Origin of the sequence: Luteibacter sp. 1214 (assembly GCF_031455395.1) — a bacterium.
Lineage (GTDB): Bacteria > Pseudomonadota > Gammaproteobacteria > Xanthomonadales > Rhodanobacteraceae > Luteibacter > Luteibacter mycovicinus.
Map to the genome: position 1 here is coordinate 115344 of NZ_JAVDSQ010000002.1, position 230686 is coordinate 346029.

Consider the following 230686-nt stretch of genomic DNA (forward strand, 5'->3'; position numbering starts at 1 on the left):
GTCCCTGACGTTGGTCGCGTTGATCTGGTCCAGCGGCGAGAAGCGATCGCCCCTGGGTGTGCGGCCGTAGAACTGCCAGTCGCTGTCCGGCACCGAGGCGTCGTGGCCATCCGCCATGTTTCGGATGACCGCTTCGCCCTGCGTGCCGACGGGCTGCATGAAACCCGCCACGCCGAGACCGACGCTGACGATAACGGCCACGATCACCGCGAAGGCGCCACCGCCCGAGGGAGTGAGCTTGCGACGTACCCAGGGCATGACGAGATAAATACCGAGCACCACCGGAACCAGCAGTCGCGGTTCCAGCTGCCAACCCACGAGCCCGACCTCGGTGAACGCCCAGATGGCCGTCCCGAGCAGGATCACGGCATAGAGCCAGAGGGCGCTGGCCGAACCGCGCACGAGCAGGATGCCGGTCGCTACGACCGCGGCGCCAGCGATGAGGTAGTAGAACGAGCCTCCGAGAGCCGCGAGCCACGCTCCGCCTCCCACGAGAAAGAGACCGAGAAGCGCTATGACCACGCCCGTGATACGGGGCGGCCTGCGTGAATAAAGAGTGGACGGCATTTCATGACTCCGGTGGGTGACGCGGCAGGGGCGCGTCGCGTCGAAGCCGCGGTTCGCGCAAATCATAGCCATGGCAGGTATATGCAGCGTCTACATCCGGCCAGTCACAATGGGGCATCCCCCGATGGAGTCTTCGCATGCGCTACATCAAGCTCGGCCGTACCGGCCTGGATATCTCGCCGCTGGTGCTCGGTTGCATGACTTACGGCGTTCCCGACCGCGGAAACCACGCCTGGACGCTGGACGAAGAGCAGAGCCGGCCCTTCATTCGCAAGGCGCTGGACCTGGGCATCAACTTCTTCGACACGGCGAACGCATACTCCGACGGCACGTCCGAACAGATCGTCGGACGTGCCCTGAAAGATTTTGCGAAACGCGACGAGGTGGTGATCGCCACCAAGACCTTCTTCCACTGGCGCAAGGGACCGAACGGCGGCGGCCTGTCGCGCAAGGCGATCTTCCATTCGGTGGACGATTCGCTGGCCCGCCTCGGTACCGACTACATCGACCTGCTGCAGATCCATCGCTACGACCAGACCACGCCCATCGAGGAAACGCTCGAGGCACTGCATGACGTAGTGAAGGCCGGCAAGGTCCGCTACCTCGGCGCCTCGTCGATGTATGCGTGGCAGTTCGCGCAGATGGTTTACACCTCGCGGATGCACGGCTGGACCGAGTTCGTCAGCATGCAGGATCACTACAACCTGCTGCAGCGCGAGGAAGAGCGCGAGATGATTCCGTTCTGCATCGACGAGCACATCGCGGTGTTGCCATGGAGCCCGCTGGCACGCGGACGGCTGACGCGCGACTGGGACGAAGGCAGCGACCGGCAGAAGAGCGATGTCTTCGGCGGCACGCTTTACAACGCCACGGAAGATTCGGATCGCGCCATCGTCGCGGCGGTGAAGAGGGTGGCCGATGCGCGTGGCGTGCCTCGTGCGCAGGTGGCATTGTCGTGGGTGGCGCATCGTGACGGCGTGACCGCGCCGATCGTCGGGGCGTCGAAGCCACAGCATCTCGATGATGCGGTGGCGGCGATCGATCTGGAGCTGACCGAGGAAGAGACGGCAGCTTTGGAGGAGGCTTATACGCCGCGAGCGATCGCAGGGTTCGAGTAAGCGGTGATTGCGGCAGTTCGGCTATGTTGTTGCCATACGGCGGTCTCGCCGCGCCATCGCCTGTTCGATCACATCCGCGGCCAGCGACGCGCCTCGCTCGGCCCGGATGACTTCAGCCGCGCGCTGGGCGCGCAAGGCCACGCCTTCGTCAGTCAGGAGGACGCGCAGCTTCGCCGCCGCCCGGTCAGCGCGGTAACGCGAAGCGGGCAATACATCGCCCACACCCAGCCGAAGCACACGCGCCGCATTGTCAGGCTGATCGAAGCCATGCGGCACCACGAGCGCCGGACACCCCGCGCGCAAACTCTCCTGCGTCGTGCCGACACCCCCGTGGTGTACCACCGCGGAAGCGCGCGGGAACAGCGCACCGTGTGACGCGTATTCCACAGCCATCACCCCGGCTGGCAACGTGTCGGGCAACCGCGCGCGCATCTCGGGCGAGCCGGTGAGCAAGACGGCACGACGTCCGAGCGCGCCTGCCGCCGCCATGCTCTCGCGAAGGAAGGCCTCGCCCGCGTGCACCGCCGCCGATCCCAGCGTAAACACGATCGGCGCGTCACCCGCGTCGAGAAACGCCGACAGCTCCGGGGGAAGGGTTTCGTTGAAGGGCGAGTAACGGCAATAGCCAGTGACCACGCTGTGCGCCGGGGCATCCTGCGGCGCGTGACCCAGCAACGGCGAATACATCGCCAGCACACCATCGCGCGCGTGCTGTCCGCGATGAAACGGATCGCCCCACACCGACACCGGCGCCAGACCCAGCGACTGCCGGAAGCTGCGCACGGCACGTGTCCACGGTGCGGTCACCCGCTCGCCGATCCGGCGCACCCAGGCGCCACGACGCGGCGACGCACGTAAGAAACGGTCGAGTCGCGCCATGCCCGTCGCCGGCGGATCGAAAGCGGAAAGGAACACCGCGGGCGACAGGACGGCGGACAACCACGCCACGCGTGTCGTCTCGCCCAGAATCTGGCCGGCGAAGGCGAGCGTCGAGGTGACGATCGCATCGGCCTCCAGACATACCGGCGCCAGCGCGCGGTAGCTCGCGGCGACATCCTCGGCGGCGAGGTCACGTACGACGAAGCGCGGACCGCGCAGCGGATGGAACGCCCGGGCAGCGAAGGCGGCCTTGTCCTCGGGCTCCGCGATCCCGCTGGCAAGGACGAACCTCAGCCCGGCCTCCGCCACCGCCTCGCGATGAATCGCATGGGCACCGATGGTGACCCGATGGCCCCGCGCCGCCAGCTCCCGCCCCACGGACAGGAACGGAAACAGGTCACCCTGCGATCCCACCGTCGCCATCACGATGTGCCTTGCCGCCATGCCTTACTCCCGATGCCCTGGCGCATCGTCGCGGGCGACATGTCGACGCGATGCATGCCTGGCTCGTTGACCTGCCCCGTCCGTAGGGCTAACCTCTGGGCCGCCAGCGGTCTTTATCTCTCTATTCGAATAGAAGGATAAAAGCTAAGAGGGAAGCCGGTGAGAATCCGGCGCTGCCCCGCAGCGGTATGTGGAGACGAGCGCGTCATCAGCACTGGATCGATGGCGATCCGGGAAGCGACACGCAAGGCGGCACCCAGGTGCCACATCCACGAGCCCGAAGACCTGCCGCCGGCCTGGGCGCGCGTGCCGTCATGGGTGCGTGTGCCCTGCCCGACCTGGGCCGTCGCGTTCGCGCGAGGGTCCGGTTCGCCCGCGGGGGCGAAGGTCGACGGCAAGCCGCATGACGCCTTCACGCTGCCGCACCTTCCGTGTGGCAGTGCACGTGCGTCCGCGACGAACCGCCCTTCCCTCCTCTTTGCCACGAAGAGGAATCATCCACATGCCACACGTTACCTACCCCGGTTTTCCCCGCATCGGCCGACGCCGCGAACTGAAGCGAGCGCTCGAAAGTCACTGGAGGGGCGAAACCAGCGCCGACGACCTGCTCACCGTCGCCCGTCAGCTCCGCGAACGCCACTGGCGCCTCGCGCGCGACGCGGGAGCCGACAGCGTTCCCGTCAACGACTTCTCGCTTTACGACCATGTGCTCGATGCCGCCGTCGCGGTCGACGCCATTCCCCCGCGCTACCGTGCACTCCATCAGCGCGATCCGCTGGCCGGCTATTTCGCCATGGCACGCGGCCGTCAGGACGGCGAAGTCGACCTGCACGCGCTGGAGATGACCAAGTGGTTCGACACCAACTACCACTACATCGTCCCCGAGCTGCAGGCGGGCCAGTCGTTTGCCACGCGTGCCGACAAGGTCGTCGCGGAATATCGTGAAGCCGTCACCCTCGGCCATGCGGCGCGCCCCGTACTCCTCGGTCCGCTGACCTTCCTCCGTTTGGCCAAGACCGTCGACGGCAGCGATCCTCTGGCGCTGCTCGACGCGTTGCTGCCGGCGTGGCGCGGTTTGCTCGATGCGCTCGCGGACGCGGGTGCCGACTGGATCCAGGTCGACGAACCGGCCCTCGTGCTCGATCTCGAGCCGGACTGGCAGGCGGCCTATCGCGGCGCTTATGCCGCCATCGGTGAACGGTCGCGTGGCCGCATTCTGCTCGCGACCTATTTCGGCGAGCTCGGCGGCAACCTCGAACTGGCGGCGTCGTTGCCCGTCGCCGGCCTACATGTCGATCTAGCGCGCGCGCCCGGGCAACTGGATGCCGTGCTTGACGCGCTTCCCGCCGGTCGTGTGCTGTCCGCCGGCGTGCTCGACGGCCGCAACATCTGGCTGAGCGACCCGTCCGCCATCGCGCCGCGCATCGCCCGCGCACGCGAGCGCCTCGGCGACGAGCGTCTGTGGCTGTCGACGTCGTGCTCGCTGCTGCACGTGCCCATCGATGCGTCGGAAGAAAGGCACCTGCCGGGTTCGATCGGCGACTGGCTGTCGTTCGCGCGGCAGAAGATCGTCGAACTGCGACGCTATGCCGATGCCGCCGTCGGCGACGAGACGGCGCAGCTCGCGCTCTCGCGTCAGCATGCGACAGTGGAGGCGCGACTGCTTTCTCCCGACGTGCTGCGCGCCGACGTGCGGGCGCGCGTACGTGGACTGACGCCCCAGTTCGGAAAGCGCCGCTCGGCCTACGCGTTTCGCGCGAATGTGCAGAAGCAGCGCTTCGGCCTGCCCGACCTGCCGACCACCACCATCGGCTCGTTTCCGCAGACCACGGAACTACGCCTTGCACGTGCCGCGCATCGCTCGGGCAAGCTAGACGACGAGGCTTATACGGCCGTGCTTCGCGAGGAGGTGCGGCGCGCCGTGACGTTTCAGGAAGAAGCGGGCCTCGATGTCCTCGTGCACGGCGAGCCCGAGCGCAACGACATGGTCGAGTACTTCGGCGAACAGCTGCAAGGCTACGCGTTCACGTCTCTGGGCTGGGTGCAGAGTTACGGCTCGCGCTGCGTCAAGCCGCCGATCGTCTTCGGTGACGTGGCGCGTCCCGCCGCGATGACCGTCGCCTGGTCCGCATACGCCCAGTCCCTGACCGCCAGGCCGATGAAGGGCATGCTAACCGGTCCGGTGACGATGCTGCAGTGGTCGTTCGTACGTGACGATCTCCCGCGTGCAGAGGTGTGCCGACAGATCGCCCTGGCTTTGCGTGACGAGGTCCACGATCTCGAGAAAGCCGGCATCGGCATCGTGCAGATCGACGAGCCGGCGCTGCGCGAAGGCCTGCCGCTGCGCCGGGGTGACTGGGCCGCCTATCTGGACTGGGCGGTCGACGCATTCCGGATCACCGCGGGTGGCGTCAGCGACTCGACCCAGATCCATACCCACATGTGCTACTCGGAGTTCAACGACATCATCGAGGCGGTCGCCGCGATGGACGCGGACGTGATCTCGATCGAGACCAGCCGCTCGCGGATGGAGCTGCTGGACGCCTTCACACGGTTCCGTTACCCGAACGGGATCGGACCCGGCGTCTACGACATTCACTCCCCGCGCGTGCCCGGCAAGGAGGAAATGGCCGATCTGCTGTCCCGGGCGCTCCAGGTGCTTCGTCCGGACCAGCTCTGGGTCAATCCCGATTGCGGCTTGAAGACCCGCGGCTGGCCCGAGGTAGCTGAGGCCCTGACCGGGATGGTGGCCGTGGCCCGGGCGGCCCGCGAACGACTGGCGGAGGTGGCCTGACGGAAAAAGGGGCACCGTGTCCCCGCGCTGTTGGCCTTTCGCGCGCGGGGCGCGCTCCTACACGGCGGCTGTCATAGGAGCGCGCCCCGCGCGCGAAAAGCCGACAGAGCGGGCGGCAACCCCCTCCCAACCCCCTCCTACCCCTTCCCGCGCTGAACATCCATGCAATCGTCACCCGCCGGGGGTACCCTTGCCGCTGCAAACCGGCGACGGGGCGTGTATCATGGCGCGCCCCATTTATCTCTTTATCCGTAAAGAAGGATATATACCCTCGATGAGCAATTTCCTCTTCACCTCCGAGTCGGTCTCCGAAGGCCATCCGGACAAAATCGCCGACCAGATCTCCGACGCCGTTCTGGACGCCATCCTGGCCCAGGACCCGCGTGCGCGCGTGGCCTGCGAGACGCTGGTGAAGACCGGTGTCGCCATCGTCGCGGGTGAGATCACCACCAGCGCCTGGATCGATCTGGAAGCGCTGACCCGTAAGGTCATCCTCGACATCGGCTACGACTCCTCGGAAGTCGGGTTCGACGGCGAGACCTGCGGCGTTCTCAACCTGATCGGCAAGCAGTCGCCTGACATCAACCAGGGCGTGGACCGCAAGAAGCCGGAAGAACAGGGCGCTGGCGACCAGGGCCTGATGTTCGGCTATGCGACCAACGAAACCACCGAGTACATGCCGGCGGCGATCCACTACGCGCATCGTCTCGTCGAGCAGCAGACCAAGGTCCGCAAGAAGAAGAACTCGCCGCTGCCGTGGCTTCGCCCGGACGCCAAGAGCCAGGTCACCCTGCGCTACGAGAACGGCGAAGCCGTCGCCATCGACGCCGTCGTGCTCTCCACCCAGCACGATCCGGACGTCAAGCAGAAGGACCTGATCGAAGGCGTGCGCGAGCTGATCCTCAAGCCCGTGCTGCCGGCGAAGCTCCTGCACAAGGGCACCAAGTTCCACATCAACCCGACCGGCAAGTTCGTCATCGGCGGACCGGTGGGCGACTGCGGCCTGACCGGCCGTAAGATCATCGTCGACACCTACGGCGGCTGGGCCCGTCACGGTGGTGGCGCGTTCTCGGGCAAGGATCCGTCCAAGGTCGACCGTTCGGCTGCCTATGCCGCGCGCTACGTCGCCAAGAACATCGTCGCGGCCGGCCTCGCCGACCGTTGCGAAATCCAGGTCAGCTACGCCATCGGCGTTGCCGAGCCGACCTCGATCTCGGTGACGACCTTCGGCACCGGCAAGATTCCCGACGAGAAGATCGAGAAGCTGATCCGCAAGCATTTCGACCTGCGCCCGTACGGCATCATCCAGATGCTCGATCTGGTCCACCCGATGTACCAGCCGACCGCCTCCAACGGTCACTTCGGCCGCAAGCCGTACGACGTCACCGACAAGAACGGCAACACGTTCACGGCGTTCTCCTGGGAGAAGACCGACAAGGCTGACGTGCTGCGCGACGCCGCCGGCCTCGGCGCGACGGTTGCTCGCCGCAAGTAAGTTTTGTGCGACATGCGATAGGAAACGGGCGCCTTCGGGCGTCCGTTTTCGTTCAGGAACTTCAGAAAGTTGCCGCCGGGGTCACAACGCTTTCATGGCTGGAATGAGACATCTGACAGCCGTTACCGTGCTACCGGAGAATCCATGATGTCACGCACCCTGCCCCGCCTCATCGCGACCGCGCTACTCGTGGCTGCCGTTCCTTTCGCCGCCCATGCGCAGGACGACACCAAGCAGACCGATTCCAAGGGCGGTACCCCGACCGATGCCGGCTTCGTCACCAACGCCAGCGGCGCAGGCCTGGCCGAAGTGGAGCTGGGCAAGATCGCCGTGACCAACGGCGGATCGGCCAAGGTGAAGTCGTTCGGCCAGCACATGGTCGACGACCATACCAAGTCGGGCGAGGAGCTGAAGAATCTTGCGAGCGGAGACCGCGGCTATGCCACCGCCGAGAGCCCGCCGCCCGCGAACCAGAAAGACATCGACGCGCTGAAGCGCCTCAATGGCGCGGCGTTCGACAAGGAATACGCGAAGGTCGCCGTCGCCGATCACGAAAAGGCCATCGCCATCTTCGAGGTCGAGGCAGAGAAGGGCTCGAACAAGGAACTGCAAGCCTTCGCGAAGAAGACCCTGCCGACGCTAAAGCAACATCTGAAGATGGCTCGGGCGCTGAACAGCGGAAAGTAAGACCTGTAGGAGCGCGCCTCGCGCGCGATGCCCTTAACGCCTGACGCACGACGGTCAGCGCAAGCGCGTCGCGCGCAGGCGCGCTCCTACATTTCTAGGGGCGATGCCGGACGAAGCCGCGCAACGTCAGGCCCGGGGACGTGACGAATGCCGTCGGCTGGGCCACACCTTTATCGGCGCGCCATGCCCGCCGTGGTCATCCGGAGGGTCGATGATGCCGTTCGCTTCGAACCGAACCTGGCGCCACTGACCCTGGAGGGTGTCGAAATCGTCCATGATTTTCATGCTCAGCCGTTACGGTTCGAACCCGACAGCACGTCCACCCACACGGCGAGCACCAGGATCGCGCCCTTGATGATCATCTGCCAGGAGTTGTCGACGTCCATCAGCTGCATGCCGCTGTCGAGGCTGGCCATGACGAGGGCGCCGATCAGCGCGCCGTAGACCGTGCCGGAACCGCCGCGCATCGACGTGCCGCCGATGAAACAGGCGGAAATGGCGTCCAGCTCGCCGCCGGTACCGGCGGAGGGCGAACCCGAACCGGTGCGGGCCACGGTGATGATGCCGGCGAAGGCGCACATCAGTCCCATCAGCGCGAACACGACCAGCTTGACCCGGGCGACGTTGACGCCCGAGAGGCGCGTCGCTTCCATGTTGCCGCCGACCGCGTAGATATGGCGACCGAACACGGTCTGGGTCGAAACGTAGGTGAACACGGCCAGCAGGCCGAGCAGGATCATCACCGGAATGGGAATGCCGTTGGCGTCGTTGAGCGTGCGCACGAAGCCGAAGATGACCGCGCCGATGGCGACCAGCTTGACCGCATCGACCCAGACCGCGCCCTGCTGCAGACCGAGCTTGCCCCGACGCATGCGCCGGCGGACGGTCAGCGCGACCATGGCAAGGAAGATGATGCCGCCGATCCAGCGCGACATCGCCACCGGGACGAAGCCCTGGCCGAGCTGGATGAGGTCATCCGGCGCCGGCGCGATGGTGGAGCTGCCGGTGATGTAAAGCACGATGCCGCGGAAAGCCAGCATGCCGCCGAGACCGACGATGAACGACGGCACGCGCATCTTGGTGACCACGAAGCCGTTGAACGCACCGATAAGCAGGCCGAGCACCAGCACGGCGCCGATGGACGTCCACGTGCCCCAGCCCTGGTTGACCGTAAGGATGGCGACCACACCACCCAGCAGGCCGAGCTGCGAGCCGATCGACAGATCGATCTCGCCCGCGATGATGACGAACACCATGCCGCAGGCAAGCATGCCGGTGATGGCCATCTGCCGGAACAGGTTGGACAGGTTGCCGGGCGTGATGAAGGCCTGGTCGGTCTTTACGTGAAAAAACACCCAGATCAGCGCGACGGCGATGAGCAGCGCGAGGATCTTGTAGCGGACGAACAGTTGCTGGATTTGCTGGGCCTGCATGGAGGAGCTTCCGTGGTGGCGCGTGGATGGGTTCGAAGGATCAGGCCGCGTGTGCGGGCCCCTCGGCGGCGTGTGAAATCGCGGCGGCGAGCACCTGCTCCTGCGTCAGACCGACGTTCTTGAAGTCGCCGCGAAGCTTGCCCTCGCCGACGACGAGAACGCGATCGCTCACGCCGAGCACCTCGGGCATCTCCGAGGAGACCATGATGATGGCGACGCCCTTGGCGGCCAGTTCGAACATCAGCTTGTAGATGTCGTACTTGGAGCCGACGTCGACGCCGCGGGTCGGCTCGTCGAGGATAAGCACCTTGGGGCCCGGCAACAGCATCTTGGTCAGGACCGCCTTCTGCTGGTTGCCGCCGGACAACCCGACAATCGCCAGTTCGGGACTGGCCGTCTTGACGCGCAGCCGCTTGATCTCGGTGTCGACCACCTGCAGCTCGGCCTGACGGTCGATCTGCCCGGCGTGCGCATAATGCGCCAGCGTGGCGAGCGTGATGTTGTCGCCCACACCCAGCAGCGGCACGATACCCTGGCGTTTACGGTCTTCCGGCACCAGCGACAGACCGGCCTTGATCGCCTGCTCGGGCGAACGGATCTTGATCGACTTGCCCTCGAGCACCAGCTCGGCCTCGTAGCGGCCGGGGTAGGCGCCGAAGATCGCCGAGACCAGTTCGGTACGACCCGCGCCCACGAGCCCGGCGATACCGACGATCTCGCCGCGACGCACTTCGAACGAGATGTCGTCGACGCGCTTGCGGTTCGGGTTGGCCACGTCCCAGCAGGTGACGTGCTTCGCCTCGAAGATCACCTCGCCGATGTCGTGGTCCATCTTCGGGAACAGGTTTTCGATCTCGCGCCCGACCATCGCGGTGATGATCGTATGCGTGGTCATCTCGCTCATCGGCTTCGTGACGATGTGCTTGCCGTCGCGGATGACCGTGACCGTGTCGCACACGCGTGCCACTTCGTCGAGCTTGTGCGAGATGTAAACGCAGGCCACACCGTCGCGCTTGAGGTCCTCGATGATCGACAACAGCGTATCGGTCTCGGAGGAGGTCAGCGACGACGAGGGCTCGTCGAGGATCAGCAGGCGCGCGTTTTTCGCCAGCGCCTTGGCGATCTCGAACAACTGCTGGTAGCCGCCGCCGTAGTTCATTACAGGGGCCGCTACGTTGACGTCCTTGAGCTTGAGCCGGGCGAGCAGCGCCTCGGCCTTCGCATACATGGCGTCGTAATCCATCACACCGCCGAACTTGCGGATCTCGTTGCCGAGGAAGATGTTCTCGGCGACGGAGAGCTGCGGTACCAGCATCAGCTCCTGGTGGATGATGACGATGCCGGCCGCTTCGCTGTCACGCACCGAGTGCGCCCGCAGCGGCTTGCCGTCGAACAGGATCTCGCCTTCCCACGTGCCATACGGGTACACGCCGGAGAGGACTTTCATCAGGGTGGACTTACCTGCGCCGTTTTCTCCGCACAGGCCCACGCATTCACCGGGCCGCACGGCCAGGTCGATGCCATTGAGCGCACGTACGCCGGAGAATTCCTTGACGATCTGGCGCATCTCGAACAGGTATTCGCTCACGGTCTTCCTCACTCAAGGTGGCGCCCCGCACTAAGCGGGGCGCCCCCGATCTTACTGACCCACCTGGGCCTGGGTATAGAAGCCGTCCTTGACCACGAGATCGACGTTCTGCTTTGTCAGCAGGGTCGGGGTCAGCAGGATGGTGTTGATGTCGCCCTTGCCGTTGTTCATCTTGGAGGTGAAGTTCGGCGCCTTGCCCTGGGCGAGGTCGACCGCCAGGTTGGCGGCATCCGTGGCGATGGTCTTGATCGGCTTGTAGACCGTCATGGTCTGCGTACCGGCCTTGATCCGCTTGATCGCGGCGAGATCGGCGTCCTGACCCGACACGGCGACCTTGCCGGCGAGCTTCTGGCCGTTCAGCGCGGCGATGGCGCCACCCGCGGTGCCGTCGTTGGAAGCGACGATGCCCTGGATGTTGTTCTTGTTGGCGGTCAGCGCGTTTTCGATGATCGACTGCGCGTTGGAGGCCAGCCACTCGTTGGTCCACTGCTGACCGACGATCTTGATGTCGCCCTTGTCGACCAGCGGCTTGAGCACCTTCATCTGGCCTTCGCGGAGGATCTTGGCGTTGTTGTCGGTGGGCGCGCCGCCGAGCAGGAAGTAGTTGCCCTTGGGTGCGGCATTGACCACGCCCTGGGCCTGCATCTGACCGACCTTGTCGTTGTCGAACGAGATGTAGGCGTCAACGTCGGCGTTGAGGATCAGGCGGTCGTAGGAGATGACCTTGATGCCGGCCTTCTTCGCTTCGGCCACGACGGTCGTCAGAGTCTTGGCGTTGAACGGCACGATGACGATGACGTCGACCTTGCGCGAGATCAGGTTCTCGATCTGCTGGATCTGCTTCTGCTCGTTGGCATCGGCGGACTGCACCGAGACCGTGGCGCCCTTGGCTTCAGCGGCAGCCTTGAAATAATCGCGGTCCTTGGTCCAGCGCTCGACGCGCAGGTCGTCGATGGAGAAGCCGATGACCGGCTTTTCCTTGCTGGCGTGCGCCTGCGGCGCCGCGAAAATACTGGCGCCGGCCATCGATACGGCGAGCAACGTGTATAGGGCCTTGTGCTTCATGCTCATCTCCATGCTTCTGGGTTCACCCTCTTCAGGGCGGAAATTCGTCGCCTCAGGCGGCGTCGGAATACAGCGGCTTCAAACGCTCGTACGAGCGGCGGAACAGAGGGTGACGTGTTTGAAGAAAATATGCATGACGCGCTGCATCGGGCTCGCGGACGGCGGTAACCTCCGGCATCGGACAGACCTCATCCAGCGTGGCTTGCGGGTCCACCGCCAGGCGTGCGAGACGCGCCGCGCCGAGCGCCGGGCCGACTTCGCCACCGGCGCGCAACACCAGCTTCTTGCCCAGAATGTCGGCCAGCATCTGTGTCCAGTAGGCACTGCGCGAGCCGCCGCCGATGACCGTGATCTCGTCGGCCACCAGGCCGGTCGACTCGACCGCCAGCAAGCCGTCGAGCAGACCCAGGCCGACGCCCTCGAGCGTGGCGTTGGCGAGATCCGCGCGCAGCGTGCCCGGACCCAGGTTGGTGAATGAGCCGCGTGCATGGGCATCGTTGTGCGGCGTGCGCTCACCCGTGAGGTAAGGCAGGAACACCGGGCCGTCGGGTTTCAGGCCGACGGCTTCGGCTTCCGCCAGCAGTGCCGGGACATCCTTGAAGCCCGTGAGGCGGGCGGTGAAGTCCAGGCAGCTGGCCGCGTTGAGCATCACCGACATCAGGTGCCACGTGTCAGGCAATGCATGACAAAAGCTGTGCACGGCCTGCTCGGGGCTGGCACGGAAACCATCGGACACCGCGAAGTACACGCCCGAGGTGCCCAGCGAGAGCATCGCCTGACCGCTGCGGACGATACCCACGCCGACGGCACCCGCCGCGTTGTCGCCACCACCGGCGGCGACGGGCACGGTATCCATGCCCCAGCGATCCGCCAGCTCCCGGCTCAGCCGACCCGCCGCCTGGCTGCCTTCGAAGACCTCGGGCATGTGCGAGCGATCCAGCCCGGTCGCGGCGAGCATCGCATCGCTCCACTGACGCTTCTCGACATCGAGCCAGAGCGTGCCGGCCGCGTCGGAGGCATCGGTCATGTACTCACCGGTGAGCTTCAGCCGCAGGTAGTCCTTGGGCAGCAGCACCTTGGCGACCTGCGCGAAGATCTCGGGCTCGTGCTTGCGGACCCAGGCGAGCTTGGGCGCCGTGAAGCCCGGAAACGCCACGTTGCCGGTGATCGAGCGGAAGCCCGGCACCTTTTCCAGTTCGGCACCCTCGATGTCGGACCGGGTGTCGTTCCAGAGAATCGCGGGGCGCAGGATATTGTCTGACTTATCGAGAAGGGTCGCGCCGTGCATCTGGCCCGAGAGACCGATGGCCGCCACGCGGCGGGCATCGGCACCCTTGAGGACATCCGTGACCGCCGCCTCGGTGGCCGCCCACCAGGCCGCGGGATCCTGCTCGGACCAGCGCGGCCTGGGATGGGACACCTCGAGCGGGCTGGACGCACTGGCCCGCACCGCCCCCCTGTCGTCGATCAGCACCGCCTTCACCGACGAGGTGCCGAGGTCGATACCGAGGTACATGCGTGCCTGTGCTTCCATCAAAACGAACTCCCTATCAGCCGTAGATATAACGGTTGACGATATTTTCGAGCAATTCCTGACCGCCGGAGACGTGCTTCGGGTGGATGTCGCGTGCGATCGCCTCGTCCGACAGGGAAGCGAGCGTGAAACCACCGTTGAGGATCTTCGCACCCAGCTCGGCATCCCAGCCAGCGTAGCGCTTCGCCTTGAAGTCGGCGAGGGCGTCGCGCTCGATCAGTTTCGCCGCACGCTCGAGGCTCAGCGCCAGCGCGTCGATACCACCGATGTGACCGTGGAAGAGATCCTCCGCCGCGCTGCTCTGGCGACGCACCTTGGTGTCGAAGTTGTAACCGCCCGTGGTGAAGCCGCCGGCCTTGAGGATCTCATAGGTCACCAGGGTGAGCTCTTCGACACTGTTCGGAAACTGGTCGGTGTCCCAGCCGTTCTGCGGATCGCCGCGGTTGGCGTCGATCGAGCCGAACAGACCCAGCGCGATGGACGTGGCGACCTCGTGCTGGAACGAATGGCCGGCCAGCGTGGCGTGGTTCGCTTCGAGGTTGGTCTTGACCTCGTTCTCCAGACCGAAGTCCTTGAGGAAGCCGTACACCGTGGCGCTGTCGTAGTCGTACTGGTGCTTGGTGGGCTCCTGCGGCTTCGGCTCGATCAGGATCGTGCCCTTGAAGCCGAGCTTGTGCTTGTGTTCGACGACCATCTGGAAGAACCGGCCCAGCTGCGCGCGCTCGCGCTTGAGGTCGGTGTTGAGCAGGGTCTCGTAGCCTTCGCGGCCGCCCCACAGCACGTAGTTCTCACCGCCGAGGCGATGCGTGGCTTCCATGGCGTGACGGACCTGCGTCGCGGCGTAGGCGAACACTTCCGGCTGCGGATTGGTCGCGGCGCCGGCGGCGTAGCGCGGGTTGCTGAACACGTTGGCCGTGCCCCAGAGCAGCTTCACGCCGGTTTCGGCCTGCTTCTTCTCGAGCACGTCGACCATCGCGGCGAAGTTGTTCCTGTATTCGGCGAGGTTCGCGCCTTCCGGTGCCACGTCGGTGTCGTGGAACGTGTAGAACGGCGTGCCGAGGCGGGAGAAGAAGTCGAAGGCGGCGTCGGCTTTCTCACGCGCCTTCTCCAGCGGGTCGCCCGCGGTCTGCCAGGGGCGCTCGAACGTGCCGGCACCGAAGACGTCCGAGCCCGGCCACACGAAGGTGTGCCAGTAGCAGACGGCGAGACGCAGGTGCTCGGCCATGCTCTTGCCCAGGATCTGCTTCTTCGCATCGTAGTGATGGAAGGCGAGCGGATTGTCCGACTGCGGACCTTCGTAGGCGATCTTCGGAATGTGCGAAAAGTACGACATAACAAATCCTTGACAAACAGGGGGGCGAATTCCGTCGATGCTGACGATCCGGGGGCATACCGCGCAATTGCGATTTCAGTCGCGACCCCGGTACTTTTCTTTGCCGCGGTGCGTCATGGCCGGGAGCGCGGATTCCTGCTAGTTTTCGCCGCCATGGCACCGCACCGCATCGCCCTGCTTTTCAATGCCAACAAAGTGTATGACCGTCAGGTCATCGCCGGGATTGGGCATTACCTCAACAGCACACGCGTAGAGTGGGACCTCTTCATGGAAGAGGACTTCCGCAGCCGGATGCGCGATATCCACGATTTCCAGGGCGACGGCGTCATCGCCGACTTCGACGACCCCGACGCCCCGGATGCATTGCGCGACCTGCACATCCCCGTGGTCGCCGTCGGCGGCTCCTACCACGATGCTTCCGCCTATCCGGCGGGCGTTCCCTATATCGCCACCGACAATGCGCGCCTCGTGCGGCTGGCCTATGACCACCTGATCGAGCAGGGCCTCACGCGCTTCGCCTTCTATGGCATCCCCCCGAGCCCGGGCAGCCGCTGGGCGCAGGAGCGCGAACATGCCTTCGAGGCCATCGTTCGCGAGGAATCCATCGACGGCGTCGTGTACGAAGGCTCCCCCACCAGTGCGGGTGGCTGGGGCCACGCGGTGGAGGAACTGATCACGTGGCTGGCCGAGCTGCCCAAGCCCATCGGCATCATCGCCGTGACCGACGCCCGTGCGCGCCAGCTCCTGCAGGCCTGCGTCATGGGTGGCTTCGCGGTACCGGAGCAGATCGCGATCGTCGGTATCGACAACGACCCGATGGCCCAGCTGCTGACACGCATCCCGCTGACGTCGGTGATTCAGGGGGCCGAAGAGATGGGGCGCACCGCGGCGCACCTGCTGCACCAGATGCTGCGGGGCGTGGATTGCTCGAGCTCGCGGATCCTCGTGCCACCGGTGGGCATCAACGTGCAGGTGTCGAGCCGGTTCCAGCCGATGCGCAGCCCGCACGTCATGCGCGCCAGCCACTACATCCGCCAGTACGGCTGTCTCGGCATCAAGACCGAACAGGTCGCCGACTACGTGGGCGTGTCGCGGACCGTGCTCGAGGAACATTTCAAGCGCGAGCTCAAGCAGACGGTCCACCAGGTGATCCTGAAGCACAAGCTCGACACGGCCTGCGACCTCATCGCCAACTCCGACGTGCCGCTCGCGGACATCGCGCTGCGTTGCGGCTTCACGTCGCTGCAATACATGTATGCGGTATTCCGTCGTGAGTACGACTGCACGCCGCGCCAGTACCTCGACCTCCATCGCAAGACGACGACCTGATCGCCGTCCGCAGGGAACGCTCTACCCATGCCCGTATCGAATGCCACCGCCTGGGGCCATCTCCCCGACGGCCGCCCGCTCCACCGCTGGACCCTGCGTAACGCCCGCGACGCGCAGATCGACATCACCGACCTCGGCGGCACCCTGCTCTCGTGGCAGGCGCCGGACCGCCAGGGACGCGTCGGCGACATTCTGCTCGGTCACGCCGACGCGCAGCGGTACCTCGCCTCCACGGCGTATATGGGCGCCATCGTCGGACGCTGGGCCAACCGCATACGCGGGGGACGCTTCAGCGTCGACGGCATCGACTACCGGGTGGACCGCAATGACGGCGGCAACCACCTGCACGGCGGCCACGACGGTTTTCACCTGCAGCGCTGGGACGTCGAACCGGACGGCGACGCCTTGCTGCTACGCCTCGTCTCACCCGAGGGGGATGGCGGCTTTCCGGGCGAAGTGCGGGTGACCCTGCGCGTGCAGCTGGAGGACGACGGCAGCCTCGACCTCCGCTATGAGGCGGAAAGCGATGCCCCCACGCCGCTCAGCCTCACGGCGCACCCGTACTTCAACCTCAACGACCGGCGCCCGGATATCCGCGACCACGTCATCCGTATCGACGCGGATGAGTTCCTGGCCATCGACGCGGGCGCGATCCCGGTCGGCCGCCAGCATGTCGCCGGCACGGCCTTCGACTTCCGCGAACCGGCGCCGATCGGATCGCGGCTGCACTGGCCGGACCCCCAGCTACAGCTGGTAGGGGGCTTCGATCACTGCTATATCCCGCACGCCCGTCCGAGCGAGGCGGGCCGCGTCGTCGCCGTGGTCAGCGAGCCGTCCAGCGGACGCCGCCTCACGGTGAGGACCGACCGGCCGGGGCTGCAGTTCTACAGCGGCCAGAAACTGGCCGGCCAGCCGGGCCGTCACGGGGACGCCTACGGCCCGTTTGCCGGCTTCGCGCTCGAGGCCCAGGCCTTTCCGGACCAGGTCAACGGCAGCGAGGCCGAGGGTGCGATCCTCCGGCCCGGCGTCACCTGGCGCCAGCACACCCGGTACACCGTCGATACGGACTGAAGGGCAGCGCTGGCTCCCGCCGGGTACAATGGGGGATGTCTCTTATCCAACTCCTCAATGTCGACTACAGCGTCGGCGGCCCGCTCCTGCTCGAACAGGTGAATCTCTCCCTCGACCCCGGCGAGCGCGTCTGCGTCGTCGGGCGCAACGGCGCGGGCAAGTCCACCCTGCTCAAGCTCATCGCCGGCGAGATTCACGCCGAAGACGGTGAGATCCGCCTGCAGGGCGGTACGCGCATCGCGCGGCTGACGCAGGAGGTCCCGCAGGACACCACCGGCAGCGTGTTCGACGTGGTGGCCGACGGCCTTGGGGAGCTCGGTCATCTGCTCGCGCGCTATCACCATCTGCTCGAAGAGGGCGACATGGATGCCCTCGGCGACGTGCAGACGCAGATCGAGGCCCATAACGCCTGGGACCTGGACTCGCGCGTCCAGCAGGTGATCGAGCGCCTCGAGCTTCCCGCGGGCACCGACTTCGCCGACCTCTCCGGCGGCATGAAGCGTCGTGTGCTCCTGGGCCAGGCCCTGGTTCGCGACCCGAACCTCCTGCTGCTCGACGAGCCGACCAACCACCTCGATATCGAGGCGATCGCGTGGCTCGAAGGTTTCCTCAAGAGCTTCACCGGCAGCATCGTCTTCATCACCCATGACCGCAGCTTCCTGCGCGCGCTGGCGACCCGCATCGTCGAGATCGACCGCGGCAGCGTAACCAGCTGGCCGGGCGACTACGACAACTACCTGCGCCGCCGCGAAGAGCGCCTGCACGCCGAAGCCCAGGCCACCGCGCACTTCGACCGCAAGCTGGCCCAGGAAGAAGTCTGGATTCGGCAGGGCATCAAGGCACGCCGCACGCGTAACGAAGGGCGCGTTCGCGCCCTCAAGGCACTGCGTCGCGAACGTGGCGAACGTCGCGAGCAGACGGGCACCGCCAAGATCACGCTGGGCAATGCGCAGTCGTCCGGGCGCAAGGTGGTCGACGTCAAGCACGTCACCCACGGCTACGGCGAGCGCACGCTGCTGAAAGACCTTTCCACCACGATCATGCGCGGCGACCGTGTCGGCATCATGGGTCCCAACGGCGCGGGCAAATCCACGCTGCTGAAGATCCTGCTGGGCGAACTCAAACCGCAGACGGGCGAATCCACGCTCGGCACCAGCCTGCAGATCGCCTACTTCGACCAGCACCGCTCCACGCTGGACGACAGCATGAACGCGTTGGACAACGTGGCCGAAGGCCGTGAATACATCGAGCTCAATGGGCAGCGCAAGCACATCATCGGCTACCTGCAGGACTTCCTGTTCTCGCCGGAGCGTGCACGCGCGCCGATCACCCGCCTGTCCGGCGGCGAGCGCAACCGCCTGCTGCTGGCCAAGCTGTTCGCGCAGCCGTCCAACCTGCTGGTGATGGATGAACCGACCAACGACCTCGATGTCGAGACGCTGGAACTGCTCGAAGAACTGCTCAACGAATACACCGGCACCCTGCTGCTCGTGTCTCACGATCGTGACTTCATCGACAACGTCGTGACCAGCACGCTCGTGCTCGAAGGCGGCGGCGACGTCGGCGAGTACATCGGCGGTTACAGCGACTGGCTGCGACAGAAGCCCGCGATCGAGGCGGCGAAGGCCGCCCATGCCGCCAGCGCGAAGCCAGCGGCACCCGCCGCGGCACCGGCAGCCGCTCCCGTCGCCGCACCGAAGAAAAAGCTGTCCTTCAAGGAACAGCGCGAGCTGGACCTGCTGCCGGCGAAGCTCGAAGAACTCGAGACGGAGATCGCGAAGCGCACCGAGGCGATGAACGATCCGAAGTACTACCAGCAGGATGCCGCCGCGATCACGCGGGCGAACGACGAACTGGCGAAGGTGCAGGCCGAGCTGGATGCGGCCTTCGCGCGCTGGGAAGAACTCGAAGGCTGAGCAGAGCCCGGCTCCCGCCGGATAGCTGCCGGTTCTCGACCGGTCAGCTACCGGCGCTGTGAATCAACCCGTGTTCTGCAGACCCTGCGACACGCCGTTGACGCAGGCCACGAGTGCGTTGAGCAACGCATCGTCCTTGCCTTCGGCGGCACGCCAGCGTCGCAGCAGGTCGACCTGCAGAAGGCTCATGGGGTCCACGTACGGGTTGCGCAGACGGATCGAGGTCGCCAGACGGGGATCGCCGGCCAGCAACTCCGAGGCGCCCTTGAGCTTCAGCACCCAGGCCACGGTCCGCTCGAACTCGGCGCGGATCATGGGGAAGAACCGTTCGTGGAGCGGCCCGGCCAGCTGCGAGAACGCTTCGGCGATGTCGATGTCGGCCTTGGCCAGCACCATCTCGACGTCGTCCAGCATGGTCGAGAAAAACGGCCACTCGCGGGCCATGTGGACCAGCGCCTCTTCGCCGCACTCCTTCGCCACCACATCGAGCGCGCCACCGAGGCCATACCAGCCGGTGAGCACCGCACGGCACTGCGTCCACGAAAAGACCCAGGGAATGGCGCGCAGATCTTCCACGCCCTTCATGCTGCGACGACGCGCCGGACGCGACCCGAGCGTCATGCGCTCGATGACGTCGATGGGCGTGGCACCGCGGAAGTAATCGACGAAGCCCTCCGTGTCCACGAAGGCGCGGTACGCCTTGCGGCTCTCGTCCGACAGGCGGGCCATGACGTCCTTCCAGCCGGCCTCGCGCGCTTCGGTCTCACGCGGCCGCAGCGAGGCACGCATGACCGCACCGAGTGTCTGCTCGAGATTGCGCACCGCGAGTGCGCGAATGCCGTACTTGCGGTGGATGACCTCGCCCTGCTCGGTAACGCGCAACACGCCACCGACCGAGCCGCGCGGGGACGCCATCAGAGCGGGCGTGATGCGCGACCCACCCCGGCTGGCCGAACCGCCACGACCGTGGAAAAAACCGATCCGGATACCCGCCTTCGCTGCGACGTCGAGCAGTTCGACCTGCGCACGCTGCAGGCTCCACTTGGAGGCGACCGTACCGCCGTCCTTGCCGCTGTCGGAGTAACCGAGCATCACCCACTGGCGATCGCCGCGTGCCTTCAGATGGGCACGATAGACGGGATCGTCCAGCAGTGCCTGCAACGTGGTCGCGCCACCGGCGAGGTCGTCGATGGTCTCGAACAGGGGTGCGACATCGAGCGGCACGCGACCGTCTTCGAGCAGGCCACCACGGCGTGCCAGCGCGAGTACGGCAAGTACGTCCGCCGCGGTTTCGGCCATGCTGATGATGTACAGGCCGGTCGCTTCGGTACCGTAGCGCGTGCGCGAATCGGCCAGCGTCGCAAACACGTCACGCAGCATGCCCGCGGCTTCATGGTCCTCGCCGGCGACGAAGCTGCGCTCACCCGCCGCGTACGGACGCAGGGCTTTCACCCGCGCATCGGTATCGCGACCCGACCAGTCCGCATCGTCGAGCAGAGCCGACAGGGCTTCGTCATGCACGCGCGCGTCCTGGCGCACATCCAGACGCGCGAGATGGAAACCGAACGTCCGCGCACGCCAGAGCAGGCGGCCGACGGCATACGCACCCGCGTGCCTGCCGTCGTGCTGAACCAGGCTCTTTTCGATCAGGGCGATATCGTCGATGAAGGCGTCCGCATCGGGGTACGACTGCGCCTGCTCATGCAGCGTCGCTTCGAGTCGCGCCGCGACGAAGGCGAGAAAGGTGCGATACGGCATGTCCGCGTGGCGCGGACGGATCCTCGCCGCGGCCTCGGGCAGGTCCTCGCGATACGTCTCCAGACGACGCACCAGCGTATCGTCGAGCGTCACGCGATCGTCGGTCTGGCTGAGCAGGCGACCGAGCGCCGCCACGTCCTCCAGATAGCGCTCGAGGACCAGCGCGCGCTGCGCGGACAGCGTCGCGGCGATGGTCTCGGCGTTGACGTTGGGATTGCCGTCCATGTCGCCGCCCACCCAGGTGGCGAAGCGGAGCACCCGCGGAAGGGTCAAACCTTCGCCGTAGGTCTCGTCGATCGCCTGCTGGAGCGATTCGTACAGGGCCGGCAGCACGCGGTAGATCGGCCGCGCGATGTAGAAGCCGACATGATCGAACTCGTCCTGCACGCTGGGGCGGACCGGCGACGCTTCCGCCGTCTGCCAGCCCGACGACAACGCCATCAGGATGCGCGCATCGTCATCGCGTCGTTCCTGCGGGGTACGCGTGGGATCGAACTCGTCGACCAGCGCACGGACGATCTCCTGCTCCTTCTCGAGCAGCGAACGGCGCACCGCTTCCGTCGGGTGGGCGGTGAACACCGGCTCGACATCGAGACGGTCGAGCAAGGCACGCAGTTCGTCGCGACTCACGCCACCCCCTTTCAGGCGCGCCAGCACGGCGGCAAGCGATTCAGGCTGGGGCGCACCGCCTTCGCGCTGATAGTCGCGGCGGCGGCGGATACGGTGCACGCGCTCGGCGGTATTGACCGCCTGGAAGTAGGTGGCGAAGGCACGCGCCAGGGATTCGGCGTCGGCCGGGTCGAGGCCCGTCAACGGGTCGGCCAGGGCGTCTACCGCGGCGCCGCTGCGGCGGCGGTGGATCGCGGTGGTGCGCACATGCTCGACGCGGTCGAAGAAGGGCTGGCCGCCCTGCTCCGCCAGCATCTGACCGACGAGGGCGCCCAGTCGGCGCACGTCCTCGCGGAGGGGGTCGTCGTGGGGCAGGAATTCCGGATCGCGCGCAGCTTCCATCGGAGTCTCACGTGGGGTCGAAACCCTGAGAGTACCTAAAAAGATGTGTTCATCCCTGCATTCGGATTCCGCGATATAATCGGAAAACCGTTTTGCCCGCCGAGGGGCGCTGCGACCATGGGTCCGACCCATAGGCCAGGCTCGGCGCGGCGTCCCACCAAACGGCGCCCCCGTGAAACTTCCGGAGCTACGCCAGATGAACGCCGTTACCAAGATCAACGATGCCGACGACTTCAAGGTCCGCGATATCTCGCAGGCCGCCCTCGGCCGCCGTCGCATCCACATGGCCGAAGAGGAAATGCCGGGCCTGATGCAGATCCGCGCCCGCTACGCCAGCGAGAAGCCGCTCAAGGGCGTCCGCCTTTCGGGCTCGCTGCATGTCACCAAGGAAACCGCCGTCCTTGCCGAGACCCTGCGCGAGCTCGGCGCCTCGGTGCGCTGGGCCTCCTGCAACATCTTCTCGACCCAGGACGACGTCGCCGCGGCCCTTGCCGACGGTGGCCTGCCGGTGTTCGCCTGGAAGGGCGAGTCGCTGGAAGAGTACTGGGAGTGCACTCTCGACATGCTGACCCACCCGGGTGAGCTCGGCCCGCAGCTGATCGTCGACGACGGTGGCGACGCCACGCTCTTCATCCATAAGGGTGTCGAGCTCGAAGACGGCAGCGACTGGGTCAACACCCCGAGCGGCAACCACGAAGAGCAGGTCATCAAGGACCTGGTCAAGAAGACCGCCGCCGCGCGTCCGGGCTGGTTCAAGAAGGTCGCCGCCGAATGGCGCGGTGTCTCCGAGGAGACCACCACCGGCGTGCATCGCCTGTACCAGCTGGCCGAAGCCGGCAAGCTGCTGGTCCCGGCCATCAACGTCAACGACTCGGTCACCAAGAGCAAGTTCGACAACCTCTACGGTTGCCGCGAGTCGCTGGCCGATGGCATCAAGCGCGCCACCGACCTGATGGTCGCCGGCAAGGTCGCGGTCGTCTGCGGCTACGGTGACGTGGGCAAGGGCTGCGCGCACTCGCTGAAGGGCTTCGGCGCCCGCGTCATCGTGACCGAAATCGATCCGATCAACGCCCTCCAGGCCGCGATGGAAGGTTTTCAGGTCACCACGATCGAAGACACCCTCGGCCTCGGCGACATCTATGTCACCACCACGGGCAACAAGGACATCATCACGCTCGAGCACATGGCTGCGATGAAGAACAACGCCCTGGTCTGCAACATCGGCCACTTCGACAACGAGATCCAGATGGATCGCCTGAACGGCGCGAAGGACGTCACCCGCGAGACGATCAAGCCGCAGGTCGACCGCTACACCTTCGCCAAGGGCAACAGCATCTACATGCTGGCCGAAGGCCGCCTGGTCAACCTCGGTTGCGCCCACGGCCACCCGAGCTTCGTCATGTCGAACAGCTTCTCCAACCAGACGCTGGCGCAGATCGACCTGTGGAAGAACAAGGACACCTACGAGAAGACGGTGTATCGCCTGCCCAAGAAGCTCGACGAGGAAGTCGCCCGCCTGCACCTCGCGCAGATCGGCGTGAAGCTGACCGTGCTGACTCAGGACCAGGCCGACTACATCGGTGTGCCGGTCGAAGGTCCGTACAAGCCGGATCACTACCGCTACTGATCGGCTGCGTTATCGCAAACGACGAAGGCGCCCCGCGAGGGGCGCCTTTTTTATTTTTTCACCGACAGGGGCGGCTGCTCGACCGCCGCCGGCGCGTCCCCCGGCGCACAGATGCGACCACTCGCCAGGCCCTCCACGAGCGCCTTCGCACCGTAGCGCACGCCCACCCGGGCGATCGACACACAACGACTGTCGTCGTAAACCTCGCCACTGACCCAACGCAACGGCGTCGAGGCTTCCGCGCCGGGCGCCAGCCGTACCGGCAGCACCACCGGACCGGGATGCATCCCAGCCGGCGCCTTACGCTCCGTGGCGAGGGTCTTCCCGTCGGCGTCCAGGAAGATCACCGTCGGCAGTCCCGGCAGCAGGCAGTCGGAGGAGCCCGTATTGCGCACGATCAGACGGGTGCCGCCGTGCGACATGCCGTTGAAGTTGCCGTTCTCGCCGTCCGTTCTCAGCGCCAGCGATTCCGCGCGGCAGGGGGACGCAGGGACGGTTGCGGGAGCGGCGGCGAGGGCGGTCATCGCGAGCAATGCGAGCATGGGTTGCCTCCTTGGGGGAGGCTCCGTTGTAGGAGGAAACGCTTGAACGCGGCTGCAACGGCGATTTAGCCATCTTTCCATCTGGATGGAAAGATATATACTCGGAACACCTTTCAGGGATCCGCGTCCATGCCGGCCATCAGCTTCGAGTTCTTCCCGCCCAAGACCGACGAACAGCGCGATCAGCTCGACGCCGCGGTCAGCCGTCTCAAGGGACGCGGGCCGGACTACGTGTCCGTGACGTTCGGCGCGGGCGGCTCGACGCTCAGCTACACCGACGACACGGTGAAGCGGCTGCGTGCGGATCACGGGCTCTCGGTGGCCCCTCACCTCTCCTGCATGGGCGGGACGAAGGCGGAAATCGGCGCGCTGCTGGATACGTACAAGGCATCAGGCTGCCGACGCATCGTTGCGCTGCGCGGCGACCTGCCCTCAGGCATGGCGACGCCCGGCGACTTTCGCTACGCGGCGGAACTGGTCGGCTTCATCCGCGAACACAGCGGCGATCATTTCCACATCGAAGTCGCCGCCTACCCCGAAACCCATCCCCAGGCCGAGAATGCCCTGGCCGATCTTCGCCATTTCAAGACCAAGGTGGACGCAGGCGCGGACGGCGCCATCACGCAGTACTTCTTCAATGCCGACGCGTACTTTCGTTTCGTCGACGACGTGACCCGCCTCGGCGTCAAGGTGCCGGTCGTTCCGGGCATCATGCCGATCGCGAACTTCAGCCAGCTGCGTCGGTTCTCGGAGCAGTGCGGCGCGGAGATTCCCCGCTGGATCGTCAAGCGCATGCAGGCGCATGGCGACGATGCCGCCGCGGTGCGCGAGCTCGGCGCCGATGTGGTCGCGGAGCTTTGCCGTCGACTGCTCGAGGGCGGCGCGCCGGGTCTGCACTTCTACACGATCAACCGCGCGCGCGCGACGACGTCGGTACTCGATCGCCTGTAGAGCCCGGCGAGCGGCGGGTCTTCTATACTCGAAGCCTTCGAGCTCATCAGGAATCCCGCATGCGCGCATGCGTCATGTTCGCCACCGAAACCTATGCCTTGCCGATCCTGAGGCCACTGGCTGCGGCGGCGGTGGCGCGTGGCGTCCAGGTTCGCTGGCTGGTGACCGACGCGGTGGCGCAGCGACTGACCGTCGATGAGCAGCGCCTGCGCAACATGGCCGACATACGCGCCTTTTCGCCGGATGCGACATTCTGCGCGGCGAACTGGGCGCCCCCCGGTGTCCCCGGTCTCAAGGTCCAGGTATTCCACGGTTTCAACGCCAACAAGCGTGAGCCTGACCGCGGGCATTTCGCCATTCGTGGGTTTTTCGACCTGTATACGACGCAAGGCCCGGCGACCACGCTTCCGTTCGAAGCGCTCGCCAGAGACCACGGCCATTTCGCAGTGGTCGAAACCGGCTGGCCCAAACTCGATCCCTTGTTCGCCGGGAACGTCGCCCATCCGATCGAGCGCGACGCACGGCCACTCATCATGTTCGCCTCGACGTTCAGCCACCGACTGAGCTGCGCACCGGCGATGCTCGACACGCTGCGCACACTCATCGCGCGTAACGACCGCCAGTGGTTGCTGACGCTTCACCCTAAATCGGATCCCGGGCTGATCCGCGCCTACCAGGCGCTCGAGGCCTCCAATGCGCGCTTCATGGACTCGGAACGCCTGGTCGATATGGAGCGCGCCTCCGACATGCTCGTGTGCGACACGTCGTCGGTGATCCACGAATTCGCGGTACAGAACAAACCCGTCGTCACCATCGCCAACCGTCGGCCCGAGCCTTTCATGCTTGACGTTGCCACGCCCGGCGACGTGGACGCGGCCATCGATCTCGCGCTTTCGAAGCCGCCGTCACTGATGGCGGCGATCCAGGCCCATGGTGACGACATCCATCCCTACCGCGATGGCCGCTCCAGCGAACGCGTGCTCGACGCGACGGATGCGATGATCGCCGCCGGCAAGGCGAAACTGCACCGCAAGCCGCTCAATCTGGTCAGACGCTACAAGGCGTGGCGCGACCGCGCGTCGCTGTTCCCGGCCTGATCCTCAGGGCTTGAAACCTTTCTGCAGCAGATACTGCTTGAGATATTTGCGGCGCACGTACTCGACACGAAGCAGCGCATAGACAAGACCGCGCCACCCGTCGAGAAAGCCGCCGCGGAAGACGTAGCCTTTGAGGAAACGGAACATCGGACTCAACACGATCTGCGCGAGCCCGGTGCGCTTGTTTTTCGCGAAGGCTTCTTCCGCCATCAGGTGCGCGTAGCGTTCCTGCTTGGCAAGCATCGCCGACAGCGAGCGGTATGGATCGTGATCCAGCCAACCGTCGATGGCGCGCGTCTCGCCTCTGACGACGACGGATTCGTGAATCTCCCGCGCGCCGTGCCAGCCGGCCTTGCGGCGGTCGAAAAGACGCACGACACGATCCGAGCCCGCATTGCCGTACCTCATCACCTTGCCGAGGAAGCGGTTGCGGCGAACGATGCGAAAGGCGGCCGTATCGCCGAAGCCCTCGGCAAAACGTTTCTCCATGGCCGCGCGCAGGCCAGGGTCGACGCACTCGTCAGCATCCAGGCACAGGACCCATTCGTGCCGGGCGGCAGCGACGGCAAAGTCCTTCTGCGTGCGAAACCCGTCGAAGGGGCGATGAATCACCCGGGCACCCGCGGACTCCGCGAGGGCCACCGTGTCGTCGGTCGAGCCGCCATCCACCACGACCAGATCGTCGCAGAACGACGCCGAGGTCAGGCAGGCGACGATGCGATCGGCTTCATTCTGCGCGATGACGCAGACGGAAATCGGCAGACGCGCGGCGTCGGGGGAGCGCTGGGCCATGGACTCGGTGGGGGGCTTGAGAAGCGCCTACTCTACCAAACCGGGGCCGCGGCTCCCGATAGCGTGCTCGCCGTCACCCTCCGTGGAGTCGCCGTCACCGATGATGGCGCACCCCGACCATGCGTGCCTGCCGTGATCCGCGCCCTCCTTCTGCTGGCCCTGCTTCTGATCGCCCTCCCCGCTTCGGCGCAGACGGAGATTCACCGTTGCGTCGGCGCCGACGGGCGTCCCGCGTTCAGTGACCAGCCCTGCGCGAGCATCGGCGCGACATCCGTGCTGCCGCCTGCCAATGCCCCTGCCGTCGCCTCGACCACGGGCGATTCGGCGGCCGGTCCGTCCGGCCCGTCGGCCGGACTGCTCTGCGCGAAAAACCTGGCCGACCTGCGCCAAGCGATAAGCCAGGCGTTTGCGACCCGCAATGCCAACCGCATCGGCGGCCTGATTCTCTGGAATGGTTCGAGCCAGGGCGCCGTCGATGGCATCCGCGGAATCGAGTCGCTCATCCGGCAACCGCTGGTCGCACTCGAGGGCAACGAAGCCAGCGGCATCGACGCCGTGACCTTATCGCCCGGGGCCGACGCATCCACCCGCCGGGCACATTTCGACGTGGTGCGCGACGCGGGTTGCCTGTGGCTGCGGCCACCCGCCTGAGCCCTCCGGACGCGTACTGACGCAACGCGCCATGTGACCCGGGCCGCCACCCGCTATCATGAGCGGTCCCCTCCGGAGCGCTCACATGTCGCAGAACTACCCCGAATGGATCTGGCAAAACGGGCAGATCAAGCCCTGGCGCGATGCCACTGTCCATGTCATGGCCCACGCGCTGCACTACGGATCCTCGGTGTTCGAGGGTATCCGCAGCTATGAGACGCCGGATGGCGCGGCCATCTTCCGCCTTACGGATCATCTCAAGCGCCTGTATCTCTCGGCGAAAATCTACGATATCGAGATTCCGTACCCGATCGACGAACTGGCCGCCGCCTGCCGCGACGTCGTCAAGAAGAACGATCTTCGCGCCGCCTACCTCCGTCCGGTGGCCTTCCGCGGCCTGGGTGGTTTCGGGCTGTCTGCCGACTGCCCGACCGACGTCGCCGTGGCGACCTGGCCGATGGGCCCCTACCTCGGACCCGAGGCGCTCGAAAACGGCATCGACGCCTGCGTTTCCAGCTGGCAGCGTTTCGCACCCAACACGATTCCGGCAGGCGCCAAAGCCGGCGGCAACTATCTGTCGGGTCAGCTGATCGCGCGTGAAGCGCGTCGCCTCGGCTTCGGCGAAGGCATCGCGCTCGCCTCGTCGGGCCTGCTCAGCGAAGGCGCCGGTGAGAACCTGTTCCTGGTGTTCGACGGTGCGCTGCATACGACGCCCGCCAGTGCCTCCATCCTCACCGGTATCACCCGCCACACGCTGATGACCCTCGCACGCGAGGAAGGCATCGACGTGATCGAACGGGACCTGCCGCGCGAGTACCTGTACCTCGCCGACGAGATCCTCATGTGCGGTACCGCCGCCGAAGTCACGCCGATCCGCTCGGTCGACGGCAAGAAGATCGGCACCGGCAAGGCCGGCCCGGTCACGCGTCGTCTGCAGGAGCTCTTCTTCGGCCTCTTCAGCGGCAAGACCGCCGATCGCTGGGGCTGGCTCGAGAAGCTTTGATGCGTCGCGCGCAAGGCGCGCTCCTACCCTTGTAGGAGCGCGCCTTGCGCGCGATTTCTTCAGTTGCAGAAGCCGTTCGGGAACGAGGACGAGCGATAGGCGTACAGCCAGCTCGTCTTGCCGCCATCGTTGGCGATGTTCCAGTTGTTACCGATCGAACCCAGTGCGGTGTTCAGCACCTGCGAGCGCTGCAACACCGGCGTGGTGAAGTACTTGTCCTCGTCCGCTTCGACGCGGAACGACAGCTCGGCCAGTGCGGGCGTCGCCGCACCGTCGATGTACCACAGGGTCAGTGCGAACTCCGCCTTCGACTGTCCGAGATCCGATTCCGGACCGTCGTATTCCTGCTGCGTCACCATGACGCCGGCCACCTTCGACAGCGTCGACGACGAAAGCGACGACAGCGCCGAGGCACCAGGGAACTGCTTGATGAGATCCGCCACCGTAGCCGGCGTCGTCGTCGCGTCCTGCTTGGTCGAATGCGCGAGCACCAGACTACCGGGCGTCACATCGGTTTCCAGCTTCGTCGACGTGTTCTTGCCCGCGCCGGAGACGTCGGTCCAGTACGAGAGCTCTTCGTCCGGGTGACGGAACTTGAACTGGATGTCCGAATGGTCGCCGGCACGCGTGCGGACCGAGTAGCCGGCCTTCATCAGCGAACAGCTTTTCGCCGTGTCGTAATAGGCCAGCGTATCGCGGTCGCCGGCGCTGAAGTTTCCGGTGACGGTCTTATCGAAGCCGAGCGCACTGAGACGCGTCGAGAGGTTCTGCAGCAGCGTCGCCGCAGCCGTCGATGGATTGCTCGCGAAGCGCGAGGGGTCGATCAGCACCTTGTACTCCTTGCTGTCGACGTAGGCCGGGGTATTGGCGTGGCTGGCGACGGAGCCCAGCAGGAGGCTCGCCGAGAGCAGCGAGAGAACCGTACGTTTCATCATGCGCGTGACCCTTACTTGTGGTGAGGAGCGGTGTTGGAACGCATGCCCGGCAACGTCAGCCGGTACACGAGGATGCGATTGTCGTTATCGATGTCGGAATCGCAGCGCTGGCCATCCATGACGCAGTGCTTCGCGATGAAGTCGTTATCGTTGCCGACCAGCAGGAACCAGTCGTCCGGATGCGACGCGTCGAGCGCGGGAACGAGGTCCATCGCTTCCCACTTCTCCGAAATTTGCGTCTTGCCCGACTCGCCGGCCTGGATGCCCAGACCGAAGCGTGCGAGATCCGCCGGATCGAGCAGGTTGATGAATGACTTCCACGTGACCGCGCGAATGTCGGCACGCAACACACCGCCCTCGCCCAGCACGGAGGCCGTGCCCGTCTCGTAGAGGGTGCCGGCGAGGTTACTGGCATCCGTCGTGTCGACCAGCAGCACGCTCTTGAAGACGATGGGCTTGCCGCCGTCCGCACCGTACCCACTGCCGTCGCGCGCGAGCATCAGGAAGCGGTGATTGTCCAGCACACGGATCTCGCTCTGCGCGGCCGTCCGGTTGGGAGCCCCTCCATGCCCGGTGTCGTCGTAGGAAGGCAGGCGAACGACGTAGTGGCCGATGGGCGATTTCGGTACCGCCGAGTGGCTGACGTCATAAACGAGTACGCGGGTCAGCGTGCGCCCGGACGCATCGCCGGGCGCGCTGTCCTGCACGAGGGCACTCTGCAAGACGACGAAGAGGCGCGTGCCATCCGGTGACAGTGCCATGCCCTCGACACCCTGATTGTTGCGCCGCCCCGAGGCCGGCGGCATCAGCGACGTAAAGTCGGGCCGACCCTGCGCATCGAGCGGACGCACCGCCTTCGGCGGCACGAGGATCCCCGTCAGCTTGCCCTGCCTGTCGAAGCGATAGACGTTGGCCGCGTATTCGTCGCCGATGTAGAAGCCGCCGTCGCGGGTGAACTGCAACGATTCCGCATCGAGCGAGATTTTCCCGGCGCCGATCCCTTTCTCCGGCGACGGCAACACGATGCCGTGCTCCTTGCGCAGGCCCCCGGCAGGCTCGGCACCCGTGAACGGCTTGCCGGTGAAATCGCGCAACTCGCGACCGCCATCGACGGCGAAGGAGACCGTGCCCTTCCCGGGGTCGGCGCCGTCGGTCGAAGGGAGCGTCATCGTGAAGCGGAACCGATGCAGGCGCCCGCGATAATCGAAGAAGACGTTGTGCTCGGGGTCGTTACGCCCCCGGTCCGGCAACGTCCACAGCACGCCGGTGTACGTGTCGCCTTCCCGCTGCCATGTGCCCGGTTCGATCGAGAGCGACGAGAACGACCCCAGCGTGTCGCCGAGGAAATCGATCGTCCCCGCCGGAAGCGACCCGGCGGCGACCAGTCCCCGATCGAAGTAGGTCGTGCCGCCGACGTCGACGCTGCGAGGCAGCGGCGTCGAGGCCAGGTCGGGCACACGCACTTCGAGGGTTTGTGCCAGCGCCCCGCCGTACAGAGCCATGGCGGCGATTCCGGCGATCAGGCGACGCATCAGAAACGCACGTCCAGCGTCGCGAACAGCTGACGGGGCGCCGAAGCGTGGAACACATAGGCCGTACCTGCCGGGTCGCTGGACACGAAGGCGCTCGAATCCAGGTTGCTCGCGTAGCGCTTGTCGGTCAGGTTGGTCACGTTGAGCGTCAGGCGAATGTCTTTCGCCACCGAGAACGCGCCAAAGTCGTAACCGGCCGACACGTCCCACGTGGTGAAGCCACCGAAGCCCTGATCGTTGGTGTAGGTATAGAAGCGCTCACCGGTGTACTTGCCACGCAGCGAGGCGAACCAGGGGCCCTGATTCCAGTCGATCTGCGTCGCGAAGAGCTTGGTCGGCGTATCGGTCTGGATCTTGCCGCGGGTGTGCTGCACGACGCCCGCCTGCGTGTAGTCGCCGGCGTAGGTCGAGCGGTTATACGACGCGGAGTTGTACCAGCGCAGGTTGCTGGTCGGCTGCCAGACAAAGGTGGCTTCGACACCGCGGCTGTTCACCCCGCCCACGTTGTAGAAGCGGTTACCGCAGGTGGGACCGACTGGCTGACGCGAGTCGCATGGATTGTACTGAAGGAGACGATTGTCGAAACGCACGTTGTACGCCGCCAGCGACGCGGCGAAATCGTCGCGCTCCAGGCGGTAGCCCGCCTCCAGGCTGCGCGACTTCTCGGGCTTCAGATCGCCCTGACTGTTCCAGATCGACTGACTGACCGCCTGCGGGCCCAGCTTGAAGCCACCCTGGAACATGGCGATGTTCTTCGAGAAGCTGGCGAACACTTCCTGGCCCTCGGCCAGCTTGTAGCGCGCACCGAACTGCGGCAACAACGCCTTGCTCGCACTGAGCTTGCCCGTGGCGAACTGGTTGTTCGACGCTGGGTTGATCGGCGTTTTCGCCTCGCCCGGAAGCGCGTGCGCGTCCGACGTGACGTGAGGGCTCTTTACGCCGACGTCTACGGTCAGAGCATCGTCGAGGAAGCGCATCGTGTCCTGCAGGAAGGCCTGACGCGTATTCCACACGGTCCGCTGGTCGAACACACCCAGGTCGGGCTGTGTATCGACAGGTGCGCTGAGGTCGCGCGGACCCGTCACGTAGCTGCTGTAGCGCGACGCGCTGGAGACGTTGTGCTCGTACCAGACACCGCCTTCGAGGTGATGGTTGGCGAAGTCCCACGCGGCGGAAAGAATCGCCCCCGAGCGGTTGATGGTGTACAGCGTGTTGCGGAAGATGATCGGCAACTGCCGTGCTGTGCCCGGATACGAGTACGTACCGCTGTTCCAGTTATGCCCCTCACCCGCATCCTCGTGGTGATAGACCTGCGCATGGATGGTCACCGAGTCGCTGGGAAAGAAATCGCCGGCGAGGTAATAGAGGTCGTCGCTACGCAGGATCTGGCCCGCCGTGAACGCGCCGTCCGCATCCGTATCCGCGCCGCTGCGGTCGCAACGGCTGGCGTTGAACGTGGCGGCGTTGCAGTAGGCCTTGCCGAGCGCACGCTGCCAGTTCGGGGCCGAGCCGCCCCAGTCGTAGCCGAGGCCACGCGCCAGCTCGCTCTTCGACAGGTAGAAGTAATCCGCCTGCGAGGTGCGCGAGGTATCGGCGAAGCCGGTGAAGTGTGCCCAGTCGAAGTCCCACACGGCCTTGCCATTGAACTGCTTGGTCGTCGACCCGTTGTATGCGCTCTGGTTGTTCCAGAGGTCCGACGTGGTGCGCGCGCCCGAGAGGTACATCGAGAAACCGTTGTATTCGCCCGTGTCGAAGCGCGCGTACGTACGGCGGTTGGCGTCACTGCCGATGGTCTGCGACACGCGGCCGCCCATCGTCTTCAGCGGATCGTTCGAGCTGTAAGCGATGGTACCGCCCAGGTTGCTCGTCGACGGCGTGCCGAGGTTGCCGATACCTTCGGAGAGTTCGGCACCGGCGAAATTCTCGGAGATCAGCGCGCGGTTGATCGAAAGACCGTTGTAGTTGTTGTAGGCACTGTCGCCGAGGGGCAGGCCATCCAGCGTGTAGCCGAGGCGCGTGCCGCTGAAGCCTCGCAGACTCAGCGTCATCGACTGCTCGTTCGTACCCAGGGCATCGGCCGACTGCGCATTCACGCCTGGCAGCGTGTTCAGTACCTTCTGCAGGCTGGTGCCAGGCGGCAGCGCCTTCTGATCGGCCGTACGCAAGCGCTGCACCTGGCGTGTCTCACCGGTACCGATGACGGATACGGTATCGAGGTCCTGAACCTTCTCACGTTTGCTGGCGGTGCCAGTCGTATCGGCCGATGACGTGGTATCGGTTTCCGACGCGTAAGCAACGGAAGCGAAGGCCATGCCGAGGGCGACGGCCAGAACGGTGTGCTTGAACAAGGGACGGCATCCTTACTTGCGCGGGCACGCTGCGGCAAGCACCTCCCCTGAGGGCCGCCCATCACGTGCCGTGAAGCCATGGATACTCGGACAGAAAAATGAAAGCTTAGTGACAGCCTTGGTTACAGCACTCACTCTGTATCAAAACTGATACGTAGCAAACACCTATTGGAAGTTCACGACAAGTCGTTGTCTTCACCCTTGGGAGCTTCGGACGGTGCGTCGTCGGGAATCAAGAATGATGCAAACGCATCCTCATCGAACAGATTTGCCGATTCCACATCATCGATGCATACTGTTTTGATAAACCGATTGAGATCCAATCGATAACCGCCATTGGTCGAGCCATCAATGTAGTCGTAGGTCGCTTGATAGTTTGTCGTTGGTACGACGCCCAGTGTGTCCTTGTCTCTGTACCCGCTCCAGGCAGGAAGCATGGTGAGATACGATTTCACTTCTGCCCGCATAGGCAGCGCGAACTGAATATAACCGACGTAAACCTTACGATTCTTCAAGCAAAGCATTACCGGCTCAGGATCGGCGCGATCTGTATTCACAGCGTAGTTAGTTGATTCGGAAACAACGCCTGGAAGAGCTTTGGATACCAGCTTCTGAACTTTATGCCAGGCAAACAGCCCCAAGATCAGTTGCCTCCATGGGTGGCGGCGTTCTCTGTCGCTGGGACTCACTGGGTACGCACTGTGGAAGAGGACTTCCTCAAGCTTGTTGAATTGTCCTGCCGCGTAAAGCCATAAAGGTGCCCGCGCCTTTGTCCAAGTTCGATTGAACCAAGATCGGAAAACGAAACCCAAAAAAAAGGCAAGTATGGCCGTGCCGATTCCAGGGAAAGGAATCACGTCATGCAAGACGATCGAAGAACGACGGCCGATATCGGTAAGTGCGACAAAATACGATATGACGCGGGCAACTACTAGAAGAAAAGCTCCCGCCACCGCCGACAGAAACAACATGTGTTCTTTCGGATGCCGCGACGCCCAGTAGCAGCAAAGATAGGTGTGATTGACGAAAATATAGCCGCCCAAGAGCGGCAAGATCAACTGATTGAATGGCATGGCTTCCTGCCTGTTCCTACGCTATTTTTTTGCCCGAACCAGACGGGACGCAGCCTTTTTTTGCGCAAACGCGGAGTTCGTCAACTCACGGAACCGCTCAAGCCCCTCCTTTGTCTTGAGAAATTTCTCCATGTCGACCGACATGCCATTGCCCTCGAATCGGACGTATGAATTCTTCGTCGACACGAAGTATCCCTTACCTTCGAGGTTCTTTTTAGTGGCCGTCATCGGGTGCCTCCTCAAATTGCAGCGCTGCTACCACGGCTTAAAGTCTACGCTCAATCTGCCGAAACAGAAGATACCGTAGCCGCGTATCGGTCAGCGAAAGGCAGCGTATCTATATCGGCCTCTTTACTGAAGTCCCTACGCACGACAGTACTCGACGGGCTTGCGTAACTATCGAGTCATCACAGGCCGACATCACGTCAGGCGCGGGCTCAAAAAGATTCTGTTAAAAAAGTGCTAACTTTTTCATTGACTGTCGCCCCTAGACGGAATCGTGACCGTTATGCAACTTAGCGGAAATCGATCGTCGAGATGGCGCCCGCCATGTCGGGGCGCGGACGCAACGAGACGTCCCAGCCGTAGAGTTCACACAGGCGACGCACGATGGCCAGGCCAAGGCCCGCACCGCCGCCCGTCGCGCTCTCGCCGCGGATACCGCGCTGGAACAGCTTCTCGGCATCCTCCGGCTTGATGCCCGGGCCCGTATCTATCACATCGACGCGGCCGTCGAGCACGCGCACCGTGACCTTGCCTTCCATCGTGTACTTGATCGCGTTGCCGATCAGGTTGGTGAGTGCGACCGAGAGGACCGAGGCCGGCGCATTCACCGTGACGCTGCCGTCGGACACCAGCTCGATCTCGATCGGCTTGCCGCCCATCTGCGGGCGCTGGCTCTCGATCACATCGGATGCGACCCTGGCCACGTCGGTGGTCTCGCCACGCGTCGGGCCCCGGCGCTCTGCGCGGGACAGGAGCAACAGGGCCTCGATCAGTTCCGTCGCCTGACGCGACGCGCGCTCGATGCGCTTGAGCCGCTCGCGCAACTTGTCGGTCATGTCCGGCGAGCCCTGCAGCAGCTCGGTGGTGCTGGCAATCACGGCAAGCGGCGTGCGCAGCTCATGACTGACGTCGGAGTTGAACTCACGATCGCGCTCGACCACCGAGGTCAGACGCATGGCGTATTCATCGAGTGCTACGGCCAGCTCACCGACTTCGTCGTCGGCGAAATGCGGCGCCAGCGCCTCGGCTTTGCCGACACGACGGAAATCACGCAAACGCTTCGCCAGATCGGTCACGGGGCGCAACACGCGCGAGGACAACCACACGCCGAGCACCAGCGAGAACAGGCCGAACAGAAACACCGCGGCGATCACGCTGATCACGAGCTGCCGCTTGCCCAGCTCGTCACGCGACACGTCGAACTGCACGAAGCTGATGATGCCCTGCTCGTGACGGACGCCCACCTTGTAATGCCGCGGCTTACCGTCAGGGCCGGTCTCATAGAGATCGTGCACGCCGGTTTCCAGAGGCTGCCAGGTAAGAGGTGCCTTGTAGATCGTCCGGTCGCTATACGTGGCGGCCTTGACGATTTCGATCTCGGGACGCTTGTCCGGATTCGCGCGCACCTTCGCGTTGAGCGAATCGACCTCGTCCTGCAACGCGGAGTTGATCAGCTGCTCTTCGACGCGCGTACGGATGTTGATCGCCGCGTACGCGAAAAGCGCGCTCAGCCCGAGACCGAACAGCGTGAAGGTGACTACCAGGCGGAAACGAAGCTTACGTCTGGACCGCATCCGGATCGACCATGCGATAGCCAATACCGTGACGCGTGTGGATCAACGGTTTTTCGAAGGGTTTGTCGATCGCCGCACGCAGGCCATGGATATGCACACGCAGGGAATCGGAATCAGGGAGTTCTTCGCCCCACACGCGCTGTTCGAGATCCTGGCGCGTCACCACGGACGGGCTGGCCTCCATCAACGCCTGCAGCAGCTTGAGGCCGATCGGGTTGAGCTGGATCGACTTGCCTTCACGACTGACCGTGAGTGTGTCGAGGTTGTACGTCAGGCCGCCGACCTTGAGGACGCGACTCTGCGGACCCTTGCCACGACGGGCCAGGACCTCGAGGCGTGCCGCCAGTTCCTGCAAGGCGAACGGCTTGGTCATGTAGTCGTCCGCGCCGGACTCGAACCCGGTGAGCTTATGCTCCAGCGAGTCGCGTGCGGTCAGCATCAGGACCGGGGTCTGCTTGTGCGCCTCGTGGCGCAATTTCTTGGCGACATCCAGGCCATCCATGCCTGGCAGGGTGAGATCCAGCACGATGACGTCGAAGTCGTGGACCACGGCGAGATGCAGGCCGGTCACGCCGTCGCCGGCGAAATCGACCACATGGCCGCGGTCTTCGAGGTAATCCCCGATGTTCGTCGCGATGTCGGTGTTGTCTTCGATGACCAGGACGCGCATGCGGCACTCCGTTGGGCGGTCGCTTTTGGAATCTTATGAGTATTGCGACAGCAAGCTTAACGGGGATTCCGTGAAGCGGACAGCACTAAAAGAGAGGCCCGGGCGGAAAAACCGCCCGGGCCGAAAGAACTACTGCCCCGATACCGTCACCCCGCGTCGCGGAATCACAGTGGGACCTTTATAGGGGACCGGCGTTTAAATCGCTGTTAATCCCTTGGGCGCCTTGGGCTTGCGAGCTTTGGGCGCGACCGGGCGCGAGGCCAGGCGCTGCTCGCAGTGGGCGATGATCGCACCGGCCACGTCCACGCCGGTGCTGCCCTCGATGCCTTCGAGGCCGGGCGAAGCGTTGACCTCCAGCAGGAGCGGACCACGGGACGAGCGCAGCAGATCGACGCCCGCCACCTCCAGGCCCAGGGCCGACGCCGCCTCGATCGCCACCCGTCGCTCATCGTCGGACAGCTCGACCTGGGCGGCCGAGCCGCCCCGGTGCAGATTGGCCCGGAACTCACCCGGTGCCGAGGAGCGCTGCATCGACGCCACCACTTCGTTACCGACGACGAAGCAGCGCAGGTCGCTGCCGTTGGCCTCGCGGATGAACTCCTGGACCAGGAAGTTGGCGTAGAGGCCACGGAAGGCCTCGATCACGCTCTGCGAGGCCGAGCGCTTCTCGGCGAGCACCACGCCGGCGCCCTGCGTGCCTTCGTTGAGCTTGATGATGTGCGGGGGGTCACCCAGCATCGCCAGCAGGTCGGAGGTATCGTCCGGGTTGTCGCCGAAGGCGGTCAGCGGCATGTCGATGCCGCGGGAGGCCAGCAGCTGCAGGCTGCGCAACTTGTCGCGCGCGCGCAGCACGGCGTCCGACGGGTTCGGCGAGTACACGCCCATGAGCTCAAGCTGGCGCAGCACCGCCGTACCGTAGAAGGTGCTGGAGGCGCCGATCCGCGGGATCACGCAGTCCACGGGCCCCAGCGGCTTGCCCTTGAAGTGAATGGCGAACGACCCCGGCGAAATGCTCATGTAGCAGCGCAGGGGATCGATCACGCGCACCGTATGGCGGCGTTTGCGCGCGGCCTCCACGAGCCGCTGCGTCGAGTACAGCCGCGCGTTGCGCGACAGGATGGTGAGCTTCATGGATGGTCCCGGACGACGCGGCGCGGCGTCTGCGAATAGGAAAGCGCGGGATCGACCAGAAAGCGCCCGAAGAGCGCGGTCCGGCCGAGCAGAAGAGGAAACAGCATGTGTCGGCGGTCGGTCAGATTGACCTCCGCGACGAAGCGCTGGCCGGCCAGTTCGATCTCGGCCTCGATGAACCAGCGCGTGGTCCGATGACCGCCGGAGTCGGTGACCGTACGCCGCCCGGTGGCTTTGGCCTCGCAAGGCTCCGACAAACCGCCGCGGCGGGTGGTACGGACCTGAAAACGCAGCCACGAACCGTCCGCGCGCTCCTCTTCCTCAAGCCACTCCACGTGCAGCGACGAGGTACGCGCGCCCGTGTCGAGTTTGGCCTTGAGGACGGAGACGCCGAGCGACGGAAGTGCGAGCCGTTCGCGCCAGCCAAGGGTGATGACATCAGTCATGGGTCTGGAGCGACGGTATGGGGGACGACGGGACCGGGGGAACGATCCGGACTGCCGCGACGACATGTCGCGATAGCGAAAGCATGCCGAACCCCGAACCCGCGCGCAACTGTGACGGCGCCTCCGTGGAGAGACGCCGCCGTCACCGCCATGAAATCGACGTGAAGGCTTCCGGCCGCGCCGTCGTCAGTCGGCGCGGACGCCGCGCTGTCCGGCGATCATGTAGATCGACGCCGCTACACCGACCAGCGACACGATGGCGACGTAATGCGCGGGCCCGATGCCGCCGACACCTTTGGCCAGATAGCCGACCAGCACGGGCGTGGCGGCGCCGGCAATGGCGTAGGCGACGTTGTAGGACACCGAAATGCCCGAGAAGCGGATCGGCGCGGGGAACGACGCCACGAGGACCGCGGGCACGATGCCGGCGACACCGGCGAAGGCACCGGCAATGGCGTAGAGCGGATAGAGATGCGCGCCGCCCGCCTGGAGATCGAAATACAGCGCATAGGTGCTCAGCATGAGACCCAGCGAGGCGATCAGCATGGCTGTACCACGGCCAAGCCAGTCGACCAGCAGACCGCCGCCGATGCACCCGACGCAGAGCGTGAACGCACCGATGCTGCCGCCGGTGAAGGCGCGCGCCGGATCGATATGGAAGGCCGTCTGCATGAGGGTCGGGGTCAGCAGGATGACGACCACGATGGCGGCGGTGAGCACCCAGGTAACCGCCATCGACAGCAGCACGCCCGGCAGATGGTCACGTACGACCACCCATGCCGGCAGTTCTTCCGACAGCTGCTTGCGCTCGCGCATCCGCGCGAAGACCGGTGTTTCGCTGAGCCAGCGGCGGAGGTAGACGGCGACAAAGCCGAACACGCCACCCAGCACGAAGGCGATGCGCCACCCGTGGTCCATCAGCGCTTCGGGCGTCATGTGGGCGTTGAGGTAGGCCGCGAGCAACGAGCCGATGAGAATGCCGAAGGTCAGGCCGGCCGACAGGCTCGCCACCGCAAGACCCTTGCGATGCGCGGGCACGTGCTCGGACACGAACACCCAGGCACCCGGCACTTCGCCACCGATCGCGATGCCCTGGACGACACGCAGCAGGGTCAGCAACACGGGGGCGAGAACACCGATGCTGGCATAGGTCGGCAGCGCACCGATGAGCAGGGTCGGTACCGCCATCAGGAACACGCTGAGCGTGAACATGCGCTTGCGGCCGATACGGTCACCGAAGTGAGCCATCACGATGCCGCCGAGCGGGCGTGCGAGATAGGCGACGGCAAACAGGCTGAAGGCCTGAAGCTGCGCCAGCCAGTCGGAGCCGCCCGGCGGGAAGAAAAGATGCCCGATGGTCTTCGCGAAGTACACGAAGATCACGAAGTCGTAGAACTCGAGCGCGCCACCGAGCGCGGAGAGAATCAGCGTCTTGGCATCGCCGCGGTCGAGTGGACGGCGGTCGATGGTTTCATCTGAAAGTGTTGCGCTCATGAGTGGTTTTCGATCGTCCCGCGGGAGAAAAAGGCGATGTGCGACGAAAGTCGCACACGACGGACGTCCAGACGTCTTGCGTGCAATATAGCTGCCATGTCTAGAATGCCGTCAAGTTTTTAACGGAATAGCCGATGCATCCACGTCGATGGATCTTCGCCGTGGCGTCGCTCACGGCCCTCTCCGCCTCCGCACTGCACGCGACCGATTTCCGACTCGCCGATGGGGAGGTCCAGGGGACACTCAAAACGCGGGTGGTCGCCGGCGCCGGCGAGCGCCTGAATGACCCGTCGAAGCATCTCGTCGGCAAAGGCTTCCGCTCCGACGGTAAGCCGAAGGGCGGCGATGGTGCGGACACGGCTGACGACGGCAACCTCAACTACGGCAAGGGCGATATCTACTCGAGCCTGTTCAAGGTTACCAGCGCACTGGACCTGAAATACAAGAACGTCGGTATCGTCGCCAGCGCCCGGGCATGGTACGACAACACACAGGAAAACCACGACGTACCCCAGGGCAGCGGCGCCAGCGCGTTCGCCGCCGATCGGCCGCTGGACGATCATGGACTGTCGAAGTCCAACCGCTTCTCCGGCTTCATGTGGCTCAACGCGTATGTCTACGGCCACTTCGCACTGGACGACGAAAGCGCACTGGACCTGCGCCTCGGCAAGCAGACGGTCAAGTGGGGCGAGGGCCTGTTCATGCAGGGCGTCAACCAGATCAATCCGACCGACTACACGACGCTGCACCGCCCGGGGACGGATCCCGCCACCGAAGCGCAGCTTCCGGTCGAAATGCTCTGGGGCAAGCTCACGATCGATCCGCACTGGAGTGTCGAAGGCTTCTACCAATGGAAGTGGCGCCCCTCCGAACTCGATCCCTGCGGCACCTTCTTCTCGGGCACCGACCTCGGCATCGATCCGGGCTGCGGCGGCATCGAGAGCAACGCGTATTACCCGCTCAATGCGTATAGCCCCGGTGCTGGCCAGTGGCTCAGCGACGGCTACCAGAATTCCGTCGGCGGCGTGCTGCCCCGTGCCAGTACGCTCGACGGTCGCGACCACGGTCAGTACGGTGCCACGCTGCGCTACACCTTCGATCGTCCGGCGACGAACATCGCCGCGTATTACCTGCGTTACAACTCACGCAACCCCATTCTCGATGCGACCACCATCGACGCCTCGCAACAGAACAACGGGGTGATTCCGCTACTGGTCGCCGCGGGCGCACCGCTCGCCGACGCGCAGTTGTCCGCACGCCTGTCCTCGATTCATGTGTTGTGGGAATACCCGGACGACATCCGTCTCTGGGGCCTCTCCGGCAGCACCATGCTCGGCAAGTGGAAGGTGGCCGGTGAGGCCAGCTACACGAAGGACCTGCCCGTGCAGATCAATACCGCCGACATGTTCGCGGCACTGACCCGCAGCGGCGGACCGATCGGTGTGCGCAACACGCTGATTCCCTCGGGCGGGACGCTGCTCGGCTACGACCGCTACGACCGCACGCAGCTGCTGTTGAACACGACGCGCGCGTTTACCGGCGTGCTGGGCGCGAGCGGCGCGACCCTCGCGGCCGAGCTTGCCTATAGCCATACCGACCTGCCGAGCCTGACCGATGTGCGCTACGGGCGTGGCTTCCACTGGGGTTTCTCCAGCGAGGGTTTCGTCAACACCTGCACGGCGATCGTGAACCCCGCGGGGTGTCATAACGGCGGGTATTACACGCGGTCCGCATGGGGTTATCGCGTCAAGGGCGCGCTCACCTATCCGGTCGCGCATGGCTGGGTGCTGTCGCCAAGCCTGGGCATCGGTCAGGACGTGCATGGCTACTCGGTCGACGGGCAGCTGGTCGGTGGACGCAAGCAGGCGACGCTCGGCCTGGGCGCCACGCTCGACAAGACCTGGTTCGCCAACCTGACGTATACGAACTACCTGGGACATCCCACGTACGACACGCTGGCCGACCATGACTTCGCCACGCTGTCGATCGGAGCGAATTTCTGAGCGGCGCGATCCATCGGACTATCAGGCCTTCATGACTTCGCAAAGCGCGATCAGCTCCTGGAGGCGACGCGCTTTCGTCCGACGGACGAGGTCCGCGGCGATCTTGCCGATGAGCGCCTTGACCAGCTGGGTCTTCGACAAGCCTGTTTCGTTCATGACGTAGTCGACCTTTGCGTTCGCTTGCTCGGAGAGCTTGAACGAGAGTCGCCGGTTCGGACCGGACGCAGACTGCTCGGCGCCTCCCGCCAGCCCGACCAGTTCAGCCATGGCTTCATCTCCCCGCGCGTAGCGGTGAAGGTAGTACATGAGCAGTCGCTTGCGGAATTCCTTGCTTGCCTCGGTATCGACGAGGGATACGGCGGCGTCGAGCGTGTCCACATAGGATGCGGGAAGACTTGCTTCGAGCGGCCCCGTCGAGCGACGGCGTGATGCCGCTATAGCGGGAACCGATTGCGGCGGAACCAACAGGACTTCGCTGCAGACGTCGCAGATTCCCGCCAGCACGTTACGAGCCATGCCTGAGCCATCGGAAAAAGGAACATCCCGGTAACGGTAGGTCACCGTCACTCGGCCATCGATATCACAGAGGGCCGGCTCGGTATCGCCCTGATGAAGAATTTTCATGACTTCTCCGTCCTGTGCACACTGAGCAGATCGACTGCTCCTTCGAAGAAATAGAACTTGATGTACCAACCGCCGCTGACGATCACGTGCACGTCGATGTCGGGTTGCCGATGGTGCGGTGTCACCCGATGCTCGGTGCCCCGGGACCCCATGAGGATCAGAAGCAGGTCTTCGAGATCGAGCTCGCCCGTATAGAAGACATTTTTCGAGTCAAGGGAGGCACGATGGGCGATGCGATATCGGCCCTCGATCAACGCAAGCAACACCTGCCGTTTCACGTCCTTGTATCCCACTGCACACGCCCCAGAGTATACGAAAGGTTTCGTATGATCAAGGTCGTTTTAAGGCCCCGTCATCGCCTTCGACACGCTAGTGCGCCGACCAAGGCGACGCGGCCGGCGGGCGCACGCGAGGCACGTAAGGAAAAGGCCTGGCATGCTGTCGGATCTGCGAATCAGCGAAAGACGACAAACTTCAGCCAGCCTTCCCAGATGTCCGACCAGCCATGCGCCAGCATGTTCGCTCGCAGGTTGCGGCGCCAGACAGCGAGGGCGCCGTAGAGCACGCCGAGGATCGCGATGACGAGGGCGTGGTTCCAGCCCTGATAGCTATGCGCCATACCGAAGAAAACCGCCTGACCGATGACGGCCAGGGCGGTGCTCTCGGTCAGCCAGAACAGCTGCTGCTGGAAGTAGCCGCGGCTCTGAATCTCCTCCGCGAAACCTGCGACGACGGAGACGATCATCCAGCCAGCCGCTTCGATGGGCGTCTGCGGCAACATCGAAGGAACCCCCTCCCCGGCCACCGCTGGCACGAGTTGCCAGGCGGCCCAGGCGACGCCTTCCCAGACCAGCCAGAAGACCGCCGCGATGGCGACGTCCCTGACCACCCCATCCAGCGACGTCCAGCGGCCGCCCGTGAGCGTTGCCAGCGTGCCGCCTTCGCGATGGACGCCGACCCAGCAGTAGTAAAGAACACCGACGTTGCCCAGCACGGACAACGTGTAAAAAGGCCAGGGTGACGCTCGCAGCGCCTGTGCCCCCTCAGCGACGGGCCCGGCGGCTGCGTGGCCGAACGACGAGAAAATACCCCACGCCGTGATCGAAATGACGATGAGTACGTAACCGGCGAGGTGCCATAACGATGCAATGCGCCTCGGCTTTACGAACGGGGCACCCTGGAGCGAAGGCCCGGGCTTCGAACGATCTCTCGAAATGTCGCCGGTGTGCACGACCATCCTAGTCTCCTGCGGATGCCACGACCCCTGTGGCCGATGGCCAGACAAGCATCGGGAGGCGGACGGTCCAAGTCAACGCCACGACCGCGACTCACATCACGCCTTCTTGAGAAACTCCGTTTTCAGCACGAGCACGCTCTTGCCCTCACGGACCTCGATGGCGTCTTCGTCATCGGTGAGGTGGATGCTCTTGAACTGCTTGCCGCGCTTGAGGGTGATCGACGAACCCTTGACCTTGAGGTCCTTGATGACCGTGACGGCATCGCCCTCGACCAGCTCGTTGCCGTTGGAATCGCGTACCGCCATGAGTGCTCAAACCTGATTTCGGGGGCGACAGATTACCACCGGTCACCCATCCGTCAGGCGGGTGCGCCATTACGGCTCAGCCAGGACGGCCGGGCAGCCGGGGCGTGGTCAGGCGGCGTCGAGGCTCAGCCGGAAGATCGTTCCGCCAGTGGCGCCGGGATGTATTTCCACCTCCGCATGCATCGCGGCGGCGCTCTGCCGGATCAGCCACAGGCCAAGACCAAGCCCTTCGGCCTGCGGATCGGCCTGGCGAAACGCGCTGAACAATTCCTCGACTTTTTCCGCAGGAATACCGCAACCGTTATCCTGGATGTCGATCGTTATCTTTCCATCGCCGGATCGCGCCAGCATGGTGACCGCACCACCGCCGGGCGTATATTTCACGGCGTTCGAAAGCGCGTTGCCGAGCACGGTTTCCAGAAGCAGCGGATGCCCTCGCACGATGGCGTCGGTGCGCCCGATGGTCAGTGCGACGCGCTTGCGCTGCGCCGCCCTCGTCCAGGTCGACGACAGGGCGTCGAACACCTCATGCAGAACGACGGGGCCGAGCTCGGCATCGCCGCCGGCGATGTCGGCATGCGTCGAAGCGAGCAGCCGGCTGAGCTGCTGGTCGGCGCTGAGAAGATCGGTCCTCGCGTCGTCCAGACGCGCGGCGTGCTCGCCGGACACGCCGCTGCGCACCTTCGACATGGCGTACAGCGCCGAGCGCAGCGGCGCCTTCAGGTCGTGCCCCGCAGTCGCGAGCAGCCGCGAGAGGTGATCGCCGCGGCGCTGCGACTGGCGCAGCATACGGCGGAGTTCCATCTGCGCCATGACCTGGCGCGCCAGGCGGCGCAGGGTGTCGATCTGGTCGTCATCCAGCGTCCGCGGCTGGGTGTCGAGCACGCAGACCGTGCCCAACGGCAAGCCATCGGCGGTTTTCAGCAGCGCGCCCGCATAAAAACGCAGGCCGGGTTCACCGGTCACCAGCGGATTGGCGGCAAAACGGGGGTCCTGGGTGGTATCGGGTATGACGAGCAGGTCGTGTTCGAGAATCGCGTGCGCGCAGATGGAGGTGTCGAGCGGCGTTTCCCGCACACCCAGGCCGACTTCCGCCTTGAACCACTGCCGGTCGGCGTCGATCAGGTTGACCACCGAGATAGGGGCACGACAGACATACGAGGCGATCCGCACGATGTCTTCGTATGCGCTTTCCTTCTCCGTGTCCAGAATATCGAACGACGACAGCGCCGCAAGGCGGCGAGCCTCGGAAACGGCGGGCAGTTTGGGGGCGGGCGCGTGGGGCATCGGGTTCTCCGGGACGACGCATTCTGGCAGGTCGGCGCGTGGACGCAATGTCAGTCCATACTCGCCTTCAGGCAGGCGTCGTCACGATTTCGTTCGCCTGCTTACGACGCCTCATGAACACGTCGGTGCCCAGACTCGGGGTTCTGCCTGAAGGAGTATCCGATGTCCCACTCGACCAACACCTCGCGCAAGATCCGCTACGGCTTTGTCGCCCTCGGTGACATCACCCAGGAAGCCATGCTGCCCGGGGTCGCGCACACCGGAAACTCGGTCGTCACCGCCCTGGTCAGCAGCGATACGGACAAGGCGGCCAAGGTGGCCGAGCGCTACGGCATCGGCAGCGTCTACAGCTACGACCAGTTCGACGAGCTGCTGGCCTCCGGCAGCATCGATGCACTTTATATTGCGACGCCGAACTGGCGCCACGCCGAGTTCGTGATCCCCGCCCTGAAGGCCGGGACCCATGTGCTGGTGGAGAAACCGCTCGAGATCACCCACGCCGCCAGTCGCGAGATCCTTGCGACGGCCGCCGCGTCGACGGCGAAGCTGATGGTGGCCTACCGGCTTCATTTCGAGCCCGCCACGCTGTCCCTCATCGACCGCATTCGCGCCGGCGAGCTGGGCCAGGTGCATACCTTCAGCGCGACGTTCGCGCAGATGGTCGACCCGAAGAACCACCGGGCGACCAACGGTGCCAAGGCCGGACCGGTCTTCGACATGGCGCCCTACCCGATCAACGCGGCACGTTACGTCTTCGATGCCGACCCGATCGAGGTGGTGTCGGCTGTGGGCCTGCGCCATCCGGAGTCGGGACTTGGCGACGATTTCGACCACACCGTGGCCGTGACCCTGCGCTTTCCCGGAAACCGCGTGGCCCTCTTCACCGTGTCCTACTACGGCAATGCCGTCGATGCGTTCTATGTAGCGGGGACCAAGGGCAGTGTGCACATGCGCCCGTGCTTCACCTACGGCACGCCCTTCGAACAGACCATCACCGTGGGCGACAAGGAGCGGAAGATTTCCGCCCCGGCGACCGACCAGTTCGGCGGTGAGCTGAAATACTTCTCCGCATGCCTGCTCGACAACGAAGATCCGGAGCCGGATGGCCAGGAAGGCCTGATCGACGTGCTGATCGTCGAAGGCATCATGGAGGCGCTGGCTTCGGGCAAGCCGCAGAAGCTGGACCTGCCCGAGCGTAAGCGCCGGATCGATACGACACGACAGAAAATGAATCTGCCCAAGGTGGAAGCGCCGGAACCGGTCGACGCCGCCAAACCGTCGAAGTAACCCGGTCAGTCGTCGAGCAGATCCGCCACGGAGGAAAGGATTTCCGCCGGGCGGAACGGGTAGCGATCCACCTCCGCGCGGTCGGCGATACCGCTGAGCACCAGGACCGTATGCAGACCCGCTTCGATACCGGCGACGACGTCGGTATCCATGCGGTCGCCGATCATGCCGGTGTTGTGCGAATGCGCGCCGAGCTTGTTCATCGCCGAGCGGAACATCATCGGGTTGGGCTTGCCGACCATATAGGCCTGACGCCCGGTGGCCTTGGTGATGAGCGCGGCCACGGCGCCTGTCGCCGGCAGCGGACCCTCCGCACTGGGGCTGGTGACGTCCGGATTGGTGGCGATGAATCGCGCGCCCGCGCCGATCAGACGGATCGCCTTGGTGATGGCTTCGAACGAGTAGGTACGGGTCTCGCCGAGCACGACGTAGTCGGGCGCGGTGTCGGTCATGATGAAGCCCGCCTCGTGCAGGGCGGTGGTCAGGCCCGCCTCGCCGATGACGAACGCCGAGCCGCCGGGCGACTGGTCCTTGAGGAACGCGGCGGTCGCCAGCGCCGATGTCCACAGCTGCTCTTCGGGCACGTCGATACCCGACGTCCGCAGGCGCGCACTCAGGTCGCGCGGCGTGAAGATCGAATTATTGGTAAGCACGAGGAAGGGCTTGCCCTGGTCACGCCACTGGCGGATCAGCTCGGGCGCGCCCGGCAGGGCTTTGTTCTCGTGGACGAGCACACCGTCCATGTCGGTCAGCCAGCACTCGATGTCTTTACGGTCAGCCACAGGGTGTCCTTCGGAGGGGAAGCGGGATCGTCGACGAGGATAGCGCGCCGCGCAGGCAAGGATTGGCTCAGGGCGTCGCCGGCGTGCGTGCGGTCACACGAAGGACGGCCCAGCCGGCGAGACCCGCAAGGACGGAGCCTGCAAGGATGCCCAGCTTCACCTCGTCGCGTAGCTCGGGATGATCCGGGAAGGCGAGCATCCCGATGAACAGGCTCATCGTGAAACCGATGCCGCACAGCAGCGCCGTGCCGAACAGCTGCCCGCGCGAGGCGCCGCGCGGCATCTCCGCCCAGCCGAAGCGGATGGCGAGCCATGCGGCACCGAACACACCGATGAGTTTGCCCACGAGCAGGCCGAGGCCTACGCCGACCGTGGTCGCGGCGAGCCATTGCGCCAGCCCCACACCGGCGAACGAGATGCCGGCGTTGGCGAAGCCGAACAGGGGCAGCACCGTGATGGGGACCAGTCGATGGAGCGCGTGCTCGAGCCTCAGCAGAGGCGAATGGGTGCAGTCGCCGTCGGACGGCAGGCGCCCTTCACTGTCGCTAAGGGGGATGCACAACGCGGTCGCCACGCCCGCGAGGGTCGCATGGACGCCGGACTTCAGCACCAGCACCCAGAGAACGACACCGATGAGCAGATAAGGCCACAGGCGGCTGACGCCGAAGCGGTTCATCAGAGCCATCGTGGCAATGGCAAGCAGTGCCAGACCGAGATAGGCAAGCGACAGATCGGGGGTGTAGAACAGCGCGATGATGATGACCGCACCGAGGTCGTCGATGATCGCCAGGGCCGCGAGAAACGCCTTGAGGGACGTGGGCACCCGGCTGCCGAGCAAGGCGGCCACACCGAGCGCGAAGGCGATATCGGTCGCCGAGGGAATGGCCCAGCCACGCATCGATTCCGCGTTGCCCCGGTTGACCAGCAGGAAGATGGCCGCCGGCACGACCATGCCGCCCAGCGCCGCCAGCCCCGGCAGGACGCGCAGACGGTTGGAGGCCAGCTCCCCGTCGATGAACTCGCGTTTGATCTCGAGGCCCACCAGCAGAAAGAACACCGCCATGAGACCGTCGTTGATCCAGTGCAGCACGCTCAGCGGGCCGACGTGCGCCTGCAGCGCGTCGAAATACACGGAGGCGAGCGGCGAATTGGCCACGATCATCGCGAGCGCCGCGGCACCCATCAGCACGAGGCCGCCCACGGCCGATCCGGCGGCGAAGTCGGCCAGCCGCTGGAGCGGACGCCATATCAGTGTCTTGAGCAACGGACTCTCCTGTCCCTGGTAAGTCCGTGATGGTCACACCACCCGTCGCCGAGGGCAAACGGGGCGAAAGACGCATGGCCGGAACGACGCCCCCATCACGGCATTACGGCGTCACTCCGCGCGCAGCCTTTTCTCGTGCGCGGCGAAGTCCTTCCGATATTTCTTTGCCAGCCCTGTCTTCTGGGGCGCCGTCAGGATCTTGCCGGCCAGCTGAAAGAAGATTTTCTCCTCCTCGCGCAGATGATCGTGCAGCTCTTCGGAAAGCTTGGCGAGGTTCGCCGTCCAGCTGCGACCCGCGTGGTTCCGCGTCTGCATTTCCTCGATCAGGTCATCCATCTTGTGATGGTCGGCCAGCGCATCGCGCGAGGAGTGCAAGCCGCGATCGTCCATCAGCATCGGCACGTAGAGGTAACGCTCCTCGGCCGCCTCATGCGCCGCGAGTTCGATCCGTAACGCGGTGAACAACTCGACCCGGTGAGGACCCGGCTCCGAGCGCTGCAGCTTGCGGACGAGTGAGCGCTGCGTGGCGTGGCTTTCGCGGAGGGCTTCGAAGATGGTTTCGGACATGGCGTCGGCTCTGTCATGGGACGGCCCGGGTGGGCGGGTGCCACGATCATCCCGATGCGGATGTCGACGAAGCGTCTGCCAGGCCACAGGTGCTCCATAGCCAGACCGCACACAGCGGGAACAACAGGAAGCAGGAGACGACCGAGAATATCCACGCGATCGCGCCGTACGAACCGGACATCCCGCCCGCACCGAAGAACAGGAAGAACCAGCAAGCGGTCACTACCGCCATCAGCAGCCATCGGGCCGGGTCACCGTGGGTCACGTTCTGACAGACACCCGGAAACGTCTTCCTGAAGAAGTGCCAGGCGATATAGCCCGACACCGCCATCAGAAACGGGAACTGCAGCCACACCGGGATGCCGAAGCCCTGGGCGGACAGCGCGATATCCGCATGCGTGGAGAGTGCCCTGATGGGCACATAGCTCCACACGTTGCCCGCGCACATCAGGCACAGCCAGTACACGAAGGACTGCAGCCCCCGCCGCGACCGCACCGCGTCCATGCGCGACACGGCGTCCAGGATGAAAAAGAGCACGCCGTTGCCGACGAACGGGCCGGCCAGTGCGATGAGAGAGGCCTGCCACCCGGCGCCACTCGCGATGATCGGCGCGAATTCCACGTTGTCGGAAACGTCGCCCAGCAGGAGGATGTTGCCGGGGGTAGCCGAGCCGTAATCGATGTCGAAAGGCGACTTCATCCAGCCAAAAGCCCACGCCGCCATCGAGTGGCTGTATTCATGGGCCAGGTAGGCCACCGCGTGGGCGACGATGGTGAGTACGAACGTCAGGACCGCGAAACGAACGACCCGCCATCCGCTGAGTCTCGCGACGCCCTTTCCGTTATCGACCATGTCACTCCCCCGGTGAGGAGCGGACTATAGCGCCCGGAGTCAGCCTTTGGACTGCTCCAGCACGCGGGATCCGGTGATGATCATCCGCAACATCGTCGAGATCTGCTCGATCACCTCGGGGTCGCGCTCAGGCGGCTGATCCATGGCGCTGGCGCCCATCGCGAAAACGAGGCGGGTGATTGCCTTGGAGACCAGCGCCGGTTCGTGCAGCGTCGCGCGCTCGGCGGCGGCGAGGCGGATCAGGTCGACGCGGAGCTCGTCCTCGAAGTACATCAGCTCGCGCTCGACCGCCTGCTTGAAAGCGTCCGACCCTACCGCGCCTTCGCGCAGCAGCACATGCAGGAGTTTGTCGTCCGCGCGCAGCTGCTCCATGAAGGTCTCGACCGAAACACGGATCACGCTGCGATCGGTCGAGGTAGCACGCTCCCGCGCCGAGCCGATGATGATGCGCAGCGAGCGCCCCGCCAGGTCGATCAGGGCGATGGCCAGCTCGTCCATGTCGCGGAACTGACGATAGAAGCTGTTGGGCGCGATGCCGGCTTCGCGCGCCACCTCGCGCAGGCTTACCGTGGACAGGCTGCGGTTGGGACCGATCAGCTTGAGCGCGGCGGCCAGCAGGTCCTCACGGGCGATCCCCGCCTTGCGCGGAGGCGTCGGGAAATCCGGGGACGGGGTGAGAATGATCGAGGTCATGAGGCGCTGATAACGGACTAGGCCCGAATCATACCCCCAGTCGTGAATGCACAACTGTATACACAGCTGTGCGGATGCGCGTATAGTGACTCCATGAACGCCATTCCCGTTCCGAAAACCTCCTGGCGCCAGCGCGCCGTGCGCCGCGCCGTCTCACCGGCGTTGTTCGACTTCTGGGCGACCCGCCTCAACCCGTTGTGGACCCTGGAGCAGCCGTTGGCGCGCCTGGTCTCGCGCACGGCGGCGAGCCGCGACGCCGTGACCCTCGTGCTCCGCCCCAATCGGCATTGGCAGGGCATGCTCCCCGGCCAGCACGTCAATATCGGCGTGGAAATCGAGGGTCGCCGGCTGGTGCGCAGCTACAGCCCGACGCCACTGGACGACGGCACGCTGGCGATCACCGTCAAGGCGATGCCCGGCGGCGTGGTCAGCGGTCATCTGGCGAAAGCCGCCCGGATAGGCGACGTGGTGACCCTCGGTCAGGCCTTCGGCGAGATGACCCTGCCTTCCGACACCGACGACCTGCTCCTGCTGGCTGCCGGCAGCGGCATCACGCCGATGCGTGCCCTGGTGCGCTCGCTCGCCGCACGCGGCATGCCGGTCAAGGTCGACCTGTTGTACTGGGCGCGCGATCGCGCCGACCTTTGCTTCGTGGACGAACTCGACGAGCTGGCCGCTACCCACCCGCGGCTGCGTGTGCGCACCTTGCTCACGCGTGCCGGGGTCGAGCCCGAGCGTCGCGTCGACGACGTGTCGCTGGAGTCGATCGAGGACCTGCAGGCACGCCGTGTGCTCGCCTGCGGCCCGGGCGGATTCGTCGAGGCGGCACGCGCGCGCCTTCAGGGCTACGTCGCGCACTTCGACGCGGAAGCCTTCAGCACGCCGGCCACCGTCGAGGGCGAATCCGGCGAGGTACAGGTACACCTCGCTCGCAGCGGGCGCACGCTGACCCTCGCCCGCGGCACCTCGTTGCTGGAAGGTCTCGAAGCCCAGGGCCTTCGCCCGCGTCATGGCTGCCGCATGGGCATCTGCAACACGTGCGCCTGCGGCCGCGCCTCGGGCACCGTACGTCACACGCTGACCGGCGACCGCGACAGCGAGCCGTCGACCCCGGTACGACTGTGCGTCAGTGCGCCGAGCACCGATCTGGTCCTGGACCTCTAAGGAATACACATGGCCCGAATCAAGAACCGCATTCTTTCCGCCGCCGAGCTGCAGTCCTTCGGCGACGAGCTCGACGCCCTGCGTGCCCGCGTCGCTGCCGACGTCGGCGCGCGCGACGCCCGCTACATCCGCCGCATCGTCGCCGCCGTGCGCTGGACCGGCGTGACCGGCCGCGCACTGCTCTTCCTCGGCGCCTTCGTGCACAGCGTGCTCGTCCCCGCCTGGATCGTCGGCACGATCTGCCTCGCCCTGTCGAAGATCCTCGACAACATGGAGCTCGGCCACAACGTCATGCACGGCCAGTACGACTGGATGGGCGACCCCAAGCTGCATGGCCAGACCTATGAATGGGATATCGTCGCCACCGGCGATGCCTGGCGCAAAACGCATAATTTCCAGCACCACACGTACACCAACGTGCGCGGCATGGACGACGACATCGGCTACGGCCTGCTGCGCATCTTCCCCGAGCAGCGCTGGCGTCCGTTCTATCTGATGCAGCCCGTCATCGCGGTGTTCTTCATGCTGCTGTTCCAGTGGGGTGTGGCCATCCAGGATCTGCGCATCGGCCGCTGGTTCGCGGGCAAGATGAAGACAGCGGAACTGCGTCGCAACTTCCGTCCGGTCGGTCGCAAGATGGCGCGTCAGCTGATCAAGGACTACATCGTGTTCCCGCTGCTGGCCGGCCCGTTCTTCCTGCCCGTGCTGCTGGGCAACCTCGTCGCCAACGGCATGCGCAACATCTGGACCTTCGTCATCATCTTCTGCGGCCACTTCACCGCCGATGCCGAAGTGTTCCCCAAGGAAACCATTCGCGACGAAACGCGCGGCCACTGGTACCTGCGCCAGCTGCGCGGCTCGTCCAACATCGCCGGCGGCAAGCTGCTCAACGTGCTGTCGGGCAACCTCAGCCATCAGATCGAGCATCACTTCTACCCGGACCTGCCGGCCAATCGCTACGCGGCGATGGCGGTCGAGGTGAAGCAGATCTGCGCCCGTTACGGCCAGCACTACAACACGGGCTCGTTACCTAAGCAGTTCGGTCAGGTCATCTGGCGGATCGTGCGTCACGCCTTTCCCAGCCGCGTGCGTACGGCAACCCTGCCATCGGCCGCCCTCCAGCGGGGCTGATGCTCGCGATGGGAGACCCCGCGCCTTCCGACAGCGCGTCCTCCGCAACGACATCCACGAAGGCGTCGTTTCAGGCATTGCACGATTTCGGCAACATAAGCCGCTGACCGGCCAGCAAACGCGACCCGATGCACACATCGCCACCGCTCATTTTCGGCGGTGGATGCGCCTGTCTGGCTCATGACAATCACATTCATGCCGTGTCCATCATTTCACCCGCTATAACTGGCTTGACACTGAACGCCGTTACAGGTATCGAAGGCCAAGGGACTACTTCGACTGATCGGGGGACCGGATGGCACGGATGCACTGAACACGCACTCTCCGCATGGCATCGCCATGAAATGGCCCAACGCGGGCTCCGTTAACGACGCAAATGACGTGACTCCCCCGCCTTCGGCAGGGTGGATCGTGCTCGTCTGCGCCATCTCAATCGCCACATGCCTGACGGTGGCGTACGCGTATTTCAAAGGTTGAACTGAAACGACAAGGGGATGTCATGCGTCACGACGGAAATAGGCACCTTCACCTCACCATTCTTCCGACCGAGCGCTGCAATTTTCGCTGTACGTATTGCTATGAAGACTTTGCAATCGGCAAGATGAAACCGCCGGTAGTCGATGCGATCAAGAGCCTGATCAGACGACGCGTCGAGCAGGGTGGTCTTCGATCACTGCAGTTCGAGTGGTTCGGCGGAGAACCCCTCGTGGCCAAAGATATCGTCCACGATATTGCCGCGTACGCACACGGTTTCTACGAACGCGGTGAACTCGAGGAGTTCGAAGGCGGCCTGACGACCAATGCGTTTCTCCTCGACCCCGCCACGCTGCAACTGCTGGTATCGCGTCGCCAACGCAACTTTCAGATATCCCTCGATGGCGATGAGGAAGCCCATAACCGATCCCGTCAGTATGCGAACGGCTCGGGCACCTTCAAAGAGATCTGGGCGAATCTAACCGCGGCACACACGTCCGACCTCGACTTCGAAATCATCGTACGCCTGCATATCATGCCGGGAAACGAACAGGGCCTGCTTCGACTGACCGAAAAGATCGCCGTCGAACTCGGCGGAGACCCCAGGTTCAGTATCTACGTCCGCCACATCTCGGATCTCGGGGGAACGAACGAGAATCAGAAGGAAATGCAGACCATTTCCATGGACGAGGCACACCGCATCTCGCTGGTCATCGAGGAACGTCTCGTCAGGGCGGGCTTCAAGGTATCCAACGGCGTAGGTAACCTGTTCGAGAGCGCGATCAAGGTCACCGATATCAAGCGCAAATCCGACCTGCCAGTCGCTGGAGATGCATCACCTTCGGGTGCGGACGACCACGAGTTCGGCTACAGCTGCTACGCCGCGAAGCCCAACCACCTCATGATCAGGGCCGATGGAAGACTCGGGAAATGCACCGTCGCTCTCAATAGTCAGGGCAACGTGGTCGGCCGACTCCTGGACGATGGCCGCGTTCAGATCGACGACGAGCGTATGAATTTCTGGCTGCGCGGACACCTGAGCCGAAACGCAGACGAACTGGGCTGTCCAGCACATTCGTACGGATGAAGCCGCCGCTTTTCACGGATGAAAACTCAGGCGCCAGGACCCGCGCCTACCTCGTTGAGTACAACTGGAGAATGGACCATGAGTAACGGAACCACCGGACACGACATCGTGTTCGTCTACGACGAAGATGGCCTCTTCGACATCCAGGGCGACGCGGCCCCGTTCGATCTGACGGGCGGCATCCAGGGATCCATGGCAAACGTCGGCGAAGGCCTCGTCGTGTCTGGATTTGCATGCACCAATGACAAGAACTGTAAGTAAGGAAACGACATGAGCACTGAGAACAAGCTGTTCGTTTATGACGAAGATGGGCTCTTCGATATCGTGGACTCCACCAAGGCGGAACACCTGAGTGGCGGCATCCAGTCGTCCATCGGACTCAGCACCGAGGCGGTCTCCGGTGTCTTCTGCCACAACAAGGATTCGTGCTCCTGACAAGGGCGGGGGCCACGTGCCCTTGAATTCGCGGTGCCGCTTCGGCGGCACCGTTCGCGCAGCCAGATTAGGAGCGCAGCATGTTAGGTTATTACGTGGAGTCCGCATGGCACGGAACCCGCAGGCACCCACTCATGTCCGTCTTCATGATGCTTGCAGTCGCGATCGGCATCAGCGCTCCGTTCTCCGCCGTTGCGCTCGTGGAGAGCCTGGGGGGCGACCCGCTTCCCGGCTACAGCACATCGGTGTTTCATCCGCAGATAGAACCGCGCCCAGCCGATATCGTGGCAGGCGATAAAGCCATGCCGGCAGATCTGACGCTGCAGGATGCGAACGCGCTCTACCGGTTATCGTCTGCGCCACCTGGCGCGATCATGAGCACGAATCGCCTGCCTTCGAAGCGCGGGGACGACGCGTCCCCCCTTCGAATGACGCCTACGCGTGCGACCACCTGGCGCTTTTTCGAGCTGTTCGGTCTTCACTTCATCGTGGGACGCGGCTGGACAGAGGCCGAGGACCAGTCGCGAACGCCTGTCGTCGTGCTGTCACGCCGGGCCAACGATCGGATGTTCGGAGGTGAGAACAGCGTCGGCAGGGAGATGCAGATCGCCACCCGCAGCTTCCGCGTCATCGGTGTCGTCGACGACTGGAATCCGAAACCGCACTTTTACGATTTGGGCACGGGCGCGTTCGCCAACGCCGAAGACCTGTACATGCCGTTCGCCACGTGGCTCGACCTTCCTCAGGACTATGGATTCGGACCCGTAAAATGCTGGTCCTCGGCAGGCCAGACTGGCGAGAAGCCGACCGCTCCGAACTGCACGTGGGTGCAATACTGGGTCAACCTGGCCAGTGCGGACGCGGTTGCACGCTTCAGCGATACCCTGCGCGCGTACGTCAGGACACAGCGCGATGCCGGAAGGTTCCAGCTCGACGTTCGTCCGCGCGTATCGAACGTACGCAACTGGGTAGCCATCAATAATGTCGTTCCGCCCGCCGTGCGCATGCAAGCGGTCATCGGAACAGGCATCTTCGTCGTCTGCATGATGAGCGCCGTCGGCCTTCTCGTAGCCAAGTTCTCGCGCTACGGCTCCGAGCTTGCGATACGCCGCGCGCTGGGCGCCACGCGACACGACATCTTCATGCAGTGCTTCCTCGAAGCCGGCATCGCAGGCCTGGCTGGCGGTGTGCTGTCGTTGCCGCTGACATGGCTCGGCTTCCGCATGATTCAGAAACAGACGCCATCGCTGGTCGAAGGAATTCATATCGACTTCGCGGCGCTTTCCCAATCGGTCATGGTGGCAATTGTCGTGATGTTTGCCGTGGGCTTGTATCCGGCAGTTCGCTCATCCCGCATCGCTCCGGCACAACTGATAAAAACCGCATGAATCGATTTCTCATCATGGTCCCGACCGTGCTGGCCATGCTGCGGCGGCAAAAGTTCATACATCTCATGCTGCTTGCGGAGATCGCGGTACTCACCGCGTTGATCGTCAACGCTCTGGCAGTCGTTGCCGCCACGCAGCAGCGATGGCAGACACCGACCGGCGTCGACGAAGCCAACATCGGTGTCATCCGAAGCATAGGCGTCGTCGGCGCGGCTAACCCGTCAACGGCGGCACAGAACCTCCAGCTCCTCCGTGAGATCCCCGACGTTCGGTCCGCGGCATACGGCGCACCGCCATTGATGAACACCTCCACGATCGATGTCCGCCGTGATGCCGGTGCTCGGTCGGCTACCACCCGTGCCTACCTCTTTCAGGGGAGCCAGGGGCTCACGGCGACACTCGGACTCGACGTGGTGGCCGGGCGTACGTTCACCTCGGATGATCCGCCACCTGCCGGCACACTGGACGACAACAGCGTTCTTCCCGTTCTCATCACGCGGAAGTTATCGCAAAGATTGTTTCCCGACTCGGATGCTCTCGGAAAGGTCGTCTACACCAATGGCAATCCCATGCGGGTGATCGGTATCGTCCGATATCTTCGATCCCAGCTTACCGGCGCCGACAACGACGACATGGGTGTCGTCAGCGAGATTCGTATCGAGAATGAAAATGTCGGTGGCGCATTCACCATCCGCGCGAAGAACGGCTCGCTCGGACGGGCACTACCCGCCGCGGCTGCCCTTATGGAGCAGCATAATACCGGCCACGTCCAGGCCGATGTCTTCACGCTCACGGGGAAGCGTCTGGAATACTTCGCCTCCGATATGGCCGTGTCGCGCATGCTCCTGACCGTGATTATCGTCCTTATCGTCATGCTTGCCTGCGGACTGGCTGGCCTCACGCATTTCCTTGTGAATAAGCGTCAGAGGCAGATTGGAGTGATGCGCGCCGTTGGTGCCATGAAGCGGGATATCGTCTTCTTCTTCGCCTGCGAAAACCTGATCGTTTCAGGTAGTGGCGCGATCCTCGGCATCGTCATGGCGATTTCCCTTCACGTCCATCTCTCGGAACGTTACGGTCTGGCGGCGCCCACGTCAGCACTGGTTCTGGTGACCGCGCTTGGAATGATGGCCGTCAGCCTGTCTGCCGTGGCGCTTACTGCCGGACGCGCGGTACGTCGCACCCCCATGACGCTTTTCGGATAAGCACCATGTCGCCGGACGATATGTTCAGGGAGCTCATCACCACCGATTCGCTGGTGGATACGGGGCGGACCGCCCGCAAGCCTGTCGCGGCATGGCTCGATGAACTGATTTACAAGACCGAGCAATTGCCACGAAATCGCACGCGCTCCCTCGGTGAATTCTCCTCGATCCAGAACAATTTTTCGCTCATCACCATGCTGATCGACGGCACGGAGGCGGCTCGGAACGAATGCGCCGCACAGATTGAACATGCTGTCCAGGAGGGGTTTCCCGGTGAGGCCATGCAGCCCTGGGTGAACCTCGCGCGACTCGACCGCATCGACGGTAAGGCGAGGGCCGCGGCACGGAAACTATCCGCCGTGCGACGTCTCGCCGAGTGCGGCCGGGTCACACTGACGGGGACTCGCTTTGGTTCCGACGGCGCCGACAGGCGGTTCGCCGCAAGCGTATACGCCAGCGAAAATTTCTATGCCGCGCTGGCACAGAGCGATGCACTCGCCACTCATTTCCGGCGCGTAGAGCGCCAGTTGGGCCGCAAGGAACATCCACTCCTCGCCGAGCAACAGGTCGTCGCCGGCACCCTCACGGGCGACTTCGACATGGTCAACGCGGGATTGTCCAACCGAGCCTGGTTCATGGACGCGCGAACCCGCCTGGCCGGCATGTTCTACCGCGCCGCGTGGTCGTGGCGTCAGGGCGTGCCGGAACCGGTCGACCGTCTGGCTGTGGAACTGCTTCGGCAGTCATCCCCCAAGGCCGCCGAACGAATGCTCGACCATGTGGTGCTTCGCCTTGTGTATCGCGGTGGCCTGCTGGCCCTCCAACGCGGGGACCGAGAGCGTGGCATCGCATTGCTTGAGCGAACCCGCCACTACGCCACGCGACTGTCCGATGCGGAGTATGTGGCTCGCGCGGGCGCCCGTCTTGAAACACTCGGAGAAGCGAGCGCCTGGCAAGTAGCCGCTGCACGGAGCGGCTACCGGTCTTTCCGCGGCGTGCCGTCATTCGCGGAAGGTCGGCAGGACCAAGGCATCGCTACGCGCATCGATAAGCTGAAGGAGCTTGTGCATACCATTCGCCGCAATGTTCCGCTGCGCACTTACGCGTCGGTGGAAGCATGAAGCGGCGTGTTCCGATCGTGCTCCAGGCCGAGCTGACCGAGTGCGGCCTCGCGTGCGTCGCCATGATTGCCCATTACCACGGGCATGGCATCGATCTGGGCTGGATGCGTTCCCGTTACGCGTCCTCACTATCGGGCATGTCCTTGCGCCGCACCGCCGAGATCGTGGCGGAGATCGGCTTGCATCCGCGCGTGATCAAGTGCCCGATGAGCATTCTCGCCCGCCTTGGCCGCCCGACCATCCTCTACTGGGGGAGCAATCACTTCGTGGTGTTCATCTCAGCCAAGGATGGCCGTTACGTCATCCATGACCCCGCGAAGGGTCGATGCGTGCTGAACGAAACGGAGTTCGCGCGTCTTTTCACCGGCTACGCGATCGACGCCCAACCAGGGCAGGATTTCACGCCGATTGTGCCCGCGCGAAAACCACGATTCAACGCGCAGGTCCGAACCATCATGCGCTCCCTGGTGGGAGCGGGCCTGCTACTGCTCTGTTTGGCGGTTTGCCTCGAGCTACTGGGGCTCGTTGGTCCATTACTGCTTCAGTGGGTCATCGAGCGTGCCATAGGAAGACGGGATGTCGATCTTCTCTATCTGCTAGCGGGTCTGTTTTCGTTCGCCATCCTGATCCGGTCCGTGCTTAGCCTGGCCCGTGACTGGTCGATCGCCTCGGTGAGTGCAGCGTTCGTTCGCCGATGGGGAGCGGACGTTTTCCGGCATCTTCTCCGGCTTCCGCTGGCCTACTTCGAAAAGCGGAACATAGGAGACGTGCTGTCGAGATACCTCTCGATCCAGTCCATCCAGTCGATCCTTTCGACCAATATCGTGTCTTCGCTCATCGATGGTGGGACTTCCCTCATCGCCCTGGTGTTGATCGCGGGCTATTCGTTGAAGTTCGCGCTGATCGCGCTGGTGACCCTGGCTTTCTACGGGGCGATCAGGCTCTACGTCTACACACCGCTGATGCTCGCCAATCAGGATCAGCTCAATGCCAGCGCGCGGCAGGAAAGTCTCATGATCGAATCCGTGAGGGGCATCGCCACGGTCAAGCTGTTCAACGACCACGAAGGTCGAACGAACCGCTTCACCTCGCTGTTCACCCTTACGCTCAACAAACTGATCCGCGTGAAGTACCTCAGTTCGATAGCGAGATCCGCGAACGACTCCATCATGGGGCTCTGCCGTATCGGCATCGTCGCTCTTGGCGCAAGGCAGGTACTGGATGGTCATTTCACCGTTGGAGCTTTTGTCGCCGCCATCGCCTACGTCGAAATGTTTCTTCTAAAGGGCGCCGCCCTCGTCGATAACATCATCGAACTGCGCTTGCTCGATCTGCATGTCGACCGACTCCGCGACATCACGGATCAGCCCCAGGAGGAGCTCGGCGAGGGTGCGCTGCCTGCATCCATCGGCACCCTTCGCTTCGAAAATATCGGATTCCGTTACGCGTCGGATGAGCCGTGGATAATTCGGCACTTCGACGAGACGATCCTGCCCGGTGAGTCGGTAGCGCTGGCCGGCCCTTCGGGGGTCGGAAAGACAACGCTAATCAAGCTCATTCTTGGCTTCCTCGAGCCTACCGAGGGTCGCATCCTCTATGACGGCGTCGATGTCACGATGATCGGGCGCGCCGCTTTCCGCGCAATCTGCGGTACGGTCCTGCAGAGCGACCGCCTCTTCTCAGGGTCGATCGAGGAAAACATCTGCTTTTTCGACCCCGCCATGGATAGCGCCAGGGTGTCGCGCGCGGCGCATCTCGCAGCCGTGGATGGGGAAGTCATGAGCTTCCCGATGGGCTATAAGACACTGGTTGGCGATATGGGCTCGGCCTTATCCGCAGGTCAGGAGCAGCGCATTCTGCTCGCGCGCGCCATCTACCGGAATCCACAGCTGCTGCTGCTCGATGAGGCAACCAGCCACCTGGACGTCGTCAACGAGCGGCTGATCGGACGACACATCGCTGGCTTGCCGATGACCAGGCTCATGGTGGCGCACCGCCCGGAAACCATAGACTCGGCTGATCGGATCATCCATCTCCATTATCCGCACGAAAACGGAAAGCCTTCGGTAGCGGCAACGGCCTCCCGATGAACGTCAGTCCCGGGTTTTGGTCGCGGATGTCGACATTGGCCGCGTCGCCGACCGGACTACGCATGACCTGACCGGGCGGGCTATCGGCTGTTTCTGCGAATCAGCCATACCGCAAGCAGAGCTGCACCGCTCCCGAGAGCTACGGCGCGCAGTCCTGGCTTGATCGCGACGTCCGCGACCATCCCCTCGGCAGCGTCGACCCGATCGGCCGCAAGCAGCATCAGCCAGTGGCGGAGGTCGTTCTCACTGTGGCGGAAAGCCCTGCGGCGTATCCACCCGCTGATTCCGCGCGGCGGAACAGTCGTGCCGAACACCGGCGGCCGAACGAAGTGCTCAGTCGATTGCAATATTTCGACCGCGCTCTCCTGCGCAGGCGGCGTCGTCCAGTGCACGCCTTCCAGCCGTGGCGGCGTGCGCTCCATCGGCACCGCCGGACGGTTCGCACGGTCAAGGTCGGCGCCCCAACCGGGGATGGTGCTGCGGTCAATGGGCTGGTTCATGCCGGCTCTCCGGGGACGATGGAAGGGTTCGGAGTCTTGACGGACGACCCCGTTGCCGTCGGCGGGATCAATACGGCCTTGATGCAGCCGTCTTTCTTGCCTGAGAACATCTCGTACGCATCACTGACCTCTTCGAGCGGAACGCGATGGGTAATGATGGCCTTGGGGTTGAGCCGGCCAGCGCGGACGTGCTCGATGAGGCGCGGAAGATGACGCTTGACGCTTGCCTGATTCATTCGCAAGGTCAGCCCCTTGTTGACCGCATTGCCGATGGGCACGGCGTTGAACGTCGGACCGTACACGCCGACAATGGACACGTTGCCGCCCTTTCGCACCGAGTTGATGGCCCAGTGCAGCACCGTGGCCGCTCCCGCCTGGAGCTTCATCGTGACACCGGTCAGCTGTTGAAGAGCGCTGCCTGCCGCCTCGCATCCCACCGCATCGATGCACACATCCGCACCGAGCCCGTCGGTCATTTTCTTGATATGGATGGCCATGTCGCCCACTTCCCGAAAATCAACGGTCTCGGCCGGGCCATACGCACGGACGAAGTCGAGCCGGTAGTCGACGTGGTCCACGACGATGACCCGCCCCGCCCCCATCAGCCACGCGGACCGGGCGGCCATGATGCCAACCGGACCGGCACCGAAGACGACAACGGTGTCGTTTTCCTTGATGTCGCCCATCTCGGCGGCCTGGTAGCCCGTGGGCACCACGTCGGTAAGCAGCACGGCGTCTTCGATGTCGATATCGTCGGGAATGACGGTTGGCCCGATGTCGGCGAAGGGCACGCGCACATATTCGGCCTGCCCGCCGGCGTAGCCACCCGTGGTATTTGAATAACCGTAGATTCCACCCACTGCGGTCGCCGACGGGTTCACGTTGTGGCAGTTGCTGTAGAGCTCCCGCTGGCAGAAGTAGCACGTACCGCAAAAGATGTTGAACGGGACGAGTACGCGGTCACCGACCTTCAGTCGTTCGACGCCATTTCCCACCTCGACGACCTCACCCGTGAACTCGTGCCCGAATACCGAACCCACGCGCGTATCCGGGACGAGGCCATGGTAGAGGTGCAGGTCCGACCCGCAGATGCAGGTCCGTGTGACGCGGACGATGGCGTCGAACGGGTGTTCGATCACAGGATCGGGAACTTGCCGCGCGGCCACACGGTAAGGGCGGCGATAGGTGGTCGCGAGCATGGGAGACTCCGGGGGGTTAATGCTCCAGCGTGTCCCTCGGTTCGTGACCAAAGCGGGAAAAATTGCATGGTCCTTGCTCACGCCACCTGAGCGCGTGTAAGCGGAGCTTCGAGGCAGCCGCCGGCCGCACGGGCGTACAGAGCCCGAAGGCAGGGGTATGGCGGCACCGAGCGGAAGCAACGGGCTGGCAGTGCGAGGCCGACGCCGCCTGCGCGCTTGGACACCCAGACGTCCATAGACAAAAAACGCACCGTACCTTGCGGCACGGTGCGTTTGGCCTCGCCTGTGGCCGGACCAGCCGGCGCAGGAAGTTACAGGGACTTCACCGGGTTCTGTGCAAGCACCTGCCAGGCAAGGAACTCCGCGGCCGTGGCCTGCGCAGGGGTGAGTCCCATGCCCGCCGCCGCGGCGTCGTTCGAGCCAAGGCTGCGCGGATCGCGTCCGGTGATCCGACCGAAGGCGATGAAGGCCTCCATGGTGCTGCTGAAAGCGCTGGCGTGGTAACCGTCGACATTCCACGGATCGACCTTGCCCTCGTCGATACCATCGTATGGATTACGGTCGGCGACGCCCTGGGAAACCGCGGCGACGAACCCATCACCGACGGGCAGCATGCCGGCGAGCCCGGCGTTCGTATCCAGTGCCATCTGGTAGTTGTCATGCAGCAAGGCGACTGCCTGCTCGAGGGTCTTGCCCTTCCAGACGCCACCCGCGGCGTAGAGCTGGTCGGCGCGCGCCCAGTTTTCCAGCACGTAGACCGACGCCGCGGGGTTCGGATGGGGGCCGACGGCATGCACGTAGCCTTCCAGCAGCGCCGAGTACTTCAGGAAACTCGCGGGGTTGAGCGGCGCCGATGGATTGAGCGTGCTGTACTCCTGCAGCACCACCACGTCCCACGCTTTCGAGCCGATGAGCGGCAGCCTGTTCTGGTAATGGTACGCAAGGGTCTGACCGCTCACCGCCTCGATGCTCACGTCATAGGACAGGCCAGCGTCGACGGTCATCTGCTTGAAGATACCGGGGACGCCGCCCATGCCGGAACCGTTGAGGTCGGTCACGTTAGCCGCGTTGAAGTGGTAGGCCGGCTCGAACTCGCCGTGCGTAAAGCTGTTGCCTACGAAGAGCACCTTGCGGGCCGGCGTCGGCGTCGGCGTCGGGGGCGTCACCAGCGGGAGCACGTCGAACGACGAGGTGAGGTTGTTGAACTGCAGGTCCGTGAGGTTCGGTGCATCGGCCGTGATTTCCAGCGCGAGGCCGCCACGTCCCGGGTGCTGATAGAGCATCACTCGCGAACCTGCCGGGATGCGCACAGACGAAATCTTGTCGACGACCGGGCCTGACACGATGTCGCCGGTGGCGGCATCGGTGCAGAACGACGCGCCCTGGTACTGGTAGTTCTCGTAGAAACACGTGCCGGATGTCGTGGGAGCGGGTGCCGCTGTCGCGCCATCGACCCGAAAGGACGACGCGAGGTTGTTGAAAGCGACGTTGCTCAGGTTGGGCGTATCCGCCGTAACTTCCAGCACCTTCCCTGTGAAGTCGGGGTGCTGGTAAAGCGTTACCTTCGACCCGTCCGGGACGCGTACGGCTGAGATCTTGTCAACCACGGCGCCGGTGACATAACCCTCGAGCGTCGTCGGGCACCACTCCGCCCCCTGATAGTTGTAGTCGGCATAGAAGCAGAGGCCGCCCGTCGCCGAAGCGGTCATGGAGGCAAGAAGAAGTGGCATAGCCGCGCCCAGGCGGGAAAGCGTTCTGTACATGTCGGTCTCTCCGGTTGATGAGTGCGATTCTTCATCCCCAGCCACGACATCGCCTCCCCCGTACGGGTGTAGAAGCGCGCGAGATATGTGCTGCGCATCACCAAATGAGGCGGAAGATCCGTTATTCGAGAAGGTCTCTTGCCACCCAATATCCTTCTCGTGGGGCGCTTGACCGCGAAACCGGCGCGCTACGCCGGTCTGGGGGGACGTGGCCTGCGGCGTCCGCGTCAGTAGGGCAGCGGATCTGGCTCTTGCGCAACGCTTTCCCAAATGCCATCGAGCAGCAGTTTTCGCGTACGGGCGATGTAACCCGGACGCGCGGCAATCACACGCTCCCGCGCTCGATCGCTGAATGACACGACGGAGCGATCGCGATCGCACAGCGCGGACACAACTGTCGGGCCCTTGTCGTTCGGCACCGAAGCAGGGGCGCCCGCACACAAGGTCTTCACTGGTCCGCTGAAGTGACCGACCCAGATCTCCACGCGGCGCCCGCGTTCCGCTTCGACATCGGCTACGGGCTCGTTGAAAACATCGCCTCGACTGTCAAACGCGGCTGCATTGCCGTTGGCGTCGTGAATAACGAACGGAATATGATCCATCCGTTTGTCCCACAAATCGTAGGTGTCATTCGCCTTGACGGTGCCCGTTTCGGTGACTGCGGCACAGCCGGTCAAGCCACTCGTCGCAAGGAACAGCGCGATAGCGGTTCGCCTGGTCGTTAGTTTGAATCGCACGGGGTATATCTCCCTCTTACGGGCTACGCATGAGTTTCTCGCGAGCTCACGCTCTACGGTGGTGGAAAAGCCTCGGATCAGCGTGAGCTCACCTGAGGCTGGTCTTGAGCAGCGGTATGCCATCCGCCACCCAGGGCGCGGATGAGATCCACGCTTGCCTGGAGCTGCCGCGTGCGTACCAGCTCGGCTGTGCGTTCGGCCTTGAGCGCCGCGGTCTGCGCCGTGACTACCTCCAGATAGCTGACGACGCCCTCGTTGTATCGGTTGGTCGCCAAGGTCTCGGACTGCTTGGCGGCGTCGGCCGCTGCCGTCTCCTGCTGGCCTTCCCGGCCTAGCTCCTGAAGCAAGGACAGGTTGTCTTCGACTTGCTGGAACGCGTGCAGCACCAGGCCGCGGTACTGCGCTGAGGCCGCAACAAACTCAGCTTTGGCTTCCGCCTCGCGGCCGCGCCGCGCGCCGCCGTCCAATAGATTGAGAGAGACCAACGGGCCAAGGCTCCAGAACTGGTTGCTGGCCGCCAGGAGATTGCCGTGCCCCACGTCCTGCCAACCCAACGCAGCTCCCAGGCTGATGGTGGGATAAAAAGCCGCCCGCGCGACGCCAATGCCAGCGTTGGCCGCGAACGCACGCCGTTCGGCGGCCGCGATATCAGGCCGGCGCTCCAACAAGGTCGAAGGCACCCCCAGCGGAATGCGTGGCAGGGTCAGAGCCGTGGTCTGGGCGGGCAGGAAAAAGGTCGACGGGGATTCGCCGACCAACGCAGCGATGGCGTGCTCGGTGAGTGCCCGCTGCACACGCAGCTCCGTTTCCTGGGCCTGGGCATCGGCGTATTGCGCGTTCGCGCGGGCAAGATCCAGCCCCGACGAAATACCGCCATCCATGCGCTTTTGCGTGATCGACTGGCCCTTGCCGAACGCGGCCAACGAGTCCTGGACGATGCGCAGCTCCACATCATCCCCCCGCAGTGCGATGTACAAGTCCGCAAGGCGCCCCTGGAGGCTCAGGCGGGCGGAGGCCAGGTCCGCCTCCGCCGCAACGCTACGCGCCTTGCCTTCGGCCACTTCATTGCGAATCCGGCCCCATAGATCCAGCTCGTAGCTGGCACTGAAGGCGACCGTCCGCGTGTCGTATTCGTTGGGCTGGTTGGAGCCCCGAAGCGGCCGGTTATCGGACTGCCGCGCGTTGGTCGGCGAGGCGTCGATGCTTGCGTGGGGAGACTGTTGCGCCCCAAGCTCCTGGAGATAGGCCCGCGACGCATCCAGACGAGCCAGAGCTACGCCGATGTCGGGGTTGTTGGCGTCCAGTTTGGATTCGAGGCCATCGAGAGTGGGATCGCCGTACACTTTCCACCACGGACCGCGCGCGACAGCATCTTTGGGGTCGGCCTGCGTCCAACCTTCGGGATTAGCGGCGCCCTTAAAGGCCTCCGGCAGGGCACCGGCGTTGGGCTTCACGTAGTCCGGCGCCAGCGAGCAGCCGCCCAGCGCCATGAAAAAGACCAATGCTCCCCCACGGATGGCAAGATCATGCTTTCTTGGCATGGTGGCTCTCGTCGGTGGCAGCGGGGGCCAACTGGACCAGATCGCCTTGGCTCAGCGAATCGGTAGGATGATCGATGATGCGGTCGTCCGGCTGAAGGCCCTGGTCGATCTCCAGCTTGTCGCCCAGGTCCATCGCGATGTGTACATCGCGCAGCACCACATGGTGGTCCTTGCCGAGCACCGCGATCTGCGGCCCCTGCGCGCGAAACAGGAGGGTCGTGGCCGGAACGGTCACCGTGTGGGCGTCGGCGTGTGTGGAGAGCTGCACCTCGGCAAAGTCGCCCGGCAACAGATCCTGGCGCGGATTGTCGACCTTGAACTGCGCCAGCAACGTGCCGGAGGCCCGGTTGATGGCCCTGGACGTCCCGATGAGCGTGCCGTCGACCGTCTCGCCGCCATGGCCCAGCACGAGCAACTTCACCTTCATTCCGGGGACGATGGAGGACGCGTAACTTTGCGGCACCTGCGTGTACAGGCGCATTTTGCTGGTATCGGCAATGGAAAAGAGCGGCTCGCCCCCGCTGGTGTTCGCCGTGATAAGGTCGCCGATGTCCGTGTTACGCGCCGTCACCGTCCCGTCGAACGGCGCGACGATGCGTTTGAATGATTCCAACGCGGCCAGGCGGTCTACATCGGCCTGGGCGCCCAGCTGATTGGCGCGCGCCGTCTCCGCTTCGCTCGACTTTTCATCCGACTCCTGCTTGGACACCGAATGCGACGCGAGCAGGTTCTGCCAGCGCCTGGCGGTGGTGTCGGCCAGGCGCACATTGGCCTGGGCGCGCACCAGTTCGGCTTTGGCCTGTTCGAACTGCTGATCCAGTTCCGGCGTGTCGATGAGCGCCAGAACCTGGCCGGCTTTGACTTTTTCGCCGATGTCGACATTCCACTGCTTCAGATACCCTCCGACCCGTGCGTGGATGGGGGTGGCAATCCATGCATCGAGGTGACCCGGCAGCGTCAGACCCTGGTTGGCGCTGAGCGCAGAGGCAGAAATGACCTGCACGCTCGGCGTAAGTTGCGCCTGGGTCCACGTCGTCAGCTCGTGGGACTCCACGGACCGCAGAGACAGACCCGCAATCACCCCAACGGAGGCCAGGCCTAAGCCGATGGCCAGAATCAAACGGACACGGGGAGGCCGCCCGGGTATCGCGGCGGTGGCTTCATGCGACATGGGAGTGATCTCCGATAAGCGGCTGTTTGGAAGGGGCGGGAGCAGGCCGGCCGTGGACGATCGCGAAGATGACCGGCACAAACAGCAAGGTGGCAAGCGTGGCGAACATGAGGCCGCCGATGACCGCGCGACCCAGCGGGGAGTTCTGTTCCTGGCTGAGCGCCATGGGCAGCATGCCGATGATCATCGCCAGCGCCGTCATGCACACCGGACGGAAGCGGGTAAAACCGGCCTCGAGCGCCGCCTTGACCGGGTCCCCATGCTCGGCCAGCCGCTCGCGGCAGAAGGTCACCACCAGGATCGCGTTCGCAGTGGCCACGCCCATGCACATGATGGCCCCGGTGAGCGCGGGCACGGACAAACTGGTGTGCGTGAGAAACAGCATCCAGACGATGCCGGCAAGCGCTGCCGGGAGGGCGGTGATGATGACGAACGGGTCCATCCACGATTGGAAATTGACCACGATGAGCAGGTAGATGAGGACCACAGCCCCGACCAGACCGAACAACAGACCGCTGAAGGCTTCGTTCATCGTGCCGACCTGCCCGTGCAGGCTGACCAGGGTGCCCTTTGGCCGTTGACTTGCAAACTGCGCCAGAACCTTTTCCACATCACTGGCCACGCCCCCCAAATCCCGGCCTTGAATCGAGGCATAGATGTCGTACGACGGCATGATGTTGTAGTGAGAGACCACCGCATCGCTGGGCCCGCGGGTGAAGCTAGCCAGACCACCCAGAATTTGCGTGGCACCGTTGCCCGAGGAGGTCACCGGCAGCGCCTTCAGATCGGACATGGAATCCATGAGGTATTGCGGCGTCGAGGCGACGATGGCGTAGGACACGCCGTTTTTCGGATTGAGCCAGAAGGCCGGGGCGACCTGCGAGCTGCCTGCCAGAGACGCCACCATGCTATTGGTGACATCCCGCTCGGTGATGCCGAACCCATCCGCCCGTACCCGGTCCACTTTGACGTTCAACTGCGGGTAGCTCGAGCTTTGCTGCAAGCGGACATCGACGATGCCATCCACCTTGCGCAGCTCCTTCATAATTCTTTCTGAGTAGGCTTCGTTGGCCACGCGATCACGTCCGGCGATGGAGACATCCAGCGGCGAGGGCGAACCAAAGTTAAGGATCTGACTGGTCATGTCGGCCGGCAGGAACGCGAACTGGGTGCCGGGGAATTCGCGCGGAAGCTTTTCGCGCAATTGCTTCATGAAATCGGCCGCCGGCCGATGGCCTTCCTTCAAGGCGATCTGGATATCGCCGTCCTGCGAGCCGATGGTACCGCTGCTGCTGTAAACCAGGTTCACGCCGCTCAGCGGAAGGCCGATGTTGTCGATGATGGTGTCGAGCTGATCGGGCGGAATGACGGCGCGGATGGCGCGTTCGATGTGATCGAACTCGGCCGCCGTCTCTTCGACCCGGGTGCCCATGGGCGCGCGCACATGCATCGAGATCGATTCCGAATCCACGGTCGGGAAGAAATCCCGACCCAATGCAGGAATCAGCGCAAAGGACACCACGACGAACCCGAGGAAGCCGACGACAAAGCGCTTCCGGCTGTCGAGAGCCACCGCCAGCAAGCCGTAGTAGCCGTCGCGGACCTGCGTGAAGCGCTGCTCAAAGCCCATCTGAAACCGCAGCAGCCCGCGCACTACGGCACTGCGGCGCTTGCGACCGTGCTGATCGCCCTCGTGATGATTGAGATAGGCGTCCTCGGGATGCGCACCCTCGCCGCCTTCCACATGGTGAGGCTTGAGCAAGAACATCGCGAGCGTCGGCACCAGCGTGCGGGACAGCATGAAGGAGGACACCATGGCGAAGATCACCGCCAGGGCCATCGGGCGGAACAGGAAGCCGGCGATACCGTCGAGCATGAACATCGGCACGAAGACGATGCAGATGCACAGCAGCGACACGAAGGCCGGCGTCACGATCTGCCTGGCGCCGTCCATGATGGCGTCCATCACGCCCTTGCCTTGCTCCAGATGCCAGTTGATGTTCTCGATGGTCACCGTGGCGTCGTCGACCAGAATGCCCACCGCCAACGCCAGGCCGCCCAGGGTCATCACATTCAAGGTCTGTCCGAACAGCGACAGCAAGGCAATGGCCGACAGGATGGACAGCGGGATGGACAACGCGATGATGACCGTCGAGCGCCAGCTGCCGAGGAACAGCAGAATCATCACGGAAGTCAGAAGAGCTGCGATGACGCCCTCGCGAGCCACCGAGGCCACGGCGGCTTTGACAAAGATGGACTGATCGCTCAGCAGATGCATCTGCAGCGACTTGGGTTGGGTCTCGGCAATGAGCGGCAACAGCTTCTTGATGCCGGCCACCACGTCCAGGGTCGACGCGTTGCCGTTCTTCAACGCGGGCATCAGCACGGCGCGTTTGCCGTCCACGCGGACCACATTGTTTTGCGGCGGCGCACCGTCGCGCACATGGGCCACATCGCCGATGGTGATCGTCGCGCCGTTGACGGTCTTGATGGGCAGGTTGTTCAGCTCATCGATGGCCGTTGGGCTGTTGTTGAGTTGGACGTGATACTCGTAAGTCCCAATCTTGGCCGTGCCCACGGGAATAATCTGGTTCTGTGCAGCCAACGCGTTGCCCACGTCTTGCGCTGAAAGTCCCTTCGCGGCCAGGGAGCGCGGATTCAAGTCCAGCGTTACTTGCTTTTGTTTGCCGCCGTACGGCGTCGGTATGGCCACACCAGGCACTGAAATCAGCGTCGGGCGCATGAAGTTCTGCGCGATGTCGCGGATGGTGGCTTCCGACAAGACCGGGCTCGACAGGGCCATCTGCAGCACCGGCACCGTCGAGGCGTTGTAATTGAGGATGAGCGGCGGTGTGATGCCTGGCGGCATCTGCTTGACCACCGTTTGCGAGATGGAGGTCACCTGAGCCGTGGCTGTGCGAATGTCCACGCCCGGCTGGAAGAAAATCTTGACAATGCCAACGCCCGGCAACGACTGCGACTCGATGTGCTCGATGTCGTTGACCGAGGTGGTCAACTGGCGTTCGTAGTAATAGATCACGCGGCCCGACATCTGGTCCGGCGGCAGGCCGTTATAGGTCCACACGACGCTGATGACCGGGATACCGATGTTCGGAAAGATGTCTGTTGGCGTGCGCAAGGCGGCCAGCGGACCGGCGATGAGGATCAACAGCGCCAGCACGATGAAGGTGTATGGACGCGAGAGGGCGATGCGAACGAGGGCTAGCATGCGGCGAGCCCGTGAGCCAATAGAGATGGCGGCGTCATGACGCGGACGGGTCGCTGCGCATGGCGCAGTGGCGCGGAAGGTTTCATCGGCGGTATCGCTCGGATCTGACCCGGGCAGAAGTGCCCTGGGTCATTATCCGAACCGATTCTTGTGGAAATCTTTTGTGCTCCGAATCTGTCGCTCGGCGCTCAGCGTTTACTCGCGGCGTCGGTCAGCGGATCCATCAGGATGTGCACCAGAAGTCCATTGCCCGACGGGGCCTCCAGAAGCGCGATGGACCCGTCGTGCAGCTCTACCGCGCGCTGGACGATGCTGAGCCCAAGGCCGTAGCCCGGCTCTTTCATGTCCGCACCACGGTAGCCACGTTGAAAGGCAGCCTCCCTGCGGTCCTTGGGAATGCCGGGCCCGTCGTCGGAGACCGCAATCAGGATCTTGCCGTCCAGGCGGCACACAGCCACATCGACCTGGCCACGCTCCGGGGTGTAACGGAGTGCGTTTTCAATCAGGTTGCGAAACATCGCCGTGAGTGCGACCTCATGGCCCGACACCCACAATTCGGGCTCTTCGTGGTTGAGGCTCAGGGAGATGTCTTTCTCCGCGATGACGGGGGCCAACTCTTCGATGACCTCGGTGGCCACCATGACCAGGTCCAGAGGGACGCGGTGTTGTGAGGCGGCCCCGGCTTCCAAACGCGCGACCGCAAGAATTTGCTCGATGCGGCGTCCCAGGCGGACCAGGCTTCGCCGCGCGTTGCCGACGGTGTATTGAACCTCGGCCGGGTCGTCGGCAATGAGCGCGCTTTCCATGTGAATCATGGTGGCTGCCAGCGGTGTGCGCAGCTCATGCGCCACATCGCCAGCAAATCGGTGCTCTCGTTCGACCGCATCTTCCAACCGCTCGAGTTGCTGATTGAGCGTCTCGATCAGTGGCTTGATCTCGTCGGGAGAGCGGTCGATGGAGATGAGCTTGCGACTGCCCGGTTCGCGCTGCGCGAGCACTGCAGTCAGCACACCCAGAGGCTTGAGTCCCTGTTTGACCGCGAGTCCTGCCAACACGGCGAGCAGAGGCAGCCCGATGATGAGCGGCAACGCGTGCTCAAGGATGAGACCGCGGGTGATGTCCGACCGGTTATCTGCCCGCTCCCCAATCCGCACCGTCAGGTCGAAGCGGTTGGTGAGGGTGAACAGTCGCCATTTGACCCCGTTATATTCGGCTTCATGAAACCCGCGTTCCCCAGGAGCCGGTGGGGGCAGGTCCGCCAGATTGGCGGTTGCCGCGACCAGTTTGCGCTGGGGGTCATACGCCTGAAAGCCGACTTCGGGCTCGTAGTTGCGTGGATGGACCGATACGACGACGGTACCCTTTTGCGCCTCGGTCGCGAGCTGCAGCGTCTTCGCCGGATCCTGTACTCCGTAGTTGCCATGCCCGTAGGCAATCAAGGTGCCCAGCGTTCGCCCGGCCTGGGCCAAACGCCCATCGAGCAACTGATTCATCTCGTGGAGTTCGCGCTGGTAGCTGATGGTCCCCAGCGGAATGAGCACGGCCACCTGGACAAGGATGATGAGCCAGGTGAGTCGCGCGCGCAGGCTGCTGGAGGTCACTTGGGTTCCCGGGGCATCATGTAGCCAATGCCGCGCACCGTGTGGATGACCTCGGGACTCAACTTCCGGCGCAGCCAGTGCACATGCACTTCGATGGCGTTGCGATCCACCACTGTGTCATATCCGTAGACCGACCCTTCGAGCGTTTCGCGGCGAACGATGCGGCCGGCGCGCTCGGTCAGGATGCGCAGCACCGCGAACTCCCGCCGGGTCAAGGTTACCATTTCACCCCGAAAGGTAACGCCATTCGTAGCCAGGTCCAGCACCAGACTGCCCACCTCCACTCGATTGTCCACCAGGCCCTGCGCGCGGCGGGTCAGCGAGCGAATACGTGCCGCCAGTTCCCCCAGGTCAAACGGCTTGACCAGGTAATCGTCTGCGCCCAGGTCCAAGCCCTTGATGCGCGACTCTGTCGCATCCCGCGCGGTCATTACCAGGATGGGCGTTTTCACCCCCGCGCGGCGTGCTTCAAGCAGCACTTCCAAGCCGTCTTTCCCAGGCAGGCCCAGGTCGAGCAAGATCAAGTCGATGCCCGTGTCAGACAACGACGCCGCGCCTTGCCTGCCGTCGGTCAGCCACGTTACCGCGTAAGACTGGTGCTCAAGCGCATGCTTGATGGCCTCGCCCAACTCGATGTCGTCTTCAAGTAGCAAGATGTGCATGCGGTACGGGCTCGAGGAACGAAAGCGACCATGATCGCCGGAGAGTCTTTTGCCAACCTTTTGTGCCCTGGCATCCAGTCTACGCCAGGGCAGTGACGCGATGTCTGGTCTCAACCGGCTCTTGCAGGAGCCCGAACTCCGTCTGGACCGCAGCCCCCCGGGCCACGCTTGCCCCGCCCTGACCGGCCGATTGGGCTCTCCATCGATCGACCGCTGCGGATTCACATGACCAACCCCCTGCCCGCCTTGCTCACCGCCCTGAACCACGCCATCGAGGCTGTTGCGCGCAATGACGACCCTTGGCTGCGCTCGATCGCCATCGCCGCCCTCCAGTGCGAGTTGGGGACCTGGTCTATCGGGTGCCCGCGGACCCCGACATCGCCCTCCCGCTCCAGCGCATTGCGCGCATGGTGGAGAATATTCATGAGGGCCATTCCGCCCCGTTCTGTTCGACGAGGCCGCGCCGCATCGAGGTGGTGTAGAGCGGGTCGGTCGCATAGGTGTTGGTGTAGGGATCGAGGATGTGATCATCCGCCGTGGCGAGGACCTCTCACCCGGCCTGATCGAGAGCTACCTTGAGAGACATCGCGCCGTCAAAGAATGCTGCGTGGTCGGAATCGACGACACCGACCTGGGCGAGGTACCTGTGGCATTTGTTGTCGCCCGAGGGGCCATACGATTGAAGTCGGCGCCCAACGGCAATATGCGTACGACGCCTTTTCAAGGGTATATGTCCCTGCCCATATCCACGTGATACCGACACTCCCAACCGGCAGCTTGGTCAACGCGCTCACGGCCCGACGTCCCCCCGCCTTCAGTAGCGGTCCGGTTTGAGTCCGGGATTTACTGTAACTGTTTTGCGTAGGCGGCGGGCGTCAGCCCGCCCAATGCTTTTTTCGGTCGCTCCTCGTTGTATTCACGGCGCCAGTTTTCGATTTCCGTGCGTGCGTGCAGAAGGCTGGGAAACCAGTGCTCGTTGAGGCATTCATCGCGTAGCCGTCCGTTGAACGATTCGATGTAGGCATTCTGGTTCGGCTTGCCGGGCTCGATATGCCTCAATTGCACGCCACGGTCGTGAGCCCAGGCGACCATCGCCTTGCCACAGAACTCCTTTCCGTTATCGCTACGAATTACCCTGGGTAGGCCGCGCGTGACGGCTAGGCGATCCATGACGCGCGTCACGCCGATGCCCGAGATGGCTCGCTCGATTTCTATGGCGACAGCCTCATGCGTCGCGTCGTCGACGATCGTCAGACATTTGATGACGCGGCCCTCGGCGGTGCGGTCAAACACGAAATCAATCGACCAAACCTCGTTCGCAGCCGCCGGGCGAAGCAGCGGCTGCCTTTCGGCCGGCGGGACTTTCTTTCGCTTGCGCCGCCGCACCTGGAGGCTGGCCTCCTGATACAGGCGATCGACCCGCTTGTAATTCACTGCGTGTCCGGCCTGGCGAAGCTTCAAATCGATCATGCCCACGCCATAGCGTTTATGGCGATTTGCCAGCGCGCAGATCATCTGGCGGAGTTCGACGTTACGGTCGGGGCGCGGCTCATAGTGGTAGGCGCTTGCGCTCATGTCGGCAATCGCCAGCGAACGACGCTCGCTCAGCTCCCGGCCGACCAGACAGCGCACCAGCTCACGCCGGTCCGGTGCGCTCACCATTTTTTTCGCAGAGCGTCTTTAATGACCTCATTTTCCAGAAGCTGCTCGGCCAGCAGCTTCTTCAGTCGGCCGTTCTCACTCTCCAGGTCCTTAAGCCGCTTGGCCTCCGGCACGCTCATGCCACCGAACTTGCTGCGCCACAGATAGTACGAGGCCTCGCTAAAACCGTGCTTGCGGCACAGGTCCTTGACCGGCATGCCGGCCTCGACCTCACGCAGGAACCCAATGATCTGCTCTTCCGAAAAACGCTTCTTCACGTCCAATCTCCTTCTCGTGGGGGATTGGACTCGAAACCGGGCCACTACTCAAATCTGGGGGGACGTCGCATCGACGAGTCGATTCCAGCCAAAGCATCCGAAACCCAAGGGTATGGGCCGCTTGCGGCAGGCCCCGATGTGTCCACATCACGGTTTACCGCAATTCCATCATTCCTTGATATCAGAGCAACAAACCGCTTTTAGAGAAGCACTCCCTTACGACAGGGCTTTGAGGAATTCTTCTATGTCGTGTTCTTTCAGCATCACGGCAAGCTCAATGGGCGTTGTCCCATCATCCGTCTTCCCGTTGGGGTCAGCACCTTCCTCGACAAGCCTCTTGACCACGTCAAGGTGACCCTGTTCCACCGCATTGTGCAGGGGCATGTAGCCATGCTCACCCCTGTTGTTGACGTCAACGCCTGCAGACAGGAGCGTTTCTACCTCAGACATGATTCCACGTGTCGCAGCGATGTTGATGGGCTTGTCCCCAAAAAGACTCGTCGTGCCGACATCATCGAGAACCATCTCGGAATACTCCGGCAGCTCAGCGTATTCGGCCAGAAGTGCTGCAACGTCATTTTTCACAGCCGTCTCCACAGTTCTTTCTTACAAAATCCTCGAGTTTCTCGATTGCACGCCGGGTATTCGCGATTTCGGTCATGTGACCCGGGTCGCCATCGTCGTACCACTTTGCACTGTATGCCTCGCGAAGCTGAAGGCATTGCTTGAGGCGGACGATGTTGGCCTTGGCATCCTTGCACTTGTCTCCGGTCTTCGGAGGCGGTGTTTTACAAACCTGGGTATATTCCCTTCTATCGAGCGCCTTTTGTACCCGGTCTACATTGGACATTGTGCTCATGGAAAGGATGGAAGCACCACCCAGCGACGCCCATCCCCATGAGATGACCTCGTATACCGCAGCGCCCTCGATTACACACGCATCTTCAATGCATGTTCCTTTCGGGTCGACCTGAAGCATCGGATTGCTCAAGGCATACGCATATGTATTTGTACCACCCTCAAGGCCGACGGGGTCGCTCTGGATATACCGCCCCGTCGCCGCCTCATAGTCCCGGTTGACGTTGTAGGCCAAACCTGACTCTGCGTCGAAGTACTGCCCCGGATAGCGCAGGTTGAGCACGTAACCGCTGGATGACACTGGCGCCTTTTCGCCAAACGGGTTGCCTGCGTACGCCCACTGCCAGAGCACCGTGCCGGCGGCATTGGTGACAACGCGCGGGGAACCCAGACCGTCTGCATGGATGAAGTTGACCGTCGCTGCCGTTCCGTTGCGGTCGACCACCCCCACCGGCAGTCCCTCCATCCAGATGTAATCCCGCGTGGCCGCCCCGGTGCTTTCACCGAGCAGGCGACTGTCTTCGTCGTAATCAAATCGGGTGGAAACCCCACCAGCTACCTTCTGGACTCGCTGACCCAGCGCATTGAGGACATAGCTGCCGACCGTTGCGCCACCATTCTGGACGACGGTCAGGCGGTTGCGCTGGTTGTAGCCAAAGCCATAGGTGCCCGAAGCCAGCACATTGGCGGTCGTGTTGCCGCGAGCGTCGACCTGGCGGGTGGTTGTGCCAACCCCGGTCAACTGATGCGTACCGGTCTTGTACGTGTAGCTGCCGGTCAGCATGCCGGGCGCGACTTTCGACAACCGGTCGCCCGTCTTGTTGTAGGTGTACGCCTCGACCGCCTTGCCATCCGCAGCATTGACGCCCGTCAGACGATACAGCGCATCGTAGCCGTAGGTCTCCGCCGGGGTCGCCACACCTGCCGTGTCGCCGAGGGCGATGACATTGCCCATGGCGTCGCGCTTGAGATGCAGTGAAAACGCGGTGCTTGCGATGTCGGTGAGCTGACCGGTGGCGTCAAACGTGCGAGTGACCGTCTGGCTGTTGCCGAGCTTGTAGCTCGCCACCGGGCCGAACGGCTGGTAGGTGACGTTGCTGGCAACAGTCGTTGCAGTACCACCGGAGGGGGTGGCCGTGACCGAGTTGATGCGCCCTGCCCCGTCGCGGGCATAGGCAACCACAGTGCCGTTGGCGGTCGTCACGGACTTCAACCGGTTGCCGGGCGTCCAGGTGTAGACGGTGGTCCGGGTCTCGGTGCCCACCGTCTGCTGCTTTTTCACGACATTGCCGCGTCGGTCGTAGCAATACACCAGCCCACCATTGCCCTCGATGACCCGGGTCAGGCGGCCCTTGCCGACACTGCCCGTGCAGCTGGTAACGGAGTCGGCTTCGTCGAACTTGTAGGCGACGTTGAGCGTGGTGTCGGCATAGGTGCGAGCGGTGCGTCGACCAAGGGCGTCATACGTGGATGCCGTGGAGATGCTGACCGCATCGACCGAGTTGACTGGGTTCCCACTGATGTCGAAACCAAGGCTGCTCGTCCCGGTGTCCGGGCTGTGCAGTGCTTTGGCGTTGTCCAAGGCATCGATGTCGTAGGTGGTGTTAAGTCCGTCCGGGTCACTGACGCCGACTACACGGTCAACAGCATCGAAACTGGTTACAGACTGGCTGTTGGCTGTGGCGCTGCTGCTCCCTTGATAGTCCTGCAAGGTGCTGACGAGGCGGTTGAGCCCGTCGTACACCTGCTTTTGCTGCACTGACAGGCCATCCTGGCTGTGGACCAGGTTGCCATTGGCGTCATAACTGTCGGCAAGGGCCGCGTTGAACACCGTCCGGTTGAGACCATCGGTCAAGGCGGTCAGCTGGCCGAGGGTATTGAACGTGCGGCCCACGGAGCGAACCACGGTGCCAGCGGGGTCAAAGACCTGCTCGGCCGTGCGGTTGCCGGCATTGTCCAGGGTGTAGTGAACGCGTGCGCCAACGCCATCCGTGATATCGGTCAGGCGGTGGGCGGCGTCATACGTGTAGGTGGTCACCACCCCATCCGCATCCGTGACCGAATGGACGGTGCCCGTCGGGTCATAGGCGATGGTGGTGGTTGCATCAAGGGTCGAGGGCGCACCTGACGCGTTGGCACGAAGGGTCTTGGTCGCCAGCCACCCCCGGGCGGTGTAGGTATAGTCAGTCAAGACCCCGTTCGGGTCCTTCATGCGAGTCACCCGCCCCGCCTTGTCATACGACACATACGTGGTGACAAGCCCTGTCCCGCCCGTCGTCGACTTGAGGTCACCGAGGTGATGGCAGGCACCACCCACTGTGGCGCAGCCCGACTCGTCCGTGGTCGGGTACCAGGCGTAGGACACGGTGTCGGTGACATCCGTGCGCGGGCCGTCGGTTTTCAGCAGCAGGCCAACCAGCGGACAGGTCGTGGTGTTGACGGCCGTGCAGTAGGTCATAACTGAGCGGCGGACACCGGCAGGGGCCATCCCGGTCGGGGCACAGGTGTAAGACGGCGCGGCGGCCGGGTCAATCAGGCACTGGGCGGTGGGTTGTCCCGCTGCGTTGTACGCCCAGCCTTCCTTGCTGACCACTTTGCCGGTGTTTTCCTTGACCGTGCGCACCAGGGGGAGACGAAGGGCCGTATTCCACGTGGTATCGGTGGTCCGCTGGTCCGACGAACCCTTGGCATCAACCTTCGACAACAACAAGCCGTTCGCATCGTATGTTGTGGATGTCTTGTTTCCATTGCCATCAACCTTGGACGCAATGCGACCGTTGGCGTCGTACGTGTAGGTGGTGGTCTGGGTCGTGCAGCCGTCGCACGTCCGCGTGACCGTCATCGGCTTGCTGACACCGAACATGTAAGACACGGTGGTCGTTTCGGTCGCACCAAGGCTGTCGACAACAGCGTACTGCGTGCTGTTCTGGACGCCATGAGGGTCATTCATGACCGCAGTTGGATTCGACCCTGCGGCTCCCACCGTACTGCTTACCGTCGCGTAATACTGGGCATACGTTGTCGTATCGACGCGCGTGCCAAGCTCATCCAGCTGCCCGGTCAGGTCGTTGGCGCCCGCGAAATTGGTCGACCCGTCGTTCTCGCCATAGATGAACTGGCGCGTCGAATTGTCCGGGTACGTCAAAGTAACCAGATTGTTGTTTGCGCCGTAGGAAAACGTGTAGTTCCCACCTGCCGCGTCCTGCATTCCCACCATGCGGTTGCTGGTGTCCCAGGTGAAAACGACACGCCTTCCCTGGGGGTCCGTGATGGAACTCAGATGCCCTTGCGAATCATAGGCAAGGGCTTGTGCCAGTCCGTCCTGACGGGTGATGGCTGAAAGCGTACCAGTCGCATCATAGGTTTCACGCGTCTTGTCGCTCCGCGTGTAGGTCCATCCCGTGATGTTTCCCGAAACGTCTCGGCTCGAATCGAGCGTATCGGCAACGTCTGGGTCGCCGGTCCAGGTCGACCCATTCTGGTCAAACCCATAGACCTTCCCGTCAGGACGAAGCACATAGGCGGAAGTTAGGGTCGAATTACTTTCGACAACAACCCGCATCTGGTAGTTGTGTACCCGGCGTGCGCCAAGGGAGAGCTGATTGGGACCAAGAATTGGAGCGCTTTGGCCGCCGTTGTAGGTGATGTCGAAACGAATGGGAAACGTTCCCTGCCCAGAGAACAGGGCCAGTGTTTCGAACTTGTTGCCAGTCGCCGGGTTGACCGGGTCACCGACCGCGCAAACCGGGCATTGCGGAGCACCCCGGCTTTTGTCCGGGTCCGGCATGGCATCCGGGCATCGCCCCCCCCACGCATCCGCGTTGTACGGACCCCAGGATGAGCCAGGGCACATTGCCCATCGTCGTGCAGATGATGAGTAACCATTATATTGGTAGAACGAACAGTCGATGTAGCCATACACGGCGATTTTTGCGTCATACGAGTCACCGTCCTCATATCCATCGGCGTGTTCGATATCGACACTTAGCAGTCTGTTGACGAGCCCAGCACCGTTCATGCACAACGTGTTGTGAGCATTCCACTCGACTGCAAACGCATCATATGCGGTCTGATATCGGATATTTTCCCAACCACCGTTGTACCAATTGGGGACGTTGTAGAAAATGATGGGTGCGTGCCCTGCTTCCGCGATGCCCCAAAGGCACAACAGGAGAAAGCCGACGCAAAGCTGGCCTAGGCGTGCCCGCAGGCGGGTGGAATGGTCCATGGTAGTCCCCTGAGGGGCGGTACCGCCCCGACGGGCGCGAGCCTAAATGAGGGCGACCGGCCTGTCTGTAGGGGAAATCCTACTTGACGACAACGAACGCTCGCGATGCCCTGTCAACGCGCACAGCGAGCGGCGTATCAGCGCCAACTCCCTAAATCCCATGCCGATCCAGACCACCCAGCCTGCATCTCAACCACTGGCATGGTGAAGTGCAGCCAGCACGGACGGATGATGGCCCGACAGCCAGCGCACGAGGGCTGTATCGTCCAGCAGGCTCCTCGCGACGCCGGCGAGGACGACTCCCTCCAGTACCGCCAGGCCCTCCGCTCTGCCGTTGACCGGCAGCCTTGTCGAGCGGCCGAGTGCTAAACAAGCCAATCAGCGGGGCCCAGAACCAGTGCGGATATTTCGCTGACCACTCGGAAAACGCCACCGGCTCGAAGATGGCGTTGAGCTCGTGCTGAGTAAATGCCCGACCAGTGTCCTCATCTGTATCGAAACTCGAAGCCTTCGCGATTCCCTTCAATGGATTCTTCTGAAGCTTGCCGTCGTCAATGAGGAAATTGAAGAAAGCAGACAGGCGTTGCCGGTGCTTGCTCAGGGTGTGGCCGGCGGGCGGCTCGACACCAGCGACCTTCGCCTTCTTGATGATGTCCTTGACGGTCAGGTCCTTGTTGCCGGGAATCTTCGATGCGTTCCTTGGCCAAAATCCGACTTCATCAAAGAACAATCGACAGTCGTCTGAAGACAGGGCAGACAGCGCATTGTCGCCGATGATGCCGACGAAAAGCCGAAGGGTATGACGGCTGTCGAGAACCGCCTTCTTTTCTCGGCCGGCACGCTCAAGGTCGCCGATATGGACACCAATCTGGTGCGCCAGCATCTCTTCCTTCTTCGTTCGGCCAGGACGAGGTGTTGCGTGAGTCACCGGCTCCGGTGCGGATGCCTCGTTGCTCTCCCGCATGAGCTCGCGGAACCGGCGCTCATCTTCCGGTGTATCAATTTGCACGTTCCGAAAAACGGTCCCATTGGGCAGTTCCACTTCGCCCAGGGTCAGGTCCCGCCGGCCGACACTGTGGGCAGCCTCCAATGCTTTTTTCAGGTCCACGACATTCCCCTGTCTGAGTTGGCCGAACGCTTCGCAGAGTGCCACAGCCATGGTCTCGGCAACCAGCCGAGCACGGTCGCCCTTGGTCATGTGCAGGGGACGGACAAGGAAGCGGGAACCGACCACCCCGAGCAGGTCCGCAGGCACACGGAAGCGGACGTAGAGCCCAGCAGGTCGATGCAGAAAAAGGGGCTTTGGCACGAGGGCGATACCTCAAACGATACCTTTTTGGACGCCGTTTCCGGGTATCGCTGATTGCCTGCAACCGTTGTGCCCCAAGGGCTACAGCAAGTTGTGGAGCGGGTGAAGGGAAGAAGATCAAGATCTTCCGTAACCCCGCCACTGGCGTTTCTGCAGCATTTTCATCGACTTGGGCAGCGGTACCCGAAGCGATACCTCGCGAACGTAGCAGAAGTGCACCTGCCCGGGCTAGCCGGTGCACGACTTCTGCCTCCAAAGCCAGCCCTTCCCGTTAGCCGGGCTAGCTCGCCGTCGGGGTCTATTTACCCGAGAGGTGCTTGCGCGCCCACGCTTCTGCGGTGGTGACAGGAATGGACTGCTGAGCGTTGAACGTCCCGGCTTTGGGCCAGGACACGCCGCGCCCTTGGGCAAATACAGCGCGATATTTCTTGATGTGGTGGGTAGGGTCTTTCTTCAGCTCTTCCAGCAGGTAGGGCACGGTCCAGACGTTCTGCTTGAACGGGCGGCCCAGCACGCGTTCCAGGACACCGGCCACCTCGCCGTAAGTCACCGTGTCGCCGGAGAGGTAGACAATTTCGTTTCGAAAGCGGGGTTCGAAGAAGACGATTTCCGCCGTGAGCACGCCGATGTCGTCGGGGGTCGTGAGCGTCACACTCGTCTCGGGACTGCCGAGGGCGTTGACGGTGTCATGCTCGAAGTCGACCACCTCGAACACGGGCTCGAAGAGGAAACTGGTGAACATGCCCGTCGAAATGATGACCCATTCGGTTTTGTCCTGAGCGCGGAGCAGCTCGCGCACATCTAGCTGGGCATCAAACAGGTCTTGCGGGCTGCCTCGACCAATCACCTCGAAGTCCACGCCGAACTGCCACGGGAAATAGCGCTTCACACCGGACTTCAACGCCACCCGAGCCAGCTTCATGGGGGTTTCGCGGCCCGCGACCATGCCTGCGCAGCCAATGACGGTATCGAACCGGCCAAAGACGGGCGCCAGCTCGTCAATGGAATCGTTAACCAGGTCGGCCGCGACCATCCGAATACCCAGACCTCGCAGTTCGTCGATTTCCGCTTTCTTGCCAGGGTCGGTGGTGTGGATGGTGGATTCCCGCAGGAGGACGCTGATGCTCGACCCCGGGGCACGCGTGGCGACCTTTGCGAGGTTGCGCAACACCGGTAGGCCTAGTTCACCAGCGCCAAGAACGAGAATGGATTGCGGGGGCAATTGCTTGATGTCAGTCATGAGGGTGACAAAGACCTATGCTTGTAAGATGCGCAAATGCTTCCACGATTTGCCACTTGCCGTAAGAAGGCACACGCGTGATACCAGGAGAAACTCATGACCGATGAGGAGACGCTTTACCACGCCGAAGCCGTCTGCCAGACCCTCGGAGAGGACGAAGATGGTGTGCGGCGGGAAGTCCTTGCCCATGCGGGCAGTCGCTGGGCTTTGGGCATCCTTCACGCTTTGGGTGTGAACGGTACGATGCGCCATGCCGAGCTACGGCGGCAGATGACGGGGGTAACACAGCGCATGCTTACCAAGACGCTGCGCGCCATGGAGCGGGACGGTCTCGTGGTCCGGCGCGAGTTTGGCGAGATACCGCCCCGTGTGGAGTATGAGCTGACGCCGCTCGGCATGGGCCTGCTGATACGAATGTCGCCCGTTTGGACCTGGGTCGTGGAAAACGTTGAGGCCGTCCGCGAAGCCAGACGCGACTTCGACAGCCGAGACGGCAAGGGGCCGTATTGGCAAATTCCCATGGACTAAAGACGGATCACGCGTCAGAGTCGCTAATGAAGGCTACCGGCAAGGTGGATGTCCAAGGAGGGCGTCCAAAATTAACGCGGCGCCCTTAAGCTCCCCAGTCTTTGAAGCTGAGGATGGAATCCAAGGATGTCAGCTGCGTTCTCTTTGGAAACAAACCATCCCAGTAAAAGTGCCGAGCACCCGCATTTCCCGCGCCGGACCATTCCACAACGCGGATGGGAAGCTGGGGATATCCGGAAATCAGGTCATTGAGGTGGGTATCCAGCCCTGAGTAGCCGACGATGACAATGCCATCGGACTCCAACAGGGCCGCTTCTAGGAGCTTCCAATAGGCCGACAGAACGTCCGACGCCGCAATCACCGTGGGCTTATGTTTGAAATGGGTCAGCACGATGTGCGAACTTTCGGTGCTCCCGAGCTTTCCGGCGATAGCCTGTGGCATTTTATGGGCGTGTCCGTCGTCGCCGTTGACGAACAGCGGGGAGCCGTGCAGATGCATGTAGTAGCCGAAGGTTTTTTTGTATTTGCGCTCTACATGCTCAATAGCAAAGCCGCCGGCATTTAGGAACCCGTCGACCAGGTATCCGTCGTAGCCCTTGAGCACCTCATTCTCGATGAGCGGCTGATAAAGCAGATTGTCGTAGTTGAGCGTTGCAATATGGGACTGGGTGGCCTTCACGAAATCCACGAGCGGCTCAATAAACTCGGCCGGAAGGCCGGGTTGGTGCCCATGAAACTTGTGCGCGGTATGATAAATAAAGCGGCGAATGGCTTCAGGGAAATGCTTGCCGTGCTCGCTCAGCCAATGGATTCGGTCCTCGCCAATGCGCGAAAGCAACTCGCAGGCCGATAACGCCACTTGAAGGGTATCGAGGTCGTCTTCGCCATGCGGCCGTGCATCAGTCTGGTCCGGTAGGCAGTTCTTAATCAGCGTTTTGCCTACGTCGTCCAGTATCGCGTCGTCAGCCCAAACCTCCCCAATGGCGCGGTCCAAAGAGAAATAGTTCGGGTCGAGGGCCATACCCAGCCCGTTGCCGAAAATGATTGTTTTGCGCACGACTCCCCCTTTGCTTGCCAAGTTCAGACTCACCGCGTAGGGGCAGATTTTGTAGCGCCGCCGTTCGCGGTGTCTGTAGGCGAAGGATTACATGGAGGATGCCGGCTGAACCCTGTCCTCGCGGCAAGAACTAGCGCTCCGAGCCCTCACCGTCACTGCGGAGGGCGGCGTGGGCCTCAAGCATGGCTTCGAAGACCTTGAGCCACGCTTGCATGGAAACCCCCGCGGCCTGGCACCAGTCGCGGACCTGCAACACATCCAGACGCACCACCCCTTGCTCCACCGCGGACACAAAGCTTTGGTTGCTTCCGAGCCGGTCGGCGAACGCCTGCTGCGACAGCTTCGCTGCCACCCGGAGTTCTCGAAAGCTGGCCAGCAAGGCGGCGTTTTCAGGGCGATAGAGCGACTTTCGCCGCTGCGCGGACGCCTTGGGAGCCTTAGGCGGCGGGGATTTGGCAGGCATGGCGAGGTCAACAAACCGGAGGCCGCCCAAAACTACGTGTCTTCCGTAGAATCTAAATCTTTCGTTATTTACCAAATGTTTTGGTAATGTGCAGACGAATACGTTAGCGTTCCCACCACGGCGAAATGGTCGCCGTGGCTCACTACGACCACAGGGGAATTGCATGCTCACTCGTCTTCGTTCGGTTGCTCTCGCCGGCTTAATGACCTTGGCCATCGCCGGTTGCGCGACAACCACTGGCCGGCCCTTCGATTCTGAAGCGGCCTCCCACTTTGTGGATGGCAAGACCACGGCGGCTCAGGTTCGGACGGCGCTCGGCGAACCCGAAACCACGCAGGACAGGGGCGATGGCACGAGCATGTGGGTCTACTCCTACTCCGAGTCGAAAGCAGCCGTCCGGGACTTCGTGCCGTTCGCGGGCGGAAGCAACCACCCGGCCCGACAAATGCTGAGCTTGGTCTTCGACCGCCGCGGCGTGCTCGAGAGCCACACTGCCGCGCGAAGCCGCTGACCGGAGGCCGCCATGTTTGGTTTCATCATTCTGGTGATCGCCATCGTCTGGACGCTATCCGCCCGAAAGCCACTAGGCCCAGTCCTGGGTTGGGGCTCCGGCCTCGCCCTCGCCGCTGGACTCCTGGGCGGCATCGGCATCCTGCCCTTCCTGGGTGGGGCCAACGCGGCTGGCCTGGGCGCCGCTTTCGGCTCGGTGGTGGGCTTTACCCGAACTGTGCGCCATCAGGCGCCCCGTCGGCCCCGCGTCCCCGACGATTTCGGCGCGACCCATGCGCACGATAATTTGGCTTTGAACGCTCGGGACCAAATTTGGGTCCGGGACACGAACGGCGAGGCTGTGGTGCTCTCGAAATACGAGGTCCGCGAGTGGACGCACCTGTGGCAGCCGGACCGAGGTTATAAGGGCAACAATCGGATTGAAATTCGAACCATTCGGCTCGACCGCCCCGTGGTCACCGCCGCGTTTCGCCGGCATCCGGAGACCGTCTTCGGGGCGCCCAAAAATGCTAGGGAGGCCGAGGAGTGGCATGCGAGGCTGGGTGCTTTCATGCAGCGTCAACCGGGCTAATCCGCCATCCATGGGCCACGGCTTGACTCGGCCCTACCACGCCCCTATTTTCGTCACACCACGCCAAGCAATGGCGGCGTGGGCGCTTGTTGCGATGTCAACCGGCAGCGGGGACTCCCCGCCACCGGAACACATTGCTCCCAGCAGCTGAGATATTACGAGTCGGCCAGCAATGTCCACGCGAATCATCCTCAGTGAGCAGTTTACAATCAGTGTGATTGCACTCGCGGTGACCGTGGTCTAGGCCTGGTCGAGGGTCCCCTGGGATTCCAGAAGCTGAGGGAGGGTAGTATGGGTAGCCGCAACCCTCTCCCTCAGCTAACTCCCCATGCGCTTAGACCCGCTCCGGCGACGCCACTACCTGCACTTGGATGAGCCACCTGCGCGCGGCGCCATCAAAGCTGCCGTGTCGAATCCATCGCGCGTCGCAACCTGGCAGTTCTACCCTTTGATTTCGCACACCGTGGTCACGCATAAGGTGAAGCGAAAGGCCGGCCACTTCCATGTCAAAGAGAAGCGGCGCCCTATCAGCTACGCCTCACATCGGGATGCCGCGCTCTACGCCTACTACGCGGACAAACTGACGACTCATTACGAGCGCCGACTGAAGAAGCTGGGCCTGCAAGAGGTAGTTACAGCCTTCCGCACAGGCGATGGCCGCTGCAACATCCATTTTGCGCAAGAGGCCTTCGCCTGGATTGACCAGCACCGACCATGTGTGGCGCTGGCTTATGACATCAGCGGATTCTTCGACAACCTTGACCATGGGCTCCTGAAGCGGACTTGGTGCGAAGTGCTTGGCACGACATCGTTGCCGCCCGACCACTACGCACTTTATCGGTCGTTGACGCGTTACGCCGCGGTCGACCGCACTGTTCTCTACACCACCTTTGGCATCAGTGTTCACGCGCCGAAGGCGTCGGGTCGCACGCGCGTGTGCACGCCTGAGCAGTTTCGCCAGCGCATTGTGGACATGGGGTGGGTCAACGTGCATCAGGACACTAAGGGAATTCCACAAGGCACGCCCCTGAGCGCGACACTCTCCAACATCTATATGCTTGAGTTCGATAAGCAACTGTCAGCCCAGGTGCAGATTTGGGGCGGTCTGTTCAGGCGCTACTGCGACGATGTGCTATGCGTTGTGCCACCAGAGCACGCCGAAGATGCCAAAGCATTCATCGAGTCCTTAGTGTTGTCCATCAAGCTCGAGGTGCAACCAGAGAAACTCGAAGAGTGTTCATTCGGCGCTTCCGGCGTGGTGACAACGCCAGCGCTACAATATCTCGGGCTCACCTTTGATGGGATGAACATTCGGCTTCGCGCCGGCGGCGTGGCACGCTTCTTTAACCGCATACGCAAAGGGGTCCGACAGGCCGACAAAGCGCGCGCCCGTATTGCCGCGCGGTCGGGCGTCGCCAAGAACTCCATTCCTATCAAGCGCGGTCGTTTGAACCGCTCGTATCTTTTCAGTGGGCCGCGCAACTTTGTCTCTTACGCAGACCGTGCCGAGAACTTGACCAAAAGCCCCCAAATTCGACAGCAGTTGTCCCGGCGCGGCCAGGCCTTAGATGCAGCCATTCAAAAGGCCAACGAAAAAACCTGACGACGGCACCCATGCCGAGCACGACAGCGCCAGCCAACTCTACACGAGCCGCAGAACCGGCGGCTTTCGGACAACAGGCTCTGCCGACGCGCCTCCGGAAACGACCGACAAACGGGTCAGCTGGAAGGTAAGCGCGTTGATGTCCTCAACACTCAGGCATAGGCTCTCTGCGATTTCGCGGCGCCCCTGCTTTCGAGTCGTTAAAAAATCAAACACCTTAGTCAGCAGCTGCGAGGTCTCACGCTCCATCGGCTCAGGCTCGGACGTTCGATACCCTCGTTTGGCAATGTCGATGCACAAGCTGCGGTAGTTCCATTCGCTAACCAGACCCAAGGAGTTGAATCGATAAGCCACTGCTGCCAGCGACACCCCCCAATAGTGCTTGAGCTTCATCAGGTGACCGATGGTATAAGCCGGTGGCTGGTTGGTCTCCACGCTTTCCTTAGGCATGAGAAATGCCGAAGCAAATGCATCAGCCTTCCGCTCCATCTCTGGACCTTGCCCCTCCCCGTGCTGCATGGAATAAACATCACGCACCAAATGACCCAGCTCATGCGCCGCATCGAATCGGCTTCGTTCTGCTGACTTCATTGTATTGAGGAACACAAAAGGCTTCCCCTCGTGCCATGTGCAAAAGGCATCCACTTCGCGAGTCTCCTCAGCGAGCGAAAAAACCCGGATACCCTTGGATTCGAGTAGGTGAACCATATTGGGAATGGGCGCGTTACCCAACCCCCACATGCGTCGCAATGTCGCCGCGGCTGCTTCTGGCTCCAAGTCACTCAAATCCGGCAAGTCAGCTTGAGGCACGCTGAAGCGAGCTTCTATCCAGTCGTTGAGTTTGAAGGCGATGGCACCGGCAGCGAAGGTGCAGGCCTTCATCGCATCACTCATCTTTGAGAGCTTGCGAAAACTGACGGCATGCTCCCGGATTTCCGGCATATCTTCATCCATCAAAAAGAACTGCTGCGGAAACCGCAGCAGGGTAGCTAGATTTGTGAGTGTCTCGTGGTCAGGGGTGGTGGCCCCCGTCTCGTAGTTCTGCACACTACGCGAGGCGACACCCAATTCTTTTGCCAGCTGCGCCTTGGTCAAGCGCCGTCTTACCCTGGCAAATGTGATTTGCTTGGGGTTGATATCAGACATACATGTATGTTCAGAAAGTGCCCGTGATGGGCTCAACGTCCACATTTGCGGGAGGATTAGGCTCGTCCCTGCGAATCGTGAAGTCGCTAGGATTGTTAGAAATGGTGCCCAAGAACAGTCGCTCACCCCAGCGAGTAATTTTCCGCTTGTCGAACGCCGTGGGGAAGGAGAGTTCGAATCGAACCTCCTTACGCACCTTGTCATAGTGATAAAGCAATGCCCACACCTGCGTTGAGGTTCGACTGCCGCGCTTGGCAAGACGGAAGGCTTCATGATTGAACAGCTGGAGCTGCTTGGTGTTTTCCTGCACGAAGTTTTCGGCGACTGCACCCTTCTCCGCTTGGTTGGTAGGGTCTTCAAACCCGTCCTTCCCGGTCTCACTATTCCCCGTCATCACCACGATAGAGATAGCTCGGTCAGGCGAGCTGACGAAGGGACAGTTCTGCTGCTCGTGGAGATGCCACTGGAGCGCTGCCAACAATGTCCGCACATCTTCGACTGTCTTCAGCCACTGCTGAATTCCAGCAGCTGTCGGCGCCGAGGCTCGCGTCGCGTCATTGCGCCCTGCCAACCCACCGGCGATCGCGTTGTGAAACAGGGTCAGGCTTAGGTCCGGATGAAGCTCCCGCAGGCGCGCCTCAACCTTTTCAGGCTCGTCAATGAACGGAGCACGGAGACCATGGACGTGACCAGCAGTCAGCTCAAATTTGCGCACGGCGGGGACCCTCAGCGATTTCCGGAAAGCATACCTCATGTCGAGGTAGAAAAACCGGAAACGTATTCACCCGGGTGTAATCTTCCGCATCATCCAAGCCCCTGCCCGTGGGCACCGAGCCTTGGGGTTCACCGGCGTCCTGCAGCCCGACGCGCGCCCGCGGCAATCTTGGGCTGCGCACCTAGATGCGCGGGGCAGCGCCTTCAACGTAATGGAGCCATACGTCCTTGGGCTGGGACGCTCAGTATTGGTCTAGGCCTAGCCCGAGCTAAGCCTTTGTCGAAAAAGCTGAATATTTGCTCTTAAGACAATTCCTTATTAGACCCTGCCAAGACTGCCCCTGCTTCGTTGTCGGTCGAAAAAACGAAAACGGCGGCGGCGATGGTCAGGGCATAGCTCCAGGCAGAGGGAATTGACCCTCTCATAGCCAAGTTTGTTGTCAAGGTGGGCTAGGAGAACGCACCTCACAGTTCTAAATGAGAATGACTGTGATCAACCCAAGGTGTGACCGTTGGCGCACAAGGGCTCCAGCGGCTGAAAAAAAAGTCTACCGATCGACGCCAAACCGCAGTTGACAGCGCCGCAACCAGGCATAAAAGGGGCGTCCGATTGATTTAGGACGAGAGCAATGCTGGGCGAGATGGGAGTGGAAGCAGCGGCCGGCCAATGCCTGTATCAGGTGGTGGTCCAGGGAGCGCGCTTCTCAGCGACTTGTAGCGACGGGCACCGGATGGTCATGGAACTGCTGGAGCGGTTTCACCTCCTCGACACCCCCCATGGCGACCATGAAGCTGCGCCGCCGGCTGCCCATGCGCGAGTCGCCGAGCTGTTGTCGGTGGACCCGATTGGAGGGGTGTCACGCGAGGCGCGAGCGCCTTCCGCAGCCTCAGAAGCACCCGCGGCTGCTGCGCCGATTCCGCCCGCGGCAGCCGGGCCCGTCCCGAATACTGTGCCCGCTTCCTCGGAGCCCACCCTGTTTAGCGACTTCCGCGCTCTCCACCTCACCAATCTGGCGCGTAACCGAAAGCATCCAAAAGCGTCGGGCTACCTCGAGCGGGTCTACGCACTAAAGTTTGTGGAAGACCTTCTGGGCGACAAACCCATCGACCAGATTACCGTTGACGACGCCAACGTGGTCGCCGATGCCCTGGCGGTGTGGCCGGCGTATCTGCACAACCTTCCCGACTACAAAGATGTGCCAGCTCGGAAGGTGGTGGCCAAAGCTCGCCACGAGAGGCCGCCCGCGCTCAGAAAAGCAACGCAACGCAAACACGTCCTCAGCATCAACGCGTTCTTCAATTGGTGCGTGGAGCTGAAAGCCATTGAGTCCAATCCGTTTCGGGTGATTCAACTCACCCGCTACAGAGAAGCCGTTCCGGAAAACAAGAATCCGTTCTCCCCGCAAGACCTGAAAGCCTTGTTTCACCCCGACCGTCAGCGTCTCCACAACGCGCCACACAAAACATGGATTCCGCTCGTTGCCCTTCTCAGTGGCATGCGCGTGAACGAGATTTCGCAGCTCCATGTGGCGGACATCAAATGCGAAGAGGTGATGGATGACCAAGATAACGTCCACACCATTCATTATTTCGATGTCACGCCGTTCCGGAAAGGTCAGAGCCTCAAAACGGCGTACTCGCACCGGCGCGTCCCGATTCACTCCAAGCTCATTGACGCGGGATTTTTGCGCTACGTCGACGATGTCCGGGACAGCGGTGCGCTGCATCTCTTTCCGGGCCTGCCGTGGAAGGAGGGTGGTCCGGGGCGAGCCATCACCCGCTGGTTCAACCGTAACTTTCTCAGGAAAGAGTGCGGCATCACAGACCGCACAAAGACCTTTCATTGTTTTCGGCACACCCTCACAACTCTGGCTGAGCGGTGCGGCATTCCGAAATCCGTCCGCACGACCATCAACGGCCACTCGAACGGCGCAGGCATCGAGGAAAAGCGCTATATCGCACGCGGCTCGCTGCTCGAATGCAAACAGGCGTTGGAAAAACTGCGCTACCCGGAGTTCGACATCCTGCCTTATGTGCCAGGGCAATACGCTGATTACCTTGCAAGCGCCGACATGCCCAAGGTGCTGCCACGGAAGAAGGCTAGTAGGCCGAAGTCATGAAGACGCCGGAACCGGTGCATGTGCATATACCGGTCGGACTCTCCCTTTGGTCTGGAACAGGGCGACCACCATAATGGTCGGCGCATCATTCGCGTGACCTGCGACACATCTTCCGATAGCGCGTCGACTGTGTTGGCTTTACTTGGAGATCCATCACGGGAGACTTGCGTGATGCGTAGCCGCGCTTGCTGTTCGTATCCCTCCCTGCGACAACCAATCGCGCATCGACCGGGGCGCCGGCAGTGAACGGCCGGAGGCAGCCTCGCGGACGCAATCGCCCCCGAGTTCGCTAACGCTCCGTTGCGCGGTCGTCAGACCCGTTTTCACCAACGCGGCGCGCCGACTCGGCTTTCTTCAAATACCTCTTCCTAATCCGGTCCAGTTCCTTCTCGTCGAGTTGCTCCAAGTCCAGCAACGCTTCGTTGGTGCCGTTCAACGCGTTGATGAGTTCATCCAGCTTGATTTGGAGGGCTTCAGTGTCGCGGTTTTGGCTCGCCTGAATCAGAAACACCATAAGGAAAGTGATGATGGTCGTGCCGGTGTTGATGACCAGCTGCCATGTGTCACCAAATTTGAAAATCGGCCCGCTCAGGGCCCACACGATGACGACCCCTACGGCGAGCGCGAACGTCACCGGTTCGCCAGCGGCTTTGGACACGGCCATGGCCATGCGAGTGAACCAGCTCTGCTTGGAATGTGTCATCGTCATGCCTCGCTAGAATTGGGGCGACGGCGACGACATCGGCGCCACACCCGTAGGGGAACGATGTCTAAACGGTAGGCCCGCGCCTGCGGGGCGCGCGTGAAGACGATTCATCTGACCCAATGCATGGAGGAACCCATGAGCGATATCCTGACCCTTTCCGCCCCATGGTGGACGTTCCTGGTCCGCGGTGCTCTGACCTACCTGGGCTTGGTCGTGTTCATGCGCCTGGCCGGCAAGCGTAGCTTCGGCGAATTATCGGCTTTTGATGTCGTCGTCATTGCCCTGGCCGGTGGCACGCTGCGCACCGCCATCATCGGCGATGACCACGGCGCGCTCGGACCTTTCTTGGGGGTTGCCGGCATCTTGATGACGGATAAGCTCATCGCTTGGGCATCGGCGCGCGCGCCTTGGTTCAATCGGCTGATGGAGGGCTTTCCGACCCTGCTGGTTCAGAATGGCCGTCGCGACCCCGCCGCGCTGCGCAGCCAGAACCTCACCAACGCGGCCTTAGACCGGGCGTTGCACGCAGCGGGTCTTGAGGACGAGCGCGAGGTTGTCATCGGACGGCTGGAGCCCAACGGAAAAATCACTCTGGTGCGGCACTCCTGAACGGGAATCCCGTAACCAGGGGCCGTTCGGTCGACACGTCTGCATCACGGCGTTTGCCGTTACCTTAGCCGTGGACCGGGCCAAAGCGGTGCGCTCGCGACCATGATGTGCGCCGCGGGGCTCGGGTCGTTCATTCCCGTCAGGAGAGAACGCTCATGCCCGAGAAAAAAACCGCAGCGAAAGCCACGCGCGCCAAGCGCCAAGGCAAGTCGGCATCCACGCAAGCTGGCGAATATGTGCACGAGGAAATCAAGCACGTGCGCGAGGGCAAGCACGGTGCGCGGTCGGCCAAGCAGGCCATCGCCATCGGCCTGTCCAAGGCTCGGCGAGCTGGGGTAAAAGCTTCACCCTCGAAGACCGCCAGCAAAGCCACCAAAAAAAAGGCGGCTCAAGACACGAAGGCGGCGAAGAAACGGTCGTCTGGCACCGCTACCAAGAAGTCGGCCACGCGCAAACGTGCCAGCACGAAAGCGCTCAAGCGCGAGGGAAGTGCTGCGGCCTCAACGCGCGCTTTGTCGGCGCATGCCAAAAAGAGTGCAACCAAGCGAACATCGGCCAGTAAGTCAGCGGCGGCTAAGAAAGCTGCCCAGACAAAAGGCGCGACTGGCCGCAAGACTGCTGCCAAGAAAGCCGCGCGCACCCGAGCAAGAAAGGCGTCATAAAAACAAACCTGTAGGCGACTTTTTTGCGTAAGTGCGTTCAGACGCGCCGCGGTCGCGATGATGCGAATCACCGCGTCGTCCGTTAGCCTCTGGATTACTTAGGCATTCCGTTATGGCCAAGGTCGACGTCGAGCCACCGGCCTGTTCGGATGGCTCGGCGGTGACCGAGCGCCTTCGTCCATCGCCGGCATCCTAAGTCCTCCAACGTGTCCACAAGGCAACCACGGCGCCTGTCAACAGCAAACGCTCATGCTGAGCGGTGCCAGGGGAGTGCTCATCGAAGCTAGCCCGCTGCATTAACACGCCAGCTTAACCGGCGAGCGTCCATACTCAGTGTCTCCGGGGGGAGTGCTTCAGGCGCTGGACAATGGAGCCCCGCATGAATGTGCCACGCTCGACAATGCGCTCTACGCCTTTAGCCCCCTAAAACTTGGTGCGGTGACGCGGAAAAGTGGAATGTCCGTGCCCGCCTTTCGGGCCGATGACTTATGAACGGTCACCGACACATCATCGTCGCACACCGCCACCCCTTGGTGGCGGAAGCGCTGGACGTTGCGCTGTCTGGGCAAGGTTATGTGGTTCACTCGGCGGTGACCTACCGCAAGGCGCGGGCGCTTGTCGCGTTACTCAAGTTAGGGTTAGCCGCTGTCATCGCTCACGCCGATATGCCCGACGAGCCTCACGCAGGCACCCTCCTCCGCGCCGTCGAGGTCTTGCATCCCGAGGCTGCATTAGTTGTGATGTCTGGCCCGTTCCAAAATGACATTGGGCCACTTCCAGAAAAAGCCGTCGTATTGCCGGAGCCCTTCGACCGTGAAGCGCTGCTCGATGCTATCGCCGTGGCCTCGGTCACCAGCTGAAACAGTGGCACTAGATGGCATTTGGCGCGAACCCCGACTCTACGGCTCAGCCTTCCAACTCCATCCCGGTTTCCTGGCGGAGCGCCGCGATGAGCCCTGGGCACCTTGGCTCGACCTTCTCCGTGAGGAACGCTTGGACATAGGGCGCCACCCAGTCTTCCGAACCGTGTTCCGGGGTCATTCCCGCCTCCAACGCATCCATGTAATCGGAAGACATCATGTAGTGCCCGCTCAGGCAGAAGGAATATGCCAAGTGCAGAATGATGATGTCGAGTGTGTCGGCGCCCAATTGCTCGATCCATTCGGCGCGGCTCTTCAGATGAACTCGGCCATCGTTTAAAAGGAGGTGGTCAAGGAAGTTATGGTGAGTTTGGTCGTTGCACCGGTCACGCACGGCCGTATAGTGAGGAACGCTCAGCAAAGGGCGGACCGCGTTTAGCTCCTGGGCGGCGTCCACATACTTTCCGATTTCACCTGTTCTGGGAAGCGCCCTCGCTCCGGTGATCCACCTATCGATGCGCTCGACCAGCGGCTTTCCAGGCTGCGCATTCCGCTGGAGATACAGATTGATGTAAGTGCCTATCAGCGCAGCGTCGTAGAGCTTTCGCGCCAGTGCGTAGGCATCGTTGATGTTGCCCAGCGTCACCAGCGCAGCCATACCGCGGAGGGTCGACGCCATGGACCCCATCAGATAAGTGTCCAAGCTCAAGACCGACCGGGTCCCGATGGGCACGAACGACATCACGCCAAAGCTGAGCCCGTCGTAAAACTCGGCGTATTCGCCGAGCTTTGCCACCATCGTTTCGGCCGCCTCGTTCACGCTCATCACCTTCTCTCCCTAGCATCACCGCATCATAGGCGTGTCCGCTTCTCATCGAGGTCGCTGGCGAGCCACCGGGCTGTTCCGGTGACTCGGCGGGGACCCAGCAGCTGTCGCGCGCCGAAACTGCGGATTGGTCTCCGTGTGGGACAACCACGACCCTATCGACCAAAGACCTCCAGCGGGGCACACCACTGGTGGCAATGGCATGTAACAGCCGTCACATCGAAGGGCGCGTCAGACGTGGTGGTTCTGGCTTCAGCGCCAGCACGCCATCGGGCGTGCGCAGTGTGACCGATACACCCGGCTCAGCGGAGGGCCGTGGTGAGGGCGGCAACGCCGCCGTCAGGGGTGCCACGTGCTCAGGAGCAGCCACGCTCAACAGCACCATCCCATACAGCGGCTGCATCCCGTGCACTGCTTCAATCATAGTGGTGAACGTGTCTTGCGCTAGAGCCTGCGCCGCCTCATCCGTGCGAATGCGCGCATCGAACATGGCCACGCGCTGGGCCGCATCTGCTGCGCCACGCTCGAACTGAGACAGTTCGGTGTTGAGCGAGGTGACCCTTTCTTGCAAGCGCACAAGCTGAGCGGGTTGGCGTGACAGGTTCAGCGTTGCCGTGACCCGTAGTCGCCATTCGTGGTCTCGGGTCCACGCCGTCACCGCATCGCGTGCCTCCGCGCGCTGCTGCCGGACGGCGTCGCCTTCGACCAGGAAGGTCGCCCTGGCCATGTCGTCGCGCTGGCGGCGCTCGCGCAGGTCGGCCAAGCGCAAGGCGAGTGCCGCGAGCGTGCGCAAGGCTTTTTCGATGCGCTTAAGCCATTCGACCAGCCGACTTCGCTGCTCCGGGGTCGGCTGCGGCAATTCCGGCTTCGATGCCAGTTCAATGAGGAAGCGGCCGGCCAAGCTCGTCCGACCCGGCAGCGGGGAGACCGGTGGCTGGAACACTATGGGGTCGGCCGGTTCGAGCCATGCTCTGGCATCGGGCGGAGAAGGAGTGCGGGTCTCCGGCACCGGCCGCGCAGGCTCGGCAATCGCTGCGTCGGCGGATACGGAACGAAGAACTGGCGTTGGCGTTGGCGTTGCCATCGGCGTCGGAGCCGGAGCTGGCACCGGCAGGGAAGCGGGAGCTGAGGGGATGGGCGTCGTGGGATTCGTACTCACCGGAGCGACCTCTGGGGCAGACCCATGGCTGGCCGACTCACCGGCCAGCTGCGCGCGCAGCGTATTGCCCTTCGCGGTGACGACGCCTCTGCGCTCCATGGCCGACGCGCTCAATCCGAGCCGCAGTTGGCCGACTTTGTCGAGCCCTAGCCGCTTGTAGCTGAGGTGGGTGAAATCAGGCACCCCGCCAATTTCAGCCACATGCGTGTTCGCGAGCGCCGCCCATTGGGTATTCAACTCGGTGATGACCATGGACGCGGCTTTCTTCTTCGAAAACGCATGCAGCTTTTCGCCGAAGCACCAGCCATCGGAACCATCCTGCCCATCGTCGTCGTCGTGCACGCCGTCAGGATGAAAACTCAGCGCACGTGTCGGGAAATAAATGTGCGCATGGAAGCCTTGTTTTCCAAATGGCTTCGGCTGACCCAAGGCGTCCACGGGAGAATCGCGGTGAAGCCCCACAGACACGATTGTGGCCCAGGTTTCCACAATGTGTTGCCCCATGCTCCGCGCCATCGCTTCCGCCTGTTCGGCGTTTAGCCCGAACGGCACAGGGATGCGAAAGTCATGCGCCACTTGGGAATCTTTTCGCAGTTCTGCGGCTTCCACCGCCTCCCACACTTTCGCAGCATCGGTGGCCCAATCGGGGGCGCCCATGGGCGCGATCGTGAAGGCAGCGATGATTTCTTCGTTCAGGACGCGGCGGCGATAGTCGTGCCAAGTGTCCGTGCGCTTGTCATAAAGCTTGAGACCGAGTCGATACGCGACGCCACCGATGGCCGAGTGGCCCTTGGCGCGACCATGCGTGGTGAGATGAGGGCGGGCATGATTCACAGATTGCTCCTTGCGCTTGAGCCGGGCCGACTTCGGACCGGGCGGGCTTCGTGCCCATGACGTGCGTACGATGCGGAGGGGGCACCGTGCCCGCCCTCTCGGACAGTTAAGCAGGTTGCGCGCAATTGTCAAGGAAACTTGACATGCGCCGCGTCACACGTTGAGGAATCTTTTGCGCCAACGCTCAGCGTTGGCGGCTCTGGACTTTGCGTTTGCTGTGGCTCCGCGGCGAGTTGGGCACCAACTCTGAGACGCGCCGTTGCCGTTTCATGTCGTAAAAAAAGGGGCCGTCCATAGGACGCCCCCTCCGCACAGTTCGCAAGACCGCGCTTTTCGTTTTTGTACGGTTGGGGCCCAGGGGGGATTCGAACCCCCAACCACCGATTTGCGAGAAAGGGACTCTATCCAGTTGAGCTACCGGGCCGAACCGTCTGTGACGTTACGGGATTGTCATTCAGGGAGCAAGCCTTGACCGCGCCACCAACGTGCCCTATCTTGTCCTTGCGAGAAAGGGCACGGCTTCTGCTGTGTGAGCTACCAAAAAGGGGGCCGACTATGTCGGCCCCCTTTTTGGTGTTGCGCATCGTCGAGAGCCGATAAACTGTGGAGCGCGTTGATGTATGAGGCTCGCCATGCTCTTTTCCTGAACCATCGGCCATGTGCAAAGATGGCTCGACGCTCGTGACAAACAACGAGGAATCCTAGGGACTGTAACGCATCAGCGGAACGCCTGGAACGAACTGGCCGAGAGCGGCAAGACGCTCTGCCAGGGTCGGTTCGTCGATATAGAACTTCCCTAACGTTCCCTGCTCGCCTTTGTGGCCCGTGATTCTTCCAATGGTTTGCAGCGGCACTTTGGCGCGCGCCAACCTCGTCGCCAGCGTGTGCCGAAACGCATGCATACCTAGGCCGGCCTCGGTCACCGCGCGCTTCTTCAGATACGCCGAGAATTGTTTGCTCATCTGCTTGCCAAAGCCGCCACCGTCATTGTTCGGAAGCTGCGGGAACAGTCGCGCCTCACCGGCCAATTTGGCTTCTTCGACAAAGCGCAAAAAGCCGGCATCCAGAACCGGCTGTGCGAGCGGCACAAAGCGTCGGGACGCCTTGTTCTTGAGCTTTTGCCCAGCGAAGCGACGATTGATGTGATAGCCCGCGATGCCGTTGATGACCTCGACATCGGCAACATAAAGCTGACTCAGCTCCGTCACGCGTGCACCGGAATATAGCGCCAAGATGGGAACCCAAAAGCGGTGCGGATATTTAGCAGCCCACGCCACATAGGCCGTCGGTTCAAAGATGGCATCCAACTCGTCTTGGGTAAACGCGCGGCCCGTCTCTTCCTCAGCGTCATCTTTGTCTTGACGCACCAAGCCGTGCAGTGGGTTTTCCGTCAGATGTTTGTTCTTCTTCAGCCAATTAAAAAAAGTCGATAGTCGCTGGTGATGCTTATTGAGCGTGGCGACGGCCGGTGGCAGCTCGGCCATGGTTTTCGCTTTCGCAAGCACCTCGCGCACGGCCAGGTTTGCAAATTCAGGCCGCTTGGTTGCGTGACGAGGCCAGTGAGCGACCTCATCGAAGAACTGCCGGCAGTGGTCGCTCGTCAAGTCGGCGGCAGGAATGTCCCCGACAATGCCTCGCAACAGCATCAGGCTGTGTCGGCTTTCCAACACGGTCTTCTTGTCGCGGCCGGCGCGCTCCAAATCTGCAAGATGCGTTGCCGCAAGTGCACTGAGAAGGGCCTCCTTGCGCCGCTCGACCGCCACGGCCTTGGTGCCTTGGCTCGTGCTGGTCGGAGGAGCAGCGGCCATCAACGCGTGGAACTGGCGCTCATCTTCCGGGGTATCGATGCGCACATTGGTCAAATGCGTGCCATTGGGCAACCGCACTCCGCCGATGGTCAGCTGGAACGCGTTCTCCGCGTCCTTGAGCAACTTGTCGATGTCGACCACGCCCCCTCCCTGTCGCATGCTCCTGAATGCGTTGGAGAGTGCCATATCCAGCAGGGCCGCGGCGAGTCGGGCCGTCTCTCCAGGGGCTTGTCGGAGCGGGCGCACGAGAAAGCGGGACCCCACGCGGTCGCGCAGGTCCGTCGGCACGCGGAAACGCACGTAAAGACCAGCGGGTCGGTGGAGGAGAAGTGGCTTTGGCACGGAAAACGATACCTAAAACGATACCTCGGGAGGGCGTTTCAGGTTCGCTGCGTCGGCCGAAAAAGACGTTGCAGAGAAAGCACTTAGCTTCGAAAAAGCCGAAGCTGGAGCGGGTGAAGGGAATCGAACCCTCGTCAGTAGCTTGGGAAGCTACAGCTCTACCATTGAGCTACACCCGCATAGGCCCCGGATGGTAATACGAGATCGCCCACCGGCGAAAGGTGGCGGCTGGCTGAACGCACCGGCCGTCCACCGCGCGACGGGTCAGTCGCAGGCGCATAATCTTGCCGGGGCATCCCTACGAGGGCCGGAACATGCGTCGTGCGCTTTCGCTTTCCATCTTTGCCGGGCTCGCGCTATGCGCAACCGGCGCTACGCTGGCGCAGTCGCGCACGGTATCCACGGCCAATATGCCGAAGCCGGGAGTCAGCTATATCGCCGGCCCCTCGACCCCGGTCCGCAAGGAAACCGTGAGCACGGGCACCCTGCCCCAGCCGGCACGGCTGTACGCGGGCGGTCAGGGCGGCACGGGCGCCTCGTCCAGGCAGGACGGGTATGACAGCGGCAACTCCCCCCCGGACAACGGCAGCTATAACAACGGCGTTTACTACGGCGGCGGTTACGGTGGCGGTTACGGCAACGGTTATGGCTACGGCTACGGCTACGGCCGGGATGACGGCTATGGCCACGGTCGCGGCGGCCGGGACCACGATCACGATCACGGCCAGCCCGGCAACGGCGGTCGCGACCACGACCACGACCGACGCCCACCCGGCAACTCGACCACCGTCGCCCAGTCGCCCGGCTCGGCCCATACCGGCGCCACAGGCCCGGCCATGAACCTCGCCCCGGACCGCAGCGGCCCGCGTGGCCCACGCGACAGCGGCAACGACCGCGGTGAGAACGGCTGGAACGATGGCTTCGGCAGCCGCACCCCCACGCAACCCCGCTCTGGCGTGACCAACCGCGTGACCCAGCCCGGCATCGGCACACCGGTCCGCGGCGGCAATGGGTGGAACGGCCGCTGAGCCCCGTTACAATGGGCGGATGCAGATCACTCTAAACGGCGACGCGCGCGATTGCGCGCCCGGCACCTCGGTTCTTGCGCTGCTCGACGCTGCCGGTTACGGCGGTAAGCGCGTGGCGGTCGAGGTCAACCTCGAGATCGTGCCGCGCAGCGCGCACGCGACGCACGTGCTCGCCGAGGGCGACCGCGTCGAGATCGTCCATGCCATCGGTGGCGGCTGAGCCGCACCCCTCCAGGAAATCGCCCGCATGAACCACTTCTCCCCTGCCGCCGATGACGTCCTGACCGTCGCGGGCCGCACCTTTCACTCGCGGCTGCTCACGGGCACCGGCAAGTACAAGGATTTCGACGAAACGCGTCGCGCCACCGAAGCCGCCGGCGCGCAGATCGTCACCCTCGCCATTCGCCGGGTGAACATCGGTCAGGACGCGAGCCAGCCCAACCTGCTCGACGCGCTGCCGCCGGATCGCTTCACCCTGCTGCCGAATACGGCGGGTTGCTACACGGCCGACGATGCCGTGCGCACCTGTCGCCTCGCGCGCGAACTGCTCGACTGCCACAACCTCGTGAAGCTCGAAGTGCTCGGCGACGAGCGCACGCTCTACCCGGATGTCGTGCAGACGCTGGTCGCCGCCGAGAAGCTCGTGGCCGATGGCTTCGACGTCATGGTCTACACGTCGGACGACCCGATCCTGGCGCGTCGGCTCGAAGAGATCGGCTGCGCCGCGATCATGCCGCTGGCCGCGCCGATCGGCTCGGGTCTGGGCATCCAGAATCGCTACAACCTGCTCGAGATCGTCGAGAACGCGAAGGTCCCGGTGATCGTCGATGCCGGTGTCGGCACCGCGTCCGATGCCGCCATCGCGATGGAGCTCGGCTGCGATGGCGTGCTGATGAACACCGCGATCGCCGGCGCGAAGGATCCGGTCCTGATGGCGCATGCGATGAAGCTCGCGGTCGAAGCGGGCCGCGCGGCGTTCCGCGCCGGTCGTATTCCGCGCAAGCGCTTCGCCTCGGCGTCGAGCCCGGTCGACGGACTGGTGGGCTGAGCATGATCACCGATGACGACAACAACGCCGGCGACGCGCCGTTCCACCGCCGCATCCGCAGCTTCGTGCTGCGGGAAGGCCGGATGACGCCCGCGCAGCAACGCGCGTTCGACAATCACTGGTCGCGCTTCGGCCTCGATTACCACGGCACCGGGCGCGACCTCGACGCCACCTTCGGCCATCGCGCACCGCGCGTGCTGGAGATCGGTTTCGGCAACGGTGAAGCACTGGCCTGGGCCAGCGAGCACGATCAGTCGCGCGATTACATCGGCGTCGAAGTGCACAGTCCGGGTGTCGGCCGCCTGATGAACGCGCTGGCCGCACGCGATGCGCGGAACGTGCGCCTCTACAAGCACGACGCCGTCGAAGTACTCGAAAACGAGATCCCCCCGGCCAGCCTGTCCGAAGTACGCATCTGGTTCCCCGATCCGTGGCATAAGAAGCGCCATAACAAGCGTCGTATCGTGCAGCCGGCGTTCGTCGAATTGCTGGCGTCGCGCATGGCGCCGGGTGGCTTGCTGCATCTGGCCACCGACTGGGAAGCCTACGCCGAGCACATGCGCGAGACGATGGAAGCCGCCGCGGGCTGGCGTAACCGCGTCGGTCCTGGCGAGTCGGCGGAGCGTCCCGCGTGGCGCATCGAGACCCACTTCGAACGCCGCGGCACGCGTCTTGGCCACGGTGTCTGGGATTACCTGTACGAGTGGCAGGGTCGATAACGACAATCCGTTGACCGCGGGCGGCGCATAACGTGGGGATTCGTGTTCACGGAGTAGCCCATGTCCATCGCCAGCCTTGCCGACCTGATCGCCGAAACCCTCGAAGAAGCCGGCGTTCGCCGGATCTACGGTCTGGTGGGCGACAGCCTCAATGCGATCACCGATTCGCTGCGCGAGCGCCAGCGCATCGACTGGGTCCATGTCCGTAACGAAGAAGCCGGCGCGTTTGCCGCCGGCGCGGAAGCGCAGCTCACCGGTGCGCTCGCCGTCTGCGCGGGAAGCTGCGGCCCCGGCAACCTGCATCTGATCAACGGCCTGTTCGACTGCAACCGCTCGCGCACGCCCGTGCTGGCGATCGCCGCGCATATTCCCAGCGCCGAAATCGGCAGCGGTTATTTTCAGGAAACGCATCCGACCGAGCTGTTTCGCGAGTGCAGCGTGTACTGCGAGATGGTTTCCGATGCGTCGCAGATGCCCCATGTGCTGGACTCGGCCATCCGCGCGGCCGTGGGCCAACGCGGCGTGGCCGTGGTGGTGATTCCCGGCGACGTAGCCATGCGCAAGTCGCCGGTGAAGAAGGTGACGCCCGCAGCCGGGCTGCTGCCGCCTTCGCCGAAGGTCATCCCCGCCGAGCGTGAACTGGACGCCCTGGCTGAGCTGCTCAACGCGGGCAAGCGCGTCACCCTGCTCTGCGGCCGCGGCACGGCCGGCGCCCATGACGACCTGATCGCCCTGGCCGATGCGCTGCAGTCGCCGATCGTGCATGCGCTGGGTGGCAAGGAGTATGTGGAATACGACAACCCCTTCGACGTGGGCATGACCGGCCTGATCGGCTTCAGCTCCGGCTACTACGCGATGGAGGACTGCGACACACTGCTGATGCTGGGCACCGATTTTCCGTACCGTCAGTTCTACCCCGAGGACGCGAAGATCGCGCAGGTCGACATCCGCCCCGGCAACATCGGCCGTCGCTGCCGTGTCGAACTCGGCGTGGTCGGCGATGTGGGCGAAACCATCCGCGCCCTGTTGCCGCGGATCGAGCCGAAGCGGCTGCGCGGCCACCTCGACCGCTGCCTCGCCCACTATGCGCGGGCCCGCGACGACCTCGACCAGCTCGCCCGCATCGAACCCGGTCACGACCTCATCCATCCGCAGCAGGTCACCCGCCTCGTCAGCGAGCTGGCCGAGGACGATGCGATCTTTACCTGCGACGTCGGCACGCCCACGGTCTGGGCCGCGCGCTACCTGACGATGAACGGCAAGCGCCGCCTGCTCGGCTCCTTCGTCCATGGCTCCATGGCCAATGCCATGCCGCAGGCGATCGGCGCGCAGGCCTCCCACCCGGGACGGCAGGTGATCTCGCTGTCGGGCGATGGCGGCTTCACGATGCTGATGGGCGACTTCATCACGCTGGCCCAGCAGGGCCTGCCGGTGAAGGTCATCGTGCTCAACAACGGCACCCTGGGCTTCGTCGAGCTGGAGATGAAGGCGGCGGGGCTGCTCGAAACGGGCGTCGAGCTGAAGAATCCGGATTTCGCGGCCATGGCCAACGCGATGGGCATTCATGGACGACGCGTCGCCCGCGCCAGCGACCTGCCCTCGGCCATCGCGGAGGTGCTGTCGCACGACGGCCCCGCATTGCTCGATGTGGTCAGCAACCGGCTCGAGCTGTCGATGCCGCCGAAGATCAGCGGCGAGCAGGTCAAGGGCTTCAGCCTGTACGCGCTGAAGGCGGTGATGAGCGGGCGCGGCGACTCGATCGTCGACCTCGCGCTGAGCAACCTCAGCCGCTGATCGGACCCGTCAGCGCACGCTCCGCACGGGAGCGTGCGCTGGCGCAACCCATTCGTGCGCTTTTCTTCAGCCGGGAGCCACCCCCAGCGCGTATACTCCTGCGGCAACGATAGCCGCCTGGCAAGAGCATGCCACCGCACGTCTCCAACGACCGGATCGGAACCGCCGGCCAGTGGCACTGACCCTCACTCCTGAAATGATCCTCGTGCTGGGCCTGGTGGGCTTCACCATGCTCATGCTCGTTCTGGAGTGGATCCGGGCCGACATGGTCGCCCTGCTCGTCGTGGTCACGATCGGCCTCACCGGCCTGATCCCCGGCGACCAGGTCTTCAACGGCTTTGCCGGTAACGCGGTGATCGCCATCATCGCGATCATGATCATGGGGGCCGGCCTCGACCGCGCCGGCGTGCTCAACCTCACCGCGGCCTTCGTCATGCGCATGGCGCGCGGTGTCGAGTCCCGCCTCGGCGTCGTGATCAACAGCGTCACCAGCCTGTTCAGCGCCGTGATCCCCAGCCAGGCCCTGGCAGCCCTGATGATTCCCGTGACCAGCCGCCTCTCCGCGCGTACCGGCGTGCCGATGTCGCGTCTGCTGCTGCCGATGGCCTTCTGCATCCTGACGGCCACCAACACCACGCTGATCGCCAACTCGCCGCTGATCGTGCTGAACGACCTGATCGCCAGCGCCAACAGCAACCTGCCGCCTGGCGCGCACACGATCCCCCGATTCGGCCTGTTCAGCGTCACCCCCGTGGGCCTCGTGCTGGCCCTGGTCGGCGTGCTGTTCTTCTATTTCTTCACCCGCAAGCTGCTGCCCGAGCGCGAAGACGAGCGCCTGAAAGTCACCCCCGGCCGCACCGAGAGCTACTTCGCCGATACCTACGGCATCGCCGGCGAGACCGCCGAGCTTACGGTCACGGCGGAGAGCCCGCTGGTCGGCATGAGCATCGGTGAGGCGGAGCAGCTGCACGGTGCCCCGCTGATCCTGGCGATCAAGAACGGCAACGAGAGCCGCGTCGCCCCCCCATCGGACCAGATGATCTGGGTCGGTACGGTGCTCGGCGTGCTCGCGCCAAAGGACGCCATCCAGGCATTCGCCAATAACCAGCTGTGTCGCGTCTCCATGCGCATGCGCCAGCTGGGCGAACAGTTCAACACCACGCGTGCGGGTATTTCCGAGGCCGTCGTGCCGCCCGGCTCGCGCTTCATCAAGCAGACCGTGGGCGATCTGCGCCTGCGCAAGCGCTTCGGCATCTCCGTGCTGGCGGTCAACCGTGGCGACGAGGTGTACCGCGAGGACGTGCGCGCGGTCAGCCTGCGCGCCGGTGACACCCTCGTGCTGCACAGCAAGTGGCGCGACCTGATGCTGGCCGAGGAAGACCGCGACTTCGTCGTGGTCACCGACATCCCCAAGGAAGAGCAGCGCCCCGGCAAGATCTGGCAGGCGGTGGGTTTCTTCGTGCTGGCCAAGTGCCTGGCCCTGTTCACCCACCTCGACCTGTCGGTGGCGATGATGACCGGCGCGGTCGGCATGCTGCTCACCGGCGTGCTGAACATGGACGAGGCCTACAAGGCCATCAACTGGAAGACGATCTTCGTTACCGCCTGCCTGATTCCCCTCGGCTGGTCGATGGATTCCACCGGTACCGCGTCGTGGTTGGCGCAGGAAGTCCTGGCGATCATGGGCGGGGCGCCGCAATGGACGCTGCAGTTGTGCATCGCGGTGCTGACGCTGATGTTCTCTCAGGTCATGTCGAACGTGGGCGCCACCGTGATGATGGTGCCGCTGGCGATCAGCGTGGCGGTGAGCACGGGGGGAAATCCTTCGGCTTACGCGTTGATCGTCGCCGTGTCGTCGTCCAATACGTTCCTGCTGCCTTCGGGGCATCCGGCGTTGATGATGGTCGCGGGGCCGGGCGGTTATCGTTCGAAGGACTTTTTGCGAGTCGGGCTGCCGCTGACGTTCCTGGTTCTGGCGATTACGCTGGTGGTCGTCAACCTGATGTATCGCTGAGCGACGCACCGCGATTACGGCATTTCTCAGGCCAGTCGGACTTCCCCGTCGACGACCGACACCGGCACCGCACGCAGGCGATCTCCCCGACATGGCCCGTTGGTGCAGTCACCACTCTCCGCCGTAAACGTCGCCCCATGCGCCGCGCAGATGATCGTGCCATTGCGCACCAGGAACTTGCCCGGCGCATAGTCCAGCCGCCGACCCGCATGAGGACAGACGTTGAGGTAGGCGCGGGCCTCCTCCCCCGAGCGGTAGATCAGCAGGGACTCGACCTCGCCCTGGATGACGGCCTCGGTTTCGACGGCGTTGCCATCGGGAATGTCCGCCAGCAGGCAGAGGGGAGCGGTGTCGGCGGTAGGAGTCATGGCACTTGTCTGTGGGGATGGGTTGCCCCAAGGTAAAGGGGAACCACGCATGTCATTGTGCCACACGGATTTTTAACCAATGCGCTTCGTCCTTCCGCCCATCCGCCGCTCTCGCAACCCGCTGGTCCGCGCCCTGTCCGTCGTGGCCGGTCTGGCCGTGCTCGGGGTGCTGCTCGTGTTCGGTGTGGTCGTCCTTGGCGTGCTGCTGGCCGGCGGCCTGGTGTTCCTGGCGGTCCGCCAGTGGAAGCTGGCCCGTGGCGGCGTCCGCCCGGCGCCGCGTCCGGCCGCGGCGCGCGCCACGCACGATCCGAACGTGCTCGAAGGCGAGTTCGTCGTGATCCGTCAGGGCGATCCGGTTCACCACTGAGCCACTGCGCAAGAAACGGATGGTGACGGTCGTCGCGTCCGCCTACGCTGGCCTTCAACGACAGGAGGCCCCGATGAAAGCCCAGGTCCAGACCATCCGCCCCGCCGCCGACGATCCGCTCGACCGTGTCCGGGCCGCGCTGGAGCGAGATGACGCGCCCAGCGATCTGGCCAGTCTGGCCACGATCGCCGGGCTCAGCCCCACGCATCTGCAACGCGCCTTCCGGCGCCGGTTTGGCGTCAGCCCGGCCGAGTACGCCCGTGCCCGCCGTTTCGGCCAGCTCCGCGATGCGCTTCGCGAAGGATCGGCCGTGACCGATGCGGTCTATCAGGCCGGTTTCGGCTCGGGCAGCCGCGTCTACGAGGAAAGCGACCGCCGGCTCGGCATGACCCCGGCGAGCTACCGGGCCGGCGGTGCGGGCGCCTCCATTCGCTACACCACGACGGGTACCCCGCTCGGCCGGCTGCTCGTCGCCACCACGGCGAAGGGCATCTGCGCCGTGACGCTCGGTGCCGACGATGAGGCGCTGGAAACGCGACTGGCCGGAGAATTCCCGCTCGCCGACCGGGAACGCGTCGACGAGGGACGCGACGAATGGCTGGACGCCGTGATCGGCCGGGTCACCCGCGAGCTGGGCTGGGAAAGGGGCGCCGCCCCCGACATGCCGCCACTCGATATCGCCGCGACCGCCTTTCAGTGGCGCGTCTGGGAAGCGCTGACCCGGATACCGCTCGGCGAGACCCTCAGCTACGGCGAGCTCGCCGCCAGACTTGGCGTGCCGAAGGCGGCACGTGCGATCGGACGCGCCTGCGGCAGCAACAAGCTGGCGCTGCTGGTGCCCTGCCATCGCATCATCCGCGAAGACGGCAGCCTCGGCGGGTGGCGCTGGGGAATGGAGATCAAGCAGCAGTTGCTCGCCACCGAACGTGCCATGAGCGCCGCTCAAGGCTGACCCTCGAAGGTTTCGCTACCAAGGCCACGACGGCGGCGATATCGTTCGTGATTCGCGCCGCATCTTGCGACGCGTGCCTGCCCCCGGGTTCCCCATGTCCGACGCCGTGTGTACCGAAAAAAAAGTCCCCGCCACCACGCTGGCCGCCGCGCGCTGGCTGGTGCCGCTGTCGCTGATGTCGATGTACCTGATCTGGGGTTCCACCTATCTGGGCATCCGCTATGCGCTGGTCAGCTATCCGCCGTTCCTGATGGCGGCGATCCGTTTCGCCATCGCCGGCGTGCTGATGTTCACCGTCCTGCGCGTGCGCGGTGTCGCCTTGCCGACCCCGCGACAGTGGCGGAACGCCGCCATCGTCGGCACGCTGTTGCTCGCCGGCGGCAACGGGCTGGTCTGTTTCGCCGAACAGTCGGTCAGCTCGGGCATCGCCGCCGTCGCGGTGGCCAGCATGCCGCTGTTCGCCGCGGTCTTCGGCGGCCTCTATCGTGAATGGCCCACGCGCGGCGAAACCGTCGGTCTGCTGCTGGGCTTTGTCGGCGTGGTCGTGCTCAACCTGGGCGCCGGGTTGTCGGGCTCGCCGATCGGCGCGATCGCGTTGATCTGCGCCGCCATGGCCTGGGCCTTCGGCTCGGTGTGGTCCAAGCGTCAGGACATGCCGGCCGGCCCCATGAACACCGCCGCGCAGATGCTCTGTGCCAGCGTCTCGCTGGCGATCATCGCGATGCTGCATGGCGAGCGCTTCCCCGCGCACCCGCAGCTGGGCGCCACCCTCGCGCTGGGTTACCTGATCGTGTTCGGTTCGATCATCGCCTTTAGCGCGTATCTCTACGTACTCAAGACCGTTCGTCCCGCCCTTGCCACCAGCTATGCCTACGTGAATCCGCCCGTGGCGGTGCTGTTCGGCGTCGCCATCGCCGGTGAGCACGTGGGCACGTTCGACCTGGCGGGCATGGCGATCATCCTCGTCGGTGTCGGCATCATCACCATGATGCGGACCCGCAAGGCCTGAGACGCCCCGGCAAGTGTGACGCAGGTCTCGTCCCTGGCCTGCGCGCCGATTTTTGAGAATTATTCGATGTCCGCGAATCTCAAGCCCACCTAGGCTGCTTTTCTCTTAGGTGGGAGCGCGGTATGACGGGCAGTCTGACCAATCCGACACAACGAACCCATAGGCGGCGGCTATGCGTGGCGCGCGGCGCGACGGTACTGGGCATCGGCGTGGCCGCCATCGCGTCATGCCAGCGCTTCCGGGCCGACACCGAATCGATGTACGCCGATCTCGACACCTGCGAGGAACGGGGCGGCCGCTGGGACGTCGACCGCGCTCGCTGCGCGATCGACGTCGTTCTGGCGGACCACCCGCAACTGACCGACGACGCGCTTCCACCGGATGCGCCGTGAGAAATCAGAGCTCGCGCAACGCGGTGGTCACGGGCACCCGGGCGGCACGCAAGGCGGGGAACAGGCCGCCGATAAAACCGATCGCCAACGCCCACTTGATCCCCGTCCACAGGAGCGCGGCACTCACGTGGAACCGGAACACCACCTGGCTGAAGTTCGCCCCGAGCGTCGACGCCGTGTAGCCATTGAAGACGATCCACACGATGCCCGCACCGATCACGCCGCCGAGCAACGCCAGCAACATCGTCTCCAGCATCACCGACACCACGACCGGTATCCCGCGAAAGCCGATCGCACGTAATGTGGCGATCTCGCGAGCCCGGGCCTGGATCGCGGCGAACATCGTATTGAGCGCGCCGAACACGGCACCGATCGCCATGATGATGCCCACCGTGATACCGACGGCACGCAGCACCCTGGTCAGGCCTTCGGACTGCTTGCCGAAGTATTCCTGCGTGGTGCTGACGTCGACCTTCAGGCGCGGATCGCCAGCCAACGACGCCTTGAAGGTGTCGAATGCCGCGGGCGAATCCAGCATGACCGTCACCGACTGCACGCTGCTGCCACGCCGGTAGGCCGAGGCGACGCTCTGCGCATCGCCCCACAGTTCCGATTCCAGCACGTCGTTGGACACGAACTCGCCCACCACGGTCCAGGTCTGTCCCGCGAGGCGGATGCTCCTGCCGACATCGAGGCCCGCGAACTGCCCCCGCGCGCCCTTGCCGACGATGAGCTCACGCAGTCCCGGAGTGAACTTGCGCCCCTCGACGATCTTCACCTGATCGCGTAGCGACCACACGTCCGCGCTGACGCCACGGATGGGCACATTGGAATCGCTGCCGGGATCGCTCTTGCGTGGCAGGTTGGCGACGACGACGAGTTCGCCCGAGGCGATCGGCCGGCCCTGGGCATCTTTCTTCACACCGGGCGCCTGCATCACCACGTTGGCGCTGTCGCGATCAAGGATGGAATTGAGCTCCGCCTGCGAGCCGCCGCGCAAGACGATGGCCGTCCGATCGTTACCCGTGGAGCGCAGGGTTTCGGCGAAACCATCGCTCATCGCCAGCATGGCGACGAGTACACCGACCACGCCCGCGATGCCCACCACCACCACCGATGACGAGCCGAGCCGCTGAACCACCGTGGCGAGTCCCACGCGAGTCACCTGCCAAGTCTGTCGTCCGCGACGGGTCAGCGCCATCCACAGCGCGAATACGACGGCGATGGCGACGATGCCCTGCCAGGGCAACGCGATCCAGACGACGAGGAACGCGGCGACGATCAGCAGGGTCAGCAGGCCGAACCCGAACTTCTTCATGCGTTTCATGGTGAGTTCCTTCAGCGCCCGGCGAGCGCGTCGACGATGTTGAGGCGCATGGCACGGAGGGCGGGCAAGGCACCGACGAGGGCGCCGATCACCACCATCAGCACGAGGCCGAGAATCCAGGTCTGGGTGCCGATGGGTGGCAGATTGAGCATGCCGCCGCTGCCCTTGGCCACGATCGGCACCACGATGCCGGCCAGTGCCAGACCCAGCACGCCGCCGAGCACCAGCAACAGGATGCCTTCCGCCAGCACCATGCCGAGGACGCTGTGGCTGGAGAAGCCGATGGTCTTCAGCACGGCCAGCTCATGGGTTCGCTCACGCACGGCCTGCGCCATCGTGTTGCCGGTAAGCAGGATGAGAGTGAAGAACACCGCGCCCATGATCGCCGACACGATCAGCCCGATATCGCCGAGCTGTTTGGCGAACGATGCGTTGAACGCCTGCTCGGTCTGCGTCTTGGTCTCGTGGTCGGAGTTGGCGGAGAGCGCGTCGATGGCCCTGGCGACGCGGTCCGCCTTGTCCGCCGAGGTCAGCTGCACCGCGTACCAGCCTACCGTCGTACCGACGCTCTGAAATGCGTTGGCGTCTTCGAAATACTTGTGATGGAAGAAGAACTGCTGGTCCGTACCGTTCGCCGCGCCCTTGGCCGGCCTGTAGATGCCGACGATATCGAAAGGCCAGGTCTTGTCGCCGTTGCGCTGCGGGAAGATCGTCGACTGCAGCGGCACCTTGTCGCCGAGCTTCCAGCCGAAGCGTTTCGCCAGCGCTTCACCGACCACCGCGCCGGTACGGGTGTTTTCGTAGACCTTGCGCTGGTCCGCGGGCAGTTCGATCTCACGATAGATGTCGAGGTAATTCTCGCTGACGGCAAAGCTCAGCACGAAGTTCTTCGGATCCTGATAGATGCCGCCGAACCAGTTGGCGGCGGCCACGGCCTTCACTCCGGGAATCGCCTGTATGCGTGTGGACAGGCTCGCCGGCAGCGACTGGATGATCGAATACTTCGACGTGGTGATGAGGCGATCCACGCCGACGACGCTGTCGCCCGAGGCGAACGCGGCACGTGTCGCGTCCAGCATGCCGAACAACAGGAATGCCGCCAGGATCGACACCAGGGTGAAGAAGGTACGCGTCTTGCGCCGGAACAACGCGGCCCAGATCAGATGCATGTATTTCATGCGGGCGTCCTCGGTCAGGCCACGGCTTGTCCGACAAGGCTGCCCTTGTCGAGATGCAGGGTATGGTTGGCGTACTCGGCGGCCTTCGGGTCGTGCGTCACCATCACGATCGTTTTGCCGTGCTCGCGATTGAGTTCGCGCAGAAGACCGAGGATCTCCTCGGCCGACTGGCGATCCAGATCGCCGGTCGGCTCGTCGCAGACCAGCAGCGTGGGATCGGAAACGATCGCGCGTGCGATCGCGACGCGCTGTTGCTGACCGCCGGAGAGTTCGGACGGCTTGTGTGACGAACGATCCGCGAGACCGACCAGCTGCAGCGCGATCGACGCGTTCTGCCTGCGCTGCGCGGCGGAAAGTCGGGTCAGCAGCAGCGGCAGTTCCACGTTGCGCTGCGCGGTCAGCATCGGCATCAGATTGTAGAACTGGAAAACGAAGCCCACGTGCGCCGCGCGCCAGCGAGCCAGCGCACCGGCACCCAGCCGGTCGATGCGGTCCCCGGCCACCGCGATGCTGCCACCCGACGGTGTGTCGAGACCGCCGATGAGATTGAGCAACGTGGTTTTGCCGGAGCCCGACGGTCCCATCAGCGCGAGGAAGTCGCCTTCCTCGATCTTCAGGTTCACGCCATGCAGCACCTCGACCTTCTGCCGGCCGCGCTCATAGACCTTGGAAAGATCCTGGATGTCGATCAGGGTAGCCATGGGACGTGTCTCCTTGCGTATCAGGGCGAAGGGCGGGTGGCGACGCGGACGGCGGCACCATCGGTGAGCGAGTCGGGCGGAGTCACGATGACGCTGTCACCGGGGGCGAGGCCCTGCGTCACCAGACGCTGCTCGCCGTCGTTGCGTGCGGCGAGCGTGACGTCGTGACGCATCGCCTTGTCGCCCGCGACGACGAAGACGACGTCGCGGTTGTCGCGACGCGCCAGCGCGCCGGCCGGGACGAGCACGCCTTTGGGTGCGTCGGCCACCGGCTCCGACCGGCGCTCGAGGAACGACACGCGCACGCCCATGTCGGGAACGATCCGCACGTCCTTCGATTCCAGGGCGACGCGTACCTTCACCGTGGCCTTACCGCGATCCGCCGCGGGCACGATGGCGATGACATGTGCGCCGATCTTCCAGTCCGGGTAGGCGTCGAGCACCGCCTCGGCGGGCATATCGGCTTTGACCCGGCCGATATAGGCCTCGTTGACGTCGACGTCGATCTCCAGCGAATCCATGTCGACGATGGTGCCGACACCGGTACGGGTGAAACCGCCGCCCGCCGAAAGCGGCGACACGATCTCGCCGACCTGCGCCGCCTTGTCGGTGATCACGCCGTCGAACGGCGCACGGATCACCGTGTAGTCGAGGTTGACCTGGCCGACACTGACCTGAGCATCCGCGGCGTCGGCCTGGCGACGCGCCGTGTTGAGCTGGGCGCGATAGGTGTTGGCCTGCGTACGTCCCTGCTCGGCGATCTGTCTGGAGACCAGGCCCCGGCCGACCAGCGCCTCCTGCCGATCGGCGTCGCGCAGTGCCTGCTCGAGCTGGGTCTGGCTTTGCACCACGCTGGCGCGCGCCGCCGCCGCGTTCGCCCGGTTGGCATCGAGGCCGGCGCGCAGGGCGTTGTCTTCCAGGCGCGCCAGCACCTGGCCTTTCTTCACCCGGTCGCCTTCCTCGATCAGCACCTCCGTGAGCGTCCCGGTGATCTGCGCGGAGACCGTGGCCTGGCGCCGCGCGGTGACATAGCCCGTCGCCTGCAGCACCGCCCCGGCTTCCGCGGCGCCGGCCGGCGCGATCGCGGTCGCCACCGTCACCTCGACAGGCCGCTGCGCGAGCCACGCACAGGCCGCTCCGCCCAGGGCGAGCAGGCCGATGAGAACGGCCAGCACGATCAGCGCGATCTTCGTGGCGCCGCCGTTCCCACCCCCTCGGGATTCCCTGTGCGACTTGTCGATCTTCAGCTGCCGCAGCAGCTCGGCGTTCGAGTTCATGTCCCCGTGGTCCCCTGGCGATACGGATCGTCGGCAAGATCATGCGATCCGGGCGGACCGTGCACCACTTCCGCCCATCAGTCATCTGCCGTGACAGGTGTCACCTGATAGTCTTGGCGCCCATGAATACCGTCATCCCTTCGCCGGCCCAGCCGAGCATCCCCGTCGCCGGGCGCAGCGAGCGTTTCCCGGTCCGTCGCGTCTTCTGCATCGGCCGTAACTACGCCGACCACGCCAAAGAGATGGGCGCGTCGGTCGACACGGCCAATCCGATGTTCTTCACCAAGCCCGCCGATGCCCTCGTCACCGACGGGGCCGACGTGCCCTACCCCTCCGTCACCCACGATCTGCACCACGAAGTGGAGATGGTCGTGGCGCTGGCATCGGGCGGTACGGACCTGACCCTCGAGCAGGCCGCCGCCACGGTCTGGGGCTACGGCGTGGGTCTGGACCTGACCCGCCGCGACCTGCAGGCCCAGGCCAAGGCCAAGGGCTCGCCGTGGGACGTCGCCAAGGCCTTCGACCATTCGGCACCGGTCTCCGCTCTGGTTCCCGCCTCGGAGGTCACGCCGACCGCCGCGACGCGGATCTCGCTGGAGATCAACGGCGAGACCCGGCAGGCGGCCACCCTCGGCGACATGCTGCTCGATGTCCCGGCGATCCTCTCGGCGCTGTCGAAGCTGTTCGAGCTCAAGGCGGGCGACATCGTCTACACCGGTACACCGGCCGGTGTATCGGCATTGCTGCGCGGCGATCGTTTCCGTGCGACCCTCGAAGGCGTCGCCACGCTCGAAGGTCGCGTGGTCTGACTTCGCAAAGTCCTGACATCCGGAACGTTAGTTTTTTACGTTCGACGCCCAGACCCAGAAGGAGAAACCCACGATGAGCATCGTCGCGGAATTCAAGAAGTTCGCACTACGCGGCAACGTCATCGACCTCGCGGTCGGTGTTGTGGTCGGTGCGGCGTTCAGCAAGATCGTCACCTCGCTGGTGGACAACATCATCATGCCCCCCATCGGCTGGCTGATCGGCGGCATCGACTTTTCAGACTGGAAGTGGGTGCTCAAACCCGCCGACGCCGCCACCAAGACCGCCGAAGTGGCGATCCAGTACGGCGTGTTCATCAACGTACTGATCCAGTTCGTCATCATCGCGTTCGCCATCTTCATGGTGGTCAAGGCGATCAACCGCCTGACGCATCGCGAAGAGGCCAAGCCGGCCGCACCGGCCGCCGACGTGGTGCTGCTGACGGAAATCCGCGACCTGCTCAGGCAGCAGCCGCCGCGCGTCTGATTCCGCGCTTTCGGAGGGACGAGGTGACCGGCATGTCCGGCTTGCCTCGTCCCTTTTTGCTGTCTGGAAAAAAAAAAGGCCGCCGAGTGGGAGCTCGGCGGCCTGATCCGGGGAGAACGTTGCGCCGCGGGAGATGAGTCGGGAGACTCGCGGCGCTTATTGTTGGAATGGTTTTGGATCGGTCGATCAGAAGTCGTAATTGATACCGAAGCGGACGTAGCGCGGCGTGCTGAAGTAGTTGATGCGGTCGTAGTTGGTGTTCAGCGCCTTGCTGCTGCCATAGATCGCATACGTCGACGTCGGCACCGACTCGTTCAGCAGGTTATAGACCATGACATTGAAGCCAAGTTTCTGGTCGGCCCACATCGGGCGATATTCCGCCGAGACCGAGATGATGTGCTGCCACGGCTGGCGACCCGCGTCCCCCGGTGCCGAGGCGACGCCACCGCAGTAGTGGTAATAGCTGCCGTAACCGACCGGGTTGCTCTCATCCGCGCCGTAGTAACCGATACAGGTCTTGGGTGTGCCCGACATCAGCGCGATGTTGCCCGAGAGCATCCACTCCGGTGCCGCCTGCCAGGAACCGTAGATCTTCAGCTGGTGCGTGCGGTCGTTGGAGAGCAGACCGTTGGAGTTTTCCATCAGCTTGCCGAAGTCCCAGTCGACCGTCGCCGATACGTCGGTCTGGCCGATGTCCGAGCGCACCTGGCCTTCCGTGTTGCCGTAGCTCTTCGAGTAGACGTAGTCGATCTTGGCCTGCCACTTGCCATCGAACGGATGCTCGAGGAAGGTCTCCAGACCGTAGTAGCTACGCTTGGCGCTCGGCATGCCGAAGTCGGCCGCGGAGACCGAGACGCTGTAGTAACCGCCGGCCGGGTTGACGATGCGGTATGTGTTGCTGCGGCCCGGATTGGACAGGTAGCAACCGTTGAGCGTGGAGGCGTCGACGTCGTAGCCGAGCGACTGCGCCTTGCTCGCGATCGTGGTGGTGTCGCAGATGTCGTCCAGGATGTTACGCAGCTTGCGCACCTGACCCTTCATGCCCCAGACGTAGTCCGCGTTGATCTGCTGGGTGAAGCCCAGCATGTATTCATCCTGGTACTCGGACTTGATGTTGCTGGAGGCCACGGTCTTCGCGTCCGGCGGTGTGCCGTACTCGTTATTGGCCGACACCGCGCCACCCGTGGACGAGGCCAGCTGGGTCAGGCCGGTGGGATTGCCGTTAGCATCGATGCCCGTGTAGGTGTAGTACTCGTTGGTGTACAGCGAACCGGCGGCGGCGCGCAGCGCGACGGACGCCGGCATGGCGAGGTAGTAACGACCGGCGTTCGCATAGACCTTCAGCGACGAGTCGCCGTTCACGTCCCAGCTGAAGCCCAGGCGCGGCGCCCACTGCGGCTTGGTCATGCGCAGGAAGGCTTCACCGCTCGGGTTGTAGTTGGTGAACTGGTCGTTGCGCAGGCCGATCTTCACCAGCCAGCGATCGTCCACCTGCCAGCTGTCTTCGATGTACTGGGCGCGCTGCTTCACGCGCACCGACGCCGAGGTGCTGTAGAGGTACTTCGATACGTAGTAGCCGTCCTGACCGCCCGCACCCGTGCTCGGCGCGGCGACGTACGGACTGTCGCTGATGTTGGTCGCCGGATCGCCGTAACCGTAGATCCAGGCCGAGCCGGTCTCGCCATCGTCGACGTCGTGCGAGTTGAGGTTGTCGATACCACCGGTGATCGTGTGATCGCCGATCTTCCACGCCAGGTCGACGCGCAGGTTGCTGCTGGTGGCGCGGTGGTTCGGATCGTTCGCGGTCAGCACCGTCTGAGAATTGACGATGGAATTGCCGCCGGTGATCGCCGGGTTCTCGAACTCGGAACCACTGATGTACTCCAGCGACGGGTCGTAACCCGGGGTCTGGCTGAAGTACGTCATCTTCTGCTTGCCGTACATGGCGGTCAGCGTGAGATCGTCGGTGATGTAGCTCGTGTACTTGGCGATCGAGACCCGGGCGCTGTTCTTGGTCGAGGTGTCGAAGCTGTTCAGATCGCCCGTCTGGTTCGTCGCGTAGTCGTAGTCGTACTCATTACCCTTGTACGACGTCTTCGTCGACGCGCCGGTCAGCTCGAGGATGTTGTTGTCGTTGATGTTCCAGTCGAGCTTGGTGTACCACTTCGGATTGTTGTACTCGTAATCGGTGTTGTACGACGACGTCGCGGGACCGACACTGTTACCGGCTTTCTTGTCGCCTTCGACCGCCGCGAAGAAGAACAGCTTGTCCTTGATCAGCGGGCCGCCGACATACGCGCTCTCGGTGGTTTCCCAAGACTTGTTGTCGGAATAACGACGGTAGAGATTGCCCGCGTTGGCACCGGTCACGTAATACGAGCTCGGGCTCACGCCCTGCGCGAACGCCGGTGTCCACTGAACCTGCGCACCGAAGTGCCATTCGTTGGTACCGCGCTTGCCGCTCTGACTGATCACGCCGCCGTCCGAGCGACCGTAAGCCGCACCGTAGCCGCCGCTGAGGATTTCCTGCTGATCGATCGCGCCATAGGGCAGGCTGATGCCGCCAAAGCCGCTGAGCGGGTCGGTGGTGTTGAAGCCGTTGAGGTAATAGGCGTTCTCGGTGACCGACGAGCCGGCGAACGAAACGAGCGAGCCACCCGTGGTACCGCTCTTGAAGCCGCTGTAACCCGGAACGACGCCCGGCGCGAGCAGCGCGATCGCTTCGGCGCTACGCGCCAGCGGCAGCTTCGCCAGCTGCTGGGAGGTGATGACGGTGCGTGCGTCGACGCTGGACACGTCGATGGCGGGAAGCGCGTTGGCCGACACGGTGACCGAGCTCAGGCTCGTCGCGTCGCCGGACGCCGCGGCGAAGGACACTTCCGTACCGGAACCGACACGAAGGCCGACGTCGCTGCGCGTGTCGACGACCTTGCCGCCCTGCATGAGCGATACGGTATAGCTGCCGAGCGGCAGCGAACCCACCGTGTAACGGCCGTCGCTGCCCACGGCGACTTCACGCGTCACACCCGAGGTGCTCTTGACCTGGACCGACTCGCCCTCGGCGACGGGCGCCTGGCCGAAGATGCTGCCGGTGGTCGACTGCGCGATGGCCACGGTGCTGCCCAGCGCCAGGGCCAGCGCGAGGCTGATCCGGCTCAGGCGGATGGATGTCGAATTCTTCACTAGGAAACTCCCCGAAATTTAGGATGCGCGACGCCACGAGGCCGGCACCCTGGCAAGGCGCCTTCCCCAACTGCCCGTGACGTGTGATTCGTTTTATGACTTCGTCGATGCGTGGCCGACGGGGCCACGACTTCAATTTAGTGTTAAGAACCTGCATCCATACGGCGGAAACTGCCGCATCATTCGGTCATTCGTCGGACGTTTGGACGTCCGAACGATCCACCGGCGGCAACGCCCCGACCATTGCGGCCTGACGGAAACGACGCGGTGACGTACCGACATGGTCGCGGAAGCAGCGACTGAAATTGGTCATATCGCCGAAGCCCCAGGCGTGGGCGATCTGCGCGATGCCGCGATGACGAAGGCGGGGATCGGCCAGTTCGCGCTGGCACCGTGCGAGGCGCTCGAGTCGAACCCAGCGCATGAGGGTCAGGTCTTCGTCGGAAAACAGTTCGAACAGATGACTGGCCGAGAGACCGACACCCTTCGCGATCATGTCGATGCACAGCTCGGGATCGGCGAGGTGCTCGCGGGCGAACTGACGCACCTGACGCTTGTGGTACTGCCGCAGGCGCGAGGGGGACGATTCACTCGCGTCCACGGATTCCAGCGCGGCGGCAAGCATATGGGGAATCGCATCGGCCAGCCGGTCGGCTACCGGTTCGGACAGGCCCGCGGGATGCGCGAACATTTCCTGGAAGAGGACACGCAGGTAGCCCACGGGACCCAGGTGCCCGGGCAGCCCGACCGCCGCCACGTCGTCCAGGCGTGGGATGGCGTCGCGCAGGACCGACAGCGGAAGATGGATCGACTGGACGCTGCAACGCCCCAGTTCCAGCCGGAAGGGCTGGGACAGGTCGATCAGGCAGAAATCGCCGCCGGCCAGGTCGCTGTGGCGCCCGTGCTGCTCGACACGCGCCCGTCCGTCGAGCTGCAAGGTCAGCAGCACCGCCTGACGATGCTCGCGCGGAAGCGCCGCCTCGGTCAGTACGTGCGGCGTGTGCCGGAACGCGCCCAGGCGCAGGCGATCGCCAGCGTAGCCGTCCACGAGCGTGCTGGTTTCGAAGCGGCTGGGTGCCCGCTCGACAAAGGCCTGCCAGAAACGCCGGGCAAGCAGCCGGTTGTTTTCGATACCGTCATCGGAGCGCGACAGCGGAGGAAATGCATACGACATGGACGACAAGGCGGTCATTCCGGTTATGAGGCGGGGGGAGGCGGAGGCGGCGGAGGTGCGCCGTCCGGGCCGGGGGGCGGCCCGACAGGCCGCTTGAATCCCTTCTCATCCATGCACTGAGCCATGAGGTCCGGCGGCACCGGGTCGTCCTCTTCGCCACCGAGTTCGTTCCAGCAATCGTCCAGCGCCGCCTCGACCTTCGGGTCGCGGTGCGCCTGGCGACCGTCCGGGGGACCGGGCGGCCGATCCTGGGCGACCGCCGCGGCGGCCAGGGCGATCCCGAAGGAGAAGAGCAGCGAAGGCAGCGCGTTGAACGGTTTCATGGCCATCCTTAGTGGTGTGCGGTGTCTGCACACGCTAAGTGGCTTCCGTCACGAGGGAATGTCCTTTTGTGTCCGCTTTGTGTCGGCTGTTTTGCCGCGGGGACAAACGCCTCGTAGACTGGTCTGGTATTTAAAGCAGCATGACCATGGACCTTCAGTCACTCATCCTCGTCGTGGATGACGATCCCGAACTGCGCGGGCTGATCACCGATTTCCTCGGCGGTCACGGGTACCGTGTGCACGCAGCCGAAAACGTCGCCCAGATGTCGCTCTCCATCGAACGCGAGCGACCGGACCTCATCGTGCTCGACGTGATGATGCCGGGCGAGGACGGCCTGAGCGCCGCTCGGCGCCTCGCCGCCGAGAAGGGCCCGCCGGTCATCATCCTGAGTGCGCTGGGCAGCGATACCGACCGGATCATCGGGCTGGAAGTCGGCGCCGACGACTACCTGGCCAAGCCTTGCAACCCACGCGAGCTGCTGGCCCGCGTGCGTGCGGTCCTGCGGCGCAGCAGCCAGGACGCGCCTTCACCCGCCGAGGAGATCCGTCCTTACGGTTTTGCCGGCTGGCGCCTCGATCTGACGCGGCGCGACCTGCGCGATCCGACCGGCATCTTCATCAATCTTTCCGATGGCGAGTTCGCCCTGCTCCGCGCCTTCGTCGAACACCCGCAACGCATCCTGAGCCGCGATCAGCTGCTCGACCTCGTTCACCGGGGCCGCGCGGACGTGTTCGACCGCGCCATCGACACGCAGATCAGCCGGCTGCGGCGCAAACTGAATGACCGCGCGCAGGACGAAATGATCCGTACCGTGCGCAACGAGGGCTACATGCTCCTGCCGAAGGTCACCCGCCTGTGACGCGACGTCCCGGTCTGTCGATCTTCGCCCGCAGCTTTCTGCTGATGGTGTGCGCGCTGCTGATCGCCTCCGGCATCGGGGTGGGCGTACTCGTCCTCCGTCCGCCGACGCTGCCGCCCATGGCGAGCCTCTTCGACGTGGCGGCCGCCCTGCGGAACGACGGAGCGCCGTTCGGCCAGCGCGACTTCGACGACCGCAGGCCGCCCGGCTCCGCGCCGCGCGACGGCCAGGCCACCGCCATGCTGCCCGGCGACGACCGCCGCGGCCCGCCCGGCATGGACTTCATGCCGCCCAACCCCGCCGACCTCGATGTGCGCACCCAGGCCGACGCGCCCACGCCCCCGGACGGTTCCGACAGTCGCCTGTCGGCACACCTCCTTCCGCGACTGGCGGGCCTTCTGCGCGTCGCCCAGGATGACCTTCGCGTCTATGCGGTGGACAGCGGCATGGACCGCCACCCCGGCGCGATGCGCGTCAGCATGGGCGCGGGGTCGCTGGTCGGGTGGCGACAGGCGGATGGCCGATGGCGGGTCGCCTCGGTGCCCGTGGAGCCCTTTCCTTCCATGCTTCAGCAGGAGCTGTTCCTGCTGTTCGGCGTGAGCGTGCTGGTGCTGCTGCCCTTCGCCTGGTGGTTCGCCCGGGCGCTGTCGGCACCGATCCATCGTTTCGCCGAGGCGGCACAGCGTCTGGGTGCGGACACCAGCGCGCCGCCGGTGCCGCGTGAGGGACCGCCCGAGATGCGTCGCGCGGTCGATGCCTTCAACGGCATGCAGGGGCGCGTGAATCGTCTGCTCCACGAGCGCACGCACATGATCGCCGCGATCGCGCACGACCTGCGCACGCCGCTGACGCGCCTGTCGTTCCGGCTCGACGGCCTGCCCGGCCCGCTCGGCGCCAAGGTGGACGGCGACCTCCAGGAGATGAAGACGATGATCTCCGCCGCGCTCGATTTCATGCGCGACCGCTCGCTGGGCACGCAACGCCAGCCGCTGGATTTCCGGCTGCTGGTCGAGAGCGTGAGCGACGACCTGGTCGACGTGGGACATGACGTGGCGGTGTTCTCCGGGCCGCCCGTGACGCTCGACGGCGATCCGGTGGCGCTGCGCCGCGCTGTCGTCAACCTCGTCGAGAACGGGATCAAGTACGGGCAAAGGGTGCGCATGCGCCTGCGCACCGTCCGTGGCGAATGCCTGCTCGAAATCGATGACGACGGCCCGGGCATTCCCGAGGCCATGCAGCAACAGGTCTTCGCGCCGTTCTTCCGTCTGGAATCCTCGCGAAACCGCGACACCGGCGGCATCGGCCTCGGCCTCGCCACCGTCCGCGCCATCGTGCTCGATCACGGCGGCAGCATCGTGCTGCGCAACCGCAAGGAAGGCGGTCTGCGCGTGGTGGTGAGCCTGCCACAACCGTAACTTCGGGAGCCGTCCAGCCGTCCGGACGGCTGGACCATGACTTTCGACCTACGCGGCCGCACCCCGCGCCATGGTCATAATCGACCTTTACCGTCCCGGGGGTCACCATGCGTCATATCTTCCGCCTGCACACGCTGGCCGCGTGCCTTGCGCTCGCTTTCACCGTCCATGCCGCCGACAAGGCGACGACCATTCCGGACAAGGCGATCGCCGCCGCCACCGCCTTGCGCGATCGCGCGATGAGCGACGACACCGGCTACGAATTCGTGACCGGCCTGACCACGGAAGTGGGTCCCCGCGTGGCCGGCAGCGCCGCCGACGCGCGCGCCGTCGCCTGGACCGTCGCGAAGTTCAAGGCCATGGGTTTCGACAAGGTCTACACCGAGAAAGTCAGCTACCCGCTGTGGCAGCGCCGCAGCGAGCACGCAGCGGTCGTGTCGCCCTTTCCGCAGCCGCTCGCTCTGACCGCGCTGGGCTATTCCGCCGGCACCCCGCAGGGTGCCCTCACGGCCGAAGTCGTCGGCTTCGACGACCTCGATGCGTTCAGGAACGCCGACCCGGCCAGCGTGAAGGGCAAGATCGTCTACGTCTCGACGCACATGCAGCAGCAGAAGGACGGCCACGACTACGGCAAGGGCTCAGCCACGCGCACGGGCGGCCCGGTCCTGGCCGCGAAGATGGGCGCCGCCGCGTTCCTGCTGCGCTCGGCGGGGACCGATCCGCACAGCCGTACGCCGCACACGGGCGTCACCGGCTTCAAGGATCCGAAGGACGCGATCCCGGCTGCCGCGCTTTCCCTGCCCGACGCCGATCAGCTCGAGCGCATTCTGAAGGAAGGCAAGCCGGTCACGCTGAAGCTCGACCTCGATGTCGGCTTTGCGGGTACGTACGAAGGCTCCAACGTCATCGCTGAAGTCACCGGTCGCAAGCACCCGGATCAGGTCGTCGCCATCGGCGGACATCTGGATTCGTGGGATCTGGGCACCGGCGCCATCGATGACGGCGCGGGTGTGGCGATCGCCGCCGCCGCGGCGAAGCTGATCAAGGACATGCCGCAGCGCCCTGATCGCACGATCCGCGTCATCGCCTTCGCCAACGAGGAAATGGGTCTGTGGGGTGGACGCGCCTATGCCGAAGCGCATGCGAAAGACGTGGCGAAGTTTCAGCTGGGTACCGAATCCGATTTCGGCGCCGGCCGCATCTGGCGCATGAGCGCCAGCGTGAAGCCCGAAGCGCGCGGCGCGATCGAGCAGATCGCCAGGGTGATCGAGCCGATCGGCGTGACTTACGACGCGGCCCGGCCCGGCGGTGGTGGATCCGACCTGTCGCAGATGCATGCCAAGGGCATGGCCGCGCTCTCGCTGACGCAGGACGGCACCGACTACTTCGACTACCACCACAACGCCAACGACACGCTGGACAAGATCGATCCGAAGGCGCTCGCGCAGAACGTGGCGGTGTACGCGACGTTTGCGTATCTGGCTGCGCAGGCGGATGGAAATTTCGGTTCGGCGGCCGGTGCGTTCGCAAAAGACGGCGCGCACGACTAAATAGGACCATGTAGGAGCGCGCCAGGCGCGCTCCTACACAGCCGGCGCTTGTCGCGCCGGCTTCCGCGACGCCAGCCGATCCTGCAACCGGTTCATGTACAGATAGATCACCGGCGTGAGGTACAACGTCAGGATCTGCGATACCACGAGGCCACCGACGACGGCCAGTCCGAGAGGACGGCGCGTCTCCGCGCCCGCACCGATACCCAGCGCGATCGGCAGCGTTCCCGCGAATGCCGCCATCGTGGTCATCATGATCGGACGGAAACGCACGCGGCACGCCTCGAAGATCGCTTCACGCGGAGCCACGCCTCCCTCGCGCTGACGTTCAAGCGCGAAGTCGATCATCATGATCGCGTTTTTCTTCACGATGCCCACCAGCATCACGATGCCCACGAAGGCGAACAAATCCAGTGACGCGCCGAAAAGCACCAGCGTGAGCAACGCGCCGACCGCGGCGGCGGGAAGACCCGAGAGAATCGTCAGCGGATGGATGAAACTCTCATACAGGATGCCCAGCACGAGATAGATCACGAACACCGCCAGCAGCAGGAGCAACCCCATGCCCTTGACCGAATCCTGGAAGGCTTGCGCCGTGCCCTGGATGCTGCCACTGAGCGTGCCGGGAAGATTCATCTGAGCCGTCGCGCGCTGAATACTCTGCACCGCGTCGCTCAGCGACACACCCGGTGCGAGATTGAACGACACCGTGACCGCGGGCAGCTGGCCCTGGTGGTTCACGGTCAGCACCTGCGGCTTGCGCACGAATTGCGCGACGGTATTCAGCGGCACGAGCTTGCCGGTGTCCGAGGTGACGTAAAGCTTCGACAGTACCGCCGGGTCGTCCTGCATGCGTCGCTCCACCTGCAGGATCACCCAGTACTGCGTGGCCGTGCCGTAAATGGTGGAGATCTGGTTCTCACCGAATGCATCGCCCAGGGCGGACTGCACCTGATCCATCGTCAGGCCGAGCGGACCCAGCTTGTCGCGATTGACGGTCACCACCATCGACGGACTGTTGAGGTCCAGATCGGTGGTGACATCCTGGAAACCAGGCAGCTTCTGAAACGCCGAGACCAGCTTTCCGGACCACGCGTACAGCGCGTTCAGATCGGTCGACTGCACGGTGTACTGGTACTGTGCCTTCGACTGGCGCCCACCGACCTGGATCGCCGGAGGATTCTGGATGTAGGTACGGATACCCGGCACGTCGGCGAACTTGTGCCGAAGCGCCTGAATGATCTCGTCCGGCGTCGTATGCCCGCGGTCGCCGGGATCCTTCAGTCGCAGAAGCAGCGAGCCGGAGTTCACCGTGGCGCGCGCACCGCCGGCGCCGACGCTCGACATCACACCCTGGATATTCGGATCGTCCTGCGCAAGCTGCGCCAGCACTTTCTGTCGCGCGGACATCGCCGCGAACGAAATATCCGTTGGCCCCTCCGTGGTGACACGTAACTGACCGCTGTCGCCTGCCGGAATGAAGTCCTTCGGCGTGACGACGAACAGGACGCCGGTGGCGACGAGGCTGAGCGCGAAGACCGCCAGCACCGTGCGCGGATGGCGCATGCACCAGGCGAGCGTGCGCGTGTAGCCATCGGTCACGGCGCTGAAGCCCTTGTCGAACCAGACCACGATGACACTGCGCTTGTCGTGGTCGTGCGCCTTGACGAAACGGCTGCACAGCATGGGCGTCAGCGTGATCGAGACGAATCCGGAAATCAGGATCGATACGCTGATGACCACGGCGAACTCGTGGAAAAGACGCCCCACGATGCCGCCCATGAACATCACCGGGATGAAGACCGCCACCAGCGACAGCGTCATCGAGAAAATGGTGAAGCCGATTTCGGTCGCGCCTTTGATCGCCGCTTCGTAGGGCGTCTCGCCGAGTTCGATGTGCCGCATGATGTTTTCGAGCATCACGATGGCGTCGTCGACGACGAAGCCGACGGCCAGCGTCAGCGCCAGCAACGAGAGATTGTCGAGACTGTAGCCCAGCGCGAACATCGCGCCGAACGTGCCCAGCACGGAAATGGGCAGCGCGACCGCCGGAATCAGGGTCGCCGACGCATTGCCGAGGAACAGGTAGATCACCAGCACCACGAGAATACCCGCCAGCACCAGCGTGAACTGAACGTCGTGCACGGAGTCGCGGATCGACACCGAGCGGTCGTACATCACGTCGAGCTTGACCGACGGCGGCAGCGTCTCGGAGAAACCGGGCAGCAGCGCGAGAATCCGGTCGACCGTTTCGACGGTATTCGCGCCCGGTTGCCGCTGGATCGCCAGCGTGATCGCACGGACGCCGTTGAACCAGCTGGCCTTCTGGTCGTCCTGCACGCTGTCGCGTGGCACGGCGATATCGGAAAGCCGTACGGGCGCGCCATTGCGGTAAGCGACCACGATCTGCCCGTAGTCGGCGGCACGCATCAACTGGCCGTCCGAACGAATGGACAGCAACTGGCGACTTCCGTTGAGCGAGCCGGTGGCCTTGTTGACGTTGGCCGCGGCGATGGCGGTAGACATCTGATCGACGCCGATACCGGTGGCCGCCAGACGATCGGGATCGACGGCGATGCGCACCGCGTACTTCTGCGAACCGTAGACGTTGACCTGGGCCACGCCGTCGACCATCGACAGGCGCTGCGCGAGTTCGGTCTCGGCGTAGTCGTCGACCGTCGACAGCGGCAAGGTCGACGACTGCATGGTGAGGAACAGAATGGGCGCGTCGGCCGGATTCACCTTGCGGTAGGTGGGTGGCGTCGGCATGTCCTGCGGCAACTGGCGCTGCGCCGCGGAGATCGCCGCCTGCACGTCCTGAGCCGCGCCGTCGATGCTGCGATCGAGGGCGAAGGTCACGGTGATCGTGGTCGAGCCCAGCGAACTGGACGAGCTCATCGAGTCGATGCCGGCGACCGTGGACAGCTGCGCCTCCAGCGGTGTCGCGACGGACGAGGCCATCGTCTCGGGCGACGCGCCCGGCAGGCTCGCGCTGATGTTGATCGTCGGGAAGTCGACGTTCGGCAGTTCGTTCACCGGCAGCTTCGGGTACGCGACGATGCCGAAGATCACCAGCGCCGCCATCAGCAGCGTGGTCATGACGGGACGACGGATACAGAGCTCCGGCAGGTTCATCGCACGCGCGCACCGTCGACAAGCAACAGCTGACCTTCGGTGACGACGCGTTCGCCCGCCTGCAGGCCCTTGTCCACGACGACCCGGTCGGCGGTCGTCGCACCCGTCGTGATGGGTCTCTGTTCCACGGTCTTGTCGGCCTTGACCACGAAGACGAAGGTGCCTGCGGATGAACTCTGCAACGCGATCACCGGGATGCTGACGGCATCGGTCAGCCGCGTCGTCGGCAGGGTCACTTCAGCGAACTGGCCCGCGGTGAGGCGGCCGTCCGCATTCGCGAAACGCGCTTTCAGGACGATCGTGCCGGTCGTGACATCGACGGCGTTGTCGATGAACTCCAGTTCGCCCTTCAGCGGTCCACCGGTGTCGCCGGGGATTTTCGCCTGGACGGGAAGCGCGCCGCGACGCGCGCTGTTGCGCACCGCGGCCAGACTGTCCTCGGGAATCGCGAAGGCGATACGGATGGGATCGACCTGATTGAGCACCACGATATCGGTCGTGTCGGCGGTAAGCGTCGCCCCCGGATAGGCCAGAGGCGCACCGGTGACACCATCGAAGGGCGCGGAGATCGTGGTGAAGTCGAGCTGCGTCTGCGCGGCACGCGCCGCGGCACGATCGCTGACGAGGGCGGCGCGGGCCACGCCGAGGTTGGCCTTGTACAGATCGAAATCGGCGCGACTGACGAAGCCTTTGCCGAGCATGTTCTGGTAACGCCCGAGGTCCGCCTCGGCCTTGGCCAGCTGAGCCTCGTCGCTGGCCACCTTGCCCTGGGCCTCGTCGAGCGCGGCCTTGAGCGGACGCGGATCGACCCGGGCAAGGAGATCGCCCTTTTTCACGTGGGTGCCGGGAGTGAAAGCCAGCGTATCGAGCTGACCGCTGACACGCGAACGCACGTTGACCGTCGAATACGCCTCAGCCCTTCCGATGAGCTTGAGCGACAGATCGATCTCACCGCGCTGCGCGACGGCTGTGGTGACCGGCGTACCCGCCGATGCCTGCTTGCCGTTGAGCGATTTCGGGGCCTCCTTGCCGCCCGTCTCGTGACGCCATACGCCCACACCGGCCGCGGCGAGGGCCACCAGGCCGATGATGAGAACGAGTTTCTTCCCTGGGGATCGCTGCATGAGGACTCCGGCCGGAACCCTCAGGCTCCGGTCGCCGCGCTCGATGACGCGGACATGGTTTTTTTTCGGGTGGGCTATCCGTAAAAGCTAACGCATATCCGGCACCGAGGTTGACCCGGCGCTCAGAGTTCCTCGCCGGGACCATCGAGGCCCTGGAGGTTTTCCTTCATGCGGTCCATGACGGCCAGCATGACCTGGAGGTCGTCGGGCGAGATGCCCTGCGTCGCATCCCGGCGCAAGCCGCGTGCGATGTCTTCCATGTCGTCGATCACCCCGCGGGCCTGCTCCGTATCGTGCAGGCGCCAGGCGCGGCGATCCTTGGGGTCGGCGCGGCGCTCCACGAAACCGGCGGCCTGAAGGCGGTCGATGACCCTGCCTACGGCGATCGGCTCCATATCGAGCTGCTCCGCCAGTTCGTTCTGGCGCATGCCTGGCCGGCGATGAAGCGCCTTCAGGGCACGCCACTGCGCGCGCGTCAGCCCAAAGCGCACGGCCCGCCGATCGAAGTGCTTGCGGAAGAGCAAGGTCACGTCGTTGATGAGATAGGCGAACGAGATGTCTTCAACTTTGAGCGAGTCGGCCATAACCTTCTGAAACAATACAGAACTGACAAGGCGCCATCGTAGCCAATTGCGGGCGTGCCGTCACAAGGAGTTGAGCCATGAGCTTCACGATTCGCGAAGGCGACATCACGACGCTGGCCGTCGATGCCATCGTCAACGCGGCGAACGAATCCCTCCTGGGCGGAGGCGGCGTGGACGGCGCGATCCACCGTGGCGCGGGGCCGCGGTTGCTGGCGGCCTGCCGTGCGCTCCCCGAACGCCCGCGAGGCGTTCGCTGTCCCACCGGCGAGGCGCGGATCACGCCGGGGTTCGACCTGCCCGCGCGCTTCGTGATTCATACCGTGGGACCGGTCTGGTACGGCGGCACACGCGGCGAAGCCGGGCTGCTGGCGGCCTGCTACCGCGCCAGCCTGGCCCTGGCGAAGGAGCACGGCATCGACTCCATCGCCTTCCCCGCCATCAGCGCGGGGGTCTACGGTTACCCGCCCGAGGCGGCCGCCCGGGTCGCCGTCGACACCCTGCGCGGCGCGCCGTGGAGGCCGGCGCAGGTGATCTTCTGCACGTTCGGTGCCGCGATGACGCGCGCGTACGAGACGGCGCTCAACCCCTAGCGAGGGTAGAGCGGCGGCAGGCCCGGCGTGTCGCCGGCGGCACCGACGGATTTCCAGACGAAACCCTTGGCGAACGCCGTCCGCAAGGCGCTCCGGTCGAGCGTGCCGCCAGCGAAGCGTGCGCGCTGCAGACCGGCGATCGCGACCGGTTGTGAGCCCGGGGCCAGAGCGGTCGACAGCGCACCCAGTGAGCGTATCGATGGCTGCACCGCGCGCGCCCAGATAAGCAGGTTGCGCTCGATGGCGGCAGGCTCGTCGGCGTCGACACTCTTGAGAAAAACCTCACGCGCCGGACGTTCGCGGGTCGTCGATAGCGTCGCCTCGTTCGGCCTCACGGCCGCGGCGACCCCTCCGCGTCGGCGCAGGATCACCCAGATACCGACGGTGACCAACCACAAGGCGAGCGCACCGAAGAACAGCCATCGCCACGGCAAGCCGGCTTCGACAACCGTAGAGCCCGCCGCTGACGAAGCGTCCGGCCGGACCGTTTGCGCGACCGGCGTGGTTCCGGCGGCGGCCACCGCCGCGCCGCTGGCGGGTGCGACCTCGATGTCGCGTGCCGGCAACGTCGCCACTTCGGCCTTGTCGGTCACCACGTTCCACCAGTGCAGCGTCGTCTCGGGAATATGCAGGGTTCCCGGACGCGTTGGCACCACGGCAAAGCCCTGCTGCCGGTGGCCCGTGATCCACGGCCCGCTGACGCCGCCACCGGTAACCGCCTTGTCGGGATAGACGTCCGCGCCGTCGAGCGTCGGCAGGGACAGCGCCGGCAGCGCCTCGAACGGCATGCCCGTCGCATCGAGCCGCATGGTCAGCGTCAGCGGTTGACCGACGCGGGCCTTGCCATCGGATGGCACACCGTCGAGGGCGAGTTTGAGTTCGCGGGCGGGTATCCACGCACCGCTGGCCGCAGCGGTCGGACGCGCGCGCACCTGGATGCCGCTGGGCTCGGCCACGGCATTGACGGGCGAACCCGCGCCGAAGAACGCATTGGCGTCCGTGGGATCCACCGCCGTGCCCTGAAAGGCTGGCGGCTGGATGGACAGCGCCCCGGCGCGCTGGGGAAAAATGGCGTAGTGACGCTCGACCACGTTGAACCGCCGGCCCCCGCGAACGGTCTGGAAGTTCGCGTCCTGCCCCACACGGCGGACCTCGGCCCCTTCCGCCGACGGATCGCCGAGCTGTCCATCCGCCAGATTGACGGCGAAGTACAGGCGCAGCGTGTAATCGATCTGCTGACCGACATACACCTGCGCGGGATCCGCCTTGCCCTCGAGAACGACGGACTTCTCCGCCGGTACCGCGCCGTTATCGGCGGAGGCGCTGACCTCCACCGAGAGGGGCTGTGTCCGCTGCCCACCGATGACCAGCGACGGGACGGTCAGACGACCTTCGCGACGCGGTCGCAACGCGACGCCGAGCACGGTATGCGCCTCACGGCGCCCGTTGATGATGCTGAGGTTATGGCTGGTGGATGTGCCGAGAACCACGAAGTCCTGCATGAGTGGCGCGAGGTCCGGCGACGGGTCGGCGTCGTCGGCGACTTCGATGTTCAGGGTGACGGTTTCACCCGCGCCGATCGTCGTTCGGTCGAGCGAGGCCGTTGGCCCGCTGGCTTGTGCCAGGACGACGACGGGCACGCACATCAGAAGGAAGGCGAGGATCAGGCGATGCATCGTCATTCCTCCAGCTCCGTTCCATGACGACGCTGATACTCGAGCATGAACTTTCTCCGCAACAAACCGCCCGGATCGTCCGGCACGCGAAGCAGCGCGCGCTGCACGTCCGGCGGCAATTTCGACGCGGCATCGCTGGCGGACAATGCGCCCAGATCGTGCCCCTTGCCGTCGTCCTTCGCATCCGGCTGCCCCGCCTTACCGGCGAGCGCCTGATCCATCTTTTCCTTGAGCGCCGCCTGGGCGCGATCGGCCTGCGCCTGTTCGGCGGCGGACTTGGCTGTAGCGTCGCCCTGCGGCGCCTGCCCCTTGCCGTCGTCCTTCGCCTTGTCGCCTCCCTCGCCTTCGCCTGCCTTGTTCTGCGTGCCCTTGTCGGACGCATCCTCGCCTTTTCCATCGGCGCCCGACGGCTGCCCGCTCTGGCCGTCCTGTTTATCTTTGCCGTCCTGCTGCCCGGACGACTGGCCCTTGTCCTGCTGCCCCGACTGGCCGTGCTGATCCTTGTCCCCGTTCTTCGCGTCCTGCTTGCCGCCCTTGTCCTGCTGCTGCTTCGAACCGTCTTTCTGCTGCTTCAGGTAATCCGCGACCGCCTTGCGATTGGCGATCGCGTCCTCGTCATGCGGATCGATGCGCAGCGCACGGTCGTAGGCGGCAATCGCATCCTCGTAGCGCTGCTGTTTCGCCAGCGCGTTGCCGAGGTTGTACTGCGAATCGCCGTCCTTGCCTGACTTGAGCGCCGCCTCCGCCGCCGCGAAATCCCCGGCCTTGTATGCCGCCGCACCACGCAGGGCAGGATCGCGTGCAAGCGCCTGTGCGCGCTTTGCATCGCCTTCGCGCAGGGCCTGCGCCGCCTGCTGATCGCGCGTGCGGAAGGCATCGGCCACACCATCCGCATGAGCGGGCGGCGACCATGGCAGACAGGCCATCGCCAGAACGAGCAACCAGCCACGACGAAACGCCAGCGCCACCAGCAGAAGCACGGGCAGGAGCAGCCACGGTCCGCGATCCTGCCACTCACCTGCCTTCGCGCCGGAGACGGCCTTCCCGTCACCGTCGCCGCTGAGAAAAGCCCGGAGCGCCGCGACGTCGGAGCCGCCATCCGCCACGGGAACGAAGCGGCCGCCGCCGGCGGATGCCACGGCGGACAGGGACGCGTCGTCACGGGCAGCCAGCGCGATATCGCCGCGATCGTCCTTCAGGAAACCGCCGTCCCCGGTCGGCACGGGACCGCCACGCGTCGTACCGACGCCGAGCACCGACACGGTTGCGCCGGCCGCGCGCGCGCGGCGCGCTGCCGACGCGGCGGATGCATCGGCGCGATCCGTGACGAGAACGATCGACCCGCCACGCAGATCCGCGTGACGGATGAGGTCCGCCGCCATGTCGATCGCCTTGCCCGGATCATCGCCGGTCACCGGCATGGTGTCGGGCGACAACGCCGTGAGCAGATCGTCTACGCTGTGCGCATCCGTGGTCAGCGGCGCCACGATGAATGCCTCGCCCGTGTACGCGATCAGCGCGTTCATGCCGTCCTTGTTCGCGGCATACAGTTCGCGGATCTTGTAACGCACGCGGCTGAGGCGATCCGGAACGATATCCTTCGCGAGCATGTCCGGTGACATCGATACCACGACGACCTGCCCGGCTCGCTCCGCGAACAGCGGCTGCGACTGGCGATCCCATGTGGGCCCCGCCAGCGCGAGCACGGCGAGCGACGATGCCGCGACCACCGCCGCGACCGGCGCGCGCGATGCCGCGGGCTTGCCGTCGAGCAGATACGGAAGCAAGGCGGGGTCCGCGATCCGGGACAAGGCGCGGGACTCTCCCGAGCGACGCCCCACGATCCACCCGATGACGGGCACGAGGATCAGCAACCACAGCCAGCGTGGTTCGAGGAAATGAAAGTCGGCGATCCAGGTGCTCATGCGCGCACTCTCCCACCCAGGTAACGAGGCAGCGCGGCCAACGCGAGCAAACCCAGCGCGACGACGAGAGGCCAGCGAAACAGTTCGACATGCGGACGCAGGGCGGCGCCCTGCTGCGGCACCGGCTCGAGCGCGTCGATGGCCCGATAGGCGTTCGCCAGTTCATCCGTATCCGTTGCGCGGAAGAACCGCCCACCGGTCTGGTTGGCGATGTCGGTCAGCATGCCTACGTCCAGGTCGGCCGACGGATTGACCGTGCGGCTGCCGAAAAAGTCGGGCACGCGCATCGCTGTGGCACCGATGCCGATCGTATAGACACGAACGCCTGCGGCCTTCGCCGCGCGTGCCGCTTCGCGCGGCGCGATCGACCCCGCGTTGTTCACGCCATCGGTCAGCAGGACGACGACGCGCGCCTGCTCGGGCATGTCGGCGAGACGCTTTACGGCGACAGCCAGCGCATCGCCGATGGCGGTTTCCCGTCCCGGCAGGCCGACGACGGCGCCATGCAACTGCGCGCGCACCGCGTCGAGATCGTACGTCAGCGGCGTCACCAGGTACGCCTGCGATCCGAACAGGATGAGCCCCAGCTCATCGCCCGCACGTCGGTCGATGAAATCGCCCGCGATCGCTTCGACCGCGGCGAAACGCGTCACCGTGCGTCCTGCCAGGCGCATGTCGTCGAGCGCCATGCTGCCCGAGAGATCGACGGCGAGCATCGTCGCACGCCCGCTGCGCTGCTGCGGCTCCGGCGGGCCGAGTCGCTGCGGCCGTGCCGCCGCGGTGACCAGACAGAGCCACGCCAGCGCCAGCAACAACGTCGATGCGAATGGCGCACGCATCCGGGCGGCCTGCATCAACGTCAGGCCGGGCTGTGGAAGATTCATTGCCTGCGCTGGCTTCACCGGTCGCAGGACGCGACGCAGGAGCCACGGCAGTGGCAGCGCGAGGAACACCCAGGGCCACGCGAAATCAGGCACCGACATGCGTCTTCGCCCTCCCCGCATGCGGACGCTGCGCGTCGCGACGCATCGCCTGGCGGACCCAGGCCTCGGCGTCGCGAGCCACGACGGATGCGTCGAGCGATACCGCGGGGCGGTACAAGGCGACATCGAGCTCGGCGATGCGCGTGACATCCTGCCGGGGCGCCATCGACGCCAGCGCATCACGCCACGCGGCGCCGCGCAGGGTCACGGTTCGTGGATCGCGCGTGCGCGCCACGCGCCTGATCAGCTGACTGACCGTCGTCGCGAACGCCGCGGCGTCGCCGTCCTGCGCATGGCGCCGCGATGCGTCACGCAGTTCCTGCAACGTGCCGTCGACGTACCGATGCCACGCGGCACGTCTGCGCCAGGCCAGGATCAGCACCGCGGCAACGATCAGCAGCAGCGCGGCCAGCACCCACCAGCCCGGTGCCAATGGCCACCATGCGGAGACGTGCGGCACGTGAACATCGCGCAAGCGGGGTCCCTGATCCGGCATCAGCGCGTCCTCCTCGTACCCAGCAACGCGGTGACCGCGTCGAGCGGATCGTCGGTGGTGTCGATCGTGCGCACGCGCAGGCCAAGACCGCCCGCCAGTGCGGTCAGTCTGCGCTGCCCTTCGCCGAGGCCGCGGGCGAACTCCTCGCGCTGTCGATCGCCCTGAAGGGCGATGTCGTAATGCGTACCGCGGTAAGCGAAGGGGTAGCGACCGGCGGGCGGTTCGCTGAGCTCTAGCGCATCGGCGACGCCCAGCACCGAGACTTCAGCCTTGCCGACCAGCCCGAGCATGCGGCCACGTGCGGCCTCGTCCACGGCGAATCCGTCGCTGATCAACAGAACGCGCGACGCACCGTGCATCAATCGTCCCGCCCGCTGCAGCGCGGAAGACAGCGACTCATCGCCATCCGCGGGGAGCGCATCCCATGCGGCGATCGCACCGAGCACCGTCAGCGCGCCACGCGCTCCGCCCTGAGGCCTGACGACCTGGCGTTGTCCGCCAAAGGCAAGCACGCCCACGCGCTCCGTGCCGCGCAGTGCGTACCAGGCGGCTGTCGCCGCCGCTCGCGCGGCCTGCACGGACTTGAAGCGCGTGCGCGTTCCAAAACGCATGCTTGCGTTCATGTCCAGCAGGATCAGCAGGCGTCCCTCGCGCTCTTCCTGAAAGAGTTTGGTATGCGCGACACCGCTTCGCGCCGTCAGGCGCCAGTCCATGCGGCGCACATCGTCACCGGCCTGGTAGACGCGGGATTCGGCGTAGTCCATGCCCCGGCCATGCAGCCGCGCCGGGCGCTGGCCATGTCGCGGAGCGCGCGATATGACCTGGGGAGCAGGTGCACGCGTGACGCGGGAGCGCAGGGCGATCAGTTCCGGGAGCGAGACGTGGACGCGCCCTTCGACGTCGGTGACAGCGGCATTCACGGCAGCGGCACGAGGTCCAGCAGGCGATCGATCACCGTATCCACGCGCACGCCTTCCGCTTCGGCCTCGTAGCTCGGCAACACGCGATGGCGAAGCACCTCGTGGGCGATCGCATGAATATCCTCCGGGAGGACATAATCGCGACCGGCGAGCCACGCGTGCGCGCGCGCACAGCGGTCCAGCGCGATGGTGGCACGCGGGCTGGCACCCCAGGCGATCCAGCGCGCCAGCTCCGCGCCGTATTTGCCGGCCTCGCGCGTGGCGACGACCAGCTGCGTGATATACAGCTCCAGCGGCGCCGCCATGTGTACCGAGAGCACCGCGTCGCGCGCGGCGAAGACGTCCGCCGGGCGCAGCATGTGTGCCGGTGGCGGCGCCGGATGCATGACCTCGCGGGCCTGCTGACGCGCGAGACGGAGAATGGCGAGTTCCGCCTCGGCGTCCGGGTAGCCGATGGTCACGTGCATCAGGAAACGGTCGAGCTGGGCTTCGGGCAGTGCGAACGTCCCTTCCTGCTCGATCGGGTTCTGGGTGGCCATCACCATGAAGAGGTCAGGCAGCGGCCAGGTGCGGCGGCCGATGGTGATCTGCCGTTCGGCCATCGCCTCGAGCAGCGCGGACTGGACTTTCGCCGGTGCGCGATTGATCTCGTCGGCAAGCACGATGTTATGGAACAGCGGCCCGCGTTCGAATTCGAACGTGCCGGTCTGCGACCGGAAGATATCGGTGCCGGTCAGGTCGGCGGGCAACAGGTCGGGCGTGAACTGGATGCGGTGGAAGTCGGCTTCCACGCGCGTCGCCAGCGCCTTGATGGCCGTCGTCTTGGCCAGACCGGGCGCGCCTTCGACCAGCAGGTGCCCGTCGGCCAGCAGGGCGATGAGCAGGCATTCGACCAGGTGAGGTTGCCCGATGATGCCCCGGGTCAGTTCCTCGCGCAGGCGGACGAAGGCCTCCTGGAGCGGGGTCGTGGCGGCTGGCGTCTCGGACATCGCGGTTCTCGTGTCGGTGGAAGTCCCCGATGAGACCACAGAGAGGCCGGGAAGTTTAGGCCCGGATGTCGTTCACGGGGAACGAAACGAAAAAGGCGGCCACGAGGGCCGCCTTTTTCGTTGTCCAGACGACGCCCTTACTGCAGCGCGTCGGACAGGATCCGCGGCGTGACGAAGATCAGCAGCTCGGCCTTGTCGTTGGTCCGCGCGGTGTGGCGGAACAGGACGCCCAGGCCGGGGATATCGCCGAGACCGGGGACCTTCTCGGTCGTGTTGGTCTTGGTGATCTCGTAGATGCCACCGAGGACGACGGTCTGACCGTTGTCGACGAGCACCGAGGTGTTGATTTCGCGGGTGTCGATCTGCGGGACCGAACCGCCGCCCGGGCTGGCGACGAACTGGGCCAGCGCGTCCTTCTTCACGTTGATCTTCAGGTACACGCGGCTGTCGGCGGTAATCGTCGGCGTCACACGCAGCTCGAGCACGGCATCCTTGAACTGGACCGTGGCGTTCTGCGCGCCGCCGCCGGAGCTCGAGGCCTGGTAGGTCACATAACCGATCTGCTGACCCTGCTTGATGACCGCTTCCTGCTGGTTGGCCGTGATCACACGCGGGCTCGAGATCAGCTCGCTGCGACCCTCGGTCTGCGCCGCCGAAAGCTCGAGGTCGACCAGATAGTTCGCACCCAGGATCGCCAGGCCGATGCTGCCCGAGGGGTTCGCGACCGGCAGGTTGACGTTGTAGCCACCCGGCAGGCTGACCGCGGCAGGCGTCGGGATCGTCCCCGTGCCGCCGTTGGCATTGTACTGGTTCACCGCGTTGGTATAGCCGACATCGCTGTTGTGGACGCTGGTAACCAGACCGCCCGTGCCGCCGGCCGTGGTACCGGTGGAGCCGCTGCTCAGATCCGGCGACGTACCGACGACCTGGTTGGCGTTGTTGTGGTTGTATCCCTGGACGCCCCAGCGCACACCCAGCTCGCGGGTGAAGGTATCGGTCGCCACCACGATGCGCGACTCGATCAGCACCTGCTGCACCGGACGATCGAGGGTACCGATCAGCTCGCGCAGGTCACGGATCTTGTCCGGCGTGTCGTTGATCAGCAGCGTGTTGGTGCGGTCGTCGAACGAGACGCTGCCACGCGGGGAAAGGAAGCCACGCGTCGTATTGGAGCCGCTGCTGCCACCGCCGCCCTGCATGCTGCCCTGGGTCAGCAGCTTGGCGATGTCTTCCGCCTTGCCGTAGCTGATCGGGATGTAATCGGACACCAGCTCCGCGGAATCCTGGGCCTTCTGACGAGCGTCGGCAAGGCTCTGCTCGTAGCTGGCAAGCTCGGCCTGCGGAGCGATCCAGACGACGTTGCCGCTGCGACGCTTGTCCAGACCCTTGGCCCGCAGAATCACATCCAGCGCCTGATCCCACGGCGTGTTGACCAGTCGCAGGGTGACGCTGCCGCCGACGCTGTCGGAGGCGACCAGATTGAGCTTGGCTTCGTCCGCGATCAGCTGAAGGGCCGAACGCACGGGAATGTCCTGGAAGTTGAAGGTCAGACGCGAACCCGAATACGTCGGATCCTGACCCTTCGCGGCCTTACCCGTCGGGGCGGCGGCCTTCTTCGGCGCCACTTCGACGACATAATCGCTGCCGCTCTGATAGGCCGAGACTTCGACATCACCCTTGGTGCGGACATCCAGGCGGGCACCGCCGGGAGCCGACTTCGGTTCGATCGACTGCACCGGCGTGGCGAAGTCGAGCACGTCGAGACGCTGAGCGAGCTTGGGCGGCAGCGACGAACCCGACAGGCTGACGATCACGTGGTCGCCTTCGCGGTGCATTTCCGGCGTCGTCGCCGAGCTGCCCAGCGTGACCAGCACGCGGCCTTCGCCGTTCGGCCCGCGACGGAAGTCGATGTTCGATACCGGCGTGCCGGCTGACGAAGGCAACGCCTTGGTCGGATCGGAAACGGTCGCCGTCGTCGTCGTGGCACCCGTCGGACCGTTGTTCACGGTGACGACGAGGTTCTTGCCATCGACGCGCGTGCGGTATGCCGACTCACGGAAAAGCTCGACCGTGACGCGGGTCTTGCCACCGGCGGAGACCACCGACACGCCCGATGTCGAACCCTTGCCGATATCGAGATGGCGGGTGCTGTAGCTGTTGGTGGTGTCCGGAAGGTCGATCGCGATACGCGGCGGATTGTTGGTCGTGAAGACCTTCGGATCCGGTGCCTTTTCCGAGAAAGCCAGCCGGAGTTCGATGCGGCCGCCGGGCTGCGCGTCGTAGCTCACGTTCTGCAACGTGTTCTCCGCCGACGCGGCACTGGCGAAACCGCCGGCGAAGGCCAGCGCGGTGCCGAGGATCCAGCGGCGCGTGCGAAGACGCGCGCTACCCGGCAGATGATTCAGTTTGGTCGTCATGTGCGTCATCCCCGAGTTCTTATTTTTCGCCGACCGCGATGCTTGCCGGACGCTCCATCCAGCCGCCCGAGCCATTCGGCACCAGTTCGACCAGATCGATCCGATCCTCGCCAACGGCCGTGATGCGTCCGTAGGCCTGCCCCATGTACTCATTGCGATGGACACGATGGATCACCCCACCGGGATCCTTCACAAGCGCCTCCAGGTTTGCACCAGCACCAACCGTGCCAACCATCTTGAGAGCGTCGAGGCCGAACATTTCCAAGGGTTCCTTCGGACGGTTTTCGTCCGGACGGGGACCACTGGCGACATTGCTGTCCATTTCAGCCGTGCTCGGGCTGAAGGGATCGCGTGCGCCCTGGTCCTGGTAAGCGAACGTCTCGAACGTGCGGATCACCGGCAACGGCGGGATCGGCTCGCCTTTCTTGTGTTTTTCGGCGTCGACCCACTCGCGCAGGTCGGACGTGCCCTTGGTGCAACCGGCGAGCGAAATGACACCGAACAGCGCGACGGCCAGCGGGCGGGCGAGGGAGTAATGGCGATTCATCACTTATTCCCCTTCTGCAGCTTGCTCTTCGCCTGCGGCGTCTCGTCGTCCTCGAGGTAGCGATAGGTCTTCACGGTGCCCTGGAGAACCAGCTGGCCGTTGCCGGCCGCCTTCTTGTCGGTGCTCTTCGGGCTCAGCGAGACGTCGTGCAGCGTCAGAATCACGACGCGGGGCAACGAGGCCACGCCACTGATGAAGGTGCCGAACTGGTGGTAAGTACCGACCATGCGCAGCGTGATCGGCTTCTCGGCGTAGAAGTCCTTCGGCGTTTCCGGACCGGGCTGGAACAGCTCGGTCTCGATGCCCGCGGCCAGCGCCGTCTGCGAGATGTCGATCAGCAGTTCGGGCATTTCCGTCTTGCTCGGCAGCTGACGCAGCAGGGTCCGCAACATGTCCTGCATGTCGGACAGCTGCTGCTCCAGGGCCTCGAGATTGGCGGACTTGGCCTGCTTCTGCGAGAACTCGGACTTGAGACTGGTTTCCTTGGACTCGGCGCTGGCCAGGTCGTCCTGCTGGCTGCTGATCTGGAAGTACCAGCCAGCCAGCACCACGATCACGAAGACCAGGCCGGTGAAAAACATTTTGATGGGCTTCGGCCAGCCACCGACATTGTGCCGATCGAGATTGCGCAGATCGTCAAAGAATTTCATTGTTTGACTCCTGCCGGGGCGGCGGCAGCCGCAGGCGTGGCCGCCGGCGGAGTGGCAGGCGCAGCCGGTGCCGCCGCGGGTGCGGGAGCACCCGGGCTGGCCGTAACGGCATTGGCGGCGTTGACCAGCGGCGCGGGCACCGCGGCGGCCGGCGGGGCGACCGTGGAGGCACCGGCGGGGGCGCCGTCCTGCGGATTGTCGCCCGGGCTCTTCAGGTGGACGTCGAGACCGAAGGCATACGGCATGCGCGAGGCGTCATGCGTGTTCTCGGTCTTGCGCAGGTCGGCATGGCCCATCCAGGGCGACGCCTCGACGTTGCGCATGTACTCGGCCACGCTGGAGTTCGACTGGGCGACGCCATCGAGCGACATCGAGTCACCCGACTGCTTCATGCCGGCCAGGCGAGCCGATGCCGGGATCGTCTTCACCAGTTCGTCGAACAGGTGGACCATCTGCGAGCGGTTGGCCTGCAGCTGTTCGATGATCTGCTTACGCTGGAGCAGATCGGCCCTGACCTTCTCCAGATCCTTGATCTTCGCGATGCGATCGTCGAGCTGCTTGATCTCGGTGGTCAGGTAGTCGTTTCGCTCGTTCTGGTTGTCGATCCGGGCGTCCATCCACAGCGACCAGCCGATCAGCACCACGAGGGCGGCGCCAAAGGCCAGACCGAGCTGGATGTAGAACTCCCGCTCGCGCTGTTTACGGCGCTCGGCACGCCAGGGAAGTAGGTTGATCCGTGCCATCAGTCGAAGCTCCTCATGGCGAGGCCGACGGCAATCATCAGCGCGGGGGCGTCCTGGGCCAGGGTCTGTGCCTGCACGCGGCTGGACAGCGACATGCGCGCCAAGGGGTTGGCGACGACGCACGGCACGCCCAGCTGCTGCTCGAGCAACTCGGTGATGCCGTCGATCGCGGCGCAACCGCCAGCGAGAACCACCTGGTCGACGCGGCTGTATTCGCTACCGGCGAAGAAGAACTGGAGCAGGCGGCTGACCTGCTGGACCAGCGACTCCTTGAACGGCTCCAGTGCTTCCATCTCGTACGACTCGGGCAGGCCGCCCTTGCGCTTGGCACGACCGGCTTCCTCATAGGAAAGGCCGTAGCGACGCATGATTTCGTCGGTCAGCTGCTTGCCGCCGAAGACCTGCTCGCGCGAGTAGATGGTCCGCTGGTTCTTCAGTACCGCCAGCGTGGTCATGGTCGCGCCGATGTCGACCACCGCCACCAGGGCGTCGCGCGACACCGCGAGCTGGTCGGCGACCATCCCGAAGGCGTTCTCCATGGCGAAGGCCTCGACGTCGACCACGCGGGCGGTCAGACCGCCCAGGTCGAGCGCGGCGATGCGCATGTCCACGTTTTCGGTGCGGGAGGCCGCCAGAAGCACGTTATTCATTTCCGGGTTGTCGCGAACCGGCCCCATGACCTCGAAATCGAGGCTGACTTCCTCGATCGGGTAGGGGATGTACTGGTTCGCTTCGACCTGGATCTGCCCCTCGAGGTCGTCCTCGGAGAGATCGGCGGACATGGGAATGATGCGGGTGATCACGGCCGAACCCGCCACGGCCGCTGCCGCGTGCTTGAGCTTGGACCCGGACCGGGCCAGGGCGCGGCGAATGGCTTCGCCTACCGCCTCGACCTCGACGATGTTCTTTTCAACGACGGCATTAGGCGGCAACGGCTCAACGGCGTAGTGCTCGACGCGGTAGCGTCCACCTGCCTGACTGAGCTGCAGCAGCTTTACTGCGGTCGAACTGATATCGACGCCGATGAGCGGCGCCGCCTTGGGTGTAAAGAGCCCCACGTTGTCCCCCTTCCCCGCGCCTTGTCGGAATTGGTCTTCGGCGCGAAGGCATTAGATCTAAAACTTAACGGATTGGCAACGGGCCGTTTCAGCCCTTACCGGCACTAATTCACAAATCCTGTCACTGGGTTAGCGAAACCCTCTCACACCCCGTCGAACCCGGGTCACCCGCCCCACCCCCCGGCGAGGCTCTATACTCCGCGACGACCCATCCGCCGGTGACCCCCTCTCTTCCATGCGAATTCTCAAGCGTCTGCTGCGCATCGCGCTGTATCTCGCCCTGGCCGGCATCCTTTTCGTGGCGGGCGCCATCGGCGTCGCCTACTGGCTCCTGGCGCCACGCCTGCCTTCCGTGGCGGTCCTGCGCGACTATCACATGCAGGTTCCCTTACGAGTCCTGAGCTCGGATGGACGCCTGATCGCCTCCTTCGGTGAAACCCGCCGCGTCCCCGTCCACATCGCCGACGTTCCGGCACGCCTCAAGAATGCTGTCTTATCGGCCGAGGACGGGGATTTCTATAGCCACCCGGGTGTCGACTGGCACGGCATCGCCCGCGCGGGCATCCACGTGATCGTTTCCGGCGGTGACAAGGGACCCGGCGGCTCGACCATCACCCAGCAGGTGGCGCGCAACTTCTTCCTCAGCCCCGAGAAGCTCTATTCGCGCAAGCTGACGGAAGTCTTCATCGCGCTGCGCATGGAGAACGAGCTGACCAAGGACCAGATCCTCGAGCTCTATATCAACAAGATGTTCCTGGGCCACCGGTCCTACGGACTGGCCGCCGCGGCCTCGTATTACTACGGCAAGACCCTCGACCAGCTGACGGTGGCCGAATGCGCGTCGCTGGCGTCCACGTTCCAGTTGCCATCGGTGGTCAATCCGCTGAACAACCAGGCGCGACTGGTCACCCGGCGCAACTGGGTGCTGGGCCAGATGCTGTCGAACCGGTTCATCACCAAGGCCGAATACGACGAGGCCGTGAAGGAGCCCAACGACGCCTTCCCGCACGAGCAGCAGATCGAAGTCGATGCGCCGTACCTCGCCGAGATGGTCCGCCAGCAGGTGCTGGAGAAGCTGGGCAACGACGCCCTGACCGAAGGTTATGTCGTGCGCACCACCGTGCCGAGCGACAGTCAGGCCGCCGCCAACGACGCGCTGCGCGGACGCCTGTCCGCCTATGACCGCCGCCATGGCTATCGTGGCCCCGAGGGTCACGAGGAACTGCCCGCGCAGGCTGGCCCCGAGGACTACGACCGCGTTCTCGCGGGCTACACGAGCGTGGCCGGCATGATGCCCGGCATCGTGACCGCGACCGGCGCGAAGGAGGCCACGGTGTACCTGTCCGCCAAGGAAACCGCCACCATCAGCCTCGAGTCGATCGCCTGGGCCCGGCCCTACGTCAACGAAGGTCGCGCGGGAGCCGCTCCGACACGCGTCGACACGGTGCTCAAGCGTGGCGACGTCGTCCGCCTGATCCGCAGCGAGAAGGACGACCTGTCCGAAAACGCCAGCGCCGCCGACACCGCCAAGGTCAGCACCGAGTCCCATCCCGAGCCGGCCAGGGGGCCGTGGCGCCTGACCCAGATTCCGGCCGTGCAGGCCGCCCTCGTGTCGCTGGACCCGGAAGACGGCGCGGTCCGCGCACTGGTCGGCGGTTTCAGCTTCGTACGGTCCAAGTTCAACCGCGCGGTCATGGCCGCACGGCAGCCGGGTTCGAGCTTCAAGCCCTATCTCTACTCGGCCGCGTTCGAGCGTGGGTTCACACCCGCATCCATCGTCAACGACGCGCCGGTGGCCTTCCCCGACCCGTCGCGCCCCGACGGCATGTGGACACCCGCGAACGACGACGGAAAGTTCGCCGGCCCCATGCGCCTTCGCGAGGCGCTCGTGCAGTCGAAGAATCTGGTCTCCGTCCGCCTGCTGGACGCGATCGGCCTGCGCTTCGCCCGCGATTACATGACGCGCTTCGGCTTCACGCCGGACGCCCTGCCCCAGAACCTCTCGCTGGCGCTGGGTACGGCCTCGGTCTCGCCGATGAGCATGGCGCGCGGCTATGCGGTGTTCGCCAACGGCGGGTACCTCATCACGCCCTACTTCATCTCGCGCATCGACGATCGCGACGGCAAGCCGGTTTACGTGGCGAACCCCGAGCGCGCGTGCTCGGATTGCCAGGAGCGCCTGCTCAATCCGACGCCCGCCGGCCCGCCGACCCAGCCATCGACGGCGCTGATCCCGGCCAAGCCGGCCGCCGCGAGCACGGCCGCCGGTAGCGGTACCGGTGATGCGGTGTTGCCTGCCGACGCCCACGACAATACCGCGCAGGCGCCCAAGCTGGCGCCGCACGTGATCGACGTGCGCAACGATTACCTGGTGACCTCGCTGATGCAGGACGTGGTCAAGCGCGGCACGGGCTCGGCGGCGCGCGCGCTCGGTCGCGACGATATCGCCGGCAAGACGGGCTCGACCAACGACCACCGCGACGCCTGGTTCGTCGGCTTCAACGGCGATGTCTCCACCGCCGTCTGGGTCGGCTTCGACGACTTCGGCTCCCTGGGTCGCGGCGAGTTCGGCGCCAAGGCGGCCTTGCCGATCTGGATGGACTACATGGGCGCCGTGCTAAAGGACAAGCCGTCGCATACGCTGGCCATGCCTCCGGGCATCGCCACGGTGCAGATCGATCCGGGCTCCGGCCTGCCCTCACCGGGCGGCATGAACGAAATCATGAAGGTCGAGGATGTCGATCGTCTTCGCGAACAGGCGGCGCAGAAACAGCAGGAGGATCAGCAGGAACACGCCTACGACATCTTCTGATACGTCCACATTACACACCACACGGGGGTGAGTCATGGCACGAGGCGAGCACCACAAGATCCATGCGCAGGACCGGACGCAGCGGCATCGCGTCCTCGTCGCCCAGGAGGCGGCGCGCCTGATGAGCGAGCATGGCATTCGTGACTTCCACCACGCGAAGCTGAAGGCGGCGGAGCGGCTCGGTATCGTCGACACCCAGGCCCTTCCGCGTAACAACGAGATCGAAGACGCGTTGCGCGAACACCAGCGCATCTTCCAGGCCGATACGCAGCCACAGGCCTTGCGGGCACGTCGCGAGGCAGCCATCGAGGCGATGCGGTTCCTGCGCGGGTTCGACGCACGACTGGTCGGCGCGGTGCTCGAAGGCACGGCGGACGAGCACTCGGCCGTCTGCCTGCACCTGTTCAGCGATGACCCTGAAGCGCCCGTGTTGTTCCTGCAGGAACAGGGCATTCCGCTGGAGACCCAGACCCGCCGGCTGCGCTGGTCCAACAACGAACAGAGCGAACATCCGGTACTGCTGTTCGGTGCGGACGGTATCCCGTTCGACCTGACCGTGCTGCCTCTGGACGCGCTGCGCCAGGCGCCGCTGGACCGTGTCGACGAACGCCCGATGCGCCGCGCCACCGCGTCGATGGTGCAGAACCTGCTGGCGGAAGAGGACGTAGCCGCTTACAACGCGGCCATGTAGGAGCGCGCCCCGCGCGCGAAAAGCCAACAGGGCGGTGACGGGGTACCGCTTCATCGCTCCGTTGGCTTTTCGCGCGCGGAGCGCGCTCCTACCGCGCTAAAAAAAACCCCGCTTTCGCGGGGTTTCTTTTTTAGCGCTTGTCGTTCGGAATGTAATCGCGAACGTCGGCACCGGTGTAGATCTGACGCGGGCGGCCGATGCGGGCCCCCGGGGTTTCGTGCTGCTCGATCCAGTGGGAGATCCAGCCCGATGTACGCGCGATGGCGAACATCACGGTGAACATCTCGGTCGGGATGCCCAGCGCCTTGTAGATGATGCCCGAGTAGAAGTCGACGTTCGGATAGAGCTTGCGCTCCACGAAGTAGTCGTCCTTCAGCGCGGCTTCTTCCAGCTTCATGGCGACGTCGAGCAGCGGATCGTTGACACCGAGCTCTTCGAGCACCTTGTGGCACATCTCGCGGATGATCTTGGCGCGCGGATCGAAGTTCTTGTAGACGCGGTGACCGAAGCCCATCAGACGGAAGGAGTCGTTCTTGTCCTTCGCGCGCTTGACCGCGGTCTCGACCTTGTCGGCGGTACCGATTTCTTCGAGCTGCTTGAGCACGGCTTCGTTGGCGCCACCGTGCGCCGGACCCCAGAGCGCGGTGATGCCGGCGGCAACGGACGCGTACGGGTTGGCACCGGTCGAACCGACCAGACGGACCGTCGAGGTCGACGCGTTCTGCTCGTGATCGGCGTGCAGGATGAAGAGCAGGTCGAGCGCCTTGGCGACCACCGGGTTCAGTTCGAGCGGCTCGCTCGGCACTTCGAACATGGTGTGCAGGAAGCGGGTGACGTACTCGAGGTTGTTGCGCGGGTAGCGCGTCGGCCAGCCGATCGAATGACGGTAGATAGCGGCCGAAATGGTCGGCATCTTGGCGATCAGACGGATGGCGGCGAGCTTGCGGTCTTCCGGGTTATCGACATCGAGCTTGTCGTGATAGAACGCCGACAGCGACGCGATCGACGCGGCCAGCATGGCCATCGGATGCGCGTTGTGATGGAAACCCTTGAGGAAGTCCTTAAGGTTCTCGTGCATCATCGAATGATGCGTGACCTCACCGGAGAACTTCTCGAACTCCGGCTTCGTCGGCAGTTCGCCGTTGAGCAGCAGGTACGAGGTCTCGAGGAAGGTGGACTTCTCGGCCAGCTGCTCGATCGGGTAGCCGCGGTACAACAGGACACCCTTGTCGCCGTCGATGTACGTAATGGCGCTCTTGGTGCTGGCGGTGCTGCCGTAACCCGGATCGTACGTGAAGTAACCGGTGTCCTTGTACAGCGTGCCGATGTCGACGCACTCGGCGCCGAGCGTGCCGCCGATGACCGGCAGTTCGCTCACGGGCTTGTTGGATTCATCGACCAATTTGACGGTTTTGGCGTCGGACACGGCGAGCTCCTCTGTGCTTGTTCCCGCCGCTCCACGCAATGGAACGACGTAGCAATGGTTGGAATAACGGCACCCTGGGGAAGGTCCCGTACCGGCCGCAACCCGCGACCGAAGTTCCCCATTATCACACAGCGACGATTCAAACGTCCGTTAGGCCCGCGTGTAAATCGCACACGCAAAAAGACACGGGGCAAGCCATGGGCTCGCCCCGTGTCCTCTATCCTCGCGACACGCCACCCCGCAGGCGGCGCGCGGATGGTGCGGTCTTACTTCTGACCGTAGCGCTGACGGAACTTGTCGACGCGACCGCCGATGTCCAGCGTCTTCTGCTTACCGGTATAGAACGGGTGCGAGTGGCTCGAGATATCGAGCTTGATGACCGGGTACTCGTTACCGTCTTCCCACTTGACGGTCTCCTTGGAGGACATCGTCGAACGCGTCAGGAACGCGAAATCGGACGAAAGGTCCTGGAAGACCACCGACTGGTACTTCGGATGAATGTTCTCTTTCATGGCTTGAACCTGAGAAATAGCGGGGTGAAAAGAGCGGCATTGTAGCCCGGGGTCCGGGGTCGTGCAAGCCGGGACCCCGGGCGGGATCTCACACGGCGCCCAGTGCGCCCGCGATCAGCTCGCCGAAGCGGGCCTGGTCGACCTCGAGCACGATGCGGGCGTTCGGCTTGCCGCCGAGACGGCCATGCCAGTCGACCACGGTAGCGCCGCGCGTGAGGCGCCCGTCGAGCTCGATGGCGACGTGGCGGGTTTCGGCGCGCACGATCATGGCGGGATCCAGTGCCACGGCCATGGCCAGCGCGTCGGCCGCGATGAACCCGGTACGCTCGTGCTCGGCGTTGAAGCGGCGGGCCGTCGCGAAAATTTTCTCGAAGAACGAGGCGCGCTTATCGCCGGAGGCGACCCAGCGTTCGTAGACCTCGTCGGGGAAGGCGTGACGGACGGTCGCCTCCCAGTCCACCAGATCGAAGTGCTCGAATGCCTCGAAGACGACGTGCGCCGCCTCGGGATCGAATCCGATATTGAACTCGGCGGGAATCTTCCCCGTGTTGCCGTGACCGGTGACGGCGCCGCCCATGATGACCAGGCGCTTCACGCGCGCAGGCAGCGTCGGGTCCAGACGCACGGCCAGAGCCAGGTTCGTCAGGGGACCCAGTGCGACGAGCGTGAGCTCGTCCGGACGTTCCCGGGTCAGGCGGATCAGGGCGAGCGCGGCGTGCTCGGCCTCCGCGACATGCTGGGGCTCAGGAAAGCCGACATCGCCAAAGCCATCGGCGCCGTGGACGAACGCGGCGTCCTCATCGGGTGCACGCACCAGCGGGGACGGGCATCCGCCGAACACGGGCGTCGTCGCTCCGATCAGTTCGACCAGCGTACGGGCGTTACGCACCGTATGACCGAGGCCTACGTTGCCCGCGGCAACCGTCAGGGCGGCGACATCGGTATGCGCGTGCGCCATGAGGATCGCCAGCGCGTCATCCACGCCGGGGTCGGTGTCGATCAGCAACGGAAGTCGGGTCATCGGTTATCGGTCCGTGGACGGCCGGACAGCATACCGCCGGCCGGGCCCTTCAGACAGCCTGCGACGCGATCTCGGCCGTACCGAACTCGAAGCCGAGCTCCGACGCGACCTGGCTCACGCCAGCGAGCACCCGTCTGAGCGACGGGGTACGGGTCGCGATGCGCGAACGGAGATCGAGCGTGCAGGTAAGTCCCGCCTGGAGCAGATCCGCATGGGCCAGGTGCAGCGTATCCGCCTGCGACTGGGTCAGCAGCCCCTGCTCGCGCAGCACGTCGATCAGGCTGCTGCTGGCTGGCGTATCCAGAATGGGCGGACAGCTGGCGGCGTGCGCAAGCACCATGCCCTGCAGGATGAACTCGATGTCGATCAGCGCACCCACGCCCTGCTTCAGGTCCACCTGTTCGGCATCCGACCGGTCGCGCTCGCCGCGCCAGCGAGTCCGCATGGCGCTGACTTCAGCGAACACCCGGACACCGTCCCGCTGCGTCGCAAGAATCTCCCGACGGATCTCCGCCAGCTGGCCACCCACGCGCGCGTCGCCGGCAACCGGACGAGCCCGCAAGAGCGCCTGATGCTCCCAGGTCCAGGCGCGATCGCGCTGATAGGCCTCGAAGGCATCCACGCTGGCGACCAGCAACCCCTTCGAACCGTCCGGCCGCAGACGCGTGTCGACATCGTAGAGCTTGCCGGCATGCGTCTGCGCGCTCAGCCAGTGCATGACACGCTGGGCGAGACGCTGATACCACCGGGTGCCATCGACCGGACGCGGGCCATCGCTCATCGCATTGGCGCGCTTGCCGTCATAGACGAAGACAAGATCGAGATCGGAGGCGAAGCCCAGCTCTTCACCGCCCAGGCTGCCGTAGCCGAGCACGGCGAAGCCGCTGCCCTCCCCGGGAAGGCGCCCGTGCTGAGCGGTCAGTTCGCGCGTGGCGAGCGCCAGCACCGCGGCGACCACCGCCTCGGCCAGTCCGGCGAGACGACGCGCCGTGGCGGTCGCGTCGGCACGACCGTCGTTGAAAGCGAGACCCAGCCGGAAGGCGATACTGGAACGGAATTCATTGATGCGCTCGAGTTCGTGCTCGGCGTCGCGCTCGTCGAGCGTGCCCAGCGAGCGGGCCATCTCCACCGCGATGTCCGCGCGCTTCAGCGGCAGCTGATCGATGCGCGGATCGAGCACGTCGTCGAGCAACAGCGGCTGCGCAATCACCCGCTCGGCAAGGAACGCGCTGTCCGCAAAGACCGTGGCGACACGACGGCGCGCACTGGGCTGCTCGTCGAGCAGCGCGAGATACGACGAACGGCGCGCGACGGCCTGCACCAGGCGCAGCATGCGCAACAGACTCGATGCCGGCGACGCACTGCTGCGGGCGGCACCGATCAGCTGCGGCATGAGCCGCTGCAGGCGCTCGGACGAACGTGCCGACATCGACCGCACCGATGCCGCACGAGGCAACTTGATCAGCTCCGACGCCACGTCCTGTCCGGACCGGAAACCGGAGGCTTCCATCGTCGCCGCCACCAGCGATTCGTCCCGCGCGGCCTCCCACAACTCCACGTCGGCGGCGGGCGCGACGGCTTTTCCGCCTGCCTGCGGCACCAGCACCGCGGCGAATTCCGCCGAGACCGCGTCGCGGTGACGAGTCAGGACTTCGGCCAGCGCATCCCACGACGGGTAGTTCAGACCCAGCGCCAGGCGCTCGCGCGACAGCTCGTCGTCCGGAATATCGTGCGTCTGCGCGTCGCGCAACATCTGCACACGATTCTCCAGAAGGCGCAGGAAGAGGTAAGCCTCGCGCAACAGCTTCGCGCGCGCCTTGGGGATATAGCCCTTTGCCTCGCACGCCCGCAGGGCGGGAAGCAGTCCCCGCACGCGAAGGGCCGGGTCGCGACCGCCGCGAATCATCTGGGTGAGCTGCACCACGAATTCGATTTCGCGAATACCACCGGGACCCAGCTTCAGGTTGCCGGCAAGGTCTTTCCTCGCCACCTCCGCATCGATCAGCGACTTCATCTCGCGCAGCCCGGCGAACGCCGTGTAATCGAGATAGCGCCGGTAAACGAACGGCCGCAGCATGTCCTGCAATTCGCGACCGGCCGTGCGATCGCCCGCCACCGGTCGCGCCTTGATCCACGCGTAGCGTTCCCAGTCACGGCCTTCGCGCTGGTAGTACTGCTCCATGGCGGCGAAAGGCAACGCCAGCCGCCCGGCGTTGCCGAACGGACGCAATCGCAGGTCGACACGGGCACAGATGCCGTCGACCGTCGGCTCGGCCAGCAGCCGTACGAGCTGTCGCGTTTCCCGAATGAAATACTCGCCATTGTCGAGTGGACGCGAGCCGTCGGTCTCACCTCCGGAAACGTAGGCGAGCACGAGGTCGATATCCGAGGAGAAATTGAGTTCGTTGCCCCCCAGCTTGCCGAAGCCGATCACGACCATGCGCTGTTCGACACCGGCCGCATCGCGTGGGCGACCGAAGCGCGCATGCAACGAGTGCTCCGACCAGCGCAGGGCGGCCGACAGCAGCGTTTCATACAGCGCGCTCGTCGACGACAAAGTGTCATCGACATCGTCGAGCCCATTGACGTCGCGAAACACGATACGCAGCGCCTCCGCGTGCCGGAAACGGCGCAGCATCGCCATACAGCGATCTTCGTCGGCGGGCAGATCGAGCGAGGTGGCGCGCGTGCTCGCATCGGCATTGCCGCGCAGTCGCTCCAGTCCCGCTGGCGCAAGCAACTCGGGCTGACGTCGCAGGACATCGAAAGCGAAGTCCGAGGCGAGAAGCGTGCGGCGGATACGCTCGGCGACGCCCGCGTCATCGTGCAGGGGGATGCGTGCGGCGCGACACGCCGCCATCACGTCGGCGTAACGGTGGTCGATCAGGGCGCGGAGCTCGGGACTTTCGCGCGGTGTTGGCGTGGAAGCGTTCATGAGGCGGTCATTGTGCCCGAGACGAGGCCTGTGGCGGCCGGGTGAGAGGATTCAGATTTTTCTTACGAATCATGACCTTTTTTCGTCGCGACATGGCGCATCCGCCTGACAACCGGTTCATGTCCGTTGCGTTACAGTCCCTACCCCCTCGCTGACAGGGGCGTGACAAGAGGACGTTATGACTGTCAATTCAACGCGTTGGCGTAACATCGCCGGACGGGTCGCCTTGCCGCTCCTGCTCGCGGTCGCGTTCGTTCTCTATACCGGGTTCCTCGATGGGAATCCCGGCGTCGCCAGCAGTGCCTGGGCCGACCGCCCTTGGCACCTGTTCGCCAACGCCTTGCCGGGGCTCATGCTCGCCTTTCTGCTTCTGGTGCTGACCCGACGGGCATGGCTGTCGTTCGGCGTCGCGTTCATGGTGCAGGGCGCCGTGCTCGCGGTGAGCGCCATCAAGATGAAGAATCTCGGCTCGCCATTGTTACCTGCGGATTTCCGCATGGTGGGTCAGCTGAAGAATGGTGGCCTGCACCTGCTAGGCGGCTACCTGCCCTCGAGCCCCCTGCCGTATCTCGCGATCCTCGGCACCATCGGCCTCATCGCGATCGTCGCCCGGTTCGAGCCGGCGCTGTTCGCGCGCCGCACGCACGGGCGTCGACTGATCACCGGGCTTACCCTTTTTGCATTGATCGGCACGCTACTCGCGGGCGTTCCCGCGTGGTCGAAGATGTACAACAAGGACCGGCTTGGCATGCAGCCGTGGTCGGCCGCGTCCAACGCGGGCTACAACGGCGTCGTGACCACGATCATGCAGTTCCGCCTGCAGAACGCGGGCAAGAAGGAGAAAGCGGATCCCGCCGAGGCCGAGCAATTCATTGCCGCGACCGGCGGCGACCTGCGCCAGCACATGGCGGAGGCCGCCACCAATGGCCGGCAAACGCCTGATATCGTGATCGTGCAGAGCGAGTCCTTCTTCGACCCCAGCGTGATCAGGGGCATCGAGCAGGAGGACTTTGCGCCCAACCTGCATCGCCTGGCCGAGCATGCCAGCACGGGCCAGCTGCACGTACCGACCTTTGGCGGCGGAACCATCCGCACCGAATTCGAAGTCCTGACCGGCTTGTCGCTGCGCTACTTCCCGACCATGCAATTCCCGTATCTGCAGATGCAGGCCGGTGTCATGCCGGGCATGGTCCGCGTACTGCGCTCGCACGGCTACGAAACCATCGCCGTGCATGGCAACGACGCCGGCTTCTGGAACCGCACGGCCGCCTTCAGATCGCTGGGTTTCGATCGCTTCGTTTCGCAGCCCGATTTCCCGAAGGGCTTCCGCAAAGACGGCGAATACATGGCCGACAGCGCCATGACCGACGAAATCATGAGCCAGCTGAAGAATGACGGGCCGCCCCGGTTCGTCTTCGCCATCAGCATGGAAGCACATGGGCCCTACGACAAATCGGTGAACATCGACACGAAGGAGCGCGACGCCATTCCCGTGCCGGATGGCATCAGCGATGATGCCAAGCTGCAGCTGCGCAATTACATCTATCACATGCGTCACGCGGACGCCGAGCTCGGACGCCTCGCCGAGCTCCTGAAGCAGCGCGAGCGTCCGACGCTCCTGCTGTTTTACGGCGACCACCTGCCCGCATTGACCGAGACTTACGCCAAGGCCGGCTTCACCAACGGTCGCGACATGCTGACCCAGACCGTGCCGTACATCCTGATCGACGCACACGAGGACGGCCCCGCTCCGGTAAAGACCGATCTGGCATCGTGGATGCTGCCGGGGAAACTGCTGGAACAGGCGGGCGTGCATGACGATGCCTACTTTGCGCTGACGCAGGTCGTCGGTGGACAACTGGCGGCCCTGACACACGCACCCGATGCGAGGGAAGCGCCTGAAGACGCCGGCCTGAAATTCACCGACACCTCGATGCGCAACGTCGCGATGCTGCGCATGAAGCGGAAACTCGATCCACTGGTGGCGAAATACGCGCAGCCCGATCCGAACCTGGTCGCTCGTCAGCCCGGTGAAGCCGAAGAAGCCGCGGCGTCCGGTGCGGGACAGTAGGCCGCGGTCAAAGGTTTCGTGCGCAAAAATGGCATACGTAGCTATTTGTCATTCAAATAGCGCCTGCGTCACAAAATACCTGTCACCGCACTGTTAGCGTGGCTCTGCACTCGTCGTAGTGCAAAGGAGCCTGGGGGACGCACGTCGATCATCCGGTCGTCGGCACATGGACGATATCCTTCCAACGCAGGAGTCGTACGCATGAAGAGGTTCGCTTCAATCGGCAGGGTTGTGGCGCGCGCGGGCATCATCGCGGCCATGTTCTCCGTAACGCTGAGCGCCAGCGCGGCGGATACGTCGCAGGCAGCGCCCGCGCTTCAACTCACCCGCGTCGGCGCCATGCCGGCCACCGCGAAGCCCGCGGGCGTTCCGGACGATTACGTCGTCACACCCAATGGTTATTTTTCACCCGACTGCGTCGCCACCGTGCACGCAGGCGACCAGCTCCAGAAAAACGGTCTGATTAAACGTGCCTCGGGCACGACGGAGAAAGCCGCTACCTGCGGCAAGGCCAATTTCACGTTACAGGGCGAGCGCGTCGAAGCGGACGGCCGCCATACCCTAAGGTCCGCGGCGACGCCGCCACCGGCGCAGAGCGGCTGGGTGCAGTCGGCGAACTATGCGAGCAGCACGCCGATCGGTCGCATCGTGGCCACGTGGACGGTGCCCAGTGCGCCGACGACGCAAAGCGACCAGGTGATCTATTTCTTCCCCGGCCTGGAACAGTTGCCCAACGTACAGTCCATCCTTCAGCCCGTGCTTGGCTGGAATGGTTACGGCGACAAGGCGTGGACGCTGGCGAGCTGGAACTGCTGTGTCGACGGCACGACGTTCCACAGCGATCCGATACCGGCAAGCGCGGGTGACAACGTCGTGGGCGATACGTACTCCACATGCGCGGCGGGCGAAGCCTGTTCGACGTGGAAGATCGACTCGCGCAACACGACCACGGGCCAGACCAGCTCGCTGACGACCAATCCGTATGCGGATCTGACCTGGGTCTTTGGTGGTGTGCTCGAGGTGTACAGCGTCGCGACGTGCGGGCAGTATCCCGGAGGACCGATCACCTTCCATGACATCGAGGTCTACGACCGCAACAACCAGCGCGTGGCGTCACCGCCGTGGCAGGGTAGCGATACGTCGGGCATCGATCCGCAGTGCAATTACGGACTGAGCACGACACCGACATCGGCGACCATCGCGTACTGAACCGCCAACGGCGCTGACTCACATCGAAGCAAAAAAAGAGGCCCCGCAAGCGGGGCCTCTTTTATACAGCAAGCCGGAAGGCGAGGACTTAGAAGTCCATGCCACCCATGCCGCCCATGCCACCCGGGGCACCGTGGCCGGCGCCGTCGTCCTTCTTCGGCACTTCGGTCACGGCCGCTTCGGTCGTGATGATCGAGCCGGCGACCGACGCCGCGAACTGCAGGGCCGAACGCGTGACCTTGGTCGGGTCCAGGATGCCGAAGGCGATCATGTCACCGAACTCACCGGTGGCGGCGTTGTAACCGAAGTTACCTTCACCGGCCTTGACCTGGTTGACGATGACCGACGCTTCTTCACCGGCGTTGGTGACGATGGCGCGCAACGGAGCCTCGAGCGTGCGACGGGTGATCGCGATGCCGAGATCCTGGTCCGTGTTCTTGCCCTTGAGGCCTTCGAGCGCCTTGAGTGCACGGATCAGGGCGACGCCGCCGCCCGGGACCACGCCTTCTTCGACGGCTGCGCGCGTGGCGTGCAGGGCGTCTTCGACGCGGGCCTTCTTTTCCTTCATCTCGACTTCCGTCGCAGCGCCGACCTTGATGACGGCAACACCGCCGGCAAGCTTGGCGACGCGCTCCTGCAGCTTCTCACGGTCGTAGTCCGACGAGGTCTCTTCGATCTGCGCCTTGATCTGCTTGATGCGCGACTGGATGCCTTCGGCATCGCCGGCACCGTCGATGATCGTGGTGTTTTCCTTCGTGATCACGACGCGCTTGGCGCGACCCAGATCGTTGATGGTGGCCTTGTCCAGAGCCAGACCCACTTCCTCGGAGATGACCGTGCCGCCCGTCAGCTGGGCGATGTCTTCCAGGATGGCCTTGCGACGATCGCCGAAGCCCGGCGCCTTGACGGCGGCGACCTTGACGATGCCACGGATCGTGTTGACGACGAGCGTGGCCAGGGCTTCGCCCTCGACTTCCTCGGCGACGATCAGCAGCGGCTTGGCGGCCTTGGCGACAGCCTCGAGCACCGGGAGCAGCTCACGGACGTTCGAGATCTTCTTGTCGTGGATGAGGATGAACGGGTCGTCCAGCTCGACCTGCTGCGACTGCTGGTTGTTGATGAAGTACGGCGACAGGTAGCCGCGATCGAACTGCATGCCTTCGACGACGTCGAGTTCGTTCTCGAGGCCCGAACCTTCTTCGACCGTGATCACGCCTTCCTTGCCGACCTTGCCCATCGCCGTGGCGATGATGTCACCGATGTTGGCATCGGAGTTGGCCGAGATCGTACCGACCTGGGCGATCGCCTTGTCGTCGGCGGTCGGGTTGGACAGCTTCTTCAGCTCGCCGACGGCGGCCGAGACGGCCTGGTCGATACCGCGCTTGAGGTCCATCGGGTTGATGCCGGCGGCAACGGCCTTGAGGCCTTCCTGGATGAACGCCTGGGCGAGCACGGTCGCGGTCGTGGTGCCGTCACCGGCCACGTCGGAGGTCTTCGAGGCGGCTTCCTTCACGATCTGCGCGCCGATGTTCTCGTACTTGTCGGCGAGCTCGATTTCCTTGGCGACCGAGACGCCGTCCTTGGTGACGGTCGGGACGCCGAAGCTCTTCTCGAGCACGACGTTGCGGCCCTTCGGGCCCAGGGTGACCTTCACCGCGTTGGCGAGGGTGTTGACACCCTTCAGCATGCGGGCGCGGACGTCTTCGCCGAAGCGGACTTCTTTAGATGCCATGATCGTTGAATCCTTGAATAGTTAGGTAGAGGGAGTCGGGAGAACGGGGCGAGCCGGGGCTCAGCCTTCCAGAACCGCCACGATGTCGTCTTCCTTCAGGAAGACCAGCTCTTCGCCGTCGACCTTGATTTCCTGACCGGCGTACTTGCCGAACAGGACCACGTCGCCTTCCTTCACGCCCATGGGGCGGAGCTGGCCGCTGGCGAGCAGCAGGCCGGTACCGGCGGCGATGACCTTGCCGCGGGTGGGCTTCTCGGTGGCGCTGTCGGGGATGACGATGCCACCGGCCGAGACGCGCTCTTCTTCGAGACGCTTGACGATGACGCGATCGTGCAGCGGGCGCAGTTTGCTCATGACTTCTCCAAACATGTGTTTGACGGGAAAGGAATTTAGGCCACCCTGTTAGCACTTGCCCAGGGTGAGTGCCAGAATTTTAGCCAGAACAGCCCCGGGATCGGAAGAACTATCTGGATGGTCGACAGATGGCGGCGGCGGCGGACCGTTCAAGGGCCGCGGTGCAAAAAAGCATCCGGCGCCGATGCAAGCCAGCTGGAGTTTGCCCGGTCATAATGACCAACGCCTTACTGGAGAGCCCCATGTCGCCGCTATCCCGCCTCGCGCGGAACCTCGTCGCCTCCCTCGGCCTGTTGCTCGCCGTTTCCCCGGCCTTCGCGCAGGATCCCGAAGACGACCTGCTGCCGGTCACCCAGGCCTTCCATCTCACCTCCGACGCGAGCCAGCCCGGTTCGGTCAGGCTGCACTGGACCATCGCGCCCGACTATTACCTCTACCGCGGCCGGATCAGGATCAAGGCGGCGGACGCCGGCGCCACGCTGGGCCAGCCGACCCTCCCGGACGGTCTCAAAAAGCACGACGAATACCTCGGCGACGTGGAGATCTACCACGGCGAGATCGAGGCGACCGTGCCCTATACGCTCGCCGACGCCGCGACGAAGACGCTCGCGCTCGACGTCCAGTACCAGGGCTGCCACGAGGTCGAGCCGAAGATCTGCTACCCGCCGAACACCGAGCACCTGACGCTCACGATCGGTGGCCCGCCGACCATCCCGGCCGCGGCACCCGCCAGCGCGCCGCCAGCCGCTGCCGGCGGCGCTTCGCTGCTGGGCGCACAGGCTTCGCTGCCGGGTACCGAAACCCAGGCACTGCCCGCCGATCAGGCCTTCCGTTTCGAGGCGCTGGTCAAGGGCGGCGACAGCCTGCTGTTGCGCTGGACGATGCCGAAGGACTATTACCTCTACCGCGACAAGACCGAGATCAAGGTGGTCTCGCCGGCCGGCGTCAGCGCGGGCGAGCCCGACTGGCCGAGTGGCACGGCCCACCACGATGAGCACTTCGGCGACACCATCGTCTATTTCGACCAGGTCGAAGTGCCGGTGCCGCTTGCGGGCGCGGGCAAGAGCGGCAAGGTCGATGTCGACGTGGCCTATCAGGGCTGCCTCGAGAACGGCATCTGCTACCCGGTGATGACCCGCCGGGTGAGCGTCGATCTCGCCACCCACGCGGCCACGATCGGCGGCGCCACCGAGGCGCCTCCGGCCAGCGCCCCGGCCGAAGTGGCGCCCACCCCGCCGCCAGCCGGCCTGACGCCCGCCGCCTCCGATGCGCCGGTCGGCTTCATCGCCGCGATCGGACTCGCCCTGCTGGGCGGCCTGGTGCTCAACCTCATGCCCTGCGTCCTGCCCGTGCTGTCGCTGAAGGCGATCACGGTGCTGGAGAGTGGCGAAAGCCCCGCTGCCGCGCGCAAGCACGCGCTCTGGTACACCGCCGGCGTGCTCGTCGCCTTCGCCGCGCTCGGCGTGATCATCGTCGGCATCCGTGCCGCCGGCCACGGGATCCAGTGGGGCGCCCAGTTCCAGCAGCCGGTCGCCATCGGCCTGCTGGTCTACGTCATGCTCGCCGTGGGCCTGTCGATGTCGGGCGTGTTCGAGATCGGCGGTTCGCTGGGCAACATCGGCAGCGGCCTCGCCTCGCGCTCCGGCGCCTCGGGCGATTTCTTCACGGGCGTGCTGGCCGTGGTGGTCGCCAGCCCGTGCACCGCGCCGTTCATGGGTTCGGCTATCGCCTTCGCCTTCGCGGCCCCCGTGGCGATCGCCTTCCTGATCTTCCTGGCACTCGGCCTGGGCCTCGCCCTGCCCTTCCTGCTCATCGGCTTCGTGCCGGCCGTCGCCCGCCTGCTGCCACGCCCCGGCCGCTGGATGGAAACGCTGAAGCAGGCACTGGCCTTCCCGATGTACCTCACCGCGGTGTGGCTGTTGTGGGTACTGACCAAGCAGCGTGGCGCCGACGCGACGGCGCTGGTGCTGGCAGGCGGCGTGCTGCTGGCGATGGCGCTGTGGTGGTACGGCCGCAGCCGTCGTAGCGCGCTTTCATGGGTCTTCACCGCCGTGCTGGCTGTCGGCGCCATGGCCGCGCTGTGGACGGTACATGGCCTTCCCGCAGCGACGACCACCGCCACGGCCAGCGACGGCTCGGTGCCTTACTCGGCCGACAAGCTCGCGGAACTTCGTGCCGCGGGCACGCCGGTACTGGTCGACATGACCGCCGACTGGTGCATCACCTGCAAGGCCAACGAAAAGGCCGTGCTGGACACCGACGCGTTCAGGGACCTGCTCAAGCGCACGGGCACCGTCTACATGAAGGGTGACTGGACCGACGTCAATGCGCCCATCGCCGCGTATCTGGAGCAGTTCCACTCGGTAGGCGTGCCGTTGTACGTCGTCTATCCGAAGGGTGGCGGCGACGGCAAAAAGCTGTCCACCGTCCTGACTTACGACGGCGTGGCGAAGGCGCTCGATACCGCGTCGGGCTCGTGACACGCGGCCCGACCTTCTGGATCGTGGCCCTGGCGATCGCCGGGGCAACGGTCGGCCTGTATGTCGAGCACCGCCGCGCCAATCCGTCGCCCCCGGACGGGATGACGGTGGCCGAGGTGGGCGATGTGGTGCCCGACGTCACCTACGTCGCTATCGACGGCACGCCTCATCGCCTGTCCGAATGGCGAGGCAGACGCGTGCTGATCAACTTCTGGGCTTCGTGGTGCGCCCCTTGCCGGCGTGAGATGCCACTCCTGAGCGCCGCCTCGGACCGCGACCATGGTCGCAAGGTCGCCATCCTGGGCGTGGCCGAGGACACCGCCGCCGATGCGGCACGCTATCTCGCCGAGCGCCCGGTGAACTACCCCGTGCTGCTGGTCGACAGCGACGCCCCCGGCAGCTCGCTCTCCTTCGGCAATACGCGGCGGGCTCTGCCCTACAGCATCCTCATCGGCGACGACGGGCGTATCCTGCGGCGCAAACTCGGCGGCTTCAGCGCGGCCGAGATCGACGAATGGCTTGCGCCTTAGATCTCCCGGAGAACTCCACCATGGATGCCCCGCTTTCAGACGACCAGGCGATCGATGCGACCCGTCGCTGGCTCGAACGTGCCGTCATCGGCCTCAATCTGTGCCCGTTCGCCAAGGCCGTGCACAGGAAGGGCCAGATCCGCTTCGTCGTCAGCGAGGCGGAGCAACCCCTGCAACTGCATGACGATCTGGTGCGGGAACTCAAACGCCTGCGGGACAGCGATCCGGAGACGATCGACACCACGCTGCTGATTCACCCGCGCGTCCTCGGCGACTTCATGGACTTCAACGAATTCCTGGAGATCGCCGACGAAACGGTGGCCGAGCTCTCGCTGGACGGCGAGATCCAGGTAGCCAGCTTTCATCCGGACTTTCAGTTCGAAGGTACCGCACCGGACGACATCACCAATTACACCAACCGGTCGCCGTTCCCGACCCTGCACCTGCTGCGCGAAGCCAGCATCGACCGGGCGGTCGCCGCGTTTCCGGAGGCGGCCAGTATTTTCGAGGCCAACATGGCCACGCTGGACAAGCTGGGGCACGACGGATGGCGGGCATTGTTCCCCGAGCCCTAGCCAACACCATACGGGAGCGTGTGGAAAGTCGCGATCTCCAGCGAACTGCGTCGATCTTCACCGAACTGGACAAGTCCGGGGGACAGGCGCACACTGCGCGGCGTTCCGGATTTCCGGACCTACGGCACAGGTGAAGCGTGGCCAGGATCCTTGTCCTTCATGGACCCAACCTCAATCTCCTCGGCGTTCGCGAGCCGTCGGTCTACGGGCGCGAGACGCTCGCCGACATCAACAGCTCGCTGCAGGGCCGCGCACAGGCGGCCGGGCACGACCTGAGCTGGTTCCAGTCCAATGCCGAGCATGAGCTGATCGCCCGGGTGCATCAGGCCCGCGACGAAGGCGTGGCCTGGATCCTGATCAACCCCGCCGCCTTCACGCATACCTCGATCGCCCTGCGCGACGCGCTGGCCGGCGTGGCGATCCCGTTCATCGAGATCCACCTGTCCAATCCGCACGCGCGTGAAGCGTTCCGGCACCATTCCTATGTGTCCGATATCGCCGCGGGCGTGATCTGCGGTTTCGGCGGCGACAGCTACCGCCTGGCGCTCGAAGCCGCACTTCTCCGGCTGGCCGTACCCGCCGCCTGAATTCCCCTTCGCGGCGCGCCAGACGGCGCCCGCACCTCCACCACCGACTAAGGGTTGCCCCATGGACCTGCGCAAGATCAAGAAGCTCATCGACCTGCTCGAGGAATCCAACCTCGCCGAGCTGGAAATCAAGGAAGGCGAAGAAGTCGTCCGTCTGTCCCGCGTGCCGAAGGGCACCGCCGTCGCCCAGCCGATGTATGCGGCGCCGGCTCCGGCGGCCGCCGCTCCCGCGGCAGCGGCACCGGCCGCGGCTGCCTCGGCACCCGCGGCGGCGCCCGCCGAGTCCGGCCTTCCGGCCGGTCACGTGGTGAAGGCTCCCATGGTCGGCACGTTCTACTCCGCTTCGACCCCGGGCGCACCGGCGTTCGCCGTCGTCGGCCAGCAGGTCAAGGCCGGTGAGACGCTCGGCATCATCGAAGCCATGAAGATGTTCAACCAGATCGAGGCCGATGTGGCCGGTACCGTCGTCGCCGTGCTGATCGAGAACGGTCAGCCGGTCGAATTCGACGAACCGATGTTCGTCATCGCCTGAGGCCAGACCCATGCTCGAGAAGGTCGTCATCGCTAACCGCGGCGAAATCGCGCTGCGCGTGCTGCGCGCATGCCACGCGCTCGGCATCAAGACGGTCGCGGTGCACTCCACCGTGGACCGCAATCTGAAGCACGTCGGCCTGGCCGACGAATCGGTGTGCATCGGCCCGGGTCCCTCGGTCGACAGCTACCTCAACATCCCGCGCATCATCGCCGCGGCCGAGATCACCGACGCCGCCGCCATCCACCCGGGTTACGGCTTCCTCTCGGAGAACGCGAATTTCGCCGAGCAGGTCGAGGAGTCCGGTTTCGTCTTCATCGGCCCCACGGCCGACGTCATCCGCCTGATGGGTGACAAGGTCGAGGCGATCCGTGCCATGAAGGCCGCCGGCGTGCCGTGCGTGCCGGGTTCGGGCGGCCCACTGGGCGACGATGTCGAAGAAAACATCCGCATCGCCCGTGAGATCGGCTATCCCGTCATCATCAAGGCGGCCGGCGGCGGCGGCGGTCGCGGCATGCGCGTCGTGCGCACCGAACCGCACCTTGCCAGCTCCATCGTGATGACCAAGCAGGAAGCCAAGGCGGCTTTCAGCAACGATCAGGTCTACATGGAGAAGTTCCTGGAAAATCCGCGCCACGTGGAAATCCAGGTACTCGCCGATGGCCAGGGCAACGCCATCCACCTCGGCGAACGCGACTGCTCCATGCAGCGCCGTCACCAGAAGGTCGTGGAAGAGGCGCCGGCACCGGGCATCACGCCGGAGATGCGCGCCGAGATCGGCAAGGTCTGCGTCGACGCCTGCCTCCGCATCGGTTACCGCGGCGCGGGTACGTTCGAGTTCCTGTTCGAGAACGGCCGCTTCTACTTCATCGAGATGAACACCCGTATCCAGGTGGAGCATCCGGTGACGGAACTGGTGACCGGCATCGACCTGGTCCGCGAACAGCTGCTGATCGCCGGCGGTGAGAAGCTCTCGATCCGTCAGGAAGACATCGTGCTCACCGGCCACGCCATCGAGTGCCGTGTGAACGCGGAAGATCCCGACACCTTCATGCCGAGCCCCGGCACGGTGAAGCGTTTCGAGGCCCCGGGTGGCCCCGGCGTGCGCGTGGACACTCACCTGTACGACGGCTACCGCATCCCGCCGAACTACGACTCGATGATCGGCAAGATCATCGTGCACGGTCCGGACCGTGCCACCGCCATCGCACGTATGCGCATGGCGCTGAACGAGACGGTGATCGAGGGCGTGAAGTGCAACATCCCGCTGCAGCAGCGGATCATGGCCGACATCGGCTTCCAGCAGGGTGGGCAGAACATCCACTACCTGGAAAAACGCATGGCGGAACAGAAAGAAACGCCGCCAGCCGCGTAAAAAAAAGAACCCCGCCTCGAGCGGGGTTTTTTTCAATGAGGCATCGCGCCCCGTTCAGACCAGCGGTCCGATCTCACAAAGCGGCGTTCCGGCGCTTACGCCTTGCGTCGCCCACTGATCCGTACCCAGTCCTCCAGCGTGCGCACGTCGAGATCGTCGAACCACTCCGCGTAACGCGTGAGCAGTTCCTCGTGCTGCCCGATCAGGATGCCCGACAGCGCGAACGGCGCACCCGGCTTCACGGCGGCGGCAAAGACCGGCGCCAGCTCGCCGAGCGGACCGGCGAGGATATTCGCCACCAGCACATCGGCGAGTTCGGCAGGCGCCTCACCCGGGAGATAGACGGCCAGATCGTCGCGCACCTCGTTACGTTCCGCGTTGTCGTGCGACGACACGATCGCCTGCGGGTCGTTGTCGATACCGACCGCGCGCGCCGCGCCAAGCTTCAGCGCGGCAATGGCGAGAATCCCCGAGCCGCAGCCATAGTCGAGCACCAGCTTGCCGGCCATCTGCTGGCCGTCCAGCCACTCCAGACACATCGCCGTCGTCGGATGCGTACCGGTGCCGAAGGCGAGGCCGGGATCGAGGCGAACGACCACGATGTCGCCGTCGGCGGGCGGATCGATGTTCGACGGGTAGACCCAGAGGCGGCGGCCGAACGGCATCGGCTTGAAGTCATCCATCCAGACACGCGTCCAGTCCTGATCGCCCACGTCGCGCCACACGATCTGCGCGGGTTCGATGAAGGGGAGGTCGTCGGCAATGGCGGCGGTGAGACCGCGCCGATCGGCTTCCGCGTCGAACAACGCGTTGAGCACGATCTGGTTCCACAGCGGAAGCTCACCGACGCCCGGCTCGAAGATCGCTTCTTCGTCGGGAGTTTCGGCATCGGCGTCCTGCAGGGTGATCGACAGCGCGCCGAGGTCTTCGAGCGCGGCTTCGACACGCGGCTGTTCGGCGGCGCGGATCGTCAGGGAGAGTTCGAGCCAGGGCATCGGAGGGCCAGATCGTTGGTCGGGAAGACGATTCTACCGGGCGCGCACGTTATGATCGAACGATGTATACGCAGTGTCCCGAGTGCCTGACTGTCTACAAGCTGGAAGCCGAGACGCTCGTCCCGGCGTGCGGCTGCGTGCGTTGCAGCCACTGCGACACGGTTTTCAACGCGCTGGGTACCCTCGCCGCGCAACTCCCGCCCGAGCCGTTCACCCGCCTTGCGGAGCACGCGCTCGACCAGACGCCGCCGCTGGCCGAGGTGGCGGTCTTCCGTCCGCGTCCGGTTATCGACGAACCGCCCGCGGAAGACGATGCGCCCGTCGGCGATGACTCCGGGGCCGCCGAAGATTTTTCGAAGCTCACCTTCACCCCCCGGTTTGCGAGGAAGCGCCGGCGGTCCTGGCACACGGCGGCGTGGACCGTGGTGTGCGTGGCCTTGCTGCTCGGCCTGGGCGCGCAGCTGGCCTGGGCGAAGCGCGACTCCCTGATCGCCGATCCCACCGTAGGCCCGGTGCTTGCCGCCGGCTGCGCCATGGTCGGCTGTCACCTGCCGCTGGTCCCGGCGCCGTCACAGCTGCGCCTGATGGCGCGCGATGTGGAGCAGCATCCCTCCGTACGCGACGGCCTCCTGATCACCGCCAGCGTGCGCAACGATGCGTCGTTCGCGCAGCCCTACCCCGTGGTCACCATCGTACTGTCCGACGCTGACGGGCAGCGCCTGGCGATGCGGCGTTTCCAGCCCGAGGACTATGTCGGCGACACGGGCGTGCGCGAGCGGGGCCTGCCGGGCGGCGCGACCACCGCCATGGTCTTCGAGGTGCAAGACCCGGGCCAGCGGGCGGTCGCTTTCGCCTTCTCGTTCGAATGAGCGTGCGAAAAAATTTCTTTTTGCAAGCCTGCACTTCCCGGTCCGGGACGAGTACACTCGGTTCCCTTCGCGACTCCAGACCCCGTTCACGGCGTGTCCAAGTCGCATTCCAAGCGACCATACCGAATAAGAACCGACCGGGGCCCTGCGTCCCGGCCTGTGAGAGGGGAATGCCTTGAACGCTGTGAGACTTGCTGCTGGTGAGGCCGCCAACGAGACCTCCATGCAGAGTGCCCTCAGCGAATGTGTCAGCCGTACGGTTCGTCGCTATCTCGCCGACATCGGTGACACCGAAGGCGGCGAAGGCCTCCACGCCCTGGTCATCCGCGAAGTCGAAGGCCCCCTCCTGCGCGAAGTGCTCGCCTTCCACGATGGCAACCAGAGCCGTGCCGCGGTCGCTCTCGGCATCAACCGTGCCACCCTGCGCAAGAAGCTGGCCGCCCACGGCATTTCCTGAGGCAATCCGTCCCGGGGCCGCACGGACGTCCGGGCGGCTATAATGGAGCGCTTTCCGCCCCGGAAGTGCCCATGTCCACGCCCGACCTCGTTCCCGTCCGCCGCGCGCTCGTCAGCGTTTCCGACAAGCAGGGCCTGACGGAACTCGCCCGCCGCCTCGCGGCCGCGAACATCGAAATCCTTTCCACCGGCGGCTCGGCGAAGGCGCTGCGCGACGCGGGCATCCCCGTGCGGGACGTCGGCGACCTCACCGGCTTCCCCGAAATCATGGCCGGCCGCGTGAAGACGCTGCACCCGCGTGTGCATGGCGGCCTGCTGGGACGTCGCGGTACCGACGACGCCGTCATGGCCGAGCATGGCATCCTGCCGATCGATCTTCTCGTGCTCAACCTGTACCCGTTCGAGCGCACCGTGGCCGATCCCGCGTGCTCGCTGGACGATGCGATCGAAAATATCGATATCGGCGGACCGGCCATGCTTCGCGCCGCCGCGAAGAACTGGAACGACGTCGGCGTACTGACCGATCCGGCGCAGTACGACGACGCGCTCGCGGAAATCGAAGGCAAGGGTGGCCTGTCGCGCGCCACACGATTCAAGCTGTCCGTCGCCGCGTTCAATCGCGTATCGAACTACGACGCGGCGATCAGCGACTACCTCTCAGGCGTTTCGCTTGACGGCACGCACACCGCGGTCTCCTCGCGCGCGGAATTTCCGGAGCAGTCCAACGGACGCTTCGTGAAGGTGATGGATCTTCGCTACGGCGAGAATCCCCATCAGGCCGGCGCGTTCTATCGCGACCTGTATCCGGCAGCGGGCACGCTCGCGACGTTCCGCCAGTTGCAGGGCAAGGAACTCTCGTTCAACAACATCGCCGACGCCGATGCGGCGTGGGAATGCGTGCGCCAGTTCGACGCCCCCGCCTGCGTCATCGTCAAGCATGCCAATCCCTGCGGCGTCGCCGTCGCGGCGGACCCGCTCGCCGCCTACGAACTCGCCTACGCGACCGACCCGACCTCGGCGTTCGGCGGCATCATCGCCTTCAACCGCCCGCTCGACGCGGAGACCGCGAAGGTCATCCTCAAGCGCCAGTTCGTCGAAGTGCTGATCGCACCGTCCGTGGATGCGGGCGCGGTGGAAGAAGCCACGAAGAAAGCCAACGTGCGCGTGCTGGAAATTCCGCCCGGTGACGGTCGCAATACGCACGACATCAAGCGCGTGGGCTCCGGCCTGCTGGTGCAGACGGCCGATCATCGTCAGGTGCAGCGCGACGAACTCAAGGTCGTCAGCAAACGCCAGCCCAGCGCCGCCGAACTCGACGATCTCCTGTTCGCCTGGCGCGTCGCCAAGATGGTCAAGTCGAACGCGATCGTCTACGCGAAGGACAACCGCACGGTCGGCATCGGCGCGGGCCAGATGAGCCGCGTGGTGAGCGCGAAGATCGCAGGCCTCAAGGCCGAAGAAGCAGGCCTCGTCGTGCCGGGCAGCGCAATGGCGTCGGATGCGTTCTTCCCGTTCCGCGACGGCATCGACGCGGCGGCCGCCGCCGGTATTCGTGCGGTGATCCAGCCGGGCGGATCGATGCGCGATAACGAAGTGATCGCCGCGGCGGATGAGCACGATATGGCGATGGTGTTTACCGGCGTTCGCCACTTCAGGCACTGAGGTCGCGTGCTTTCGCCAGCAACGCTGGCTCCTGCAGGGAACCCGTTACCTTGTAGGAGCCAGCCCTGCCGGCGATTCAACCCGTCGCATCGCATAACGTCGCGCCAGCACCGCACACGTCATCAGCTGGATCTGATGAAACAGCATGATCGGCAATACGATCAGTCCCAGCGGATGCCCGGCGAACAACACCTTCGCCATCGGCACGCCCGAGGCCAGGCTCTTCTTTGAGCCGCAGAACACGATCGTGATCTCATCCTCCGTCGCAAAGCCCAATGCTCGCGCACCGTAACGCGTGACCAGCAGCGCGCAGGCCAGCAGCACGATATTCACCACGATCAGGCCGGCGAGCACCGGCACCGGCAACTGATGCCAGAGCCCCTGCAACACGGCGGCACTGAAAGCCGTATACACCACGAGCAGGATCGATCCGCGGTCGACGTAAGTCAGCAGCTTCGCGTGTTTGCGTACCCAGCCGCCGATCCAGCGCTGCGCGATCTGGCCGGCGACGAAGGGCACGAACAGTTGCATGACGATGGCGCCCACCGAGTGCCACGACAGGCCGCCCTGCCCGGTACCCGCGATCATCAGGCCAACCAGCAACGGCGTGATGAAGATACCCAGCAGGCTCGATGCCGACGCCGATACGATCGCGGCCGGCACATTGCCGCGCGCGATCGACGTGAATGCGATGGACGACTGCACCGTCGAGGGAAGGGTGCACAGAAACAGGATGCCCAGGTACAGATCGGGTGAGACCAGCGGCGACAGTACCGGCTTCAATACCAGGCCGAGCAGCGGGAACAGCAGGAAGGTGCTGGCCAGCACCGTGAGGTGCAGCCGCCAGTTGGTCATCCCGGCGACCACGGCCTCACGCGACAGCTTCGCGCCGTGCAGGAAGAACAACAGGGCGATGGCGAGGTCGGTGACCACCTCGAAGACGGCGGCGGCCTCGCCCCTGCAAGGCAGCAGGCTGGCCAGCAGGACAGTGGCGATCAGCGAAAGGGTGAAACCATCGGGAAGAAAGCGGCGCATGGGGGCGACACAGGGGCAGCGGGAATGGCACCTATTGCAGCCTCAACCGGTTGATAAGGCAATTCGTTTTATCTGATTCAGTGATACATTAATCGCATGAATGTCTCCCTGCGACAGCTCCGGGCGTTCCTGGCCGTCGCCAGCCACCGGCATTTCCGCCGCGCGGCGGAGACCCTGCATCTCACCCAGCCGGCCGTCAGCCGCCTCGTGGCCGACCTCGAGGGCGAGCTCGACGTCCGCCTCTTCGACCGGAGCACGCGCGAGGTCGTGCCGACCGAAGCCGGCCGCTACCTCGAGCAGGCCCTGGCGCGCGTCCTCGATGAGCTCGACGGGGTCCTCGCCCATGCCCGCACCCAGGCGGATCCTCTGCGCGGGCGCGTACGAATCGCGGCGGTACCGACGCTGTCGGCCGGCCTGGTGCCCTTATGCATCGCCCGCTGCGCGATCGGGCACCCGTCGCTGGAAATCGTTCTGCGCGACCAGAACCAGACCCAGGTACTGGACGCGGTGCGGGGCGGCGAGATCGACTTTGGCCTGACGGTGGAACCGGCGACCGTGGAAGAGTTCGACGCGGAGACGATTCTTCGCGATCCTTTCGACGTCGTGTGTCGCAGCGATCATCCGATGGCCTCGATGCCGATCGTGCCCTGGGACGCCCTCGCGGATCAGCCGCTGATCCTGCTCGACCATGCCTCCGGCAGCCGGCGGATCATCGATGCCGCGTTCACGTCACGCGACATCCCGATGCACGTGACACTCGAAGTGGGGCACCCGCATACCGCGTTCCGTATGGTCGAAGCGGGTCTCGGTGTGACGGTCACACCACGGCTGTCGCTGGACGCGTTGCGGCCGGGCCTGGTGGCGATACGCCTGACGCCGGAGCTGAGCCGTGAAGTCACGCTGGTTCGTCGCCGGGCGCGATCGTTGTCGCCGCCTGCGCAGACGGTCTGGGAAACGTTCCGCGACATCGCGCTCACGCTGGCTTGAACGCGGCGGGAGCACCCTTCGCGTTTTGTGGCAGGAGGTCGGTCGATGAGCTATCAGCTTTATTACTGGACGGGACTGCAGGGGCGCGGCGAGTTCGTTCGTCTGTGTCTCGAGGATGCGGGCGCTGAATACGCCGACGTCGCGCGGATCGAGGGCGACGATGCGATCATGCCGTTTCTCAACGGCGATCGGGAGGGCGCCCTGCCCTTCGCTCCACCCTTCCTGAAGTCCGGGCGCCTCGTGATCGCGCAGGTCGCCAACATTCTGCAGTACCTCGGGCCGCGCCATGGGCTGGTGCCGGAAGGCGAGTCGAAGCGACTGCATGCGCACCAGCTGGAACTGACCATCACCGACTTCGTGGCAGAAGTGCACGACACGCATCACCCGGTTTCCAACGAGCTGTACTACGAAGACCAGCGCGACGAGGCGAAGAAGCGCGCGAAGGATTTCCGCGAGCACCGCATCCCGAAATTCCTGGGTTACTTCGAGAAGTCGATCGAACGCGGCGGCGGCAGGTTTCCGCTACGCGAGCACTCGTACGTGGACCTGTCGCTGTTCCAGATCATGGCGGGACTGGAGTATGCTTTTCCGAAAGCGCTGGCGAAGCAGAAAGTACCGTTGCTGAGGGACCTGGCGAAACGCGTAGCCGACCGGCCGAATATTGCCGCCTATCTGGCGTCGGAAGGCCGTGTGCCGTTCAACACCAACGGCATCTTCCGGCATTACCCCGAACTGGATGACTGAGCTTCGGGCAGGAGCCCGCCTGCCACAGCGGGCACCCATTCAACCCGTCAGTTCGAACCGGCGGGCTTCGGCGCGGCGCCCCACTCGTAGACCTTGTAGTACACCGGATTCACGGGGCCGTTCTTGGGGTCGTTGTGCAGCTTGCCGTCCGGGTCGGCCATATACGTCTGCGGAACGCCGTTCTTGGGCGTCACGACGACCATGAACAGCTTGCCGCCCGTACGGTATTCCTCAACGCGGTCGCCATTGTCCTGATTGCGCACGGTCACCTGAGGTGCCTGCTGGCCGCGGGCGTCGACGGCGCCCCTGTCCTGCATGGTCGGCAGGTCGACCGGCGAGCGAACGCCCTGGGCGTCCGAGGTGGCCGGCGTCGACTTGCCGTCCTGGGCCTCATCGTAGGTCACCGGCCGGTCTACGGGCTTCTGCCCCGAGCGGTCGGCTTCACCCGGCTTGACGCCCGGATCGTTCAGCCCCGGTGGCGGCGGGAGGGGGGCGAACTTCGGATCCGTGGCGGTTTGCGCGGCGGCGGGCAGCGCCAGGACGAGGGCGAGCGCGGCGACGAGGACAGACGAGCGGTTCATGGGGAATCTCTCCAGGCGGGGGAACGAGGATAGCAAGGCGCCACCCTGTTTCCACGTGAACGATCGGCCATGACGAACCCTGCGCGACCGGCCGTGAGAGAATCCGGGGATGCCTACACTCACGCTCATCGACGGGTCCTCGTACCTGTATCGCGCGTTCCACGCGCTGCCTCCCCTGACCAATGCTTTCGGCGAACCCACGGGCGCGCTGTTCGGTATCGTCAACATGCTGCGCACGACCATGAAGGCCGGTTCCGACTACGTCGCCTTCGTCTGCGACGCGCCGGGACGTACCTTCCGCGACGATCTGTACCCGGAGTACAAGGCCAACCGCCCGTCGATGCCGGACGACCTGCGCGCGCAGGTCGAACCGATGATGAAAATCGTCGGCGCACTGGGCTTTCCCATCCTTTGCGTGGCCGGCGTCGAAGCCGACGACGTGATCGGCACCCTCGCCCGCCAGGCGGCCGAGCAGGGCATCGATACGATCATCTCCACCGGCGACAAGGATTTCGCGCAGATGGTCGGCAAGCACACGCTGCTGATCAACACGATGACCAACACCACCATGGATGCCGACGGCGTCTTCGCCAAGTTCGGTGTTCGTCCCGAGCAGATCGTCGATTACCTCACCCTCATGGGAGACAGCATCGACAACGTTCCGGGTGTGGAAAAGTGCGGGCCGAAGACGGCGGCGAAATGGCTGGGCGAGTACGGCAACCTCGATACGTTGCTTGCCAATGCCGACAAGATCGGCGGCAAGATCGGCGAGAACCTGCGCGCGGCCATCCCGCGCCTGCCGCTATCCCGCGAGCTGGTGACGATCCGTACCGATGTGCCGCTGGAATTTGCGCCGGTCGACCTGTCGATGCGCGATCGCGATGTCGACGCACTGCGAGAGCTTTATGCGCGCTATGACTTCAAGGCCGCGCTGAAAGACATCGAGGCAGGCACTGACGCACCGGCCAGGGCTTCTGTGTCCGCGGCGGGTTCCGCCGCGCCGGCGACATCGGCCGCTCCGGTGGTCGCCGCACCGGATGTCTCGCTGTCCCACCCCGGCGAATACGAACTGGTCCTCACCGAAGACCGCCTCGCCGCGTGGCTGGAGAAGCTCGAAACCGCGACGCTCATCGCCTTCGATACCGAAACCACCAGTATCGACGCGATGATGGCGGAGATCGTCGGCGTGTCGCTTGCCGTGGAACCCGGCAAAGCCGCGTATATCCCGCTGGCCCACGATTATCCCGGCGCGCCGACGCAGCTGCCGAGGGATCATGTGCTCAGCGCGCTGAAACCGGTCCTCGAAGATCCGAAGCGCCGCAAGGTCGGCCAGCACGGCAAGTACGACATCAACGTCCTGTCGCACTACGGTATCGACGTGCAGGGCCTGGCGCACGACACCATGCTGGAGTCGTACATCTTCAACGCCACCGCCACGCGCCATGACATGGACTCGCTGGCCCAGCGCTACCTCGGCTACACGACGATCAAGTACGAACAGGTCGCCGGCAAGGGCGCGAAGCAGATTCCGTTTTCGCAGGTGGACTGCGACACGGCCTGCCGCTACGCCGCGGAAGACGCCGACATCACGCTGCGCCTGCACCATGCGCTTTGGCCGAAGCTCGAAGCCGAGCCGTCGCTGCGTGACGTCTATCAGGACATCGAGGTGCCACTCGTCCCCGTCCTGGCGAAGATGGAGCGCACCGGCGTGCTGATCGATGCGCACGTGCTGCGCCTGCAGAGCCAGCAGCTCGGCAAGCGCATGCTGGAATTGCAGAGCGTCGCGCACGCGTCGGCCGGTCACGAGTTCAACCTCGACTCACCGAAGCAGCTGCAGGCCGTGCTGTTCGACGAGCTCGGTCTCGCGGCGAAGGTGAAGACGCCGACCGGCCAGCCCTCGACCAACGAGGAAGCGCTCGAAGCGATCGCCGAAACGCACGAACTCCCGCGCATCATCCTCGAGTACCGCGGCCTCGCCAAGCTGCGCTCGACGTACACCGACAAGCTCGCCGGCATCGTCAACCCGCGTACGGGCCGCGTACACACCAGCTACCACCAGGGCGCGGTCGCCACGGGCCGCATCAGCTCGTCGGACCCGAATCTGCAGAACATTCCGGTGCGCACCGAGGAAGGCCGGCGCATCCGCCAGGCCTTCGTCGCGCCGCCGGGATGGCGCATCGTAGCCGCCGACTACTCCCAGATCGAGCTGCGCATCATGGCGCACCTGTCCAGCGACGAGGGTCTGGTTCGCGCATTCCGGGAGGGGGGCGACGTCCACCGTGCGACCGCGGCGGAAGTCTTCGGCGTGCCGGCCGATGAGGTCACCACCAACCAGCGTCGCGCGGCGAAGGCGATCAACTTCGGCCTGATGTACGGCATGAGCGCTTTCGGGCTCGCGAAGCAGCTCGGCGTCGATCGAGGCGAAGCATCCGATTACATGGGTCGCTACTTCTCGCGCTATCCCGGCGTCCGCACGTTCATGGACACGACCCGTGAGCAGGCGCATCGCGACGGCTACGTGCAGACGTTGTTCGGCCGCCGCCTGTATCTGGACAATCTCAACTCGCGCAATCAGGCGTTTCGCGCCGGTGCCGAGCGCGCCGCCATCAACGCGCCGATGCAGGGAACCGCCGCCGACATCATCAAGCGCGCGATGATCGCGGTATCGGGCTGGATCGAAGGCCGCGACGATGTCCGCCTGCTGATGCAGGTGCACGATGAACTGGTCTTCGAGGTTCGCGAAGACGCCGTTGAAGAGATCCGCGCCGGCATCGAGAAGCACATGACCGGTGCGGCGTCGCTCAGCGTGCCGCTACAGGTCGACATCGGCGTCGGAGCCAACTGGGACGAGGCGCACTAAGGATGTACCAAGCGCCGTACCGCGGCGTTCATGGTCGTTTTCGGAACCACGCGGACGTCCAAACGTAAGATTTCCGTTTTGTCGTTCATATTGAATGACGGCAACTCGTTGATAAGTCAGCCCATGAATACGGGCTGACTTTTTTTGCGATCCGTTGCAACTTTGTCCTCATTCGCGCGTCTATATCTTCGGACGCACGCAACGGCGTCCCATCGGTGGATCCCACCTCCCTGGGATCACCTCAGGACGACCCGGTCTTCCCCTGGGCCCGGTCATCCACCCCGCCCCGGAGGCTCCCCTGGCCTCCGGGGTTTTTTTTGCGGAAAGCGACTCTCCCCACGTCGTCCTCACATCCGTCAACGCATCCTCCCGCCCACATCGAACCGGGAGGAATCAAACATGCGTGCAGGCCTGATTGTCGTTGGCATCATCCTTGTCGCGGCAGGTATCTGGATCACCGTCGGCGGCGGCAGCTATCAGAAGACCGACACCGTCGCGTCGCTGGGACCGGCCAAGATCGAAGCGACTCATAACAAGTCCATCCCGCAGTGGGTGGGCATCGCCGGGATCGTGATCGGCGGCATCGTCGCTGTCGCGGGCATCGCGCAGAAGCGCTGATCGCTCCGTCGGGCCAAGGTGGGAGCCCAGCCGCTACAATGGGCGGATGGATGTCTCCCACCTTCTCGACGATCTGAACGACGCCCAGCGTGAGGCTGTCAGTGCCCCACCCGGCCATTACCTGATTCTCGCGGGCGCCGGCTCCGGCAAGACCCGCGTCCTGATCAACCGCATCGGCTGGCTGACCCAGGTCGAACGCGTTCCGCCCTGGGCGATCCTGGCGGTCACCTTCACCAATAAGGCGGCGGGCGAAATGCGCTCGCGCCTGGACGGGATCATCCCTGGCGGTACGCAGGGGCTCACCGTCGGCACCTTCCACGGCATCGCCCACCGCCTGCTCCGCCGTCACTGGCGCGAGGCCGGGCTGGTCGAGGGCTTTCAGATCCTCGACTCCGACGACCAGCAACGGCTGATCAAGCGGGTGATCGCCGGCATGGGGCTGGACGAGGCGCGTTTCCCGCCGCGTCAGGCCGCCTGGCAGATCAACAACTGGAAAGACGAGGGCAAGCGCCCGGACAGCATCGAGCACCGCGACCATCCGGTCACGCGCACGTTCGTCGAGGTCTACAAGGCGTACGAGCAGCAGTGCCAGCGCGCCGGCCTGGTCGACTTCGCCGAGTTGCTGCTGCGCGCGCACGAGCTCTGGCTGAAGGATCCACAGGTACTCAAGCACTACCAGGATCGCTGGCGCTACCTGCTGATCGACGAGTTCCAGGACACCAACACGCTGCAGTACGCGTGGATCCGTGTGCTCGCCGGCAGCACGGGGCAGGTCTTCGTGGTCGGCGACGACGATCAGGCGATCTACGGCTGGCGTGGCGCAAAGGTGGAAAACGTGCAGCAGTTCCTGCGCGATTTTCAGGGCGCCAGGACCATCCGTCTCGAGCAGAATTACCGTTCCACCTCGACCATCCTCAACGCCGCCAATGCGGTGATCGCCCGTAACGGCGGACGCCTGGGCAAGCAGTTGTGGACCGACGGCGGCGAAGGCGAGCGCATCGCGCTGTATGCGGCGTACAACGAGCAGGACGAAGCACGCTTCGTGGTCGAACGCATCCGCGAACACATCGCGGAGCATGGCAATGCCCGCGACTGCGCCATTCTCTACCGCTCCAACGCACAGTCGCGCAACTTCGAAGAACAGCTCATCCAGCGCGATACGCCTTACCGCGTGTATGGCGGCCTGCGCTTCTTCGAGCGCGCCGAAATCAAGGACGCGCTGGCCTATCTGCGCCTCGCCTCCAACCGTCACGACGACGCCGCCTTCGAGCGCGCGGTTAACACGCCGCCTCGCGGCATCGGCGACCGCACGCTCGACGAACTGCGCCGCCGCGCCCGCAGCGACGGCAGCTCGATGTGGGAATCCACACTTACCGAAGCCTCGATCGGTTCGCTGGCGGGCCGGGCGAAGAACGCACTGAAGGCCTTCATCGGGCTCATCGACAATCTGGCTCGTACCTTCGGCGGTCACGACAATGTCAGCGGTGACGACACCCCCACCGCGCTCGACCTCGCCGAGCAGATCGAACACGCCATCCTGCACACCGGTCTGCGCGACTTCTACGAAAACGACAAGCGCGGCAACGGGGAGGCCCGGGTCGAGAACCTGGACGAGCTGGTCAACGTGGCCAGCCGCTTCGAGATGACGCCGGAAGATGTGGATGCCGGGCTCAACGAGCTGTCCGCCTTCCTGTCACACGCCGCGCTCGAGGCGGGCGAAGGTCAGGGCGAAGCGTGGGACGACTGCGTCCAGCTGATGACCCTGCATTCGGCCAAGGGCCTGGAATTCCCGGTGGTGTTCCTCGTCGGCATGGAGGAAGGCCTGTTCCCGAGCCAGCGCTCCACGGAGGAAGAGAACCGCCTCGAGGAAGAACGACGTCTGGCGTATGTGGGCATCACGCGCGCCCGCGAGCGCCTGTTCCTGTCCCATGCGGAATCGCGCCGCATGCACGGCACCGAGATGCTCGCCCGACCGTCTCGCTTCCTTGGCGAGATCCCGCCCGAACTGATCGATGAGCTGCGCCCGCGGGTGCAGGTGTCCCGCCCGGCGTATGCGGACCGTTACGCCGGTGGTCTATCGATCGAAGAAGCCTCGCCGATTCGCCTGGGACAGCGGGTCAGCCACCCCAAGTTCGGCGAGGGCACCATCGTCAGTGCCGAGGGCGCCGGTGCGCACATGCGCGTCCAGGTGAATTTCGAGGATGCCGGGAGCAAGTGGTTGGTTTACGCTTATGCCAATCTGACCGCGTTGTAAGGGGGCTCCAACGCCGATCGCCTGGCATGGACGACTACGCGGCTCATGCAGGCAAGGGAAGAAAGGCATGATCGTCGGGATCGACCTGGGAACCACGAACAGTCTCGTCGCCGCGTGGATCGATGGCGCGCCGCGCCTCATTCCGAATGCGCTGGGCGGCGTGCTGACGCCTTCGTGCGTCGGCATCGATGACGACGGCAGCGTCCTCGTCGGCGCGGCGGCACGCGAGCGCCTGCAGACCCACCCGCAGCGCACGGCATCCCTGTTCAAGCGGTACATGGGCAGTGCCCGGACCGTACGTCTGGCCGATCGCGACTATCGCCCGGAAGAACTTTCCGCCCTGGTCCTGCGTTCACTGAAAGCGGATGCCGAAGCATTCCTTGGCCAGCCCGTCACCGAGGCCATCGTCACCGTACCGGCGTATTTCTCCGATGCGCAGCGCAAAGCCACACGTGTCGCCGGTGAACTCGCCGGGCTGAAGGTCGAGCGGTTGCTCAACGAGCCTACGGCCGCGGCGCTGGCTTATGGCTTGCATGACGCCGGCGGCGAGACCCAGTTTCTGGTCTTCGACCTGGGCGGCGGCACCTTCGACGTGTCGATTCTGGAGATGTTCGAAGGTGTCATGGAAGTGCGCGCCAGCGCGGGTGACAACATGCTGGGTGGCGAGGATTTCGCCACACTGATTGCCGATCTCGCTTTCGTCGAGGGTATCCCGCAAGCCGCACGCGACGATGCAAGGTTCATGCAGCGCCTCGCGGCACGGGCGGAAATCGCCAAGCGTGAGCTGAGTACGCAGGGAAAGGCGCGCTTGGAGATCGCCTGGCGTGACCAGACCGTTGCCGTGGCGCTCGACGGGGACGCGTTCGAGAAGCTCGCCCAGCCCCTCCTGAACCGCCTGTGGCGGCCGATCGAGCGCGCGTTACGTGACGCGCGCATTCGCGCCGCGGACCTGGACAACGTGGTGCTGGCCGGCGGTGCCACACGTATGCCGATGATTCGTGCGCTGGCGACACGCATGTTCGGGCGTTTCCCCGCGGTCGGTCACCCTCCCGACGAGGTAGTCGTGCTCGGCGCCGCCGTGCAGGCGGGCCTGAAAATGAAGGACAAGGCGCTCGACGAGACGGTAATGACCGATGTATGCCCGTACACGCTCGGTACGGAAGTGTCGCGACGGATCGAGAACGGCGCCCAGGCCGCCGGCTTCTATGCGCCGGTGATCGAGCGCAACACGGTGGTGCCGGTGAGTCGTGTACAGCGTTTCGTCCCGCTGACACCGCAGCAGAAACAGATCCGGATCGGTGTGTATCAGGGCGAGTCGCGCATGGTGCGCGATAACATCTCACTGGGTGAACTGACCTTGCCGCTGGAGCCGGGCCCCGGACATGCCGACGGTGTGGATGTTCGTTTCACCTACGACGTCAACGGCCTGCTCGAGGTGGAGGTCACCGTCGTCGCGACGGGCAAGGTCGAGCAGCTCGTGATCGAGAGCGGCGATACGCACATGCAACCCGCCGAAGTCGCCCGTCGCCTTGCCGCGCTTTCCGAGCTGAAGATCCATCCCCGCGACACCCTGGAAAACAGGACGCTGCTCGCGCGGGCGGAACGCATGTACGAGCAATCGCTGGGCGATCTGCGCGATCGTCTCGGCGACGTCATTCTCCGCTTTGAACAGACGCTTGCCACGCAGGATCCGCGACTGATCGCACGCGACGCGGCGGCCTTCCGCGAGGCGATCGACAGCGTCGAACGTGACCATTACCTCGTGCCGGATCCGGCGGTCTGACCGCCATGGAATCATCCTTCTTCACCGTGCTGGGCATCGACCCCGACGCCGATGAGCGTGCCATCCGGCGCGCGTATGCCATACGCCTGAAGGCTATCGATCCGGCAAGGGAGCCAGCGGCCTTTGCGACGCTGCGCGAGGCGTATGAACAGGCCCAGGCGTGGTATCGCGACGGCGCGGGCGCCGACGTTCCGCGCCAGCACGCGGTGACGGACGATGTTCCACCGACACCCGCGACAGCCAGCCTCGACCCCCGGGACGAAGCGAGCGCTGCCTTGTCGTCCTTTGCGGGCAGCCTTGTCGCGGAGCCCGGCACCGGCGCGCGTGTGCTTCTGTATCGCGTGACGCAGACCGTACGCGGCCACGTCGATGCGCCGGCCTGGTTCGAAGTGCTGCTGATCGCCGCGATCGCCGGGCAGGATTTGACCAGGCGCGATGAGGTCTTCGCCGCGGCGACGCAGGAATTCCACTGGAACGAGGTCGGCCGTCTCGCCGAGCTGGGCGATCACGGGCGCTGGGTCGAACAGGTGCTCGTCCAGGAGACCGGATGGAAGGCACTGCCGGAACGCATGCAGGAGCGGGTTTTCGACGCGATTGGCGCCGCCACACGTGGGGACGACGTGCTGGCGCCCCACGTGGTCGCCGCATGGCCCCTGATCGCCCGATATCTCGGTACGTATCGAACCTACCTGTCACTTCGCGTCACGAACGAGGTGCTCGAGGCCTGGCGCGAGGCGTTTGCGGCCTTGCCGCCGGCGCGTCGTCGCAAGCTCGAACGCAAGGCGGAGCGCGGTGCGGCACCGGCGGCGTGGTGGAGCTGGATCAGGGAGCGTTTCACCGGCGGACTTGCCTGGCTCTTCTACTTCGGCATGGCGGTCCGCATCGCCGTCGCCGTCTTTCGCCAGCTCGGATGGATGAAGTGACCGCGGGAACCCCGTGGCATCTGCAGGTGCTCGGGTTGCCGGGGTATGCGGACCCGGTCGCCGTCCGTCGCGCGTACGCCGCAGCGCTCCGTCAGATCGATCCCGAAACGGATCCCGCCGGTTTCGGCAGGCTGCGCGAAGCGTACGAAGCGGCCCGGGCCTGGTGCGAGGCGGGAGCAAGCGAGCCGCCCCTCGCCGTGTCGACGGACGTCGGGGCGCTCCGGGACGACGCCTTTGAGCCGGAAGAAGTGACCGCCGGCGCATCCCCCGACCATCCCCCCGTGACGGACAACACACTGGCGCTGGCCATGGATTTCGCCGCCGAGGTCGGTACCCACGGCGCCGGGCAGGTGACTGCTCTTCTGGCTGCATCGCTGGCGGAGGTGCGCAAGCAATACATCGATGCGCCGGGACTGTACGAGGAACACCTGATCGATCTGGTCGCGCTGCAGCGTATCGGCCACCGGGTGGACGTCTTCGCGGCGGCGGAAGAGCAGTTCCACTGGCACGAGGTGGGCCATCTCGCCGCGCTGGGCAAACGGGGCCAGTGGGTCGAGAAGGTGCTGTCCGAACGCGATGCGTGGAACGAGCTGGGTACCGACCAGCGCCATGGATGGCTCGCGGTCTTCGCCCGTGCCGAGACGTCGCTGGACACATCGCTGCTGCGACACTGGCCTGAGGTGGCAAGGCTCCGCGAGAGCTATCCGGCGTGGCTCGGCCTGCACCTGTCGCATGACACGCTGCAAGCATGGCAATCCATGTTCGAGGCGCAGTCGCCATCCTCCCAGGACATGTACAGGCGCATGGCGTTGCCCGATTCGGCCTTTCTCCCGGTCGGGGTCGCCCGTGCCCGCGAACGCGCACGAGGCAGGTCGTCCTCGTGGCTGGCGGTGCTGGTCATGTCGATGTGCGTGGGCATCGGACATCTGGTCTTTAACGGATTCGCAGACAAACCTTCCGTGCCGTACGACCCGACGCCATTACCGGCGGATACGCCACGCCAGTGTGCCGATCTCTATCTGGAACTCGATGCGCCTGACGCGTTGGCCGGAAGGGCATCTGTGGAGGCGGAACGCCTCAAGACACGTGCGGACCGCTGCGCCAGAGCCGGGCACTGGCATCCGCCAGCGCCCGGTCGCTGATCACGGCGACAAACGCGGCACCCCGTGCTGATCACGCTCTTCCACCGCCGTGACACGCGTATCGATACGTCCCGTACGGATCTCGGGCAGTGCCTCGGTGACCTCGCCGCGCGCCAGTGCCAGCGCGTTGCGATAGCAACGCTGGGCAATGCCGGGATTCTCTTCGCCGACGTAGACATCGCCAAGCGCTTCCCAGGCGGCGACGCTGGGCTCGATCGCCAGCGCCCGCTCCAGCAGCGGCTTCGCCTTGCCCCACAGACGTACGCGAACGCACATACGGCCGACTGCCGTAAGCAGTGCCGCATCGTTCGGATGCGTGTCGATCCAGGCCTCCGCCTTGCGCAGGCGCTGCTCGATATCTTCCGCGCCCATGCCGCCGTACGTGGCGATCAGCGTCGGCGACCATTCGCGACGCAGTGCCGTCTCGATCTCGTCCATCGCCGCCATGATCTGACCATGACGCGCCGCCTGGCGCGCATACGCGTCCACGGCCGCGGGCAGGCGACGCTGCCCCTTCGGCAGCTGCGACCACAACGCGGCCAGTGCCGCGCCATCCGGCGCGCTGGCGATATACGCCGCGACGATGCGCGATTCCAGTTCGGTGAAGGCGCGTGAGCCCAGTTCACCGCTCTTCTGCAAGGGTTCGATCGCGCGGACCGCGCCGCGTGCGTCGCCTGAGGCGAGCGAGGCCTCGGCAAATTCGATCCAGCCCGCTGGCGTAAGCGCACCGCTGTTGGCTTCGGGCGCCAGCAGGGTGGCGGCGTCGGCCGGTTTGCCGGCACGACGCAACAAGCGGGCACGCAACACGCGGGCGGCGCGCGGCGTTTCCTGCGCGGCCTGATCGAGTGTTTCCAGTGCACGGGCCGACTCGCCATGACGCTCGGCGGCTTCGGCGGCGGCAAGCAGGGCGGGACCGCGAACGGAGGGATAACGCGCCGCGCGGTTGAGGTCGCGCTCGGCTTCGCCGTGACGACCTTCGATCAGCGAGACGAGGCCATCGGAGAGACGGCGACGACTGAGGTTGCGGTGACGACGCGTCATCGCCCCGAACGGCCAGCGGATCAGCGCCACGAGCGCGGTGATCGCCGCCCATGCCAGCAACAGGATCACGACGGCGGTCACCACCGTCATCTGCACGTTGGTGCCACGCAGGTGGATCAGCACGTAGCCGGGGTCCTCGGCGACCCAGTGCCACGCGAAGGCGGCGATCACCGCGATGAGAATGAGACCGACAATCCAGCGCCAGAGCTTCATGGCGTGGCCTTCGGCGCCGGAGCGGCGCTCGACGGAACGGCCGGTGCCGCAGGCGCGGACGCGCTGGCAGCATGGGCGGGACTACCATTGGTGTCGCCACCTTTCAGCGCATGCACGGAACGCAGGTTGCGCAGTTCCGCGAGCGCGGCGCCGAGCTTCGGCTCTTGCCCCTTCGCCTGACTGGCCAGCAGCGCGGCGATGCGCGATCGCGCAGCCTGCACGGCGGGCGAAGCCGGATCGAAGCGGGCGGCCAGCGTGGCATCCACGCGCTTCAACGCGGCATGGCGGCCCACGTCGTCATAGGCAAGCACGGCGGATTCCGCGTGGGCGACATCCAGCGCAGCCAGTTCGCGTGCGATGCGATCGTCGGCCAGACCCAGCGGGGTGCCGTCGTCGTGACTGACCTTGACGATGCTCCCCAGCGCGTCGCCGGCACGCTGCCAGAAGTCGCGATCCTGGGTGGCGTCGTTCTTCGCGTCGGTACTCGTCAGCGGCAGCGTCGGGATCTGCGCACGCAGTTCGGCGAGCGCCGCGAGGTCGCTGGCGCGCGCAGGCGGAGCGATACCGTTCAACGCTTCGCGCTCAGCCGCCAGGTTCTGGCGCACGGCGGAGAAAGCGCTGTCGTTGACGGCGGCCAGCGTCTTATCGGCCAGGTCGTAGGCCGACAACGCACCATTGGCATCACCGAACAGGGCGAAGCGTTCCTTCGCCATGCGCAGCAGCGATTCGGCTTCGTCGAGCAGCATCGCGTCATGACCGCTCAGGCTGCGCTCGGACAGGTTGGCTACCGCATCCTCGAGGTTCTTCGTACGCTCGGACACGCCGAGCATCTCTTCGCGTGCGGAACGATTCACGCCATCGGCGTCACCGACCCGGCGACGAAGATTGGCGTTGTCGTCGCGCAGACCGTCGACGGCGGCCTGCAGCGTGTCCACCTGCCCGCGCAGACCATTCGCCGCGCCCAGATCCTGGCGCATGTTCCAGACGGTCCAGCCGGTGTAGCCCGCCGCGCCGAGCGCGGCCAGCGAGAGCAGGATGGCAACGGCAAGCGCGCCACCCCCACGGCGTGGAGCGGGGTCGCGCGACCGTTGCGCACGGGCGGTCGGAGGCGCGGCGGCCGGGGCCGGCTGCGCCGGGACGGTATCGGTCGGTGGGGTCTCGGTCGTCATGGGCCGCATGCTAGCAGGCCGTACGCCAACGCATGGAACACATCCCTCAACGGCGCGTGAACGACACCTGGCTTGCGGCCGCGAGGAGGTCGCCCGGTAGCGCCGAGGCAGCCACCACCACGCGTTCGAAACCGACCTGTACGGCGATATCGCGCAGCCGCTCACTGCTGACGACGGCCACCGCCTGGATCAGGCGGCGCCACGCGGGAGCGATCAGGGCGCGGTGCAGATGGTCGAGCGCCTCGGCGCTGGAAAGCAGGACGGCGGAGCGCCGCGTGAGCTTGAGGAGCGGGTCGATGTGCCGACGATCCAGCCGGGGCGCCACCCGGTGATAGACGTGGATCTCCGCCAGGAGGGCACCCCGTGCCACCAGTTGCTCACGGAGCAGCCCGCGGCCCCCTGCGGCGCCGATCAGGGCCACACGGCGGCCACGGATGTCCGCCAGTTCGGGAAGATCGAGCACACCCTCGCTGTTCTGAGACGTTTCTGGGAAGCGCGCATCGGGCAGGTTCGCGGTACGCAGGGCACGCGCCGTGCCGCGCCCGACGGCGATCACCACGGCGCGCGTGGCCAGCGGCAGCACGTCGGCGGCGAAACGCACGGCGGCAGGGCTGGTGAAAATCAGGATATCGCCCTCGAGCGCACGGCGCAGATCGGCATCGACGGCGCTCGCATCCTCCGTGGCGCGCAACGAAAGGCCGGGCACGCTCACCGGAATGCCGCCGAGCTTGCGTACACGACGGCTCATCGGGCCGGCCGTGCCTGCGGGCCGGGTGATCACGACCGTGACGTTGCGAAGCGGGTGGGTACGGCTCACGTGAAAGCATCCTGCGAGTGATACGCCAGCATAGAAAGATGCGGGCCGCGTCACCAATGCCGAAGGTTGGGGCGCCATACGGATGCGAACGGATTACCTCGCCTCGTAGACTTGACCGCTTATGACCTCGATACCCGACGATCTCGCCAGCCTCGAGCGCTTCATCCTCGACGGCATCCCCCTCGCGCAGGCCATGCGGGTGCACCTCGCCGAGTTCGATGGCGAACGCCTCGTCATGACCGCCCCGCTCGCCCCCAACATCAACGACAAGGCCTGTGCGTTCGGCGGCAGCCTGGTCACCCTGATGACCCTGGCCTGCTGGAGCCTGGTCGAGGCCATGCTGCGCCGTCGTGGCAGCGACTGCGATGTCTTCGTGGCGGATTCGACGGTGCGCTACCTGGATCCGGTCTGGACCGACCTGCGCGCGGAGGCCAGTCTGGCGCCCGGCGCACGCTGGAGCTCCTTTTTCGCGATGCTGGACGGCCGCGGCAGGGCCCGCGCCGACTTCACCTGCGTCGTCCCCGGCGGCAACGGCAAACCGCTTGCCAGCATGGACGCGCGCTTCGTGGCGAAACGCCGGGCATAATGCCCGCCGACGCCTCAACGGACCCTGCCATGCGCCGACTCGCCCTGTCCTCCCTCGTGCTCGTGCTCGCAACCCTCACCGGCTGCGCCACGGACATTCGTAACCAGGCGCTCAACAGCACCCTGATGAACTACGCGGGCTCGATCCGCTGGGGCGATTTCACCGGCGCGCAGATCTATATCGATCCGGATTATGCCGAGGAGCACCCGGTCAGCCAGGTCGAAATGAGCCGGCTCGCCCAGCTGCGGGTGACCGGCTACGACGAGGGCGGCGGCCCGCGGCCCGATGGCCCGGACGATGTCGTCCAGTTGGTCCAGATCAGCGTGGTCAACATCAACACGCAGGCGGAGCGGACCGTCCTCGACCGCCAGCGCTGGCACTACGACCGCGAAAAGAAGAAGTGGCGCCTGATGACGGGCCTGCCGAACTTCACACCGCAGTGAAGCCGCTATAATCGACCGTTTAGCCCTATTGGCACGCGGAAGACCCGATGAACGACGTTTTGCAGAAGTTGCCCCAGTTCGTGAGCAACCATGGCGCGCTGGTCGCGCTTTTCGTGGTCATCCTGATCGCCCTGATCGCGGGCGAAGTCAGCGTGCTGTTCCGCAAGTGGAAGAGCCTGACGCCGGCCGGGCTCACCCAGCTGATCAACCGCGACACCCCGCTCATCGTCGACCTGTCGGCCAGCGCCGACTTCGAGAAGGCCCACATTCCGGGCGCAAAGAACGTCGCGATGAGCCAGTTCGACCCTGAAACCCAGAAGGACCTGAGCAAGGCGAAGGAGCTTCCGGTCGTGCTGGTCGACAAGGACGGGCGTGGCGTCGGCAAGGCGGCCAACCGCCTGATCAAGGCGGGCTTCGCCAGGGTGTTCGTGCTGGAAGGCGGCACCTACGGCTGGCAGGCCGCCCAGTTGCCGACAGCGAAAGGCAAACGGTAGGAGCGCGCCCCGCGCGCGATCCAGACCTGCGAAAGCGCCGGAAGCCCCTGGAGCCCCCCCCCCTGGACCGCCAGAGCGCCCCCGGGGACCGCTAGAGCCCGTGAATCCCCGCGCGCCCGCGCAGGATCGCATCGAGCACATCCGGCGCCAGATCGAACGAGTCGAAATACAGCCGGTCTTCCGGAAGACCGGCCTCGACAAAGAAGTCCCGGCCCGCCGCGATCATGGCCGGCGGCCCGCTCATGTAGAGCTCCACGCCCGTCAGGTCCGGATGGTCCGCCAGCAACGCGTTGTGGACCAGTCCCTCGCGCAACCCGCCGGCCTTCGCTTCGTCCGGATCGGACAGCACCGGCGTGAAGGTGATGTTCGGCACCTTGCTGGCCCATGAGCGCGCAAGGTCGAGCAGGTACAGATCCGCGGCGATCCGCGCGCCCCAGTAGATATGCATGGGACGGCGCGTACCCAGCGCGATGAAGTGTTCGACGATGGCCTTCACCGGCGCGAAGCCCGTACCGCCAGCCATGAACAGCATGGGACGCTCGGAGTCCTCACGCGGCACGAAGGTCCCCAGGGGCGCTTCGATCGCGAGGCGATCGCCGACTTTCAGCGACTCGTACACCCACGACGTGAATCCGCCGCCGGGGACGTGACGCACGTGCAGTTCGATGAGCCCGTCGCGGCGAGGGCCACTGGCGATCGAGAACGGGCGATGCTTGCCGTCCTCGAGGATCACATCCAGGTACTGACCTGGCAGCCAGTTCAGCCGGTCGCCCTGTAAAGGACGCAGCCAGATGCCTACGACATCGGGTGCGAGGAGGCGACGCTCGACCACCTCCGTCTCGACACGACGATGCGGGATGTCCTCGACGGAGGCGATCTCGCGAGCGCGAATGGCGATGTCGCCTTGCGGCACGGCCTGGCAGAGCAGGATCGCGTGGTGCTCGCTCTCCGACGCCGACAACGCCATGGGCGGATTGCGCGGGTAGGCGCAGTCGCCTTCGACCAGCGTGGCCTTGCAGCTGCCGCACACACCGCCACGGCAGGAGTACGGCAGCGCGATACCCGCCCGCTGGGCGGCTTCGAGTACGGTTTCGTTAGTCTCGGCGTCGAATCGCTTGCCGGACGATGTCAGGGTTACGGTGGGCACCTGCGCATTGTAGGACAATGATGGCTTGCTCATGGGACGACCCCACGTATGGCCATCTGGAAAGACCCCATCGACCTCGCTCGCATCAACGGCTGGAGCCGGGGGACGATGATGGAAACCCTCGACATCCGCTTCACCGACTTCGGCGACGACTGGCTGCGCGGCACCATGCCTGTCGATCACCGCACGCAGCAACCGTTCGGTCTCCTGCACGGCGGTGCTTCCGTCGTGCTGGCCGAGACGCTCGGAAGCTCCGCCGCCCTGCTGACGCTGGACGTCGAGAAAGAAGTCGCCGTCGGCCTCGACATCAATGCCAACCATATCCGCGGCGTGCGCGGCGGCATCGTCACGGGCACGGCCAAAGCCCTGCATCTGGGTCGCACCACGCAGGTCTGGGAAATCCGCATCGAAGAGGAACAGGGCAAGCTGGTCTGCCTCTCGCGCCTGACCATGGCGGTGATTCCATCGCCGGGTGGCGCGCCGGGAAACCTGCGCTCGTGAGCGAAAGCGCGCCGTACGCCGCCCTGTCGCCGGATGTCGTGCTGGCCGCCGTGGACGCCACCGGCACCTGGAGCGATGGCCGGCTGTTGACGCTCAACAGCTACGAGAACCGTGTGTTTCAGGTCGGCCTGGAAGACGGTGGTTTCGTGGTGGCCAAGTTCTATCGCCCGGGCCGCTGGACCGATGCCGCCATCGGGGAAGAGCACGCGTTCGCCCTCGAACTCGCCGCGGCGGAACTGCCGATGGTCGCGCCTCTCACCTTCGATGGGCGGACGATGCTGCGCCATGAGGGTTATCGCTACGCCGTGTATCCGCGCCGGGGTGGCCGCGCGCCATCGCTCGAATCGGCGGACCAGCTCGAATGGCTGGGACGGTTGCTCGGTCGCATGCATGCGATCGGTGCGCGCCAGCCGTTTCGTGCCCGTACCACGCTCGACCGGGCGACGATGATCGACATGCCGACGCGCGCCGCGCTGGGTTCCGACCTGCTGCCCGCGCATCTTTTCGATGCGTATCGCAACGCCGCGTCGCGCGTGGACGACGCCGTGGCGAACCGCATCGAAGCGGTCGGACCGGTTCACCGCATCCGCCTGCACGGCGACTGCCATCCGGGCAACGTCCTGTGGACCGACGCCGGCCCGCACTTCGTCGACCTGGACGACGCGCGCATGGGACCGGCCGTGCAGGATCTGTGGATGCTCGCGGGCGACGACGCCATGATGGATGCCTTGCTCGAAGGCTACGGCCAGTTTCGCGACTTCGACCCGACGGAGCTGGCGCTGGTGCCCGCACTGCGCGCGATGCGCCAGGTGCATTACGCCGGCTGGATCGCCGAACGCTGGCACGACCCGGCTTTCCCCGCCGCGTTTCCCTTCGCGGCCGAGTCCCGCTGGTGGGAACAGCACATCGCCGATCTGCACGACATCGCCGACGACCTTTAATCACATCTTTTCGCTTTCTCGTGGAGACCGCTTTGAATTCTTTCTTCACCCGCATCATCGCCGTGTTCGAAATCGCCGGCGGCCTGTTCGGTCTGGTCCATCAGTTCGAGCGTCTGCTCAACGGACGCTTCAGCGGTGTCGATGCCATCGTTGCCGTACTGGGCGTGCTGCTTTTCGGCTTCATCCTCGTCGCCGGCGTTCTGCTGGCAAGTAACGACGGTCGCGGCACGCAGATGTCGATCTGGGCCCAGTTCCTCCAGGCCCCGCTGATCGCCACCCCGATGTTCAGCTATGCGCTGTCCAGCGGCGCCTTCGCCAATCTCTCGGTCACCCTGCAGCGCTCGCCGCACCTGGGCTTCGACTGGGCGATCGCGGAGCATGGCTGGTTGCTCGCCCTCGGCGGCCCGTCTGCCGCGCATCTGGGAATCAACCTGCTGGCCCTCGTTTCCTGGCTGGTGCTGCGCTTCGGCCGCTGAGCCCCGGTATCATGGGCGGATGAATACGCCAGCCCTGCCCGTCATCCGCCTCAAAAACGACCGCGTCCCCGGCCATCCGTGGGTCTGGTCGGCCCAGATCGTCAAACCCGACGACCGCCTGCCCCCCGGCACCGTCGTCGAGGTACACGATGCCCGGGGTCGCTTTATTGGGCGGGGTTTCTGGAATGGCCACGCCCGCGTGGCCCTGCGCCTGCTCACCACCGACGCGGACCAGTCGATCGACGAGGGCTGGATTGCCGCCCGCATCGCGCGCGCCGTCGAACTGCGCCGCGAACTGCTCCGTCTGGACGAGGTCAGCGACGCCTGGCGTGTCGTGCACAGCGAAGGCGACGGCCTTTCCGGCCTCGTCGTCGACCGTTACGCCAATCACCTGGTGGTCGAGTATTTCGCCGCCGGCATGTGGCGCTTCCGCGACGCCATCCACGCCGAACTGCAGAAGCACTTCCCGGGCGCCTCGCTGTACTGGTTCGCCGAGCAGCACGTGCAGCGCCAGGAGTCCTTCGACGTCCGCTCCAACGAGCCGCCGACCGCGGTCGATGTGCACGAACACGGCCTGTCCTTCCATGCGGCGCCGGGCCTGGGTCACAAGACCGGCTTCTTCGCGGACCAGCGCGACAACCGTCGCCGCTTCGCGCAGCTGGCGCGTGGCCGCCGCGTGCTCGATCTGTGCTGCAACGCCGGCGGCTTCGCCGTGCACGCGATGAAGGCCGGCGCCCGCGAGGCCACCGGCGTGGACGCGGACGCCGCCATCCTCGAGGTCGCCCGTGAGAATGCGCGCATGAACGGCGTCGAGGCCACGTTCGAACAGGGCGACGTCTTCGAATGGCTGCGCGCCGCGATCGACCGTGGCGACACCTGGGACGCGATCGTGCTCGATCCGCCCAAGCTCACCCGCGACCGCAACCAGGTCATCAACGCGCTGAAGAAGTACTTCGCGATGAACCGCACGGCGCTCGACGTGCTCGCACCGGGCGGCATCCTGCTGACCTGCTCGTGCACGGGCCTGGTCGGCGAGGACGATTTCCTCGAGATGATCCGCCGTGTCGCCCTCAACGCGGGCCGCGAACTGCAGGTCCTTCACGTCGACGGTGCCGGCGCGGACCATCCCGTGGCCAGCAACGTGCCCGAGAACCGCTACCTCAAGGCGGTGTTCTGCCGCGTCGGCTGACGAGGCGTTCACCGGGCCTTGATCGCCCGCTGGCCCACACTCCGGGCCATGTCCAGGAAGCCGCCCACCGACGCCCTCGTGGTCGTCACCGCCGAACAGGCCCACGCGAAAGCGGCGGGCCTGGTGTATGTCTGCGACACCGACGCGGGCATCACCCGATGCAAGCGCGGGCGGGCGTTTTCCTACCTCGACGCCGAAGGCAAGCGGATCACCGACGAGGATGTGCTTGCCAGGATCCGTGCCCTGGCCATCCCCCCGGCGTACACCCGCGTCTGGATCTGCCCGAACGAACGCGGCCATCTGCAAGCCACCGGACGCGACGCCCGCGAACGCAAGCAGTACCGCTATCACGCGAAGTGGCGCAACGTCCGCGATCGCGGCAAGTTCGAACGTGTCCTCGAGTTCGGCAAGGTGCTGCCCGCCCTGCGACGTCGCCTTAGCAAGGACCTGGCCCTGCCGGGGTTGCCACGCGACAAGGTGCTTGCCCTGATCGTCAGCCTGCTCGAGGAAACGATGATCCGCGTGGGCAACGATACCTACGCGAAACAGAACAACTCGTTCGGCCTGACCACCCTTCGCTCGCGGCATGTAGCCGTCCATAAGGGGCGCATCGAGTTCCACTTCCGCGGCAAGAGTGGCCAGTGGCGCGACGTGGAGCTGGACGACCGTCGGCTGGTGAAGATCGTGCGCCGCGTGCAGGAGCTGCCCGGCCAGCGCGTCTTTCAGTACCTCGACGACGAGGGCAACCGGCAGCCGGTGGATTCCGGCATGGTCAACGACTACCTGCGCAGGGTGACGGGCGGGGAATTCACCGCCAAGGATTTCCGTACCTGGGGCGGTACCGTGCATGCGGTCGCCACGCTGGCGGCAACGCCGCTACCGGACAAGGGCGGTCAGGCGGCCCTGCGCACGACGCTGGCGGGCGCCGTGAAAGAGGTGGCCGCCGTGCTCGGCAATACGCCTGCGGTCTGCCGCGCGTCTTACATTCACCCCGAGGTGTTCGAGGGGTGGCTCGTCGGCGAGCTCCATCGGCATGTGCCACCTACCGGCCTCCATGCGCCGCGCAAGTTGGAAGCACTGACCCTGGCTTTTCTGCGACGGCGCCTTCGTGCGTCCGCCCGCTCCCGCTGACGCATGCGGATGGCTATAGTGCGCACACGGGGTTCGCGTTCCATTTTCCAGAGGTTGGTTTGACGATGTCGCGGTGGAAGGTGTTTCCCGTCATGTTCGGTCTGGCGACCGTGTCCGGTGCGCTGGCCCAGGAGGCGCCCGCCGCGCCCCCTTTCGCTCTCCCCGATGCGCAGAGCCACCGTGGCGTCGTCGACGACACGTGGATCGTCGCGCCGAAACGACTCCCAGGCGCGACGCTCGCGGCGGTGAAGAACTACGCGGATGAAGGTGACATCGCCGCCGGCGTCTCGCTGCGCTATCACATCGATGGCGCGGACTGGATCATCGCCGACGTGTTCATCTACCCCGCCGGCGAAGGCGATGCGTCGAAGATGCTGAAACAGGCCGCGGACGACTTCCGCGAATCGGTCGACTTCGCCGAGCGCCAGCAGATCTACCGCAACGTGTGGTGGGGAGACGAGGCTCCCTATACGGCGTCGCTGGCGGGTGGGAAGAAACTCGAGGGGCGGTTCCTGCCGATCGTGTTCGATGCGCAGCAGGACATGCTGACCTCGCGCGCCTACCTGTTCTATCGCAAGCTGTACTTCGTGAAGATTCGCCTGAGCACGACGGTGGAGGCGGTCGATTCCCTGGCCGAGCGCGCCGACAAGTTCATCGGCAACCTGCTCGACGGCGTCGATATCGTCAGTGTGGGCGGCTGCGGCAAGAAGATGGACATCATGGCGCTGCCTAGCGGGCAGACCGCCCCGGCGGATTTCACCGACAGCGTGAGCCCGGACGGTTTCGGCATCGCCATCAGCATGTCGAAGGCGGGTGGTGCCACGTACGCCACGCAGATGACTAGGGCGATGGCGGTTGCCGCGCGTCGGCAGCTCGCCACGGGCTGCACGTCACTCAACTACAAGCCGCCGGGTGACGACAGTGTGCGCGCGGTGCTGCACTTACGCTTCGGGCCCGAGGACTGGGGTGCCGCGCCGCGACACTGATCGGAAGAAGCGGCCGGGACGCGTCCCACGCCCGGCCGCTGTCGGTCACCGTGGCGAGTCGTTCTCAAATCCTTGAGCCGACCCGCCACCGGCGGCGACACAGACAGCATGACGGTCGTTGCCGCTTTGGCATATAGAAGAATTCTGAAAAATCGCGCGGATCGCAAGCGACCGCCTCTCCACGTCGCCCCGACTGTCGTGCCTTGTAAACTGTCGTCTTCACCCCGCCGAGCGAGCCGATGACCACGAAACCGCGACCGTTTTCCATGATCCGCGACTTCGCGCTGGCCGACTGGTTCACGCTGGGCAACGCCGCCAGCGGCGTGGGCGCCTTGTTCTCGACCATGACCTACCTGCAGGAAGGTGGCGTCTGGCACCTCTACATGGCCTCCGGCCTGGTGCTGCTGGCGCTTATTTTCGACGTACTCGACGGACGGATCGCGCGCTGGCGCCAGCGCGCGTCGCTCATGGGTCGCGAACTGGACTCGCTGGCGGACGTCATCTCGTTCGGCGTCGCCCCCGCCGTCATCGGCTACGGCTGCGGTATGCAGGGCGGACTGGACCGCGCCATCCTGCTGATGTTCGTCTGTTGCGGCGTGTCCCGCCTGGCCCGATACAACGTCACCGCCGAAGCGCACGCCAACGAGGAGGGCAAGGTGACGCACTTCGAGGGCACACCCATTCCGACCTCGATTGTCCTCGTCGCGGTGCTCTGCGCCGCGGCGGCCACCGGCGCCCTGCACGAACGGATGTGGCTCGGTAGCGTCCAGATCGCCACGCTGGGCCTGCATCCGCTGGCCCTGATGTTCGCGGTCTCCGGAGCACTGATGGTCAGCCGCATCCGCATTCCGAAGCTCTGACCGGGCAGGCGCCGATCCTGCTCAGGCCGTGACCGGCCGCGCCGGTTCACGGCGCCATGCGCGCAGGCCGATCACCGCCAGCACCACGAATCCCGCGTACAGCACGGCCGTGACCGGCAGTGCCTTGTAGACGTATTCACCGACGTAGAGCACGTCGACGACGATCCAGAGCCACCACGCGGCGACGTGTCGTCTTGCCTGCCACCATTGCGCGACGAGGCTGAACGCGGTGAGCCCGGCATCAAGCCACGGCAAGGAGGCGTCGGTCCAGCGATGCATCGCGTAACCGAGGGCCAGTGCCGCCCCCGCGCCGACCGCGAGATGTGTAAACGCACTCCGACCATCCAGATCGGCGACGCGGACGTGACCGCTCCCATCCAGATTGCGTCGCCAGCGATGCCAGCCGTAGAGGATCAACAGGGCGAAAGCGATCTGCAGCAGCGTGTCGGAATAGAGCCTGGCGTCGACGAAGATCCACGCGTAGGCGATGACGGAAACCAGCCCCACCGGCCAGCACCACGGACTGCGTCGCGCCGTGAGCCACACGGCGGCCGCGCTCACCAGCGCGGCCGCCAGTTCGAACCACGACAGCTCAAAGTTCATAGGTCACCGAGAGACGGGCCAGGCGCGGCATGCCGGGGAACAGGTAGGCGTCGCCGCCCGAGGTCCCCGTGTCGCGCCAGTAGAAGCGATTGAAGACGTTATCGACATTCAGACGCCATGTCATCGCATGGCCGCTCACCGTGGTCGCGTAACGAAGCCCGGCATCGAACACATGGTAGCCGGGCACGCGCGTGGCGCCGTCCGGCGTCGCCACGTTGCTGCTCGCGTAACGCCAGCCGCCCAGCACGGCAAGCCCCTGAACGAAGGGCAAGCTGTAGTCGGCGTACACGGCGGTGCGCCAGCGTGGCACGTTGACCACCTGGTGATCTTCATAAGACGGCGCACCGGTATTCTCCGCACGCGCGCGGATCGCATTGCCACTCGCCGTAATGCGCAGCCGGTCGGTAACCTGCCCGGCCAGATTCAACTCGATGCCCGTATGCACCTCCTGTCCCTGCTGGACAAAAGTGAAGCCTTCCGCCGTGTCATCCGGACGAGCGAACTGATACGACTGGCGGATGCGATACAAGGCGACCTGCAGGTCGAGCACATCGCTCACGGCATATTTCACGCCCGCCTCGACCTGGCGCGAATGCAGCGGTGCGAGCGTCGTGCCGCCGTTGGAGGTCCAGTAAGGCGCTTCGCGACCGAGCGAGATGCCTTCGCCGTAACTCAGGTACGTCGTCAGCGGCGTCGTCGGCTGCCACAACACCGCTGCCTGCGGCAGCGTCTTCGTCTCGCGTGTATCGCGCTCGAGTGCGCCGGTGTCGTCGTAGGCGCGCTCGTCCAGCTTGACCAGACGCGCGCCGGCCAGAACCTGCCACTGCTCACCCATGTGGATGCGATCGATCGCGAACAACGTGCGCTGCCAGCTGGTCAGGCGACGCACGGACGCGCCGGGCTGGTTCGGCGACGGGTCGAAAACGGGCACGACGCGATCATCGATGTTCGCCGTGCCGACATAGTCGTAGACGTAAGGGCGCTGGTCGACCGTGCGACGGAAAGCACTGGCGCCGAGGTTGATCTCGTGATCGAGCGCACCGGTGGCGAAGCTGCCCGTGACCACGCCACGCACCTCGTCGTTCTGACGCGTGTCGTCGGGGCTGCGGTAGTCATAGACGTCGTAGTCACCGTTCGGTGCGAAGAAGTAACCGGGTGTGGCACCCGATGCGCACGACTCGGCGTAGAAGCACCCATAGGCGAAAGCGACGTTGTCGTCGATTACCGTATGACTGTGACCCGCCGACACCTGCGCGTTCCATGTGTCGCTGAAGCGGTAGTTGAAGCGGAGCGACGTGTTGCTCGAATGGATACCTACCGGTCGCTGCCAGGGCTGGTAGCCGAGCAGTCGGGTGCGACTCGGGTGCGCCGGAATCGACGTTCCACCGAGCAGCTGATAACCCGATGCGGAATTGCCACCGCTTGTCTGGTAGTCGGTATCGAGGAGCAAGGTCGCCTGTTCGTTGATTTTCCAGTCGGCGCCGATCGACAAAAAGCTGCGACGCCCGTCGGTGTGTTCGATGGCGCCGTGCGTCTTTTCGTTGGCGGCATTCACCCGCACGCCGAACGACGGGGTAAACCATGTGCCAAGGTCGAGCGCTTCGTAGCTCGAGCCATGCGAGTCGGTGCCCAGCGTGAGGTTGTGCACCTCGGCTGGACGCTTGCTGACGTAATTGACCAGGCCACCCGGCTCGACCACGCCCGCTTCGAGACCGCCGAGACCCTTCAGCACTTCGATGCGCTCCTTACCCTCCAGCGCCTGCAGCTGCTCCGCGGACATCATCATGCCGTTGAAGCGAAAGCCTGTCGCGAGATCCAGCGGAAACCCGCGGATGGATACGTCCTGGTAGTAACCCGCCGGCGCGTAGTTGTCGTTGATCGCCGCGTCTCCGCGCACCAGCTCGCTGAGCGTGCGCGGCTGGCGATCGTCGATCTGTGCGCGGGTGATCACAGTGATGGCGGCCGGCGTGTCGTGCAGCGCCGCGCTGCCGAAGCTGCCGAAGGTGTCCAGCTGCGAGTCCGCGGCGTGGTAGCCGTCGGTCGCCGACGCGTGCACGTCGATGGTCGGCAGGGTGCGGGCCTGCTGCGGGGCGGCATGGTCGTCCGAGGCCTGGGCCAGCGGAGCAAGGGCGAGCAGGGCCAGGGCGAGTGGGGTACGGGCAAGAGTCATCGTCGTCTTCGGGTTCACGGACGAAGCGACGGCGAACCACGCCGCCCGACAGGGCGTTTGTGGTTCTGCAAGCTCCCTACGCCGGTACTAACCGGGTCAGGTTCCAAGGGACTCTCTCAGCCCGGCGTATGCCGGGCACCCCCGCTTCTAGAACGCCTATTGAAGCACGAAATGTCAGCGCGCGTGACGGAGGGCGTCGAGCAGTCCCTGCCCTTCGGTCCCGGCGAACCAGCAGGCATGGCCCAGCAGGAAGGTCCGATAGGCCACGTCGGCGTGATCGCGGCGCCGCGTGATGCCTTCGAAATACTCCACTTCGGACAGCGCGAAATCCACGTGGACGACAGGCAGGACGTCGGCAAGCGCGGCCAGGTCCGCCGGATCGAACGGCCGGACGGACCGATAGCCGTCGAGCAGGCCGAGAGCCAGATCGATACGGGCAATCCCGCCCCGTTCGATGTCGAGCCACGCGATGGCGTTCCGCTCGATCGCCGTAGCCAGGTCGAACAGTGCGAACGTACGCGCGGACAGGCCGAAGTCCAGCACGTCGGTGATTCGTCCCGCATCGCTCGCGTCGCTCCAGCAGAGATTGGAGACGTGCCAGTCGCCGTGAGTCCACAAAGGCGTTTGTCGCGCTACGGCCAGGGCCGCAGCCTGCGTCCAAGGGCCGAGAACCGTACCCACCTCGTCCCGCCAGTCGCGCTCGCTCAGATAGGCGGCGAGCGCCGGGCGTCCGGGCATCTGTCCGGCCAGTACCGCGACGGGGTCAGCTGCCGAGAGCATCTCGGCTCGGGCGACCAGCAGGTGGGTCCCCCGCTGCGGCGCATCGTAGCCTTCCGCCGCAAGGTGCAGCCGCGCGAGCATCGCACCCGCGGCATGCGCGTGCGCGGCGCCGCCCGCGGGCGACCACGAAAACGCATCGCGGTAGATATCGTTCCCGGTCGCGGAGCGATGCACTTCGTAGACCCAGTCGCCCCTGGACACCGAGGAGCGGCCGGCCGCATCAGCGAAGATGTGCGGGACGGGGATACCGCCGGCCCGCAGGTGCGTCGCGAAGCGATGTTCTTCGGCCAGCGTCCGCTCGTCGCGCAGACTCATGTGGTGCCGTTTGACGAAGACCTCGCCGGCCGAGGTGCTGACACGTGCCGCCGCCGACAGCGGGCGGGGACTGTGCCAGACGATGGCGTACGGCCCCTTCAACGAAGGGTAGCCGTCGAGCAGGGATGCCACCTCGTCTTCCGTCAGCGGCGGCCAGTCCGGTGCCTGCTGGTCGCCCGCGAGGCCGTGAGAAAGGTGGACTTCGTCGCTCATTCCGCCAGTGTATCGGACCCGCCATGCCCGCCTCACCCGCGCGCGGAAACGGCAAATTTACCAATTCGCCGTTTATTCGATGGCGAGCGGGCCGATAACCCTTCAAACTAGGCATGCCGATCGCGGAAAGCGTCGCTACCGACTGCTCCGATCGGCCACCCGGAAGGCAGAAGGGGTCGAATGTGCGTGCACTGAACAAGGATCCGTTAGTCTGGGGGCGCTATGTCGCCGTCGCGGGCGCGTATGCCGCCTGCTACGAGCTCACGCGCAACTTTTCATTTTCGCACTGGATGCTTCCTGCCGGCCTGCGCCTGGCCTGCCTGCTGCTTGTTCCCCGTCGCTTCTGGCCCGCGCTCGCGGTCGGCGAAACCCTGCCCGTCGCTGAAATGGCCGCGCTGCATGCGCATGCGTTCGGCGTGCTCTGGGCCTGTCTCGTCTCGATCCCGACGATCGGCCTGTGCATGCCCGCAGTGATGTGGATCCGGCGTCATGCGGACCTGCGTCGCGCCGACGGCCAGATCAACATGAACATGATCATGGTGGCGACGCTTGCCTGCGCCCTCATTGGCGGCGGTGCCAGCACCTTTACGCTGTCGATCGTGCAGATGGGCGATGGCTCGCCCAATCCCGTGGTCGAAGTACAGGACTTTCTGATTTATTTCCTGGGTCAATACCTGGGCGCGCTTACGCTGACGCCGACCATCATGGCGATGCGCGAGCGCATGGCTGCCCTGCCCGGTGGCATCGTCACCTGGCAAGCCGTGCGGTCCAGCCCGCTGGCACGCGATACGCTGCTGATCGTCGTACCCTCGCTCGCGATCCTGATCTTCCTCGCGTCACAGGTGGTCGAAGGCACCGCCGCGCTGCAGAGCGTGCGCATGGCGATGGCGGTTCCCGTCATCCTGCTGACCTGGCGGCACGGCTGGCACGGCAGCGCGGTGGCCGGCATGCTCGCGAGCATCGCTCTCGCATCGACATCGTCGTTCCTGACGGAGCCGCTGATGATCCAGGCGCAGGTCGTGCTGTCGCTGGTGATCTTCACGTCCCTCCTGTTCGGTGTACGAGTGGCTCGCCGCATCGCGGCGAGCCACCCGGTGGTACTGAAAGGCGCCTGCCGGGAACCCAGTCAGCGCTGACCGAAAGGTCCCAGGCGGAACGACGCCCCGGTCTTTCCCTCATGCTCGATCACGGACCGTGACCATTGCAGTCGCGCACCGTGGGGCATTCGCCGGCAAGGCGAGCCGTAATACGCACGGTCCCATCCGGCTGAGTGGCGGCCTTCACCTCGACCGTGCCGTCGTTATAGACGGTCTCCGACGTGCCACTGGCCGGGGTGTTCAACGGTTCGTCCGGCGTGGAGACGCCGGCCGCGTCGGAACCGACCGGCGTACCCACCAGCGCGTAAGGCGTGCGGGCGACCGCACCGCGCACCTTCCCGCTCGCGTCGTTGACCTGGATATACCGGGTCGTTCCGCGCTGGAAGACATAGACGTGGTAGTTGGGGCTGGCGCTGACATCGGTCGTGTTCGGCCAGGATTGACCCAGCCCCGACAGAGCGGTCTGGGCGTGAGCGGCGCCGAGGCCGAACGAAGCGACGACGAGGCAGGCGAGCGTGGAGCGGGCAAAGCTACGCATGGTGGATCCTCCTGGGCTGTGTGGAGCAAGTCTGGACGCTGTGCGCGTCAGATCCTGCGACTCGGTCAGGGTAGTGCCATGACCGATTTATCCACTTTCGCCCATCGCCAGAGGCCCCTGTCGGGCGGCTGCCGATTACGCTCACAGCTGTACCGTCGCCGGGCTCCCTGGCACGCCTGGGGTTCACCATCGTGAGGATCACGCACGCAGAAAAAGAAAAGCCCCCGATTTCTCGGGGGCTTTTCAGTGGTGGCTGGGAGACTAGGATTCGAACCTAGATAAGCAGCGTCAGAGGCTGCGGTCCTACCGTTAGACGATCTCCCAATAAACCGGGTTTCGACGCGCTCTGACCTTGAAGCGTCGAACTTTGAAGCACTAAACCAATTAGCGCTTCGAGAACTGCGTTGCGCGGCGGGCCTTGTGGAGACCGACCTTCTTACGCTCGACTTCACGAGCGTCGCGCGTCATGAAACCGGCCTTACGCAGCGGCGACTTCAGCGCTTCGTCGTATTCGACGAGGGCGCGGGCGATGCCGAGGCGGATGGCGCCGGCCTGACCCGTGATGCCGCCACCAGCAACGGTGACCATGATATCAAACTTTTCGACATTTTCGGTCAGTTCGAGCGGCTGACGCACGATCATGCGCGAGGTCTCGCGGCCGAAGAACTGGTCGAGCGGCTTACCGTTGACCACGATGCCACCGGTGCCCTTGCGAAGGAACACGCGGGCGGCGGAGGTCTTGCGGCGGCCGGTACCGTAATTCTGCTGGATAGCCATCATAGTTCCTTAGATTTCCAGCGCCTGGGGCAGCTGAGCGGTATGCGGATGCTCGGCGCCGCCGTATACCTTGAGCTTACGGTACATAGCGCGACCCAGCGGGTTCTTCGGAAGCATGCCCTTGACGGCGATTTCGATGACTCGCTCCGGATGCGTGGCGAGCAGATCCTTGAGACTCGTGGTCTTCAGGTTGCCGACGTAGCCGGTGAAGCGGTGGTACATCTTGTCGTCCAGCTTGGCACCGGTCACAGCCACCTTCTCGGCGTTGATCACCACGATGTAATCGCCGGTATCGACGTGGGGGGTGAACTCGGGCTTGTGCTTGCCGCGGAGGCGACGCGCGATCTCGGTCGACAGACGACCGAGCGTCTTGTTCGTGGCATCAACCACGAACCAATCACGCTTGACGCTTTCCGGCTTGGCGGTGAACGTTTTCATTTCAAATACCTGGTTTGCCGCCTTGCAGGGCGGAACACGGAATCGGTGAAAGCAAAGGCGCGAGAGAATAGCTGACTTTTCCCTCATCGCGCAAGCCCACCGTGCAGGTGAGCTTCGGGCCGACAATCATAACATGATGACCGGGCCGTTTCACAAGCCTCCCGGATGACGAGGCCGACGTGCGCGACAAGCAGCCGCAGCAACTTCACCTTTCTCCGGGAGCCGAGCATTGTAACGTGTGTCATCCCCGTTCGTCAGGAGTTTCTTCCATGTCCGTTCGCACCCTCAGTCCTTTCGACCGTTTGCTGGCTGGCGTGGAGCGCGCCATGGAAGCCGTCGCGGGCTCGCCGGAGGCCGTCCGGCGATCGCCCGGCGATGCGATAGCGGACGCGCCGATGACCGACGCGGAACGCCGCCACGCCGCGGGACTCATGCGGATCAATCACGTCGGCGAAGTCTGCGCGCAGGCGCTCTATGTCGGCCAGGCCGCCCTGGCCCGCACCGAAGAAACGCGAGCGCACCTGATGCATGCCGCGCAGGAAGAGACCGACCATCTCGCCTGGTGCGCCGAGCGACTGAAGCAGCTCGACAGCCGCCCCAGCCTTCTCAATCCGCTGTGGTATGCGGGAAGCTACGCCATCGGCGTCGCCGCGGCCGCCATCGGCGATCCGATCAGTCTCGGCTTCGTGGTCGAGACGGAGCGCCAGGTGGAAGCGCATCTGGCCGAGCATCTCGAACGACTGCCCGCGCAGGACGATCGTTCGCGCGCCATCCTCACGCAAATGCAGGCCGATGAAATTCGTCACGCGGATGCGGCGCAGGCACGCGGTGGCATCGACCTGCCCTGGCCGGTTCCCGGCCTCATGCACGCGGCATCCGCGGTGATGAAGACGGTCGCTTATCGCTTCTGAAGGCGAGAGCGGTTCGACGATCCCTACGAGAAGGCCCGCATGTGCGGGCCTTCCTATTTTCGGACGGGTGATGGCGCGTCAGGCCGCCTTGCCCACGCTGTCGAGTTCACCCAACACCTCATCGCTAAGGACGAGATCGCCGGCGGCGAGGTTCTCACGAAGGTGGGCTACGGACGACGTACCCGGGATCAGCAGGATGTTGGGCGAGCGGTGCAGCAACCACGCGAGCGCGACCTGCATCGGTGTCGCGTCGAGGCGTGTCGCGATCTCGTTGAGCGTGTCCGACTGCAGTGGACTGAAACCACCCAGCGGGAAGAACGGCACATAGGCGATGCCATCCTTCGCCAGTGCGTCGACGAACGCGTCGTCGTTCCGCTTCGCGAGGTTGTACATGTTCTGCACGCAGACGATGTCGCAGATGCCACGACCCTCCGCCACCTGCGCCGGCGTCACGTTGCTGAGGCCGATGTGCCGCACGAGCCCTTTCCGCTGCAGTTCGGCGACCGCCTCGACCATGCCGGCGATCGATCCCTCGGCCGGGCCGTGCGTATCGAACATCACACGCAGATTGACCACGTCGAGCACGTCGAGACCGAGGTTGCGCAGGTTGTCGTGCACCGCGCCGGTCAGCTCCTCGGCGGAGAACGCCGGCAGCCAGCCGCCCTTGTCGTCGCGGCGCGCACCGATCTTGGTCACGATGACGAGGTCGTCGCGGTACGGATGAAGCGCCTCACGAATCAGCTGATTGGTGACGTGCGGGCCGTAGAAATCGCTGGTGTCGATGTGGTCGACGCCGCTTTCCACCGCGGCGCGCAGCACGGCCAGCGCCGCGTCGCGATCTTTCGGGGGACCGAACACACCCGGGCCCGCGAGCTGCATCGCGCCGTAACCCAGCCGATGGACGGGACGATCGCCGAGATGAAACGTGCCGGACTTCTGGATCGGGGACATGGGAGAGCTCCTGGAAGGTGAGCTACAAAGGTAGGGGCTGCCGGATAAGGCGATAAGCGGGCACAATCGGGACGGCTTGTACCGCAATCCGCACAATGCGCCCGACCAGGGAATATGCCCGTGAAAGCCGACCTCGCCGATCTGAACGCCTTTGTGACGGTCGCCTCGGCCGGCGGCTTCCGCGAGGGAGCCCGCCTCAGCGGCGGCAGCGCCTCGGCCCTGAGCGAAGCGGTCCGCAGGCTGGAGGCTCAGCTCGGTGTCCGCCTGCTCAACCGCACGACGCGCAGCGTCTCTCCCACCGACGCGGGTAAGGGCCTGCTGGACCGTCTCGCCCCTGCCCTGGCCGAGGTCGACGACGCGCTGGATGTCGTCAATCACTTCCGGGATCGCCCGGCGGGCACGCTGCGTCTCAACGTACCGATGAGCGCCTCGCGGCTGGCGCTGCCCGCGATCGTGCCGCCCTTCCTGGCCGCGTATCCCGACATTCGTCTCGAGGTCCTGACCGACGAAAACTTCGTCGACGTTCTTGCCGAAGGCTGCGATGCGGGTATTCGCTATGACGAACGGCTCGAGCAGGACATGATCGCCGTGCCGATCGGACCCCGGGTCCAGCGCTACGCGGCGGCGGCCTCACCGGCCTACCTTGCGCGCCACGGCCGCCCGTCCCATCCCCGCGACCTGCTCGACCACGCCTGCCTGCGCGGTCGCTTCGCCAGCGGCAACATGCCCGCCTGGGAATTCGAAAAGGACGGGGAGACCGTGATGGTCGAGCCCACGGGGCCGCTGATCGTCCGCGCGGGCGGCGCCTCCGACCTCGCCGTGGAGGCGGCCGTGGCCGGCACCGGCATCGTGTTTCTGTTCGAGGACTGGATTCGCCCGCAGCTGGACAGCGGAGCCCTGGAACCCGTCCTCGAGGACTGGTGGCTGGCCTTTCCGGGCCCCTTCCTCTACTACCCGGGCAGGCGTCTGGTACCGGCACCGCTGCGCGCTTTCATCGACTTCATCAGAAGCGCCGCGACCGCGTAGGGCCGGATAGCGGAAGCCCCGCTTTCGCGGGGCTTCGGGGTCACATCAGGTTGCGGCCGTGGAACAGTTCCTCGATCTCGCGACGGAGCAGCGACTCGATGCGCTGACGCTCCTTGAAGGAGAGATCGTCGGCCTGGGCCTCGAACAGATAGGTGTCGAGGTCGAAGTCCTTGATGTGCATCTTCGTGTGGAAGATGTTTTCCTGGTAGACGTTGACGTCGAACATCTCGTACTTCTGACGGATGTGCTTGGCCAGGTAATCCTGCACCGAATTGATCTTGTGATCGATGAAGTGCTTCTTGCCCTTCACGTCGCGCGTGAAGCCGCGGACGCGGTAGTCGGCGATGACGATGTCCGACTCGAAGCTGTCGATCAGGTAGTTCAGCGCCTTCAGCGGCGAGATGACGCCGCAGGTGGCCACGTCGATGTCCGCGCGGAAGGTCGCGATGCCGTTGTGCGGATGCGTTTCCGGATAGGTGTGGACCGTGATGTGGCTCTTGTCCATGTGCGCGACGACGGCACCGGAGATGGTGTCGCGGCCGAGCTTCTCGACGACCGGCTCCTCGGAGATGAGGATCGTGACCGAGGCGCCCTGGGGATCGTAATCCTGCCGGGCGATATTCAGGATGTTGGCGCCGATGATCTCGGCCACATCCGTCAGGATCTGGGTCAGGCGGTCGGCGTCGTACTGCTCATCGATGTACTCGATGTAGTTCTGACGCTGCTGTTCCGAAACGGCATAGCAGATGTCGTAAATATTGAAGCTCAACGCCTTGGTAAGGTTGTTGAAACCTTGCAGGCGAAGGCGGGGAAGCGGTTTGACCACAGCGACTCTCCGAGGCCGGGAATAACGGCCAGCAGCAGACGCGGGTTAGCAGCTAGGGTCCCCGCAGCGATGTAAGCGACAGGCCGACAGTGTGCCCGGCGCTTGTGTACGGCGTGAGACAAGGGGTCCCGACGCCGAGGGGGTGAAATTATGGGGCAAGATGGCCCGGATTTGAACCAGCAGGGGCTGGATCGATTTAATTTGTGGATTTTGACACCCGGTTGTCTGCAATAATCGCCCCGGGGACATGGCAAGTCGACGTCGCCCGACGGAATCCCGGCGGCGGCGTGACGAAATTGGGGGACGCCATGCCATTGAGGCTCAACGGAATCAGCTGTGGCTCAACTCAAATATCTGCTCCAACAGGCTTTCGAGCGCTCGCAGGCTCCGACCAGCTTCGCGCCGGACCCTGCCGCCATGGGCCGCTTCCTCGACGCCTGCCACCGCCGCCGGTATCCGGGCAAGACCGCGATCATCCGTCCCGGCGATCCGGCCAACACGCTCTATTACGTCGTGGAAGGCTCGCTGGCGGTCTGCACCGAGGATGAGGAGGGCCGCGAGCTGATCCTGGCCTACATCAACCGGGGCCAGTTCATCGGCGAGATGGGCCTCTTCGTGGAGCAGGCGCAGCGGGAATCCCTCGTTCGCACCCGTACCGCCGTCGAAATGGCCGAGATCAGCTACGAACGCCTGTTCCAGTTGCTCGAGGGACCGCTGTCCGCCGAATGCCCGAAGCTGCTCTTCGCCATCGGCTCCCAGCTGACCCACCGCCTGCTGCGCACCTCGCGCCAGGTCAGCCGCATGGCCTTCATGGACGTGACGAACCGGGTCTCGCGGACCCTGCTCGATCTCTGCCAGGAGCCGGATGCCATGACCCATCCCGACGGGACGCAGATCCGCATCTCCCGCCAGGAAGTCAGCCGCATCGTCGGTTGCTCCCGTGAGATGGTCGGCCGCGTGCTCAAGCAGCTCGAAGAAGAGCGGATGATCGACGTGGCCGGCAAGACCATCGTGGTGCGCGGCACCCGCTGACCACGATGTGCGCGGGACCGGCCTTGGGCCGTCCCGCCGTCCCGGCTAGCCTTGGTACACCATGTAGACATCCGCGCGCTCGTAGTGCGAGCCCGGACGAAGCGCGGGCTGCAGGACGAATCCCGCGCGCTGGTACATGCCCAGCGCTTTGGTCAGTTTGCTGTTCGATTCCAGGAACAACTCCGTGCCCCCGCGGGCGCGATAGTCGGCGATCGCCGCGTCCAGTAAGGCCCGGCCGGCGCCCAGACCCCGATAATTCTCGTCCACACCCATCTTCGATAACTCGTAGACGCCCTCCCCCTCGTGGATGAGCGCGCACGTACCGACGACTTCGCCCGCGTACAACGCGAAGAAGATCGCGCCACCCTGCGCCAGCACCATCCCCTCGGGATCGGCAAACAGTGCGCGGTCGACGTCCTCGATTCGGAAGTAACGCTCCAGCCATTGCTGGTTGAGGCGACGGAAGTGCTCGCTCAGGGCGGGCTCGAAGGGCACCACCTGGACGGCTTCGCGGGTCAGTGCCGCCCGCTGATCGAGGATCGCCGCGACGAGGGGACGGCTCGCCAGCGCCTGCTCGCAACCGTCGATGGCGTCGAGCAGTGCCAGTCCGCGCGGACCCATCGACTCCGCCATGCCCCGGCGGATCGCCAGCCATACCGGGCCAAGAGCCCCCAGCGCGCGCTCGCCCGCGTCCGTGAGTGCCAGCACACTGCGGCGCCCGTCCTGAGGATCGCGCTGACGGACCACCATACCGGCATCGACGAGGCGGTCGGCGAGTTGACTGACGGCGGAGTGCGTCTGGCCGATCGCCAGGGCGACGTCGGTGACCGTGGTCGGGCCGACGTCGCGAAGAAAGCGAAGGACCGGAAACCAGCGCGACTCGATGCCGGCACCGCAGGCCCGGTAGACCTCATCCACGGCCTGATAGAAGTGATCGCTGAGCGCTTTCAGGCGACTGCCAAGCGCGAGTTCGCGCAGGGACGAGAGGTACATCGGGGATCCATGTCGTGGGGACGAGAAGCGAGGCTAGCGGCGGCGGGATGCCGCACGCAAGCGATACCCCCTCTTCATGTCGGGTAGGCGCCCCCATTCGTTATGGTGAGACCATCATTCACGATACGGACCGGCATGGACTGGAGCCAGTTCCTCCTATTCGCGGGCGTCGGGCTGTTGGCACAGCTGGTCGACGGCGCGCTCGGCATGGCTTATGGGCTGGTGTCCAATGCCGTGCTGCTCGCGCTCGGCCTGCCCCCGGCGGTCGCCAGTGCGACCGTGCATACGGCCGAGGTCTTCACCACCGGCGTGTCGGGCGGTGCGCACGCCTTCTTCGGCAATGTCGACTGGAAGATGTTCCGGCGCCTGGCCATCCCGGGCATGGCCGGCGGCATCCTTGGCGCCTGGTTTCTCGCCAGCGTGGATGGCGAGATGCTGAAGCCCTTCGTCTACGTCTATCTGCTTGTCCTGGGCACGGTCGTGCTTCTGCGCGCCGCCGGGCGCGGGGTGTCTCACCATCGGGTTCGCCACAAGGGAGCGCTTGGTTTCTGCGCCGGCCTCCTCGACGCCATTGGCGGTGGCGGCTGGGGCCCGATCGCCACCTCCACGTTGCTGGCACGCGGCGGCGCCGTCAGGCAAACGATCGGCACGGTGAATGCCGCCGAGTTCGTGGTCACGATAGCGATCTCGACGACGCTGATCTTCCACATGGGCATCCAGCACTGGCCTATCGTGCTCGGCCTGCTGACGGGCGGCGTCATCGCCGCGCCGGTTGCAGCGTGGCTGGTAAAGCATCTCCCGCCACGCTACGTCATGGGTGCCGTAGGCTGCCTGGTCGTGGGGATCAGCCTTTTCCAGCTGGGAGCGCGGTTCCTTCGCTGACTCGTGCCGTCAGAACCAGTGCACGACCTCGAGCTTGTCGGCCAAAGCGCGACGCGCCCTCTTCTCGACCTTCGGCGACGGATTGACCAGAACGGCCCGGTCAGCGGCGCGCAGCAGGGCGAGATCGGACAGGGAATCGCTATATGCAATGGCCCAGGGGCGCGCGACGCCCGCCTTGTCGAGCGTTCGGACCTTCATGCCCTCGACGTTGTGGACGGTGAAATGCACGCCGATCGGACCGCCACGCGTCGTCGAACCGATCAGCTCGTAGCCGGTCAGGTTGACCTCATCGAGAATCGCTTCGACGAAGGTCAGGTCGTTGCCGCTGACGATGACCACCCGGTCGCCGGCATCCACGTGCCGCCGCAGCGTGGCGACGGCGTCGCGGAGGAAGACGCCCGGACGCCGCGCGTAGGCACGCGCAAACGCGCCGACCTGCCGACGATAGGCCGCTTCGCGACGGCCGAAGGTCACCACGCGGAGGAAGGTCCTGCCCAGGAATCGGCTACCGGCTACCGTGGGCAGCAGCAGTGGCACGAAAGGGACCACGGGAAGGGCGAGTAACAACCGCCAGCGCCCCATTCCGGACAGACGCTCCCGGAAGAACAGTTCGAGCGTCTGGTGACGGACGATCACACCGTCGAAGTCGAACAGCACGATGCGACGTGCGTCGACGGCGGTGGTGTCCCCGGACACCGCCGCCTCATGCCCCTGATTCATATCGGCTCTACTGCTTGTGCGTCTGGCTGGCCGTACCGAAGAGCTTACGCAGTTCCGCACCCGGATCCGCCGCGCGCATGAATGCCTCGCCGACGAGGAAACAATCGATGCCCTTGTCGCGCAGGATCTTCACGTCTTCCGGCGTGTGGATGCCGGACTCGGCGACCAGCGTGCCGTCTCCGACACGATCCTTCAGCCGGAGCGACGTGCCGAGCGAGGTCTCGAACGTCCGCAGGTTGCGGTTGTTCACACCGATGAGCGGCACCGGGAGGTCGAGCGCGATCTCGAGTTCGTCCTCGTTGTGGACCTCGACGAGGACATCGAGATCGAGCTCGGCGGCCAGCATGGACAGTTCGAGCAGGGCTTTGTCGTCGTAGATGACGTCCCCGTTTTCCTTGCTGGCAAACGCGGCGACGATCAGCAGGATGCAGTCGGCACCGATGACGCGCGCTTCGTAGACCTGGTATTCGTCGACGATGAAGTCCTTGCGCAGGATCGGCAGCGAGCAGGCGTCTCGCGCTTCGCGAACGAAGTCCTCATGTCCCTGGAAAAAATCCGCGTCGGTCAGCACGGAGAGGCAGGCGGCGCCGCCGTTCTCGTAGCTGCGCGCGATCTCGGCCGGGTTGAAGTCGGCGCGGATCAGCCCCTTGCTGGGACTGGCTTTCTTGATTTCCGCGATGACCGCCGGGTGGCCGTCGTGCAGCTTGGCATCGATGGCGGCGACGAAGCCGCGGGTCGGCTCGAGTCCGGCGATGCGTGCCGCGAGGTCGTCGAGCGACCGCTTGCGCTTACGCTCGGCCACTTCTTCCGCCTTGCGGTCGAGAATGCGATGGAGAATGTCGGGCATCTAAGCGGTTCCTAGGGTAAGGCCGGGCAAGGGGGAACCCCGGCGATCTCAGGCGCCGAGCCGCTGGGTCGCGGCCACGAACGCGTCCATTTTTGCACGTGCGGCGCCGCTTGCGATGGTCTTGCGTGCCAGATCGATGCCGTCCTGGATCGTCGGCGCCACGTCGGCCGTGTAAAGGGCCGCGCCCGCGTTCAGGCAGACGATGTCGTGGGGCACGCCGGCCACGCCGGAAATGGCGTCGATCAGCATGGCCTTCGACTCCGTCGCGTCTTCCACGCGGAGGTTACGGCTCGACGCCATCGACAGACCGAAGTCCTCCGGCTCGATCTCGTATTCACGCACCACACCGTCGCGCAGTTCGCCCACCAGGGTGGCGGCGCCCAGCGAGATCTCGTCCATCCCGTCGCGCCCCCAGACCACCATCGCGTGCTTCGCGCCCAGCGCCTGCAGGGCACGCACCTGGATGCCGACGAGGTCGGGATGGAACACGCCCATCAGGATGTTCGGCGCGCCCGCCGGATTGGTCAGCGGCCCGAGGATGTTGAAGATCGTGCGCACGCCCATCTCGCGACGGACCGGGGAGACCACCTTCATCGCGGGGTGATGATTCGGGGCGAACATGAAGCCGATATCGACCTCGCTCATGCACACCGCTACCTGCGCGGGCAGCAGGTCGATCCGTCCGCCGAGCGCTTCGAGGACATCGGCGCTACCGGACTTGGACGAGACGCTGCGCCCGCCATGCTTGGCCACGCGGGCGCCCGCGGCGGCGGCAACGAACATCGACGCCGTGGAGATGTTGAACGTCGATGCGCCGTCGCCGCCGGTTCCCACGATGTCGATGAAATGCGGATGCGTGCCGGCGTCGACCTTGGCGGAGAGGTCGCGCATGACCGTCGCCGCGCCGGTGATCTCACCCACCGTCTCCTTCTTCACGCGCAGCCCGATGAGAATCGCGGCCGTCATCAGCGGGCTGACGTCGCCGCGCATGATCTGGTGCATCAGCTCGATCATCTCGTCGTGGAAGATCTCGCGGTGCTCGATCGTGCGCTGGAGCGCCTCGGAGGGAGTCATCGGCATGGAGCGTGAATCCTTGTTCTTCGTCAGGCAGCGAGCGGCAACGGCATGCCGAGGAAATTGCGCAGCAGGTCGTGGCCGTGCTGGGTGAGGATCGACTCCGGGTGGAACTGCACGCCTTCGATGTCGAGGGTGCGGTGACGCAGGCCCATGATTTCGTCGAGCGAACCGTCCTCGCGCTCCGTCCAGGCGGTCACCTCGAGGCAATCGGGGATCGAATGCTTTTCGACCACCAGCGAGTGATACCGCGTGGCCTCGAAGGGATTCGGCAGGCCGGCGAAAACGCCGAGGCCCTTGTGCTTCACCGGCGACGTCTTGCCGTGCATGATCTCGCGCGCCCGGATGACCTTGCCGCCGAACACCTGGCCGATGGCCTGATGACCGAGGCAGACCCCGAAGATCGGCAGCTCGCCGGCCATCTCACGCAGGATGTCGATCGACACGCCGGAGTCGTCCGGCGTACCGGGGCCGGGCGAAATCATGATGCGCGATGGCGCCAGCGCACGGATATCGGCGATGGTGAGCGCGTCGTTGCGCACGACCTTGACCTCCTGCCCCAGCTCGCCGAGGTACTGGACGAGGTTGAAGGTGAAGCTGTCGTAGTTGTCGATCATTAACAGCAAGGGAGCACCCGTAAGGTGGGGATGGGATGAGCCGGCGCCGTATGCGTGAACGGCGGCGTGTCGGCCATTATCCATGGAAGGGGACACGGGCGGCCACTTCACAGGAACAAGAAGACACTAACTTGCCCAGAAAGGGTAATCTAATACCTTAAGTGGGTAACCTAGACACTGCTCCCAGAGGTACTTGTGCCATGTCCAACCCGTCGATCAGTGTGGCTGACGCGCTGCTTACCGGCACGCAACAGCGAGTGCTGGCGCTTCTGTATGGCCAAGCCGATCGAAGCTTTTTTACCAAGGAACTTATCGATCTGGCGGGGGTTGGATCAGGCGCGGTGCAACGCGAACTAAGCCGAATGCTTCGCAGTGGACTAGTTGTCCAGTCGCTTGTCGGGAATCAGAAACACTACCGCGCTAACGGAGAAAGCCCGGTTTTCTACGAGTTGAAAAGCCTCGTTGACAAACTCCTTGGTGTTCCAGGCATTCTCGTGGAATCCCTCAGGCCCCTGGCCGACAAGATTCATTGGGCGATGCTGTATGGGTCCATCGCGAAAGGCCGAGCAGCCGCATCGGGCGACATCGATGTGCTCGTGGTATCGGACTCGCTGACACTGGAAGACGTGTATGGCAGCGTGGCGTCCGCCGAGAAACGTCTTGGTCGGGCAATCAGTCCGATGCTGTACTCAAGCGCCGAGCTTCGTCGCCGCGTCGAGGCCAGTCAGCCGTTCCTGACGAAGGTACTGGCGGGTGATTTCATAACGCTATTGGGAGGCATGGATGACCTCATCGCCACTGGACAATCTGGTTCGCGTCGGCCAACTCAAGGCCGAGCCACCAGCACAGGCCGAGCTTGATGGGTTAATCCATTCGGGAACGGTTCGCCTGCAAGATTCGCAACTTACATCGCTATGCATGGAGAGCCGCTTCGACCTGGCGTACAACGCAGCGCATGCTTTGTCGCTGGCTGCACTTCGCTGGCATGGATACCGGTCCGAGAACCGCTATCAGGTTTTCCAGTGCCTCGCACACACGCTTAAGCTTGAGCCACTGCAATGGCGCGCACTGAGTCAGGCTCATAACAAACGGAACCTCGCCGAGTACGAGGGCGGGCTCGATGTCGACGGGGCCTTGCTGGATGCTCTGATTCGATCAGCTCAACTCGTATCGAATGGTGTGACGGCGCTCGGCCCGGTGCATCGTTGAGCCAAGGGAAAGACATCGGGCACACGAAAGACCAGTTAGCGTGAATTCAACGCCAAACCTCAGCGAAACGGGCTTTCGATGCGCAACCTCGACTTCAGCTCCTGGCAAGGCCTCTTCTCCACCCTCTTCGGGCTGGCGGTCATCACCCTGATCGGCGTGGGCATCCGCCTCCTCGCGCAGCAGACCGTCCAGCAGCGACGCGAGCGCGAGAACCGCCAGATCAACGAGCGCCTGCGCACGCTTATCGCTGCCTACAAGACGCTGGGCGGATCCTTCACCGGCAACCTGGCGGTCGATCCGAGCCACATGCGCGACCTGCGTCTGCGTGCGGCCGCCGCGGCTGCCGAGAGCGGCCCGACCGACATGTCCAGCGGCTCGGATCGCGCGCGTCGTGTACGTGACGCGGTGGAAGCCGCGCTATCGGACATCATCCTTCTCGGCACGGAGGAACAGGTGGCGCTGGCGGCACGTGCCGCCACGGAGATGGTCGAGGGCCGTCCCGTCCACATGCATGAACTGGTTGTCTCGCTCCGCACGTTTATCAGGAAGGTGCTCGACCTCGAGCCCGTGTCCGGCAAGATCGCCATCCCCAGACAGGGCCCTGCCCGCGTCGTGGCCGCGAAGGGCAAGGGTGACGGCGGGGCCAAGTCCGAAGGAGGCGGCGCCGGGGGCGGTAAAGGCGGTGGCGGTGGCGGAATGGGCGGCGGCATGGCGGCCGGCGCGGGACTCGGCCTCGGCGGCGGACTCGCGGCCGACGACACCCATGAGCATCACGGCTGACTGACAGGAGACACCGCATGGCGACGCAACCCGGCATTCTTCCCGAGGCTCTGCCACTCACCCGAAACGACTGGGTACCGAACAACGAGACCCTGCCCGTCCTGATCTACCGCAACGTGGTTCGCGGACATGACCTCGCACCGGTCATGGAAAACCTGTTCGGGAGCAATACGTGGCCGGCGGACTGGCGCGATGGTGTCTTCAACTACCACCACTATCACTCGACAGCGCACGAGGTGCTGGGCTTCGCCGCAGGTTCCGCGCGACTGCTGCTGGGCGGCCCCGGCGGTCACGAGGTGACCGCAAACGAGGGCGACGTGATTTTGCTACCTGCGGGTACCGGCCACTGCCGGCTCGATGCGAGTGACGACTTCCTTGTCGTCGGTGCCTATCCCAAGGGACAGTCATGGGACATCTGTCGTGAAGCGCCGACCACAGAGATGATCGAGCGCATCCGCACCCTTCCCTTTCCGTCAGCGGATCCAGTCAACGGCGGCACGCCGCCGCTGACCGCACATTGGCATCGGGACGCCCAGGGCGAACGCTGATCGTCAGCCGACCGCCTTCAGCAGTTCTTCGGTCGACGTCGTTTCGCCGATGCGCGGGAAGATCGTGTTGATGCTGTTCTCATGCGCCGACGCAACGAGGTCGGTCATCGCATCGGTGACCAGCACGACGTCGTAACCCAGTTCGCTGGCGTAGCGCGCCGTCGACTCGATACCGATGCTCGTAGCGATACCGACAAGCACGATCTGCGTGATGCCCTTCGCACGCAGCTGCGCATCGAGATCCGTCGTCTGGAAGGCTCCCCAGCGCTGCTTGCTCACGCGCATGTCGCTCGGCGCCGCTTCAAGCTCGGGCACGAGCTCGGCGAATCTGGGATCGGTAGGGAAAGGATGTTTCGGCGCGTCGGTACGACCCGGTGCCGCCTCGACCACATTGACGAGCACCACCGGGTGATTTTTCGCACGGAAGGCGCGGGCGAGCGCCGCGCACTTTGCAACGATGTCGGCGGACGGATGAACCGTCGGCAGCGCGACAATGCCGTGCTGCAGGTCGATGACGACGAGGGCGGCGTTCTTTTCGAGTTGGCTCAGCGGCATGGTAAAGCCTCAGGATGGGTGGGTGGGAGAAGACGTCACACGCGGAAGCGTGCGATCGAGAAGCGTGGCGATCGCCATCAATGCGGCCGTGACACCCATGATCATCGCGAGCCGGTGCAGGCCGGGGTCGGACGGGTGATCGCCATAGACGAAACCGAGCATGCTGGTCGCGGCGATGGCGCCGATGTAGCTGGCCGTGCGCTGCAACCCGGAGGCGGCGCCGATCTGCTCCGCGGGCGCCTGCATGTAGACGGCCGCCTGTGTCGAGATCGACATCAGTCCCTGAGTGATGCCGAAAAGAGCGACGGCGGCAGCCATCAGCCAGAGCGGCGACGTCGAATGAAGCCAGTACAGCGCCGCACAACCGGCCACCGTAGCGATGAATGCACCGAGGAACGGGGCACGCAGTCCGCGAGTACGCGTCCCCGCGATGGATGTCGCGCCAGCCAGTATCGACATCGGCAAGGTAGCCAGGCCGGCCGCCGCGGCGGAGTAACCACCGGCATGCTCCACCCATTGCGCGAAGCCGTAGAACACGCAGTACACCAGCGTGAAGCCGACGGCGGCGCGCAGGTAGGTCACGCTCAGCGGCACGTGTCGCGCGAGCATACGCAGGTCGAGAAACGGATCGGGCCGGCGTAATGAATGGGCGGCGAGCAAACCGGCCAGGACGAGAGAACACGGGATCGCCCACCAACGCGGATGGTGCAGGTCCATCAGGAACAGCATGAGAACGAGAAGGCTGCCTGCGAACAGCAGCACGCCGATCGCATCGACTTCCGCCCACAACGATCCACGGCGCTGACGGCGCTCATCCGCCGGCACCCAGGCGAGAACGGTCACCAGCGTAAACAGCGCCAGCGGAATGTTGACCGTGAAGATCGCGTGCCATCCGAACGCTTCCGTCAGCACGCCGCCGAGCACGGGACCCACCGCACTCGTAGCGATACCCGTCATCGACAGGATGCCCATCGCCGCACGGGGCGGTGCGCTCCCCGTGCGGTCGGCACGCTCGCGAAACAGCCGCATGGCCGATGGATACGCACCGGACGTTCCGATGCCGAGCAACACACGCACGCCGATGAGCCAACCCAGCGACGGCGCGATACGTCCCGCAAAACCAGCCAGCATCACCAACAGCAGCGCGCCGATGTAAACGCGTCGCGCACCGATCAGGTCGGCCAGTCGTCCCATGGTCGGTTGCGCGACCGCGCTGGTCAGGTAGAGACCCGCGATCAGCCAGCCCGTCTGCGCCACACCCGCATGGAACTCGCGCGAGATGGGCACCAGTGCCGTCGCGATCATGGTCGAGTTGATCGGGTTCAGGCAGGAGCCGAGCGCAAGCGGCAACACGAAGCGCGGACCGAACGGCTTTCCGTGCGCCGGGGCCGACGACGAGGCATCGGCGAGCTGCTTCACGACGCGGCCCGTTGACTCATGTCCGCAAGGCGCCGCATGACGGCGGCCGCGGCGATAAGGTCCGCCTGCTCGTCCGACGTCAGCCGCGCGACAGCGCTCGTGAGCCAGGCCTGCTTCGCCTCGCGTGTACGCTGGCGTGCTTCGATACCCTCTCGCGTCAGGCGAACGAGGAACTGGCGCCCATCGCTTGGGTGAGGGGTTCGCTCCACCAGCCCCTCTTCCTCGAGCACGCCGAGCGTCGCACCCATCGACTGCGGCTTGACCGCTTCGGCGCGTGCCAACTCCGCCGTGGACATGGGCCCACCCTCGAGTCGCGATAGCGCCGCGATCTGCGACCAGGTCAGCTCGAGGTTGTTGGATTCCGCGCGCAGGCGGCGGATCAGCTGGCCGCAGGCGGTGAGCAGATCGGCAGCGGCGGCTTCGGCGGATGGTGGCTTCGCAGGGCGTTTCGTCGGCATACGAAACAGGCTAGGGTCCGCAAGGCAAACTTGCAAGCCTAACTTGCAAGTTTTCCTTCGAAACTTCTTGCGGTCGTGCCACGGTGGGCTTGCGGCGAACGCGATCAGCTTGGATGCTTGGTCGTCCGCATCCCCAAGGAACAACGTCATGCAGTCCCTCGGCGCCATCGCCTATCTCGTCCGCGACTACGACGAGGCCATCGCGTTTTTCACCGGCGCGCTGGGCTTCGCGCTGATCGAGGATACGCCTCAGGGTCCCGACAAACGCTGGGTCACGGTCGCGCCACGCGGCGCCGAGGGGACGAAGCTCCTGCTGGCTCGCGCGGTCACGGACGAGCAACGTGCGCACGTGGGCAAGCAAGGCGGAGGCCGCGTCTTCCTCTTCCTGCAGACCGACGATTTTGCGTCCGACCATGCGCGTATGACCCGGCATGGTGTGCGCTTTCGCGAGGAGCCGCGACATGAGCCCTACGGGACGGTCGTGGTATTCGAAGATCTCTACGGCAACGCCTGGGATCTCATTCAGCCCACCCTCTGACCGGAAATGACCATGAACGATCGCATTCGCGTCGCGGTACTCGACGATTATCAGCAGGTCGCCCGCACCATGGCGGACTGGTCGCCCGTGGAAGAACGAGCGGAACTCACGATCTTCCACGACCACCTCCACGATCACGACGCCCTCGTCCGGCGGCTGGCCCCGTTCGACGTGCTCTGCGTCATGCGCGAACGCACCGCGCTCACGGCGGATCTGATCGCCGCCCTGCCCCGTCTGCGTCTCATCGCCTCCACGGGGCTGGCCAATGCGTCGATCGACCTGAAAGCCGCCGCGGAGCACGGCGTCGAGGTGGTCAACACGGACTACTCGTCGACACCCACCATTGAGTTCACGTGGTCGGCGATCCTGGGTCTGGCGCGCGACATTGCGGGTGAAGCCGCGTCCGTCCGCTCGGGAGGATGGCAGATGGGCCTGGGCACCGAGCTGGGCGGCAAGACGCTGGGCATCCTCGGGCTGGGTCGGATCGGGTCGAAGGTGGCGCGTATCGGGCAGGCCTTTGGCATGCAGGTGATCGCCTGGAGCGAGAACCTGCAGGAGGAAACGGCCAGTGCTCTCGGTGTACGCCGGGTCAGCAAGCAGGCACTGCTCTCGCAGTCCGACTTTCTCACGATTCACACGCGTCTGAGCGAGCGCACGCGCGGCATCATCGGCGCCCCCGAACTTGCCACGATGAAGCCGAGCGCGCGCCTGATCAACAGCTCGCGCGGCCCGATCGTCGACGAAGCCGCCCTGGTCGACGCGTTGATCAGCGGACGCATCGCCGGGGCCGCGGTCGACGTGTACGAGACCGAACCCCTGCCTGCGGCCCACCCGTTCCGCGACCTGCCCAACGTGCTGGCGACGCCACACATCGGCTATGTCACGGAGGAAATGTACCGGACGTTCTACGGCGACTCGGTCAGAAACATCGTGGAGTGGCTGGGCAGGCGGACCTGAAAAGAACTCAGAAGGACGCGACTTTCCTGCCGCCCTTCGCGGCCTCGTCTTCATGATCGTCGCTGCCCTTGGGCTTGACCGTCATCAGTTCCAGCGGCTTGCCATCGGGCTGGCGTATCGACCAGCCATGCTGCAGCTCGGCGAGATCGTTGAGCTGTGGGCAGATCAGGTCGGTACGCTTCTCCAGCGCCTTCGAGCGCTTGTTCATCTCGCCGTCGAGGGATTTTTCCAGCGATTCCGCACGCGCCTGCAAAGCGGCTACCTTGCTGGAGTCGCCGGACAGAGCCGCTGTCACGGCGCTGGACGTGACCGACCCGACCAGTTCGCCAACGCTGTCGGAAATCGAGCCGCCGATCGTTTCCTCCATCCGGTCGCCCGACCAGTGGCCCGCACCGAGCCCTTCGTCGATCTCACGCAAGGCCTGGGCCTGCTTACGCTTCAGCTTCTCCAGCATGGTGGCCCGCTGGTCGCCGTCGGCGAACGACAGCGTCACCGTGGTCATCGCCGCAAAACCAAGCTGAATACCCTCACGGGCGATCGTCGCCACCTGGGGCACCAGCTTGCGAACGCCATCCTCGTAACGGCGCAGCGCCTCGGCATCGGTCTGGGAGACGGCAACCTGCTTGCCATCCACGCGCAACGTACCGTCATGAAGAAAAATCTGGGCCGGCGTGCCGTCCTTGCGATGGAAAGACAGGCCCGAACTCGTGACGTCGACATCGTAAGGCGTGGAGTAATCGCTCTTGCAGGTGTCGGTACTGAAGTTGATCGTCCGCGCACCGGCGGCGCTGGCGGTAAGCACCGCTACGGCGGCGAGCGTGCCGGTGATCGTTGAACGGCGCATGGCCCTGCTCCCTGAGATGGATGACGCCGACTCAGATGCGGCCGGCTCGCTCATGGTTTAAACCGATGCGATGAACGACGCATGGGCTGCAGGTCACGGGATGACGTTCGGCACGGTCAGGAAGCGATGCCGCGTTCGCGGGCGTACTCGGACAGACGACTGTCGTGGTCGAGCCCCAGCTTTCGCATCGCGTCGCGCTTTTGCCGGCTCACCGTCTTGACACTGCGACTGAGGCGCTCCGCGATCTGCGAGATCGACATCCCGCCGACATAGAGCCGCACGACCTCCATCTCCCGCGCCGACAGACGCGACGCGTCGCTGGGCGCCTGTACGCCCGCCTCGTCGAACTGCCGGCGGATCGTATCGCTGAGAAACGGACGGCCATTGGCGGCCTGCCTGACGGCGACAGCCACTTCCCTGAGGGGTGCGCGCTTGTCGCATAGTCCTAGCGCGCCGCGCGCTCGCATGGCCTGCAGCACGGCGGCGTTGTTGACCATCGTAAGCACGACGACGGGCAACCTGGGGTAACGACGACGGATGAGATCGATCAGGCCGAGCCCATCGCCGTGACGACCGCCCGGCATCGAAAAGTCGGTGACCACGACATCGCACGGACACGCGGCGAGTACGTCGAGCAAGCGATCGCCGTTGGCTGCCTCACCGACCACCTCGATGTCACCGGTAGCCTCGAGCGCGGCGCGCGTACCCATCAGGACTACCGGATGATCGTCGGCAATGATCGTTCGCAGAACCATGTTTTCCCTCAGCGGCGGAAATGCGCAGCCGCTTTCCATGCAATATGTTACTTCTGTTCGCATCGCGGAGATTACAGTAAAGCTCCGTTCGTGGTCGAAGGAACGCCATGAAGCTATTGAGAAAATTGGTCAAATTGGGATGTCTCGCCATCGCTTGGGGCGCGGCCCTCGACACGGCGTATGCGGGTGATCACCCACCGTTTGCATCGGCATCGCTCTGGCAGAGCGATGGGCGCACGACGGACGATCACGCGTGGGCGTTACCATCATCGTCGGAAGCCGATGTCCCGCTGAGCGAGGACGAACGACGCTGGCTCGCGACGCTTCCGGTATTGCGCATCGGCATCGATCCGACAGCCGCACCGCTATCGATGATCGGCCGGGATGGCGAAGCCGAGGGTCTGTCGATCGATTATCTGGAGGCCGCGCTGCACGCACTCGGCCTCAGAACGCGGACGGTACCGACAACGGACTGGCATGGAGCGGTACGCGCCGCGTCAGCCGGCGACATCGATGTACTCCCGGCCGCGTCGGCGCGTAACGCGGAACTCGGCAGGCATTTCATCTTTTCGGCGCCCTACGCCGAATTTCCGGTGATGATCGTCACCCGGGAGGATTTCGCCACCATCGGCGACAGTCACGACCTCGCGGGACGGCATGTCGCGGCCAACCTGTCCCAGGGCGCCGTGGCCGCAGCGGTCAACGCGATACCTGGCGTCGGCGTCATCGACGTCCGGACCACAGCGGATGGATTGCAGGCCGTGGCCACGGGCACGGCGGAGGCTTACGTCGGTGACATCGCCACCGCGGAGGCGCTGATCCGGCGCGATTATCCGGCGAAACTCAAGCTGGCTGCCCCGACGAACGAGCGCGCTGAGCTCACCGTCGCCGTGTCGGCTCACTACGCCCCCCTGGTCCCGTTGATCGACCGGGCTCTAGCCCGCTTGCCGGAACGCCGCTCGCAGTCGATCCGCAATACGTGGCTGCGTTCGCACTACACGTGGGGTGGGTCCTGGACGGAGATCGCACGCAAGGTCGGGCCAGCGGGCGTGCTCGCACTGCTGTTGCTGATGGCCGTGTCGTACGCCTACCTCCAGCTACGCAGGGAAACGCGAAGGCGCGTGCGCAGCGAAGCGCAACTGGCCGATGTCACACGCCATATGCCGGCCGTCGTCTATCGCTTCATGTACCGGACCGATGGTCCCATTACCTTCATCTACGTCGGCGGCAACCCGGAGCCCATGTTCGGCATCGACGCGGAAACGATCCTTCGCGACGAACGTCGCGCCTTCGAACGGGTGGACGAGCGCGATCAGTCGTCGCTCCTGGCTGCGATGGCGCAGAGTGCCGCGACGTTGCAGCCCCTGCATGCGGAGCTTCGTGTCAGGGACGTCGCACCGGAACGCTGGGTGGCGTCCCACGCCTTGCCACGGCGCGTCGGCGACGCCGTCGAATTTACCGGGTACTGGATCGATGTGTCGGAACGCCACCGGCAGTCGAGCCAGCTGGCCTCGGCAAAGCTCGCAGCCGAAGCCGCCACTCAGGCAAAGAGCCGATTTCTGGCCACCATGAGCCACGAAATCCGCACGCCGATGCATGGCGTGCTCGGTACGCTCGAGATACTGGGTGAAACCGAACTGGACGAGGCACAACGGCGACTGCTGACCACGGCGGAGAGCTCGGCCGAGGCACTGCTGCAAATCCTGGACGATGTGCTGGATTTTTCGCGGATCGAGGCGGGCCGCGTCCTGATCGATCCCTCACCCGTGGACATCCGCTCGCTGGTATCCGGAGTCATCGACCTTCATCGCTGGCAGTCGGGCAAGAAGGGCCTGCGACTGGGCACTCGCATCGACCCCCGCCTCGCGGCATGCCTTCTTGTGGACAGCAGCCGCCTGCGCCAGATTCTGCTGAACCTGGTAAGCAACGCGGTGAAATTCACGGAGGAAGGCGGCGTCGAGCTGACGGTCGACGTCATCGAGGACACACCTGAAGTCCAGGCGGTGCGCTTCTGCGTCGGCGACACGGGGATAGGCGTCGCGACCGAGGATATCGACCGGCTGTTTTCTCCCTTCAGCCAGGCCGAAGCGTCGACGGCACGACGTTTCGGCGGTAGTGGACTCGGCCTGACCATCAGTCGCAGCCTCGTGGATCTCCTGCATGGGCAGATCGCCATGAGCGGCTCGCCAGGCGTGGGCACGCGGGTCACCGTGGATCTCAGCCTTCCCGTCTGCGAGGCGACGAGTCCGCCCGACACGGTACCCGGGCCAACCGGCACCGTGGCGCGTATGTGCCATGTGCTGGTCGCCGAGGATCACGCGATCAACCGCGAGCTCGTCGCGGCGCAGCTCGAACGCCTCGGTCATCCCTACCGAATCGCCAACGACGGCGCTGAAGCGCTGGCCATTGCCGGGCAATGGCGTGTCGACGTGCTGCTCACCGACATCCACATGCCCGTCATGGACGGACATCAGCTCATACGCGTACTTCGCGAACGCGGCGAAAGCATGCGCATCGTCGCCATGACGGCGGATGTCATGGCGACGGAACGGGATCGTTGTCTGGCCGATGGCGTGGATGCGTTCGTCACCAAGCCGCTGCGACTGGCGACCTTGCGCGACGCGATCGTGCCGCCGGCAGGCGAGCCGCGGACGACCAGCGATTCGTGGGACTTCGACCTGTGGCGAGAATCCTTCGGTGACCTGTCCGCACTGCCCGCGATGATCGATCGTTTCGCCGCCGGCCTTCGCCGCGACGTCGACGAGCTGCTTGCCGCGGCGACGCCCGGCGCGGCAGGCGAACGACTGCATCGCATACTCGGCGGCATGCGCATTTTCGGCGCGTCGCCGGAGGCCGCCGCCGTGGAAGCGCTACAGCGCTCACTCGTATCCGGGCCGGCGGCAGAGGAAGCCATGGCTCGGCTGGCCGAGATGCCCCCTTTACTGGATCGCTTCGTGGCGCGGTTGAGGGACGCCGTACAGCATGGCCTCCAGTTCTGAGCAATTTCTCAAAATAAAACGCGATTTTTCAGAATCGTCTGATTCTTTGTCCCTGCGTCTCAAGGCCATCCTTCCAAGGAACGCGACAGCGCGGGGACGGAGGCAAACATGAGCGGCCACATCATCGATTACCACATCGCCGACCTGGGTGACGCCTGGGGCATTTTTCGCGACGGGCTGCAGATCGCCGTCCGCTCCGATGCGGCCGATGCCATCGCTTTCGCCAACTTTTTCGCGGATCGCGAGACGCTCATGGGCCGACAGCGCGTGCATGTATCAGCCGACAGAGTGATGCACCGGACGCTGCGCGACCTGCGCAAGGCTGCCTGACGGTCAGCGCCCCGTGGCGCCGCCGAGATTGGTCATGTCCAGATGCAGCAGGCGCAGGCGCGCGATGTGTCGGCCCACCGCCGCCCGGTCGCCGGATGATGCTTCCAGACGAAGAAACGCCTCGAGCAAACGATGTTCCATCTGTTCGAGCGTGCGGATCCAGGTCACATCGGGATTGTGGGACAGCTTCACCGTGGCCTCCATCATCGTCCGACGGACGCCGCTCATCGCACCGCCGGCCAGTGCGGGCTTACCCCCGGTGGCGCTTACCTGGCCCTGCAAATCGCCTGCGATGGCGGTCAGGGAATCGGCGGACTCTTCGAGGATCGCGCGGAGCCCCGGCTCGCGGACGCTGCGTGCCGCCTGACGATAGAGATCCCGATCCGCGATGACGCGGCGGATCAGCCCATTAACGACACGGATCGAAGTGCGTTCCATGGGCCGGACGTTAGACCCCCCGGACTTAGCGCCCCCTAAATGCGGTCCATTCCGGTCAGCCAGCGGTCATTCGCCGCTTTCGAGCAGAAGCAGCGGGTGTCCGCTGGCATCGCGCAGCCCTGACTCGAGGTCGAGCAACTGGCGGATCGACGGGCACAGGGCCTGTACACGGGGCCTCAATGCGTTTTCCACGCGAGTCATGACACGCGCCTGCCCGCCGCTCGATACCGATGCGACCCTGTCCCGTAGTGCGGCCGCACCCTGAAGATCGCCGTTCATCGCGAGCTGCATCGCTTCACCCCCCACGTCCTGGGTCAGGATGGGCGTGATATCGGACACGATTTCCTGCGCGTAGGCGCGCATCGCGTCTTCCTGCCAGTCGCGGGTGCTCTGGCTGGCGGCAATACGTCGCTTGATGTCGGCCACCCGAGCGTTCAGTGCACGATCGAGATCGCCGCTCGCCGCCGCACCCGGAGCAGCCGTCGCCGCCTCGTCGCGTACCGCCTGGGCAGCGATGTCGACCCCATCGCTCGCCAGGGCCTTCGCTTTGGGTAACAACGCACGGACGCTTCGTTCGAACAACGCGACGCGGTCCTGCTCGTCGGGCCTGAGGCTGACGTCGCGACCGTCCGTGGACAGCGATCCGTCGTGCATTCGCACGGTGCGCGGTGCGACCTCCGGCCGCTCGAACAGCAGCGCGTCAGGCCGTACGGTCAGATCGTAGCTGCTTGCGATGCGGCAGCTGTGGTCGAGACCCTGGGCTGCGGCACCGCCCGCGAAGCAGAGGGCCAGTACGAATGCGGTCAGGCGAGCGGTCATGAAGGATCCCGGCGAAAGTGACTCGATAGCTTCCGCCGGACTAATCCTCGCTGAACCGATCTCACAGACCCGATGCCAGAAACTGCTGGCGGACACGCACGCTGCCCAGCGCCCACGCCAGCCAGCCCAGCAGGGGCACCGACACCACCTTGAGAATGACGCTCACCAGCATGATGGTGTGCTGCCTGCTCGCGACCGTCACCAGATCCGGCGGCAGGCCCGGCTGACCGAGCACGACGCCGATCTGTTGCCACTGACCGTAGGCGAACCAGGCCGTGTAAGCCGCCCAGACCATGAGCAACAGGGCGACGAGGCGCATCGCATCCCGAGCCCATGCCCGCCAGCGCAGTGTGGACATCGCGACGACCATGATGCCGAAGGCGGCCAGCGTGTAACCCACCGACCAGGCCAGGGCGATACGGGGACTGGGGCCGCCGGCAACGGCTTCCTCCGTCAGCGCCCCGGCCGCATGCGCGACGACCACGGACGCATAGGCATTGATGACGAAACCCGCCGCGGCGAGCAGCATCACCAGCCATACGACGATGCGCCACGGCGCGAAGGGGCGTGCATTGCGGGATGCCTGGAGCACGCTCAGGCACCCGCCTTCTTGAACTGGTCGAGATCGGACAACACCTGACCGGAGTTCTTCTCCGGGTCGACGTCCTTGTAAACCTTGACGATCTTGCCGGCCGGGTCGATCAGGAAGGTTTCGCGGCGGGCGTACTTCATGCCGAGCTTGTTGTTGAGCACGTCGTACTTCACGGCCGTGGCGCCATCGGCGTCCGACAGGAGCGGGAACGGCACGTGATACTTCTCGGCGAACTCGGCGTGCGACTTGACGTCGTCGAGGCTGACGCCGACCACGTCCGCGCCGGCCTTGTGCAGCTTGGCGATGTCGTCGCGGAAGGTGCAGACCTCGGTGGTGCAACCGGCCGTGAAGTCCTTCGGATAGAAGTACATCACCAGCCACTTGCCCTTATGGGTGTCGAGGGTGTGCCAGTCACCCTTCTGATCCTGCAGGCGGAAATCCGGGGCCTTCTCGCCGGCGACCGGGGTGGCGGCCCAGGCGGCGGCGGTAACTAGGGACAGGGCGATGACGCTGAGGAGGCGGCGCATGGGGGAAACCTCGAAGGGATGGAATAGCGTGAGTGTACTCGCCGGCCTCCCGGGGTGGCCTCACCCCACTCTGCCGGCCATAAAAAAAAGGGCGCCCGATCGGGCGCCCCTCGAAACTCACCGCGGTCGCGATTACTTGCTGCCGAGACGCTCGATTTCGAACTTGCTCAGATCCACGCCGAGGTTGAAGCCACGGCCGGTGCCGGTGACGGCAAGCGAGACTTCGCCCTTGGTCATGGCGGCGCTCTCGGCGCTCTTCACGACACCCGCGTTGGCGCCGCCCGAAGCGTATTCGCCGTAGATTTCGCTGATGCCCTTGACGTTGGTGAACTCGCCCTTGCCGCCTTCGATGCTGAACTTGCCAGCCGTCAGACCGCCGCCACGAACGTGGATGAGCACGTCGGCGCTCTGGCCGTTGTCGCAACGGACGTGGCCGCGTCCGTCAGCCTTCTTGTAGATGGCGGCCCAGCCGGTGGTGCTGAAGGTCATGTGGCACTTCGTTGCGGCGGTCGACTCGGCCTTCGCCGGCTGCACCGTGAAAGCACCTGCCGCGGCCACTGCGATAATGGCCATACCCGCGATGCGCTTGATCATGTTGATTCTCCGTAAGAGTGAGTGGCAGGGACTGTGTGTGGGCGGATTCTCCACTCACGAATGTGAAGAAACACGGAGTCCCGCCGTGGCCGTTCAGGAAGCTGCAGGCTACGTGGACGGCTGGTGAACCCCTCTCGCCGCGTCGACACGGTCGCTCTACTATCGAATGCGGTTGTCATAAGAGATAAAGAGAGCTGCCATGCCCAAGAACATTCTCGTCGGCTACGACGGCTCGGAAACCGCCCGTCGCGCCTACCTGTTCGCCATCGAACTGGCCGCCTGCGCCCAGGCCAGCGTGCACGTGGTCTCCGTCTGGCAGCTGGACAACGGCGCCGACACGTCGGCTCTCATGATGAGCGACAACGGTAAGGATCGCCTCGATGCCCTGCGGGCCGAAATCGCCGCGCTCCAGTCCGCGCCGGGTATCCAGGTGGAGGTGGGCATGGTTCACGGCAGCCCGGGCGACGCCCTGCTCTCGTACGTGGCTCAGCATGGGGTCGACCATATCGTCATCGGACACACCGAGCGGGGTGCCCTGGCCCGCTGGCTGGTCGGTTCGACCTCGACCGACGTGCTGGCCAAGGCGCATGTTCCCGTAACCGTAGTGCGCTAATCGCCCGGCTTTGTCACAATTCGGCAACGCCCCGGGGGGGCAACACGTCAAGCGATCGAGGAACACCTTAAGTGAGCTACGCCGCCACCTTGCCATGGACGCTCGAACAACTGGACCTCTCGCGCATCGACATCGAGAAGGTCAGGCACAACGAAGACCTGTTCCTCCTGCTGTGCAGCTCGTCGTTCGTCGAAAGCGGTTCCGACCTGTACACGCATAACCTCGTCGATCATTTTGCCGGTGACGACGAGCTGCAGGCCTGGCTTCGCGATCACTGGGAGCACGAGGAAATGCAGCATGGCCGCGCGCTGGCCGCCTACGTTCGCCATGTGTGGCCCGAGTTCGACTGGGACGAAGGGTTCAGGAACTTCTTCGCGCACTACGGTTCCGTCTGCACCGCCGAAGAACTCGAGCCTAACCGCGGCCTCGAACTGGCGGCGCGCTGCGTCGTCGAAACAGGCACCGCCAGCCTCTATCGCGCGCTCAACGACGTCACCGATGAGCCGGTGCTGCGCGAACTGACCAACCACATCAAGAGCGACGAAGTCCGTCATTACAAGCACTTCTACCAGCACTTCCGGATCTATCGAAAGCGCGACGGTATCGGTCGTTTCAGCACGCTGCGCGTGCTGGTCAAGCGCCTGAGCGAGATCAAGAACGAGGACAGCGACATCGCGCTGCGCCACGTCTTCAATGTGCGCTATCCGGAGAAAGCGCACGACGACGCGGAATTCCGGCGTGTCACCAGCAAGGCGGAAGGCCTCCTGAAGCGGCATATTCCCGCGGAAATGACCGTAAAAATGCTGCTCCGCCCGCTGGACCTTCCCGCGAAGATGAACGCCATGCTCGAATGGCCGCTGACGCGGATCACCGAGAAGCTGTTCCTGCACTGATCACTTTTTCTTCGGCAACGGCGTCCATTTGTCGTTGTCGAAGCCGCCGGTCTCGAAGGTAAGAGTGGTTTCACCACGGGTGATCGTCACGACATCGATCGTGAGCCGCTTCGTCTTCGCAAGATCCTTGAGAAAGGCGGCATCGTTGCGGAACAGCAGTGCGGGTTCTCCCGTCGGCGGGCGGAAGGCCTTGATGGTTTTCGGCTTGCCGTCGAAAGTGGCCTTGAGGTCGCAGTCGCCCTTGCAGACGAAGCCCTTGCCGCCGGTCGCGTAGAGAAACACGCTCTGGCCCCAGGCGGTATGCCGCCGCAGGATCAGGCGCACCGTCTCTTCGCCCGTGGGGCGCGTGGTCTGGATCGTGGCCGTACTCTGCGTGCCGCCCTGCATGGGTGAGGTCTGGTAGAGCCACAACGCGGACAGGCGCGCCTTCTCGCTGGCGGCCTTGAAGTTGGTTTCCAGGTCGGCGAGCGTCTTTTTCACCTCGGCGGCGGCTGGCGTGTCCGGATATTTGTCGACGATCTCATGTCCCAGCTGCACGGCCGGGCCATCGTTGTGCAGCTTCAGCAACTGCTGGTAGGTCTCGAGCTTCTTCGCCGCTTCGTCGGCCTGATTGTTGGCGACGGGCGCCTGCGCGGCCGGCTGATCCTGCGGTGACGAACAGGCGGCGGTGAGCGCGGTAACGGCGATGAGCGTGGCGAGTCTGCGCATGATCTTGCGATTCCGGCATGGAAAGCCGTAGCTTCGCCCTTCGACGACGCGATTGGCAAGGCGACGCGTAAAATGCGCGAACGCTCCCAAGGAAGTACTCATGTCGTCCATGCCCCCGGCGCCCGTTTTCCTGCTGCGCCATCGCGCTTTCCTGCAGTTCTGGTTTGCCAGGAACGCGTCGAGCTTCGGCTTCCAGATGATGTCGGTCGCGGTGGGCTGGCAAATCTACGAGATCACCGGGCGCGCCCTGGATCTCGGCCTTATCGGCCTCGTGCAGTTCGTGCCCTCGGTACTGCTGGCGCTGCCGGCAGGGCACGTCGCGGACCAGTTCGACCGGCGGCGAATCGTTACGCTCTGCCAGGCGATCGAATGGCTCGCCATCGCGGCGCTGGCGGTCTTCAGCTTCACCGGCCACCTGAACGAAGCGGGCATTCTGGCGCTGGTCTTCGTGATCGGCGTCGGCAAGGCGTTCGAGTTCCCGGCCTTGTCGGCGATGCTGCCGGCCATCGTTCCCGCCCACGTGCTTCCACGGGCGATGGCGTCCACCTCCGCCGCGGGACAGGCCGCGATGATCGCCGGTCCGGCGCTTGGCGGCCTGTTGTATATCGCGGGCCCCGCCGCGGTCTACGGTGTGTCCGCCGTGCTCTACCTCGTCGCGTTCACGCTGATGTCGCGGCTTTCGTACGACCACGCGCCGCCCCGCCGTGAGCCGGCGACCCTGAAAACGCTGTTCGCGGGCGTGCACTTCATCCGTCGTCGGCCGGCGGTGTTCGGCGTGATATCGCTGGATCTGTTCGCGGTGCTGCTGGGTGGCGCTACCGCGTTGCTCCCCATCTTTGCCAAGGACATCCTGCACACGGGCCCCTGGGGCCTGGGCATGCTGCGTGGCGCTCCGGCGGTGGGCGCGCTGCTGATGTCGATCTGGCTGTCACGACACACGCTCGAGCGCCGGGTCGGGCCGATCATGTTCGCCTCGGTGGCCGGATTCGGCATCGCAACGCTGGTCTTCGCTTTGTCCACCTCGCTCTGGCTGTCCATCGTCGCGCTGTTCGCGCTGGGCGCGTTCGACATGGTCAGCATGGTGATCCGCGGCGCGCTGGTACAGCTGGAGACACCCGACGACATGCGCGGCCGCGTCAGCGCCGTCAATGCCATCTTCATCAACACCTCCAACCAGCTGGGCGAATTCGAGTCAGGAATACTCGCCGCGGCACTTGGCGCGGTCAACGCGACCCTTATCGGCGGCATCGGCACGCTGGTCGTGGTCGGGCTCTGGATGTGGTGGTTCCCGTCCCTGCGGCACCGCCAGGGGCTGGTATCCGAGCCGGAGCCCGTCGAAGGCGCCAGCGACACGATCTGACACACCCGTTGAAACGTGCTATTAGGGTGGACGTCTATACCGCCAAAAAGGGGACGTCCACCATGAAGCGCCTGCTCGCCGCCACCCTTGTCGCCCTCGCCGCGCCGGCTTTCGCCGCCCATGAGGGCCCAGCCAGTCTCGATGCCGCCCTCGCCCAGGGCAAGCGCGAGCACAAGCCGGTGCTCGTCGATTTTCAGGCGGTATGGTGTTATTCGTGCTACTTCATGGCCAGTCACGTGCTCAACGGCAAGGAGTGGACGGATCTCAACACTAAGGTGATTTTCTACGAGGCCGACGCCGACCAACCGGCCGACAAGGCCTGGATGACGAAGTGGAACGTGCACTTCCTGCCCACCTATGTGGCCATCGGCCCGGACGGCGAGGAACTCGGCCGCATCCTCGCCGAACGTCCCCGCGACACGTTCTATAAAGAGGTCGGCGGACTGCTTTCCGGCGATGCACGCCTGTCGAAGCAGAAGGCGGATGCCGCGAAGGGCTCGCTCGCCTCGGTGGCCGACGTACTCGATACCTACCAGCTGCGCTATCAGGGCACCGAAGGTATGGCGTGGTTCGACACGCTGCCACCGATGGTCCGCAACGTGTCCGACAAGGACAAACGCGTCGCGCTTGCCAAGCAGCGCCTGCTTCTCCTGCAAGCGAAGGAAAAGAAGGACGACGCCGCGATCGCCGCCGCGGCGACGAAGATTCTCGACGGCAATATCGGCTGCGATCGTCCTTACGTGCTGGACGATCTGATCGGTGCCACCGAAACGCGGCATCCCGACTCACGCACGGCCGCACTGAGCCCGCAGAAGGCACCGTACGAGCAGTTCATCGCGACGCAGGTCTTCACCGCGACTCCCGCATGTGCCGATCAGCGAAGCGCCGTGCTGACGGCTGCCGATCTCGATGCGGCGCTTGGCGATCACGAGGGTGAGCAGGCCGTCCTGCGCAAGGCGATCGATCTCAGCCGCGAGAAGCTGCACGGCGACCTCAGGAGCGATCGCAATCTCGCCGACAACCTGCGCGTCTACCTCGTGCGGGCGAAGGCGGGCGATGAGCTCGACACGCTGGAAAAGCAGCTCATCGCGGCGTACCCGGACGATTACGTGTACAGCTATCGCTATGGACGCCGCCTCGTGGAGAAGGGCGATGCGGCCGGCGGGCTCCCGTATCTGGACGCCGCGGCCACGAAGGCCTATGGCGCGAATCGCTTTACGGTGGCGACGTTCCGGGTAAAGGCACTTCGTGCACTCCATCGCGATGGCGAGGCGAAAAAGGTGGTGGCGGAGACTATCGCGGCGGAAGGCAAGGCCTTTCCGGAGCAGAGCAAGAAGCTGCAGGAGTCGTTGGCCGCTGCCGGCTGAGACGGGGCCGCCGGACACCGGGGCGAGCCGCTGGCGGACCCCGGTTCCACATCGTCACTCAGCTCTGTGACGTCCCGTAAACCACCGAATCCAGGTGCTCCACCGTCGCAATCGTGTCGAGCGATACCGTCGCCGACCATTCGGGACGGGCGGGGTCGATCAGCTTGACCACGCCGTTGACGCCTTCGGTGCCGGCTGGGTCCACAAAATTCTGCACCGTCGGCACCACCGCCACGACGCCCTCCATCCGCGAGCCGTCCCGCAGATGCAGCACGACCTTCGCGTTATCCCTCAGATCCCCGATGAGCGCCTGAAGGCGCTCGATGGATCCGGGGCCAGTGTGAATCGTCTCGGCTTCGCGGCTCATGGCATCGCTCCTCGTGAACAAGATCCCAGACGCTACTCTCCGCCCGTCGATGGAATGTCTACGTGGCACGCTGCTAACCTGCGCCTCCCTCCACGCGCGAGTCAGCCATGATCACGGTCCATCACCTGAACAACTCGCGCTCACAGCGCGTCCTGTGGCTGCTGGAGGAACTCGGCCTGCCGTACGAGATCGTCCGCTACGAGCGCGACCCGAAGACGATGCTGGCGCCCAGGTCGCTTCGCGCCATCCACCCGCTGGGTAAATCGCCGGTATTGGTCGACGGCGACATCACCGTGGCGGAGTCGGGCGCCATCCTCGAATACCTGGTCGGTCGCTACGGCAACGGACGACTGAAACCACCCGCGGATACCGCCGATGCGCGGCGTTACACCTATTTTCTGCACTACGCGGAAGGCTCGGCCATGCCACCGCTCCTGCTCAAACTGGTGTTCGTCCGCATGGAGAGCGCCCCGGTGCCGTTCTTCGCGAAGCCGGTGGCACGAATGATGGCGAAGGGCGGGCAGAAAACGTTCATCGATCCGCAGCTCAAGCTGCATCTGGACTACCTGGAAGGCGAAATCGGCCAGTCGGGCTGGTTCGCCGGTGACGAGTTCACGGCCGCCGACATCCAGATGAGTTTCCCGCTGGAAGCCGCCGCAAGCCGGGGCGGACTGGATGCGTCACGCCCTCGCCTGACCGCTTTCCTGGAAAGGATCCACGCACGTCCGGCCTATCAGGCGGCCCTGAAACGTGGCGGCGATTACGACCTGGCGCCGAAGCCGCCCCGCTGAATCGCCGTTCAATCGCACCCTCGGCTGTTTACACCGTGCTCACGGCGGGGATCGCAAAGTCGATCCCCGTCCGCATCACTTGAGAGGGAGTCACCATGAGCAGAAATCGTGAATTCGCGCGTCAGGTCGAGAGCGCCGTCAACGGTGTATCGGGGCGCGTCCGTCACTACGCCGATGAGGCCCAGAGCTCGGGCAACGATCTGCTCGATCGCACCCGTCGCGTCACCAACAAGTTCGCCAGCCGCAGCACCGGTCGTCGTGCGCGCTACCTGGCTGAGGATTTCGCGGACGAGGCGACCTATCAGTATCGCAAGCTGCGCAAGCAGGTCCGTCGCAACCCGGGCGTCACCATCGGCATCGCTGCGGCCGCTATCGGCACCTTCCTGCTGATCCGCCACGCGCTGCGCGACGACGACTGATCGACGTCGAACTGCCCGACGAAAGGCCGGAATCGCTTCCGGCCTTTTTTGTTACCCGACGTTTTTACTATCTCAAAGATCGGTTTCAGCCATCGATCAAGGTGTCGGCGGCATCGACTCGGCGTGCTGTTCGACAATCTTGTCGACGTGCCAGGTAACGCGCGACGCATCCATCGGCGCGTTCTTCGAACGAACTTCGGTGATCTTCAGCAGGTACTCGTTACCTGGCTTCCAGTCGAGTCCCTCGACCGGCACGTATGTGATCTGCCAGGGTTTGCTCGGCTCCTCGCGGTACTGAAGACATTCGGTCTTCATGACGCCGGTGGTGCATGGCACCTTGCTGCCGGCGATATACAGCAGCCGCGATGCCGAGCCCTGCTGGGGCGAGGTCGCGCACGCAGCGAGCGTGACGACGGCGACAGTGAGCAAAGGAAGGCGCATGGCAGGAATTCCGCAGTCGGTTGCGTTCATGGATAACAGCCCCGCCATCGACATGACGTGATGCCAAAAAAGAAAGGGCCGGATCGCTCCGGCCCTTTTTACGCGTCTCACATGACGACTGTCAGACCGTCATCGGGTTCGGCTTATCCATGTCGAGCTTGTATTCCTTGATCGCGCGGCTGACGTCCTTGGCGTTGACCTTGCCTTCCTTCGCCAGCGCAGCCAGGGCGGCCTGGGCGATCCAGTAGCGATCGACCTCGAAGTGGCTGCGCAGGTGCGCACGCGTATCGCTGCGGCCGTAGCCGTCCGTGCCGAGCACCGTGTAACGCATGCCGTCCGGCATGAAGGCGCGGACCTGATCGGCGAACTCACGCACGTAGTCGGTCGCGGCGATCGCCGGACCCTGACGGTCGGCGAGCAGACCGGTGATGTACGGCACGCGCTGCGGCGATTCCGGATGCAGACGGTTCCAGCGCTCGGCGTCGAAACCTTCGCGACGGACTTCCGAGAAGCTCGGCACCGACCAGATGTCGGACGAGACACCGAAGTCCTTCTCGAGCAGTTCGGCGGCCGCGATGACTTCGCGCAGGATCGTGCCCGAACCCATCAGCTGTACGCGCGGCTCGTTCTTCTTCGCCTTGCCGCCGTCCTTGAACAGGTACATGCCCTTGACGATACCTTCCTCGCTGCCCTTCGGCAGATCGGGGTGGGCGTAGTTCTCGTTCATCACGGTGATGTAGTAGTAGACGTCTTCCTGCTCCTGCATCATGCGGCGCGTACCGTCCTGCATGATGACGGCCAGCTCGTAGGAGAAGGTCGGGTCGTACGACACCACGTTCGGGATCGCGCCGGAGAGCAGGTGCGAGTGACCGTCTTCGTGCTGGAGGCCTTCGCCATTGAGCGTGGTGCGGCCCGAGGTACCGCCGATGAGGAAGCCGCGCGCGCGCATGTCGCCGGCGGCCCAGCAGAGGTCGCCGATGCGCTGGAAACCGAACATCGAGTAGTAGATAAAGAACGGCAGCATCGGCACGTTGCTGATGCTGTAGCTGGTGGCCGCGGCCAGCCAGGCGCTCATGCCGCCGGCCTCACTGATGCCTTCCTGCAGCACCTGACCCTTCTGGTCCTCGCGGTAATACAGCAGCTGGTCGGCATCCTGCGGCCGGTACTTCTGACCGAACGGCGCATAGATACCGATCTGGCGGAACATGCCTTCCATACCGAAGGTGCGGGCTTCGTCGGCCACGATAGGCACGATGCGCGGGCCCAGCTCCTTGTCACGCAGCATGAGGTTCATGCCACGCACGAGGGCCATGGTGGTGGAGATCTCGCGATCGCCGGTGCCCTTGGTGATCTGCTCGAACGACTCGATCGTCGGTGCCTTGAACGACTGGTCGGACTTGCGGCGGCGCTGCGGC

At 64.8% G+C, this 230686-nt stretch carries 211 protein-coding genes, 3 tRNA genes, 3 pseudogenes and 3 riboswitches (2 of these 220 only partly in view); of the genes and pseudogenes, 98 read left to right on the forward strand and 119 right to left on the reverse strand.

Translation table 11 applies throughout. The annotated features are described in order from the left end of the window. A protein-coding gene (locus tag J2X57_RS05130; protein WP_309864618.1) for a membrane-bound PQQ-dependent dehydrogenase, glucose/quinate/shikimate family crosses the window boundary here: on the reverse strand, positions 1–567 show its start. It extends 1821 nt beyond the left edge of the window; the window shows 567 of its 2388 coding nt (coding positions 1–567); its start codon is at positions 565–567; its stop codon lies off the left edge, out of view. A gap of 137 nt (positions 568–704) precedes the next feature. On the opposite strand from J2X57_RS05130, the gene J2X57_RS05135 reads away from it, so the two are divergent. Then, a complete protein-coding gene (locus J2X57_RS05135) occupies positions 705–1685 on the forward strand; it encodes an aldo/keto reductase (protein WP_309864621.1) in 981 nt (326 codons plus the stop codon). A gap of 21 nt (positions 1686–1706) precedes the next feature. Here J2X57_RS05135 and J2X57_RS05140 read toward each other — a convergent pair whose 3' ends face one another. After that, complete coding sequence (locus J2X57_RS05140; protein WP_308846210.1) at positions 1707–3008, reverse strand: glycosyltransferase; 1302 nt, start codon at positions 3006–3008, stop codon at positions 1707–1709. 90 nt (positions 3009–3098) lie between these two features. Then, positions 3099–3316, forward strand: a riboswitch (cobalamin riboswitch). A 194-nt stretch (positions 3317–3510) separates the two neighbouring features. Between J2X57_RS05140 and metE the strand changes: the two genes are divergently transcribed. The 3 genes from metE (at position 3511) to J2X57_RS05155 (ending at position 7984) form a co-directional block, all read left to right on the forward strand. Then, positions 3511–5802 (forward strand): 5-methyltetrahydropteroyltriglutamate--homocysteine S-methyltransferase, encoded by a 2292-nt coding sequence (metE, locus tag J2X57_RS05145; RefSeq protein ID WP_309864624.1) that lies wholly within the window; start codon positions 3511–3513, stop codon positions 5800–5802. Positions 5803–6076: 274 nt separating this feature from the next. Further along, positions 6077–7297 carry a methionine adenosyltransferase gene (metK, locus tag J2X57_RS05150; protein WP_036110358.1) on the forward strand — a complete coding sequence of 407 codons (1221 nt, stop codon included), beginning with the start codon at positions 6077–6079 and terminating at the stop codon, positions 7295–7297. Positions 7298–7441: 144 nt separating this feature from the next. Next, positions 7442–7984: a DUF4142 domain-containing protein gene (locus tag J2X57_RS05155; protein ID WP_090352708.1), complete on the forward strand. Its 543-nt coding sequence runs from the start codon at positions 7442–7444 to the stop codon at positions 7982–7984. A gap of 287 nt (positions 7985–8271) precedes the next feature. On the opposite strand, the gene J2X57_RS05160 is transcribed toward J2X57_RS05155, so the two are convergent. From J2X57_RS05160 to xylA, 5 genes are read right to left on the reverse strand one after another with little or no spacing between them, the layout of a single operon-like run. After that, positions 8272–9417 (reverse strand): sugar ABC transporter permease, encoded by a 1146-nt coding sequence (locus tag J2X57_RS05160; RefSeq protein WP_051943303.1) that lies wholly within the window; start codon positions 9415–9417, stop codon positions 8272–8274. 40 nt (positions 9418–9457) lie between these two features. After that, complete coding sequence (locus J2X57_RS05165) at positions 9458–11005, reverse strand: xylose ABC transporter ATP-binding protein (protein ID WP_036110353.1); 1548 nt, start codon at positions 11003–11005, stop codon at positions 9458–9460. Between the two features lie 51 nt (positions 11006–11056). Further along, positions 11057–12070, reverse strand: a complete 1014-nt coding sequence (gene xylF, locus J2X57_RS05170; protein ID WP_309864633.1) for a D-xylose ABC transporter substrate-binding protein — start codon at positions 12068–12070, stop codon at positions 11057–11059. A gap of 52 nt (positions 12071–12122) precedes the next feature. Further along, on the reverse strand, positions 12123–13604 hold the full coding sequence (gene xylB / locus J2X57_RS05175; protein ID WP_343218461.1) for a xylulokinase: 1482 nt from the start codon (positions 13602–13604) through the stop codon (positions 12123–12125). Positions 13605–13620: 16 nt separating this feature from the next. Then, positions 13621–14937, reverse strand: coding sequence for a xylose isomerase (gene xylA, locus J2X57_RS05180; RefSeq protein ID WP_036110348.1), 1317 nt, complete (start codon positions 14935–14937; stop codon positions 13621–13623). A 153-nt stretch (positions 14938–15090) separates the two neighbouring features. Between xylA and J2X57_RS05185 the strand changes: the two genes are divergently transcribed. From J2X57_RS05185 to J2X57_RS05195, 3 genes are read left to right on the forward strand one after another with little or no spacing between them, the layout of a single operon-like run. Next, a complete protein-coding gene (locus J2X57_RS05185) occupies positions 15091–16266 on the forward strand; it encodes a XylR family transcriptional regulator (protein ID WP_079520462.1) in 1176 nt (391 codons plus the stop codon). Positions 16267–16293: 27 nt separating this feature from the next. After that, on the forward strand, positions 16294–17337 hold the full coding sequence (locus J2X57_RS05190; RefSeq protein WP_309864642.1) for an aldose epimerase family protein: 1044 nt from the start codon (positions 16294–16296) through the stop codon (positions 17335–17337). A gap of 35 nt (positions 17338–17372) precedes the next feature. Next, on the forward strand, positions 17373–19253 hold the full coding sequence (locus tag J2X57_RS05195; protein ID WP_309864645.1) for an ATP-binding cassette domain-containing protein: 1881 nt from the start codon (positions 17373–17375) through the stop codon (positions 19251–19253). 63 nt (positions 19254–19316) lie between these two features. Here J2X57_RS05195 and ppc read toward each other — a convergent pair whose 3' ends face one another. Then, positions 19317–22022: a phosphoenolpyruvate carboxylase gene (gene ppc, locus J2X57_RS05200; protein ID WP_309864649.1), complete on the reverse strand. Its 2706-nt coding sequence runs from the start codon at positions 22020–22022 to the stop codon at positions 19317–19319. A gap of 95 nt (positions 22023–22117) precedes the next feature. Beyond that, a riboswitch (S-adenosyl-L-homocysteine riboswitch) is annotated at positions 22118–22199 on the forward strand. A gap of 19 nt (positions 22200–22218) precedes the next feature. Between ppc and ahcY the strand changes: the two genes are divergently transcribed. After that, positions 22219–23649 (forward strand): adenosylhomocysteinase, encoded by a 1431-nt coding sequence (gene ahcY, locus J2X57_RS05205; protein WP_309864653.1) that lies wholly within the window; start codon positions 22219–22221, stop codon positions 23647–23649. Between the two features lie 50 nt (positions 23650–23699). Here ahcY and J2X57_RS05210 read toward each other — a convergent pair whose 3' ends face one another. Then, the gene (locus J2X57_RS05210) at positions 23700–24191 is read right to left on the reverse strand and encodes a DUF4232 domain-containing protein (RefSeq protein WP_309864657.1); all 492 of its coding nucleotides are present in this window, start codon (positions 24189–24191) and stop codon (positions 23700–23702) included. Between the two features lie 129 nt (positions 24192–24320). Here J2X57_RS05210 and metF point away from each other — a divergent pair, with 129 nt between their 5' ends. Both metF and J2X57_RS05220 read left to right on the forward strand, forming a co-directional pair. Beyond that, positions 24321–25142 (forward strand): methylenetetrahydrofolate reductase [NAD(P)H], encoded by an 822-nt coding sequence (metF, locus tag J2X57_RS05215; RefSeq protein ID WP_036110335.1) that lies wholly within the window; start codon positions 24321–24323, stop codon positions 25140–25142. Positions 25143–25201: 59 nt separating this feature from the next. Next, on the forward strand, positions 25202–26239 hold the full coding sequence (locus J2X57_RS05220; RefSeq protein WP_309864661.1) for a CDP-glycerol glycerophosphotransferase family protein: 1038 nt from the start codon (positions 25202–25204) through the stop codon (positions 26237–26239). A gap of 3 nt (positions 26240–26242) precedes the next feature. Here the strand turns inward: J2X57_RS05220 and J2X57_RS05225 are convergent, their stop codons facing one another. Beyond that, a complete protein-coding gene (locus J2X57_RS05225; protein ID WP_309864664.1) occupies positions 26243–27031 on the reverse strand; it encodes a glycosyltransferase family 2 protein in 789 nt (262 codons plus the stop codon). A gap of 123 nt (positions 27032–27154) precedes the next feature. On the opposite strand from J2X57_RS05225, the gene J2X57_RS05230 reads away from it, so the two are divergent. Together J2X57_RS05230 and J2X57_RS05235 are read left to right on the forward strand one after the other, a co-directional pair. After that, positions 27155–27682, forward strand: coding sequence for a DUF4124 domain-containing protein (locus J2X57_RS05230; protein ID WP_309864667.1), 528 nt, complete (start codon positions 27155–27157; stop codon positions 27680–27682). Between the two features lie 85 nt (positions 27683–27767). Then, positions 27768–28685 (forward strand): branched-chain amino acid transaminase, encoded by a 918-nt coding sequence (locus J2X57_RS05235; RefSeq protein WP_036110328.1) that lies wholly within the window; start codon positions 27768–27770, stop codon positions 28683–28685. 59 nt (positions 28686–28744) lie between these two features. On the opposite strand, the gene J2X57_RS05240 is transcribed toward J2X57_RS05235, so the two are convergent. The 10 genes from J2X57_RS05240 to J2X57_RS05285 all read right to left on the reverse strand — a co-directional run bounded on the left by J2X57_RS05240 (position 28745) and on the right by J2X57_RS05285 (position 40113). Beyond that, positions 28745–29620, reverse strand: coding sequence for a hypothetical protein (locus J2X57_RS05240; protein ID WP_309864669.1), 876 nt, complete (start codon positions 29618–29620; stop codon positions 28745–28747). Positions 29621–29631: 11 nt separating this feature from the next. Next, complete coding sequence (locus J2X57_RS05245) at positions 29632–31152, reverse strand: esterase-like activity of phytase family protein (protein WP_309864672.1); 1521 nt, start codon at positions 31150–31152, stop codon at positions 29632–29634. Next, positions 31152–33464: a TonB-dependent receptor gene (locus J2X57_RS05250; protein ID WP_309865705.1), complete on the reverse strand. Its 2313-nt coding sequence runs from the start codon at positions 33462–33464 to the stop codon at positions 31152–31154. The genes J2X57_RS05245 and J2X57_RS05250 overlap by 1 nt, the downstream gene beginning before the upstream one ends. Before the next feature lie 212 nt (positions 33465–33676). Then, positions 33677–34573, reverse strand: coding sequence for a hypothetical protein (locus tag J2X57_RS05255; protein WP_309864675.1), 897 nt, complete (start codon positions 34571–34573; stop codon positions 33677–33679). Positions 34574–34594: 21 nt separating this feature from the next. Further along, positions 34595–34801 (reverse strand): hypothetical protein, encoded by a 207-nt coding sequence (locus J2X57_RS05260; RefSeq protein WP_079520450.1) that lies wholly within the window; start codon positions 34799–34801, stop codon positions 34595–34597. A 287-nt stretch (positions 34802–35088) separates the two neighbouring features. Continuing rightward, entirely contained in the window at positions 35089–36372 is a 1284-nt protein-coding gene (locus tag J2X57_RS05265) for a HAMP domain-containing sensor histidine kinase (protein WP_036110319.1), read from the reverse strand. Next, positions 36356–37042: a response regulator transcription factor gene (locus J2X57_RS05270; RefSeq protein WP_036110317.1), complete on the reverse strand. Its 687-nt coding sequence runs from the start codon at positions 37040–37042 to the stop codon at positions 36356–36358. The genes J2X57_RS05265 and J2X57_RS05270 overlap by 17 nt, the downstream gene beginning before the upstream one ends. A 195-nt stretch (positions 37043–37237) precedes the next feature. Then, positions 37238–38173: a 30S ribosomal protein S6--L-glutamate ligase gene (gene rimK / locus J2X57_RS05275; protein WP_309864681.1), complete on the reverse strand. Its 936-nt coding sequence runs from the start codon at positions 38171–38173 to the stop codon at positions 37238–37240. Beyond that, positions 38170–38619, reverse strand: a complete 450-nt coding sequence (locus tag J2X57_RS05280) for a RimK/LysX family protein (protein ID WP_036110314.1) — start codon at positions 38617–38619, stop codon at positions 38170–38172. The genes rimK and J2X57_RS05280 overlap by 4 nt, the downstream gene beginning before the upstream one ends. Before the next feature lie 186 nt (positions 38620–38805). Then, positions 38806–40113 (reverse strand): MFS transporter, encoded by a 1308-nt coding sequence (locus tag J2X57_RS05285; protein WP_090352722.1) that lies wholly within the window; start codon positions 40111–40113, stop codon positions 38806–38808. A 134-nt stretch (positions 40114–40247) separates the two neighbouring features. Between J2X57_RS05285 and J2X57_RS05290 the strand changes: the two genes are divergently transcribed. Then, positions 40248–42116: a DUF1302 domain-containing protein gene (locus J2X57_RS05290; RefSeq protein ID WP_309864687.1), complete on the forward strand. Its 1869-nt coding sequence runs from the start codon at positions 40248–40250 to the stop codon at positions 42114–42116. A 21-nt stretch (positions 42117–42137) separates the two neighbouring features. Here J2X57_RS05290 and J2X57_RS05295 read toward each other — a convergent pair whose 3' ends face one another. The 5 genes and pseudogenes from J2X57_RS05295 to J2X57_RS05315 form a co-directional block, all read right to left on the reverse strand. Further along, entirely contained in the window at positions 42138–42740 is a 603-nt protein-coding gene (locus J2X57_RS05295) for a hypothetical protein (RefSeq protein WP_309864689.1), read from the reverse strand. After that, the gene (locus J2X57_RS05300; protein WP_139382627.1) at positions 42737–43018 is read right to left on the reverse strand and encodes a hypothetical protein; all 282 of its coding nucleotides are present in this window, start codon (positions 43016–43018) and stop codon (positions 42737–42739) included. Before J2X57_RS05300 ends, J2X57_RS05295 begins: the two co-directional genes overlap by 4 nt. A gap of 176 nt (positions 43019–43194) precedes the next feature. Further along, on the reverse strand, positions 43195–43977 hold the full coding sequence (locus tag J2X57_RS05305; RefSeq protein ID WP_309864692.1) for a CPBP family intramembrane glutamic endopeptidase: 783 nt from the start codon (positions 43975–43977) through the stop codon (positions 43195–43197). Between the two features lie 96 nt (positions 43978–44073). After that, positions 44074–44277: pseudogene (locus J2X57_RS05310) on the reverse strand (alkylphosphonate utilization protein); the annotation flags it as partial. Positions 44278–44391: 114 nt separating this feature from the next. Then, the gene (locus J2X57_RS05315; RefSeq protein WP_051943293.1) at positions 44392–45570 is read right to left on the reverse strand and encodes a GAF domain-containing sensor histidine kinase; all 1179 of its coding nucleotides are present in this window, start codon (positions 45568–45570) and stop codon (positions 44392–44394) included. A gap of 162 nt (positions 45571–45732) precedes the next feature. Between J2X57_RS05315 and J2X57_RS05320 the strand changes: the two genes are divergently transcribed. Then, positions 45733–46857, forward strand: coding sequence for a Gfo/Idh/MocA family oxidoreductase (locus J2X57_RS05320; RefSeq protein ID WP_309864694.1), 1125 nt, complete (start codon positions 45733–45735; stop codon positions 46855–46857). Positions 46858–46862: 5 nt separating this feature from the next. Here the strand turns inward: J2X57_RS05320 and J2X57_RS05325 are convergent, their stop codons facing one another. From J2X57_RS05325 to fabR, 5 genes are all read right to left on the reverse strand, one after another. Next, on the reverse strand, positions 46863–47639 hold the full coding sequence (locus tag J2X57_RS05325) for an HAD-IIA family hydrolase (RefSeq protein WP_036110295.1): 777 nt from the start codon (positions 47637–47639) through the stop codon (positions 46863–46865). Positions 47640–47706: 67 nt separating this feature from the next. Beyond that, the gene (gene nhaA, locus J2X57_RS05330; protein WP_309864697.1) at positions 47707–48903 is read right to left on the reverse strand and encodes a Na+/H+ antiporter NhaA; all 1197 of its coding nucleotides are present in this window, start codon (positions 48901–48903) and stop codon (positions 47707–47709) included. A gap of 111 nt (positions 48904–49014) precedes the next feature. Then, positions 49015–49470, reverse strand: coding sequence for a hemerythrin domain-containing protein (locus J2X57_RS05335; protein ID WP_036110294.1), 456 nt, complete (start codon positions 49468–49470; stop codon positions 49015–49017). 46 nt (positions 49471–49516) lie between these two features. Beyond that, on the reverse strand, positions 49517–50323 hold the full coding sequence (locus J2X57_RS05340; RefSeq protein WP_309864699.1) for a hypothetical protein: 807 nt from the start codon (positions 50321–50323) through the stop codon (positions 49517–49519). Between the two features lie 39 nt (positions 50324–50362). Then, complete coding sequence (gene fabR / locus J2X57_RS05345) at positions 50363–51016, reverse strand: HTH-type transcriptional repressor FabR (protein WP_036110292.1); 654 nt, start codon at positions 51014–51016, stop codon at positions 50363–50365. A 93-nt stretch (positions 51017–51109) separates the two neighbouring features. Here fabR and J2X57_RS05350 point away from each other — a divergent pair, with 93 nt between their 5' ends. The 9 genes from J2X57_RS05350 to J2X57_RS05390 all read left to right on the forward strand — a co-directional run bounded on the left by J2X57_RS05350 (position 51110) and on the right by J2X57_RS05390 (position 61111). Beyond that, positions 51110–52180 carry a ferredoxin reductase gene (locus tag J2X57_RS05350; protein WP_309864702.1) on the forward strand — a complete coding sequence of 357 codons (1071 nt, stop codon included), beginning with the start codon at positions 51110–51112 and terminating at the stop codon, positions 52178–52180. Between the two features lie 9 nt (positions 52181–52189). Next, the gene (locus J2X57_RS05355) at positions 52190–53311 is read left to right on the forward strand and encodes an acyl-CoA desaturase (protein ID WP_043695888.1); all 1122 of its coding nucleotides are present in this window, start codon (positions 52190–52192) and stop codon (positions 53309–53311) included. A gap of 499 nt (positions 53312–53810) precedes the next feature. After that, positions 53811–54872 carry a radical SAM protein gene (locus J2X57_RS05360; protein ID WP_309864704.1) on the forward strand — a complete coding sequence of 354 codons (1062 nt, stop codon included), beginning with the start codon at positions 53811–53813 and terminating at the stop codon, positions 54870–54872. Between the two features lie 78 nt (positions 54873–54950). Further along, positions 54951–55133, forward strand: a complete 183-nt coding sequence (locus J2X57_RS05365; protein ID WP_036110281.1) for a hypothetical protein — start codon at positions 54951–54953, stop codon at positions 55131–55133. 9 nt (positions 55134–55142) lie between these two features. After that, complete coding sequence (locus tag J2X57_RS05370) at positions 55143–55307, forward strand: hypothetical protein (RefSeq protein ID WP_156108680.1); 165 nt, start codon at positions 55143–55145, stop codon at positions 55305–55307. Between the two features lie 134 nt (positions 55308–55441). Then, complete coding sequence (locus J2X57_RS05375) at positions 55442–56695, forward strand: ABC transporter permease (protein ID WP_051943290.1); 1254 nt, start codon at positions 55442–55444, stop codon at positions 56693–56695. A 14-nt stretch (positions 56696–56709) separates the two neighbouring features. Further along, entirely contained in the window at positions 56710–57900 is a 1191-nt protein-coding gene (locus J2X57_RS05380) for an FtsX-like permease family protein (RefSeq protein WP_309864707.1), read from the forward strand. A gap of 5 nt (positions 57901–57905) precedes the next feature. Next, the gene (locus J2X57_RS05385; RefSeq protein WP_309864709.1) at positions 57906–59021 is read left to right on the forward strand and encodes a hypothetical protein; all 1116 of its coding nucleotides are present in this window, start codon (positions 57906–57908) and stop codon (positions 59019–59021) included. After that, a complete protein-coding gene (locus J2X57_RS05390) occupies positions 59018–61111 on the forward strand; it encodes a peptidase domain-containing ABC transporter (RefSeq protein WP_309864711.1) in 2094 nt (697 codons plus the stop codon). Before J2X57_RS05385 ends, J2X57_RS05390 begins: the two co-directional genes overlap by 4 nt. Positions 61112–61191: 80 nt before the next feature. On the opposite strand, the gene J2X57_RS05395 is transcribed toward J2X57_RS05390, so the two are convergent. The 10 genes from J2X57_RS05395 to J2X57_RS05440 all read right to left on the reverse strand — a co-directional run bounded on the left by J2X57_RS05395 (position 61192) and on the right by J2X57_RS05440 (position 73939). After that, complete coding sequence (locus J2X57_RS05395; protein ID WP_309864713.1) at positions 61192–61611, reverse strand: hypothetical protein; 420 nt, start codon at positions 61609–61611, stop codon at positions 61192–61194. Further along, a complete protein-coding gene (locus J2X57_RS05400; protein WP_309864714.1) occupies positions 61608–62810 on the reverse strand; it encodes a zinc-dependent alcohol dehydrogenase in 1203 nt (400 codons plus the stop codon). The genes J2X57_RS05395 and J2X57_RS05400 overlap by 4 nt, the downstream gene beginning before the upstream one ends. Before the next feature lie 311 nt (positions 62811–63121). Then, positions 63122–64573 carry a peptidase inhibitor family I36 protein gene (locus J2X57_RS05405; protein ID WP_309864716.1) on the reverse strand — a complete coding sequence of 484 codons (1452 nt, stop codon included), beginning with the start codon at positions 64571–64573 and terminating at the stop codon, positions 63122–63124. 227 nt (positions 64574–64800) lie between these two features. Next, positions 64801–65310: a hypothetical protein gene (locus J2X57_RS05410; RefSeq protein ID WP_156128570.1), complete on the reverse strand. Its 510-nt coding sequence runs from the start codon at positions 65308–65310 to the stop codon at positions 64801–64803. A gap of 77 nt (positions 65311–65387) precedes the next feature. Beyond that, the gene (locus tag J2X57_RS05415; protein ID WP_309864719.1) at positions 65388–66851 is read right to left on the reverse strand and encodes an efflux transporter outer membrane subunit; all 1464 of its coding nucleotides are present in this window, start codon (positions 66849–66851) and stop codon (positions 65388–65390) included. Further along, positions 66835–68022 carry an efflux RND transporter periplasmic adaptor subunit gene (locus tag J2X57_RS05420; protein WP_036110262.1) on the reverse strand — a complete coding sequence of 396 codons (1188 nt, stop codon included), beginning with the start codon at positions 68020–68022 and terminating at the stop codon, positions 66835–66837. The genes J2X57_RS05415 and J2X57_RS05420 overlap by 17 nt, the downstream gene beginning before the upstream one ends. Further along, the gene (locus J2X57_RS05425) at positions 68012–71251 is read right to left on the reverse strand and encodes an efflux RND transporter permease subunit (RefSeq protein WP_309864721.1); all 3240 of its coding nucleotides are present in this window, start codon (positions 71249–71251) and stop codon (positions 68012–68014) included. The genes J2X57_RS05420 and J2X57_RS05425 overlap by 11 nt, the downstream gene beginning before the upstream one ends. A gap of 188 nt (positions 71252–71439) precedes the next feature. Continuing rightward, on the reverse strand, positions 71440–72852 hold the full coding sequence (locus J2X57_RS05430) for an ATP-binding protein (RefSeq protein WP_036110256.1): 1413 nt from the start codon (positions 72850–72852) through the stop codon (positions 71440–71442). After that, a complete protein-coding gene (locus tag J2X57_RS05435) occupies positions 72849–73514 on the reverse strand; it encodes a response regulator (protein ID WP_043695902.1) in 666 nt (221 codons plus the stop codon). Before J2X57_RS05435 ends, J2X57_RS05430 begins: the two co-directional genes overlap by 4 nt. A 221-nt stretch (positions 73515–73735) precedes the next feature. Further along, positions 73736–73939: a hypothetical protein gene (locus J2X57_RS05440; protein ID WP_156108678.1), complete on the reverse strand. Its 204-nt coding sequence runs from the start codon at positions 73937–73939 to the stop codon at positions 73736–73738. A 98-nt stretch (positions 73940–74037) separates the two neighbouring features. Between J2X57_RS05440 and J2X57_RS05445 the strand changes: the two genes are divergently transcribed. Further along, on the forward strand, positions 74038–74268 hold the full coding sequence (locus J2X57_RS05445; RefSeq protein ID WP_309864729.1) for a hypothetical protein: 231 nt from the start codon (positions 74038–74040) through the stop codon (positions 74266–74268). A 60-nt stretch (positions 74269–74328) separates the two neighbouring features. Here J2X57_RS05445 and J2X57_RS05450 read toward each other — a convergent pair. The 5 genes and pseudogenes from J2X57_RS05450 to J2X57_RS05470 form a co-directional block, all read right to left on the reverse strand. Then, a pseudogene (locus tag J2X57_RS05450) lies at positions 74329–75373 on the reverse strand (IS3 family transposase). Positions 75374–75649: 276 nt separating this feature from the next. Further along, entirely contained in the window at positions 75650–76018 is a 369-nt protein-coding gene (locus J2X57_RS05455; RefSeq protein ID WP_308846182.1) for an ankyrin repeat domain-containing protein, read from the reverse strand. Then, the gene (locus J2X57_RS05460; RefSeq protein ID WP_309864732.1) at positions 76008–80519 is read right to left on the reverse strand and encodes an RHS repeat-associated core domain-containing protein; all 4512 of its coding nucleotides are present in this window, start codon (positions 80517–80519) and stop codon (positions 76008–76010) included. Before J2X57_RS05460 ends, J2X57_RS05455 begins: the two co-directional genes overlap by 11 nt. Positions 80520–80670: 151 nt before the next feature. Further along, positions 80671–81828, reverse strand: a complete 1158-nt coding sequence (locus J2X57_RS05465; protein ID WP_308846180.1) for a DUF6538 domain-containing protein — start codon at positions 81826–81828, stop codon at positions 80671–80673. A 298-nt stretch (positions 81829–82126) separates the two neighbouring features. Next, positions 82127–83068: an aromatic alcohol reductase gene (locus J2X57_RS05470; RefSeq protein ID WP_309864734.1), complete on the reverse strand. Its 942-nt coding sequence runs from the start codon at positions 83066–83068 to the stop codon at positions 82127–82129. Between the two features lie 96 nt (positions 83069–83164). On the opposite strand from J2X57_RS05470, the gene J2X57_RS05475 reads away from it, so the two are divergent. Next, complete coding sequence (locus J2X57_RS05475; protein WP_309864736.1) at positions 83165–83596, forward strand: helix-turn-helix domain-containing protein; 432 nt, start codon at positions 83165–83167, stop codon at positions 83594–83596. 85 nt (positions 83597–83681) lie between these two features. On the opposite strand, the gene J2X57_RS05480 is transcribed toward J2X57_RS05475, so the two are convergent. Both J2X57_RS05480 and J2X57_RS05485 read right to left on the reverse strand, forming a co-directional pair. Then, positions 83682–84653: a hypothetical protein gene (locus J2X57_RS05480; RefSeq protein WP_309864737.1), complete on the reverse strand. Its 972-nt coding sequence runs from the start codon at positions 84651–84653 to the stop codon at positions 83682–83684. Between the two features lie 130 nt (positions 84654–84783). Continuing rightward, positions 84784–85116, reverse strand: a complete 333-nt coding sequence (locus tag J2X57_RS05485; protein WP_309864739.1) for a helix-turn-helix transcriptional regulator — start codon at positions 85114–85116, stop codon at positions 84784–84786. 163 nt (positions 85117–85279) lie between these two features. On the opposite strand from J2X57_RS05485, the gene J2X57_RS05490 reads away from it, so the two are divergent. From J2X57_RS05490 to drt2, 3 genes are all read left to right on the forward strand, one after another. After that, the gene (locus J2X57_RS05490) at positions 85280–85627 is read left to right on the forward strand and encodes an outer membrane protein assembly factor BamE (protein ID WP_309864741.1); all 348 of its coding nucleotides are present in this window, start codon (positions 85280–85282) and stop codon (positions 85625–85627) included. Between the two features lie 12 nt (positions 85628–85639). After that, positions 85640–86197 carry a hypothetical protein gene (locus tag J2X57_RS05495; protein WP_309864743.1) on the forward strand — a complete coding sequence of 186 codons (558 nt, stop codon included), beginning with the start codon at positions 85640–85642 and terminating at the stop codon, positions 86195–86197. Positions 86198–86525: 328 nt separating this feature from the next. Further along, entirely contained in the window at positions 86526–87800 is a 1275-nt protein-coding gene (gene drt2 / locus J2X57_RS05500; RefSeq protein ID WP_309864751.1) for an antiviral reverse transcriptase Drt2, read from the forward strand. Between the two features lie 39 nt (positions 87801–87839). Here drt2 and J2X57_RS05505 read toward each other — a convergent pair whose 3' ends face one another. Together J2X57_RS05505 and J2X57_RS05510 are read right to left on the reverse strand one after the other, a co-directional pair. Beyond that, positions 87840–88946, reverse strand: coding sequence for an ImmA/IrrE family metallo-endopeptidase (locus J2X57_RS05505; protein ID WP_309864753.1), 1107 nt, complete (start codon positions 88944–88946; stop codon positions 87840–87842). A gap of 10 nt (positions 88947–88956) precedes the next feature. Further along, the gene (locus J2X57_RS05510; protein ID WP_309864755.1) at positions 88957–89661 is read right to left on the reverse strand and encodes a hypothetical protein; all 705 of its coding nucleotides are present in this window, start codon (positions 89659–89661) and stop codon (positions 88957–88959) included. 628 nt (positions 89662–90289) lie between these two features. On the opposite strand from J2X57_RS05510, the gene J2X57_RS05515 reads away from it, so the two are divergent. Further along, entirely contained in the window at positions 90290–91780 is a 1491-nt protein-coding gene (locus J2X57_RS05515) for a site-specific integrase (RefSeq protein WP_309864757.1), read from the forward strand. A gap of 289 nt (positions 91781–92069) precedes the next feature. Here the strand turns inward: J2X57_RS05515 and J2X57_RS05520 are convergent, their stop codons facing one another. After that, positions 92070–92483: a low affinity iron permease family protein gene (locus tag J2X57_RS05520; RefSeq protein ID WP_309864759.1), complete on the reverse strand. Its 414-nt coding sequence runs from the start codon at positions 92481–92483 to the stop codon at positions 92070–92072. Positions 92484–92621: 138 nt separating this feature from the next. On the opposite strand from J2X57_RS05520, the gene J2X57_RS05525 reads away from it, so the two are divergent. From J2X57_RS05525 to J2X57_RS05535, 3 genes are all read left to right on the forward strand, one after another. Next, positions 92622–93095 carry a YetF domain-containing protein gene (locus J2X57_RS05525; RefSeq protein WP_309864761.1) on the forward strand — a complete coding sequence of 158 codons (474 nt, stop codon included), beginning with the start codon at positions 92622–92624 and terminating at the stop codon, positions 93093–93095. Positions 93096–93250: 155 nt separating this feature from the next. Next, positions 93251–93757 (forward strand): DUF6496 domain-containing protein, encoded by a 507-nt coding sequence (locus tag J2X57_RS05530; protein WP_309864763.1) that lies wholly within the window; start codon positions 93251–93253, stop codon positions 93755–93757. 488 nt (positions 93758–94245) lie between these two features. Further along, the gene (locus J2X57_RS05535) at positions 94246–94617 is read left to right on the forward strand and encodes a hypothetical protein (protein WP_309864765.1); all 372 of its coding nucleotides are present in this window, start codon (positions 94246–94248) and stop codon (positions 94615–94617) included. Positions 94618–94663: 46 nt separating this feature from the next. Here the strand turns inward: J2X57_RS05535 and J2X57_RS05540 are convergent, their stop codons facing one another. The 6 genes and pseudogenes from J2X57_RS05540 to J2X57_RS05565 all read right to left on the reverse strand — a co-directional run bounded on the left by J2X57_RS05540 (position 94664) and on the right by J2X57_RS05565 (position 99765). Then, entirely contained in the window at positions 94664–95443 is a 780-nt protein-coding gene (locus tag J2X57_RS05540) for a hypothetical protein (RefSeq protein ID WP_309864767.1), read from the reverse strand. Between the two features lie 214 nt (positions 95444–95657). Then, a complete protein-coding gene (locus tag J2X57_RS05545; protein WP_309864770.1) occupies positions 95658–97436 on the reverse strand; it encodes a MobA/MobL family protein in 1779 nt (592 codons plus the stop codon). A gap of 350 nt (positions 97437–97786) precedes the next feature. Further along, a tRNA-Ala gene (locus J2X57_RS05550) sits at positions 97787–97860 on the reverse strand. A gap of 277 nt (positions 97861–98137) precedes the next feature. Beyond that, complete coding sequence (locus J2X57_RS05555; protein WP_309865707.1) at positions 98138–99385, reverse strand: site-specific integrase; 1248 nt, start codon at positions 99383–99385, stop codon at positions 98138–98140. Between the two features lie 21 nt (positions 99386–99406). Further along, positions 99407–99586 (reverse strand): annotated as a pseudogene (locus tag J2X57_RS05560) (DUF6538 domain-containing protein); the annotation flags it as partial. A gap of 105 nt (positions 99587–99691) precedes the next feature. Further along, a tRNA-Gly gene (locus J2X57_RS05565) sits at positions 99692–99765 on the reverse strand. A 135-nt stretch (positions 99766–99900) separates the two neighbouring features. On the opposite strand from J2X57_RS05565, the gene J2X57_RS05570 reads away from it, so the two are divergent. From J2X57_RS05570 to J2X57_RS05595, 6 genes are all read left to right on the forward strand, one after another. Beyond that, positions 99901–100614, forward strand: coding sequence for a hypothetical protein (locus J2X57_RS05570; protein ID WP_309864772.1), 714 nt, complete (start codon positions 99901–99903; stop codon positions 100612–100614). A gap of 19 nt (positions 100615–100633) precedes the next feature. Continuing rightward, positions 100634–100834, forward strand: a complete 201-nt coding sequence (gene thiS, locus J2X57_RS05575; protein WP_036110239.1) for a sulfur carrier protein ThiS — start codon at positions 100634–100636, stop codon at positions 100832–100834. A gap of 27 nt (positions 100835–100861) precedes the next feature. After that, positions 100862–101662, forward strand: a complete 801-nt coding sequence (locus J2X57_RS05580) for a thiazole synthase (RefSeq protein WP_309864776.1) — start codon at positions 100862–100864, stop codon at positions 101660–101662. 2 nt (positions 101663–101664) lie between these two features. Continuing rightward, positions 101665–102381: a tRNA (guanosine(46)-N7)-methyltransferase TrmB gene (gene trmB / locus J2X57_RS05585; protein ID WP_309864777.1), complete on the forward strand. Its 717-nt coding sequence runs from the start codon at positions 101665–101667 to the stop codon at positions 102379–102381. Between the two features lie 60 nt (positions 102382–102441). Next, a complete protein-coding gene (gene poxB, locus J2X57_RS05590; RefSeq protein WP_081907356.1) occupies positions 102442–104175 on the forward strand; it encodes a ubiquinone-dependent pyruvate dehydrogenase in 1734 nt (577 codons plus the stop codon). Positions 104176–104371: 196 nt separating this feature from the next. Continuing rightward, positions 104372–106189 (forward strand): SLC13 family permease, encoded by a 1818-nt coding sequence (locus J2X57_RS05595; RefSeq protein ID WP_036110230.1) that lies wholly within the window; start codon positions 104372–104374, stop codon positions 106187–106189. A 26-nt stretch (positions 106190–106215) separates the two neighbouring features. On the opposite strand, the gene J2X57_RS05600 is transcribed toward J2X57_RS05595, so the two are convergent. Next, on the reverse strand, positions 106216–106557 hold the full coding sequence (locus J2X57_RS05600) for a Rieske 2Fe-2S domain-containing protein (RefSeq protein WP_036110227.1): 342 nt from the start codon (positions 106555–106557) through the stop codon (positions 106216–106218). Between the two features lie 79 nt (positions 106558–106636). Between J2X57_RS05600 and J2X57_RS05605 the strand changes: the two genes are divergently transcribed. The 4 genes from J2X57_RS05605 (at position 106637) to J2X57_RS05620 (ending at position 109277) form a co-directional block, all read left to right on the forward strand. After that, on the forward strand, positions 106637–106924 hold the full coding sequence (locus tag J2X57_RS05605) for a hypothetical protein (RefSeq protein WP_036110224.1): 288 nt from the start codon (positions 106637–106639) through the stop codon (positions 106922–106924). Between the two features lie 73 nt (positions 106925–106997). After that, positions 106998–107876, forward strand: coding sequence for a methylated-DNA--[protein]-cysteine S-methyltransferase (locus J2X57_RS05610; RefSeq protein WP_043696033.1), 879 nt, complete (start codon positions 106998–107000; stop codon positions 107874–107876). Positions 107877–107970: 94 nt separating this feature from the next. Continuing rightward, a complete protein-coding gene (yedA, locus tag J2X57_RS05615) occupies positions 107971–108885 on the forward strand; it encodes a drug/metabolite exporter YedA (RefSeq protein WP_090352749.1) in 915 nt (304 codons plus the stop codon). A gap of 122 nt (positions 108886–109007) precedes the next feature. Further along, positions 109008–109277 carry a hypothetical protein gene (locus J2X57_RS05620; RefSeq protein WP_308846173.1) on the forward strand — a complete coding sequence of 90 codons (270 nt, stop codon included), beginning with the start codon at positions 109008–109010 and terminating at the stop codon, positions 109275–109277. 4 nt (positions 109278–109281) lie between these two features. On the opposite strand, the gene J2X57_RS05625 is transcribed toward J2X57_RS05620, so the two are convergent. Genes J2X57_RS05625 through J2X57_RS05640 form a run of 4 tightly spaced genes read right to left on the reverse strand, consistent with a single transcriptional unit; the run spans position 109282 to position 113760 of the window. Then, positions 109282–110604 (reverse strand): ABC transporter permease, encoded by a 1323-nt coding sequence (locus J2X57_RS05625; RefSeq protein WP_309864784.1) that lies wholly within the window; start codon positions 110602–110604, stop codon positions 109282–109284. An 11-nt stretch (positions 110605–110615) separates the two neighbouring features. Beyond that, positions 110616–111782 (reverse strand): FtsX-like permease family protein, encoded by a 1167-nt coding sequence (locus tag J2X57_RS05630; RefSeq protein WP_043696042.1) that lies wholly within the window; start codon positions 111780–111782, stop codon positions 110616–110618. Positions 111783–111796: 14 nt separating this feature from the next. Further along, positions 111797–112483, reverse strand: coding sequence for an ABC transporter ATP-binding protein (locus J2X57_RS05635; RefSeq protein WP_036110207.1), 687 nt, complete (start codon positions 112481–112483; stop codon positions 111797–111799). Positions 112484–112503: 20 nt separating this feature from the next. Next, the gene (locus tag J2X57_RS05640; RefSeq protein ID WP_309864789.1) at positions 112504–113760 is read right to left on the reverse strand and encodes an efflux RND transporter periplasmic adaptor subunit; all 1257 of its coding nucleotides are present in this window, start codon (positions 113758–113760) and stop codon (positions 112504–112506) included. Between the two features lie 122 nt (positions 113761–113882). On the opposite strand from J2X57_RS05640, the gene J2X57_RS05645 reads away from it, so the two are divergent. After that, entirely contained in the window at positions 113883–114569 is a 687-nt protein-coding gene (locus J2X57_RS05645) for a fumarylacetoacetate hydrolase family protein (RefSeq protein WP_309864791.1), read from the forward strand. A 73-nt stretch (positions 114570–114642) separates the two neighbouring features. Beyond that, positions 114643–115053 carry a large-conductance mechanosensitive channel protein MscL gene (gene mscL, locus J2X57_RS05650; protein ID WP_036110199.1) on the forward strand — a complete coding sequence of 137 codons (411 nt, stop codon included), beginning with the start codon at positions 114643–114645 and terminating at the stop codon, positions 115051–115053. A 186-nt stretch (positions 115054–115239) separates the two neighbouring features. Here the strand turns inward: mscL and J2X57_RS05655 are convergent, their stop codons facing one another. From J2X57_RS05655 to J2X57_RS05665, 3 genes are all read right to left on the reverse strand, one after another. Beyond that, a complete protein-coding gene (locus tag J2X57_RS05655; protein ID WP_043696051.1) occupies positions 115240–118236 on the reverse strand; it encodes a TonB-dependent receptor plug domain-containing protein in 2997 nt (998 codons plus the stop codon). Positions 118237–118423: 187 nt separating this feature from the next. Further along, positions 118424–119410, reverse strand: a complete 987-nt coding sequence (locus J2X57_RS05660) for a helix-turn-helix domain-containing protein (RefSeq protein ID WP_309865711.1) — start codon at positions 119408–119410, stop codon at positions 118424–118426. Positions 119411–119433: 23 nt separating this feature from the next. After that, on the reverse strand, positions 119434–119733 hold the full coding sequence (locus J2X57_RS05665) for a hypothetical protein (protein WP_051943277.1): 300 nt from the start codon (positions 119731–119733) through the stop codon (positions 119434–119436). Positions 119734–119879: 146 nt separating this feature from the next. On the opposite strand from J2X57_RS05665, the gene J2X57_RS05670 reads away from it, so the two are divergent. The 3 genes from J2X57_RS05670 (at position 119880) to J2X57_RS05680 (ending at position 123558) form a co-directional block, all read left to right on the forward strand. Then, the gene (locus J2X57_RS05670) at positions 119880–120593 is read left to right on the forward strand and encodes a response regulator (RefSeq protein WP_036117065.1); all 714 of its coding nucleotides are present in this window, start codon (positions 119880–119882) and stop codon (positions 120591–120593) included. Between the two features lie 44 nt (positions 120594–120637). Then, positions 120638–122008 carry an ATP-binding protein gene (locus J2X57_RS05675; protein WP_052191523.1) on the forward strand — a complete coding sequence of 457 codons (1371 nt, stop codon included), beginning with the start codon at positions 120638–120640 and terminating at the stop codon, positions 122006–122008. A gap of 107 nt (positions 122009–122115) precedes the next feature. After that, the gene (locus J2X57_RS05680; protein WP_309864795.1) at positions 122116–123558 is read left to right on the forward strand and encodes a M20/M25/M40 family metallo-hydrolase; all 1443 of its coding nucleotides are present in this window, start codon (positions 122116–122118) and stop codon (positions 123556–123558) included. A gap of 33 nt (positions 123559–123591) precedes the next feature. Here the strand turns inward: J2X57_RS05680 and J2X57_RS05685 are convergent, their stop codons facing one another. From J2X57_RS05685 to J2X57_RS05695, 3 genes are all read right to left on the reverse strand, one after another. Next, a complete protein-coding gene (locus tag J2X57_RS05685) occupies positions 123592–126693 on the reverse strand; it encodes an efflux RND transporter permease subunit (RefSeq protein WP_309864797.1) in 3102 nt (1033 codons plus the stop codon). Continuing rightward, positions 126690–127817 (reverse strand): efflux RND transporter periplasmic adaptor subunit, encoded by a 1128-nt coding sequence (locus J2X57_RS05690; protein ID WP_309864798.1) that lies wholly within the window; start codon positions 127815–127817, stop codon positions 126690–126692. The genes J2X57_RS05685 and J2X57_RS05690 overlap by 4 nt, the downstream gene beginning before the upstream one ends. Positions 127818–127939: 122 nt before the next feature. Then, positions 127940–128401: a MarR family transcriptional regulator gene (locus J2X57_RS05695; protein WP_036110181.1), complete on the reverse strand. Its 462-nt coding sequence runs from the start codon at positions 128399–128401 to the stop codon at positions 127940–127942. 77 nt (positions 128402–128478) lie between these two features. On the opposite strand from J2X57_RS05695, the gene J2X57_RS05700 reads away from it, so the two are divergent. Then, positions 128479–128991 carry an O-acetyl-ADP-ribose deacetylase gene (locus J2X57_RS05700; RefSeq protein WP_308846166.1) on the forward strand — a complete coding sequence of 171 codons (513 nt, stop codon included), beginning with the start codon at positions 128479–128481 and terminating at the stop codon, positions 128989–128991. On the opposite strand, the gene J2X57_RS05705 is transcribed toward J2X57_RS05700, so the two are convergent. From J2X57_RS05705 to J2X57_RS05755, 11 genes are all read right to left on the reverse strand, one after another. Beyond that, complete coding sequence (locus J2X57_RS05705; RefSeq protein WP_308851622.1) at positions 128988–130667, reverse strand: BatD family protein; 1680 nt, start codon at positions 130665–130667, stop codon at positions 128988–128990. The two genes, J2X57_RS05700 and J2X57_RS05705, sit on opposite strands and share 4 nt — an antisense overlap. A gap of 2 nt (positions 130668–130669) precedes the next feature. After that, entirely contained in the window at positions 130670–132592 is a 1923-nt protein-coding gene (locus J2X57_RS05710; protein WP_043696070.1) for a tetratricopeptide repeat protein, read from the reverse strand. Continuing rightward, positions 132589–133569, reverse strand: a complete 981-nt coding sequence (locus tag J2X57_RS05715; protein ID WP_043698355.1) for a VWA domain-containing protein — start codon at positions 133567–133569, stop codon at positions 132589–132591. The genes J2X57_RS05710 and J2X57_RS05715 overlap by 4 nt, the downstream gene beginning before the upstream one ends. Then, a complete protein-coding gene (locus J2X57_RS05720; RefSeq protein ID WP_309864803.1) occupies positions 133562–134050 on the reverse strand; it encodes a DUF4381 domain-containing protein in 489 nt (162 codons plus the stop codon). Before J2X57_RS05720 ends, J2X57_RS05715 begins: the two co-directional genes overlap by 8 nt. 20 nt (positions 134051–134070) lie before the next feature. Next, a complete protein-coding gene (locus J2X57_RS05725) occupies positions 134071–134991 on the reverse strand; it encodes a DUF58 domain-containing protein (protein WP_309864805.1) in 921 nt (306 codons plus the stop codon). Then, a complete protein-coding gene (locus J2X57_RS05730) occupies positions 134988–135980 on the reverse strand; it encodes a MoxR family ATPase (protein WP_036110165.1) in 993 nt (330 codons plus the stop codon). Before J2X57_RS05730 ends, J2X57_RS05725 begins: the two co-directional genes overlap by 4 nt. Positions 135981–136117: 137 nt before the next feature. After that, positions 136118–138397: a type IV pilus secretin PilQ gene (locus J2X57_RS05735; protein WP_309864807.1), complete on the reverse strand. Its 2280-nt coding sequence runs from the start codon at positions 138395–138397 to the stop codon at positions 136118–136120. Between the two features lie 19 nt (positions 138398–138416). Next, positions 138417–138944 (reverse strand): pilus assembly protein PilP, encoded by a 528-nt coding sequence (locus tag J2X57_RS05740; protein WP_036110163.1) that lies wholly within the window; start codon positions 138942–138944, stop codon positions 138417–138419. Beyond that, positions 138944–139594 carry a type 4a pilus biogenesis protein PilO gene (pilO, locus tag J2X57_RS05745; protein WP_036110159.1) on the reverse strand — a complete coding sequence of 217 codons (651 nt, stop codon included), beginning with the start codon at positions 139592–139594 and terminating at the stop codon, positions 138944–138946. Before pilO ends, J2X57_RS05740 begins: the two co-directional genes overlap by 1 nt. Further along, complete coding sequence (locus J2X57_RS05750) at positions 139591–140337, reverse strand: PilN domain-containing protein (RefSeq protein ID WP_036110156.1); 747 nt, start codon at positions 140335–140337, stop codon at positions 139591–139593. The genes pilO and J2X57_RS05750 overlap by 4 nt, the downstream gene beginning before the upstream one ends. Then, on the reverse strand, positions 140337–141395 hold the full coding sequence (locus J2X57_RS05755; protein ID WP_036110152.1) for a pilus assembly protein PilM: 1059 nt from the start codon (positions 141393–141395) through the stop codon (positions 140337–140339). The genes J2X57_RS05750 and J2X57_RS05755 overlap by 1 nt, the downstream gene beginning before the upstream one ends. Before the next feature lie 235 nt (positions 141396–141630). On the opposite strand from J2X57_RS05755, the gene J2X57_RS05760 reads away from it, so the two are divergent. Together J2X57_RS05760 and J2X57_RS05765 are read left to right on the forward strand one after the other, a co-directional pair. Then, entirely contained in the window at positions 141631–144207 is a 2577-nt protein-coding gene (locus J2X57_RS05760; RefSeq protein WP_309864817.1) for a penicillin-binding protein 1A, read from the forward strand. 34 nt (positions 144208–144241) lie between these two features. Next, positions 144242–144898, forward strand: coding sequence for a hypothetical protein (locus tag J2X57_RS05765; protein ID WP_043696081.1), 657 nt, complete (start codon positions 144242–144244; stop codon positions 144896–144898). Positions 144899–145028: 130 nt separating this feature from the next. On the opposite strand, the gene J2X57_RS05770 is transcribed toward J2X57_RS05765, so the two are convergent. The 4 genes from J2X57_RS05770 to glnE all read right to left on the reverse strand — a co-directional run bounded on the left by J2X57_RS05770 (position 145029) and on the right by glnE (position 150792). Further along, a complete protein-coding gene (locus J2X57_RS05770) occupies positions 145029–146324 on the reverse strand; it encodes a citrate synthase (RefSeq protein WP_036110144.1) in 1296 nt (431 codons plus the stop codon). Positions 146325–146590: 266 nt separating this feature from the next. Beyond that, positions 146591–146836: a type B 50S ribosomal protein L31 gene (locus J2X57_RS05775; RefSeq protein ID WP_036110142.1), complete on the reverse strand. Its 246-nt coding sequence runs from the start codon at positions 146834–146836 to the stop codon at positions 146591–146593. 88 nt (positions 146837–146924) lie between these two features. After that, positions 146925–147857 (reverse strand): nucleoside hydrolase, encoded by a 933-nt coding sequence (locus tag J2X57_RS05780; RefSeq protein WP_309864821.1) that lies wholly within the window; start codon positions 147855–147857, stop codon positions 146925–146927. Between the two features lie 49 nt (positions 147858–147906). Then, positions 147907–150792, reverse strand: a complete 2886-nt coding sequence (gene glnE / locus J2X57_RS05785; RefSeq protein WP_309864822.1) for a bifunctional [glutamate--ammonia ligase]-adenylyl-L-tyrosine phosphorylase/[glutamate--ammonia-ligase] adenylyltransferase — start codon at positions 150790–150792, stop codon at positions 147907–147909. A 178-nt stretch (positions 150793–150970) separates the two neighbouring features. On the opposite strand from glnE, the gene J2X57_RS05790 reads away from it, so the two are divergent. Then, the gene (locus J2X57_RS05790) at positions 150971–152863 is read left to right on the forward strand and encodes an LTA synthase family protein (protein ID WP_309864824.1); all 1893 of its coding nucleotides are present in this window, start codon (positions 150971–150973) and stop codon (positions 152861–152863) included. A gap of 201 nt (positions 152864–153064) precedes the next feature. Then, positions 153065–154072 (forward strand): hypothetical protein, encoded by a 1008-nt coding sequence (locus tag J2X57_RS05795; protein WP_036110132.1) that lies wholly within the window; start codon positions 153065–153067, stop codon positions 154070–154072. Between the two features lie 88 nt (positions 154073–154160). Here J2X57_RS05795 and groL read toward each other — a convergent pair whose 3' ends face one another. After that, a complete protein-coding gene (gene groL / locus J2X57_RS05800) occupies positions 154161–155804 on the reverse strand; it encodes a chaperonin GroEL (RefSeq protein WP_036110129.1) in 1644 nt (547 codons plus the stop codon). 60 nt (positions 155805–155864) lie between these two features. Next, positions 155865–156158, reverse strand: coding sequence for a co-chaperone GroES (locus tag J2X57_RS05805; protein ID WP_036110126.1), 294 nt, complete (start codon positions 156156–156158; stop codon positions 155865–155867). Between the two features lie 242 nt (positions 156159–156400). Here J2X57_RS05805 and J2X57_RS05810 point away from each other — a divergent pair, with 242 nt between their 5' ends. From J2X57_RS05810 to accC, 6 genes are all read left to right on the forward strand, one after another. Continuing rightward, positions 156401–158638, forward strand: coding sequence for a protein-disulfide reductase DsbD (locus J2X57_RS05810; RefSeq protein ID WP_309864828.1), 2238 nt, complete (start codon positions 156401–156403; stop codon positions 158636–158638). After that, positions 158635–159168 (forward strand): redoxin family protein, encoded by a 534-nt coding sequence (locus tag J2X57_RS05815; protein ID WP_309864830.1) that lies wholly within the window; start codon positions 158635–158637, stop codon positions 159166–159168. The genes J2X57_RS05810 and J2X57_RS05815 overlap by 4 nt, the downstream gene beginning before the upstream one ends. A 20-nt stretch (positions 159169–159188) precedes the next feature. Next, entirely contained in the window at positions 159189–159743 is a 555-nt protein-coding gene (locus tag J2X57_RS05820) for a DUF1415 domain-containing protein (RefSeq protein ID WP_079520375.1), read from the forward strand. 137 nt (positions 159744–159880) lie between these two features. Next, positions 159881–160330: a type II 3-dehydroquinate dehydratase gene (aroQ, locus tag J2X57_RS05825; RefSeq protein WP_036110114.1), complete on the forward strand. Its 450-nt coding sequence runs from the start codon at positions 159881–159883 to the stop codon at positions 160328–160330. Positions 160331–160391: 61 nt separating this feature from the next. Beyond that, positions 160392–160862 (forward strand): acetyl-CoA carboxylase biotin carboxyl carrier protein, encoded by a 471-nt coding sequence (accB, locus tag J2X57_RS05830; protein WP_036110111.1) that lies wholly within the window; start codon positions 160392–160394, stop codon positions 160860–160862. A gap of 10 nt (positions 160863–160872) precedes the next feature. Continuing rightward, positions 160873–162237, forward strand: coding sequence for an acetyl-CoA carboxylase biotin carboxylase subunit (gene accC, locus J2X57_RS05835; RefSeq protein ID WP_036110106.1), 1365 nt, complete (start codon positions 160873–160875; stop codon positions 162235–162237). 95 nt (positions 162238–162332) lie between these two features. On the opposite strand, the gene prmA is transcribed toward accC, so the two are convergent. Next, entirely contained in the window at positions 162333–163232 is a 900-nt protein-coding gene (gene prmA, locus J2X57_RS05840; protein ID WP_036110103.1) for a 50S ribosomal protein L11 methyltransferase, read from the reverse strand. Positions 163233–163294: 62 nt separating this feature from the next. Between prmA and J2X57_RS05845 the strand changes: the two genes are divergently transcribed. From J2X57_RS05845 to purH, 3 genes are all read left to right on the forward strand, one after another. Continuing rightward, on the forward strand, positions 163295–164101 hold the full coding sequence (locus tag J2X57_RS05845; RefSeq protein ID WP_309864835.1) for a zinc-ribbon and DUF3426 domain-containing protein: 807 nt from the start codon (positions 163295–163297) through the stop codon (positions 164099–164101). A gap of 223 nt (positions 164102–164324) precedes the next feature. After that, the gene (locus tag J2X57_RS05850; protein ID WP_051943271.1) at positions 164325–164558 is read left to right on the forward strand and encodes a helix-turn-helix domain-containing protein; all 234 of its coding nucleotides are present in this window, start codon (positions 164325–164327) and stop codon (positions 164556–164558) included. Between the two features lie 71 nt (positions 164559–164629). Beyond that, complete coding sequence (gene purH / locus J2X57_RS05855; protein ID WP_308846155.1) at positions 164630–166219, forward strand: bifunctional phosphoribosylaminoimidazolecarboxamide formyltransferase/IMP cyclohydrolase; 1590 nt, start codon at positions 164630–164632, stop codon at positions 166217–166219. A 45-nt stretch (positions 166220–166264) separates the two neighbouring features. Here the strand turns inward: purH and J2X57_RS05860 are convergent, their stop codons facing one another. Next, positions 166265–167254 (reverse strand): bile acid:sodium symporter family protein, encoded by a 990-nt coding sequence (locus tag J2X57_RS05860; RefSeq protein WP_043696105.1) that lies wholly within the window; start codon positions 167252–167254, stop codon positions 166265–166267. 96 nt (positions 167255–167350) lie between these two features. Between J2X57_RS05860 and J2X57_RS05865 the strand changes: the two genes are divergently transcribed. Beyond that, on the forward strand, positions 167351–168241 hold the full coding sequence (locus tag J2X57_RS05865) for a LysR family transcriptional regulator (RefSeq protein ID WP_043696107.1): 891 nt from the start codon (positions 167351–167353) through the stop codon (positions 168239–168241). Between the two features lie 45 nt (positions 168242–168286). Then, positions 168287–168985 carry a glutathione S-transferase gene (locus tag J2X57_RS05870; protein ID WP_043696110.1) on the forward strand — a complete coding sequence of 233 codons (699 nt, stop codon included), beginning with the start codon at positions 168287–168289 and terminating at the stop codon, positions 168983–168985. Positions 168986–169032: 47 nt separating this feature from the next. On the opposite strand, the gene J2X57_RS05875 is transcribed toward J2X57_RS05870, so the two are convergent. Beyond that, positions 169033–169566 carry a DUF2782 domain-containing protein gene (locus tag J2X57_RS05875; RefSeq protein ID WP_036110089.1) on the reverse strand — a complete coding sequence of 178 codons (534 nt, stop codon included), beginning with the start codon at positions 169564–169566 and terminating at the stop codon, positions 169033–169035. Positions 169567–169675: 109 nt separating this feature from the next. Between J2X57_RS05875 and polA the strand changes: the two genes are divergently transcribed. The 6 genes from polA (at position 169676) to J2X57_RS05905 (ending at position 179146) form a co-directional block, all read left to right on the forward strand. Continuing rightward, positions 169676–172426, forward strand: coding sequence for a DNA polymerase I (gene polA / locus J2X57_RS05880; protein WP_309864839.1), 2751 nt, complete (start codon positions 169676–169678; stop codon positions 172424–172426). Positions 172427–172825: 399 nt separating this feature from the next. After that, complete coding sequence (locus tag J2X57_RS05885; RefSeq protein ID WP_079520367.1) at positions 172826–173044, forward strand: hypothetical protein; 219 nt, start codon at positions 172826–172828, stop codon at positions 173042–173044. A gap of 46 nt (positions 173045–173090) precedes the next feature. Beyond that, complete coding sequence (gene uvrD / locus J2X57_RS05890) at positions 173091–175298, forward strand: DNA helicase II (RefSeq protein WP_309864841.1); 2208 nt, start codon at positions 173091–173093, stop codon at positions 175296–175298. A 67-nt stretch (positions 175299–175365) separates the two neighbouring features. Then, on the forward strand, positions 175366–177081 hold the full coding sequence (locus tag J2X57_RS05895; RefSeq protein ID WP_309864843.1) for a molecular chaperone HscC: 1716 nt from the start codon (positions 175366–175368) through the stop codon (positions 177079–177081). Between the two features lie 5 nt (positions 177082–177086). Beyond that, entirely contained in the window at positions 177087–178004 is a 918-nt protein-coding gene (locus J2X57_RS05900; RefSeq protein WP_309864845.1) for a J domain-containing protein, read from the forward strand. After that, on the forward strand, positions 178001–179146 hold the full coding sequence (locus J2X57_RS05905; protein ID WP_309864847.1) for a hypothetical protein: 1146 nt from the start codon (positions 178001–178003) through the stop codon (positions 179144–179146). Before J2X57_RS05900 ends, J2X57_RS05905 begins: the two co-directional genes overlap by 4 nt. On the opposite strand, the gene J2X57_RS05910 is transcribed toward J2X57_RS05905, so the two are convergent. Genes J2X57_RS05910 through J2X57_RS05920 form a run of 3 tightly spaced genes read right to left on the reverse strand, consistent with a single transcriptional unit; the run spans position 179147 to position 182386 of the window. After that, positions 179147–180400, reverse strand: coding sequence for a heme biosynthesis HemY N-terminal domain-containing protein (locus tag J2X57_RS05910; protein ID WP_309864849.1), 1254 nt, complete (start codon positions 180398–180400; stop codon positions 179147–179149). Next, a complete protein-coding gene (locus tag J2X57_RS05915) occupies positions 180397–181569 on the reverse strand; it encodes a uroporphyrinogen-III C-methyltransferase (protein ID WP_309864851.1) in 1173 nt (390 codons plus the stop codon). The genes J2X57_RS05910 and J2X57_RS05915 overlap by 4 nt, the downstream gene beginning before the upstream one ends. Positions 181570–181615: 46 nt before the next feature. Beyond that, on the reverse strand, positions 181616–182386 hold the full coding sequence (locus J2X57_RS05920) for a uroporphyrinogen-III synthase (protein WP_036110068.1): 771 nt from the start codon (positions 182384–182386) through the stop codon (positions 181616–181618). Between the two features lie 121 nt (positions 182387–182507). Here J2X57_RS05920 and J2X57_RS05925 point away from each other — a divergent pair, with 121 nt between their 5' ends. The 3 genes from J2X57_RS05925 to J2X57_RS05935 are packed head-to-tail and all read left to right on the forward strand — an operon-like array spanning position 182508 to position 183909. Next, positions 182508–182972, forward strand: a complete 465-nt coding sequence (locus J2X57_RS05925; protein WP_079520360.1) for a YiiD C-terminal domain-containing protein — start codon at positions 182508–182510, stop codon at positions 182970–182972. Positions 182973–183001: 29 nt separating this feature from the next. Then, positions 183002–183415, forward strand: coding sequence for a hypothetical protein (locus J2X57_RS05930; RefSeq protein ID WP_079520359.1), 414 nt, complete (start codon positions 183002–183004; stop codon positions 183413–183415). Between the two features lie 47 nt (positions 183416–183462). Further along, on the forward strand, positions 183463–183909 hold the full coding sequence (locus J2X57_RS05935) for a rhodanese-like domain-containing protein (protein ID WP_036110059.1): 447 nt from the start codon (positions 183463–183465) through the stop codon (positions 183907–183909). A 91-nt stretch (positions 183910–184000) separates the two neighbouring features. On the opposite strand, the gene J2X57_RS05940 is transcribed toward J2X57_RS05935, so the two are convergent. Continuing rightward, the gene (locus J2X57_RS05940; RefSeq protein ID WP_043696135.1) at positions 184001–185089 is read right to left on the reverse strand and encodes a 2Fe-2S iron-sulfur cluster-binding protein; all 1089 of its coding nucleotides are present in this window, start codon (positions 185087–185089) and stop codon (positions 184001–184003) included. Between the two features lie 15 nt (positions 185090–185104). Between J2X57_RS05940 and J2X57_RS05945 the strand changes: the two genes are divergently transcribed. The 7 genes from J2X57_RS05945 to pssA all read left to right on the forward strand — a co-directional run bounded on the left by J2X57_RS05945 (position 185105) and on the right by pssA (position 191140). Continuing rightward, the gene (locus J2X57_RS05945; protein WP_043696138.1) at positions 185105–185557 is read left to right on the forward strand and encodes a hotdog fold thioesterase; all 453 of its coding nucleotides are present in this window, start codon (positions 185105–185107) and stop codon (positions 185555–185557) included. Next, positions 185554–186498, forward strand: a complete 945-nt coding sequence (locus tag J2X57_RS05950; protein ID WP_043696141.1) for a serine/threonine protein kinase — start codon at positions 185554–185556, stop codon at positions 186496–186498. The genes J2X57_RS05945 and J2X57_RS05950 overlap by 4 nt, the downstream gene beginning before the upstream one ends. A gap of 32 nt (positions 186499–186530) precedes the next feature. Next, complete coding sequence (locus J2X57_RS05955) at positions 186531–186974, forward strand: hypothetical protein (protein WP_036110047.1); 444 nt, start codon at positions 186531–186533, stop codon at positions 186972–186974. 19 nt (positions 186975–186993) lie between these two features. After that, positions 186994–188163 carry a class I SAM-dependent rRNA methyltransferase gene (locus J2X57_RS05960; RefSeq protein ID WP_043696144.1) on the forward strand — a complete coding sequence of 390 codons (1170 nt, stop codon included), beginning with the start codon at positions 186994–186996 and terminating at the stop codon, positions 188161–188163. A 48-nt stretch (positions 188164–188211) separates the two neighbouring features. Beyond that, positions 188212–189294, forward strand: a complete 1083-nt coding sequence (locus J2X57_RS05965) for a DNA topoisomerase IB (protein ID WP_052191409.1) — start codon at positions 188212–188214, stop codon at positions 189292–189294. Positions 189295–189359: 65 nt separating this feature from the next. After that, positions 189360–190280, forward strand: coding sequence for a hypothetical protein (locus J2X57_RS05970; protein ID WP_309864863.1), 921 nt, complete (start codon positions 189360–189362; stop codon positions 190278–190280). A gap of 239 nt (positions 190281–190519) precedes the next feature. Next, positions 190520–191140, forward strand: a complete 621-nt coding sequence (gene pssA / locus J2X57_RS05975) for a CDP-diacylglycerol--serine O-phosphatidyltransferase (RefSeq protein WP_036110038.1) — start codon at positions 190520–190522, stop codon at positions 191138–191140. A 21-nt stretch (positions 191141–191161) separates the two neighbouring features. Here the strand turns inward: pssA and pnuC are convergent, their stop codons facing one another. From pnuC to J2X57_RS05990, 3 genes are all read right to left on the reverse strand, one after another. Further along, the gene (gene pnuC / locus J2X57_RS05980; RefSeq protein WP_043698370.1) at positions 191162–191731 is read right to left on the reverse strand and encodes a nicotinamide riboside transporter PnuC; all 570 of its coding nucleotides are present in this window, start codon (positions 191729–191731) and stop codon (positions 191162–191164) included. A gap of 1 nt (position 191732) precedes the next feature. Beyond that, the gene (locus J2X57_RS05985) at positions 191733–193913 is read right to left on the reverse strand and encodes a TonB-dependent siderophore receptor (protein WP_309864865.1); all 2181 of its coding nucleotides are present in this window, start codon (positions 193911–193913) and stop codon (positions 191733–191735) included. Between the two features lie 56 nt (positions 193914–193969). Further along, positions 193970–194066, reverse strand: a riboswitch (TPP riboswitch). Positions 194067–194087: 21 nt separating this feature from the next. Next, positions 194088–195221 (reverse strand): phosphotransferase, encoded by a 1134-nt coding sequence (locus J2X57_RS05990; RefSeq protein WP_309864868.1) that lies wholly within the window; start codon positions 195219–195221, stop codon positions 194088–194090. Between the two features lie 182 nt (positions 195222–195403). On the opposite strand from J2X57_RS05990, the gene J2X57_RS05995 reads away from it, so the two are divergent. Further along, positions 195404–196357 carry an MASE1 domain-containing protein gene (locus tag J2X57_RS05995; protein ID WP_309864869.1) on the forward strand — a complete coding sequence of 318 codons (954 nt, stop codon included), beginning with the start codon at positions 195404–195406 and terminating at the stop codon, positions 196355–196357. A 49-nt stretch (positions 196358–196406) separates the two neighbouring features. Here J2X57_RS05995 and J2X57_RS06000 read toward each other — a convergent pair whose 3' ends face one another. From J2X57_RS06000 to rplM, 4 genes are all read right to left on the reverse strand, one after another. Then, positions 196407–196856 carry a hypothetical protein gene (locus J2X57_RS06000; protein ID WP_309864871.1) on the reverse strand — a complete coding sequence of 150 codons (450 nt, stop codon included), beginning with the start codon at positions 196854–196856 and terminating at the stop codon, positions 196407–196409. 250 nt (positions 196857–197106) lie between these two features. Next, positions 197107–197180 (reverse strand) — tRNA-Gln (locus J2X57_RS06005). Positions 197181–197240: 60 nt separating this feature from the next. Further along, positions 197241–197633: a 30S ribosomal protein S9 gene (gene rpsI / locus J2X57_RS06010; protein ID WP_036109997.1), complete on the reverse strand. Its 393-nt coding sequence runs from the start codon at positions 197631–197633 to the stop codon at positions 197241–197243. Between the two features lie 9 nt (positions 197634–197642). Further along, positions 197643–198071, reverse strand: a complete 429-nt coding sequence (gene rplM, locus J2X57_RS06015) for a 50S ribosomal protein L13 (protein WP_036109995.1) — start codon at positions 198069–198071, stop codon at positions 197643–197645. 269 nt (positions 198072–198340) lie between these two features. Between rplM and coq7 the strand changes: the two genes are divergently transcribed. After that, the gene (gene coq7, locus J2X57_RS06020) at positions 198341–198982 is read left to right on the forward strand and encodes a 2-polyprenyl-3-methyl-6-methoxy-1,4-benzoquinone monooxygenase (protein ID WP_036109993.1); all 642 of its coding nucleotides are present in this window, start codon (positions 198341–198343) and stop codon (positions 198980–198982) included. A gap of 78 nt (positions 198983–199060) precedes the next feature. On the opposite strand, the gene J2X57_RS06025 is transcribed toward coq7, so the two are convergent. After that, the gene (locus tag J2X57_RS06025) at positions 199061–199933 is read right to left on the reverse strand and encodes an aldo/keto reductase family oxidoreductase (RefSeq protein ID WP_309864878.1); all 873 of its coding nucleotides are present in this window, start codon (positions 199931–199933) and stop codon (positions 199061–199063) included. Positions 199934–200074: 141 nt separating this feature from the next. Here J2X57_RS06025 and J2X57_RS06030 point away from each other — a divergent pair, with 141 nt between their 5' ends. Beyond that, positions 200075–200959 carry a LysR family transcriptional regulator gene (locus J2X57_RS06030; protein WP_197056647.1) on the forward strand — a complete coding sequence of 295 codons (885 nt, stop codon included), beginning with the start codon at positions 200075–200077 and terminating at the stop codon, positions 200957–200959. Between the two features lie 40 nt (positions 200960–200999). On the opposite strand, the gene speD is transcribed toward J2X57_RS06030, so the two are convergent. Further along, a complete protein-coding gene (speD, locus tag J2X57_RS06035) occupies positions 201000–201785 on the reverse strand; it encodes an adenosylmethionine decarboxylase (RefSeq protein WP_036109987.1) in 786 nt (261 codons plus the stop codon). Between the two features lie 336 nt (positions 201786–202121). Between speD and crp the strand changes: the two genes are divergently transcribed. After that, on the forward strand, positions 202122–202817 hold the full coding sequence (gene crp, locus J2X57_RS06040; protein WP_036109985.1) for a cAMP-activated global transcriptional regulator CRP: 696 nt from the start codon (positions 202122–202124) through the stop codon (positions 202815–202817). A 45-nt stretch (positions 202818–202862) separates the two neighbouring features. Here crp and J2X57_RS06045 read toward each other — a convergent pair whose 3' ends face one another. Continuing rightward, on the reverse strand, positions 202863–203810 hold the full coding sequence (locus J2X57_RS06045) for a helix-turn-helix domain-containing GNAT family N-acetyltransferase (protein ID WP_043696160.1): 948 nt from the start codon (positions 203808–203810) through the stop codon (positions 202863–202865). 135 nt (positions 203811–203945) lie between these two features. Here J2X57_RS06045 and J2X57_RS06050 point away from each other — a divergent pair, with 135 nt between their 5' ends. Then, positions 203946–204692, forward strand: a complete 747-nt coding sequence (locus J2X57_RS06050) for a sulfite exporter TauE/SafE family protein (RefSeq protein WP_036109979.1) — start codon at positions 203946–203948, stop codon at positions 204690–204692. Positions 204693–204701: 9 nt separating this feature from the next. On the opposite strand, the gene J2X57_RS06055 is transcribed toward J2X57_RS06050, so the two are convergent. The 4 genes from J2X57_RS06055 to J2X57_RS06070 are packed head-to-tail and all read right to left on the reverse strand — an operon-like array spanning position 204702 to position 207959. Further along, positions 204702–205412 carry a haloacid dehalogenase-like hydrolase gene (locus J2X57_RS06055; RefSeq protein WP_309864892.1) on the reverse strand — a complete coding sequence of 237 codons (711 nt, stop codon included), beginning with the start codon at positions 205410–205412 and terminating at the stop codon, positions 204702–204704. A 7-nt stretch (positions 205413–205419) separates the two neighbouring features. Further along, complete coding sequence (trpC, locus tag J2X57_RS06060) at positions 205420–206259, reverse strand: indole-3-glycerol phosphate synthase TrpC (protein WP_036109972.1); 840 nt, start codon at positions 206257–206259, stop codon at positions 205420–205422. 48 nt (positions 206260–206307) lie between these two features. Next, positions 206308–207339, reverse strand: a complete 1032-nt coding sequence (trpD, locus tag J2X57_RS06065) for an anthranilate phosphoribosyltransferase (protein ID WP_309864896.1) — start codon at positions 207337–207339, stop codon at positions 206308–206310. A 23-nt stretch (positions 207340–207362) separates the two neighbouring features. Continuing rightward, positions 207363–207959: an aminodeoxychorismate/anthranilate synthase component II gene (locus J2X57_RS06070; protein ID WP_043696166.1), complete on the reverse strand. Its 597-nt coding sequence runs from the start codon at positions 207957–207959 to the stop codon at positions 207363–207365. Positions 207960–208150: 191 nt separating this feature from the next. On the opposite strand from J2X57_RS06070, the gene J2X57_RS06075 reads away from it, so the two are divergent. The 4 genes from J2X57_RS06075 (at position 208151) to J2X57_RS06090 (ending at position 210487) form a co-directional block, all read left to right on the forward strand. Continuing rightward, on the forward strand, positions 208151–208810 hold the full coding sequence (locus J2X57_RS06075; RefSeq protein ID WP_197062437.1) for a transcriptional regulator: 660 nt from the start codon (positions 208151–208153) through the stop codon (positions 208808–208810). Positions 208811–208868: 58 nt separating this feature from the next. Further along, positions 208869–209159 carry a hypothetical protein gene (locus J2X57_RS06080; RefSeq protein WP_309864900.1) on the forward strand — a complete coding sequence of 97 codons (291 nt, stop codon included), beginning with the start codon at positions 208869–208871 and terminating at the stop codon, positions 209157–209159. A 78-nt stretch (positions 209160–209237) separates the two neighbouring features. Beyond that, positions 209238–209939, forward strand: coding sequence for a hypothetical protein (locus J2X57_RS06085; RefSeq protein WP_043696172.1), 702 nt, complete (start codon positions 209238–209240; stop codon positions 209937–209939). A 17-nt stretch (positions 209940–209956) separates the two neighbouring features. Further along, a complete protein-coding gene (locus tag J2X57_RS06090) occupies positions 209957–210487 on the forward strand; it encodes a cupin (RefSeq protein WP_309864903.1) in 531 nt (176 codons plus the stop codon). 3 nt (positions 210488–210490) lie between these two features. Here J2X57_RS06090 and J2X57_RS06095 read toward each other — a convergent pair whose 3' ends face one another. The 3 genes from J2X57_RS06095 to J2X57_RS06105 are packed head-to-tail and all read right to left on the reverse strand — an operon-like array spanning position 210491 to position 212919. Then, positions 210491–211042, reverse strand: coding sequence for an isochorismatase family protein (locus tag J2X57_RS06095; protein ID WP_036109958.1), 552 nt, complete (start codon positions 211040–211042; stop codon positions 210491–210493). 9 nt (positions 211043–211051) lie between these two features. Beyond that, positions 211052–212461, reverse strand: a complete 1410-nt coding sequence (locus J2X57_RS06100) for an MFS transporter (protein ID WP_309864906.1) — start codon at positions 212459–212461, stop codon at positions 211052–211054. Further along, a complete protein-coding gene (locus tag J2X57_RS06105) occupies positions 212458–212919 on the reverse strand; it encodes a MarR family transcriptional regulator (RefSeq protein ID WP_309864908.1) in 462 nt (153 codons plus the stop codon). The genes J2X57_RS06100 and J2X57_RS06105 overlap by 4 nt, the downstream gene beginning before the upstream one ends. A gap of 148 nt (positions 212920–213067) precedes the next feature. Between J2X57_RS06105 and J2X57_RS06110 the strand changes: the two genes are divergently transcribed. Together J2X57_RS06110 and J2X57_RS06115 are read left to right on the forward strand one after the other, a co-directional pair. After that, positions 213068–213457, forward strand: a complete 390-nt coding sequence (locus tag J2X57_RS06110) for a VOC family protein (RefSeq protein ID WP_036109952.1) — start codon at positions 213068–213070, stop codon at positions 213455–213457. Between the two features lie 12 nt (positions 213458–213469). After that, positions 213470–214414, forward strand: a complete 945-nt coding sequence (locus J2X57_RS06115; protein WP_309864911.1) for a D-2-hydroxyacid dehydrogenase family protein — start codon at positions 213470–213472, stop codon at positions 214412–214414. A gap of 7 nt (positions 214415–214421) precedes the next feature. Here J2X57_RS06115 and J2X57_RS06120 read toward each other — a convergent pair whose 3' ends face one another. Further along, positions 214422–215258 carry a DUF2884 family protein gene (locus J2X57_RS06120; protein ID WP_309864915.1) on the reverse strand — a complete coding sequence of 279 codons (837 nt, stop codon included), beginning with the start codon at positions 215256–215258 and terminating at the stop codon, positions 214422–214424. Positions 215259–215374: 116 nt separating this feature from the next. After that, complete coding sequence (locus tag J2X57_RS06125; RefSeq protein ID WP_036109944.1) at positions 215375–216013, reverse strand: response regulator transcription factor; 639 nt, start codon at positions 216011–216013, stop codon at positions 215375–215377. Positions 216014–216120: 107 nt separating this feature from the next. Between J2X57_RS06125 and J2X57_RS06130 the strand changes: the two genes are divergently transcribed. Together J2X57_RS06130 and J2X57_RS06135 are read left to right on the forward strand one after the other, a co-directional pair. Further along, on the forward strand, positions 216121–219012 hold the full coding sequence (locus tag J2X57_RS06130; RefSeq protein WP_309864919.1) for a transporter substrate-binding domain-containing protein: 2892 nt from the start codon (positions 216121–216123) through the stop codon (positions 219010–219012). Positions 219013–219120: 108 nt separating this feature from the next. Further along, positions 219121–219342, forward strand: coding sequence for a hypothetical protein (locus J2X57_RS06135; RefSeq protein WP_043696192.1), 222 nt, complete (start codon positions 219121–219123; stop codon positions 219340–219342). Positions 219343–219345: 3 nt separating this feature from the next. On the opposite strand, the gene J2X57_RS06140 is transcribed toward J2X57_RS06135, so the two are convergent. The 5 genes from J2X57_RS06140 to J2X57_RS06160 form a co-directional block, all read right to left on the reverse strand. After that, the gene (locus J2X57_RS06140) at positions 219346–219780 is read right to left on the reverse strand and encodes a PA2169 family four-helix-bundle protein (RefSeq protein ID WP_309864924.1); all 435 of its coding nucleotides are present in this window, start codon (positions 219778–219780) and stop codon (positions 219346–219348) included. Between the two features lie 66 nt (positions 219781–219846). Then, positions 219847–220599, reverse strand: a complete 753-nt coding sequence (locus tag J2X57_RS06145; RefSeq protein ID WP_043696197.1) for a DUF2884 family protein — start codon at positions 220597–220599, stop codon at positions 219847–219849. 61 nt (positions 220600–220660) lie between these two features. Further along, a complete protein-coding gene (locus J2X57_RS06150) occupies positions 220661–221191 on the reverse strand; it encodes a hypothetical protein (RefSeq protein ID WP_309864927.1) in 531 nt (176 codons plus the stop codon). Positions 221192–221193: 2 nt separating this feature from the next. After that, the gene (locus J2X57_RS06155) at positions 221194–221718 is read right to left on the reverse strand and encodes a peroxiredoxin (RefSeq protein WP_043696203.1); all 525 of its coding nucleotides are present in this window, start codon (positions 221716–221718) and stop codon (positions 221194–221196) included. 132 nt (positions 221719–221850) lie between these two features. Further along, positions 221851–222312, reverse strand: a complete 462-nt coding sequence (locus tag J2X57_RS06160) for a hypothetical protein (protein ID WP_036109922.1) — start codon at positions 222310–222312, stop codon at positions 221851–221853. A 199-nt stretch (positions 222313–222511) separates the two neighbouring features. Here J2X57_RS06160 and J2X57_RS06165 point away from each other — a divergent pair, with 199 nt between their 5' ends. Further along, on the forward strand, positions 222512–222925 hold the full coding sequence (locus J2X57_RS06165; protein WP_309864930.1) for a universal stress protein: 414 nt from the start codon (positions 222512–222514) through the stop codon (positions 222923–222925). A 71-nt stretch (positions 222926–222996) separates the two neighbouring features. After that, complete coding sequence (locus tag J2X57_RS06170) at positions 222997–223818, forward strand: ferritin-like domain-containing protein (RefSeq protein ID WP_036109915.1); 822 nt, start codon at positions 222997–222999, stop codon at positions 223816–223818. Here J2X57_RS06170 and J2X57_RS06175 read toward each other — a convergent pair whose 3' ends face one another. Further along, a complete protein-coding gene (locus J2X57_RS06175) occupies positions 223819–224526 on the reverse strand; it encodes a hypothetical protein (protein ID WP_036109912.1) in 708 nt (235 codons plus the stop codon). It abuts the gene before it with no gap. A 100-nt stretch (positions 224527–224626) separates the two neighbouring features. Between J2X57_RS06175 and J2X57_RS06180 the strand changes: the two genes are divergently transcribed. Together J2X57_RS06180 and J2X57_RS06185 are read left to right on the forward strand one after the other, a co-directional pair. Beyond that, positions 224627–225886, forward strand: a complete 1260-nt coding sequence (locus tag J2X57_RS06180; protein ID WP_043696205.1) for an MFS transporter — start codon at positions 224627–224629, stop codon at positions 225884–225886. Between the two features lie 62 nt (positions 225887–225948). Beyond that, a complete protein-coding gene (locus J2X57_RS06185) occupies positions 225949–227253 on the forward strand; it encodes a thioredoxin family protein (protein WP_043696208.1) in 1305 nt (434 codons plus the stop codon). Between the two features lie 58 nt (positions 227254–227311). Here J2X57_RS06185 and J2X57_RS06190 read toward each other — a convergent pair whose 3' ends face one another. Next, positions 227312–227620 carry a DUF3247 family protein gene (locus tag J2X57_RS06190; protein WP_309864935.1) on the reverse strand — a complete coding sequence of 103 codons (309 nt, stop codon included), beginning with the start codon at positions 227618–227620 and terminating at the stop codon, positions 227312–227314. A gap of 107 nt (positions 227621–227727) precedes the next feature. Between J2X57_RS06190 and J2X57_RS06195 the strand changes: the two genes are divergently transcribed. Beyond that, a complete protein-coding gene (locus J2X57_RS06195) occupies positions 227728–228411 on the forward strand; it encodes a glutathione S-transferase (RefSeq protein ID WP_309864937.1) in 684 nt (227 codons plus the stop codon). A gap of 95 nt (positions 228412–228506) precedes the next feature. After that, positions 228507–228830: a hypothetical protein gene (locus tag J2X57_RS06200; protein ID WP_036109896.1), complete on the forward strand. Its 324-nt coding sequence runs from the start codon at positions 228507–228509 to the stop codon at positions 228828–228830. A 96-nt stretch (positions 228831–228926) separates the two neighbouring features. Here J2X57_RS06200 and J2X57_RS06205 read toward each other — a convergent pair whose 3' ends face one another. Both J2X57_RS06205 and aceE read right to left on the reverse strand, forming a co-directional pair. Continuing rightward, positions 228927–229271, reverse strand: coding sequence for a DUF4377 domain-containing protein (locus J2X57_RS06205; RefSeq protein WP_052191412.1), 345 nt, complete (start codon positions 229269–229271; stop codon positions 228927–228929). Positions 229272–229392: 121 nt separating this feature from the next. Beyond that, positions 229393–230686, reverse strand: the end of a protein-coding gene (gene aceE, locus J2X57_RS06210; protein ID WP_036109892.1) for a pyruvate dehydrogenase (acetyl-transferring), homodimeric type. The gene runs 1400 nt beyond the window's last position; the window shows 1294 of its 2694 coding nt (coding positions 1401–2694); its start codon lies beyond the right edge, outside the window; the stop codon is at positions 229393–229395.

Excerpts from the sequence above, each read along its gene's own strand:
- J2X57_RS05780 (WP_309864821.1), bottom strand. The coding sequence starts at position 147,857 with ATGACCCGACTTCCGTTGCTGATCGACACCGACCCCGGCGTGGATGAC.
- J2X57_RS06180 (WP_043696205.1), top strand. The coding sequence starts at position 224,627 with ATGTCGTCCATGCCCCCGGCGCCCGTTTTCCTGCTGCGCCATCGCGCT.
- rimK (WP_309864681.1), bottom strand. The coding sequence starts at position 38,173 with ATGAAGCTCACCATCCTGTCGCGCAACGCGCGGCTGTACTCGACGCAG.
- J2X57_RS05520 (WP_309864759.1), bottom strand. The coding sequence starts at position 92,483 with ATGACACATTCCAAGCAGAGCTGGTTCACTCGCATGGCCATGGCCGTG.
- J2X57_RS05270 (WP_036110317.1), bottom strand. The coding sequence starts at position 37,042 with ATGCGCGTCCTGGTCATCGAAGACAACACCGACATCGCGACGAACATC.
- J2X57_RS05140 (WP_308846210.1), bottom strand. The coding sequence starts at position 3,008 with ATGGCGGCAAGGCACATCGTGATGGCGACGGTGGGATCGCAGGGTGAC.
- J2X57_RS05320 (WP_309864694.1), top strand. The coding sequence starts at position 45,733 with ATGTCCCACTCGACCAACACCTCGCGCAAGATCCGCTACGGCTTTGTC.
- J2X57_RS05375 (WP_051943290.1), top strand. The coding sequence starts at position 55,442 with ATGTCCGTCTTCATGATGCTTGCAGTCGCGATCGGCATCAGCGCTCCG.
- J2X57_RS06195 (WP_309864937.1), top strand. The coding sequence starts at position 227,728 with ATGATCACGGTCCATCACCTGAACAACTCGCGCTCACAGCGCGTCCTG.
- J2X57_RS05620 (WP_308846173.1), top strand. The coding sequence starts at position 109,008 with ATGACGGGCAGTCTGACCAATCCGACACAACGAACCCATAGGCGGCGG.
- polA (WP_309864839.1), top strand. The coding sequence starts at position 169,676 with ATGCCTACACTCACGCTCATCGACGGGTCCTCGTACCTGTATCGCGCG.
- J2X57_RS05250 (WP_309865705.1), bottom strand. The coding sequence starts at position 33,464 with ATGGCCTTCGCTTCCGTTGCTTACGCGTCGGAAACCGATACCACGTCA.
- groL (WP_036110129.1), bottom strand. The coding sequence starts at position 155,804 with ATGGCATCTAAAGAAGTCCGCTTCGGCGAAGACGTCCGCGCCCGCATG.
- J2X57_RS05635 (WP_036110207.1), bottom strand. The coding sequence starts at position 112,483 with ATGGCTACCCTGATCGACATCCAGGATCTTTCCAAGGTCTATGAGCGC.
- trmB (WP_309864777.1), top strand. The coding sequence starts at position 101,665 with ATGATCACCGATGACGACAACAACGCCGGCGACGCGCCGTTCCACCGC.
- accC (WP_036110106.1), top strand. The coding sequence starts at position 160,873 with ATGCTCGAGAAGGTCGTCATCGCTAACCGCGGCGAAATCGCGCTGCGC.
- J2X57_RS05315 (WP_051943293.1), bottom strand. The coding sequence starts at position 45,570 with ATGCCCCACGCGCCCGCCCCCAAACTGCCCGCCGTTTCCGAGGCTCGC.
- J2X57_RS05910 (WP_309864849.1), bottom strand. The coding sequence starts at position 180,400 with ATGAAGCTCTGGCGCTGGATTGTCGGTCTCATTCTCATCGCGGTGATC.
- J2X57_RS05580 (WP_309864776.1), top strand. The coding sequence starts at position 100,862 with ATGAACCACTTCTCCCCTGCCGCCGATGACGTCCTGACCGTCGCGGGC.
- drt2 (WP_309864751.1), top strand. The coding sequence starts at position 86,526 with ATGCGCTTAGACCCGCTCCGGCGACGCCACTACCTGCACTTGGATGAG.
- J2X57_RS05210 (WP_309864657.1), bottom strand. The coding sequence starts at position 24,191 with ATGCTCGCATTGCTCGCGATGACCGCCCTCGCCGCCGCTCCCGCAACC.
- J2X57_RS05870 (WP_043696110.1), top strand. The coding sequence starts at position 168,287 with ATGAGCTATCAGCTTTATTACTGGACGGGACTGCAGGGGCGCGGCGAG.
- J2X57_RS05400 (WP_309864714.1), bottom strand. The coding sequence starts at position 62,810 with ATGCTCGCGACCACCTATCGCCGCCCTTACCGTGTGGCCGCGCGGCAA.
- J2X57_RS06110 (WP_036109952.1), top strand. The coding sequence starts at position 213,068 with ATGCAGTCCCTCGGCGCCATCGCCTATCTCGTCCGCGACTACGACGAG.
- J2X57_RS05135 (WP_309864621.1), top strand. The coding sequence starts at position 705 with ATGCGCTACATCAAGCTCGGCCGTACCGGCCTGGATATCTCGCCGCTG.
- J2X57_RS05360 (WP_309864704.1), top strand. The coding sequence starts at position 53,811 with ATGCGTCACGACGGAAATAGGCACCTTCACCTCACCATTCTTCCGACC.
- J2X57_RS05435 (WP_043695902.1), bottom strand. The coding sequence starts at position 73,514 with ATGCACATCTTGCTACTTGAAGACGACATCGAGTTGGGCGAGGCCATC.
- J2X57_RS05630 (WP_043696042.1), bottom strand. The coding sequence starts at position 111,782 with ATGAAATACATGCATCTGATCTGGGCCGCGTTGTTCCGGCGCAAGACG.
- J2X57_RS05665 (WP_051943277.1), bottom strand. The coding sequence starts at position 119,733 with ATGAAACCGTTCAACGCGCTGCCTTCGCTGCTCTTCTCCTTCGGGATC.
- xylA (WP_036110348.1), bottom strand. The coding sequence starts at position 14,937 with ATGTCGTACTTTTCGCACATTCCGAAGATCGCCTACGAAGGTCCGCAG.
- poxB (WP_081907356.1), top strand. The coding sequence starts at position 102,442 with ATGTCCATCGCCAGCCTTGCCGACCTGATCGCCGAAACCCTCGAAGAA.
- J2X57_RS05640 (WP_309864789.1), bottom strand. The coding sequence starts at position 113,760 with ATGAACTCGAACGCCGAGCTGCTGCGGCAGCTGAAGATCGACAAGTCG.
- J2X57_RS06135 (WP_043696192.1), top strand. The coding sequence starts at position 219,121 with ATGAGCGGCCACATCATCGATTACCACATCGCCGACCTGGGTGACGCC.
- J2X57_RS05350 (WP_309864702.1), top strand. The coding sequence starts at position 51,110 with ATGAACGCCATTCCCGTTCCGAAAACCTCCTGGCGCCAGCGCGCCGTG.
- J2X57_RS05700 (WP_308846166.1), top strand. The coding sequence starts at position 128,479 with ATGAGCTTCACGATTCGCGAAGGCGACATCACGACGCTGGCCGTCGAT.
- J2X57_RS05845 (WP_309864835.1), top strand. The coding sequence starts at position 163,295 with ATGTATACGCAGTGTCCCGAGTGCCTGACTGTCTACAAGCTGGAAGCC.
- J2X57_RS05460 (WP_309864732.1), bottom strand. The coding sequence starts at position 80,519 with ATGGACCATTCCACCCGCCTGCGGGCACGCCTAGGCCAGCTTTGCGTC.
- J2X57_RS05195 (WP_309864645.1), top strand. The coding sequence starts at position 17,373 with ATGTCTCTTATCCAACTCCTCAATGTCGACTACAGCGTCGGCGGCCCG.
- J2X57_RS05290 (WP_309864687.1), top strand. The coding sequence starts at position 40,248 with ATGCATCCACGTCGATGGATCTTCGCCGTGGCGTCGCTCACGGCCCTC.
- J2X57_RS05395 (WP_309864713.1), bottom strand. The coding sequence starts at position 61,611 with ATGAACCAGCCCATTGACCGCAGCACCATCCCCGGTTGGGGCGCCGAC.
- J2X57_RS05440 (WP_156108678.1), bottom strand. The coding sequence starts at position 73,939 with ATGAATATTCTCCACCATGCGCGCAATGCGCTGGAGCGGGAGGGCGAT.
- J2X57_RS05340 (WP_309864699.1), bottom strand. The coding sequence starts at position 50,323 with ATGGTCGATAACGGAAAGGGCGTCGCGAGACTCAGCGGATGGCGGGTC.
- rpsI (WP_036109997.1), bottom strand. The coding sequence starts at position 197,633 with ATGGCTATCCAGCAGAATTACGGTACCGGCCGCCGCAAGACCTCCGCC.
- J2X57_RS05960 (WP_043696144.1), top strand. The coding sequence starts at position 186,994 with ATGAATACGCCAGCCCTGCCCGTCATCCGCCTCAAAAACGACCGCGTC.
- J2X57_RS06200 (WP_036109896.1), top strand. The coding sequence starts at position 228,507 with ATGAGCAGAAATCGTGAATTCGCGCGTCAGGTCGAGAGCGCCGTCAAC.
- J2X57_RS06090 (WP_309864903.1), top strand. The coding sequence starts at position 209,957 with ATGGCGACGCAACCCGGCATTCTTCCCGAGGCTCTGCCACTCACCCGA.
- J2X57_RS05730 (WP_036110165.1), bottom strand. The coding sequence starts at position 135,980 with ATGTCCGAGACGCCAGCCGCCACGACCCCGCTCCAGGAGGCCTTCGTC.
- J2X57_RS06115 (WP_309864911.1), top strand. The coding sequence starts at position 213,470 with ATGAACGATCGCATTCGCGTCGCGGTACTCGACGATTATCAGCAGGTC.
- J2X57_RS05260 (WP_079520450.1), bottom strand. The coding sequence starts at position 34,801 with ATGACGGCCACTAAAAAGAACCTCGAAGGTAAGGGATACTTCGTGTCG.
- J2X57_RS05155 (WP_090352708.1), top strand. The coding sequence starts at position 7,442 with ATGATGTCACGCACCCTGCCCCGCCTCATCGCGACCGCGCTACTCGTG.
- metE (WP_309864624.1), top strand. The coding sequence starts at position 3,511 with ATGCCACACGTTACCTACCCCGGTTTTCCCCGCATCGGCCGACGCCGC.
- J2X57_RS06190 (WP_309864935.1), bottom strand. The coding sequence starts at position 227,620 with ATGAGCCGCGAAGCCGAGACGATTCACACTGGCCCCGGATCCATCGAG.
- J2X57_RS05390 (WP_309864711.1), top strand. The coding sequence starts at position 59,018 with ATGAAGCGGCGTGTTCCGATCGTGCTCCAGGCCGAGCTGACCGAGTGC.
- J2X57_RS05600 (WP_036110227.1), bottom strand. The coding sequence starts at position 106,557 with ATGACTCCTACCGCCGACACCGCTCCCCTCTGCCTGCTGGCGGACATT.
- J2X57_RS05240 (WP_309864669.1), bottom strand. The coding sequence starts at position 29,620 with ATGATGAAACGTACGGTTCTCTCGCTGCTCTCGGCGAGCCTCCTGCTG.
- J2X57_RS06165 (WP_309864930.1), top strand. The coding sequence starts at position 222,512 with ATGCCCAAGAACATTCTCGTCGGCTACGACGGCTCGGAAACCGCCCGT.
- J2X57_RS05335 (WP_036110294.1), bottom strand. The coding sequence starts at position 49,470 with ATGTCCGAAACCATCTTCGAAGCCCTCCGCGAAAGCCACGCCACGCAG.
- J2X57_RS05940 (WP_043696135.1), bottom strand. The coding sequence starts at position 185,089 with ATGAGCAAGCCATCATTGTCCTACAATGCGCAGGTGCCCACCGTAACC.
- J2X57_RS06185 (WP_043696208.1), top strand. The coding sequence starts at position 225,949 with ATGAAGCGCCTGCTCGCCGCCACCCTTGTCGCCCTCGCCGCGCCGGCT.
- J2X57_RS05805 (WP_036110126.1), bottom strand. The coding sequence starts at position 156,158 with ATGAGCAAACTGCGCCCGCTGCACGATCGCGTCATCGTCAAGCGTCTC.
- J2X57_RS05850 (WP_051943271.1), top strand. The coding sequence starts at position 164,325 with ATGCAGAGTGCCCTCAGCGAATGTGTCAGCCGTACGGTTCGTCGCTAT.
- J2X57_RS05365 (WP_036110281.1), top strand. The coding sequence starts at position 54,951 with ATGAGTAACGGAACCACCGGACACGACATCGTGTTCGTCTACGACGAA.
- J2X57_RS06205 (WP_052191412.1), bottom strand. The coding sequence starts at position 229,271 with ATGCGCCTTCCTTTGCTCACTGTCGCCGTCGTCACGCTCGCTGCGTGC.
- J2X57_RS05750 (WP_036110156.1), bottom strand. The coding sequence starts at position 140,337 with ATGGCACGGATCAACCTACTTCCCTGGCGTGCCGAGCGCCGTAAACAG.
- J2X57_RS05245 (WP_309864672.1), bottom strand. The coding sequence starts at position 31,152 with ATGCGTCGCCTGATCGCCGGAATCGCCGCCATGGCTCTGTACGGCGGG.
- J2X57_RS05475 (WP_309864736.1), top strand. The coding sequence starts at position 83,165 with ATGACCGATGAGGAGACGCTTTACCACGCCGAAGCCGTCTGCCAGACC.
- J2X57_RS05225 (WP_309864664.1), bottom strand. The coding sequence starts at position 27,031 with ATGGCCCAGCGCTCCCCCGACGCCGCGCGTCTGCCGATTTCCGTCTGC.
- J2X57_RS06130 (WP_309864919.1), top strand. The coding sequence starts at position 216,121 with ATGAAGCTATTGAGAAAATTGGTCAAATTGGGATGTCTCGCCATCGCT.
- J2X57_RS05735 (WP_309864807.1), bottom strand. The coding sequence starts at position 138,397 with ATGACGACCAAACTGAATCATCTGCCGGGTAGCGCGCGTCTTCGCACG.
- J2X57_RS05930 (WP_079520359.1), top strand. The coding sequence starts at position 183,002 with ATGCGCCGACTCGCCCTGTCCTCCCTCGTGCTCGTGCTCGCAACCCTC.
- J2X57_RS05515 (WP_309864757.1), top strand. The coding sequence starts at position 90,290 with ATGCTGGGCGAGATGGGAGTGGAAGCAGCGGCCGGCCAATGCCTGTAT.
- J2X57_RS05675 (WP_052191523.1), top strand. The coding sequence starts at position 120,638 with ATGGTGTGCGCGCTGCTGATCGCCTCCGGCATCGGGGTGGGCGTACTC.
- J2X57_RS05160 (WP_051943303.1), bottom strand. The coding sequence starts at position 9,417 with ATGCAGGCCCAGCAAATCCAGCAACTGTTCGTCCGCTACAAGATCCTC.
- J2X57_RS05915 (WP_309864851.1), bottom strand. The coding sequence starts at position 181,569 with ATGACGACCGAGACCCCACCGACCGATACCGTCCCGGCGCAGCCGGCC.
- J2X57_RS05810 (WP_309864828.1), top strand. The coding sequence starts at position 156,401 with ATGTCGCCGCTATCCCGCCTCGCGCGGAACCTCGTCGCCTCCCTCGGC.
- J2X57_RS06125 (WP_036109944.1), bottom strand. The coding sequence starts at position 216,013 with ATGGTTCTGCGAACGATCATTGCCGACGATCATCCGGTAGTCCTGATG.
- J2X57_RS05495 (WP_309864743.1), top strand. The coding sequence starts at position 85,640 with ATGTTTGGTTTCATCATTCTGGTGATCGCCATCGTCTGGACGCTATCC.
- uvrD (WP_309864841.1), top strand. The coding sequence starts at position 173,091 with ATGGATGTCTCCCACCTTCTCGACGATCTGAACGACGCCCAGCGTGAG.
- J2X57_RS05685 (WP_309864797.1), bottom strand. The coding sequence starts at position 126,693 with ATGAACCTGCCGGAGCTCTGTATCCGTCGTCCCGTCATGACCACGCTG.
- metF (WP_036110335.1), top strand. The coding sequence starts at position 24,321 with ATGCCGGCCATCAGCTTCGAGTTCTTCCCGCCCAAGACCGACGAACAG.
- J2X57_RS06025 (WP_309864878.1), bottom strand. The coding sequence starts at position 199,933 with ATGTCCCCGATCCAGAAGTCCGGCACGTTTCATCTCGGCGATCGTCCC.
- J2X57_RS05380 (WP_309864707.1), top strand. The coding sequence starts at position 56,710 with ATGGTCCCGACCGTGCTGGCCATGCTGCGGCGGCAAAAGTTCATACAT.
- metK (WP_036110358.1), top strand. The coding sequence starts at position 6,077 with ATGAGCAATTTCCTCTTCACCTCCGAGTCGGTCTCCGAAGGCCATCCG.
- J2X57_RS05765 (WP_043696081.1), top strand. The coding sequence starts at position 144,242 with ATGGCACGAGGCGAGCACCACAAGATCCATGCGCAGGACCGGACGCAG.
- J2X57_RS05295 (WP_309864689.1), bottom strand. The coding sequence starts at position 42,740 with ATGAAAATTCTTCATCAGGGCGATACCGAGCCGGCCCTCTGTGATATC.
- J2X57_RS05945 (WP_043696138.1), top strand. The coding sequence starts at position 185,105 with ATGGCCATCTGGAAAGACCCCATCGACCTCGCTCGCATCAACGGCTGG.
- accB (WP_036110111.1), top strand. The coding sequence starts at position 160,392 with ATGGACCTGCGCAAGATCAAGAAGCTCATCGACCTGCTCGAGGAATCC.
- J2X57_RS05925 (WP_079520360.1), top strand. The coding sequence starts at position 182,508 with ATGACCTCGATACCCGACGATCTCGCCAGCCTCGAGCGCTTCATCCTC.
- J2X57_RS05990 (WP_309864868.1), bottom strand. The coding sequence starts at position 195,221 with ATGAGCGACGAAGTCCACCTTTCTCACGGCCTCGCGGGCGACCAGCAG.
- J2X57_RS05795 (WP_036110132.1), top strand. The coding sequence starts at position 153,065 with ATGAAGAGGTTCGCTTCAATCGGCAGGGTTGTGGCGCGCGCGGGCATC.
- J2X57_RS05660 (WP_309865711.1), bottom strand. The coding sequence starts at position 119,410 with ATGTCGTATGCATTTCCTCCGCTGTCGCGCTCCGATGACGGTATCGAA.
- J2X57_RS05740 (WP_036110163.1), bottom strand. The coding sequence starts at position 138,944 with ATGAATCGCCATTACTCCCTCGCCCGCCCGCTGGCCGTCGCGCTGTTC.
- J2X57_RS05605 (WP_036110224.1), top strand. The coding sequence starts at position 106,637 with ATGCGCTTCGTCCTTCCGCCCATCCGCCGCTCTCGCAACCCGCTGGTC.
- J2X57_RS05790 (WP_309864824.1), top strand. The coding sequence starts at position 150,971 with ATGACTGTCAATTCAACGCGTTGGCGTAACATCGCCGGACGGGTCGCC.
- coq7 (WP_036109993.1), top strand. The coding sequence starts at position 198,341 with ATGTCCGTTCGCACCCTCAGTCCTTTCGACCGTTTGCTGGCTGGCGTG.
- J2X57_RS06045 (WP_043696160.1), bottom strand. The coding sequence starts at position 203,810 with ATGTACCTCTCGTCCCTGCGCGAACTCGCGCTTGGCAGTCGCCTGAAA.
- J2X57_RS05420 (WP_036110262.1), bottom strand. The coding sequence starts at position 68,022 with ATGTCGCATGAAGCCACCGCCGCGATACCCGGGCGGCCTCCCCGTGTC.
- J2X57_RS05415 (WP_309864719.1), bottom strand. The coding sequence starts at position 66,851 with ATGCCAAGAAAGCATGATCTTGCCATCCGTGGGGGAGCATTGGTCTTT.
- J2X57_RS06155 (WP_043696203.1), bottom strand. The coding sequence starts at position 221,718 with ATGCGCCGCCTCCTCAGCGTCATCGCCCTGTCCCTAGTTACCGCCGCC.
- glnE (WP_309864822.1), bottom strand. The coding sequence starts at position 150,792 with ATGAACGCTTCCACGCCAACACCGCGCGAAAGTCCCGAGCTCCGCGCC.
- fabR (WP_036110292.1), bottom strand. The coding sequence starts at position 51,016 with ATGACCTCGATCATTCTCACCCCGTCCCCGGATTTCCCGACGCCTCCG.
- J2X57_RS06140 (WP_309864924.1), bottom strand. The coding sequence starts at position 219,780 with ATGGAACGCACTTCGATCCGTGTCGTTAATGGGCTGATCCGCCGCGTC.
- J2X57_RS05710 (WP_043696070.1), bottom strand. The coding sequence starts at position 132,592 with ATGAGCACCTGGATCGCCGACTTTCATTTCCTCGAACCACGCTGGCTG.
- ppc (WP_309864649.1), bottom strand. The coding sequence starts at position 22,022 with ATGGAAGCTGCGCGCGATCCGGAATTCCTGCCCCACGACGACCCCCTC.
- J2X57_RS05965 (WP_052191409.1), top strand. The coding sequence starts at position 188,212 with ATGTCCAGGAAGCCGCCCACCGACGCCCTCGTGGTCGTCACCGCCGAA.
- trpD (WP_309864896.1), bottom strand. The coding sequence starts at position 207,339 with ATGCCGATGACTCCCTCCGAGGCGCTCCAGCGCACGATCGAGCACCGC.
- J2X57_RS05680 (WP_309864795.1), top strand. The coding sequence starts at position 122,116 with ATGCGTCATATCTTCCGCCTGCACACGCTGGCCGCGTGCCTTGCGCTC.
- J2X57_RS05895 (WP_309864843.1), top strand. The coding sequence starts at position 175,366 with ATGATCGTCGGGATCGACCTGGGAACCACGAACAGTCTCGTCGCCGCG.
- J2X57_RS05425 (WP_309864721.1), bottom strand. The coding sequence starts at position 71,251 with ATGCTAGCCCTCGTTCGCATCGCCCTCTCGCGTCCATACACCTTCATC.
- J2X57_RS05885 (WP_079520367.1), top strand. The coding sequence starts at position 172,826 with ATGCGTGCAGGCCTGATTGTCGTTGGCATCATCCTTGTCGCGGCAGGT.
- J2X57_RS06080 (WP_309864900.1), top strand. The coding sequence starts at position 208,869 with ATGGAGAGCCGCTTCGACCTGGCGTACAACGCAGCGCATGCTTTGTCG.
- J2X57_RS05690 (WP_309864798.1), bottom strand. The coding sequence starts at position 127,817 with ATGCAGCGATCCCCAGGGAAGAAACTCGTTCTCATCATCGGCCTGGTG.
- J2X57_RS05185 (WP_079520462.1), top strand. The coding sequence starts at position 15,091 with ATGGCACCGCACCGCATCGCCCTGCTTTTCAATGCCAACAAAGTGTAT.
- J2X57_RS06075 (WP_197062437.1), top strand. The coding sequence starts at position 208,151 with ATGTCCAACCCGTCGATCAGTGTGGCTGACGCGCTGCTTACCGGCACG.
- J2X57_RS06095 (WP_036109958.1), bottom strand. The coding sequence starts at position 211,042 with ATGCCGCTGAGCCAACTCGAAAAGAACGCCGCCCTCGTCGTCATCGAC.
- J2X57_RS05470 (WP_309864734.1), bottom strand. The coding sequence starts at position 83,068 with ATGACTGACATCAAGCAATTGCCCCCGCAATCCATTCTCGTTCTTGGC.
- J2X57_RS05540 (WP_309864767.1), bottom strand. The coding sequence starts at position 95,443 with ATGAGCGTGAACGAGGCGGCCGAAACGATGGTGGCAAAGCTCGGCGAA.
- J2X57_RS05610 (WP_043696033.1), top strand. The coding sequence starts at position 106,998 with ATGAAAGCCCAGGTCCAGACCATCCGCCCCGCCGCCGACGATCCGCTC.
- J2X57_RS06175 (WP_036109912.1), bottom strand. The coding sequence starts at position 224,526 with ATGCGCAGACTCGCCACGCTCATCGCCGTTACCGCGCTCACCGCCGCC.
- J2X57_RS05875 (WP_036110089.1), bottom strand. The coding sequence starts at position 169,566 with ATGAACCGCTCGTCTGTCCTCGTCGCCGCGCTCGCCCTCGTCCTGGCG.
- J2X57_RS05775 (WP_036110142.1), bottom strand. The coding sequence starts at position 146,836 with ATGAAAGAGAACATTCATCCGAAGTACCAGTCGGTGGTCTTCCAGGAC.
- J2X57_RS05970 (WP_309864863.1), top strand. The coding sequence starts at position 189,360 with ATGTCGCGGTGGAAGGTGTTTCCCGTCATGTTCGGTCTGGCGACCGTG.
- J2X57_RS05285 (WP_090352722.1), bottom strand. The coding sequence starts at position 40,113 with ATGAGCGCAACACTTTCAGATGAAACCATCGACCGCCGTCCACTCGAC.
- rplM (WP_036109995.1), bottom strand. The coding sequence starts at position 198,071 with ATGAAAACGTTCACCGCCAAGCCGGAAAGCGTCAAGCGTGATTGGTTC.
- thiS (WP_036110239.1), top strand. The coding sequence starts at position 100,634 with ATGCAGATCACTCTAAACGGCGACGCGCGCGATTGCGCGCCCGGCACC.
- xylF (WP_309864633.1), bottom strand. The coding sequence starts at position 12,070 with ATGAAGCACAAGGCCCTATACACGTTGCTCGCCGTATCGATGGCCGGC.
- J2X57_RS06120 (WP_309864915.1), bottom strand. The coding sequence starts at position 215,258 with ATGCGCCGTTCAACGATCACCGGCACGCTCGCCGCCGTAGCGGTGCTT.
- J2X57_RS05595 (WP_036110230.1), top strand. The coding sequence starts at position 104,372 with ATGATCCTCGTGCTGGGCCTGGTGGGCTTCACCATGCTCATGCTCGTT.
- prmA (WP_036110103.1), bottom strand. The coding sequence starts at position 163,232 with ATGCCCTGGCTCGAACTCTCCCTGACGATCCGCGCCGCCGAACAGCCG.
- J2X57_RS06105 (WP_309864908.1), bottom strand. The coding sequence starts at position 212,919 with ATGCCGACGAAACGCCCTGCGAAGCCACCATCCGCCGAAGCCGCCGCT.
- J2X57_RS06055 (WP_309864892.1), bottom strand. The coding sequence starts at position 205,412 with ATGAATCAGGGGCATGAGGCGGCGGTGTCCGGGGACACCACCGCCGTC.
- J2X57_RS05900 (WP_309864845.1), top strand. The coding sequence starts at position 177,087 with ATGGAATCATCCTTCTTCACCGTGCTGGGCATCGACCCCGACGCCGAT.
- J2X57_RS05760 (WP_309864817.1), top strand. The coding sequence starts at position 141,631 with ATGCGAATTCTCAAGCGTCTGCTGCGCATCGCGCTGTATCTCGCCCTG.
- J2X57_RS05865 (WP_043696107.1), top strand. The coding sequence starts at position 167,351 with ATGAATGTCTCCCTGCGACAGCTCCGGGCGTTCCTGGCCGTCGCCAGC.
- xylB (WP_343218461.1), bottom strand. The coding sequence starts at position 13,604 with ATGGAAGCACAGGCACGCATGTACCTCGGTATCGACCTCGGCACCTCG.
- J2X57_RS05625 (WP_309864784.1), bottom strand. The coding sequence starts at position 110,604 with ATGAAACGCATGAAGAAGTTCGGGTTCGGCCTGCTGACCCTGCTGATC.
- pilO (WP_036110159.1), bottom strand. The coding sequence starts at position 139,594 with ATGAAATTCTTTGACGATCTGCGCAATCTCGATCGGCACAATGTCGGT.
- J2X57_RS05525 (WP_309864761.1), top strand. The coding sequence starts at position 92,622 with ATGAGCGATATCCTGACCCTTTCCGCCCCATGGTGGACGTTCCTGGTC.
- J2X57_RS05220 (WP_309864661.1), top strand. The coding sequence starts at position 25,202 with ATGCGCGCATGCGTCATGTTCGCCACCGAAACCTATGCCTTGCCGATC.
- J2X57_RS05935 (WP_036110059.1), top strand. The coding sequence starts at position 183,463 with ATGAACGACGTTTTGCAGAAGTTGCCCCAGTTCGTGAGCAACCATGGC.
- J2X57_RS05490 (WP_309864741.1), top strand. The coding sequence starts at position 85,280 with ATGCTCACTCGTCTTCGTTCGGTTGCTCTCGCCGGCTTAATGACCTTG.
- J2X57_RS05305 (WP_309864692.1), bottom strand. The coding sequence starts at position 43,977 with ATGGTCGTGCACACCGGCGACATTTCGAGAGATCGTTCGAAGCCCGGG.
- J2X57_RS06050 (WP_036109979.1), top strand. The coding sequence starts at position 203,946 with ATGGACTGGAGCCAGTTCCTCCTATTCGCGGGCGTCGGGCTGTTGGCA.
- mscL (WP_036110199.1), top strand. The coding sequence starts at position 114,643 with ATGAGCATCGTCGCGGAATTCAAGAAGTTCGCACTACGCGGCAACGTC.
- J2X57_RS05355 (WP_043695888.1), top strand. The coding sequence starts at position 52,190 with ATGGCCCGAATCAAGAACCGCATTCTTTCCGCCGCCGAGCTGCAGTCC.
- J2X57_RS05280 (WP_036110314.1), bottom strand. The coding sequence starts at position 38,619 with ATGACTGATGTCATCACCCTTGGCTGGCGCGAACGGCTCGCACTTCCG.
- J2X57_RS05695 (WP_036110181.1), bottom strand. The coding sequence starts at position 128,401 with ATGGCCGACTCGCTCAAAGTTGAAGACATCTCGTTCGCCTATCTCATC.
- J2X57_RS05645 (WP_309864791.1), top strand. The coding sequence starts at position 113,883 with ATGAATACCGTCATCCCTTCGCCGGCCCAGCCGAGCATCCCCGTCGCC.
- J2X57_RS05820 (WP_079520375.1), top strand. The coding sequence starts at position 159,189 with ATGGATGCCCCGCTTTCAGACGACCAGGCGATCGATGCGACCCGTCGC.
- J2X57_RS06000 (WP_309864871.1), bottom strand. The coding sequence starts at position 196,856 with ATGCGTAGCTTTGCCCGCTCCACGCTCGCCTGCCTCGTCGTCGCTTCG.
- purH (WP_308846155.1), top strand. The coding sequence starts at position 164,630 with ATGTCCACGCCCGACCTCGTTCCCGTCCGCCGCGCGCTCGTCAGCGTT.
- J2X57_RS05985 (WP_309864865.1), bottom strand. The coding sequence starts at position 193,913 with ATGACTCTTGCCCGTACCCCACTCGCCCTGGCCCTGCTCGCCCTTGCT.
- J2X57_RS05370 (WP_156108680.1), top strand. The coding sequence starts at position 55,143 with ATGAGCACTGAGAACAAGCTGTTCGTTTATGACGAAGATGGGCTCTTC.
- J2X57_RS05535 (WP_309864765.1), top strand. The coding sequence starts at position 94,246 with ATGAACGGTCACCGACACATCATCGTCGCACACCGCCACCCCTTGGTG.
- J2X57_RS06160 (WP_036109922.1), bottom strand. The coding sequence starts at position 222,312 with ATGATCAAGCGCATCGCGGGTATGGCCATTATCGCAGTGGCCGCGGCA.
- J2X57_RS05235 (WP_036110328.1), top strand. The coding sequence starts at position 27,768 with ATGTCGCAGAACTACCCCGAATGGATCTGGCAAAACGGGCAGATCAAG.
- J2X57_RS05570 (WP_309864772.1), top strand. The coding sequence starts at position 99,901 with ATGCGTCGTGCGCTTTCGCTTTCCATCTTTGCCGGGCTCGCGCTATGC.
- pssA (WP_036110038.1), top strand. The coding sequence starts at position 190,520 with ATGACCACGAAACCGCGACCGTTTTCCATGATCCGCGACTTCGCGCTG.
- J2X57_RS05670 (WP_036117065.1), top strand. The coding sequence starts at position 119,880 with ATGGACCTTCAGTCACTCATCCTCGTCGTGGATGACGATCCCGAACTG.
- J2X57_RS05385 (WP_309864709.1), top strand. The coding sequence starts at position 57,906 with ATGTCGCCGGACGATATGTTCAGGGAGCTCATCACCACCGATTCGCTG.
- yedA (WP_090352749.1), top strand. The coding sequence starts at position 107,971 with ATGTCCGACGCCGTGTGTACCGAAAAAAAAGTCCCCGCCACCACGCTG.
- J2X57_RS05255 (WP_309864675.1), bottom strand. The coding sequence starts at position 34,573 with ATGCCATTCAATCAGTTGATCTTGCCGCTCTTGGGCGGCTATATTTTC.
- J2X57_RS05265 (WP_036110319.1), bottom strand. The coding sequence starts at position 36,372 with ATGCGGTCCAGACGTAAGCTTCGTTTCCGCCTGGTAGTCACCTTCACG.
- trpC (WP_036109972.1), bottom strand. The coding sequence starts at position 206,259 with ATGCCCGACATTCTCCATCGCATTCTCGACCGCAAGGCGGAAGAAGTG.
- J2X57_RS05860 (WP_043696105.1), bottom strand. The coding sequence starts at position 167,254 with ATGCGCCGCTTTCTTCCCGATGGTTTCACCCTTTCGCTGATCGCCACT.
- J2X57_RS05530 (WP_309864763.1), top strand. The coding sequence starts at position 93,251 with ATGCCCGAGAAAAAAACCGCAGCGAAAGCCACGCGCGCCAAGCGCCAA.
- J2X57_RS05405 (WP_309864716.1), bottom strand. The coding sequence starts at position 64,573 with ATGTACAGAACGCTTTCCCGCCTGGGCGCGGCTATGCCACTTCTTCTT.
- J2X57_RS05190 (WP_309864642.1), top strand. The coding sequence starts at position 16,294 with ATGCCCGTATCGAATGCCACCGCCTGGGGCCATCTCCCCGACGGCCGC.
- J2X57_RS06085 (WP_043696172.1), top strand. The coding sequence starts at position 209,238 with ATGCGCAACCTCGACTTCAGCTCCTGGCAAGGCCTCTTCTCCACCCTC.
- J2X57_RS05505 (WP_309864753.1), bottom strand. The coding sequence starts at position 88,946 with ATGTCTGATATCAACCCCAAGCAAATCACATTTGCCAGGGTAAGACGG.
- J2X57_RS05485 (WP_309864739.1), bottom strand. The coding sequence starts at position 85,116 with ATGCCTGCCAAATCCCCGCCGCCTAAGGCTCCCAAGGCGTCCGCGCAG.
- J2X57_RS05705 (WP_308851622.1), bottom strand. The coding sequence starts at position 130,667 with ATGCATCGCCTGATCCTCGCCTTCCTTCTGATGTGCGTGCCCGTCGTC.
- ahcY (WP_309864653.1), top strand. The coding sequence starts at position 22,219 with ATGAACGCCGTTACCAAGATCAACGATGCCGACGACTTCAAGGTCCGC.
- J2X57_RS06145 (WP_043696197.1), bottom strand. The coding sequence starts at position 220,599 with ATGACCGCTCGCCTGACCGCATTCGTACTGGCCCTCTGCTTCGCGGGC.